The 212,133-nt window shown below is 41.8% G+C and carries 166 protein-coding genes and 1 rRNA gene; 56 read left to right on the top strand and 111 right to left on the bottom strand.

The annotated features are described in order from the left end of the window. Nucleotides 1-154: 154 nt before the first annotated feature. On the top strand, nt 155-2,299 hold the full coding sequence (gene scpA / locus E0F88_RS26195) for a methylmalonyl-CoA mutase (RefSeq protein WP_131961258.1): 2,145 nt from the start codon (nt 155-157) through the stop codon (nt 2,297-2,299). Here the strand turns inward: scpA and E0F88_RS26190 are convergent. The 15 genes from E0F88_RS26190 to E0F88_RS26120 all read right to left on the bottom strand — a co-directional run bounded on the left by E0F88_RS26190 (nt 2,296) and on the right by E0F88_RS26120 (nt 16,393). Then, entirely contained in the window at nt 2,296-3,495 is a 1,200-nt protein-coding gene (locus E0F88_RS26190; RefSeq protein ID WP_131961247.1) for a beta-ketoacyl-[acyl-carrier-protein] synthase family protein, read from the bottom strand. The genes scpA and E0F88_RS26190 overlap by 4 nt on opposite strands. 1 nt (nt 3,496) lies before the next feature. Continuing rightward, nucleotides 3,497-3,763 (bottom strand): phosphopantetheine-binding protein, encoded by a 267-nt coding sequence (locus E0F88_RS26185; RefSeq protein ID WP_131961246.1) that lies wholly within the window; start codon nt 3,761-3,763, stop codon nt 3,497-3,499. Nucleotides 3,764-3,833: 70 nt separating this feature from the next. Further along, nucleotides 3,834-5,123, bottom strand: coding sequence for an ABC transporter permease (locus tag E0F88_RS26180; protein ID WP_131961245.1), 1,290 nt, complete (start codon nt 5,121-5,123; stop codon nt 3,834-3,836). 3 nt (nt 5,124-5,126) lie between these two features. Beyond that, entirely contained in the window at nt 5,127-5,876 is a 750-nt protein-coding gene (locus E0F88_RS26175; protein ID WP_131961244.1) for an ABC transporter ATP-binding protein, read from the bottom strand. 13 nt (nt 5,877-5,889) lie between these two features. Next, nucleotides 5,890-6,921 carry a BtrH-related acyltransferase DarH gene (gene darH, locus E0F88_RS26170; protein ID WP_131961243.1) on the bottom strand — a complete coding sequence of 344 codons (1,032 nt, stop codon included), beginning with the start codon at nt 6,919-6,921 and terminating at the stop codon, nt 5,890-5,892. Nucleotides 6,922-6,925: 4 nt separating this feature from the next. Continuing rightward, nucleotides 6,926-7,324: a flexirubin biosynthesis protein DarG gene (gene DarG / locus E0F88_RS26165; protein WP_131961242.1), complete on the bottom strand. Its 399-nt coding sequence runs from the start codon at nt 7,322-7,324 to the stop codon at nt 6,926-6,928. A gap of 39 nt (nt 7,325-7,363) precedes the next feature. Continuing rightward, entirely contained in the window at nt 7,364-8,506 is a 1,143-nt protein-coding gene (gene darB, locus E0F88_RS26160; protein ID WP_131961241.1) for a dialkylresorcinol biosynthesis protein DarB, read from the bottom strand. A gap of 69 nt (nt 8,507-8,575) precedes the next feature. Then, the gene (locus E0F88_RS26155; RefSeq protein WP_131961240.1) at nt 8,576-9,478 is read right to left on the bottom strand and encodes a hypothetical protein; all 903 of its coding nucleotides are present in this window, start codon (nt 9,476-9,478) and stop codon (nt 8,576-8,578) included. Between the two features lie 37 nt (nt 9,479-9,515). Then, nucleotides 9,516-9,998, bottom strand: a complete 483-nt coding sequence (locus E0F88_RS26150; protein WP_131961239.1) for a hypothetical protein — start codon at nt 9,996-9,998, stop codon at nt 9,516-9,518. Between the two features lie 46 nt (nt 9,999-10,044). Beyond that, the gene (locus E0F88_RS26145; protein ID WP_131961238.1) at nt 10,045-11,109 is read right to left on the bottom strand and encodes a methyltransferase; all 1,065 of its coding nucleotides are present in this window, start codon (nt 11,107-11,109) and stop codon (nt 10,045-10,047) included. A gap of 9 nt (nt 11,110-11,118) precedes the next feature. Next, nucleotides 11,119-11,844, bottom strand: a complete 726-nt coding sequence (locus tag E0F88_RS26140) for a YdcF family protein (protein ID WP_229213918.1) — start codon at nt 11,842-11,844, stop codon at nt 11,119-11,121. Between the two features lie 134 nt (nt 11,845-11,978). Further along, on the bottom strand, nt 11,979-12,608 hold the full coding sequence (locus E0F88_RS26135) for a hypothetical protein (RefSeq protein ID WP_131961237.1): 630 nt from the start codon (nt 12,606-12,608) through the stop codon (nt 11,979-11,981). 47 nt (nt 12,609-12,655) lie between these two features. Beyond that, the gene (locus E0F88_RS26130) at nt 12,656-13,270 is read right to left on the bottom strand and encodes a hypothetical protein (RefSeq protein WP_131961236.1); all 615 of its coding nucleotides are present in this window, start codon (nt 13,268-13,270) and stop codon (nt 12,656-12,658) included. 30 nt (nt 13,271-13,300) lie between these two features. Next, nucleotides 13,301-14,554 (bottom strand): flexirubin biosynthesis putative acyl-CoA ligase FlxY, encoded by a 1,254-nt coding sequence (flxY, locus tag E0F88_RS26125; protein ID WP_131961235.1) that lies wholly within the window; start codon nt 14,552-14,554, stop codon nt 13,301-13,303. Between the two features lie 159 nt (nt 14,555-14,713). Next, nucleotides 14,714-16,393 carry a C45 family autoproteolytic acyltransferase/hydrolase gene (locus E0F88_RS26120; RefSeq protein ID WP_131961234.1) on the bottom strand — a complete coding sequence of 560 codons (1,680 nt, stop codon included), beginning with the start codon at nt 16,391-16,393 and terminating at the stop codon, nt 14,714-14,716. 109 nt (nt 16,394-16,502) lie between these two features. Here E0F88_RS26120 and E0F88_RS26115 point away from each other — a divergent pair, with 109 nt between their 5' ends. Both E0F88_RS26115 and E0F88_RS26110 read left to right on the top strand, forming a co-directional pair. After that, nucleotides 16,503-17,129: a 4'-phosphopantetheinyl transferase family protein gene (locus E0F88_RS26115; protein ID WP_131961233.1), complete on the top strand. Its 627-nt coding sequence runs from the start codon at nt 16,503-16,505 to the stop codon at nt 17,127-17,129. A gap of 49 nt (nt 17,130-17,178) precedes the next feature. Further along, on the top strand, nt 17,179-19,656 hold the full coding sequence (locus E0F88_RS26110; protein WP_131961232.1) for a PIG-L family deacetylase: 2,478 nt from the start codon (nt 17,179-17,181) through the stop codon (nt 19,654-19,656). Between the two features lie 88 nt (nt 19,657-19,744). Here the strand turns inward: E0F88_RS26110 and E0F88_RS26105 are convergent, their stop codons facing one another. From E0F88_RS26105 to sufC, 9 genes are all read right to left on the bottom strand, one after another. Then, complete coding sequence (locus tag E0F88_RS26105; RefSeq protein WP_131961231.1) at nt 19,745-20,854, bottom strand: vWA domain-containing protein; 1,110 nt, start codon at nt 20,852-20,854, stop codon at nt 19,745-19,747. Between the two features lie 128 nt (nt 20,855-20,982). Continuing rightward, complete coding sequence (locus E0F88_RS26100; protein ID WP_131961230.1) at nt 20,983-21,411, bottom strand: BrxA/BrxB family bacilliredoxin; 429 nt, start codon at nt 21,409-21,411, stop codon at nt 20,983-20,985. A gap of 121 nt (nt 21,412-21,532) precedes the next feature. Continuing rightward, a complete protein-coding gene (locus E0F88_RS26095; RefSeq protein ID WP_026631607.1) occupies nt 21,533-21,844 on the bottom strand; it encodes an SUF system Fe-S cluster assembly protein in 312 nt (103 codons plus the stop codon). Between the two features lie 38 nt (nt 21,845-21,882). After that, nucleotides 21,883-22,314: a SufE family protein gene (locus E0F88_RS26090; RefSeq protein ID WP_131961229.1), complete on the bottom strand. Its 432-nt coding sequence runs from the start codon at nt 22,312-22,314 to the stop codon at nt 21,883-21,885. Nucleotides 22,315-22,324: 10 nt separating this feature from the next. Then, entirely contained in the window at nt 22,325-22,435 is a 111-nt protein-coding gene (locus E0F88_RS34855) for a type II toxin-antitoxin system RelE/ParE family toxin (RefSeq protein WP_165940152.1), read from the bottom strand. Nucleotides 22,436-22,592: 157 nt separating this feature from the next. After that, nucleotides 22,593-22,781 carry a hypothetical protein gene (locus tag E0F88_RS26080; protein ID WP_131961228.1) on the bottom strand — a complete coding sequence of 63 codons (189 nt, stop codon included), beginning with the start codon at nt 22,779-22,781 and terminating at the stop codon, nt 22,593-22,595. 103 nt (nt 22,782-22,884) lie between these two features. Further along, nucleotides 22,885-24,120, bottom strand: a complete 1,236-nt coding sequence (locus E0F88_RS26075) for a cysteine desulfurase (protein WP_131961227.1) — start codon at nt 24,118-24,120, stop codon at nt 22,885-22,887. Nucleotides 24,121-24,213: 93 nt separating this feature from the next. Further along, entirely contained in the window at nt 24,214-25,533 is a 1,320-nt protein-coding gene (gene sufD, locus E0F88_RS26070) for a Fe-S cluster assembly protein SufD (RefSeq protein WP_131961226.1), read from the bottom strand. 76 nt (nt 25,534-25,609) lie between these two features. After that, nucleotides 25,610-26,359, bottom strand: a complete 750-nt coding sequence (gene sufC, locus E0F88_RS26065; RefSeq protein ID WP_374756326.1) for a Fe-S cluster assembly ATPase SufC — start codon at nt 26,357-26,359, stop codon at nt 25,610-25,612. Between the two features lie 256 nt (nt 26,360-26,615). Here sufC and E0F88_RS26060 point away from each other — a divergent pair, with 256 nt between their 5' ends. Next, nucleotides 26,616-28,067, top strand: coding sequence for an arginine deiminase family protein (locus tag E0F88_RS26060; protein WP_131961224.1), 1,452 nt, complete (start codon nt 26,616-26,618; stop codon nt 28,065-28,067). 60 nt (nt 28,068-28,127) lie between these two features. Continuing rightward, entirely contained in the window at nt 28,128-29,072 is a 945-nt protein-coding gene (gene ctlX / locus E0F88_RS26055) for a citrulline utilization hydrolase CtlX (protein WP_131961223.1), read from the top strand. Nucleotides 29,073-29,154: 82 nt separating this feature from the next. On the opposite strand, the gene E0F88_RS26050 is transcribed toward ctlX, so the two are convergent. After that, nucleotides 29,155-29,613 (bottom strand): hypothetical protein, encoded by a 459-nt coding sequence (locus E0F88_RS26050; RefSeq protein WP_131961222.1) that lies wholly within the window; start codon nt 29,611-29,613, stop codon nt 29,155-29,157. A 270-nt stretch (nt 29,614-29,883) separates the two neighbouring features. On the opposite strand from E0F88_RS26050, the gene E0F88_RS26045 reads away from it, so the two are divergent. Continuing rightward, nucleotides 29,884-31,947 carry a TonB-dependent receptor gene (locus E0F88_RS26045; protein ID WP_131961221.1) on the top strand — a complete coding sequence of 688 codons (2,064 nt, stop codon included), beginning with the start codon at nt 29,884-29,886 and terminating at the stop codon, nt 31,945-31,947. 95 nt (nt 31,948-32,042) lie between these two features. Next, nucleotides 32,043-33,173: a radical SAM family heme chaperone HemW gene (gene hemW, locus E0F88_RS26040; protein WP_131961220.1), complete on the top strand. Its 1,131-nt coding sequence runs from the start codon at nt 32,043-32,045 to the stop codon at nt 33,171-33,173. Between the two features lie 76 nt (nt 33,174-33,249). Here hemW and E0F88_RS26035 read toward each other — a convergent pair whose 3' ends face one another. Next, nucleotides 33,250-33,669: an OsmC family protein gene (locus E0F88_RS26035; protein ID WP_131961219.1), complete on the bottom strand. Its 420-nt coding sequence runs from the start codon at nt 33,667-33,669 to the stop codon at nt 33,250-33,252. A 240-nt stretch (nt 33,670-33,909) separates the two neighbouring features. On the opposite strand from E0F88_RS26035, the gene E0F88_RS26030 reads away from it, so the two are divergent. Next, a complete protein-coding gene (locus E0F88_RS26030; protein WP_131961218.1) occupies nt 33,910-34,446 on the top strand; it encodes a hypothetical protein in 537 nt (178 codons plus the stop codon). A gap of 86 nt (nt 34,447-34,532) precedes the next feature. Then, on the top strand, nt 34,533-35,141 hold the full coding sequence (locus E0F88_RS26025; RefSeq protein ID WP_131961217.1) for a DUF1684 domain-containing protein: 609 nt from the start codon (nt 34,533-34,535) through the stop codon (nt 35,139-35,141). On the opposite strand, the gene E0F88_RS26020 is transcribed toward E0F88_RS26025, so the two are convergent. The 7 genes from E0F88_RS26020 to E0F88_RS25990 all read right to left on the bottom strand — a co-directional run bounded on the left by E0F88_RS26020 (nt 35,138) and on the right by E0F88_RS25990 (nt 40,007). After that, nucleotides 35,138-35,485, bottom strand: coding sequence for a hypothetical protein (locus tag E0F88_RS26020; protein ID WP_131961216.1), 348 nt, complete (start codon nt 35,483-35,485; stop codon nt 35,138-35,140). The genes E0F88_RS26025 and E0F88_RS26020 overlap by 4 nt on opposite strands. A gap of 79 nt (nt 35,486-35,564) precedes the next feature. Continuing rightward, nucleotides 35,565-36,086 carry a hypothetical protein gene (locus E0F88_RS26015; RefSeq protein ID WP_131961215.1) on the bottom strand — a complete coding sequence of 174 codons (522 nt, stop codon included), beginning with the start codon at nt 36,084-36,086 and terminating at the stop codon, nt 35,565-35,567. A gap of 118 nt (nt 36,087-36,204) precedes the next feature. Continuing rightward, nucleotides 36,205-36,540 (bottom strand): hypothetical protein, encoded by a 336-nt coding sequence (locus E0F88_RS26010; protein ID WP_131961214.1) that lies wholly within the window; start codon nt 36,538-36,540, stop codon nt 36,205-36,207. A 588-nt stretch (nt 36,541-37,128) separates the two neighbouring features. Then, nucleotides 37,129-37,752, bottom strand: coding sequence for a hypothetical protein (locus E0F88_RS26005; protein ID WP_131961213.1), 624 nt, complete (start codon nt 37,750-37,752; stop codon nt 37,129-37,131). A gap of 574 nt (nt 37,753-38,326) precedes the next feature. Further along, nucleotides 38,327-38,641 (bottom strand): hypothetical protein, encoded by a 315-nt coding sequence (locus tag E0F88_RS26000; RefSeq protein WP_131961212.1) that lies wholly within the window; start codon nt 38,639-38,641, stop codon nt 38,327-38,329. Between the two features lie 84 nt (nt 38,642-38,725). Continuing rightward, nucleotides 38,726-39,304, bottom strand: coding sequence for a Crp/Fnr family transcriptional regulator (locus E0F88_RS25995; protein ID WP_131961211.1), 579 nt, complete (start codon nt 39,302-39,304; stop codon nt 38,726-38,728). Nucleotides 39,305-39,455: 151 nt separating this feature from the next. Beyond that, a complete protein-coding gene (locus E0F88_RS25990; RefSeq protein ID WP_131961210.1) occupies nt 39,456-40,007 on the bottom strand; it encodes a YcxB family protein in 552 nt (183 codons plus the stop codon). Nucleotides 40,008-40,329: 322 nt separating this feature from the next. Between E0F88_RS25990 and E0F88_RS25985 the strand changes: the two genes are divergently transcribed. The 4 genes from E0F88_RS25985 (at nt 40,330) to E0F88_RS25965 (ending at nt 45,303) form a co-directional block, all read left to right on the top strand. Continuing rightward, nucleotides 40,330-42,390 carry a BatA domain-containing protein gene (locus E0F88_RS25985; protein WP_131961209.1) on the top strand — a complete coding sequence of 687 codons (2,061 nt, stop codon included), beginning with the start codon at nt 40,330-40,332 and terminating at the stop codon, nt 42,388-42,390. A 539-nt stretch (nt 42,391-42,929) separates the two neighbouring features. Beyond that, nucleotides 42,930-44,060 (top strand): 5-(carboxyamino)imidazole ribonucleotide synthase, encoded by a 1,131-nt coding sequence (locus tag E0F88_RS25975; protein WP_131961208.1) that lies wholly within the window; start codon nt 42,930-42,932, stop codon nt 44,058-44,060. A gap of 56 nt (nt 44,061-44,116) precedes the next feature. Then, the gene (gene purE, locus E0F88_RS25970; protein WP_131961207.1) at nt 44,117-44,608 is read left to right on the top strand and encodes a 5-(carboxyamino)imidazole ribonucleotide mutase; all 492 of its coding nucleotides are present in this window, start codon (nt 44,117-44,119) and stop codon (nt 44,606-44,608) included. A gap of 80 nt (nt 44,609-44,688) precedes the next feature. Further along, nucleotides 44,689-45,303, top strand: a complete 615-nt coding sequence (locus E0F88_RS25965; RefSeq protein WP_131961206.1) for a LysM peptidoglycan-binding domain-containing protein — start codon at nt 44,689-44,691, stop codon at nt 45,301-45,303. 263 nt (nt 45,304-45,566) lie between these two features. Here the strand turns inward: E0F88_RS25965 and E0F88_RS25960 are convergent, their stop codons facing one another. After that, entirely contained in the window at nt 45,567-48,473 is a 2,907-nt protein-coding gene (locus E0F88_RS25960) for a TonB-dependent receptor domain-containing protein (protein WP_131961205.1), read from the bottom strand. 278 nt (nt 48,474-48,751) lie between these two features. Beyond that, nucleotides 48,752-52,369 (bottom strand): PAS domain S-box protein, encoded by a 3,618-nt coding sequence (locus E0F88_RS25955; RefSeq protein WP_131961204.1) that lies wholly within the window; start codon nt 52,367-52,369, stop codon nt 48,752-48,754. Between the two features lie 87 nt (nt 52,370-52,456). Here E0F88_RS25955 and rsmA point away from each other — a divergent pair, with 87 nt between their 5' ends. The 4 genes from rsmA to E0F88_RS25935 all read left to right on the top strand — a co-directional run bounded on the left by rsmA (nt 52,457) and on the right by E0F88_RS25935 (nt 56,863). Further along, nucleotides 52,457-53,281, top strand: a complete 825-nt coding sequence (gene rsmA, locus E0F88_RS25950; protein WP_131961255.1) for a 16S rRNA (adenine(1518)-N(6)/adenine(1519)-N(6))-dimethyltransferase RsmA — start codon at nt 52,457-52,459, stop codon at nt 53,279-53,281. 56 nt (nt 53,282-53,337) lie between these two features. Then, nucleotides 53,338-54,690, top strand: coding sequence for a magnesium transporter (gene mgtE, locus E0F88_RS25945; RefSeq protein WP_131961203.1), 1,353 nt, complete (start codon nt 53,338-53,340; stop codon nt 54,688-54,690). 128 nt (nt 54,691-54,818) lie between these two features. Then, nucleotides 54,819-55,760, top strand: a complete 942-nt coding sequence (locus E0F88_RS25940) for a glycoside hydrolase family 43 protein (protein WP_131961202.1) — start codon at nt 54,819-54,821, stop codon at nt 55,758-55,760. A 56-nt stretch (nt 55,761-55,816) separates the two neighbouring features. Continuing rightward, nucleotides 55,817-56,863: a glycoside hydrolase family 43 protein gene (locus E0F88_RS25935; RefSeq protein ID WP_131961201.1), complete on the top strand. Its 1,047-nt coding sequence runs from the start codon at nt 55,817-55,819 to the stop codon at nt 56,861-56,863. A 19-nt stretch (nt 56,864-56,882) separates the two neighbouring features. Here E0F88_RS25935 and E0F88_RS25930 read toward each other — a convergent pair whose 3' ends face one another. The 4 genes from E0F88_RS25930 to E0F88_RS25915 all read right to left on the bottom strand — a co-directional run bounded on the left by E0F88_RS25930 (nt 56,883) and on the right by E0F88_RS25915 (nt 64,231). Further along, nucleotides 56,883-57,377 carry a thioredoxin family protein gene (locus E0F88_RS25930; protein ID WP_131961200.1) on the bottom strand — a complete coding sequence of 165 codons (495 nt, stop codon included), beginning with the start codon at nt 57,375-57,377 and terminating at the stop codon, nt 56,883-56,885. A 73-nt stretch (nt 57,378-57,450) separates the two neighbouring features. After that, entirely contained in the window at nt 57,451-59,841 is a 2,391-nt protein-coding gene (locus E0F88_RS25925) for a cellulase family glycosylhydrolase (protein WP_131961199.1), read from the bottom strand. 191 nt (nt 59,842-60,032) lie between these two features. After that, complete coding sequence (locus tag E0F88_RS25920; RefSeq protein ID WP_131961198.1) at nt 60,033-62,567, bottom strand: zinc-dependent metalloprotease; 2,535 nt, start codon at nt 62,565-62,567, stop codon at nt 60,033-60,035. A gap of 62 nt (nt 62,568-62,629) precedes the next feature. Continuing rightward, nucleotides 62,630-64,231 carry an amidohydrolase gene (locus E0F88_RS25915; protein WP_220466382.1) on the bottom strand — a complete coding sequence of 534 codons (1,602 nt, stop codon included), beginning with the start codon at nt 64,229-64,231 and terminating at the stop codon, nt 62,630-62,632. Between the two features lie 345 nt (nt 64,232-64,576). On the opposite strand from E0F88_RS25915, the gene dtd reads away from it, so the two are divergent. Together dtd and E0F88_RS25905 are read left to right on the top strand one after the other, a co-directional pair. After that, nucleotides 64,577-65,029: a D-aminoacyl-tRNA deacylase gene (gene dtd, locus E0F88_RS25910; protein WP_131961197.1), complete on the top strand. Its 453-nt coding sequence runs from the start codon at nt 64,577-64,579 to the stop codon at nt 65,027-65,029. Between the two features lie 45 nt (nt 65,030-65,074). Beyond that, nucleotides 65,075-65,398: a nucleotide pyrophosphohydrolase gene (locus E0F88_RS25905; protein ID WP_131961196.1), complete on the top strand. Its 324-nt coding sequence runs from the start codon at nt 65,075-65,077 to the stop codon at nt 65,396-65,398. Nucleotides 65,399-65,406: 8 nt separating this feature from the next. On the opposite strand, the gene E0F88_RS25900 is transcribed toward E0F88_RS25905, so the two are convergent. From E0F88_RS25900 to E0F88_RS25860, 9 genes are all read right to left on the bottom strand, one after another. Further along, entirely contained in the window at nt 65,407-65,967 is a 561-nt protein-coding gene (locus E0F88_RS25900) for a hypothetical protein (protein WP_131961195.1), read from the bottom strand. A 62-nt stretch (nt 65,968-66,029) separates the two neighbouring features. Continuing rightward, nucleotides 66,030-67,589: a 2-oxoglutarate dehydrogenase complex dihydrolipoyllysine-residue succinyltransferase gene (gene odhB, locus E0F88_RS25895; protein WP_131961194.1), complete on the bottom strand. Its 1,560-nt coding sequence runs from the start codon at nt 67,587-67,589 to the stop codon at nt 66,030-66,032. 49 nt (nt 67,590-67,638) lie between these two features. Then, nucleotides 67,639-70,404 carry a 2-oxoglutarate dehydrogenase E1 component gene (locus tag E0F88_RS25890; protein WP_131961193.1) on the bottom strand — a complete coding sequence of 922 codons (2,766 nt, stop codon included), beginning with the start codon at nt 70,402-70,404 and terminating at the stop codon, nt 67,639-67,641. Between the two features lie 109 nt (nt 70,405-70,513). Then, a complete protein-coding gene (locus tag E0F88_RS25885; protein ID WP_131961192.1) occupies nt 70,514-71,440 on the bottom strand; it encodes a PorP/SprF family type IX secretion system membrane protein in 927 nt (308 codons plus the stop codon). Nucleotides 71,441-71,545: 105 nt separating this feature from the next. Continuing rightward, complete coding sequence (locus E0F88_RS25880; protein ID WP_131961191.1) at nt 71,546-74,764, bottom strand: PD40 domain-containing protein; 3,219 nt, start codon at nt 74,762-74,764, stop codon at nt 71,546-71,548. Between the two features lie 17 nt (nt 74,765-74,781). Then, the gene (locus tag E0F88_RS25875; protein WP_165940151.1) at nt 74,782-75,858 is read right to left on the bottom strand and encodes an NAD(P)/FAD-dependent oxidoreductase; all 1,077 of its coding nucleotides are present in this window, start codon (nt 75,856-75,858) and stop codon (nt 74,782-74,784) included. Continuing rightward, complete coding sequence (cmk, locus tag E0F88_RS25870) at nt 75,855-76,568, bottom strand: (d)CMP kinase (RefSeq protein WP_131961190.1); 714 nt, start codon at nt 76,566-76,568, stop codon at nt 75,855-75,857. The genes E0F88_RS25875 and cmk overlap by 4 nt, the downstream gene beginning before the upstream one ends. Nucleotides 76,569-76,876: 308 nt before the next feature. After that, the gene (locus tag E0F88_RS25865; RefSeq protein ID WP_131961189.1) at nt 76,877-77,464 is read right to left on the bottom strand and encodes a LutC/YkgG family protein; all 588 of its coding nucleotides are present in this window, start codon (nt 77,462-77,464) and stop codon (nt 76,877-76,879) included. A gap of 54 nt (nt 77,465-77,518) precedes the next feature. Then, nucleotides 77,519-78,895 carry a lactate utilization protein B gene (locus tag E0F88_RS25860; RefSeq protein ID WP_131961188.1) on the bottom strand — a complete coding sequence of 459 codons (1,377 nt, stop codon included), beginning with the start codon at nt 78,893-78,895 and terminating at the stop codon, nt 77,519-77,521. Between the two features lie 243 nt (nt 78,896-79,138). Between E0F88_RS25860 and E0F88_RS25855 the strand changes: the two genes are divergently transcribed. Beyond that, nucleotides 79,139-79,531 (top strand): hypothetical protein, encoded by a 393-nt coding sequence (locus E0F88_RS25855; RefSeq protein WP_131961187.1) that lies wholly within the window; start codon nt 79,139-79,141, stop codon nt 79,529-79,531. Nucleotides 79,532-79,623: 92 nt separating this feature from the next. Here E0F88_RS25855 and E0F88_RS25850 read toward each other — a convergent pair whose 3' ends face one another. The 8 genes from E0F88_RS25850 to E0F88_RS25815 all read right to left on the bottom strand — a co-directional run bounded on the left by E0F88_RS25850 (nt 79,624) and on the right by E0F88_RS25815 (nt 87,803). Further along, nucleotides 79,624-80,403 carry a (Fe-S)-binding protein gene (locus E0F88_RS25850; RefSeq protein WP_131961186.1) on the bottom strand — a complete coding sequence of 260 codons (780 nt, stop codon included), beginning with the start codon at nt 80,401-80,403 and terminating at the stop codon, nt 79,624-79,626. Nucleotide 80,404: 1 nt separating this feature from the next. Beyond that, nucleotides 80,405-81,097, bottom strand: a complete 693-nt coding sequence (locus E0F88_RS25845; RefSeq protein WP_131961185.1) for an endonuclease/exonuclease/phosphatase family protein — start codon at nt 81,095-81,097, stop codon at nt 80,405-80,407. 189 nt (nt 81,098-81,286) lie between these two features. After that, nucleotides 81,287-81,631 carry an L-rhamnose mutarotase gene (locus E0F88_RS25840; RefSeq protein WP_131961184.1) on the bottom strand — a complete coding sequence of 115 codons (345 nt, stop codon included), beginning with the start codon at nt 81,629-81,631 and terminating at the stop codon, nt 81,287-81,289. Beyond that, nucleotides 81,628-82,995, bottom strand: a complete 1,368-nt coding sequence (gene fucP / locus E0F88_RS25835) for an L-fucose:H+ symporter permease (RefSeq protein WP_131961183.1) — start codon at nt 82,993-82,995, stop codon at nt 81,628-81,630. Before fucP ends, E0F88_RS25840 begins: the two co-directional genes overlap by 4 nt. 48 nt (nt 82,996-83,043) lie before the next feature. Next, a complete protein-coding gene (locus tag E0F88_RS25830; RefSeq protein WP_131961182.1) occupies nt 83,044-83,871 on the bottom strand; it encodes an amidohydrolase family protein in 828 nt (275 codons plus the stop codon). 73 nt (nt 83,872-83,944) lie between these two features. After that, complete coding sequence (locus E0F88_RS25825) at nt 83,945-84,808, bottom strand: fumarylacetoacetate hydrolase family protein (protein ID WP_131961181.1); 864 nt, start codon at nt 84,806-84,808, stop codon at nt 83,945-83,947. Nucleotides 84,809-84,986: 178 nt separating this feature from the next. Beyond that, a complete protein-coding gene (locus E0F88_RS25820; RefSeq protein ID WP_131961180.1) occupies nt 84,987-85,760 on the bottom strand; it encodes an SDR family NAD(P)-dependent oxidoreductase in 774 nt (257 codons plus the stop codon). A 390-nt stretch (nt 85,761-86,150) separates the two neighbouring features. Continuing rightward, nucleotides 86,151-87,803 carry a UxaA family hydrolase gene (locus E0F88_RS25815; RefSeq protein ID WP_131961179.1) on the bottom strand — a complete coding sequence of 551 codons (1,653 nt, stop codon included), beginning with the start codon at nt 87,801-87,803 and terminating at the stop codon, nt 86,151-86,153. 300 nt (nt 87,804-88,103) lie between these two features. Here E0F88_RS25815 and E0F88_RS25810 point away from each other — a divergent pair, with 300 nt between their 5' ends. The 5 genes from E0F88_RS25810 to E0F88_RS25790 all read left to right on the top strand — a co-directional run bounded on the left by E0F88_RS25810 (nt 88,104) and on the right by E0F88_RS25790 (nt 95,429). Next, on the top strand, nt 88,104-88,970 hold the full coding sequence (locus tag E0F88_RS25810) for an AraC family transcriptional regulator (RefSeq protein WP_131961178.1): 867 nt from the start codon (nt 88,104-88,106) through the stop codon (nt 88,968-88,970). A 322-nt stretch (nt 88,971-89,292) separates the two neighbouring features. Continuing rightward, nucleotides 89,293-91,665 (top strand): PDZ domain-containing protein, encoded by a 2,373-nt coding sequence (locus tag E0F88_RS25805; protein WP_131961177.1) that lies wholly within the window; start codon nt 89,293-89,295, stop codon nt 91,663-91,665. Between the two features lie 11 nt (nt 91,666-91,676). Next, nucleotides 91,677-93,314, top strand: a complete 1,638-nt coding sequence (gene ade / locus E0F88_RS25800; protein WP_181956111.1) for an adenine deaminase — start codon at nt 91,677-91,679, stop codon at nt 93,312-93,314. Nucleotides 93,315-93,471: 157 nt separating this feature from the next. Then, nucleotides 93,472-94,053: an RNA polymerase sigma factor gene (locus tag E0F88_RS25795; RefSeq protein WP_131961176.1), complete on the top strand. Its 582-nt coding sequence runs from the start codon at nt 93,472-93,474 to the stop codon at nt 94,051-94,053. 104 nt (nt 94,054-94,157) lie between these two features. Next, the gene (locus E0F88_RS25790) at nt 94,158-95,429 is read left to right on the top strand and encodes a replication-associated recombination protein A (protein WP_131961175.1); all 1,272 of its coding nucleotides are present in this window, start codon (nt 94,158-94,160) and stop codon (nt 95,427-95,429) included. Nucleotides 95,430-95,443: 14 nt separating this feature from the next. On the opposite strand, the gene E0F88_RS25785 is transcribed toward E0F88_RS25790, so the two are convergent. Then, a complete protein-coding gene (locus tag E0F88_RS25785; RefSeq protein WP_131961174.1) occupies nt 95,444-95,767 on the bottom strand; it encodes a hypothetical protein in 324 nt (107 codons plus the stop codon). A gap of 1,134 nt (nt 95,768-96,901) precedes the next feature. On the opposite strand from E0F88_RS25785, the gene E0F88_RS33795 reads away from it, so the two are divergent. Together E0F88_RS33795 and E0F88_RS25780 are read left to right on the top strand one after the other, a co-directional pair. Continuing rightward, complete coding sequence (locus E0F88_RS33795; RefSeq protein ID WP_165940150.1) at nt 96,902-97,057, top strand: hypothetical protein; 156 nt, start codon at nt 96,902-96,904, stop codon at nt 97,055-97,057. A gap of 1 nt (nt 97,058) precedes the next feature. Then, nucleotides 97,059-97,421 (top strand): class I SAM-dependent methyltransferase, encoded by a 363-nt coding sequence (locus tag E0F88_RS25780; protein WP_131961173.1) that lies wholly within the window; start codon nt 97,059-97,061, stop codon nt 97,419-97,421. Nucleotides 97,422-97,503: 82 nt separating this feature from the next. Here the strand turns inward: E0F88_RS25780 and E0F88_RS25775 are convergent, their stop codons facing one another. From E0F88_RS25775 to E0F88_RS25665, 23 genes are all read right to left on the bottom strand, one after another. Then, the gene (locus tag E0F88_RS25775) at nt 97,504-100,161 is read right to left on the bottom strand and encodes a T9SS type A sorting domain-containing protein (RefSeq protein WP_131961172.1); all 2,658 of its coding nucleotides are present in this window, start codon (nt 100,159-100,161) and stop codon (nt 97,504-97,506) included. A gap of 779 nt (nt 100,162-100,940) precedes the next feature. Beyond that, nucleotides 100,941-101,981 carry an aldo/keto reductase gene (locus tag E0F88_RS25770; RefSeq protein WP_131961171.1) on the bottom strand — a complete coding sequence of 347 codons (1,041 nt, stop codon included), beginning with the start codon at nt 101,979-101,981 and terminating at the stop codon, nt 100,941-100,943. 28 nt (nt 101,982-102,009) lie between these two features. Next, nucleotides 102,010-103,926, bottom strand: coding sequence for an AAA domain-containing protein (locus E0F88_RS25765; protein WP_131961170.1), 1,917 nt, complete (start codon nt 103,924-103,926; stop codon nt 102,010-102,012). A gap of 109 nt (nt 103,927-104,035) precedes the next feature. After that, on the bottom strand, nt 104,036-104,425 hold the full coding sequence (locus E0F88_RS25760; protein ID WP_131961169.1) for a hypothetical protein: 390 nt from the start codon (nt 104,423-104,425) through the stop codon (nt 104,036-104,038). Between the two features lie 248 nt (nt 104,426-104,673). Then, on the bottom strand, nt 104,674-104,763 hold the full coding sequence (locus E0F88_RS34850) for a hypothetical protein (RefSeq protein WP_374756325.1): 90 nt from the start codon (nt 104,761-104,763) through the stop codon (nt 104,674-104,676). Beyond that, nucleotides 104,741-104,986 (bottom strand): YegP family protein, encoded by a 246-nt coding sequence (locus tag E0F88_RS25750; RefSeq protein WP_165940149.1) that lies wholly within the window; start codon nt 104,984-104,986, stop codon nt 104,741-104,743. Before E0F88_RS25750 ends, E0F88_RS34850 begins: the two co-directional genes overlap by 23 nt. 138 nt (nt 104,987-105,124) lie before the next feature. Then, on the bottom strand, nt 105,125-107,422 hold the full coding sequence (locus tag E0F88_RS25745; RefSeq protein WP_131961166.1) for a glycosyl hydrolase family 95 catalytic domain-containing protein: 2,298 nt from the start codon (nt 107,420-107,422) through the stop codon (nt 105,125-105,127). Between the two features lie 17 nt (nt 107,423-107,439). Further along, the gene (locus E0F88_RS25740; RefSeq protein WP_131961165.1) at nt 107,440-108,168 is read right to left on the bottom strand and encodes a methyltransferase family protein; all 729 of its coding nucleotides are present in this window, start codon (nt 108,166-108,168) and stop codon (nt 107,440-107,442) included. Continuing rightward, entirely contained in the window at nt 108,165-108,920 is a 756-nt protein-coding gene (gene cmoA, locus E0F88_RS25735) for a carboxy-S-adenosyl-L-methionine synthase CmoA (protein WP_131961164.1), read from the bottom strand. Before cmoA ends, E0F88_RS25740 begins: the two co-directional genes overlap by 4 nt. Nucleotides 108,921-109,337: 417 nt before the next feature. Further along, entirely contained in the window at nt 109,338-109,910 is a 573-nt protein-coding gene (locus E0F88_RS25730; RefSeq protein WP_131961163.1) for a DUF4833 domain-containing protein, read from the bottom strand. 13 nt (nt 109,911-109,923) lie between these two features. Continuing rightward, on the bottom strand, nt 109,924-110,826 hold the full coding sequence (locus tag E0F88_RS25725) for a PfkB family carbohydrate kinase (RefSeq protein ID WP_131961162.1): 903 nt from the start codon (nt 110,824-110,826) through the stop codon (nt 109,924-109,926). 51 nt (nt 110,827-110,877) lie between these two features. Then, nucleotides 110,878-111,591 (bottom strand): HAD family hydrolase, encoded by a 714-nt coding sequence (locus E0F88_RS25720; RefSeq protein ID WP_131961161.1) that lies wholly within the window; start codon nt 111,589-111,591, stop codon nt 110,878-110,880. Between the two features lie 2 nt (nt 111,592-111,593). Further along, the gene (locus E0F88_RS25715) at nt 111,594-112,649 is read right to left on the bottom strand and encodes a lysylphosphatidylglycerol synthase transmembrane domain-containing protein (RefSeq protein WP_131961160.1); all 1,056 of its coding nucleotides are present in this window, start codon (nt 112,647-112,649) and stop codon (nt 111,594-111,596) included. Further along, on the bottom strand, nt 112,630-113,607 hold the full coding sequence (locus tag E0F88_RS25710; protein WP_131961159.1) for a CDP-alcohol phosphatidyltransferase family protein: 978 nt from the start codon (nt 113,605-113,607) through the stop codon (nt 112,630-112,632). Before E0F88_RS25710 ends, E0F88_RS25715 begins: the two co-directional genes overlap by 20 nt. Continuing rightward, nucleotides 113,607-114,476 (bottom strand): ATP-grasp domain-containing protein, encoded by an 870-nt coding sequence (locus tag E0F88_RS25705; RefSeq protein ID WP_131961158.1) that lies wholly within the window; start codon nt 114,474-114,476, stop codon nt 113,607-113,609. Before E0F88_RS25705 ends, E0F88_RS25710 begins: the two co-directional genes overlap by 1 nt. A 90-nt stretch (nt 114,477-114,566) precedes the next feature. Next, complete coding sequence (locus E0F88_RS25700) at nt 114,567-115,295, bottom strand: sugar phosphate nucleotidyltransferase (RefSeq protein ID WP_131961157.1); 729 nt, start codon at nt 115,293-115,295, stop codon at nt 114,567-114,569. Nucleotides 115,296-115,350: 55 nt separating this feature from the next. Continuing rightward, nucleotides 115,351-117,876 carry a DUF5686 and carboxypeptidase-like regulatory domain-containing protein gene (locus E0F88_RS25695; RefSeq protein ID WP_229213917.1) on the bottom strand — a complete coding sequence of 842 codons (2,526 nt, stop codon included), beginning with the start codon at nt 117,874-117,876 and terminating at the stop codon, nt 115,351-115,353. A gap of 141 nt (nt 117,877-118,017) precedes the next feature. After that, complete coding sequence (locus E0F88_RS25690) at nt 118,018-119,043, bottom strand: NAD-dependent epimerase/dehydratase family protein (RefSeq protein ID WP_131961155.1); 1,026 nt, start codon at nt 119,041-119,043, stop codon at nt 118,018-118,020. Beyond that, nucleotides 119,040-120,161 (bottom strand): GNAT family N-acetyltransferase, encoded by a 1,122-nt coding sequence (locus E0F88_RS25685; RefSeq protein ID WP_131961154.1) that lies wholly within the window; start codon nt 120,159-120,161, stop codon nt 119,040-119,042. The genes E0F88_RS25690 and E0F88_RS25685 overlap by 4 nt, the downstream gene beginning before the upstream one ends. Beyond that, entirely contained in the window at nt 120,158-121,363 is a 1,206-nt protein-coding gene (gene spt / locus E0F88_RS25680) for a serine palmitoyltransferase (protein ID WP_131961153.1), read from the bottom strand. Before spt ends, E0F88_RS25685 begins: the two co-directional genes overlap by 4 nt. 114 nt (nt 121,364-121,477) lie before the next feature. Next, complete coding sequence (locus E0F88_RS25675) at nt 121,478-122,158, bottom strand: TetR/AcrR family transcriptional regulator (RefSeq protein WP_131961152.1); 681 nt, start codon at nt 122,156-122,158, stop codon at nt 121,478-121,480. Between the two features lie 417 nt (nt 122,159-122,575). After that, the gene (locus tag E0F88_RS25670) at nt 122,576-123,301 is read right to left on the bottom strand and encodes a hypothetical protein (RefSeq protein ID WP_131961151.1); all 726 of its coding nucleotides are present in this window, start codon (nt 123,299-123,301) and stop codon (nt 122,576-122,578) included. A 10-nt stretch (nt 123,302-123,311) separates the two neighbouring features. After that, nucleotides 123,312-124,214, bottom strand: coding sequence for a magnesium transporter CorA family protein (locus E0F88_RS25665; protein WP_131961150.1), 903 nt, complete (start codon nt 124,212-124,214; stop codon nt 123,312-123,314). Between the two features lie 178 nt (nt 124,215-124,392). On the opposite strand from E0F88_RS25665, the gene E0F88_RS25660 reads away from it, so the two are divergent. Further along, the gene (locus E0F88_RS25660; protein ID WP_131961149.1) at nt 124,393-125,328 is read left to right on the top strand and encodes a DNA-3-methyladenine glycosylase family protein; all 936 of its coding nucleotides are present in this window, start codon (nt 124,393-124,395) and stop codon (nt 125,326-125,328) included. Nucleotide 125,329: 1 nt separating this feature from the next. Here the strand turns inward: E0F88_RS25660 and E0F88_RS25655 are convergent, their stop codons facing one another. The 4 genes from E0F88_RS25655 to E0F88_RS25640 form a co-directional block, all read right to left on the bottom strand. Continuing rightward, the gene (locus E0F88_RS25655) at nt 125,330-126,199 is read right to left on the bottom strand and encodes a methylated-DNA--[protein]-cysteine S-methyltransferase (protein ID WP_131961148.1); all 870 of its coding nucleotides are present in this window, start codon (nt 126,197-126,199) and stop codon (nt 125,330-125,332) included. A gap of 88 nt (nt 126,200-126,287) precedes the next feature. Beyond that, entirely contained in the window at nt 126,288-127,091 is an 804-nt protein-coding gene (locus tag E0F88_RS25650) for a methylated-DNA--[protein]-cysteine S-methyltransferase (protein ID WP_131961147.1), read from the bottom strand. Between the two features lie 22 nt (nt 127,092-127,113). Next, a complete protein-coding gene (locus E0F88_RS25645) occupies nt 127,114-127,371 on the bottom strand; it encodes an Ada metal-binding domain-containing protein (RefSeq protein WP_131961146.1) in 258 nt (85 codons plus the stop codon). Nucleotides 127,372-127,447: 76 nt separating this feature from the next. Further along, nucleotides 127,448-127,633 (bottom strand): hypothetical protein, encoded by a 186-nt coding sequence (locus E0F88_RS25640; protein WP_131961145.1) that lies wholly within the window; start codon nt 127,631-127,633, stop codon nt 127,448-127,450. A 193-nt stretch (nt 127,634-127,826) separates the two neighbouring features. On the opposite strand from E0F88_RS25640, the gene E0F88_RS25635 reads away from it, so the two are divergent. The 6 genes from E0F88_RS25635 (at nt 127,827) to E0F88_RS25610 (ending at nt 134,977) form a co-directional block, all read left to right on the top strand. Further along, a complete protein-coding gene (locus E0F88_RS25635) occupies nt 127,827-128,366 on the top strand; it encodes an RNA polymerase sigma-70 factor (protein ID WP_131961144.1) in 540 nt (179 codons plus the stop codon). Between the two features lie 85 nt (nt 128,367-128,451). After that, the gene (locus E0F88_RS25630; protein ID WP_131961143.1) at nt 128,452-129,123 is read left to right on the top strand and encodes a hypothetical protein; all 672 of its coding nucleotides are present in this window, start codon (nt 128,452-128,454) and stop codon (nt 129,121-129,123) included. Then, a complete protein-coding gene (locus E0F88_RS25625; protein WP_131961142.1) occupies nt 129,120-130,352 on the top strand; it encodes a DUF4374 domain-containing protein in 1,233 nt (410 codons plus the stop codon). The genes E0F88_RS25630 and E0F88_RS25625 overlap by 4 nt, the downstream gene beginning before the upstream one ends. A gap of 654 nt (nt 130,353-131,006) precedes the next feature. Further along, nucleotides 131,007-132,140: a PepSY-associated TM helix domain-containing protein gene (locus E0F88_RS25620; RefSeq protein ID WP_131961141.1), complete on the top strand. Its 1,134-nt coding sequence runs from the start codon at nt 131,007-131,009 to the stop codon at nt 132,138-132,140. Between the two features lie 75 nt (nt 132,141-132,215). Continuing rightward, complete coding sequence (locus E0F88_RS25615; RefSeq protein ID WP_131961140.1) at nt 132,216-132,515, top strand: hypothetical protein; 300 nt, start codon at nt 132,216-132,218, stop codon at nt 132,513-132,515. Between the two features lie 2 nt (nt 132,516-132,517). Then, nucleotides 132,518-134,977, top strand: coding sequence for an outer membrane beta-barrel family protein (locus E0F88_RS25610; RefSeq protein ID WP_131961139.1), 2,460 nt, complete (start codon nt 132,518-132,520; stop codon nt 134,975-134,977). Nucleotides 134,978-135,076: 99 nt separating this feature from the next. On the opposite strand, the gene E0F88_RS25605 is transcribed toward E0F88_RS25610, so the two are convergent. Next, a complete protein-coding gene (locus tag E0F88_RS25605; protein WP_165940148.1) occupies nt 135,077-136,579 on the bottom strand; it encodes a T9SS type A sorting domain-containing protein in 1,503 nt (500 codons plus the stop codon). Nucleotides 136,580-137,277: 698 nt separating this feature from the next. Here E0F88_RS25605 and E0F88_RS25600 point away from each other — a divergent pair. Beyond that, nucleotides 137,278-137,895, top strand: coding sequence for a response regulator transcription factor (locus E0F88_RS25600; protein ID WP_131961137.1), 618 nt, complete (start codon nt 137,278-137,280; stop codon nt 137,893-137,895). Here E0F88_RS25600 and E0F88_RS25595 read toward each other — a convergent pair. The 5 genes from E0F88_RS25595 to E0F88_RS25575 form a co-directional block, all read right to left on the bottom strand. Then, the gene (locus tag E0F88_RS25595; RefSeq protein ID WP_165940147.1) at nt 137,864-140,974 is read right to left on the bottom strand and encodes a sensor histidine kinase; all 3,111 of its coding nucleotides are present in this window, start codon (nt 140,972-140,974) and stop codon (nt 137,864-137,866) included. The genes E0F88_RS25600 and E0F88_RS25595 overlap by 32 nt on opposite strands. A 412-nt stretch (nt 140,975-141,386) precedes the next feature. Then, entirely contained in the window at nt 141,387-142,517 is a 1,131-nt protein-coding gene (locus E0F88_RS25590; protein ID WP_131961135.1) for a metallophosphoesterase family protein, read from the bottom strand. 241 nt (nt 142,518-142,758) lie between these two features. Then, the gene (locus E0F88_RS25585; RefSeq protein ID WP_131961134.1) at nt 142,759-144,252 is read right to left on the bottom strand and encodes a sulfatase family protein; all 1,494 of its coding nucleotides are present in this window, start codon (nt 144,250-144,252) and stop codon (nt 142,759-142,761) included. Between the two features lie 511 nt (nt 144,253-144,763). Further along, nucleotides 144,764-145,813 (bottom strand): T9SS type A sorting domain-containing protein, encoded by a 1,050-nt coding sequence (locus tag E0F88_RS25580; RefSeq protein ID WP_131961133.1) that lies wholly within the window; start codon nt 145,811-145,813, stop codon nt 144,764-144,766. Between the two features lie 517 nt (nt 145,814-146,330). Then, entirely contained in the window at nt 146,331-147,074 is a 744-nt protein-coding gene (locus tag E0F88_RS25575; protein ID WP_131961132.1) for a DUF72 domain-containing protein, read from the bottom strand. Nucleotides 147,075-147,673: 599 nt separating this feature from the next. Between E0F88_RS25575 and E0F88_RS25570 the strand changes: the two genes are divergently transcribed. Beyond that, the gene (locus E0F88_RS25570; protein WP_131961131.1) at nt 147,674-148,306 is read left to right on the top strand and encodes a response regulator transcription factor; all 633 of its coding nucleotides are present in this window, start codon (nt 147,674-147,676) and stop codon (nt 148,304-148,306) included. A 19-nt stretch (nt 148,307-148,325) separates the two neighbouring features. Here E0F88_RS25570 and E0F88_RS25565 read toward each other — a convergent pair whose 3' ends face one another. Then, entirely contained in the window at nt 148,326-148,853 is a 528-nt protein-coding gene (locus E0F88_RS25565) for an ankyrin repeat domain-containing protein (protein ID WP_229213916.1), read from the bottom strand. Nucleotides 148,854-149,023: 170 nt separating this feature from the next. Between E0F88_RS25565 and E0F88_RS25560 the strand changes: the two genes are divergently transcribed. Further along, nucleotides 149,024-150,556: a SulP family inorganic anion transporter gene (locus tag E0F88_RS25560; protein ID WP_131961130.1), complete on the top strand. Its 1,533-nt coding sequence runs from the start codon at nt 149,024-149,026 to the stop codon at nt 150,554-150,556. A 10-nt stretch (nt 150,557-150,566) separates the two neighbouring features. Here E0F88_RS25560 and E0F88_RS25555 read toward each other — a convergent pair whose 3' ends face one another. The 3 genes from E0F88_RS25555 to E0F88_RS25545 form a co-directional block, all read right to left on the bottom strand. After that, nucleotides 150,567-150,956 (bottom strand): hypothetical protein, encoded by a 390-nt coding sequence (locus tag E0F88_RS25555; RefSeq protein ID WP_131961129.1) that lies wholly within the window; start codon nt 150,954-150,956, stop codon nt 150,567-150,569. Nucleotides 150,957-151,149: 193 nt separating this feature from the next. Further along, a complete protein-coding gene (locus E0F88_RS25550) occupies nt 151,150-154,965 on the bottom strand; it encodes an ATP-binding protein (RefSeq protein WP_131961128.1) in 3,816 nt (1,271 codons plus the stop codon). A 181-nt stretch (nt 154,966-155,146) separates the two neighbouring features. Beyond that, entirely contained in the window at nt 155,147-155,755 is a 609-nt protein-coding gene (locus E0F88_RS25545; protein ID WP_131961127.1) for an alpha-ketoglutarate-dependent dioxygenase AlkB family protein, read from the bottom strand. Between the two features lie 164 nt (nt 155,756-155,919). On the opposite strand from E0F88_RS25545, the gene E0F88_RS25540 reads away from it, so the two are divergent. From E0F88_RS25540 to E0F88_RS25530, 3 genes are read left to right on the top strand one after another with little or no spacing between them, the layout of a single operon-like run. Then, nucleotides 155,920-157,065: an acyl-CoA dehydrogenase family protein gene (locus E0F88_RS25540; protein ID WP_131961126.1), complete on the top strand. Its 1,146-nt coding sequence runs from the start codon at nt 155,920-155,922 to the stop codon at nt 157,063-157,065. Next, on the top strand, nt 157,049-157,780 hold the full coding sequence (locus E0F88_RS25535) for a PIG-L deacetylase family protein (RefSeq protein WP_131961125.1): 732 nt from the start codon (nt 157,049-157,051) through the stop codon (nt 157,778-157,780). The genes E0F88_RS25540 and E0F88_RS25535 overlap by 17 nt, the downstream gene beginning before the upstream one ends. A 13-nt stretch (nt 157,781-157,793) precedes the next feature. After that, nucleotides 157,794-158,387 (top strand): SAM-dependent methyltransferase, encoded by a 594-nt coding sequence (locus tag E0F88_RS25530; protein ID WP_131961124.1) that lies wholly within the window; start codon nt 157,794-157,796, stop codon nt 158,385-158,387. Here the strand turns inward: E0F88_RS25530 and E0F88_RS25525 are convergent. The 3 genes from E0F88_RS25525 to E0F88_RS25515 all read right to left on the bottom strand — a co-directional run bounded on the left by E0F88_RS25525 (nt 158,326) and on the right by E0F88_RS25515 (nt 161,401). Further along, nucleotides 158,326-159,522 carry a glycosyltransferase family 2 protein gene (locus E0F88_RS25525; protein ID WP_131961123.1) on the bottom strand — a complete coding sequence of 399 codons (1,197 nt, stop codon included), beginning with the start codon at nt 159,520-159,522 and terminating at the stop codon, nt 158,326-158,328. The genes E0F88_RS25530 and E0F88_RS25525 overlap by 62 nt on opposite strands. A 40-nt stretch (nt 159,523-159,562) precedes the next feature. Next, nucleotides 159,563-160,972, bottom strand: a complete 1,410-nt coding sequence (locus tag E0F88_RS25520; protein ID WP_229213915.1) for a glycoside hydrolase 5 family protein — start codon at nt 160,970-160,972, stop codon at nt 159,563-159,565. 84 nt (nt 160,973-161,056) lie between these two features. Then, the gene (locus E0F88_RS25515) at nt 161,057-161,401 is read right to left on the bottom strand and encodes a hypothetical protein (protein WP_131961122.1); all 345 of its coding nucleotides are present in this window, start codon (nt 161,399-161,401) and stop codon (nt 161,057-161,059) included. A 214-nt stretch (nt 161,402-161,615) separates the two neighbouring features. On the opposite strand from E0F88_RS25515, the gene E0F88_RS25510 reads away from it, so the two are divergent. Next, the gene (locus E0F88_RS25510) at nt 161,616-165,698 is read left to right on the top strand and encodes a hybrid sensor histidine kinase/response regulator transcription factor (RefSeq protein WP_131961121.1); all 4,083 of its coding nucleotides are present in this window, start codon (nt 161,616-161,618) and stop codon (nt 165,696-165,698) included. A gap of 118 nt (nt 165,699-165,816) precedes the next feature. Continuing rightward, on the top strand, nt 165,817-166,206 hold the full coding sequence (locus E0F88_RS25505) for a nuclear transport factor 2 family protein (RefSeq protein ID WP_131961120.1): 390 nt from the start codon (nt 165,817-165,819) through the stop codon (nt 166,204-166,206). A 210-nt stretch (nt 166,207-166,416) separates the two neighbouring features. On the opposite strand, the gene E0F88_RS25500 is transcribed toward E0F88_RS25505, so the two are convergent. Continuing rightward, nucleotides 166,417-169,701: a glycosyl hydrolase gene (locus E0F88_RS25500; RefSeq protein ID WP_131961119.1), complete on the bottom strand. Its 3,285-nt coding sequence runs from the start codon at nt 169,699-169,701 to the stop codon at nt 166,417-166,419. Nucleotides 169,702-169,739: 38 nt separating this feature from the next. Next, a complete protein-coding gene (locus tag E0F88_RS25495; protein ID WP_131961118.1) occupies nt 169,740-172,298 on the bottom strand; it encodes an alpha-L-rhamnosidase C-terminal domain-containing protein in 2,559 nt (852 codons plus the stop codon). Nucleotides 172,299-172,589: 291 nt separating this feature from the next. On the opposite strand from E0F88_RS25495, the gene E0F88_RS25490 reads away from it, so the two are divergent. Then, entirely contained in the window at nt 172,590-173,465 is an 876-nt protein-coding gene (locus E0F88_RS25490) for an AraC family transcriptional regulator (protein ID WP_131961117.1), read from the top strand. Between the two features lie 23 nt (nt 173,466-173,488). On the opposite strand, the gene E0F88_RS25485 is transcribed toward E0F88_RS25490, so the two are convergent. The 3 genes from E0F88_RS25485 to E0F88_RS25475 form a co-directional block, all read right to left on the bottom strand. Beyond that, nucleotides 173,489-174,910, bottom strand: coding sequence for a DUF1501 domain-containing protein (locus E0F88_RS25485; protein WP_131961116.1), 1,422 nt, complete (start codon nt 174,908-174,910; stop codon nt 173,489-173,491). 48 nt (nt 174,911-174,958) lie between these two features. Then, nucleotides 174,959-177,250: a DUF1549 domain-containing protein gene (locus E0F88_RS25480; protein ID WP_131961249.1), complete on the bottom strand. Its 2,292-nt coding sequence runs from the start codon at nt 177,248-177,250 to the stop codon at nt 174,959-174,961. A 368-nt stretch (nt 177,251-177,618) separates the two neighbouring features. Next, nucleotides 177,619-181,848, bottom strand: coding sequence for a hybrid sensor histidine kinase/response regulator transcription factor (locus E0F88_RS25475; protein WP_131961115.1), 4,230 nt, complete (start codon nt 181,846-181,848; stop codon nt 177,619-177,621). 613 nt (nt 181,849-182,461) lie between these two features. On the opposite strand from E0F88_RS25475, the gene E0F88_RS25470 reads away from it, so the two are divergent. After that, nucleotides 182,462-185,641 (top strand): SusC/RagA family TonB-linked outer membrane protein, encoded by a 3,180-nt coding sequence (locus E0F88_RS25470; protein ID WP_220466380.1) that lies wholly within the window; start codon nt 182,462-182,464, stop codon nt 185,639-185,641. Between the two features lie 10 nt (nt 185,642-185,651). Then, nucleotides 185,652-187,646 (top strand): RagB/SusD family nutrient uptake outer membrane protein, encoded by a 1,995-nt coding sequence (locus E0F88_RS25465; protein WP_131961114.1) that lies wholly within the window; start codon nt 185,652-185,654, stop codon nt 187,644-187,646. Nucleotides 187,647-188,070: 424 nt separating this feature from the next. Here the strand turns inward: E0F88_RS25465 and E0F88_RS25460 are convergent, their stop codons facing one another. Then, nucleotides 188,071-189,048: a DUF3078 domain-containing protein gene (locus E0F88_RS25460; protein ID WP_131961113.1), complete on the bottom strand. Its 978-nt coding sequence runs from the start codon at nt 189,046-189,048 to the stop codon at nt 188,071-188,073. Between the two features lie 121 nt (nt 189,049-189,169). After that, complete coding sequence (gene map / locus E0F88_RS25455; protein WP_131961112.1) at nt 189,170-189,934, bottom strand: type I methionyl aminopeptidase; 765 nt, start codon at nt 189,932-189,934, stop codon at nt 189,170-189,172. 305 nt (nt 189,935-190,239) lie between these two features. Between map and E0F88_RS25450 the strand changes: the two genes are divergently transcribed. The 6 genes from E0F88_RS25450 to E0F88_RS25425 all read left to right on the top strand — a co-directional run bounded on the left by E0F88_RS25450 (nt 190,240) and on the right by E0F88_RS25425 (nt 196,054). Further along, on the top strand, nt 190,240-190,581 hold the full coding sequence (locus tag E0F88_RS25450) for a nuclear transport factor 2 family protein (protein WP_131961111.1): 342 nt from the start codon (nt 190,240-190,242) through the stop codon (nt 190,579-190,581). 272 nt (nt 190,582-190,853) lie between these two features. Then, a complete protein-coding gene (locus E0F88_RS25445; RefSeq protein ID WP_131961110.1) occupies nt 190,854-192,872 on the top strand; it encodes a M13 family metallopeptidase in 2,019 nt (672 codons plus the stop codon). 170 nt (nt 192,873-193,042) lie between these two features. Beyond that, nucleotides 193,043-194,137: an acyltransferase family protein gene (locus tag E0F88_RS25440; protein ID WP_131961109.1), complete on the top strand. Its 1,095-nt coding sequence runs from the start codon at nt 193,043-193,045 to the stop codon at nt 194,135-194,137. Next, nucleotides 194,134-194,514 (top strand): lysozyme inhibitor LprI family protein, encoded by a 381-nt coding sequence (locus E0F88_RS25435; RefSeq protein ID WP_131961108.1) that lies wholly within the window; start codon nt 194,134-194,136, stop codon nt 194,512-194,514. The genes E0F88_RS25440 and E0F88_RS25435 overlap by 4 nt, the downstream gene beginning before the upstream one ends. 108 nt (nt 194,515-194,622) lie before the next feature. Continuing rightward, nucleotides 194,623-195,204: a TetR/AcrR family transcriptional regulator gene (locus E0F88_RS25430; RefSeq protein ID WP_131961107.1), complete on the top strand. Its 582-nt coding sequence runs from the start codon at nt 194,623-194,625 to the stop codon at nt 195,202-195,204. A 58-nt stretch (nt 195,205-195,262) separates the two neighbouring features. Continuing rightward, nucleotides 195,263-196,054 carry a glucose 1-dehydrogenase gene (locus tag E0F88_RS25425; protein ID WP_131961106.1) on the top strand — a complete coding sequence of 264 codons (792 nt, stop codon included), beginning with the start codon at nt 195,263-195,265 and terminating at the stop codon, nt 196,052-196,054. Nucleotides 196,055-196,211: 157 nt separating this feature from the next. On the opposite strand, the gene E0F88_RS25420 is transcribed toward E0F88_RS25425, so the two are convergent. Further along, nucleotides 196,212-199,277: a beta-L-arabinofuranosidase domain-containing protein gene (locus tag E0F88_RS25420; RefSeq protein ID WP_131961105.1), complete on the bottom strand. Its 3,066-nt coding sequence runs from the start codon at nt 199,275-199,277 to the stop codon at nt 196,212-196,214. A gap of 403 nt (nt 199,278-199,680) precedes the next feature. Between E0F88_RS25420 and E0F88_RS25415 the strand changes: the two genes are divergently transcribed. Next, nucleotides 199,681-200,046, top strand: coding sequence for a VOC family protein (locus tag E0F88_RS25415; protein WP_131961104.1), 366 nt, complete (start codon nt 199,681-199,683; stop codon nt 200,044-200,046). 48 nt (nt 200,047-200,094) lie between these two features. Here the strand turns inward: E0F88_RS25415 and E0F88_RS25410 are convergent, their stop codons facing one another. Beyond that, nucleotides 200,095-200,991 (bottom strand): hypothetical protein, encoded by an 897-nt coding sequence (locus tag E0F88_RS25410; protein WP_220466379.1) that lies wholly within the window; start codon nt 200,989-200,991, stop codon nt 200,095-200,097. A gap of 477 nt (nt 200,992-201,468) precedes the next feature. On the opposite strand from E0F88_RS25410, the gene E0F88_RS25405 reads away from it, so the two are divergent. The 4 genes from E0F88_RS25405 (at nt 201,469) to E0F88_RS25390 (ending at nt 207,520) form a co-directional block, all read left to right on the top strand. Further along, nucleotides 201,469-203,937, top strand: coding sequence for a TonB-dependent receptor (locus tag E0F88_RS25405; RefSeq protein WP_131961102.1), 2,469 nt, complete (start codon nt 201,469-201,471; stop codon nt 203,935-203,937). Nucleotides 203,938-203,951: 14 nt separating this feature from the next. Beyond that, complete coding sequence (locus E0F88_RS25400) at nt 203,952-205,286, top strand: DUF4374 domain-containing protein (RefSeq protein WP_131961101.1); 1,335 nt, start codon at nt 203,952-203,954, stop codon at nt 205,284-205,286. Nucleotides 205,287-205,384: 98 nt separating this feature from the next. After that, nucleotides 205,385-206,953 (top strand): ankyrin repeat domain-containing protein, encoded by a 1,569-nt coding sequence (locus E0F88_RS25395; protein ID WP_131961100.1) that lies wholly within the window; start codon nt 205,385-205,387, stop codon nt 206,951-206,953. 84 nt (nt 206,954-207,037) lie between these two features. Continuing rightward, complete coding sequence (locus E0F88_RS25390; protein ID WP_131961099.1) at nt 207,038-207,520, top strand: DUF2271 domain-containing protein; 483 nt, start codon at nt 207,038-207,040, stop codon at nt 207,518-207,520. A gap of 148 nt (nt 207,521-207,668) precedes the next feature. Here the strand turns inward: E0F88_RS25390 and E0F88_RS25385 are convergent, their stop codons facing one another. From E0F88_RS25385 to rrf, 5 genes are all read right to left on the bottom strand, one after another. Next, nucleotides 207,669-209,714: an alginate lyase family protein gene (locus E0F88_RS25385; RefSeq protein ID WP_131961098.1), complete on the bottom strand. Its 2,046-nt coding sequence runs from the start codon at nt 209,712-209,714 to the stop codon at nt 207,669-207,671. Nucleotides 209,715-209,837: 123 nt separating this feature from the next. After that, the gene (locus E0F88_RS25380; protein ID WP_131961097.1) at nt 209,838-210,449 is read right to left on the bottom strand and encodes a pyridoxamine 5'-phosphate oxidase family protein; all 612 of its coding nucleotides are present in this window, start codon (nt 210,447-210,449) and stop codon (nt 209,838-209,840) included. Nucleotides 210,450-210,506: 57 nt separating this feature from the next. Beyond that, a complete protein-coding gene (locus tag E0F88_RS25375) occupies nt 210,507-210,749 on the bottom strand; it encodes a hypothetical protein (protein ID WP_131961096.1) in 243 nt (80 codons plus the stop codon). Between the two features lie 51 nt (nt 210,750-210,800). Further along, a complete protein-coding gene (locus E0F88_RS25370) occupies nt 210,801-211,358 on the bottom strand; it encodes a TetR/AcrR family transcriptional regulator (RefSeq protein WP_131961095.1) in 558 nt (185 codons plus the stop codon). Nucleotides 211,359-211,888: 530 nt separating this feature from the next. Beyond that, nucleotides 211,889-212,000 (bottom strand): 5S ribosomal RNA (gene rrf, locus E0F88_RS25365). Nucleotides 212,001-212,133 lie beyond the last annotated feature (133 nt).

The raw sequence follows: 212,133 nt of genomic DNA, 5'->3' as shown, positions 1-212,133 counted from the left end.
CGTGTGATGGTTGGGGTGAATAAATATGTCCCGGATCGTAAAACTTCGCCGGTTCATCCGGAGATACGCCCCCCTGATGAAGTTTATGCTGGTACGTTACGCCTTTTACCTAAAAGAAACCTGGCAAGGCTTTGGAATACAACCCCTGCAACTCATGAAACCTGACTTCATTAACCTATCGGAAGAATTGACGGAAGAAAGCCGTTTTGAAGAAAAACAACAGAATAAACCCTTTCCGACTTCTGAAGGAATTAAACTAAAAGCGTCTTACGGCAAAGACGACCTCGAAGAAGCCGGACATTTGTCTTTTGGCGCCGGCAAAGCACCATTCCTGCGTGGACCATATGCCAGTATGTACCTCCAGAGACCCTGGACCATAAGGCAATACGCCGGTTTCTCCACAGCGAAAGAATCAAATGCCTTTTACCGCCGTAACCTGGCAGGTGGCCAGAAAGGCTTATCTGTTGCTTTTGATCTGGCTACACATCGTGGTTATGATTCTGATCATGTCAGGGTTACGGGTGATGTGGGGAAAGCCGGCGTAGCAATCGATTCGGTTGAGGATATGAAAATTCTATTTAATCAGATTCCTCTGGACAAAATGTCTGTTTCCATGACTATGAACGGCGCTGTGATCCCGATCATGGCATTTTACATTGTCGCTGCGGAAGAGCAGGGCGTTTCACCTGATAAACTTTCCGGGACAATTCAGAACGATATTTTGAAAGAGTTTATGGTGCGTAACACCTACATATATCCGCCGGCGCCTTCGATGCGCATCGTGGGTGACATATTTGCCTACGCTACGCAGTTTATGCCACAGTTCAATTCGATCAGTATAAGTGGCTATCACATGCACGAAGCAGGCGCACCGGCACACATCGAATTGGCTTATACGCTCGCAGACGGACTTGAATACATTCGCACCGGAATTGCAGCGGGCATGGATATCGACGATTTTGCTCCGAGATTATCTTTCTTCTGGGGTATCGGAATGAATCATTTTATGGAGATTGCCAAGCTGCGGGCAGGCAGAATGTTGTGGGCTAAAATTGTCAAAAAATTCAATCCCAAATCGGATAAATCCCTGATGCTGCGTGCACATTGTCAAACCAGCGGATACAGCCTCACTGAACAGGACCCCTACAACAATGTAGCCCGTACCTGTATTGAAGCCATGGCCGCAGTAATGGGGCACACGCAATCCCTGCACACCAATTCACTTGACGAGGCCATTGCTTTGCCCACCGACTTTTCAGCTCAGATTGCCCGCAATACACAGCTGTTTTTACAACACGAAACGGATATCTGCAAGGCCGTTGATCCCTGGGGCGGCTCATATTATGTTGAATCTCTTACGAACAAACTTTGTGACAAGGCCTGGGAATTAATCGAAGAAGTTGAACGCCTGGGCGGAATGACCAAAGCGATTGAAACAGGTTTGCCGAAAATGCGGATCGAAGAAGCAGCGGCCAGAAAACAGGCACGGATTGATTCAGGAAAGGATATCGTTGTGGGGGTAAACCAATACAAAACTAGGACCGAAGAGCAGCTTGAAATTTTGCAGGTTGATAATAATACCGTCAGGGAAACGCAAATTAACCGTCTAAAGCAGGTTAAGAGAGACAGGAACAACGAAGAAGTAAATGCTGCGCTCAATATGATCACGTTAGCCTGCCGTGCAAACGGAGGGAAAAATATGGAATTCAATTTGTTGTCGCTGGCTGTGGATGCTGCCCGTAAAAGAGCTACTTTAGGTGAAATTTCGGATGCTATGGAAAAAGAATTCGGAAGATACAAATCAACCATTCGTGCCGTGTCGGGTATCTACCAATCTGAGTCATCTGATGACGAAAATTTTAAACTTGCCCTTGCTATGTCCGATCAGTTTGCAGAGCTTGACGGACGGCGCCCCCGAATCCTGGTTGCAAAAATGGGGCAGGATGGCCATGACCGCGGAGCCAAGGTAATTGCCACAAGCTTTGCTGATCTTGGTTTTGATGTAGACATTGGTCCGCTATTTCAAACCCCACAGGAAGTAGCTGTTCAGGCTGCAGAAAATGATGTTCATGTCGTCGGCGCATCCAGCCTGGCAGCAGGGCATAAAACATTGGTTCCGCAGCTTATTGACGAACTTAAAAGAATCGGACGCGGAGATATCATGGTAATTGCAGGGGGAGTCATTCCGGCACAGGATTACCAGTTCCTTTACGATGCGGGTGTGAAAGGCGTTTTTGGACCAGGTACCGTCATTTCGGTCGCGGCCCAAAAGATCCTGAAAGAACTCATGAAAAATTAAGAACGGTATTTACTCAAAACAAGTGATGTGCAATTCCCTCCAAAACCGAATGAGTTGGATAAAACGTGATTGACAGAAACGTTTTGACGAAATTCAGAAATAGCCGGATCATCACCGGAAATAGGTTTATCCACATTTAAACCCGCAAAAATTTCCGAGTGCAGAATGCTCAAAATACTAAATACCGCTTCCACCGCACCTGCTGCTCCCAGCGTATGTCCAGTGTAGGATTTGGTCGAATTGTAGGCAGGAAGCTTTTTAAATATCTTTGTGAGTCCAAAAAATTCTACCTGATCATTGTTTGGCGTACCGGTTCCATGCGCATTGACATAGTCAATTTGATCAGCTGAAATATTAGCCGATTTCAACGCTTCGAGCATGGAAGTGATCGCTCCCGTTGCCTCATCAGACATAGCCGAAGGATGATGTGCATCGTTGGCGTTTCCATAACCGGCAATTTCAGCGTATATTTTTTTATCTCCGGCAATCTCTTCAGACTCCAACACCAGATAGGCTGCTGCTTCTCCAAGATTCAGTCCGTCTCTGTCCTGATCAAACGGCTTTGAAGGGAAAGCTGAAAGAATTTTAAGTGCATTAAAACCATTAACAGTGTATTTGGCCAGGCTGTCTACCCCTCCGACAATTACCCTGTTTGCCCTCCCCGATTTGATAAGCCTTGCACCCAGCATAATTGCATTTGCTGATGAAGAGCACGCCGTATTTATGGTATTTGTAAAACCTTTAATTTTAAACCGGTCGATCAACTTCAGCGTGTGAGCCGCGCAACCGTAGGCGCTAAGATATTCAGATCCCTCGGAATGATTATTGGCATCCTGATAAAGCTGATCGGTAAGGCACATTCCTCCCACAGTGCTGGCGGAAATCAATGCAGTATCTAAAGCAGAAAGTTCTTCATTTGATAAACCTGCCTGCTTAATCGCCTCTTTAAAAGCGTTAACAGCTAAAAGACAGGTTCTTGTAAAACCGGGCTCTGACTCCAGATGAAGATCCTGCTTCAAATCCTCATTACTCTTTTTTACCTCTCCAAAAGGTAAGCTGGCGGTATAGACTGATTCAAAATGGGTCGCTTGTGAAATTCCGCTCCGTGAATGCCGGAGGTTCTCATAATTCTCAGAAAGATTCTCACCAATTGCGCTGATGATGCCCATGCCCGTCACCACGACCCTTATCGACATATCAGGCAGTTTTAGTATGGGCTAAAATATATTCCGCCATGTGATTTACATCAACCAGAATCTTTCTGCCTTCTGCCGGATTATTGATTTTTATTCCGTACTCTCTTTCAAGAAGAACTACAAGTTCAAGAGAATCGATCGAATCAAGACCAAGATCACCTCCGAAAAGCGGTTCGTCATCCTTGATATCCTCAGGGTTTACATCTAACAAATTTAAATATTGTACTATTTGCCCTTTAATAACAGGCTTAAGGCTTTCAATGTCCATGTGTTGTATTATTCTTTACCGTTGCTTATAATTTAAAAGGCCGGATTCCAGCCCTTATGTGTCTTCTTAACTATATAATCTTTTCTAACTTCAGTTTAAAATACGTGCAAAGTTGGCAGATCGAAATGAATATCCCCAAAAATAAAAATACCTTGCCCAGCTCCTGCCAGCTTCCTCCTTTTAAAAATAAAATGTAAAATCCTTCCAGGCACCAGTGCAAAGGTGAGAAATTACTGGCAACCTGCATAAAAGCTGGCATTACAAATGTTGGCACAAGAATTCCGCCTATTGCTCCAAAAATAATAATGGATATGGCTCCAAAACCATTCGCCTGTTCCTGGGTACGCGCAAAGGAACCGATCATCAGGGCATAACTTACTGCCGCCATACTGCTTATAAAAACAACCGAGGCAAATGCCAAAACATTGGATGGCAGGCTCAGCTCAGGCAAACCGAGGCGTGGCAAAATCCAAAGACCCATTGAAAATGTTAGTGTTACCTGTAATACAGCAACCATGACATACACGCTCATTTTACTGAACATCACCAGCATAAAGCTCGTAGGCATTGTCTTTAATCTTAGAAAACTTCCATTTACCCGCTCCTTCACAATATTACTCCCCAGCGAAACGACCATAAAAAACATGGCAAAGATTGTCCAGGCGGGGACATTATGTTGGGTAGAATTGGGAACCGCCATTGAGTTATTGTTGCTTGCAACAACAGGATTAATTTTCACACGATTATTGATCATTCGCTCTTTCAGCCTTCCTGATTGATTTTCCATGTCCATGGTTGTGTACATGTTATCAATCATCAATGAGTTTTCAATCACACTCAGATAAGATTGAATTATACCCATTATCGAATAGGTATAATTTTGCTGAAGTACAGGATCATGATAAAACGAAAGAGCCGGTATTTCAGCGGTTTTCGCCTGGACCGAATCATGTTCAAGTCCCAGATCGTCCATCAAAATACGGCTTACTTGTCCTGCATTAATTTCAAGTCCACTGGTAAACTTCTGCGGAATGTACAAAGCGATCATTTTTCCCTTAGCCAGTAATTCAGATTTAAGGGACTCTTGTGAACCTTTCTTTCCTGAGCCACCTAATGTATCAATCTTAAATAGACCCGATTCCCGTAAAACTGAAACCAGTTTACTGCCCTGCTTACCCTTATCCTCATTTAATACAAGTAAAGAAATCTGATTCTCGTTTACCACTTTGTAAACGCCATCCTGAATAATGGTTATGATAAAAACGAGCAGCAGCGGCATTAAAAACATCAGTGACAACCCCACCCGATCATTGAGCAGTAGCAGTAATTCCTTTCGTACAGATGAATAAACTTTAAACATAAATTAGTCTCTATACTCCTCTCCAGTCAACTTGATAAAAAGAGACTGTAAATCCAGAACATTGTTTTCGGTCTTTAAATCCACTAAATATCCTTCAGAGATCACTCTTCCATGATCAATCAGTGCGATGCGATTACAAAACTCCTCGGCTTCGGACATGTGATGTGAAGTGTAAACAATCGTTGTACCCTGCCGGTTAATTTCCTGCAGATAACGGATAATCGCGTTTTTACTTTGTACATCTACGCCTACCGTTGGTTCGTCCAAAAACAGTATGCCCGGCTGGTGAATAATACCAATCGCCAGGTTTACCCTCCTTTTCATTCCACCCGAGAAAGTACTGACTTTTTTATCGGCCGATTTTAGAAGACCAAGCGTTTCCAAAAGTTCTTCCCGGCGAATTTCCAGCTGGCCTTTTGGCAGATTGTACATCGCTCCGAAGTAATCCAGATTTTGACGGGGACTTAGCTCTTCATAAAAAGCATATTCCTGAGGAACAAATCCAATCACCCTTTTTCGTTCAGATTCAGATAAAATCCTGCCGTCCAGATAAAATCCAATTTCGCCTGACGAAGGTGGAATGATGCCGCAAAGAATTGAAATTAGTGTCGTTTTACCAGCCCCGTTTGGTCCAAGAAGGCCAAAAACATCAGAACGGTTGATGGTAAGCGAAATGTCCGTGAGCGTATTATCCCGGGATGATTTGTATTTTTGAGAAACGTGCAGTATCTCAATACCTGGAAGTGTTTTCATTTTATTTCCGGTCTCACTTTCCCAGGTTCAGCTTGGCAAGCCTTTGAAATGCTTCTTTTTCCACAGACCGGATGTTAAGCAGCATGTCAGCAATTTCTTCAAAATCTTTTTGTTCGGTAAGCCGTCCTTTGTAAACACCAGCCATTTTTATTGCACTTGCCCGCCAAAGATCACCCGCTTTGGTGAAATCTTCCGAAACACCCATCAGCCTGTCATCCTTCAACCAGGCAGCTGATTCTTCTAAAAACGCTGCATATAAAAAACGAAATCCGCCGCCTCCCGTGCCAATTTCTTCCTGCATTCTAACTATTTGTCCCAGATATAAACTGGCTTTTTTAAGGCCTAACTTATCGCGCCATTTACGGATCTGATTGGATGTATGCCTGATACCGTCCACGCCTGCGAAACTGCCGGGAATGTTCAGCATATCCCGTACATTTCGTTTAATACCCTTTACAATTCCTTTGCGAATTAGATCATCGGTAATGATGCCGACTTTTTCAGGAAAATAAATATGTCCTTTTGGTGCAAGCGGCCCCTGTGCAAACCTTACGCGCGAAAGTTCTTCCGGAGACAAGCTTGTAACATCTTCCATGATCGGGTCACTGATCAGATAGTTGTTTTCCTCACGCCCATAAACAATCAGATTATGGGCATTAAAGTGAAAGCGGTACTCTTTTGGAAAGTAGGTCAGATGAAAAACACCCACCTGACAACCTACCGGAACGCCCTCGTTGATCTTTTGATTTAGAAAAGACTGAGCCTTGGCCGGATCGCTAAACTTTTTGCGTGACACTTCAACGCCAAGTGATTTGCAGGTTCTTTTGAAAATAGCTCCCGGCATAGTCCTGAATGAAATGGCAGGACCATTGTTTATTGTCAAAAATGGTATTTGTATATAAAAAAGACCAGACCCCATTCCAAATGCCAGAGGCTCCGTCATAAAATCAAGGCCATGGTAACGCAGCAATGCTGTTGTTACGCCGTTTTCACAGTGTGCTGTTTGTACGTGGTTAAATTCTTCTATCCGTAAATCGGTATCCACTTTCTTAACCTTTAAAATTTTTCAATTCGTTGACCGACACATCAAAAGCGGCGGCGTATTTTTCCAGTTTCCTCTCGCTCAGGTTTTTAAATACAGACGGTTTAAAGTGTCTTTTTATAAAAAAAGGAAAAAACCCGGTGTAACCTGAAAGTACCGGAAGATCCATCAGACGCAGTTCCATAAAATAGTATACGGGGCTTTTTTCGCCGCTTACTACTGCCTGTCTGGCTTCTTCTACCCGATCATTGACATTGTCCCATGCGCTGTCCAACGCGTCTTTTTTCACATCCCAGCCTTTACTCAAAGCCGTCTCATACTTCCCATCCTCATTTTTGACATAACACAATTCACGTGTCAGCCTTGAAAGTGCACCAGGCTCCTGCGGAAGATCTTCTTTTTTCATTCTGAGTAAAGTTTAGATGTCAAAAATAAAAGGACTTTATCAGACAACTGTCATCAGGCAAAACATGTATGAAAATCTGGAACTTTCCGGCACCGCCAATAGTATTTTCTCTCCTTTTTTCAGTTTTCCGCTGGTGAACAATTCTTCTACCATCATATAAATGGATGCAGCACCGACGTTACCCATCGTTGCCAGATTGGTAAACCACTTCTCCTTGGGAACCGGAATTCCATTTTCTATTAAAACTTCTTCTATTTTGCTTTCGAAAAAATAGCTGGAAATATGTGGAAGAAAATAATCCACGTCGTCCATAGTTGCGCCTTTAGCATCCAATATTCTTTTTAAATTATTGAATCCTAATTTAACGATTTTTTCGCTTAACAGCTTAACATCCTGTTTGATACTAAAAACAGATTTGGCAAGAATCTCCTCATTGGAATAATCCTTGAAACTTTTCAGCGTACCATCGTCCAGCTTGTGGGCACCCATGTACATACAGGCTTCTTCTTCGTTGGCAAAAGAACAGCCATCAATCCAGTCGATACGTAGAGAGTCTCCGGTTTCATTTGGTTTTCCTTCAACAAGAAACGCTCCCGCGCCGTCGGATAACATCCATCTCAGAAAATCTTTGTCAAAAGAAACGTAAGGATTTTGTTCCAAACGGATCAGCTGCTGTACTTCTTCTTCAAACTGATCAGAACGTAATGACGGAGAAAATCTTTCCGAAGCAGCGGCAACCGCCTTTTTCTTGTCTTCCAGTTTAATAGACATGTAAGCATATTTCAACGCATGCATGCCGGCACAACAAACACCTGATGGTGAAACAACTTCAATTGAACCTGTTTCGGGTAGCCAGCCATGTATCATCACTCCATGTGAAGGCATGATCTGATCGGGACTCGACGTTCCGCAGCTTAGCAGATCTATCTCCTTAATTTCATCAGGATTTTGAGAAAATAATTCTTTTACAGCCAGAGAAGCCATTTCGGCGTTGGTATGCGTAGGGATTCCTTCTCTGGTGTATGCGTAATATCGACTTTTAATCTTATTATTTCTTAAAACAATTGCTTTGGATTTGGAAGATTTACCATTTATAAATCCTAAATACGTTTCCATGTCCTCATTGGCAACCGCTTCATTCGGAACAAACCTGGAAACCCTGGTAATATACGCTTCTGACATTTTAATATTTGGTATTAATAATTTAATAAGTTGATGTATAATGATTTAGCCAAAATTTTCTTAAGAACATCACGCTACATCGTAAAAGTAGTCCTTTGCCTTCCTGATAGACTTTTGGCTAAAAGGGGCAATCAAAATGAAGTACACCGACAAAATAATAGGCGACGCCACAAAAAGGGCAGTCAAAAGATAATATTTAAATAAGTTAACATAAAACTTTCTCTTCTCCGGGGTAGTTCCTTTTTTCTTGATCAAATTGGCCCAGATCCTGAAAATCTTTTTCCCTCGCATTTCTATAAACCAGATATCCGTAGGAATATTGATCAGACCAAGAGAAAGCAATTTTTTTTGTAATCCTGTAAAGTTGCCCTGATCAAGCGCTGAGTTAACTATGGATCCAAATTTATCAGCACCATCAATGTCTTTCTGGCTCACTCCGGGTACAGGCAGCAGATTCCATTTTCTTTCCTTTTTCCCTGTTAACATCCAGTGAAAAATTGTGAGCACGCTGATCAGGTTTGGCTCACGGTCCATCAGGGGAATGTTTCCTACCAAAATACCGCCTGCCTGTTTGATATAAGACTTGATACTTTCCTGAGAATTAAGCCACATATTCCTGCCGCCAATGATTGTGACGATAGGTGTACCTTTCATTTTCTGCCGAAAAGCAGGATCCTGAAGAATAGAAGTCACCGGCAGGGATGGAGACAAAAACCAGGGTTGATATCCGATCACAATCAGGTCATATTTATCTGATTGGTATTCAATGGGCTCCAACGCAACAGCTTCCTCTGTAACACATTCCGGCATGGTGTTATAAAATACATCTTCCGTCCACGGAAAAGCAAAATCCTTTACCGGCTTTATGTATACCCTTTCAATTTCTGCAGTGTCAAAAGGTTTCAGGAAATTGTTGATGATTTCATGCAATTGACCCGACTGCGAATAATTAATTACAAGCACCTTTTTCATTCAACTATTCATTCAGATTCGTTACTCAGATGCCAATTTATTTTAAGTCATCCACATTTATAATTTTGGAACTTCCCGCATAATTTCTGATAATTTCTTTCAAATCCGGTTCTAACTTGCTGTAACCAGCCAAAACTGCCTTTTTGTCTTCGTCGATGTTTTTGTTATACTTCAAAATCTTCGGCGCGTTTTCCTGGATGGTTAGCCGAAGAAAACGATATTCTGTATTACCGGAATTTGCCTTTATTTCCTCTTCCAACGAGAAAGCACCTTTTTTAAAAAGCTTAACTTTGTTGCCTGCTGCTTTTAAAAAATCAGCCTTTTTCATTTGTGCTGCTCCAAGGTAGGCCCTTGAAAAAGATGTCTTTTTACCTATACCCAAATTGGCTATTTCTCTATCGATACTTTCCTCCGAATGTCCCGAAAGCGCCGCGTAAAAAGATTTTCTGTCAATCGCATCTGAATTGAAAGAGCAAAGAACACCCAGAAAAAAAATCGAAACAAAGGTTATATTTTTCATAACTAAATTACGATTTCCTGATCACAAAGATAGGAAATACTGTTAATTATGCCTCAATGGTTTTACGGCATTCGAGAACAGAATGGTAACTGTCACCGATCAAAGGATATGTGTTTACTACCTCAAAACCTGCCTGGGCTACCAATTCTTTCATGACTTTAATGCTGTACATCTTACTGTTGCCATTGGCCATAATTGTAAAATAAAGCGAAGTCGCCACCAGACTATATTGCGCCGCAGGAAAGTTTTGATTATCAAAAAACGGTTCCAGAATATAGAGTGTTGTTTCCGGTGAAGCGGCCTGCCATGCATTTTTCAGTATCTGAACAATTTCTTCTTTGGAAAAACAATCTAAAAACTGACTCATCCAAATGACATCAGCCCCCTGAGGAATTTTTTGTTCTGTATTTAAAAGGTCTATTGCATGGAAGTCGATACGCTCCAGCAGTCCTTTTTCCGTAGCATTTTGTTTCGCCACTTTAAGCTGAACGGGCAAATCAAGTATTTTTATCCTCACATCGGGGTCGTGTGCGCAACATGCGAAAGACCATTTCCCGGTGTTTCCGCCAATATCAAATATCGTTTTAGGCCTATTTTTAAAAACGATTTTGAGTGCTTCGGGAAATGCACCATCAGAATAATAATGATCAAAATCAAACCAGGACTTTTTCGCAGGTTCGGGCAGGATAGATAAACCCTCATATATTGTTGGCCAGTCACCAAGAACTTTCAGGCCTTCCGGTTTTCCCTTTTTAATACTTTCCGTCATCGACTTTGCGCCCAGATAACAAACGTCATTCATAAAGTTGACGTTGATGCGGGTCATTTCGTCTTTTAAAAGGAAAAAACCTGTTTTGGTAATTTTCACTTTATCTGCAACCACTTCAACTACTCCCAAAACTTCGGCAGCTTCAATCAGCAGATGAACTCCATATTCAGAAACATCCAGTTTTTCAACAATTGTATCAATACTGACTCCCTTGCGGTGGCTGTTTATAAAATCCAAAATGCCCAGATCCCTCAGTGCAATCACCGATTGAAAAAACATGGGACCAAATGCTATTTTTTGCGCTTCATACTTGGCTTCAATCGCCGACATTTCTTTTTTCATTCGAAATAATTATGGTTGTCTGGTAATCGCCGAAGAAGGTATCATTCTGTCTTTATATCTTCTTCGGTACTTTTTCTTTTTAAGGTCCTCTTCATGCCATGCAATATAACGACCAATGGTGCCTCTGAAACGCTGAAAAAAATTTTCCCTGTCCGTAAGTTTGACAAAGTTAGCCTGAATTGTATTTGATACATCAATTTTTGGTTCCGGCATATCCAATATCCTGAGCGTATCGAGTACTGTAGGCAAGAGATAAACGGGCAATTCGAAGTTCCTGATAAACTTTCGCATATAGCTGGTTTGGTACGGATCCGTTGCAAGTGCAATTTTGGTAAAACCCTGCTCCTTGGCCAATCGGTACGAATAATAAACGTTCTCTGTACTATGTTCCGCTTTTTCTTCCGTAAATAATTTTGTTCGGGGAATGCCCATGGCCTCTGCGTAATTGGCCATCACCCGGCTCTCAATATATTTTGTAGCTACCGCAGAACCGGAGAAAATCACATTTTTAGTGTAACCTTTATCATAGAGAAACTTCGCCCAATTGATTCTCATTTTTAACGTCCGGTCCCAGTTCTCACCATTGTAGGGAAAGCCTGGCACGATGATCACATCATAAGGCTGATTAACCAGATCTTTCTGAAATGTCTTCTCCGCAGAACGGAAAAGCATTTTACTGCATGCGGTATTTAGTAAAAAAATAACAATAAAAACGGCTGCTGGTCTGATGGTCACGGTGACAGTTTATCTTTAAAACAGTAAGCTGTGAACGGCTTCCAAAAGGAAAACAGCTCACAGCTCACGATAAATATTGCAATATTAAAACCGGTTTTGCACCCTGAAAATAAGAAAGTATTTCTTATTTTATATTATTTGGAAGAGTTACTCCACTTTTTATAATATTTCGAACCGATGTTTTCATTGATTTTATAGACAGCACCTGCCCAATAATTCCGGAAGCCAAAACCACCCGCTTTACCTTCAACTTTCTCTGTCAAAAGTATTTTCTTTGAACTCAAATCGATGAACGTAACCCAGGCAGTCATTTTTTCTGCCGTTTTACTCAGGCTTTCTACAACATACACCACGCCGATTCCGTCTTTTTCACTAAGAGAATATTTTGACACGGCTTTTCTTACCTGATCTTCTGTAAGATTATACTCTTCGTTGATGATGTTATCTGCTACATTCGCCGATTTGTTGTGTTTGATCATATCACCCACTTTTGCGACGTATTGTTCCTCCTTCAATTTCAATGGTTTAACCAGCGAAAACTTTTTAGGCTCGAACTCTATCAGGTTGTTCCAACTCACCATGTGTTGGCTCTGAATTGCCGCAGCATCCATAAAACCTGCGCTGCCGATGTACTTAGCCTGCGTAAAATCTAATCCCAGAAAAACAACTTTGGCCTTACCGCTAAACAGGTCGGCCATTGTATTTTGTGCAAAAAGCCGTCCGCTCAGAACGACGAAAAAACTTAGTATTAATAACTTCTTCATAACCATTAATTTAAATACATATCCTGCCGTCACGACGGACTATTATTCTATTTGAGTTTTTTATCAAGAAAAGCGGCCAGCGATTTGCCTGCTTTTGCATAAGATTCGGCGATCCTTACGCCGGTGTCAAAATCATATCCTCCAAACTGCCCGCCGGGAACTTTTGCCATTAAAATCTCAGCTATCTTTTTCGATTTATTTGCAGATTCTACAAGATCAATTTCAAAATCAACCGTTGCATTTTTTCTCATAACGCCAACATTGAAACCAGGCTCCACAAACTTGGTATGAACAACAAAGGTGTAAGTTGCATCCGGTCTGCCATGAACAGCCGTCAATCCTTTGTCTTCGAGTCCCTTATTAAATAATTCTTCAAATTTTGGTTCATAACGGTTTTTGCGGTCGTCTACCCACGTCTTTTTCCAGGCATCTCCCTTACCGGGCTCCTTAGTGTTATATTCGGCTGCTTTTTTATCAAGATATTCTTTTTCTGTCGCAAATTTACCTACTCCGAATTCTGAGTAGTCGTATTCAATATTGACCGTTTTCTGTCCGGACAAAACAGCAACGTCTCCCGATTCAAGGTTTACTTTTTGAGCAAAAGATTCACTGGCTCCACAAACCGTAAAAGCGATTGCGGCCGCATAAATAAAGTTTTTCATTCTGATTTTATTTGATGGATAATAGTCGCATCAAATATATATCAATTTTTCAGGTTTGCGTTTTTCCTGTTTATATATTCGAAAGGTAAGTTCTTCAGCGGTAATAAACTCCAAAATCGGCGATACCCGAAGCCGCGATTTAAACAGCGAATGAAGCATTTCTTTAAAAACCGCGGTCTGTAACTGCAATGGCAGAAGAATGGTTATCTCATCATTCCCGTACTCATTTTTTGAAATAACAACCTGATACAATTCAATTTCCTTCACCATATCCAGCACATCAAACAAAGCAGGAGGAAAAATGGTGGTCCCCTTAAACTTAATCATTTGCTGTTTCCGACCAACGACCGGGCCTAAACGAGGAGTACTTCTTCCACAGCTGCAGGGATTATAATAAACATGGCACAAATCACCGGTTTTGTATCGTATCAGCGGCATTCCTTCAACACCTAATGTGGTAACCACTACTTCACCTAAATCACCTTCACCTACATTCAGACCATCTTCATCGACAACTTCAAGGATCAGTAAGTCTTCATTCAAATGCCCGCCGTTCCCGATTTCACATTCTGTAAATGCAGCGCCCATTTCGGTTGATGCGTAGGTTGAATAAAGCTTGACATCCCATTGAGAAGTAATTCTTTTCCCCAGTTCATTTGGCGTAAAATCAGCATTTCGGATCGGTTCTCCAATACAGATAATTGATTTCACCCCGGATGCTTTAAAATCAATATCATTGGCGACAGCATAATCGAGCAATCTTGGAATGAAAGAAGGAATCGCAATAAGAACCGTTGGTGAAAAGCGCTGAATGGATTCCCATTGCAGAAACGGAGCTCCCGGCCCTACCCTGATCATACCTGCGCCCATTTTGCGTGCTCCCATCCAATAAGCAAGACCAGCCATAAAACGCTTATCGATCGTTGTCATTAACTGGTAAACATCATTTTCACTTCCACCTGCACAGCGAAACGATTGTGCCTCGTTCGTTGCAAGTCTCTCCACATCAGAATCGGTAAGATAAAATGCGACCGGGTCACTCATCGTGCCGGAAGTTGTTACAAAATCCGTGATTTTGCTTTTAGGAACACAAAGAAAGTCGTCGTTCTGCCTGGCAAGATCGTCCTTGGCCGTAAAAGGCAGCTGCGTTAGATCCGATGTTTCTTTTATTGAGTTAATTTCAATATTGCTACCGCGGAATACCTGTTGGTAATAGGCTGAATGTTCGGATACATACAGAAGAAGTTCTCGTAACTTTTCGGTTTGATTTGGTGTGGTTGTCATGGTAGTGCTTGCAGCTAATGTTCGACGGGCGTTGCCCATCATCCTAGTTATAGCGATGGGCGTTGCCCATCGTTGAGAGGTTTAGCCCTTTCAGGGCAGTCTAAAAATAAAACGGGCGTTACCCATAGTTGATGGGCTAAGCAGTTTCAGGACAAGTTATCAGTCATTTTCCAATGATTCTATCTTCTTTATAATTGCTTTCTTTTCGTTTTCGGATGAAACTTCGTGTTTGAGCGCTTCCCGGAAATACTGCTTCGCTTTGATTTCTTCCTTCATTTTTTCATAATAATTCCCTAACGAAAGATAGGTTACATAACTTTCCGGATTATTATTAATAAAAGACTTTTCTGTCTCTGCAGTCAGTGTAAACGGAATATCCAGCATTACAAACCTGCTGATTTTCTGCTTAATACCTTTAAATGCTTCAAATTTCTTATATTCATCTGTATTCAGGAAATTATCCTTTCTAATCGCGAGCGAATCAATTGATCCAAAGTTTTGGGAATGCGCGAACACGTCGTTCAGATCGTAACAAATAAATTCTCCAAGCTGATAAGGCGGCGTGGATATCCACAATTTGTGTATGGTAGGTTTGAACAAAATGCCATGATGTGCGATCAGCTGGTTGAGCGATTTTGAATTGCCGTAACCGATGAATTTATCTTTCAATCCTTCTTTATTTCTCAAGATACCTGCCGCCTCTGTTACGTCAAGGGGAAAAGAGTTTACCATGAGCTCATTCATGCGGTCATAACGGTATTTTGAATCCGAATCTTTAACATTGTTGATGTTTACCGAATCTCCAATAAAGGCTTTGCCCTGATAATGATTCGCACAGATCAAAGCATCCGTTTGGGATTCGAAAACGTCCATTTTTTTTGGAGATTTTTCGATAATCACCGCCTTGTTGTTATGAGCTGACCCTATCAGTAAAGACTCCGACACGAATGTTTCCCTTCTTTGTGCTATCGCATTGGCTTCTTCAATCGTTCCGGCATATTGCAGAATTTCCCTTGCAAGCAGAGAAATCGGCTCTTTTGCAGAATAGGGAATGTCTGATTTTGAAGCATTTAATGTTACCGTTATTCCCTTTTCATTCATTCCGGAAACAACTCCCGTCAGACCCGCCCAGGCGTAGGAAGCAAATTTGTATCCCTTATCCGGATTCATAAAAACGATCAGCTTATCCTCGGCAAAAGCATCACCCATGTAAAAGTCAAAATTGCGGCCAATCAGCAGCGAGGAATCTTTTGACAACGAATTCCTGACCGCAAACGAAGTACAGCCAACCATGTTAAGGTCGGTTAGTGCATGACCGATATCGTGTGCAGCATGGTAATTTAAAATCCTGTAATACTTCGGGCCAATGTAGTTGAACTGATCGGAAAAGGATTGTGAAACGCCGTAAATTTCCTGTTGATTTTCAAGAGGTATGTACTTATAGATATCACGGTTAAACCAGCCAACGAAACCTTTTAAGATTTGAAGAAAAAAACTACCGGGAATCATTTCCTTAATCTGGTTCACAAAATAAACCTCCTGTTTTTCCATGAGCTCCTTTGACAGAATGCCATAAATAAGGCCACGTTCATAAGGAGGACCTTCCAGATACATTTCCCAGATTCCGTATTTGTTCTTTTTAAGCCAGCAGTTGTTGACCTTAAAATGATTGGGAGCAACCTGGATCCGTTCGTAACTTTGAACTGTTTTATTGCTTTCAAACTCCGGAACAGGTACCTTGATCCGCCACAGGAATAATCCGAAAAGTATTAAAATTAGGAGAAGAAATGCACCAAAGAATTTGATAAGCCTTCGGAGAATTTTATTTTTTGGAAGCATATTGAACTAAATGTAACCTGAAAAGCTGTATTGCCTAACTGATGTCTCTCTGACTTACGGGAGGTTAAAATTTACATCCTTTCATTTGAAAATATAAAATTACAACAAAATGAGCACCGCTTATATAAAAACACCAACTGAAAATTCAATACTCGGGCTGTGGCATATAAACGAATCTGTACAGGAGCTGCTTGCATCGCTGCGTTTATCAGAAAATGAAAGACATACTTTTGAGTCAAAAAAAAACGACGCGCGAAAAAAAGAGTGGCTTGCCTGCCGTAATCTCCTTAAAGCGATGACAGCTGGCGATCTTGAAATTAAATATGACAGTAACGGCCGGCCCTATTTTGATGACAAAGTATTTGAAATTTCTATTTCTCATTCAGCAGAATATGCCTGTGTGTACCTGAATAACAAAAAACCTGTGGGTGTTGATATTCAAAAAATAAAACCCGCTATCAGTACCGGCTCTGACTTTTTTCTGAGTCAGGAAGAAAATAAATGGGTAGATAAAGAAGACAATCTGATGTTACATATTATTTGGTCAGGGAAGGAAAGTGCGTTCAAATATTGTGGTATAATGGATTTAGACTTAAAAAAAGATATCCATATATCCAATTTCACACGCAACCAAATTGGTATAATTGAAGTTACTATTCTAAATTATGATCTTAAAGACAAGATCCTGATAAACTATGAGTGTTTTGACGATTATGTCCTAACAAGAACTGTATGATTCCTATTTTCTGCGAACGCCAATAAACTTTACATTTATTTATTCCTACATGAAAAAATTATTTACTGTTCTGCTTGCACTTTTATCCTTCTATTCCCAGGCACAGGTTCCTTCTCTTTCCTCCGCCGAAATTTTTCAAAACATAAAAAAATTAAACGTTGTAGGATCAGTGCTTCATATTGCCGCCCACCCGGATGACGAAAATACCCTGATGCTTTCCTATATGTCAAAAGATCAGATGGTCCGGACCGGATATCTGGCATTGACACGCGGAGACGGCGGACAAAATCTGATTGGAGCCGAGCAGGGATATAACATCGGTGTCATCAGAACACAGGAACTACTTGGCGCTAGAAAAATTGACGGTGCACAGCAGTTTTTTTCCCGCGCTTACGACTTCGGCTTTTCCAAGACACGCGATGAAACATTAAATTTCTGGGATCAGGAGAAGGTATTGGGCGATGTGGTTTGGATCATCCGTAAATTCCAGCCGGATGTAGTCATCACCAGGTTTCCTCCCGATCCGCGCGCAGGTCACGGTCACCATCAGACTTCCGCTTACCTCGCAGAAAAAGCATTCAGCATGGCGGCAGATCCAAAAGCTTTTCCTGATCAGTTAAAATTTGTAAAAACCTGGCAGGCGAAGAGACTAGTGTGGAATACATTTTCACCAGGCTTTACCAACAGAGCACCGGCAGAAGAAAAGGCTCCTTTCCTTTCTTTAGAAATAAGCGGTTACAGCCCGATTTTGGGCAAATCATATGCAGAAATAGCAGCTTTAAGTCGTAGTCAGCATAAAAGCCAGGGTTTTGGAAGCGCGCCGGCAAGAGGTGAAAGAGTCGATTATTTTCTTCACAAAGCCGGGACACCAGCAGAAAAGAATCTTTTTGATGGGATAGATTTAACATGGAAACGGGTTTCCGGAAGTGCCGCAGTTCAGCTGATGGTCTCTGATTTAATAAAAAATTATTCTGTAAACGATCCGTCTTTGTCGGTGCCGGGTTTACTGAAATTGTACCAGGGATTAGCCAGTCTTGATTCAACGGATTTATATGTTAAAACAAAAAAAGAAGAAGTTCAGGATCTGATCGTCCAGTGTCTTGGAATCTGGTTTGAAACAAACCCCAAAGATTTTTCAGCAGTTCCGGGAGATCTTACCAATGTAAAAATATCAGTTGTTAAAAATACAGCTTACCCCGTAAAGCTTATTGCCCTGCATTGGACAGGTAAAACTGCGGACAGCACGTTAAATCTTGACCTGCAAAAAGGTCAGGCAAACAACTTCGCGATTAAAACGATATTGCCTGCGACTTTAAAAATAAGCCAGCCTTATTGGCTCGAAAAACCAATTGATAAAGGATTGTTTCAAATAGACAGCCAGCAGGATATTGGTTATCCTGAAAACCGGCCGGAAACGCTGACACAGTTTGTGTTTGAAGTTGATGGACAAAAATTTACTTATACCAGGCCCTGGATTTACAAGTTTACCGATCCCGCCGAAGGAGAAATTTACCGTCCTTTTGAGATCCGTCCGGCAGTTACGGCCAACGTGAGCGAGCCTGTATTCATTTTCTCCTCTGTTGAACCAAAAATGGTGAGTGTAGTCGTTGAAGCAGAAAAAGATAAGATAAAAGGGAATGTAAAACTTGAACTTCCTGCAGGCTGGAAATCTGAGCCGGCATCGGCTGAATTTAGTATTGCAGAAAAGTATCAGGTTCAAAACTTTTCCTTTAAAATAACGCCTCCAGCCAAAAACCAGGAAGCGACACTAAAAGCGGTTGCCACGCTGGATAGTAAAACCTACAGTAAAGCAATAAGGACCATTGCGTACCATCACATTCCAAGCCAGACGCTATTTCCTTCGTCCGAAGCAAAACTTGCTAAAATTGATGTGCGAACAACGGTTAAAAAGATCGGATATATCGCCGGTGCAGGTGACGATGTCCCAACTGCATTAAGACAAATCGGCTGTCAGGTAACCATGCTGGATGAAAGTGAACTAAAAAAAGATCTGAGTGGATATGAGGCGATTGTTGTGGGTGTTCGTGCGTACAATACTGTGGCAATGCTTTCTCATTATCAGGCGAAACTGATGGATTACGTGCAGAATGGCGGCACCATGGTTGTTCAGTATACAATTCCCGGCGAACAAACCGTGGCTTCACTCGGACCATACCCCCTGGAAACCGGGAGAGACCGGATAGCAGAAGAAAATGCAGCAATCAAGTTTTTAATTCCCGATCACGCTTTGTTGAACTATCCAAATAAGATAACGCAGAAAGATTTTGACGGGTGGATCCAGGAACGTGGTTTATACTTTGCCCAGGAATGGGATAAAACGCATTACCAGGCTCTTTTCTCAGGAAACGACACAGGTGAAACTATTAAGGAAGGAAGTGTTTTATATGCCAAATATGGCAAAGGCCACTACATCTATACGGGCCTGTCCTTCTTTCGTGAACTTCCGGCTGGCGTTACCGGAGCTTACAGATTATTTGCAAATATGATATCGGTAGGGAAACAGTGATTTTCAGTAAAATGTGAGAAGGAAGATGTGAAATGGAAAAACGTGTAGTCCATTTCACATCTCACATTTTACATCTCACAGCAAAAACCTACTTTACATTCTTTCTCCGGTTCCGCTGAAAATCTTCAAGAACGAAACCTCCCAGACCCTGAAGATTACTGTAATAAGCCCTGCCGTTATTTATCTCTGTAAAGTTTTGCACAAACTGTTTCAGATATGGATCGGTGGCGATCATAAACGTTGTCACAGGAATATCCAGCTTTCTGCACTGCGCAGCTAAGGTCAGTGTTTTATTTATAATTTTCCTGTCCAGACCAAAGCTGTTTTTATAATAACGGATTCCTTCTTTCAGGCAAGTTGGCTTACCATCCGTAATCATAAAAATCTGCTTGTTCCGCGTTTTTTTACGGCGTAAAATATCCATGGCCAGTTCCAGTCCGGCTACGGTATTGGTGTGGTACGGACCGACTTCCAGATACGGGAGATCTTTAATCTGTATCTGCCAGGCATCGTTTCCAAAAACGATGATATCAAGTGAATCTTTGGGATACTTTGTCCGGATAAGTTCAGCCAGTGCAAGCGCTACTTTCTTGGCAGGGGTAATCCGATCCTCTCCATATAAAATCATGGAATGACTGATATCGATCATTACTACTGTTGAAGTCGTTGTTTTCTGTTCGCGTTCAACAACTTCCAGATCCTTTTCCATCAGCACAAAATCACCGATACCATGGTTAACCTGCGCATTTTTGATGGATTCAGTCATGGCAACCTGATCCAGCGTATCGCCAAACTGGAATTCACGGATGTCACTGCTCAGCTCATCGCCTGATCCAAGATGCGGTGTATGATGATTACCACCGGATTTTGATCTTTTGAGTTTACCAAAAATCTCATCCAAAGCACTTTTGCGAATGCTTTTCTCAGCCTTTGGCGTCATGATGATCTTACTCTCACCGTCCTTTTTTTCTTCGGAGATGTATCCTTTCTTTTTCAGGTCATCGAAAAAGTCGCCGATACCATAAGAATCATTGGTCAGTGTGTATTGCCGGTCGAGTTCACTCAGCCACGACATAGCCTCACTCACATCACCGGAAGTCATGAGTAACAATTGCTGAAAAATATCAAACAACTGATCGAATTTGTTATTACCGTTTTGCTCAGCTGGAACAAACTTGGTGAAACGATGTCCGCGCATGGAAAATTTTAATTAAGCCATTTATATCCTGCTGAACAAATTGTTCAGTACTAAAACCTTCATAAAAAGAGACGGCTACTTTCAAATTTAATCGAAAGCAGCCGTAAAACAATTTTGTATTGAGAGAATTACGCCTCTTCTGCGCAGAACTCCTCAAATGCCATTTGCAAATGTTGAGCAATCATTTCTGCTGAACGACCTTCGATGTGATGACGTTCTACAAAATGGATCAACTCTCCGTCTTTGAAAAGCGCTACTGCAGGTGACGATGGCGGGTATGGCAAAGTATACTCACGCATTTTTGCCACAGCTTCCAAATCCGCTCCCGCGAATACAGTTGCAAGATGATCTGGCTTGATTTCGCTGCGTGTCAATGCTGAACGAACGCCTGGACGGGCAGCACCAGCTGCACAGCCGCAAACTGAATTGATTACAACCAAAGCAGTTCCTTTTGTATTTTGCATGAAGTTATCTACTTCTTCTGCAGTTGTTAAATCCTGAAAGCCGGCATTTACCAATTCCGCTTTCATCGGCGCCACCATGTGTGGAGGATACATAATTTCTAAGTTTAAAGTTATTTATTTAGCTATACGCTGTTAGCCAGTGGCCATTAGCTGTTGTAATTCAAAATTAATCCAAGGCATGCCGACCGCCGATTGCTGACAGCCGAAAGCCATTTTACATAAACCCAAGTTCAAGCTTCGCTTCCTCGGACATCATTTCAGTTGTATATGGAGGGTCAAATGTCAGCTCTAAACTCACATCATTAACTCCTTCCACTTCCCTGATCTTTTGTTCCACTTCTCCTGGCAGCGTGCCAGCTGACGGGCAGGATGGCGAAGTCAGAGTCATCGAAACGAAGACATTGTTAACAGGAAATATTTTTAAATCATATATCAGGCCAAGTTCGTATACATCCACAGGAATTTCAGGATCATATACGGTTTTAATCGCCTTTACCACTTCTTCGCGTAACTCAGATTCTGACATTATTTTAGCGGTTAGCTATTAAAGTATTCAATTAACAATTATTTCTGCACTTCCGGCCGGGCCTGGTAGGCAACTCCGTATGCCTTCATTTGTTTTAACATGGAAGCCAGTCCGTTTGAGCGGGTTTGGGCAAGATGCTGATGTAGACCGACCTTATCCATAAAGTAAACATCTGCCTTAGCTATTTCTTCAGGAGTGTGTCCTGAAAGCACCTTAACCAACATGTTTACCAACCCTTTAACAATGATAGCATTGCTATCGGCCTCAAACTTCAACAATTCACCATCCATGTAAGCATGCAGCCAAACAAGCGACTGGCATCCTTTAATGATATTTGCATCAGTTTTATATTTTTCGTCCAGATCAGGAAGCTGTTTACCGAGATCGATAATGTACTCGTACTTGCTTTCCCATTCATCAAACAAATCAAAATCCTCAATTAGTTCGTCCTGTGCTTCGTTTATTGTCATTTTAAATTTCTTATAATGGCTTTGATGAATGTCTTACAGCCAAAATTTCAATGGTTTCGCTTTTCGATATGTTATAAAGAATCCTGTATCTTCCAACAAAAATCTCTCTAATACTGGTCACCTTAATTCCGGCACCTTTCTTCCCATATTTGGAAATTTTTCCACCAGTTCTAATTTTTTGAAAACTTCATTGATCTATTTCTTTGAATATACTTGGGAATCCGCAGCTAATTTTAAAAAAACCGAATCAAGATCCTGCCGTGCCTCAAAAGACCAAATTACTCCAGCCATTTTCCAAAAGATTGCTTTACCTCTTCATTTTGAACGAATTCTCCGTTATCAATTTGTTTACGGGATCTTTCAATTTTAGAAAGCAAAATAATCTGCTCAATCACATCCTCCACATTGATATGATCGGGCATTGATGTAATTGAATGAATCAGCGTACTTTTAGGAATAGTTTCCATATTAATGAATTTTTAAAGTCAATCTCAGTGAAGATTAATCTTTCCAACGAATAAAACGCACTCTGAGCACATGCCGATAATGAATCTCGGTGTATCGTTCAAATCAACCCAACATTTTTTTCACCTTATGCAAACCCTTGATCAGTAAATCAACTTCCTCAATCGAATTGTAAACAGCAAAAGAGGCGCGCGTAGTTCCTGTTATTCCAAAGCGCTGCATTAAAGGCTGAGTACAGTGGTGTCCCGTACGAACAGCAATTCCCTGCTGATCCAGCAAAACACCTATATCCTGATGATGAATGCCGTCAATCACAAAAGAAATTACGCTCACCTTTTCCCTCGCATTGCCTATAATTCTAAGTCCTTCTATTTCTTTTAAAGCCTGTGTACCATATTCGAGAAGATCATTTTCATGGCCAGCTATATTTTCCTTGCCCAGATTGTCAACGTAATCCAAAGCAAATTTAGCTGCAACAACGTCAGCAATATTTGGCGTGCCTGCTTCAAATTTATAAGGCAATTCGTTGTATGTCGTTTTGGCAAAAGTCACCTCCTTGATCATTTCTCCACCACCACGGTATGGCGGCATTGCATCCAGCAGTTCTTTTTTGCCAAACAGAATTCCCATTCCGGTTGGACCATAAATTTTGTGAAGCGAAAGTCCATAAAAATCACAATCCAAATCCTGAACATCAATGGCAAGATGTGAGCTCGCCTGGGCGCCGTCAATCATCACCTTCGCTCCTACCGCATGGGCTTTTGCAATGATTTCTTTTATCGGATTAATCGTTCCCAAGGCATTGGAAACATGCACAACAGAAACAAATTTGGTACGCTCGCTAAGCATTTTCTCAAACTCGTCCATTAAAAGTTCTCCGTCATCATTGATCGGAATCACTTTAAGGATACAGCCTTTTTCTTCACAAAGCATTTGCCAGGGCACAATGTTGGAGTGATGCTCCATCGTGCTGATGATTATCTCATCACCTTTTTTCAGAAACCTGCGACCATAGGTCTGCGCTACCAGATTAATACTATCCGTTGTGCCGTAAGTAAAAATTACTTCCTCAGAAAGCGGCGCATTGATAAATTTCTGCAAACGGCGGCGTGACTCTTCAAACGCTCCTGTTGCCTTTTCAGCAAGGTGATGAATTCCCCTGTGAATATTGGCATTGTAGTGTTCGTAATATCCCGACAATGCATCAAGAACCAATCGTGGTTTTTGGGTTGTTGCCGCATTATCAAAATATACCAGCTGTTTTCCGTTTACAATTTCATTTAATATTGGAAAATCATTTCTGATTGATGTTATATCGAGAGAATTAGCCGTCGTGATCATCGGAATTACTGTTTTAGAAAAATACCCAACCCAAAAATCAGGCTGGGTACATTAAGATTGTACAATTGACTAACAAAGTCAAACGCATTAAGATTACTTGGAAGCCAATTTATCTGCAATTACGTTTTCCAGATATTCGCGGATTGAATCAATTTTAATTTGAGAAACCACGTCTGCACAAAAAGCGAACATCAGTAACGACATGGCTTCCGGTTTGGAAATTCCACGCGAACGCATGTAAAACAAAGCTTCTTCGTCAATTTGTCCGGTTGTAGTTCCGTGAGAACATTTTACATCATCTGCATATATTTCCAGCTGCGGTTTGGTGTTCATAGTCGCCTCGGTAGACAAAACTATATTTTTACATGATTGAAACGCATTGGTTTTCTGCGCATCAGGACGTACAAATATTTTTCCGTTAAAAACACCTTTGGCTCTATCTCTCAAAATTCCTTTATACAATTCGTTGCTTTGGGAATTTGGTTTGCAGTGATCGGCTACGGTATGGTTGTCAACATGTTGTGTCCCATCCGGAAAATACAAGCCATACATGTGCGCTTCGCAACGCTCACCATCAATAATAATATTCAGGTTATTTCGGGTAAAATGTCCGTTGAGCGTAACTGTTCCCGCGTAAAAATGCGAGTTGTCAAGCATACGTACCTGTGTGGTTCCGATGTGATATGCCTTCTCACTTTCATTCTGAACTTTGTAATATTCAACACCCGAATCACGATCCATGTGGATCTCCGTAACGGCATTTGTAAAAGAGCGTTCAGTGCCCAGAGTTCTGAATGCTTCAGCCAGTTTCACATGGGCATTTTTACCAACCGCAATAATATTACGCGGCTGACTTCCCACATTCTGTGTTCTTGCATCACTTACAAAACGAAGGATTACAGGGTGTTCAACCGTTTGGTTATCAGGAATATGAATAAATACCCCGTCATGTGCAAACGCGGTATTCAAAGATGTAAATGCATCTGTATCATCTTTTACCAGCTCATCGAAATAGGTATTAACCAGCGATGGATTCTTTTTGTAGGCACTTTGCAAAGAATCGATGATGATCTGATCGGACGACGAAACAATGCTTGAAAGCTCTTCGTTATAGTGCCCGTTTATAAAATACAGGATATTTGCAACCTGTTCCGGAATATTCAGATCCTGTAAATCGGCAAGCCCAAGCGAACTTTCCGCATTAAAATGATAAGATTCACTGATCAGCTCCCGCACATTGCTGTATTTCCACTCCTCGTTTTTCGGAGTTGGAAAACCCAGCTGGTCGAAGCGAGCCAACGCAGCACGTTTCTTCTGATGAAAAGCGGAACTTGCCTCTCCATTCATCACTGCTTCACGGGCGTAAAAATCAGCGACTAATTTCGTTTTTAAATCTATTGTTTCAGTAGTCATTCCGTAGTTAAGTAATGGGTATTGGTTAATTTCAAAAGACGATTATCCTGATTTACAGAACAAAACAAACTTTCAATTAGCCAACCGCTTCAACTTCCGCTTTAATCCAGTCATAACCTTTTTCCTCCAGCTCAAAAGCCAGTTCTTTGGTCCCCGATTTCACAATTCTTCCTTTATACAATACGTGTACGTAGTCCGGAACTATGTAATCAAGCAGGCGTTGGTAATGCGTAACCACAATGGCAGAACGATCAGGCGAACGAAGTGAATTAACTCCTTCTGCGACAATACGTAATGCATCAATATCCAAACCGGAATCTGTTTCATCCAAAATCGCCAGCTTAGGTTCCAGCACGGCCATTTGGAATATTTCATTCCGTTTTTTCTCTCCTCCTGAAAATCCTTCGTTCAAAGCACGTTTCAAAAGTGAATCGTTCATGCTAACCAATTTTGCTTTCTCACGCACCATTTTCAAAAACTGTGCAGCATCCAGCGGATTTTCACCTCTGTATTTACGAATTTCGTTAACAGCTGTTTTTAAAAAATTGATGGTCGTAACACCAGGAATTTCAACAGGATATTGAAATGCAAGAAAAATTCCTTCTGCTGCTCTTTCTTCTGCTGCAAGATCCAACAGATCTTTTCCATCAAACAATACACTTCCGCCGGTCACTTCATATTCTTCCCTGCCAGCCAAAACCGAAGCCAAAGTACTTTTTCCGGAACCATTTGGCCCCATTATAGCATGTACTTCACCTGGTTTGATGTCCAGATTAATTCCTTTTAATATTTCTTTGCCTTCGATCGAAGCGCGTAATTCCTTAATAGAGAGCATAACTAATTTATACTTTAATATGTAGTCCGTGGTAATTTACCGCAAAAGTAGTAAGCTTTGGTGGTAAATTAAAATTACATTCACAACGGTACTCACCAGATGATTGTATATTCTACAACCTTTTTATACCTCTACCCGTTCCCCATTTTGCGATATTTAATCCCGAATTAAGGACAGTTCCCCAGCTTCAACCCGTAAATTCAAAATATAGCTTTACTTTGCGGGAAAGCATTTATGTTTATTACCTATGAAAACGAGTGAATATTCTTCATCAAAAATCCATGTTGCCTCTGAAACAGCCAGTTTAAAAAGACTTCTGATTCACAGTCCTGATCGTGGTTTGGGCAAAGTGGTGCCGTCAAAAGCGCAGGACTGGCTGTTTGAAGATATCGTGCATTTGGATACCATGCGTAAAAGTGAGTACGACTATTATGTAAAACTCCTGTTGTATTTTCTCGACCCTGAAAAAATAAAGGGAAAATTAAAAAAGGTTGATGGTGATCCGACCCGTTCATTTTACATTCCAGGCACGCCAGGTTATTTTAATTCAGATCGTGTAATTGATATACAGCAGTTGCTGGGAGAAATCCTGGAAATCGAAAACGTTCGTGTCAAACTGACAGCTGCGATATGCGGGATTGAAAAGTGTTCTTATCACACTCAGGAAGAACTTCACTCCTTTGATCCTTACGAACTGGCGAAAATTTTTATTTCAGGTTCGTATTCTGATAAAAGAATGCTTTTTGCTCCGCTGCCCAACCTGATCTTTATGCGCGACATCGGGATTGTTATAAATGATCACATCCTTCTGAACAAACCAGCCAAAACTGCCCGGACAAGAGAATCCATTCTGGCGCAGTTTGTTTTCTTTTATCATCCTATGTTTGCTCACATAAAGCACAATATTCTTGAAATTCCGGATAACGACCGCCATTTTCTATTGCCGGATGATGAAAAAGTAAGCGACCACCATAAATGTACGCTCGAAGGCGGAGACGTGATGATGGTTTCACCTAATCACCTGCTTATCGGATGCAGCGAGCGAACATCGGTTTATGCCGCGCAGCAGGCTATGAAACTTTTGTTTGACAAAGATATTCTTGAAAAAATTACGCTGATAAAAATCCCTAAAAAACGGGATTACATGCACATTGATACCATTTTCACGCAGGTTAAAAAAAATATTTGGGTGTTACTCAGCTCTCTTGCAAGAGTGGGTGACGAATCCAGAAAAAAAGATGTTCTGCATTTTTTTGCTCCAAAAGAAAACAACCAGGAATTTAAAATTCTTCAGTTTCTGAAAGGGCATGAACAGCAGCCAAAAGAAATTGAAAACCTGGAAGACCTCCTTGCCGACATCAGCCGTACAGATCTGCATTGTGAAAAAGATGTTAAATTTATTTATTCAGGAAATAATGAATTTCCTTACGGGGAAAGAGAACAATGGACCGACTCATGCAATCTGCTTGCAGTTAAGGACGGCGTTGTGATTGGCTATGACCGTAATGACAAAACGCTTGAGGCTTTTAAGAATGAAGGTTTTTTGATCATTAGTGCAAAAGACCTGATTCAGAAATTTGAGAATGATGAACTCTCACCGGAAACACTGATAAATACTTTTATTACACTTCCATCCGCAGAGCTCTCGCGTGCGCGAGGTGGCTCGCACTGCATGAGCATGCCCATTTTACGTGAATAATTATCTTGGAAAAAGAACATTTGATTTGTAAATTGCAGATACTGCAAATAAAAAACTCCTATGCGTACCATCACTTCAACAGCACAAATACAACCGCAATCAACCTCGCATATCATGATGATACGCCCGGTTCAGTTTGCATTTAATACCGAAACAGCGGCAAGCAATGAGTTTCAACAGGCTGGTTCAGGACAAAAGGCACAGGAAGAAGCAAGAGAAGAATTTGACCTGATGATTTCTCAGATAAAAAATACGGGAATCAATCTGCATATTTTTGATGACAACGACGATCACTACCGACCTGATGCAGTTTTCTCAAACAACTGGGTATCATTTCATCAAAGCGGAAAAGTGGTGTTGTATCCCATGATGGCAGAAAACCGCCGTGTTGAGCGCCGTCCTGATATCATAGAAGCGCTGGGAAAAGAATATAAAATAGAAGAAATTATTGATCTCACTTACTTCGAAAAGGAAGGCAAATTCCTGGAAGGAACAGGCAGCATGGTGCTGGACAGGAGATATAAAATTGCCTACGCCTGCCTTTCTCCCCGAACGCATCCGGAAGTACTGGAAGCTTTTGCCGATGCGTTGGGTTACGAGATAATTTCCTTTTCTGCCTCTGACGAAAACGACAAGCCGGTTTATCACACCAACGTGCTGATGTGTATCGGCGATATTTTCGCAGTGGTTTGTCTGGAAGCGATAAAAAATCCGGACGAACGCCTGCTGGTAAGATCTGCACTTGAGGAAACCAACAAATATATCGTCGAAATTTCCCTCGACCAGGTTCGTCATTTTGCAGGTAATATGCTGATGGTGAGAAATACCAGACAGGACAAGTTTCTGATTATGTCCACGCAGGCCTATGAATCACTGACCAAAAAGCAACGGGAAATACTGAATGACTACGCCAGAATGTTTCATACCGACTTATCCGTTATTGAAGCAAACGGCGGTGGCTCAGCCAGATGTATGTTGACCGAAATTCACCTACCCAGAAAGTGAAATAAAAAAGGTCTCTTGTAACTGGAATTCCAATTGCAAGAGACCAATAACTACCTAACTCCTATAACTTCATTAAAAAAACTCAATCTTTCAAATCAGCTTTAACCTTGTCAATTTTATTTCGGGTTTTAGCTTTAAAAGCATCCCACTTTACAGCAGTTTCATCCTGGGTATCATCCCATGAAGCTTTTAACTCTTCTTTCTCTTGATTTAATTCCTTTTTACGTTCCTGCCATTTAGCTTTTTCCTTTTCGGTAGCTTTCTCCATTTTGGCATCTGCTTCCTCTATTTTTCTATCAATTTTATCAACAGCGTCATCGACGTCAGCTTTCAACGCATTTTTATCTTCTCTAACCTTAGCCTGAAATTCGTTTCCCGCTTCCTTCATATCGGCCTTGGCTTCGTCGACATTTTCGTCCATGTCGTTTTTAGCTTCCTCAACCGTTTCATTTGCTGAATCTTTGGTTTTGTCCGAGCAGCTGGTAAATGTTAGTAAGCCAACCGTAAGCATCGATGCAACCAGGTAAGTGATCTTTTTCATTTTTGTAGTATTTAAATTAAACTTTGAACAACTATACGTTCACACAATTTGATAGAAAAATCCAACCAAAGCGAAATTATGCCTTTGCATTAAAATCTTGTAGAAATAAATACTCAGTTCCGAAGCTTTCTCAGACATTGCGATTCAGAAAAAGTTTTAGGACAAATATCAACAACGGTTTATTCGATTAAAGCCCGCGGACTGATTTTTAGATAACTTTGTGTCGAGCTTTATTTAAGCCATCTACAACATCGGCGTGGCCCCAACATTATGCAAAAATTAGTTTTACCATTAGTAGTTTTATTTTCTCTGGTTGGATTTTCAGTAAATTGTGTTTTTGCACAAAGTGACACGCTTGCTTCCAGGCAGTTGAAGGAAGTTACCATCAATGCCTTCGAGTCAAGAACAAGCCCGTTAACGACAACGGCAACAGTTGGTTTACTTACTTCCAAAACCCTGGATCGCTTCGCTTCTACCACATGGACAAGTGCTGTGAATGCCATAGCCGGTGTGCGCATGGAAGAAAGATCTCCCGGAAGCTACCGTTTTTCAATCCGGGGAAGTATGCTGCGCTCACCTTTTGGGATTCGGAATGTTAAATTTTATTGGAACGGAATTCCTTTTACAGATGCCGGCGGAAATACGCCCCTCAACTCGCTGGATTATGGCGCTGTACAAAGTATGCAGATAATTAAAGGACCGGGCAGCAGTCTTTACGGTGCAGGTACGGGCGGGGTGGTTTTGCTTCAAAGTAGCAATACAAACGATTTTCAAAACCGGGCAGAACAGTCGGTAGGAATTGGCAAATATGGTTTTCAAAACAGAAGTACCAATTTACAGATTGGCGGTATCAATATCCAGTATGGCCATACAGAACAGGACGGATATCGCAACCACAGTGCAATGGGGCGCGATGCCATTCGTTTTTCTTCCACAGGTAAGTTAGGAGAAAAAGGCACAATATCGTTATTGGGAATGTATTCCGACATTCATTATCAAACACCGGGCGGACTAAATTTTGCCCAATATCAGTTAAACCCGAAACTGGCAAGACCTTCCACCGCTACGGTAGCAGGAAGCGAAGCGCAAAAAGTTGGTATTTATACGAAATTGGCAATGCTGGGCGGAAATTACATGCTAAAACTGTCGGACAATTGGACACAGTCAAATGCTCTTTATTTAACCACCACAGATTTTGCTAACCCATTCATTGCCAATTATGAAAAACGCGATGAGCAGGGGGTTGGCGGCCGAAATATCTGGCAGAATACTGCGCAGCTCGGAGAAGTAAAAACCAGCTGGACGTCTGGTTTTGAGTGGCAATACAGCAAGTCAGCGCAGAGAAACTATGATAACAAGGGCGGTATTCCCGACAAACAGCAAACTGTGGAAGATATCCGCACCACCACCCTTTCCGTTTTCAGCCAGTTGGAAGCCGTTTTGTTTAAAGATCTAACTGCCACGGTTGGGCTGAGTTACAACACTTTCCGATATAAGTACGAACGTTTTTTTGTACTTCCCTACACCAATGAACACCGTGACTTTGATGGCGTACTGGTGCCAAGAATTGCTATTAATAAGGTTATCGCCAGAACCTGGGCGGTTACTGCATCATACAGCAGCGGATTTTCTCCGCCAACTTTACAGGAGGTTCGCCCTTCAGCAGGTGGCTTTCGTAAGGATCTAAATGCTGAAAAGGGAATTAATACGGAAATCGGGCTCCGAAAAATTGATAAAAACTTTACCGGAGAAGTGAGTTTATACAGTTTTGGATTAAGAGAAACGATTGTTAGAAGAACGGATGATGCCGGATCAGAATTTTTTATTAATGCCGGTAAAACCCGTCAGAATGGTTTGGAATGGAATCTTTCTTATGATTTCCTGACAAATTCCATGCTGCCGCTGACATTCAGGCTTTGGAACTCAGGAACCTGGACTAAATACACTTTTCAGGATTTTGCACAGGGAGAAACCAACCTGTCAGGAAACCTGATTCCCGGAATTCCCCGTTTTTCACAAAGCACAGGTGTTGATGTGCTTTTTAAATACGGATTTTCTGTTTTTGCAACCTATCAGCATGGCGGTTTCTTTTATCTGAATGATGCGAATACAGTAAAAAATACACCTTATAACCAGTGGACGGGCCGTGCGTCCTGGAAGAAAAGCTGGGGATCTCACCTTTACAGTGAACTATCTGTTTCAGCCGAAAAAGTAAACGCCGGGATTTACAGTCTTGGATATGACCTGAATGCTTTTGGGAACCGCTATTACAATGCTTCTCCAAAAGATAATCTGTGGGCTGGTGTGAAACTTGGCTGGGAATGGGGTAAATGACATTTTGTTTTTGAATCAATGAGATATTAAAGTTGTTAGTTGGAAATAATCACCCAATTTCAAAGCCGGACAGACTTTCATTTTAATAAACCGATTTGCATTTATACCTTCACATACCTTTCTGCAGGCAGGCTTGCCATTACTGCGACTTTCATTTTAGCACCAATACGAATAACAAAAGTGCTATTGTAGATGCGATTGCAAAAGAGATCGTTCTGCGAAAAGCATATTTACCGGGCCATAAACTGGAAACCATTTATTTCGGCGGCGGAACTCCTTCTCTGCTCGACGAAAAAGAATTGAACCTGCTGCTCGAAACCATTCATGCACAATTTGAAGTTGCCTCTGATGCGGAAATAACATTGGAAGCAAACCCGGATGATTTAAGTAAGGAAAAATTACAGCAATTCAGCCGGGCCGGAATTAACCGGTTAAGCATTGGAATTCAATCCTTTCACGAGCCGCACCTTATATTTCTCAATAGAGTACATTTGGCGCATGAAGGTGAAAAATGTGTAAAAATGGCTCAGGGGGCGGGAATAACTAATATTTCTATTGACCTCATTTACGCCATTCCGGCGCCCGATCATAGCATTTTGGAAAGTGATATTTTAAAAGCGTTTACGCTGGATGTTTCGCATATCTCTGCTTATTGCCTCACAATCGAGCCGCAAACTGCATTTGGTTCCTGGCTGAAACAGAAAAAGATAAAACCCGTTGACGAGGAATTTGCTGCGAGGCAATTTGAGATATTAACCAGGTCGTTAGCAGTAAACGGTTACGAACAATACGAGATTTCAAACTTCGCACGTAATCATAAGTACAGCAGGCACAACAGCTCTTACTGGCAGCAGCGGCCATATCTGGGTGTTGGCCCGAGCGCCCATTCTTACAATGGTGAAAGCCGTGAATACAATGTATCAAATAATGCCAAATATCTCTCGTCCATCAGTCAGCAGATTATTCCGTCAACCTATGAGAAATTATCAGTTGCGGACCGCACCAATGAGTATTTATTAACCGGACTCAGGACAAAATGGGGCGTAAAAAAACACGAACTCGACAGGCTTTCAAACGGAAACTTCCTTTCACAAAGCTACTCAGAGCTTGAAAATCTTATTAAAGTGGGTTGGGTTCGGCTTGAAAACGAAACAATTATGCTGACAGAAACCGGAAAACTATTCGCAGACAAAGTTGCCAGTGACTTGTTTATAGAGGATAATTGATCAAATAGAGAACCATAGTCACAAAATAGCCGGGAACTGTTAAACAATCCCCGGCTTTTTTATTAGAGTGAACCGATTAAACCAATTCAGCATTGAGAGAAATTTCTGCGTTCAGCAATTGGGAAATAGGACATTCCTTTTTTGCCTTATCCGCGATTTCAGCAAACTTTTCAGCTGTTATATCAGGCACCTGTGCTTTAAGATCGATGTGGCTTTTAGTAACCTGTCCTTTTGCAGGATCAAGTGTCACCGTTGCAGTTGCATTGAGTTCGTCGGCAGTGAAACCCTCAGCATTTAGTTCAAAGCTTAATTTCATTGCAAAACATCCTGCATGTGCCGCAGCGATCAACTCCTCAGGATTGGTGCCTTTACCATCCGCAAAACGGGTGTTGAATGAATACTGGGTATTTTCCAAAACGGTGCTTTGTGTGCTGATGGTACCAGTACCTTCTTTACCGGTTCCTTTCCAAACAGCTGTTGCTTTACGATTGATCATGTCTTTTTTTATCTTTTAAGTAATAAAAAATTATTTTTCCGTTATACGTCAGTAAAGTACTATGTTACTTCAATCTACGCAAGTTATTTAATTATTAAAGTCATACCCGGACCTTCATTTGGACCTTTTGGCACTAATTTAGTTAACAATGGTTAACGCCGGATACGGGATTAAACCTTATAATTGCGTTTCTATCCAAAGTGAAAATTAAATAATTATCCATTTTTTATCTATTACAACATGAAAAAGTTACTCATCCCTTTTATACTAATAACGGCTGCGTTGTTTCAAAGTTGCCGTGGTCCCGAAGGACCAGCAGGACCAGCTGGACTTGACGGACCTATCGGACAGACATTCGAAGTAGAAAATGTTAATTTCAATACAGGCAACGGCTTTCAGTACCGGACAACTTTTAATAATGCTAATGTCGATTTTCTGGAATCAGATGTAGTGTTGGTTTATATCCTTTGGGACGTGGACAACGGTGCACCGATCTGGCGCCTGCTTCCTCAGCCAATTGATATGCCAAGAGGAATTATTTACAACTTTGATTTTACGCCAAGTGACTTTACCATCTTTATTGATGCGCCTACCAGTGTCAATTTATCTACACTATCGGCCGACTTTACACAGAACCAAACGTTCCGTGTAGTTGCACTTCCATCCGACTTTAATTCAAGAAAAAGCGGAGAGCCGGTAGATTATAAAGATTACGAAGCCGTTAAAAAACATTTTAATCTGGACGAAAGCAAAATTCAAACAATCAGTGCAAATTAGATTTGCGATAACTGGCATTAATTTTGTAATCTTACTAACAATACCAAATCCGGTAGCAATCAGCTGCCGGATTTTTTTAGAGCTCAATGAAAAATTTATTTTATCTATTACTTATCATCCTTTGCAGCTGCACCACGCTTGTTGCACAGGATTTTGCCAGGCAAACAGAAGCTTTTCGTAAAAAATACCGGGAAGATTTTATCAAATCCGCCGATTCTCCAATAAAAAAAGAGGATTTAAAATACCTCAAATTCTATGAGCCGGATTCTGCTTTTAGAGTAACAGCTACATTTGAAAGGATCAGAAACAGCCGCTCATTTGAAATGCCCACTTACAGCGGCACCCAGAAAACCTTTGTCAAATATGGCACAGTGCGGTTTCGGTTATATGGACGAAGGCAAAGATTAACCATTTACCGCAGCCTCAGCCTGGAGACATTGCCTCAGTACAAAGACTATCTTTTTCTTCCGTTTAAGGACAAAACCAGCGGCATCCAGACCTATGGCGGTGGCCGATACATGGATTTGAAAACCACAGATGTGCAGGACGGCACCTGCACACTGGATTTCAACAAAGCCTATAATCCCTACTGTGCTTACAGTGATGGGTTTAACTGCCCTATTCCACCCAAGGAAAATACGATGGCAATTGCTATTGAAGCTGGTGAACAGAATTTTGGCAAAAAGCATGATTAACCTGGTTTTAGTTTTACACCCGCATCAATAAATGGAGCCCGCCAATTAGGATCCATCAAAAAAAATCTCCACATAAAAAAATACCTCCACTCTCTTTCACGATTGTAGCGATAAAGCGTATGATCTGCTTTTGGATATTTTTGCTTGTAGAATTTATATTGCGCACTCTCTTTTATTGAATTAATACCTCCACAGTCACTAAATTGAGCATCTCTGGTGGTAAAACAAAACGGAGGAGCAACTAAGCCACAAAAAAACATTGTAAGTATATCAGATACAAAAGGCAGATTGGAAATAAATATTAGCAATAAAATATCGAAAAATAATTTGCGAATTGTTTTCATAGACGGTCCGGTATGTTAACATCCATTCTCGGTTCGAGTCGGTTAGGTTATTACGCATCGCATTTCGAAACGCGAATTTTTATTTTACCAAAACTCCATCTTCGTACTTGTGAAAAGTAAACTTGTTTGTTGCCAGGTCTTTCATAGTCAGCGTACCGCTGAAATTTGGGGGAATGGTCAAACTCTCATTTATTTGAGATGAATAATAAGCACCCAAATAGAAAGTATAGACATTCGTGATCTTTACGATAATGCGTTTGGTGTACCCCATGAAATGCACATTAGGAACCACTTTTTTTGTCACAATATTTTCCAGTTGCGGCCTCATCACAATGTGGACAAACTTTGTGGTATCATCTGAGATCACAATACCGCCGTCCATCCAGGATGGCGTCCAACGTACCTGAGAGGTATCATTGAAAGGATCAACAAAATAAGAATTGTATCCTTTGCTCTCAAACAACGACTTGAGTGTCGCTCCATCACTTGCCAACGGCTCGTTAACAGGGTCTATATCTTTTCTGCATCCTAAAATGCAAAAGAAAGATAACAGCAAAAAATAAGAAAACGAGGTCCTGAGTAAGTTTCTAGTGTTAGTCATTTTTCTGATTTTTAGCACTTTATCGAAGGTAAAGATTAATAAACGGAAGTAGGTTAATTAATTATTATCAACAGAGAAATTTCACCCCACAATTCTTGTAACGTTAAATTCTCACAAATCACCTGTGCACCCAGTTCTTCCTTTTTGTATCCCACGTGTAAAGCGGATGCTCATCTATATATGAACCATAATACCTTTCAGTTGAAAAATTTTCAGGCAGATCCAGATAATCTGCTTGCCAGTTGGGATCGAAAAGATATTCAGCATACCTCCAAAAGTGCCAATAGCTTTTTACTTTATTAAACCGAAACAATTGACCATTGTTCTTCGGAAATTCATTCTTATAGGTATTGTAGCCCTTCGAGCTCTTTACTTTACGAATGTCACCAGTCATACAAAAATGTAAGTCTCTGGTTATGAAACCAGATGGTGTGCCTTTAATGTCAACCAGCATGGCTGTCAATATACCACTAGTAGGAGGTATATTACATATAAATTAAATGACGATTGTCCATTTAAAAAGTGATATCACTAACTATAGGAATGTTGGATACCAGGATTATGACTAAAACAATCACAAGGTATTTAACAGTTTTTCTTTTCATTTTCTAACGGTATAAGTATCGGTCAACATTCAAACTGTTATGCTGACCGGCCGGTGACTTTATTAAACCACTTTTACTTTATTATATCTTCGTAAGTCAAATTGGCTGGCGGTTCTTGGTATTCGAGTCGGTAACCTGGATGCATAATGTATTCCGAAATTCGCCAGAATTGCCAAGGTTTAATTCTGAAGTTTCTATACAACGTTGTGTCTGATGGATGACTTTGTTTATAAATATTGAACCGCTTTTGAGTATCTGAAAATTCCTCGCGGGACCAAACAGAAAACCCACCACTCTCACTTATGTAATGACGATCAGGTCCCTTCATTGACAAATTCCCAGTAAAAAAAGACAGAAAAAAACTTACCACTGGAACGTTGGAAATTGCCACGACAAGAACAAGTAATACCAGATATTTGATTTTTTTTTTCATTTCGCTAGTTACAATTAGTGGTTGAAGGAGATTTAAGATTGTCCCCTGTTGTTAATCTACTCCCATACTGAGACGCTCTCTCTCTTAAATCCTGTCCAAGGTCTGCCGGATTTTGTCCGCTTCCCAGTGGCCCAATCTGGCCCCTGCCCAAAGGCAGCACTTCATAAGGTAAGAATAAATCACAGGCTAAAGTTGTACAGTACATATCTGCCAGATGGTATTGCGGTACGACCGGAGATTTTAAGCGATATATGATATCCTTAAAGTCTGAGGCAGTAATGTCATTTATTGTTAGGGAAACATCGTAATCCGTGCCTCCATCATCACCCCATGCACCACCGGTATATACGCCTGTCACGGCAGTGAGTTCACTTTGGACATAAAAACCCATCACAACCCGGATGGTCTCCCCTGAATTGGAATCATTTCTCTCCAGTCCAAAATAGGTATGTCCTGCTCGACGTTGAGGATCTTGAAAAGGATTAAAATTTGCTATTTTCCGTGTATTTGCATATGGCTGATCAACATAAAGAGTAATTGAATATTTGTACTTACGATCAGATGGAACTGTGCCAAAGCATTCTAACTTCTGAGAAGGATCAATTGGATTTTTTGGTCCTAAAAGCACATAATTTTGCAAGAAATTCTGAGGAGTCATTTGATCTCCCACCCATGGCTGCCCATATCCCCCATTTCCACCCGTTCCGGGAGTACCGGGAGTAGTTGGGCTGGCTGTCTCGCTACATGTACTGGAAAGTATTTCAGGAAACCCCTCCCCAACCCAATCTTCGCATTCAATCCACGGATTAACACCTGCGGGATTGCCGGTAGGAACTGGAGATTGAGAGACTGGACCGTCAAAACTGGTCCAGTTCCAATATACGTCCTTCGCGTATGCAGTCGCACTTGCAGTCTCCGAGCAATGCGTATGAAAGCGTTGCTTGTAACGAATTTCGCAATAATCCTCCGCAACTCTGGCATTGTGGTGGTTGACAGATGGCCTCCAGCGTAATGATAAGTTCCGACTGTTTTCCGATCCATATCCCTAATGATTTGCACTCCTGTAAAATCACTATCCATGGTAATAACGCCATGGGTTATTGCATATTCAAAGGTTGGGATCAATTCCATAGTGAAAAGTTCAGTAGATCCGTCTTTACCTTTTTTGCCAATTAACTGTTCGTCAGGCAAACGGGTATAACCTATTTTTTATCATAAACAAGTCTTTCCGGTGCATCTAAGTCGGTGAATGCTACCTGTACATACTCCTCATTTTTACTGTTCTTTTTTGTTACAGCATTTTTCCAGTCACAATTCAACTTTCTTGAAGACTTACTACCCGCTTCCAGTTTGCTTAGAGCAGCTTTAACGTCTTCAACGGTAATCGCTAAGGATTGTGGCTGATTCAGTTCAGGGTTTATCCTTTCCTTACATGCGTTAAAAGAAATTATCCCAATAGCTGAACCAAGAAGCAAAACCGGTATCAGTAGCGGTTTGAAATTAAATTTTTTGAACATACTGTGCGTGTTTAAGTTTAACAATAATCAAACTTAAACCCGCTGTCACGGCATTCCTTTGACAATTATCAAAATCGTATATTTCTAAGCATGGCCATGGCGCAAACCAGCGCGGATCCGGCTTAAATGTTCCTGGGAAATACCCAGATAAGAAGCGATGTGACCCAGTTTTACACGTTGGGTAATGTCCGGAATCTGTATCAGTAACTTTTCATAACGCTCTTCTGCGCTGCAAAATGCAAAGAGTTTCATGCGTTCGTCCAGCAGTAAATAATTTTGTGTAATCAGTAATCTTCCCAGCCTCTCTACAACAGGATATTTTTGAAAAACAGGTTCAATTTTGTTAAACTGAAGACTCCATATTACAGAATCTTCGGTCATTTGAATATTGTAAAAAGAAGGCTGTCCGGTGAACAAACTGTCGATTGCGCTGACGATCTGTCCCTCAGAGGCAAACCACGCGGTAACTTCCTTGCCATCTTTATGATAAAATACTCTTGCAAGTCCATTTTCTAAAAAATGAAATTCTTTACATACATCTCCGTTTTGAAAAAATAGCGTATTACCCGGAATGACTCGCCTTATCGTTATTTCACTGATCGCTTCCTGCACTGCCTCAGACAATGGGACCATCTGATTCAGGTATTTTAAAAATGAATTCATTGTTCAGCTGTCTTAATTCTAAAAATCAAATAGGTAAATGTTGAACTCAAACGGCCAGTTTATAAACGAATTGGCCAGAAAAGCCCCTTTTTTCGGCATAAAAAAACCCGGCATAAACCGGGTTTCTCCTTCATAACTTACTATTACAGACTTAGCTTTTCAACAATTCCTTTTGTTTCATGATACGTTCAAAAACCTTGATATCATGTTCAGAAGTAAAAATTGAAAAAGGTAAGTGAACAAATTGTCCTTTTGAAATGACCAAAACATAAGCGTCTTTGTCTTTGTAAGCTTCCAGAATCTGCTCCCACTTCATTACGCTTCCTTCTTTCTGGTTCAGCTTCATCAAAATCTGACGTGGGTCAAACTCGTAGGAAAACTTTTCGAACATCGGTTTGTACTGAGCCAACTGCGTAATTCCCGTAAACTGAATAACCCAGAAAAGCACGTAAAGAATAACTCCCACAAAAACAGTGATGTAAATCCAGTAATTCGGATACAATCCGGTAAAGCTGACAATGGCATTGATCAGAATTAATGCGATCGGAATAACCACCCACTTTAGCTGCGTTTTCAGAAAATAACGCATTGCTAAAGAAATGTACTTTTTTGTAGGCAACGCATACCTTTTGGTGCGAACCGCCGCCGGGTTCGTAGGCATTTGATAAACAGGCTGGTGTTTGTTCACCGATACTTTGGCCATAACTTCTAATAAAAATTAAGCAGTTTCTTTATTATTAACGTTTAATTAAAAATCTGAATGTGTTCAGAACCGCAACAAACGGCAACGCTAAAATGAAGTGCAAAGTTAGAAAAAAGCATCCGACTTACGCAGAAAGCATTTGAAATAAAACGCAGTTACCGGAATTAAGTGTAATTTGCAATAATGTGGCTATCGGCTCTCTGCTGTCAGCTACAGCCAAAACGACTACCGGCAATTGCCAGTCGGATCCATGTTTTTAAAGGCCGGAAGCCAAGTGCCGACAGCCGAAGTTCTAATAAGTACTTTAACGATCTTGCTTATAATGAGTTTCCTTTTTCCGTCTTTTCTTTGGGGTTTACTCGCTATTTCGGTGCCCGTTGCCATTCATATTTTTAATTTCCGAAGGACTAAACGTGTTTATTTTACCAATGTCGCTTTTCTGAAAGCCGTTGAAACACAAACGCGTTCGATAAGAAAAATAAAGCACTGGCTGATCATGGCTGCAAGGATACTGGCAATAACCTGTCTTGTTCTTGCTTTCGCCCAGCCATTTTTGCCCGGAAAAAATAATCTGGCAGCAGGCAGAAAAGGAATTACCAGCCTTTATCTGGACAATTCTTACAGTATGCAAAGTGAATCTGCCAGCAAACGGTATGTTGATTTGGCAACCAGTCATTTAAGTGATTTGCTGGGCCTTTTTCGAAATGCGACCTCTTTACAACTCATCACCAATGATTTTTCGGCACAGGAACAAGGGCTGTATCGTGCTGATAAAATTAAGGATTTACTTACCACGGTCGGTTTATCACATACACCGAGATCGTTTCAGGATATTTACAAACGTCAGGAGAATTTGATAACGCGGCATCAAACAACAGGAAAAAACCAGCTTTTCTGGTTTTCTGATTTTCAGAAAAGTACAGCGGGTAATCTGTCAGATTTGAAAATTGATACTACCAACAACCTTTTCATAGTGCCGGTACAAGCAGTACCTGAAAAAAATATTTTTGTAGACTCAGCCTGGCTGAATACGCCGTTTATAAGAGAATTACAGAATAATGTTCTTTTTGTAAAGGTCAGTAATTCGGGAAAAGAGGAAGCAAAAAATGTTGTTTTAAAACTTAGTCTGGATAATACCCAGGCTTCAACGGCGTCGGTCAACGTACCGGCAAACGGAAGCGCCACCGCAAAGTTTAATTTTAACCTGAAAGGAAAGGGTTATAAAAAAGGACAGATTACTTTTGATGATTTTCCTGTCACTTTTGACAACGATTATTTCTTTGTACTAAATGCATCTCCGCTTATTCGGATCGTTCATATCTTCGGACCGCAAACGACCGGCAACTACATTCAGAATGTTTATGCCAATGACAGTCTGTTTTCCCTGCAAAGTTACAGCTCAGGAAATGTGGATCAGGGACTTATCAAAAACGCAGATATGGTTGTGCTGGAAGGCGTGAGCCAGGTTAACGGCTCTCTCCCGCAGGAATTACAGGAATTTACCTCGAAAGGTGGTAGCATTACCATTATTCCACCAGCCACTCCGGACCAGGCCGGTTATGGAACTTTCCTGCGTAACATGGGAATAAATGGTCTAAACGTCGAACGAACCTTGAACCCGTCTCCGGTCGCTCTTGCCGCTCCAGACAGGAACAATCCGTTTTTCAGCGATGTATTTGAAGAATCGGTTCGGCAGGAAATGAGCCTGAACCTGCCTTCGGCCTCACCGGTTTGGTCGTGGGCAAATACAGGTCAGCAGCTTCTTTCGTTAAGAAACGGGCAGAGTTATCTAAGCCGGGTTACCAGAGGAAACGGTAAAGTTTATCTTTTTGCCGCACCGCTTAATCCTGACTATGGTTCCATGGCCCAGCATGCTATCTTTGTTCCGGTGATGTACAAAATCGCAGCGACGAGCGTAAGAGCACAGCGAACTGCTTTTACATTTGACGAAAACCCGATTGCACTTAGCGTAGATAAAGTGACGCCTAATGCTGTCTTTAAACTAAGGCGTAATACAACAGAAGTTATTCCGGTCCAGAGAATTGCAGGCAACCAGCTTCTGCTTGAAATACCTCAGGGTGATCAGCTTGGAGAAGGATTGGATGCCGGTTATTTTGAACTTATTCAGGATAATAAAGTGGAGCAAATCATTGCACTGAACCATAACAACAAAGAATCCCGGTTGGACTATTATTCTCCGGAAGAGCTGAAAAGTTTTTTTGCAGGACAAAAAAATGTTCAGGTTTTTGAAAGTCTGGATGATGATGCTTTTTCGAAAGAATTTCAGCAGCAAAATCTCGGAACCAGCCTTTGGAAATATTTCCTTTACGGCGCATTGTTCTTTTTACTTGTGGAGATTGCGCTGATCCGTTTTAAAAACTGATAACCGGATTAGGAATACTTTCTTATTACGAAATAAGAATCGGATTGGTTATTTTTGTAAAAAAACATTTAAGCTATGTACACAGCAAAAGGTTTTTATGAAAACGGTTCTTTAACACTTTCTCGAACCGGCTCCGAATCTGGAAAAAGCAGAGGTGCTGGTCACTTTTTTATCACAAGTCAACGCTCTGGAAGGTAGGGCAAAAGGAATTAAGTTAGGGAGCCTGGAAGGACAATATTCCATTCCGGCGGACTTCAACAATCCCCTTGATGACTTTCCCCTGTCCATGTAAATCACTACAACGCTATCCCCTACTTCCAACAGCACCGGGATCCTTTTGACAGGTTACTTGCTGCCACTGCTATTTCCGAAGATATGTTTTTTATTACAGCAGATCCAAAGTTCAGTTTATATGTCCCGCAATTGAGGCTTATCCTCAATTAACATAAATTTATTGGCCTCTCAGGCAATTACCGGAGCAAAGACTTTCTGTTTCTGACTTTTTACCCCAACTTTGCACCGAACAACATCACAATAAAATGCTTTCATCCCGAATAGGAATTCTTGGCGGTGGCCAGCTTGGGCTTATGCTCCTGCAAGCCGCCATCGACTGGAATCTTGATATTCACGTTCTGGATCCGGATCCAGAAGCTCCCTGCAGAAAAATTGCTCCGAAATTCACACAAGGATCTTTACAGGACTTTGACACCGTTTATAACTTCGGTAAACACCTGGATGTTATTACCATAGAAATTGAAAAGGTAAATGTTGAGGCACTTGAAAAGCTGGAAGCAGAGGGAAAACACATTTATCCACAGCCTTCAGTTATCCGTTTGATACAGGATAAAAGAACGCAAAAGCAATTTTACCTCGACAACAACCTGCCCACAGCGGAGTTCATCCTGACCGAAAACAGAAACGATGTAGCCAGTCATTCGGACTTTCTGCCGGCTTTTCATAAACTTGGACGTGACGGTTACGATGGCCGCGGGGTGCAGCGCATCGCAACAGAGGCTGACCTAAACAAGGCTTTTGATCAACCTGGTCTGCTGGAAAAAGCAGTACCGTTTGAAAAAGAGCTGGCAGTGATCGTAGCAAGAAATCCGTCCGGCGAAGTTGAGACCTTTCCAACTGTGGAAATGGTTTTTCACCCGGAGCTCAATCTGGTTGAGTATCTTTTTGCACCTGCTGATATCAATGAAGCAGTTGATAAAAAAGCACAGGAAATTGCGCGTAAAACGGCCGAAGCATTTGAAATCGCCGGATTGCTGGCAGTAGAGTTGTTTTTAACGGCGGAAGGAGAAATCCTTATCAACGAAGTAGCGCCACGGCCACACAACAGCGGGCATCATACGATCAAAGCAAATGTTACTTCGCAATATGAACAGCATTGGCGGGCAATACTAAACCTCCCACTGGGTAGTACAAAAGCTTACGGCCCCTCAGCGATGGTGAATCTTTTGGGTGAAGACGGATACGAAGGACCGGCTGTTTATGAAGGAATGGATAAGCTTTTAGAGACCAAACAGGTATTTCCCTTTTTGTATTGGAAAGCCATCACCAAGCCTTTCCGAAAAATGGGACACATCACCATTATGGACGAAAACATTGAAGCGTTAAAAGAAAAGGTGACATTTATAAAAAATAACATCAGGGTTATCAGTAAGTAATTGCAGTAAGTTATTTTCTTAATTACGATACAATTTACTCACAACAAAAGGCAAAAATGGTTGGAATCATAATGGGTAGTCTTTCGGACCGTAAGGTTATGCAGGAAGCGGCCGATGCACTAAAAGAATTGGGAATAACGTTTGAAATGGAGATCGTCTCAGCGCACCGTACACCGGAGCGTATGCTTGAGTATGCCGCCGGTGCGCGAAACCGGGGATTAAAGGTGATCATAGCAGGCGCAGGCGGCGCGGCACATTTACCAGGAATGGTTGCCTCTTTGACATCATTACCAGTTATCGGTGTACCGGTTTTGAGCAGTAACTCAATAGATGGCTGGGATTCAGTACTTTCTATATTACAAATGCCATCCGGTGTACCCGTGGCAACAGTTGCGCTAAACGGGGCACGAAATGCAGGCATCCTTGCTGCTCAGATCATCGGTTCCGGTGATGCGCAAGTAGGCCACCGACTTGATATATTCAAAGAAAGTCTGAAAGAAAAAGTGGCTGTAATGAATGAGGAACTGAAAAATTCGATTGATAAATAGTCGATGTTTACTATTTTCGTAAAATATTGTCCACAAAATTCCTAAAACAATCACCACAAAATTGAATCGGTAACCAAGCTATGGAAGACGAATTCCCTAAGAAAAGAAATTTACGCCCCGTTGAAAAATCCAATCTGCCGATTATAACCCTGTCGGTATTGGTACTTTTGGTTTTGGCAATGCTGTATGTAGGTTATGAGTATATCTCCGACAGTTCATCAAATGCCGAGGAACTGACTTCCGTAGTTGTAGATACAACTGCCGAGGAAACGAGTGTTGGCGAGCCGGTAAGTGAATCTTCTGAGGAAGAACCAGCTGAGGAAGATAAAAAACCTGCCAGCGAAAAAAAGCCTGAAACAGAAACCAAAACGATTTCAGGAGCATCATTAGGTGGACAATCGATCACACATGAAGTTAAAAGCGGTGAAACATTTTCAAGTATTGCTTCAAGGTATAATTTAAAAGTGGAAACTTTAAAAGGTCTTAATTCCTCGGTTTCTGATGTAAAAGCAGGAACAACGAAACTTAAAGTTCAGGTTCAAACGGTTCATACAGTAGGACCAGGTGATGTACTCCGCGTCGTTGCAACTAAATATGGCGTCAGCAAAGAAGCGATTATGAAAGCAAACGGAAAAACAAAAGATTTTTCTGAAAGAGGAGAAAAGCTGATTATCCCGTTTTCCAGCAGGAAATAGGTTTTAGTTTGAAGTATTCAAGTTCAGAGTTTACAGTTTGAAGTAAACGCAGTTTAAAGCCAGGAGGAGCTTTAAGTGAAAAGTTTACTGTTCAGCCGTTTGAAGTTGCAGTATATAGTTCACAGTTTAAAGTGAACACCTCAAAGGCCGTAAAGTTTTACAATCATAGATTTTTACAGTCTGGCAACAGTAAAAAGGTTCAGCGTTAACGCTGAACCTTTTTACTGTTTACTGTAAACTAAGAACGATAAACTGTAAACTTCCTAAAAATTCCCTCTTCCTCCGCCGCCGCCGCCATTACCGCCGCCACCGCCTGGGAATCTGCCACCGCCTCCGCCTGGGAAGCCGCCACCCTGGCCATCCCATTCACGTCTGTTCTCCTGGGTTGGCATTTTGCCAAAGTTTCTTAGTGTATAGGTAAAGGTTAGCATCGCATATTGAGTCAGAACCTGGCTGGTAACATCCTGAACGTAGGTTTCAGTTACATTTCTTGTGATACTGTTGTTTTGTTTCAGGATATCAAAAACAGTCAGTTTAAGTTCACCAGCATTGTTTTTCAGGAATTTTTTTCCAACGCTTGCATTCCACAAAGTGAAGTTTTGATTAAATCCTTCACCCAAACCACGGTATGACTGATTATTAATATCGGTCTGAAAAACAAATCCTTTCCCAAAGATCCAGTTTACACGTCCGCTTATTCCGGAAGTGTAATAGTTGTTATTAAGTCTTGGCTGAATTGTATTACGAACAACATTGTAATTCCCTGAATACGACAGCGTAAAGTCCAGATTTTCACTGATATTACTGCTTACAACCAATCCCTGAGAAATCGCATACGTGTTTGAGAAGTTAGACACATTGTTGATCACACCCGGCGAGCGAACGTAGTTAAATCCTGTGTTTACATTGACGTTCAGTTTTACAGGTGCAATCGGTTTTCCATAAGAAAGGAAAGTCCGCGCGTTCCAGCTTCCGTCTACGTTAATTGGCGACGTCAGTTTGGCTCCCTGTTCCAAAACAATACCATTTGGCAAGGTTGTTGGCTGTTGTGCAATGAAGGTCGAGTTTACGATTGCATTGTTGGTTTGCGTTACAAACACAAGTGCATTTAAACTGTATGGCCTTGTAGCACCTGCAATCGAATAGCGAACATTAAACATATTTCTGTATTCCTGCTTCAAATTAGGATTACCAGCTGTAAGCGACAATGGATTGCTGTTATCAATTACATTTTGCAGCTGTGTGATGGAAGGCTGGTTCGTCGAGCTGCGGAAAAATGTGCGGAATGACGTTCCTGATTTTGAGCGGTACATGAGCATGAAATTAGGCAGCACATTTGTAAACGACTGATCAACAGTGGCAATGCGGGGTGCCAGTTGCTTGCTGTAAAGTCCTGTGTTCTGAAAATCCACACCCAAATTAGCAGTCCAGCTATTTTTACGGTAGCGGTAAGACAGTCCCGCGCGATTGGTTGTGTAACGGTTATCGAAATTGTTTGACAAAAGCGTATCCCTGTCTGTGTATCCGCCGTCGTCAAAGCTCATGTTGTAGGTATCTTTCAACGAGTTACTGTTGCTGATCGTCAGACCGTAATTGAATTGCAGCTGACCGGTTGTACTGATCGGTTCAGTATATGTCAGGTTTGTTCCAAAGGTTGTTCCGTCCGAGTTTGTAAAACTTTGCTGATCAATGGTATCTCCGGGAGTAACCAGATTTTTGTAATAAATATTTTTAGAATACAACATGCTCTCACCATTCCGGTCGTTCATCTGCGTATTTACGTTTAAAGAAATACTACGACCGCGTTTAGCAAATGCATGGCGATAAAGGATGTCGTTCCCAAAATTATAACCCTTCGTTTTGTTGGTTCTGTTAATATCAGTGCTGTTTAACAAACTTCCGTCACCAAGACTTGTAAGACCCACTTTGTAACTCCCGGAGTGGTTGTCCTGGAAACTAAGGCGTGGTGTGATGATCAGCATGTTATTTTTGTCCATGGTATACTCAACCCTAAAATTCACTCTGTGGTTGGAATTGGTGCTGGATGTTCTGCTTGTTTCATTATAAAACTGATTACCGCTACCACCCTGCAGAAAGTATTCCTGGCCAATTACCTGTGTATTTGCATTGTTCGTTCTGTTAAAAAAGTAGCTTCCCGTAACATCAACCTTTTTACCAAACTTGTTTGCGTAATTAAGGCCAAAAGAATTAGTACCAGTCAAACCACTCTGGCCGCCAACGAGGAAGTTGTTGGAAGCACCGCCTCCACCGCCAAATCCTCCTCCACCGCCGCCACCTGAAACGCCAAGCAGATCCTGATTTGAGAAATTCTGATTATTGATATTATTGGTAAGACCGATAACGGATATACGCTGATTTCCTTTGAAAAAGCTCACATTTCCACCAGCCTGGTAACGATCATCCAAACCATAGCCAGCGAAAATTTTTCCAAACTGCCCAACTTTTCTGTTAGACTTGGTGACGATATTAATCGTTTTCTGACCGCTGCCATCATCAAAGCCGGTAAACTGTGCCTGATCGCTTAGTTTGTCAAAAACTTCGATTTTATCTACGATTTCAGCAGGAAGCGATTTTAAAGTCAGGGCTGCATCGTCACCAAAAAATGGTTTACCATCTACCAAAACCTTGTTAACTGTCTCACCATGTGCGGTAACCGTTCCGTTGATTACCGTAATGCCCGGCATTTTCTGGATCAGATCTTCCGTTGTAGCGTCCGGGTTTGTTTTGAAGGCAGCTGCATTGAACTGAGTAGTATCACCCTTTTGTTCCATGGCAGTAACCTGCCCCACAACCTTTACTTCTTTCAGATTAGAAACTGCCTCTGTAAGCTGAAAGTTGCCTAGATCCTCTACATCAGATGACAGGGTAACTGTTCTGCTTAAATCTTTGTAGCTGATGTAAGAGACCTTCACCAGATAACTCACCTGTTTGCTTAGTCCTGTGACGGTAAATTTACCGTTGGCATCCGTTGTTACATATTCAGGTTTAGCGTCGGGGACATTGCGGCTCACCGCGACGTAGGCACCCGCAACAGGTGTATTAGCGATGCTGTCCAGCACAGTTCCTTTTATCTGTGCGTTTTGGGCCTGTGTATACGCCGAATAGGATAAGCATATAAAAAACAGGAGGAGTGTTGTAATTTTTTTCATGGTAGCAGTAAAGGTTATAGCGGTTAGAGCTCTATTTGTAACAAAAGTTTAACCGCCAGATACAAACACATGAAAACATCTGCGAATTGGTCGATTTCACCGATGGTTTGGGAGGAATTGCCGATGGGGGAAATCGAAGTCTTTGGTATTTTTTTAAAATTAGGATATATCTGCAAAGCTAATTGAGATCATCAACACTACATTTTTCAGGTTGAAAATCTACGGAAACTCAGCAATAATGGTGTGACTACAGTTCAAAGTCACACCATATTTAGTTTTCACCCCAACCACTCCCCCAACAAACCCTCATAACTCTCCAGAAACCGCCCGTAAGCCTTCTGCAATTCCGGTAGGGCCTGGGAAAGCGTACTGGTGTCATCGGATTTGAGGCGCCATTCGGCGTCACGGGCTATTTCCGCTAACTGGGAAACGCCTACGGTGCCGGCGCTGCCTTTTAGGGTGTGCAGATTGCTTTTTACGGTGGCGATGTCGCCGGTTGCAAAGGCTTCCACTGCTCCGTCTACCAGTTCGTTGGATTCGGTGACGAAATCTTCAAATAAGGAAAGTACCAGGTCAGCCCCTCCTATTCCGTTTAGCTGATCGATAATCTCCCGGTCAAGGATTGGCAAGGTTAGCTCAGGAACTATTTCCTTTTGTTTGATCTCGGCTTTACGGTCTTCAACGTTGGTAAGCAGTTCTTTTACTTTGTGTATCAATGTTTGTGCACGGATTGGCTTGGCAATGTAATCATCCATTCCCTGACTTAAAAACCGGTCACGGTCTTCCTTCATGGAGTAGGCCGTCATGGCAACAATTGGTGGCAATTGTGTTGGATAGCGTTTTTTTAACTCGGATGTCGTTTCCACGCCATCCATGTCGGGCATCTGAATGTCCATAAAAATGATATCGTACATGACATCCCCGGCTTTCACCTTGCCTTCTACCTTGTCGATAGCCTGATAACCGCTTTCTGCAAGATCAACCAGACAACCTGATTTTTTCAATATCTCATTCGCCACTTTACGGTTTACCGAATTATCGTCTACCAAAAGAATCACCGGATGATACTCTGAAAAGACATTTTCGATCGGAACTTCTTCCAGTGCGATGGTGGTGCTTAACTGGGCAATAGAGGTCTCTGTCGTTTCAAAAGTGAACCAGAAAGTACTTCCCTCGCCCGGCACGGATTCTACACCGATTTCCCCGTTCATGAGTTCGCACAACTGTTTCGAAATGGCCAGTCCAAGCCCGGTGCCGCCAAAAGATTTGCGGGAGGAATTGTCCAGCTGTGTGAAGGAGGTAAACAGGATTTGTTTGTCCATGGCGCTTATACCGATACCGGAATCCTGCACCTCGACTTTGATCTTATTAAAATCTCCGTTCTTTTTCACCGAAGTCAGCCACACATTCACAGCACCCTGCTCGGTGAACTTCAATGCGTTGGAAGTCAGGTTGGAAAGTATTTGCAGCAAACGTGTCTGGTCCGCAATAATAAATTTGGGAATGTCTTCGGCAATATGGTAGGCAAGCGTGTTACCCTTGCTTTTGGCAGTTTGCCCAAACAGCGATACCAGTTTTAAAAGTAACTCCTCAACGACAATCGGGGCTTCGTGAAGTTCCATTTTACCAGCCTCTATTTTCGAAAGATCCAGGATATCGTTCAGGATATTCAACAGCGTTTCCGACGACCGCTTGATCGTCATCACATAATCCTTCTGTTCCACATTCAATGGCGTCTCACCCAGCAAATCGATCATCCCGATCACACCATTCATCGGTGTGCGGATTTCATGGCTCATGTTGGCAAGAAAACCCTCTTTCACTTTTAAAGAACGCTCTGCATGTTCTTTGGCTTTGAGTAGTTCAAGCTCATTCCGTTTCAGCTCGGTTATGTCACGGGCAAGCACCGCAACTTCGGAAAGGCGGCCTTTTTCGTCCATGAAGAGCAACATGTTTACCATGAACTGGCGTTCCGTTCCGTCTTTGCGATATAATGATATTTCAAAATTCCTTAAACTTCTGCTTTTTCGTAGTTTAATCAGCGCTGAGTGTATCTTTTTACGGTCCCTGAAAAACTCGATAATCGGATGGCCGATCACTTCTTCGGGAAGATAACCCAGCCTTTTCAGTACCGACTGGCTGATCATGGTAATTACTCCATGCCGGTTAATCCGGCAGTAGATATCCTGCAAATTCTCGAAAATCCCACGGAAAAGTTCTTCGCTGTGACGAAGCGAAAGTTCTGCCTCTTTTCTCCTGGTAATGTCTCGCGCAATCCCTGAAACCTCTTCGATCACCCCCTGTGCATATCGGATCGGGTTGAGATAAAACTCAAGCCACATTTCGCCACCGTCTTTTTTATCGATTTTAAATTCAAAATACTGAGCTTCTCCTCTCAGCGCCTGGCGATATTTCGTATCCAGCGTCCGGCGGTTGTTTACCCCAACCATACGCCAGCCAAACTTTTCAGCACTGACCTGTAAAGTCGGCCGGACGCCAACTTCTGCCTGGATCAGATCGGCATAGTTTCTGTTAAAAGAGGTTAGCTGGAGCGCCTTGTTTACCGACCAGATTAAATGTGAGCTGCTGTCAAAAATGGCGTTCAACCTTGCCACATATTTACTCAATTCTTCTTCACTTTGTTTTCTGGCGATCGCGATTGCAACCTGGCCGGAAATAAATTCCAGCAATTCAAGGTCGCGTGCATCAAACATTTTGGGATCATCATAAGATTTTACCCCGATGATTCCTGTAACCCTGTCGCCAATGCGAAGCGGAACACAAAGTAACTGCTGAGGCGTAACGCCGTACAAGTGCAGGCTGTTGGTTTTAGCGAGTCTTTCAATATCCTCACCCGACAAAAACAAAGGTTTATTGGAAGCAATCGCATATTCCGTTACCCCATTTCCCAGCCGTCTTCTGGTAAATCTTACATTCCCTTTAAAATACTGATCTACATAATAAGGAAAGTATAAATAACTTTTGCTTGGATCATAAAGGGCAATAAAGAAGTTTTCAGCATCGATAATCTTACCAAGTTCATTGTGAATGGTATGGTAAAAATCATCCAGGTTCTGCGTATTAACTGTCCAGTTCGCAATGCTGTAATATAGATTCTGCGCCTTTTCAGCCCTTATTTTTTCTGTAAAATCATTTAAAATACAGCGAAATGCGGTCGGTTTTCCATTATCAAAACGGCAGTTCACGCTTCCGGAAACAAACACCTTTTTGCCTGCCCGGCTCATAAAAACGGCCTCAAAGTTCGGATTGGAATATCCCTGTTCGATCAGCCGGAGCTGCGCCAATGCTTCTTCTTTGTGCTGCGGATGCAGAATATCGTTCATGCGCATAGAAGAAATCTCGTCAAGACCGTATCCCAACACTTCACGCCATGCTTTATTAACAAAAATGAACCGTCCGTCAATCGCAACCAGCTGAATCAGATCGCTCGTATTATCTACCAGATCCTGAAGCTGCGAATTGGATTTGGCAATTGACGATTCCATTCGTCTCCTTCGTGTAATGTCATCCCCGATCAGCGTAATACAGCTTACTTCCCCATCCTGTTCGGTTTGGATTAAAACAGAATTGATCGAAAATGTACGTAAAGTGCCTTTGCTGGCCAGGAACGGCACCTCTCTTTGCTCCAATTTACGCTTTCCCTGTATTCCTTCTTCCAGCATTTGTCGGATCTCGTCCGACTCGTCCTGAGGTATCAGTTTATCAAAAAGACTAAAACCAACCAGATCGTCTTCCGACCAGCCGGTTTTCATCAACGCATGCGTACTCACATTCCGAATTATAAAATCCGGAGAAAATGTTATTCCAATTAAATTCAGATGCTGAAGTGTAGCGTGTATGGTGTGCCAGTCTGTCTGGGACGAAATCATTTCCATAGTATCGGGATCATCTTATTTTTAAGGTTCCTTCCAATTCTTTATTCGATAAATCTACGAATTAAGACGTAATTTTGACGTGTGAAAATTAATTATAAAAACCGGAGTGATTCGAAAGTCCGTGCCAAAAAGCATTTAGGCCAGCACTTTCTAAAAGATATGAGTATTGCCCAGCAGATCGTGGATGGTCTGACAGGGCATGGAAATTATACCAAAGTCCTTGAAATAGGACCTGGTATGGGTGTACTGACTCAATTTCTTTTACAAAATAAGTCTTATGAAACGTTTGTGATTGAGATTGATACAGAGTCTGTTGCGTACTTAAAAAAGCACTACGAAGAACTGACTCCGCGTATCATCGAAGGTGATTTCCTGAAATATGATACACAGGTAAGCTTTCCGGAGCCATTCGCAATCATCGGTAATTTCCCATATAATATTTCCTCCCAGATCTTTTTCAGAGCGTTGCAAATCCGGGATGAGATTCCGGAAATCGTATGTATGCTGCAAAAAGAAGTAGCGATGCGAATTGCTTCTCCTCCGGGAAATAAGGATTACGGTATTCTAAGCGTTTTGCTGCAGGCTTTTTATGATATCGATTACCTGGTTTCCGTCCCGCCAGGAGCATTTGACCCGCCGCCGAAAGTCCAGTCGGGCGTGATCCGGCTAAGGCGAAATGCGACGAAAGGTCTGGATTGTGACGAAAAATTGTTTTTCAGGGTTGTGAAAACAGCTTTTAATCAAAGAAGAAAAACACTTCGTAATGCCTTAAAACCAATCGGTGAAATGCCGGAACATCCGTTACTCACCAAACGTGCAGAACAGCTCAGTGTAGCGGAGTTTGTGATATTAACACAAATGGCAGCAACCCTGAACCAAACGGCTGACGATAGTACAACCGAAGAAGAATAGGCAGAGGCGAGTGCAAAGCTAATCGCTAATAGCTAAACAGCTTAAAGCTAAGAGAAATGACTTTTGAATTAACAAAGGAGTACGTAGACCATATACAGGAATTAATAGAAAACCAGAATTCTGCTGCGATCAGGGCCAAGATGGAAGGGCTTTTTGCAGCGGATATTACCGGCTTGCTTTCCGAACTGGAAACTGAAAACGCAAAGTTTCTGATCAGCCAGCTTGAAACGGAAACCGGAGCTGAAATTCTTGCAGATCTGGATAAAGATGAAAGACTTGAATTTTTAAAAGCCTTTACGTCGGAAGAAATATCAAGATACGTCAACCTGTTTGATTCGGATGATGCTGTGGATTTGCTCAACGAGCAGCCTATTCGTGTTCGTGAAGAAGTAATTGCGCTGCTTGAAGACCGTGAGCAGGCCCGTTTTATTCTTGATCTGCTTCATTATGACGAGGATGTGGCAGGTGGTTTGATGCAGAAGGAGCTTGTAAAAGCGAATGTCAACTGGACTGTAAACGAATGCATCGAGGAACTTCGCAAGCAGGCAGAAGATGTAGGTAAGGTTTATGCGGTTTATGTAATAGACGACAATGGAAAACTGCTTGGGCTGCTTTCTCTGAAAAAGATCGTACTGGCTCATAAAAATACGCTTATTGAAAGCCTTTATGATAAAGATGTGATTTTTGTGGAAACGTATCGTCCGGCAGAAGAAGTGGCCGAATTGATGCAGAGATATGACCTGGACGCACTTCCGGTTGTAAACGTACAGGGAAAACTACTTGGCCGGATCACAATCGATGACGTGATTGACGTGATTACCGAACAAGCCAGTTCGGATACACTGGCAATGGCGGGTATCACTGGTGATGTGGAAGAAGATGATACAATATGGCAGCAAACCAAAGCAAGGCTTCCCTGGCTTTTGGTAGGCATGACCGGCGGAATTCTTGCCGCTAAATTTATCAGTTTTTTTGAAGGAGATTTGAAAATTATTCCGGCAATGGCTGCCTTTATTCCAATCATTGGCTCCACAGGTGGAAATGTAGGTATTCAAACTTCCTCCATTATCCTGCAAAGCCTTGCCGACAAAACCGGTCTTGACACTACCTTAACACAAAGGCTCATTCGGATGCTTGCTGTTGCCTTTATCAATGGCCTCATCATCAGCAGTATTGTTTTCGGATTTAATTTGCTGATAGGCAATGATATACATCTTGCACTGGTTGTTTCAACAGCGCTGATGTCGGTCGTATTTCTGGCTTCATTTATGGGCACAGTCACACCTATTGCGCTTGAAAAAATCGGGATTAATCCGGCCGTAGCATCGGGACCTTTTATTACAACCGCCAATGACCTGATCGGTTATGGAGTGTATTTTGGGCTAGCGCATTTGCTGCTGAACTTGTAAATGTAGGTTTAAAAGTTTACTCACCTGCTTCTTTTCATACTCTATGTAAAGTAAACTTTAATCAAAAAAAGCTTTCATACGAAGTAAGGTTTGTATGAAATTTCATATAACCTATAAAACAAGCTTATATGAAGTACCTGATTCTTTTCCTTTTCACTATATTATTTTCACAAGCTCAGACTCCGGCTGATTCTCAAATATACCTGGCGGATCCGGCCATTTTTTATTCAAAAGGAACCTATTATTTGTACGGAACGGTAGAAGGAAATTCCAATGAAGGTTTAAAAGTTTATATCTCAAAAGATCAGAAAAACTGGAAAGAAAAGGGTTATGCTTTAAAAAAAGGAGAATCATTTGGCGAAAAAGGATTCTGGGCTCCTCAGGTTTTTGAGTACAAAAAGAAATTTTACATGGCCTATGTTGCCAATGAAGAAATAGCAATTGCAGTTGCCGACACCCCGCTCGGACCGTTTCAACAGAAGGTAAAAGCTTCGCTGCAGGCACCTGTCAAACAAATTGATCCCTACATTTATTTTGATTCCGATGGCAGGATTTATCTCTACCATGTACGTCTGCAAAAAGGAAACCGCCTTTTTGTCGCTGAAATGAAAAACGATTTGTCGGCAATTTTACCCGAAACACTAAAAGAATGTATTAGTGCTGACTTTGGCTGGGAGAATACCGCCAGGGCAAACTGGCCAGTCGCTGAAGGCCCTACTGTACTAAAACGGGACGGTCTTTATTATCTTTTTTATACAGCAAATGATTTTCGGAATCCTGATTATGCCGTTGGATTTGCAACAAGCAACAGTCCGCTGGGGCCATGGAAAAAATTCGGCAGCAATCCGATTCTGGACAGACAGGATATCGGTATGAACGGGACAGGCCACGGTGATTTTTATAAAGATAAAAATGGTGCTTTAAGCTATGTTTTTCATACACATAATTCCGCCACAGCCGTGTCAAAAAGAAAAACAGCGATTGTAAAGCTAAACTTTGTTAAGCACTCAGGATCTTTCCGCGAACCAGTTTTTGATTTTAAAACGTTCCGGTTTTTACAAACAAAGTAAGTTCTGAACGGCAGAGCAATCCTTCCGATTAACACTACCCAAACAAAATATTAACTATGACCTTAAATTTCAAAACCTTATTACTGGCAATTGGTTTTCTCTTCGTTAGTCAGCTTACTTTTTCTCAAAATAATAAAACGTTTTCTAATCCGCTCCTTCCTTCCGGTGCAGATCCGTATAGCATTCATAAAAACGGATATTATTACTACACGCACACAACTCAGAACAAGCTAGTTATCTGGAAAACAAAAAACCTCGCTGACTTGGCAACTGCGGAGAGTAAGACAATCTGGACACCGCCTGCAGGAACCGCATACAGCAAAGAATTGTGGGCTCCTGAACTCCATTTTATCAAAGGCAAGTGGTATATGTATTTTGCAGCTGATGATGGTAAAAATGATAACCACCGGATGTATGTTTTGGAAAACACTTCGGCCGACCCGATGACGGGCGACTGGACATTTAAAGGTAAGGTTGAAACACCGGATGACAAGTGGGCGATCGACGGAGATATTTTTGAGAATAATGGCCAGTATTATATGATCTGGTCAGGCTGGGAAGGAGATACCAACGGGCAGCAAAATATCTACATTGCCAAAATGGATAATCCCTGGACGGTTTCCGGCGCGAGAACAAAAATTTCAGGTTCTGATTATGACTGGGAAAAACACGGAGATCTGAACGATAAGAATAATCCCCCGCATGTAAACGTGAATGAAGGCCCCCAGTTTTTAAAACATAAAAATAAGGTATTTATTATTTACTCCGCAAGCGGCTGCTGGACAGATTTTTATGCTCTGGGTATGCTCCAGGCTTCTGCCACAGGTGACTTGATGAATGCAGCTGCCTGGAAAAAATCTGCTCAACCGGTTTTTAAGCAATCAACAGAAAATCAGGTATTTGCACCCGGGCATAATTCCTTTTTTAAATCACCCAACGGAAAAGAAGACTGGATTTTATACCACGCCAACGATGAATCAGGCCAGGGCTGTGGCAGGTTCCGATCCCCTCGTGCTCAGAAATTTACATGGAATAAAGACGGAACGCCCAATTTCGGAGTTCCGGTGAAAAAGGGCGAAAAATTAGCTGTACCGTCTGAATGATGGCACAGCCAACCAGAATTTATTTCGCTTTATAATTTTTAGGATCAATCGCTGCAGGAGTCCACGCCTCAAAAAATTCAAGCACCTTTTTGGGATCGTGGCCCTTTCCCTGCTCAAGATAACCAGAGCTTTGCGTGTGCAAACGCTTTCCGTCTCCATCCAGAATTACAAATACAGGAAAACCGAAACGCTGAGGATAACCCAGTGAAGCAAAAACAGCTTCATTTTTATTTTCAGGGCTAAAATTGACATGAACCATTTCGTAGTTCTTATCTCTGAACGTTTTCAGTGTATCATTGCTGTTCACCAATTTGTCAAACAGAATACACCAGCTGCACCAGTTCCCGCCCAATTGCAGAAGCACATGTTTGCCATCCTTTTTTGCTTTCTGAACAGCGGAAGCAATGTCTGCTTTTGCATCCGCTTCGGGATGATAAATGATTGGTTTTTGTGCCGAAGCAGCCATGGACAAGAGTGTAAGTGTTAATAGAAATGTTAATGATTTAATCTTCATAACAGGGCGTTTTTTCAGGTAATTTTTAAATTTTAACAAACCAGATTCTGAAAAAATTGCAAAACGCCAGTATCTATTTTTTCCCGACGATGACTTTTCCGATCACACGGTCATTCATCCTTACGATGTAGAATCCTTCTGCAAGGGAATTAACATAAATTTGCTGATCTGAATCTTTTATAATTTGATTCAAAACCCTTTTACCTGATTTATTAAAAATACTTATTTCACAGGGAAACAGATCCTTTCGTGCATTGATTTGCAGCTGGTCACTGGCCGGAGACGGATACACGACCACTGCATCAGACATTTTGGTATCAACCATAATAATTTTGGAGAAAGCCTTGCTTTCATCTCTATCCACCATTATCAGCCGGTAATGATATTGGCGACCCGTTATTACTTCATCAGGATATTCATACCTGCCTGCTTCACCTTTCCCATCAATTGAGGCGATTGGATTGAACAATTTCCCATTGTTACTTCTCTCCAAAATGAATTTCTCAAAATCCTTTTCTCGTGCTGTTTTCCATTGCAGGTAGACCGTTTTTTCGTCGGTTTGTGTGGCTTTAAATTCTGCTAATGTTACCGGCAAAGGATTTTGGGTACAGGCATTATTTAAAGTAGCTGCATGAAATTTTAGTCCAAAGCCCGGGTCATTTATAATCGTATTCCCGTATTCGGTCAGAGCTGCGGCATTGCCGGTTACAGTTATCCTTCGGTTGTTGCACCAGTCATCAGTCCAGGTCCAGGCCAGCCAGCCTACGTTATGATTCTGACAGCTTTGCAGTAAATCTTTGTAAGCAGGTATTCCACTGGAGCATTGTCCCGTTGCATCCTGTACGTTAGCCACTTCACCCAGGATAACCGGAAATGACGCTGCAGCAATACTCTGTACCTTGGCCTCCATAACAGCGGCGTTGTCCAGATACCAATAAGCGTGTGTGCTCATAATAATATTCCGAAGCGGGTCATGAAGCCGAAGCGATTCACCCGACTGCAACGCAATGTCGAGACTCTGTCCGCAATCAGGCGCATCGATTATCAGCGGAACCTGGATCCCGGCATTTCTTACCTCAGAGATGGCATTTTTGTAATGGTTTACCCAAGACGTGTAAGCCGCTGTCTGATTGGATGCCCATTTGACGGTTCCGAATTCGTTGGCCAGATTAACCATTACCCAGCTTTTATGTTTGATAAGCAAATTCACAACGGCCGGCTGCTTCCACCAGGGAAGAATCACAGAATTAAATGTCACGAAATTATCGGAGCAGGTAACGTCATGAAGTTCTATTATCGAAACTATTCCTGCGTTGCGAAAACGTGTAACCACTTTATCCAGATCAGAAATGGAATAAGGTTTCCAGCCACTTTGCCGATTGGCATACCATTGGATTCGCACTGTATTTGGTTTTGCTTTTATTATTTCTGCTGAAAGCTCCGCGTTGTAACCGTTTATGCCGCCATCCATATTTTCCGGAAATTCCCAGTCATCCGCCAAAGAATAGTTAACTCCCCTTGGAATAAAAATCTCATTGCACGGACCTAAGATATTTTTTCCGTCTGTATGAATCGTCCCCGCTACAAAAGATGGTGTTGTGTTGCAGGATGGCGCGCCAGCAATGGAATAGGTTTTTACAAAATCCCAAATGGTTTGAGCCAGATTTATCTGCGAAACAGGCGGCCAGCCATGTCCTCCGCCTGCAATACGAATCATTGAAATTTCCCTGGTAACACCAGGATTTGGTTTACAAAATAATAGTTTGGAAACGTTGTCCGTGATGGGCACACTTTCCTCATAAGTATCTTTACCACAGCTGTAATGAGAAAAATGTGTTAAGGGCCATTCATTCCAGGCACCGGGTGTATGATCCGGGTCGGGATATGCTACAGTCGGATCCGCATCACCGTGTATGTGACAGATCGCGACCGGTTTAAAAGCCGTACTGCTGAAATAGCTGTAATTGCCATTATTGGCGTACATGTTAGCGGCAACGGGAGCAAAAGCTGCAACCTTACCCGGCAGGTTTACGGCCAGATTGTATGTCATAAAGCCACCCGCCGAATGCCCGGTTGCATACACTTTACTCGCGTCAATATGGTAAGTTGAACAAAAATAATCAATCATCTCTGAGGTAAACTGCACATCCTTAAGCTGATCGATTGCCCGGTGCCAGCCACCGACGTCATCTGCGTTGGGATAAACAGCAATAAAATTGTTTGCATCCGAAACAGCATTAAATCCGGTGTAGTCTCTTATCCCCTGCCCGCTTCCGTTATCTCCATGAAAAACAAAAAGCACCGGGAGATTTTGTCCAACAGTGGTTCCGGGCGAATGAAATATAAAACTCCGGTTTTTCCCACCGGAAATTATCGTTACAGAGCCATCATAGGCTTTGGCTGATAACATCAACAAACAGAGTGTCACTGTTGTTACAGCCTCATAGATATAAGATTTTATCATAATTAAACACAGACAAATGTATCAACTGCGAATTACTTTGTAGTAAAGTTCCTATTTACTTCTACATATACAAGAAAAAATTACTTAGCGGTAGACGGATGGTTACTTGTTCAACCGAATTTTGCGGACATAAAAAAGCTGTAACCTCCGGATCAAATCCAGACGATTACAGCTGATACATATAATTTCAATTAATTCCCAGGCTCTACATAACTTTCCGAACAGCCCATAAAATTCATGTGGCCCATGATCGGCGCACCGGGAGGCATGTCCAAAGGCGAAGCAGGCTGAAATTTATCCGGATTACTATTAAATTCTTCTATTTGTTTAAGACCAAAAAGCATGTTCGCTTTTTGTTTAGGAGCAGCAGTTAACATTTTAGATTTCATCCATTTCCCCCACTCATCAACTTTCAAAAGTGCCTCACCTCTCACACTTTCGGAAGCTTTGGTATCCGCAGCAAGAGTAAGTAAGTATTTTAGAGAAACATTGTTTGCCAGAGTTTGCAATTCACCTTTATATCCGGTTAACGCAGGCGCTTTCCAGGTTTTTTCAAACAGTTTGTCAATGACCGGCATCAATCCAGGCTGTTTGTTGTCTCTTGCATTGTACTCGATCAACCTGGCAGCACGCTGTGAGTCAAGCAAATAAGATAGTGTAGTAGCAACTGCGGTTTCCGCTGCCGCAACAGGATCGAAAGTTGGCCCGGTGCGGCTCGTAAAAGTTTCAAGCCCGGCAGGATAACCGGAAGGACGAGGTGGGATTTTTTGAATTAATGCTTCCGGCAAAGCAAGTGCATCCGGGGTTATGGTACTTAATAAAGATTCCAAAGCGCGCCACTGTTCTTTTGGTTCAACCATCCGCGTGATTACCTGACCATCGTTTTTAATGGCGTGCGTAAAATAAAGCCCACCGACTGATTTGGCAACCGCTTCCACCTGGTATCGATGCAGCAGATAAATCGGCACAAGCACTTCTTCCAGCATAGACATCGGTTCGCCTTTTTGAATAGCCTTTTCAGAAAAATTATTAAGAACTTTTCTGCGGACTGTTAAAATATTAGTCATCTGATCAATTGGGTTTGAACCATCGTCCCACTGGTGAGAAGTCGGATGTGTATTTCCACCAATATCAGGAATATAGATAAAACCCTGTTTTAATGTTTCCTGCATGATTTTTTCGAGCCCCTCCTCCTCGTTTATTCCTTTGGGGAATTCCGTATAACCCCACATCACAGCGCGCTTATCCCAGGCTCCGATACCTTTCGCGTAAGCATCTGAGATGTCAACGGTGCCATCTGCTTTTAATGAAAACTTGGGAAAAGGGTAATCCATTACCGAAGCACGGTCTTTAGGACTGGCAGCAAAATTGTGATTAAAACCAAGCGTATGGCCTATTTCATGCGCAGACAACTGGCGTATGCGCGCGAGAGCAAGTTCCTCCATCGCTTTCGGAACAGCTTTTCCATCTTCATATGGCTGTAACAAGCCTTCCGCAATCAGATAATCCTGTCTGTGGCGATCCGAGCCAAGTGTGATAACCCCTTTCATAATTTCACCGGTCCTTGGATCAATAAACGAAGCTCCCGATGAAAATCCGCGCGGACTGCCTGAGCGGTTTATCCAGTTTACAATATTGTACCGAATATCCATTGGATCAATTCCTTCGGGCATTTCCTTCACAATAAATGCATCCTTAAATCCGGCTGTTTCAAAAGCTTCGTTCCAGAAAGCGCCACCCTCGATCAGCGCTTTTTTAACCGGACCGGGGGCACCTCTGTCGATGTAATATGTGATCGGTTTTACCGGCTCGCTCATTGCTGACGACGGATCTTTCTTTTCCAGACGATGTCTTCGAATAAAACGCTTTACCGACGGCTCAGTCATAGGTGCAGAAAAATCCATATAGCTAAACATTCCAAACGCAGATCGTGGATCGAACTTTCTGGTTTTATACTTATCGTCCGGAAGCTCGGCAAACGACTGGTGCATGTTGATCGTTACAGCGCTCGGATCCGGTGCCAGACTTCCTCCACGTCCCCCGCCGCCCGAAGCGCCTCCGGTGAAGGTTAACATTGCTTCAAATTCACTGTTCCTTGGGAAGTTTTTTGTGTTTTCCATGAAAACCACCGATCTCGTTTCATCAAGGCGGTAAGTTCCACCTCCGCCAGAGGGCTGCACACTTACCGGTCCGCTGACCCGTCTCACCGCAAGCCTCGCAGCCACGTTCTGGCTATCGCGAATAATGAAAGGTGTAAAATCAATCAGCATCTTGTTACCCTCTATGGCAATGGGTACAAAACCCCAGATTACAGATTTGGCAAAAGCATTTTCAACCGCTTTGATTTCGTCCTTATTTGTAGTAATTGCCCGGTAGCTATTAGACGGTTCGACCAGTAAGATTTTCGGACCCACCTTTATAAATTTGGCGATGGCAGAAGATGCCTGTCCGCGTTCCGGACCACCGTTACCCACCCCTTCGGAAAGTGAGGAAAAATAAAGAAATTCCTGATCAATCTTGTCTACTTCCAGAAATACCTTTCCTGTTTTTTCATCATAATAAAAATTAAAAAAGCCGTCATATTTTTTAAGTCCCTGTGTTACCGAAGCGATAGTGGATGCTGCCGGAGATTGCGCCTTGGATGGTGGCACGCCTCCGGTGCTTTGCGCATAACCGATATTTCCGGCAGCAAGAAGTACTGCCAGCATTTTGAATGTAATTTTCATTATTGTGATGTATTGTTATTTTTGATAAAATAATAGAGATGACTCAGGCATTAAAACCTTTCTCATTTTCCCGAATCAACCTTTTTGTCTTCCCGTACGGTAGGATATTTTATTCCTAATTGTTCAAGATACGAAGCATATTTTGAAGGATCGTAATAATACTTCTTCATTTCCGGTCTGAATTCCTTCATGATATTTGCGTTTAAATGCAAAGCTGGTTTATCCGTTTTGGAAACAAAAGGGATGTACTTCACATCCTTTGTCTGAACATCGTTGAAATAAGTCCATGCACTTTTAATTACTTCCGGATTCATAAACATATCCAATAAAGTCATTGCCTCAACCTTTGCGCCTGCAATTACTCCTTTGTGTGCAATCGGCGTGGCCATGGCAATGGCATTTGCCCAGTGATGGCCGGGTAGACCGGGAATATTCGCAGGGTATCTCAGTGTGACCGTCGGCACGTTCCAGGAAATGTCGGCAATGTCATCCGATCCTCCTCCTCCGGCCGAGGTAGTCGGAACAGGCTTACCCAAAGGGCTAAGTGCTGTACTTAAACCGTTACTGAGAAGAGTGTCTCCTTCCGGGTTATTCATTTCTTTCTGTGCAGCTTTTGCCAATTTCTGGTCTGCATCAGACCATTTAGGCAATCCGACAGCTTTAATATTTTTATACATTGTCTCGGCAATAGGCTGATTAAAATGACCTGGCCAGGCGCTACCCAGAATCTCATAAGTCATTTTAGTTTCGGTCATCTGTGCTGCCGCTTCCGCAATTCTGACTCCGTCTTTGTACATCTGTGAAATCTTGGGATATGTCCTTTCACGGAAATAATACCAGACCGAAGCTTTGGACGGCACAACATTTGGCTGGTCCCCTCCGTCCACAACTACATAATGCGATCGTTGGGTCGTTTCCATGTGCTCGCGGTGGTAGTTCCATCCAATGTTCATCAACTCAACAGCATCAAGCGCACTTTTACCCCGCCAGGGTGCGGCCCCTGCGTGTGAAGCCTGCCCGTCAAATGCAAACTTAACGGACACCATCCCGTTATTGCCCGCATCTCCGTATGAAACTGCCATGTTATTGGCCACGTGCGTAAAAATACAGGCATCAACATCTTTAAAATATCCGTCGCGAACGTAATACGCTTTGGCTCCCAGCTGCTCTTCCGCTACTCCCGGCCAAAGCATGATCGTTCCCGGAATCTTTTCCCGTTCCATGATTTTTTTAAGGGCAAGTACGGCAACGATATTTAGAGGTACACCCGAATTGTGCCCCTCGCCATGACCGGGTGCTCCTTCGATAATCGGATCGTGATAGGAAACCCCTGGCTTTTGAGAAGCTTTGGGAATACAGTCGATGTCGCTTCCGACAGCAATCAATGGTTTACCCGAACCCCACTTTGCGACCCAGGCAGTAGGAACACCGGATATACCTGTTTCGACAGAAAATCCATTTTTTTTCAAAATATCTGTCAGATATTTTGATGTTTCAACCTCCTGGAAGCCAAGCTCTCCAAAGCTAAAAACCATGTCCACCATTTCCTGTGTTGCTTTCTGCTGACTATCAATCTCTTTGATCAGCTCAGATTTGAGTTGGTCGATTTTTGTCGGTACCGTCTTTTTTTGCGCCGAAATTCCCAATGGAAGCAAAAGCGCCATTCCTAGCGAACCCGCCATTATGTATTTCCGGATTGTAACGCAGGTAAAGTTTTTTTTCATTATGAAGAGTTGTTTTTGTTCTGGTGATAAAAAGGCAGATAGTTTTAGCCAGGAAACTCCCGATACTTACCTGCCGAAAGTCGGATGATGTTTATCTTTGAAAGATTCATTCTGACATACTAAGTTAAAACATAGTTGTTAAAATTTTAATATTTTTCAAAATCCTTCACATTTAAGATGTTTTTAAGGAAATTACATTAATATAATTATTCTTTTTATACCTTTTATCAAATAATATTTTGATTTAGATTATAAAATATTCAATTAGCAGGAACTAAAAATCAAATGATAGCAGTAATACAAAGAGTAAGTGAAGCGTCGGTAACCATCAATCAGGAAGTTCATGGCGCTATTGAAAGAGGTTTTTTAGTATTGCTGGGAATCACACATGAAGATACACAGGCAGACGTTGAATGGCTGGGCCGTAAGATCACAGGCATGCGGATTTTTGGAGACCAGGATGACAAAATGAATCTGGACCTGGCCGCGGTTGACGGAAACATTCTTCTGATCAGCCAGTTCACTCTACATGCAAGTACGAAAAAGGGTAACCGGCCTTCGTTTATAGAAGCCGCGCGGCCGGAAGTTGCAATTCCGTTGTATGAAGCGATGATAAAGTTTCTGGAAAAGGAAATGGGTAAAGCAATAGCCTGCGGGCAATTTGGGGCCGATATGAAGGTGGCACTACTTAACGACGGCCCAGTGACAATTGTAATTGATTCGAAAAACAGAATTTGATTTTCAGACTAAAAAACATTCATTCAAATCATCCCACGCGTACTTATGACAATCGACGAAGCGCAACAACAGGTAGATAACTGGATTAAAACCTACGGTGTACGTTATTTTTCTGAACTTACAAATATGACTATTTTAACCGAGGAGGTTGGAGAGCTTGCCCGTATTATGGCCAGAACCTACGGTGACCAGTCATTTAAAAAATCGGAGTTGGGAAAAGATCTTGGTGATGAAATGGCTGATGTACTTTGGGTTTTAATTTGCCTGGCAAATCAGACCGGAATTAATCTCACAGAAGCATTTGCAAAAAACATGGATAAAAAAACCAGTAGAGATAAAGACAGGCACAAGGAGAATGAGAAATTATAGTAATTGCTCTAAAATCTAAGGCCTACTGTTACTTTATTTGCAGACGGCTTTAAATAAATGCTGTATTTGGGATTTGGAGTTGCTATTGTACTATTATAAAATTTCACCGCCTGGTTTTTCTTGTGTTTCCCCAAGACTAATACAGCCAATCCACTGAGTGATATCCCCGAACCTACACCTACGATTGCCACGCCCGTGTACCTTGTTTGACCCTCAAACGACAGTAGGTCATCAAAGATTTCAATCATCGTTACCACTGCTCCCACCAAAGTTACACCCGCTCCAACTATAGCAATCGTTCCACCCGTTTTTAATAACCGATGACCATTATTGAATTTCGTAAAGTTAGCTGAATCCTTCTGGGCAAGCACATCCATCACAAATTGAGTCGAAACTATTCTATGGTTTACAAGATATTTACCAAAACTGCTTTTAATAACAGGGAATTTAGTTTGTACCTCGAAAGGACTGATACTATCCAGGCTTTGCTCCGATTGACCGTAAGAGCAGTTTACTAGGCACAATAAAAATATTATAATCCTAAACCGTAAGTTTAGAAAGTAATTCATTGTGACGGGGTGGGAGGCTAAGGTCAAAAAATAAGCCCGTCTTCCGACGGGCTTAAAGCAAATTACATATCAAGCAATAATCTCATTGGATCTTCGAGAAGCTGCTTTACACGAACAAGGAAACTTACAGAATCCTTACCGTCAATAATTCTGTGATCATAAGAAAGTGCCACGTACATGATCGGACGGATCACGATTTGTCCGTCAACCACAACTGCCCTTTCCACAATATTGTGCATCCCTAAGATTGCAGACTGAGGAGCATTTATGATTGGAGTAGACAACATCGAACCAAACGTTCCGCCATTTGTGATGGTGAATGTTCCGCCGGACATTTCGTCCAATCCAAGTTTACCATCACGTGCACGAATTGCCAGACGAACAATTTCCTTTTCAACTGCTGCAAAAGAAAGCGTTTCAGCATTTCTGATAACCGGTACAACCAATCCGCGGGGAGTAGATACGGCAACTGAAACATCGGCAAAGTCGTTGTAAACGATTTCGTCTCCGTCAATTGAAGCATTAACGCCAGGGAAATCTTTTAACGCAACCGTTACTGCTTTTACAAAGAATGACATAAAGCCCAGACCAACTTCATGTTTTTCTTTGAACTTGTCTTTGAACTTCGAACGAACATCCATTACCGGCTTCATATCAACCTCATTGAAGGTTGTCAGCATTGCCGTTTCGTTTTTCACAGCTACCAGACGGCGTGCTATGGTTTTACGAAGAGAGGACATTTTTTCGCGGCGCTGTGCACGGGCTCCGGCAACAACCGGCGCAGCAGCTGGTTTCGCAGGTGCAGCTTTAGGAGCCTCCGCTGGTTTGCTCCCCGCTTTCAGTGCGTCGTCTTTCATAATACGACCACCTGATCCAGAACCGTTCACATCTTTAACATCAATCCCCTTTTCAGCCAGAATCTTAGCTGCAACAGGCGATGCATGTTTTTCTACACTTCCTTTGTCAGAACCCGCCGCCGGGGAAGTGGCAGCAGCCGCTGGTGCAGCTGCGCCGGAAGAAGCACCTGCTTCAATCGTGCAAATTAAAGCACCGATTGCAAGGGTATCTCCTTCTTTTCCAACTATTCTTAAAGTGCCTGCAGCTTCGGCAGGCAATTCGAATGTTGCTTTATCTGATTCAAGCTCACAAAGAATTTCGTCCACTTCTACATGGTCTCCGTCCTTTTTGCTCCATGATGCAATTGTTACCTCTGTAATGGATTCACCAACAGCAGGAACTTTCATTTCATAAGCTTTTCCCGAAGCAGCTGGTGCAGGAGCGGGTGCTTTTTCTTCTTCCTTAACAGGCGCAGATTCTGCGGGAGTTTCCTGAGCGGGCGCTGCCGCAGGAGCCGCAGCCGCTTCTTTCGGAGCAGAGCCGTTAGCTGATGAATCGATTGTTGCAATCAGGTCGCCAATGTTTAGTGTGTCGCCTTCCTGCGCTTTAATATGTAAGACACCTTCTGCCTCAGCAGTTAATTCAAACGTTGCTTTATCTGAATCAAGTCCGCAAATGACTTCATCCATTTTGACAAAATCTCCGTCATTTTTGAACCAGTTTCCTATTGTTACCTCGGTAATCGACTCGCCAACTGGCGGTACTTTTATATCAATTTCAGCCATTTTATCTGCAATCTTGTTATCGAATTAAGTGTCTTAGAATATTTCTTATTTATAATTCAAAGGCTCTGTTTAAAATCTCAGCCTGTTCTTTTGCATGTATTTTTGAGAAACCTGTAGATGGCGACGCACTTGACTCACGTGCGATTACCTGCAATGGTTTAGCACCTTTGTACATACGAAGCATGAATGTCCAGCCACCCATGTTGAATGGTTCTTCCTGTACCCAGTAAACTTTCGCATTCGAATATTTATTCAGATGCTCATCAATCTGAGTCTGCGGGAACGGATGCATTTGCTCTACACGGATAATGGCAACATCATCACGTTTATCGTTCTGCTGTTTTTCAAACAATTCATAATAAAGTTTACCAGTACATAACAATACCTTCTTCACCTTTTTAGGATCAGCATAAGTATCACCAATTGTTTCCTGGAAGCTGCCGTTTACAAGGCTGTCGACCGGAGAAACACAAAGAGGATGTCTCAACATCGACTTCGGTGACATTATGATTAACGGCTTGCGGAACTGTGATTTTAACTGACGGCGCATGATATGGAAAAAGTTGGCCGGCGTAGTAACGTTGGCAACGATCATGTTGTAATTGGCCGAAAGCTGAAGATATCTTTCCGGACGTGCATTCGAGTGTTCAGGACCCTGGCCTTCATAACCGTGAGGCAAAAGCATAACCAGTCCGTTCCAACGATCCCATTTGGTTTCGCTTGAAGAAATAAACTGATCAATAATTACCTGAGCTCCATTGGCAAAATCACCAAACTGCGCTTCCCAGATAACCAATGCATTGGGGTTAGCCATTGAATAACCGAACTCAAAACCTAAAACTGCATACTCAGAAAGTAATGAATTATAGATCATGAATGGTCCCTGACCTTCTTCAATATGACCTAAACTATTGTAAGAATAGTTGGTTTCGACATCGTGTAAAACGGCATGACGATGAGAGAAAGTACCTCTCTGCACATCCTGGCCGCTCAACCGAACAATGTTTCCTTCCATGACCAAAGATCCGTAGGCAAGCAATTCCGCAGTTGCCCAGTTCACTTCTTTTTTGTCAAAGATCATCGTTTCACGATCCTTGAGAAGTTTGTCAATTTGTTTCAACCGGTTAAACCCTTCCGGCGTTTTGATTAAAGCCTTACCAATTTTTTCAATAACTTCAAGCGGAACACCTGTTTCCACTGATTTTTCAAAATCTTTGGCTGTTGCTTTACGAAGTGTATGCCACTCCTGTTCAAGCTTCGGCATTACATAAGGAAGCGCTTTTTGTTTTACCATATCAAGACGTTCCTGCAATAATTGCTTGAACTCCTTATCCATGTTGGCTGCAAGCTGCGCATCCACATCACCACGTTCTACCAACACTTTCTGATAGATTTCACGCGGGTTTAAATGGTTTTCAATCGACTTGTAAAGAACCGGTTGTGTAAACTTTGGCTCATCTGCTTCATTATGCCCGTGACGACGATAACAAACCATGTCAATAAAAATATCTTTATTGAATTTCTGACGATATTCAACCGCAAGACGCATACAGAACACCACAGATTCCGGATCATCTCCATTTACGTGTAATACAGGTGCATCAACGATTTTGGCAATATCTGTACAATAAATACTTGATCTTGCATCTTCAAAATCGGTTGTAAAACCAACCTGGTTATTGATTACAAAGTGAATGGTTCCACCTGTGTAATAACCATTCAGACCTGACATCTGCGTTACTTCATACACAATTCCCTGACCTGCTACGGCAGCATCACCATGAATCAATATGGGCAAAACACGATCGTAATCACTGTCGTACATCCCGTCGGCTCTTGCACGGATGTAACCTTCAACAACCGGGTTTACGGCTTCAAGGTGAGACGGGTTTGGTGCCAGTTTCAAATGTACTTTTTCGCCATTTTCAGCTGTGATCTGGCTTGCAAAACCCATGTGGTATTTTACGTCACCGTCTCCCCAAACCTGATCTGGCAAATTACCTTCAAATTCGTTAAATATCTGGCCGTATGTTTTTTGCATCACGTTGGCAAGCACGTTAAGCCTTCCGCGGTGAGCCATACCGATCATCACTTCAACCACACCCATTTCTGCTGCCTTGTTGATCATAGCATCCAGAGCCGGAATTGTGGTTTCTCCACCTTCCAGTGAAAAACGTTTCTGACCTAAATATTTTGTATGAAGAAAGTTTTCAAAAACAACTGCTTCATTCAGCTTCGAAAGGATATGTTTCTTTTCATCAATTGAAAATTTCATATCCAAAGCTTCTTTCTCAATCTTCTTACGCAGCCAGCTTTTTTGTTCGCGGTCGCGGATATATAGATATTCAAAACCTATATTTTTGGTATAAATCGTTTTGAGCGAATCTACAATCTCCCGAAGGGTTGCAGGACGTCCAAAAACTTCGACACCCGCTTCAAAAACTGAATCTAAATCCTCATTTCCAAGGTTAAAATCAGATATTTCCAGCTGTGGCTGCCGGTCTTTTCTCTTTTTAATAGGGTTGGTCGTAGCCAGAAGATGACCTCTCGAACGGTAACCGCGAATCAAATGAACCACTTCCATTTCCTTCCGGATACGGGCTGGATCTGATTTGCCGGATACTGCTGCTTCTTTGCCATTGGCTGCACCATTTGTATGTCCGTTCCCGTTTACCGGGTACTTTTGCGAGAAATCGAATCCCTCAAAGAATTTTTGCCAGCCTTCATCTACTGAAGCTGCATCTTGCTTATAGGAATTATATAAATCCTCTATGTAAGCGCCGTCGGAATTTGCTATATACGTGTATTTATCCATCACAAATGTGATTATTTCATTTACCGGACAAAGTTACGAGACTTATGTAAACATTGCACATAAAATCTCCTTTTAACTTTACCCAAAATTATCTGTAATTAAACTGTTACTAATACTTTTGAAAACCACTCGGATTTGGAACAAATTTGAGCATCAGCTCATGAATTCCTTTCGGTCCCTGCGAAATCGTGTAAAGTTGTTCGATTTGTTTTGTACTATAAAAATATCCCAGCCTTACATTTTTCCCCAACTGCACCTCTGCTGATAATTGTAAAAAATTTATTCCTGCATCGGAGTAAACGTTGTTTTTGCCACCCATTCTGTAAGATGCACCTACTCCCACTTTTTCGTTAAACCATAATCTTGCTCCAAGATCCACCCGAAGATTATGGTCTTTTTCCTGGACAATTAATATATGGGGAAGCAGCAAAACATCTTCATCCAATTCGTAACTACCACCGGTCATGATGTATAAAGGACGACGATAAAAATAGTTTATAACCTGATCGCCGAAACCGTGAGATAAAATTTCCGGCTTGGAAATCCCAAGATAAAATTGGTCAGAATGCAGCCACGCACCAACTCCGGCACTGGCCAAAGCGCGGTTTGTATTCCCCGAAATATCAAATACCGGCAATACATTTATACCACCCTGTGCACCGACGCCCAGTTTCCATTTATCCGAAATCCCTAAGTGATATGCAAAGCTGGCAGACAAGGCAGTTGTAGTAAAATAACTTGTCTGATCGTTCAAAGCCTGAAATCCTGCTCCAAACTTTCCGTTTCCAAAAGTGCCATCCGCTGCAAAAGTTTGGCTGGAAGGAGAATTAGGTATGTTAATCCATTTCCGCCTGAACATGGCGGTCATGTTAAACGTTTCCCTGACGCCGGTAAATGCCGGATTAATCGCCATTGGATTTTGTACATACTGTTCAAACATCACCTCCCTTTGTGCAAAACAAAGCTGACTGCCCAGAAAGAGAAATATAAAAGCAGACTGAAAGACTTTGTTTTTTAAGCGATGCGGTAAAATCATAGAAGGTATTGTTTCAATCTAATTTCGAATAAAGACCATTAAAAATGGCACGGGAAAGATCCCCTGCCATTTAAAAGCTTTTTAGTAAAAATCTACTGGCTTTTTCTAAAAATCATAGCCAAGTGTCAAGTATGGTATTGGCTTGTTGGTATAACCATTGTCAACTCCCCAGGCGTAGTCAAATTTAACGTAAAAGCCGAATAATGTCGTTCTGGCACCTAAACCATAACCCATCAGGTAAGGATTCTTGTAATTGGTAACCGTTGCACGGAAAGGATCATCCACAGTTCCGATGATTTGCGTGTTCAGGCTGTTGTTTTCGCTAAACGGTCCTTTACCTGTCCATGCCGTACCGATATCCCCAAAACCCACGATCTGGAAATTCCTCAGGAAACTGGAAGTAATAGATCCGCGGTAAAGATATTTGATCAAAGGAATTCTCAATTCCGCATTCAGCAACATATAACTTGTGCCGGACATACGGTTCAAATTAAAACCACGCAGGTTCGTTGCAAAGTCCGCAAAGAAAATATCTCTGTTATCAATATTCGGAGCGAAAGCTAATGGATTTTCACCGGTGCGTGTTTCCTTGCGGTTACCGATCCAGTTTTCCATACCTCCCATGATGTTCTGCTTAGGGGCTTTTCCGCCCGAATGACTGGCAGACGCGCGAATGGCAAGTATCAGGTCGCGGTGAATTTTTTGGTAATGACGAAAATCAAGACTGATACGATTAAAACTTTCGTCTTTACCTGAAAGGCCAAGATGTGCGTCATACCTGATTTTGAACCGCGTTCCTTCCATCATGTTCAAACCGTTCACCTTAGTATTATCAAATACATATTCGCTTCGAAGTCCTCCATAATTGGTTGCAAAATCCGGATTAGCAAGCACATAAACATCAATCATCCTCGTAGAAGTAAACATTGGAGACAATGTAAACCGGCTTGAAGGAGAAAATGGATAAGACGCAGAGAACATCACCTGATTGAAACGATACTTCTGGGGAGATCCCTCCGTATCTACATACAGTGCTTTTCTGTCAACCCGTAAACCGAAATCTATGCGATAGGTATTGTTGCTATATTCAGCAAACAAATCGCTGTTCCTAAAATTAGACGATATAAAAAACCCGGCTTTGATAACATGATTTTCCAAAAGGTCATTCATAGAAAGAGACTGAGCATAACCAAAACCCCGTATTGGATCGATGCGCCAGTCGGAACTTGCGTCATTGGTAATAAACAATCCTTTATATGGATAAGGCCCTTTAATTGCAATGTTCTCTCTGGTTGGTTTTGTTCTTGACAACACACTGGGCGCACCTGTCAAAGCTCCCCTGCGCTGTCTTGACTCAAACGTCTGCAATACGTCAGGATCAAACTGATAGTTATCTGTGTCTACTTCACCATCTTTCAAAGCAAGAGCCGGAGCAGCTTCCTGTTTAGCAACATTAGCCACCGAGTCAGTTTTACCCGGACCAACCGCTACGGTACTGGCAGGTACAGCTGCACCCGATGCATTCAGCGATGGCGTATCCAAAGATGCGTTTGAATCAAATCCATTTTTAAAACCAGCAGTTATGTAACCGTCAAACAGATAAGTATAGGCAAGAGCCCCTCCTGATTTCAGATTTACGTCGGCGGTTCTGATATTATGTATATAATTGGTTAGCTGTGTACTGGTATTCGAAGCACGGTTTAGCTTAAATACATTTGAAACACCTTTGATGTTCGACAGATAGATGATCTCATTCGCATCAGCGTAAATCGGGGATACTTTCGTCTTGCCTTCACTGTGAACCAGCTCTGTAATCTGTCCGGATTTTGGTGTGCCATCATGTTCAAAAAGAGACATCGAAGGAGCAACATTCTTATAATCTCCTTTGGCTGTTCCAAGTGAATCCGACGGACGGTTGGACGCAAACACAATTCTTCTTGAAGATCCCTGAATAAAGCGAGGCGAGACATCATCAAAAAGATCGCTTGTCAATGGCAATGGAGAAGCCCTGGCGACGCTTATCAGATAAATATCATTTTTACCACCTCTATCCGCACTCACAGCGAGCATGGATCCGTCCGCAGAAACATCCATATCGACGATCTGATCCAGACCACGAATATTCCGTTTTACTTTTATCTTAACCTTTTTAGTACCGATATTTTCGTAAACGTAAAGGTTTTTACGACCACTTTCGGACGCCAAAATCGTTAAGTTGTTATTTTTTGACCAGCCTAAGAGCGCGGGCTGACTGGTTCCCCGTTCTCCAACCTGATCCGTTTTACCCTGGCGAATCATTTTTTTCGAACCTGTTTCGCTGTCAAAAACGTAAACCTTATAACGTCCGTTTTTCACTTCGCTAACAGCAGTAAACTTTTTGTCCTGTGAAATCTTAATCGCCGACGCTGCATCAGTACCGCTGAATTCATTCAGCCTGTATTTCCAGCTTGGTTTTGAATCTGTATAATATTGCTCTGCGCTTTTGTTGAGATTTAAATAGTAGGCACGCCAGTCACGTAAAAAGCGATTGTATGAAGGAACCCCGAGCGTACTTGTGATACTGGTTTGCTCAGTTCTGATAATCCTGGTAAGATTGAGAATATCTGAAATTTTATCCTTGCCATATCTTTCAGCAATGTAGTTCCAGATGGAATGTCCGATCAGCGTTGCGTCGTTTCCTGTCAGCAAAGTGGGTTTTCTTACATTACGGTTTTTGAAAAAATCCCGCATGTAATCATTCAGCTCCGGAGACCATCCTTCTGAAATGTAAGCCGCCGTACCCGACATAAACCATTCAGGCAATGTAAGCAAAAGAGAACTCTGCAAAGCCTCTTTCATATTTCCGCCATAAAGCATGTCATAAACAAACAACATGCTGATGTCTTTTACCAGTTTTTTCCTGAAACCGATCTGATCGCCTGTATAGGCTACTTCTACCCGGGATTGCGCAAGATCGAGCTTTGCATCATCGCGGTTATCGATCGTCGACAACCCCATGTTACTTTGTTCAAGTTCAGCAGGAGAATTATAAAGGAAAATTTTAACACGGCTATAAGGAGTCCAGCCAAGCACATCTGTTATTTTATCAAACTCACTTTCAGCATATTGTGCTGTGAGCTTAGCCAGTTCCGTTCCGCCCTGGTGGTGATATATTTCAAAATTTGTGGTTCTGAACGTCTTCCAGTTGAAGGTTTTATACTGTACCCTGTTTTTCCCAAAGGTTTCCTGAGAGGGATATCTTTGCGCTGATGCCTCCGTGTACAATCCCAGAACTGCAACAAGATTTACGGGTATCGCTAATAAAAATAGAAATTTTATTCTCATAAATGCTTAGGCTTACTTCAATGGAAATATAACGAAAAATACCTTTGAATATTCACTAACGGATTCAATTCTTTACCATTTTCTAAATGCTGAACGAACTGATCAGCAAAAAATGGTGCCAGCGTTACACCTTTTGTCCCTAACCCGTTGAAAATGCAAACATTACTAAGCGTGGGATGAACTCCGATTAAAGGCCGCCGGTCCCTAACCGAAGGCCTGATACCGGCTGCCTGAGCGGTAATCCGAAAAGGAACTTTCAGTAAATTCTTTAATTTTTCTTCCAGTTCATCGCCAGCAACCTTTGTCGTTTCCCAATCCAACGGATCCCATGAATATGTTGCACCCACTTTACAGGTTTTATCCGAGGTTGGTAAAACGAAAATTCCCTGATTAATAATGTGTTTCTTTAAGATATGTTCTGACGAAATTTCCAAAATCTGCCCTTTGACCGGGGTAAAAGGAAGCCAGTTAAAATATTGGTTATTAACCGCCTCAAATCCCTGACAAAGAATTACTTTTCCAAATTTCTTGCCGTTCCATTCTACACCGGCTTCTGAATGTTTTAATTCTTCGGAATTAAACTTTGTTTCAATATACTGACCTGATCCTGAAAAATATTCTCTGCTTTTTTTTAGCAAAACCGGCAGATCAACCCAACCAGCACGAACCACTTCCAGCCCTCCATGTGCCATGTGAACATATTCAGCAACCACATCCTGGTCTTCACTTTTGCCGATGTAATTTGCAATGGCGGGCTCAGCAGATTGTGCTAAATACGTATTCTGTTCTTCTATAGATCTGTAAGGGCGGTAAACAGAAGTTTTATAAAGGAATTTTGCCTCCAATTTACTTTCAAGTTCTGAATAAAAGGAAGTTGCAAAGGGAAAGAGATCATCCGCAAGCCAGGTTTTTACCAGTTTTTTACCAGTAAGCGGATTAAAAATACCCGCGGCAACAAGTGATGATGACGGAGCAGTAGAATCGCCGGCAATTTTAAAAGTTTTACCTGCTTTTTGTAAGTGCCAGGCAATTGAAGCGCCGCCTATTCCATGGCCGACGATTAAATAATCAAAGTCGGGAATGTTTCCGCTCATTTGTTTTTATTTATTTCTCTATTGCGGAGCGAAGAAGCAATTTTCGCATCCGCAAGTCTTACTACCATTTCAACCTGCTCGTCAAGTGTCATAAGCGAATTGTCGATGTATACTGCGTCTTCGGCTTGTCTCAAAGGGCTTTCTGACCGGTGGGTATCTATATGATCACGCATTTTCAGATTTTCGGATATCTCTGCCAGGCCTATTAATTCTCCTTTTTCCAGCAATTCAAGCTGACGTCTCTGCGCCCGGATCAATGGATCAGCAGTCATAAATATTTTTAGTTCAGCCTGAGGAAATACAACGGTTCCGATATCCCGGCCATCCATGACAATCCCCTTTGTCCTACCCATACGTTGCTGCTGTGCGACCAGTGCGTGGCGAACTTCTGCAATGGCGCTAATGTCGCTTACCTTTTCCGAAACGTACATTTTCCGGATCTCATCTTCTACATTCAATCCATTCAGAAAAGTGTCGTTACGACCAAGTTCCGGATGCCTCCTGAACGAAATCTGAACCTGGCTCAGTGCAATTTCAATTTCCTTAGGATTTGTCTGGCTGACGTGATTTTGTAAAAAAAACAGCGTAACAGCACGGTACATGGCACCAGTATCGATATAGGGATAGTTAAGCTGCTTTGCAACCAATTTTGCTGTTGTGCTTTTACCACAGCTTGAATAGCCATCGATTGCAACTATTATTTTAGGCATAAAGGATCAGATTACAGACACCGGAAAAGCGCCGTTAAGCTTTAAACTATTAACACAAGCGGTTTTTATAACATAAACTTGCCTGAACAAAACACAATGGCCTGCTCTTGTAAAGACATAGTTAACACAATAGGTGTGTGCTGCAAAAATAGAGGAAAGAAACTGCGCTTGATACTTTTTTTTGAAAGTTAATAAAAAAAGCTAGGGGACGATTTGATACTCAGTTATTCCTGATTAAATCAACAAAAGGATAAACACCAGCCCAACAGGTAGTGCATATCCTTTATTCTGTTATTGTAAATGATTCGCTATTCCTCTTCCAATAAAAATACGACTAAACTTCTGGCACCATGTGCGCCAATTACGAGCGATTGTTCTATGTCAGCTGTTTTGGAAGGACCGGAAATAAAACATCCCCAACCGGTAGTATCTGCCAAAATTTTGTAGGCATCATGCATGTTGTTCACAATTTTATTCCTGGGGATAACAAAAGCGAGATTTTGCGTAATAAAAGGAAGTGCCCGGTGTGGTAAGTGGTTATCAGAAATCCAAATCGCCCCGTTTTCTGCTACCCCAAACTCGGCTTCCAGAATAGCAACTTCGATCATTTCCAGATCATGAGGATCTGAAATGTTCAGGCTAAAATCCGACCAGTCGGCCAGAGCCGGAATTGTTGTGGCACGGTTCACCACATCTGCATACATTTCAAATGCCTTTTTTCTGAGCTCATCATAAGAAGCAACCACAATTACCTCGGTGTAAACGGCCGCCAGTGTTTCCGTAAATTTAATCTCTGTATTTTCGTAATGACTTTCAAAACTGATTCTTGCCGGCAGCTGCGTTTCTGCCGGCTTATTTAATTTAATCTGCTGAAGTATTTTCTCGCGTGCACTCATTTTAATATGTCTAAAACCCGGAAACCGTGTTACTAAAAACTAAATATAAACCCGTTATTCTCTTCTGTTTCTGACATACCAGTCACGGAAACTTTCCTGAGGCGGTTCGGGCATGTCCCGCTGTTTATACCAGGGATTCAAACTATTATTTACTACAAAAGGCATAGCCCGCATCACCGAACGACCCAGTTTTCCCGACCATTGATAAAACCTTGGCTGGGACAAAACCATCGACATGGCCTTAATTCCGATTTCTTTTCCTTTTGGAACATGCCCACCTTTTACCAAAACCTGCCTCCATTTGTAAAGCTGGTCGTGAATATCGATTTTAACCGGACAAACATTGGAACAGCTTCCGCACAAAGTACTTGCAAAAGGAAGATCTGCATTTTTGGTCATGTCCAGATTTGGTGCCAATATTGAGCCAATTGGGCCGGCAACGGCGTTGTGATAACTATGTCCCCCGCTTCTTCTGTAAACCGGACAGGTATTCATACAGGCTCCGCACCGAATACACTTTAAGGAATTTCTGAAATCTTCACGCCCGAGCTGTGTGCTTCTTCCATTGTCTACAATAATGAGGTGCATCTCCTGCCCTTCCCTCGGCGTCTTGAAATGACTGCTGTAAGTCGTAATCGGCTGACCGGTTGCACTGCGGGCAAGTAATCTCAGAAAGACACCCAGATGTTCCTGTTTCGGAATAATTTTCTCAAAACCCATGCTGGCAATATGAATGTCTGCCAAATGCGCTCCCATATCCGCATTTCCTTCATTAGTGCTTACCACAAAACTTCCGGTTTCAGCAACCGCAAAATTGACACCGGTTAAGGCAGCGCGCCTCGTCAGAAATTTATCACGTAAATGCTGTCTTGCCGCTTCAGTTAAATATTGCGGGTCGGTAGCACCCGCTTCCGTACCAAGATGCTCGTGAAACAAATCACCGATATCCTTCTTTTTTAAATGGATGGCAGGCAAAACGATATGACTTGGCGGCTCGTTTCTCAGCTGCACAATCCGCTCGCCCAAATCCGAATCAATAACATCAATTCCGTTTTTAATCAAAAACTCATTCATGTGACACTCCTCGGTCAGCATGGATTTGCTTTTAACCATTTTATCAATGTTGTGCTGTTTTAGCAAACCAAGCACAATTTCGTTATGCTCCGGGCCGTCACTCGCCCAATGAACATGGATACCGTTTTCCTTTGCTTTTTGTTCAAAGGTCTGAAGTAAACCATCCATGTGGGAAAGAACATAATGCTTGATCTGCGATGCACTTTCACGAAGCTCTTCCCATTCCGGCAACTGCTTGGAGGATTTATCCCGCTTGGTCCGCACAAACCATAATGTTTCATCGTGCCAGTTTACATAAGGTTCGTCCTCATTAAATACTTCGGAGGCGCCCGCATGGTCCTTTGTTACTGTTGACATGGTTCTCTTAACAATTAGATAATAGTATTATTTAAAGAACTTGAATTGTACTTTTCACATTCGTAGCACTATTCCAAGTTTTCAGTTTGTTTAATAAACAACTTTTTAGAATCAGATAAAAAGCTATTTTATTGTAATGCAATATGTTATACTTTTGACATACAAAGTTTTTCGATCGGGACATCCGACTCTGAAAAAAGTTTAATTAAACTTTTCTTAGATACATTTAAAATTTTCACTCCTATGAAAGCAAAATCAATTATTCTAACGGCTGCTCTGACAGGCTTGCTATTCTCAGGTTCAGCATTCACAGTTAATGCACAAACCAACAACGCTTCCGAAAAAACTGTATCCGCTTCAACCAAGCTGAGCATACTGGAAGTTAAACCAATGCAATTCCGAGTTTCATATATTAAGCCAGAGTCAAACGCAGTTATAGTTCGCATTTTGGATACAGATAAAAATGTATTGTTTGCTGAAAACAAGCGTACTGAATCAAACTACCTGAAATATTTCGATCTTTCTACCCTTCTGGATGGTACTTATACATTCGAGGTAACGGACGGAAAAGAGAAGTATTCACAAACGTTTGATATTTTGACTAAAACGAGCCGCGTCGTTTCTTCAATTAACTAACGACTGGTTTCTTCTCAGATTCTGACGCCGGCGCGGCGCGCATCCGAAACTTTGTAAAATACCGGTGCTCATTCAGGGTTCCGGTATTTGTTTTATAATGCAGGTACGACTGTCTTAACAGAAATCGAGCTGTTCAGTATTTCAGCAATGTGCCTTACCTGAACTGTCGAATTTCTTCTTTTCAAAATTCCTTCCAGGTGCATCAGACAGCTCACATCTGAGCCGGTAATATATTCAGCATTGTGTCGTATGTGGTCAGAAACGCGGTCTTTTCCCATTTTTACGGAAACTGCTTCTTCGCTCACGCAGAAAGTTCCGCCAAACCCGCAGCATTCATCTTTGCGGTCAAGATCAACCAATTCCAGTCCATGTACTTTTCGAAGTAAGGTTTCAGGTTTTGAAAAAGCAGGTGCATTCAGCTCTGACATTTGGGATAAATGCAATCCGCGCTGCCCGTGACATCCCTGATGCAAACCCACACGATGCGGGAAATCTGCTTCGATTGAATCAATCTTTAATACATCGGTGATAAATTCAACCAGCTCGTAAACCTTTTTGCGCAGGATTTTAGACTCTGATGGCTTGTCTTCCACCTTCAAATGTTCTTTAATATGCAGCACACAGCTTCCGGAAGGAGAAACTACATAATCAAAGCCTGAAAAGGAATCATAAAAAAGATTGTTGCACCCGGTGGTCAGATGTTCAAATCCTGAATTGGCCATAGGTTGGCCGCAGCAGGTTTGATTGAGCGGAAAACTTACCGTACAGCCTAATTTTTCTAACAGTTCAAGCGTTGCTATTCCAACCTGCGGATAAAACTGGTCCACGTAACAAGGAATAAATAACCCGATTTTCAAATGTGAATAATTCATTTTACCAAAATTCAACTGTGGCAAGAATGGGATAATGATCAGAAGCCTGCGGATAATTCCTTATCACCTTATAGTTCTTCACACGTACCTTGTTATTGAGTAATACAAAAATATAATCCAGCCTGTCGCCGGGAAGTCCTTCGTTCCAGGTTTCCAATTGTGATCCCTGTGCTGCATCCTGCCATTTTTTTCGAAAAGAGAAATAAGGCTGCTCATTAGGCCGCGCTCCCATATCCATCCCCAAAAGTACCGGCTGTATACTGCCTGCGAGCATTTGATTGATATAAGCAGCCTGAAGTGCCCTGTCCATCACGGATGCATATTCAAGCCTCGAATTACAAAAACGAAAAGTCAGGTTTCTTGAATGGCGAATCAGTCCGCAAAGCAAAATTTTCGGGTCCGCTCCCGCTGTGGAGGGCAAAGTAATCGTTTGCGACTTTTCCAAAGGCCAGACAGATAAAATTCCCACACCCTGCGTTCCGTTTTCTGATCTCTCTGCCACACCATATGTGTAATGCATACCTGTCTGAATGGCGAGCTGGCGTAACTGAAACTGCGTTTTGCCATTACTGATCAAACTGTCAACCGCCTGCAAAGCCACCAGATCCGGTTTGTTCTCTTTAATGATCTTTAAAATTTCCATCAGATTGGACTCCTCATTCATATTCGCTCCATGCCTGATGTTGAAACTCATAATTTTTATTTCAACCGACCGCAGAGGCTGCGAGCCAGACAAGGCAAATGCGCTACAAAAAAGAAAAACAAAAAATTTAAATTTCTTCAATCTGACTGATTTTCTAAGGGTACAACTCTGTTTTAATTTTTAGACATTTCAGCGTCCGTTTCAGAGAAGTTTTCATCGTTGAGTTTATAACATTCAGAGCTATTCCGCTCCGTTTTCCATATCAAATATCTTTTTCATAATCATCCATTTCTCGCCTTCTTTTGCCGAAGGAAGACCCTGCTGATATTTCCACATCAACCCCTCCCATTCCTGTACCTTCTCGTTTTCAGCATCCATTTTTGCTTTTCGCTCAAAACTGAAATCATCCTCTGTTTCCATGATCATAAAGAGGTGATTTTCCAGCCGGTAAATTTCCATGACCGTAACACCGGCGTCCCTGATACTTTTTTCAATTTCTGGTCTTATCTTTTTATGATAAGCTTCGTATTCGGCGATCATTTCAGGATTATTGACAAGATCTACCGCCAGACAATATTTCTTCATCCTTTTACAAATGCTTTAATTTGAGAACCTTTTGCTGCAAAAAACACAACGTAACCAAAACATAGCATCGGCACAATCAGCGCATAGGCCGGACCAAATTTAAAAAGCGCTCCGGCAAGCATCGGCATCACAGCTCCGCCAACAATCGACATGATCAGCAGGGATGATGCAAGTTTTGATTCAACACCCAAACCCTTGGTTGCCAGTGCAAAAATCGTTGGAAACATAATCGACTGACAGAAATAAGTAAGGCTCAGACAGATTACCGCAGTCAGTCCGCCGGTTATCATGGCCAGCGCTACAAACACCGTTGCACCAGTCGAGAACCATAAAAGTACCCTGTTTGCTGAAAAACGGCTCATCAAAGTAGTACCAACAAAACGGCCTAAAAGAAATAATACCAGCGCAAACGATGCATGGTAACCAGCGATCTGAGTTGGTGTTAAAACCGTTTTTACACCGGTAATAGAATTGATGATATCCATGTACCCTTCAGCCAAAACCCAGTGCGCTTCTCTGGCAAAATCAAGTTTAAAATCAACAAAGTAACCCCAAAGCACTGTTTGTGCACCTACATTTAAAAATTGGGCAATAATTCCGTGAGTAAGGTGCTTGTGGCGAAAGAGAGAAAATATCGATATTTTCCGTGCAGCCTCGCTCTCCGCTTCACCCACATCCGGCATTTTTGTAAAAGCAAATAAAAGCGTCACAAAAAGAACCAGCGTTCCGATTGCGAGATAAGGCGGCTGGACAGACAGGGCTTCCTGAATTCGTATTTGTTCGGCCTCAGCGGCAGGCAAGACTGCCAGTGCTTCACGCGAATATTCAATGGGTGAAAAGATAAAAAGTGCACCAATGATCGGCCCCAAAACCAAGCTTATCCCATTGAAGGATTGTGCGAAGTTGATACGCCACTCCGATTTTTCCGGATCACCTAAAACCGTAACATAAAGATTTGCGGCCGTTTCAAGAAACGCCAAACCGCTTGCAATGGTAAAAAGAGCGAAAAGAAAGAAACCATATTCCCGCATCGAAGCAGCCGGATAAAACAAAAAAGCACCACCGGCATATAACAGAAGCCCAAGAATAATCCCTCTTTTATATCCGTATTTTTTCATGAAATAACCTGCAGGCAAAGCCATAAAAAAATATCCCATGTAAAAAGCAAAGTCAATAACTCCGGCCTGAAAACGATTGAGATCGAGTGCGATCTGAAACTGCTTGATCAGCGAACCGTTAAGAGAATTGGCCAATCCCCACAGAAAAAATAAACTGGTTACAAGAATCAGTGGAATCATGTAACCTCCTTTTTCACTACCCGTATTTTTCAGGGTAACCTTTTCCTGTGAGGGTATTGCAGCCATATTTTACTTTGAAGTTTAGGATTTATAATTGTAATATTCGAGAGCAGGTTAATCCAGATTATAAAATTTAACTGCATTGTTACCCATCACATCTGCCTGTTCATTTTTCTGGAGTGACGAAATGTAATCCGTAATAATCGATTTTATCTCTGCGTATTCTCCTGCAACCAGGCAAACCGGCCAGTCGGATCCGAAAAGTAAACGTTTTGTTCCAAAAGCGTCAAAAACCACATCCAGATAAGGACGAAAATCTGATTTTTGCCAGGAAGACCAATCGGCTTCGGTAACGAGCCCTGAAACTTTGCAGCTTACATTTGGCAATTCTGCCAGCTTTTTGATATCCTTTATCCAGGGATCTGTTTCGCCTTTTTTGATAAAAGGTTTTGCCATGTGATCCAATACAAACCGAACTTTCGGCAGCTGTTTTGCAAATTCAAATGCTTCTGACAGCTGATTGGCATAAATCAGAATATCATACGTAAAATCAAAAGCAGCCAGCTGTCCCACACCCTTTACAAACTCCGGCCGCAGCAAAAAACCTTCCGGCTGTCCCTGTGCAATATGACGGAATCCTTTTAACTGTTCAAACTGGGAATAAGCTTCAAGCCTGTCATAAATATTGTCAGACCTGAGATCAATCCAGCCGACCACACCTTTTATAAAATCATCCGCAGCTGCTAAATGGAGTAGAAATTCCGTTTCAGCATCCGTTTGATCAGCCTGTACCGCCACACAACCATAGATTTCATTTGTTTCCAAAATTGGTTTCAGGTCAGCCGGAAGAAAGTCACGACGAATAACCTCCATCTCAGGCGTTATCCAACTGTCTTTCACCGGATCAAAAATCCAGAAATGCTGATGCGAATCGATTACCATATATTAGCTTTTAGCTGTTGGCTTTTAGAATTAGCTTAAAAAAAACCGCTGCTGTCACCTTATAATTTCCGGGTTAAACCGCCGTCCAGGCAACGGCTTCCTGTTTTTGCTCACCAAGTCCTTCGATACCGAGTTCTACTATATCACCCGGTTTAAGATAGACTTGTGGTTTCATACCAAGTCCAACTCCTGCCGGTGTACCGGTTGTGATCATATCCCCCGGAAGTAAAGTCATGAACTGGCTCAAATAACTTACTATAAAAGGAACATGGAAAATCATATCCGATGTATTGCTATCCTGAATTTTAGTACCATTCAGTTTCAGCCATAGATCAAGATTGTTGGCATTTGGTACATCGGAAGCAGGTACGAAGTAAGGTCCAAGCGGGGCGAACGTATCATTGCTTTTACCTTTTACCCATTGTCCGCCGCGTTCCAGCTGAAACTCACGTTCTGAATAATCGTTGTGAACCGCGTACCCTGCAACATGATCCAGAGCCTGTTCAACTTCAACGTAACTGGCTTTTTTACCAATAATTACAGCAAGTTCCACTTCCCAGTCTGTTTTTACCGAATTTCTTGGGATAATAACCTGGTCATTCGGCCCGCATAATGCAGATGTTGCCTTAAAGAATATGATAGGCTCTTTTGGCAATTCTGTTGCACCCGACTCGTATGCATGTTTCGCATAGTTCATCCCGATACATATTATTTTCGAGGGACGGGCAATACATGATCCAAAACGAAATCCAGTTTCAACTTTTGGTGATGTATCAGCATGCTCAGTAAGCCAGGTGGCCAGCCGGCTTACTCCGTCTGTTCCAAAAAATTTCTCATTATAGTCTTCTCCAAAAGCAGACACATCGATCTGTGTTCCATCGGGAAGTTCAACACCTGGTTTTTCCTGTTCAAAAGCACCAAATCGGAATAGTTTCATATTTTTTTGTTTAGCAATTGGCTTTTAGCTGCTAGCTATTAGCCCTTGCATTAGGTTAAGTTTTCAATTTTAAGGATTTTGCAATTTGCAAAAAGCTTCTTCAACACAATATTTAACAAGCAGATGTTACGGACCAACAACGTTAAGCTAATAGCTATCTACTAATCGCTTAACGCCACTAATTATTTAATTTCTCAAACCCGCCATCAATCAAATAATCGCAGCCGGTTACAAATCCTGCCTCATCCGAGCAAAGATATAAGGCCATAGCACCGATTTCTTCCGGTTTCGCCATACGGCCGATCGGCTGTGTTTTTGATAATTTTTCAAACATTTCAGCTTCCTGTCCAGGATAATTTTTTGATATAAAACCGTCTACAAATGGGGTATGAACACGAGCCGGAGAGATACTGTTGCAGCGGATATTGTCAGCCAGGTAATCTTTGGCAACGGACAAAGTCATCGAATAAACCGCTCCCTTGGTTGTGGAATAAGCAAAACGATCAGGAATACCAACAGTTGCTGCAATGGAAACCATATTTAGGATTACTCCGCCGCCTGATTTTTTCAAATGCGGAATCGTGGCAAAAAGACAGTTGTAAACACCTTTTACATTCACGTTCAGCAATCGGTCAAAATCTGCTTCCTGGGTAGTATCTGCCTTGCCTACGTGGGCAATCCCGGCATTATTTACCAGAATATCGATCTTGTATTTCGCACTAATAGAATCAATCAAACTGATCACTTCGGATTGTTTTGAGATATCTATTGCATGCGCTTCGGCCAGTCCTCCTTCGTTTTTAATATCGTCTGCAACCTGTTTTGCCAGCTCATAATTCAATTCAAGAATCTGAACATTGGCTCCCTGTTTTGCAAATGTTTTGGAAATCGCTAATCCGATTCCGCTTGCTCCGCCGGTTACCAGGGCTACTTTGCCAGTTAAATAAAACATCTACTTTATATTTATTTAAATCCGTTTTAACAAAATTTGTTTTACTGCTCCGGATAGAAAAGGTTTTTAAATTTAATCTTTACTCAAATGCCCATCATCTGGTATGTTCAAGTCCTTCGGACTTGTGGGGTTTTATTCATCCCGGATTTTATCCGGGGCTATTCATGTTTGACCCTTTCGGGTCTCGTCCTCAAATGTTGATTTCAACTTCCTTTCCATATTACATCCGTGGCTATTCAAGTTTGACCCGTTATGGCCCTTTCAGCTTTTACTAATCCCTTTTATCACTTTCCCAATTAAATCCGGAATTTATATTCAAATTAAAACATATCACCGCCGGCTTCCTTCCCCCATATTCCCCTCATCCCTTTCTCCCCCCTGCCCAAAACCCTAGAGCGATACTCCTCTTTTCCATGGAATAAAATCATCCTGACCAAGCTCCTGCGCTTTTGTCAGCTCACCGCTGGCGACTTTTATCACATATTCCAGCAGGTTCTCTGCATTCTGTTCAATCGATTGTGTTCCGTCAACAACAGGACCACAGTCAAAGTCGATAACATCCGGCATACGGTTCGCCAAAGATGTATTGGTAGCCACTTTTGCAACAGGGCAGATCGGATTACCAGTTGGTGTGCCCAGCCCGGTCGTAAACAGTATAATGTTTGCACCAGCGGCACTCTGACCCGTAGTTGCTTCTACATCATTACCAGGTGTACATACGAGCTGCAAACCAGGTTCTGTTGCACGTTCAGTATAATTCAGAACATCGGCGATATAAGCATTTCCGCCTTTCTTGGCAGCACCTGCCGATTTGATAGCATCGGTAATCAGTCCGTCTTTGATATTTCCCGGAGAAGGATTAAACGCAAATGCTGAACCTACGGCTTCTGCTTTTCCTGCATAATCACGCATCAGTTTTTCAAACTTCGCCGCTTTTTCCACAGTAACACAACGGTTGATTAGTTCCTGCTCTACTCCGTTTAATTCAGGAAATTCTGCAAGAAGCGTTTGCCCGCCTAAGCCAACTACAATATCAGAAAGATGCCCCAAAACAGGATTTGCAGAAATTCCTGAAAATCCATCCGAACCGCCGCATTTAAGTCCGACCGAAAGTTTTGATAAAGGAGCATCTGCTCTTTCGAACTGATTGATTTTGGTTAGCCCCATAAATGTTTCCTTAATCGCCCCCGACATCAATGAATATTCTGTCCCTTTCTGATGTTCGAATGCGAAAAACGGTTTATCAAAATGCGGATCACGCTTTTTGATTTCGTCCTCCAGTGTTTTCAGTTCAGAATTCTGACATCCCAAACTTAGAACCGTAATTCCCGCAACATTCGGATGCACAGCGTAAGATGCAAAAAGAGAGCAAAGTGTGTTGGCATCAAAACGGGTACCTCCACAGCCACCTTCATGTGTAAGAAATTTAACTCCGTCAACATTTTGAAACGGACGGTTATTTATTTTTTTAACGACAGGCTGTTCGGCAAAAGTTTCAAGGCTTTTTAGCGTGCGCATATCTCCTGCCTGGTACAGATGCAGGAATTCACGCACGTGATCGCGGTAAATATCCGTTTGCGCGTAACCCAGCTCACGTTCAAAAGCATCCTTCATAATCAGGACATTTCTGTTTTCACAGAAAACCAACGGAACCACAAGCCAGTAATTATAGGTACCAACACGGCCGTCCTGACGGTGATAACCTTTAAAAGTCCGGTTTTGCCACTTGCTTACATCCGGCTGTGTGTAAGAATAAGGCTGTCTTTTTGCCGTACTGTAATCGTGTGCATCATGTTTTAAATTAAAAGTCGTGATCGGCTCTCCTTTTTTAATAGGCTGCGTAGCACGGCCAACGAGTACGCCATACATGATGACAGCTCCACCCGTTTCAATATCTTCGGTAACAAACTTATGCTTGGCGGAAACACCGTAAGCAAGGTTATAATGTTCACCAGCCCATTCGGCATCTGTTCCTGTCGGCAAGTCTCTTAATGCGACAATAACGTTATCTGATGGATGGATTTTTAAGAGGTTCGACGCCATAGTGATATAAAAATAGATTCCTGTAAAATTTCCGGTTGCGTACTTAAAACAACTCTTGATGCAAAATTACTTCCCGAAACAAAAATAAGATTGAAACATCGTTTCTACCCTTTTGAACAGGTTAAATTCAGCTTAAAAGCAAAAGAGTTATTTTACAGAAACACGATCCGTTTTTCTGATACCGAAATCATGTACAAATGAATAGAATTATTTAAACTCTTTATTTTGCAATACTAGCATATTTTTCAACTATATTGGCATATTAAATTAACATATCCTGTATAACTTGCTATTATAGCTGTGAAACCACAATTATTAAAGGTTCCAAAAGGGTTGCAGCAATCGTTCAGTATCAGGCGGGACGTGGTCTTATACTTTTATAACCAGTGGCATTATCACCCTGAACTGGAACTGGTACATATAGAACAGGGATCAGGAACACAATTTGTCGGCGATAACATCCAAAACTTTCAGAGCGGCGACCTGATCCTGATCGGGCCGAACCTGCCGCATTACTGGCGTTGTGATGAAAAGTACTTCCAGGGCGATTCCAATTTATACGCCCAGGCAACAGTACTCCATTTTTCAGAAAGTATTTTTGGCGACACTTTTCTAAGCCTTCCGGAAAATAAAGCGATTCTGGAGTTGTTGGACAAGGCAAGAAAAGGCATGAAACTGATTGGACAGGAAAATAAAAATGTAAAAGAAATTCTTCAAAATTTGCTGGATCAAAAAGAGAGCAATCCAATGATTGCGCTGCTGCGCATTTTGCAAACCATATCACAAAATCCGGATATTACACTCCTTTCCAACACTGATTATGCGCAGGAATTTGATCAGCACGATACAGATCGCATAAATCATATATATCAATACAGCCTTGCCAATTTTCAGCAAAAAATCACCATTGAAGAAATAGCAGAAGTGGCAAGCATGAGCCCGCATTCTTTTTGCAGGTACTTTAAAAGCAGGAGCAGGAAAACCTATTCTCAGTTTTTACTTGAACTCAGGATCGGACATGCCTGCAAATTACTTCTGGATGGTAAACTCAGTGTTGCGCAGATCTGTTTTGAAAGCGGGTTTAATAACTTTGCCAACTTCAATAAATATTTTAAAACGCTTACAGGGAAAAGTCCGCTCCGCTACCAAAAAGAATATCGCTCCTGATTTTCAGTCACTCACCTTTTCAAATTTACAGATTCGTTTTAGCCAGGAAGAAAAAAACGCCAAAATAGTTGTAAAAAATGCTCGTATTTATAAAGTTTCCTAACTTTTATCAATGGTACTTTACTGAGAAATTATTACGCTTTTCCTAACCCTTTTCATTTTCTATCCGAATGCTTATGTTTCCGATAAATTTGATCCCCGCAAAACATTTAAAGTTCTTCTATCTTGTTGATATAAGTAATACGACAAATTTTTATTGTCATACTGATATTTGATTTTGACTCCATTTTGATTCCACAAAGACAAAATAAGATCGTCACATATGACCTTTCTTAGCTGGCAAAAGTTCATTTTAATATTTTTTCAATTGTCCGTTATTGGGTTAACGAACCATTGTTTTGCTACTGACCTGTACATTTCAAAAACCGGCAGTGACCGAAATCCGGGTACAATCAGCAAACCACTGGCAACCTTCGAGGGTGCAAGAGATAAGGTTAGAAATATTCATGAGCCGGTTACAGTACATGTCAGGGCTGGTGTTTATTATTTAAGCAAACCGGTCATATTTGGTCAAGAGGATTCTCGTAAACCAGCTGAAGAAGTTATTTATCAATCCTATAAAGATGAAAAGGTTGTAATCAGCGGAGCAAAAGAACTGAAATTAAAGTGGCTTATCCATAAGGGAAATATCAGAAAAGCTTCCGTCAGCAATGAGGTCATCTTCGATCAGCTGTATATAAACGGACAGCAACTGCGTATGGCCCGCTACCCAAATTACAATCCGGCAAGCAGTCATTTTGGTGGTTATTCAGCGGATGTACTGGATCCTGCGCGTATCAAGTCCTGGAAAAACCCTCAGGGCGCCTTTGTCCACGCCCTTCATAAACATGAATGGGGTGGCTATCATTACAAAGTAACCGGTAAAGAAACCGACGGCAAACTGAAACTGGAAGGCGGTTATCAGAACAACCGCCAGATGGGAATGCATGACAAATATCGGTTTGTAGAAAATGTTTTTGAAGAACTAGATACGGCCGGAGAATGGTATTTTAATAAACAGGAGAAAATGCTGTACCTATATCCCTCTGACGGTCAGGATTTAAGTAAAAGCCGGTTTCATTCCCCACAGCTACGACACCTTTTTGAATTTAGAGGAAGTGCAAAAACTCCGGTAAAAAATATTGGGCTCCGGGGTTTTGAGTTTGCTCATTTGATGCGAACTTTCATGGAAACCAGGGAACCCTTACTTCGCAGCGACTGGGCCATCTACAGAGGCGGAACTGTAATTTTTGACGGCACAGAAAATTGCTTTGTCAAAAGTTGTTATTTCAATGCAGTTGGTGGAAATGCTGTTTTCTTTAACAATTACAATCGCAACAGCGAAGTTTCAGGATGTCATATCGAAAATGCTGGCGCCAGCGGAGTTTGTTTCGTAGGCGATCCGTCTGCCGCTCGCTCACCCAGCTTTGAATACAATCAGGCGGTTTCATATGAAGAAATGGACAAACAGCCCGGACCCAAAACCAGCAATTATCCTGCAGAGTGTAAAGTTTATGATAACCTCATGCATGGCCTGGGTCAGGTAGAAAAACAGGTTGCGGGTGTAGAAATTTCGATGGCGATGGATATCACCGTTAGTCATAATACGATTTATAATGTTCCCCGTTCGGGAATTAACGTCAGCGAGGGAACCTGGGGCGGACATTTGATTGAGTACAACGATGTATTTAATACTGTTCTGGAAACCGGCGACCATGGTTCTTTCAATTCCTGGGGACGAGACCGATACTGGCATCCACAGCGCGATGTGATGAATAAACTCGCCGCCGATCACCCGGAGACCATACTTTTAGATGCACAAAAAACGGTGGTTATTCGCAACAACCGGTTTCGCTGCGACCATGGCTGGGACATCGATCTCGATGACGGAAGCAGTAATTATCATATTTATAATAACGTCTGTCTGAACGGCGGGCTAAAACTCAGGGAAGGGTTTCAACGGACAGTTGAAAATAACGTCATCATTAATAATTCATTTCATCCGCACGTTTGGTTCAAAAACAGCGGTGATATATTCAGAAAAAACATTGTCCTGAAATCCTACTATCCCATACAGGTTTCCGACTGGGGCAAAGAGGTTGACTACAATCTTTTCCCGGATCAGAAAGCGCTTAATGAGGCCAGAAAAAACAGCACCGACAGCCATAGCGCAGCAGGCGATCCTTTGTTTAAAAATACCCAAAAAGGCAATTATCAGGTATTGCCAGGAAGTCCGGCTTTAAAACTGGGATTTGTAAATTTTCCGATGGACGAGTTTGGCGTAGTTAGTCCGGATTTAAAAGCGAAGGCTGCATCTGTAATCTTACCAGCGATCAATACTTTATCAGGAGCAGAAACTGCAAAAGAAATAACCTGGCTTGGAGGAAAACTCCGGAATGTGAACGGACTCGGTGACCGCTCGGCATTTGGCCTTCCGGATGAAAAAGGTGTTATCATTGAATACATTGCCTACGGAAGTATTCTTTCAAAATCAGATTTAAAAAATGGAGATGTGATACGCTCCATGAACAACAAGACGGTTGCCAATGTGGCTGATTTAACCAATGTATTTCAGGAAATCAACTGGACAGGAAAATCAGAGATCGAAGTTTTCCGTAACCAGCAAATCCTTAAATTGACGGTTTCATTTAAGTAAAAAACAACCACATGATCATCAACGCAAATCTTGTCAACCTTTTTAACAAAACCATTCAGCAGGCTGACATTCTGATTGAAGAAAAGCGTATAAAAAAGATTTCGGTTACCGGAAAGGAAAATCCGGCTTTGCCATACATATTGCCCGGTTTTGTAGATGCACATGTTCATGTTGAAAGCTCCATGCTTACGCCGGTGCAGTTCGCCAGACTTGCCGTAGTTCATGGCACTGTGGCAACCGTTTCCGACCCGCACGAAATTGCGAATGTAATGGGCGTTCAAGGCGTGGAATATATGATTGAAGATGGCAAACGTGTTCCGTTTAAGTTTTGTTTTGGTGCTCCATCCTGTGTTCCTGCAACCATTTTTGAAACCGCAGGTGCTACAATTACACCGGATGATGTGCGGGATCTGCTTGCAAAAGAAGAAATTGGCTACCTGGCTGAGGTAATGAATTTCCCCGGCGTACTGAACGCTGACCCGGACATGATTGCAAAAATCAACTGGGCTAAACATTTTAATAAACCCGCCGACGGACACGCGCCGGGACTTCGCGGTGAGGCTGCCAAAAATTATGCAGCAGCGGGAATGACAACAGATCATGAATGTTTCACTTATGAAGAAGCAAAAGAAAAAATAGCTTATGGTGTTAAAATCCTGATTCGGGAAGGAAGTGCAGCCAGAAACTTTGATGCATTAATACCGCTGCTGGCCGAATTTCCTGAACAGATCATGTTTTGTTCCGACGACAAACATCCGGATTTTCTTGTTGAGGGTCATATCAATTTATTGGTCAAACGCGCTTTGGAAAACGGAAACGATATCTGGAATGTGCTTCACGCAGCCTGCCTGAATCCCGTTCTGCATTATAAGTTGCCTGTAGGTTTATTAAAAGAATACGATCCGGCAGATTTTATAGTCGTCGATAATCTCACTGATTTCAACATTCTGCAAACCTGGCTGGACGGAGAAAAGGTGGCGGAAAATAATATTTCACTGCTTCCGGATCTGCGGAGTAGCCACATTAACCAATTTAACTGTACAATAAAAAAAGCATCTGACTTTCAGTGTATAGCAGAAGAAAACGCGTCACAAATAAAGATCATAGAAGCACTGGAAGGGCAACTCATCACAAATGGACTGACAGAAGAAATTTCGGTTCAGGATGGATTCATTGTCTCGGATCCGGAACGCGATATTTTAAAAATTTCAGTAATAAACCGTTATAAAGACACGGAACCAGCCATTGCATTTATACGGAATTTTGGAATAAAAAAAGGAGCGATCGCTTCAACCGTAGCGCACGATTCGCATAACATTATTGCAGTAGGCTGCGATGATGACAGTATTTGTGAGGCTGTAAATATGCTGATAGAATCAAAAGGCGGAATATCGGCTGTGGGCGACGGACAAAAATTACTACTTGAATTACCCATTGCAGGATTAATGAGTGATGATGACGGATACAAGGTGGCAAATGCCTACACGGAGATGGATCAGTTTGTGAAAAGTTCGTTGAAGTCAACATTACAATCGCCGTATATGACTTTATCGTTCATGGCTTTACTCGTTATTCCGGCGCTGAAATTAAGTGATAAAGGATTATTTGATGGGGAAAAATTTGAGTTTGTACCTCTATCAATTTTATAGGTTACTTAAATGTTTCCAAATTGTAAAATTAAGTTATCAGATGTAATTTAATCTCTAAATATTTTTATAATGTGTTTTTTTATAAATATATTTACAAGTGTGAAAATGACCCTTATATAATATATTCCTAACCTTAATAATTCCTAACCTTAACAAAATGGCTCACCTACGCTACAAACAAGAAGAAGAACTCACCTTCTGGGATCAGTTTAGAAAAGGCGACGAAAACGCTTATGCATGTCTCTATCGCTCTTACGTTCACATCCTTTACCAGTATTGTTCGCAGTTCACGATTGACAAGCCGCTGATTAAAGATTGTATTCACGATTTATTTGTAGAATTATGGAAAAACCGGACCACTTTGGGAGACACCACCTCAGTCCGGTTTTATCTTATGGCATCAATAAAGAGAAAACTGGTGCGCCATTTGAATGCTCAGCAAAAGCATACGAGCAATGAAGACATTCCTGTTGAGTACTGGCACATTCACACGCCTTCTCACGAGCATCAATTGATTTCTGATGAGGAGTTTGATGCTACCAACCAGCATTTAAACGTAGCCATCAATGGTCTTCCGAGGCGTCAGCGTGAAGCTATATTTTTGAAATTTTATATGAATCTTAATAACCACGAAATCGCTGATTTGATGAAGATCAACATTCAGTCGGTTTATAATCTGGTTTTTGGCGCATTAGGTAATCTGAAAAAACAAATGACCCTGGAAAGACTGACTTTCTAATCCTTATTCAATACTTATACTAAGCAAAAGCGTGGCGAACTATGCCACGCTTTTTTTGTTAAACATGTATATTACATTTCTCAACTCAACAATAATATTTTATAATGACTCTGGTAAATACGCCTCTTGCCGAACGTCTTCGCCCGCGAAATCTGGATGATTATGTTGGACAGGAAAAATTACTGGGCCCAAACGGACCGCTGCGCCGGGCAATTCTTCAGAATACAATTCCTTCTATGATTTTGTGGGGACCTCCCGGCGTGGGAAAAACCACGCTCGCTTTACTAATGGCAGAAGCTACCAAAAGGCAGTTTCATAATTTAAGTGCGATCAGCTCAGGTGTTAAGGATTTACGGGAAATTTTATCCAGGCCTTCGGGTCTTTTTCCTCCTATCCTGTTTATTGATGAAATTCACCGATACAATAAAAGTCAGCAGGATGCACTTTTGGGAGCCGTTGAACGTGGACAGGTAACACTTATTGGCGCAACCACCGAGAACCCTTCTTTTGAGATCAACTCGGCTTTGCTTTCGCGGTGCCAGGTTTACATTCTGGAAGCATTTGGAGAAATTGAGTTGAAGCAGCTCATTACAAGAGCCATTGATAAGGATCCGTGGTTAAAAGGTAAAAATATCACCTTCACTTCTTACGATGCGCTGTTGAGACTATCGGGCGGTGACGGCCGCAAACTCCTCAACTTGCTGGAACTGGTCGTTTTGGGTAAAGGTGAGGTGGACGAAATTGAAATTACAGATGAATGGGTTACCGATGTAGCACAACAAAATATTGCGCGATATGACAAGTCCGGAGAACAGCATTATGATATCATTTCTGCATTCATCAAGTCTCTCCGTGGCAGCGATCCAAACGGAGCCGTTTACTGGATGGCCAGAATGATTGTGGCAGGAGAAGATCCGGCTTTCATTGCCAGAAGGATGCTGATTATGGCTTCGGAAGACATAGGAAATGCAAACCCTACAGCAATGATCATGGCAAATGCATGTATGCAGGCAGTGAATGTAATCGGTTATCCCGAGTGTAGGATTATTCTGTCCCAGGTTGCAATATACCTTGCAACTTCTCCAAAAAGCAATGCGAGTTACCTGGCCATTGCAGACGCGATAGAAGCAGCTAAAAACACAGCCCATTTGCCTGTACCATTACATTTACGAAACGCTCCCACGAAACTGATGAAACAGATCGGTTATGGAAAGGATTATAAATACTCCCACGATTTTGAGGGTAACTTTGCAAAACAGGCATTTTTGCCAGATGAAATAAAGGGAAGCAAGTTCTTTGAACCGGGACCTAATGCACGGGAGGAAGAAATCAGAAAAAAATTACAGCAGTGGTGGGGCGACTGGTACGGATACTAAGCAAAACTTAAAAGTCAGATGGCGTTAGAATCATGAATGTAACTTCTATGTTTGCCCCTGGGAGCCATTTTTTCTTTTTCTGCGGCGTACTGTCTTGCAAGTTCAGGTTTTAACTTTTCAATTTTTTTCTCTAGGTCAGCGAATGCTAATTTAAGTCTTGAAACATTGTTTTCTGAACAATTCCATTCTTTCGATACCGCGCGAGAGAATGTTGATATGTTGTCAACCGTTTCCTTTTCAGCAAGAACCGATTTAATTTTTTGCTCTACTTCTGCTTCGCCCCGCCTCTGCGAACCGAACAGCCGGTAATCTTCAGTTGCTTTCATTTTCTTTTCCATTGATAGTGTGGTAAGACTAGTATCTAAGTAATAGAAGAGAATGTCCTGATCTGCAATGATTAAAATATTTTTACTCAACAAATATAGAATATATTCGATGCAAAAACTAAGATAGAATATGATTAACGAAAAAACACAGAATACATTTTACATTAAACCTAACTAATTTATTTTAAAATGATTACAGTGATCCCGGGATAAAAACACAGGCTATGAAGATTCAAAATAGAATATCTACTAAAACTAATTTGGCCTTCCTACTAAACTAGATATGTAAATATATTCAGATATCAAATAAATTGAAGCTTGCGCGTAAGCTGTAGTACTCATTAGAATGACAGATTTATAATTCTTACATTAAAAAGATTAAAATTTATCTAATGGAAAAAACAGCTAGTTAATTTTTTTCGAAATTCTGAAAGTATTGATGCTGACAGGATTACATTTAAAAAAAAATTGACTCAGAAATAAAATGGGTTTGGAGCAAACTGGAAGCGTTTTGCAAGTTTCGTGAAGATGATCACCTCAAAGTAAGATCCTACTTATTTCTAATGTTATTAATTCATAAAATTTTTATTACTAAAACATAAGAGTTTTTTTCCAAGAATTAATTAAATTTGTCCTTGAGGGCTGTGCAAACAGATCTCATAACGTTGAGTAAAATCGGACATCCTGGGGCTTGTTGCCCCTGGATGTTTTTTTATGCGTTACAATACTGTTTTCTGCTTATATTAAAATTGAATCCGATCCAATTTTTGAGAAGCCTTTTTCCCATACCACCGGTTTGAATTTAAGGAAGTTCTCTGTTGACGTGGATTTTTGTTCAGAGAGGTAATCAGCCACACAGCCCATACACTGGCGGTAATTAAAATAACAAGTGACAGATATGGCCAAACCGAAAAGATATTTTGAAGTGACTGTATCATGATTTATTAGTTAAGTTGTTATATAGTGCTCTGAATGACTTGGTTAAATAATCATACCACTATGTCATCGCTATCATAGACATCTAAAAATCACCCTTGATGCTGAACTGCAATGTAAACCAGGTCATTATGTAGAAATAATGCGACAACTTTAAATTAACACGGCAGTTATTGCGAATCCTGTTTGTAATAATCTAACTAATTAATAATGAAGATACAGGACGCCATTCACCTGATGAAATCGGAACAACTGATAGAAACCAATGGCAAGCGGACGGATCTTGGCAGCGGCGTCGGTATATTCACCTATGCATTAGCCAACTTGTTAGTGCCACAATACATGCGGTCGACCAGAGCAGTATAACTTGGCAGGTCTAAGTAATCCTAATGCAGTCAATATCATTAGCCATCAGCTCGATTTTATGGGAGATGATCTACCCTCTGGCAATCTTGAAGGAATATTAATGGCGAATTCCCTGCATTATGTGCAGGATAAAATTACATTTCTACGGATAATTGCCATAAAGCTTAAACCGTCAGGATGTTTTCTTATTGTCGAGTACGAAATTACAAAAGCGAACCCCTGGGTACCGTATCCTGCGGGATTCAACAAGTTATGTATGATTTTCGAAGAAGTCGGTTATCGAAAAGCTGTTCTCGCCGGGGAAATGCAGTCAGGCTTTGGACCTGTTAAACTGTTTAGTGAGATATTCGCCAGAACTTGGTAAAAGATCTTCATTGGCATCCTGTAAAAATAAGAAAGCCGCCCGGAAATCCGGACGGCTTCTAATGTGTATCGTGCTTACAGGGTTATAGTTTCACAAATTTATGTGTAAGTACCCTGCCATCTTTTTGAATCACCTGTACAACGTATAAACCCGATCCTAACTGGTTTGTTTTTACTCCGGCATCAAGTGAACCTGCCGACTCAAATACGTTTACACCAAAAGAATTTAAGATTTTAACCGATTTTACTTTACTCCAATCTGAAACACCAATGTTGAGATTTTCTGAATTCACAACCGGGTTCGGATAAAGCTTCAATCCTTCCAGACTGAAATTGACAGTTTCAACGCGGCTGTATGCAAATGTACCATCCTGGTCAATCATTTTTAGTCGGTAAAGATTTTCTCCGTCAAATGGGCTTGTATCAGTCAATGAATAACGTTCTGTTACAATGCTTTCTCCTTTTGACAATACATTAGCAATTTTCTTCCATTCTTTACCGTTTCCGCTGCGTTCTACATCAAAGCTTTCGCTGTTTGTTTCCGCGGTAGTAGCCCAGCTCAAGGAAGCCGCTGTTCCTTCTTTTTTTACAGTGAAACTGGTAAGTTTAACAGGAAGTGAAGCAAGAATCTCTAATGTAAAATCCGCACTGGCAACTTGCTGTCCATCAGTAACATAAACAGGGAATGTATAACTTCCCTCCTTGTTCAAAGGACTACCGCTTAGTACTCCCTGAGGAGTAAGTGTAAAGTCGGCAGGAACGGCAAGTGTAGCTGCACCTCTGCCGCCAATTGTAATCGGAGTTAAAGAATAACTATAAAACCCAGATCCCTTGCCACCAAATGCCCTCGCAGAAACCATCGTTGAAATATCAGCAGAATAGGAAGCAGTATTTTTATCTGTGGCTGGAAATGGCCCACCAGGGATTCCCAATTTTGGATTAACTATAATCTGTTTCGTTAGAGTCAAACCCGTATTAACGCCATTGTCATGGATTTCAACAGTTACCGGATAGTTTGTTGGAGTGGTCACCGTGGGAGTACTTCCATTCGCCACAATAGCACCGGCCGAGTTAACAGTCACAAAAGAAGGAACTGTTGTGCCAACGTATGTAAATGCGTGTCCCGTGCCTGTCGTAGTAGCAGTAATTGAAGATCCCGACGGGAATGGACTTTGTGATATTCCTGGGGCCAACACGGTAGCATCCGTTAGAACAATCACTTTTAGCTTTGTCTCGGTGGACTGTACGGTGCAGCTACCTCTGGTTGCCACAGCAGCATAGTCCCCATTAGCAGTAAGCGTTGTAGGAAAACGGTACGTGCTGGCCGATGCAGCAGTACCAACTACAGTTGTTGCGGGAAGAGGTCCGATCCATGTAATTTTATTTCCCGTAGCCGCCGTAGAAGCGATAGTTAAAGGTTGAGTACCTGTAAAGATGTATTCCGTAACCGCTGAAAGCGTTGGCGCTTTTGGTGCAATACTCACATCGTAAATACGCAGGGCATCGCCTAATACCCCAGCACTTACCAAAGAGGAAAGGCTTACTTGAATTCGATCAAAGTCACCGGTAGGATTGATCGGGACAGTTACATTTTTATATGCTTCCGCTCCGGTTCCAACTGTTACTATATCCAATAAATTCAAGTTAAGAAGGCTTAAACTATTTGCTAATGTTTGAGGGGCACCAACTGGATCTTCTCCTTTATATGCCTGAAATGAAATCTCGCCGGCTACAAGGCCTAAGTCAATAGCTGCACCCGAAACACCTAAGCTTATCTTAACGCTCTCAGAGGCACCGGAAGCCGTACGATCAAAGAAAAAATTTTGCGAAGTGGTACTGGCTACACCAATATTTGCTATACCGGATGAAAAAGCCGAATAAGTCGTTGGAGAATCATCAATAGCACCTTTTGGATTATTAACCAGATCATTCAGTGATAGTAATCGCAAGGCACCGGTTGCAAGAGTAATACCGGAAGCTGAACCTGCATCTGCGTACCTCGGTTTACTACTGCATTCGCTCCCATCGGCTTCGGTAAACGCATTGTAGACTTTAACCTGAAAGGTTGAAGCAGCCTGAACAATATCATTCGGGATACTAACACTAAGCCTTACAGAGTTGTAATCTGCATTTGGTTTAACTGCAACATAATATTCCCCAAGCTTATCAATGAGCAACTTAGTTGTTGCAGTACCAGCTGGCGTACCTTCATTAATGTTCCCGGCACCAGAAGTTGAATAATTTCCTGCATTTACATAACCCTGTCCAACGATGTTGTTAAATTCAGTTAGTCCTAAAAGACCTCCAACTGAAACACCTATTCCTGTAGTAACAGGTTTATCCTTAAGTTTAAAGTAGGTTACCTTGTCCGCTAAGATATTCGCGTTGGAAGTATTACGAAATTGAGCGTAAACGTTAGCACCAGATATCTTCACAAGTGCTGACAACTCGTTTGTTGCCGTTAACGTTGCAGGTATTGTAACCGCATCGCTGTTAAGTATATTGGCTCCGTAATAAAATTTAAACCCAGTTATGGTAGTATGATCTTCAAATGGAGCAGAAACATTTGCTCCTCCAGGCACTAGCCCCAGCCCTCCGACATCAAAGCGATCGCCTGTTTTCTGTCCGGTAAGAAACGTTTTTTGTGCAAAAGAAGATTGTGCACTCAGTGCCATTGCACTTATTGCCGCAACACGCAAATATTTGGTTCCGTGTTTTAATCGATTAATAAAGTTTGTCATAACCTTAATTTTTAAGTGAAATAGAGTTGTAAAAAAAATGGTAATCGGGCAATTAAAAAGGTCGCATCAGCTGTCAGGACTGATCCCTGTTCAAAGACAGGTAGCTAACTTCCAATAATAAAAACTGAAAAATTTAGACGGATTAAATACTCAATGAAACAATCCGGGCATACCGATAACATCTTCAAAAATCTTCATTTTTGATTTTGCCATCCTTAATAAACTTGATTATGAATATATGCAGAGGTAGGGATCACCTGAACGTCTAAACTTTCATTGATCCGTTTTAAATCTTCATTCTGGGATGTAAACTATTTTCATGAATTGGTTTAAGGTGAATAAAAGTACCTGTCGATAAAAATATCAATTCAAATAAAGTTATTAATTTTCGTTTATACAAATTAATACTACTACAAGTGACATATTATTTAGCCATCTTTTGTCCATTGTCCATAGAAATGCCAGTAATAAATTCATTCAACCGCGAACAAGTATACTTTAAAAAATAATTCAAACAGGATTTAAATATAGAATTAACCCTATTAAATAATATAGAACTTTTTCTAACACTTGGTAATTTCTTATTTAACGGCCATAAAACCGCAGGGTAGCTATCCCAGAAAGGAACAGTTACAGGTAACTCTCCCGCCCTCCTCTAAGATTGTGTCGAAGTGAACTATTATAGTTCAGGCTGATTAATGATACCTGTAATAGTTATACGTAGCAAGTAAAAAACAGGAGCGGTAACGTTAACAATGCAATTTTCCGCCCCATATTCACTAAAATTTATTATAAAAATCCGGAATCGGATTCAAGGGGAGAAAATTCCTTTGATGCCAGTAAGGATAGATCGGTGCTTTCTCACTGGCATGATCTAATTTTTTAATTTGTTGTAAAGTCAGATTCCAGCCAACTGCGCCCAGGTTCTGTTTCAGCTGTTCCTCATTTCTGGCCCCAATTACAACATTACTGACCGTTGGTCTTTGCAAAACCCAGTTAAGCGCAACCTGCGCGACTGACTTTTCTGTTTCAGCAGCTATTTCATCAAGTACATCAATAATTCCATAAAAAAGATCATCAGGAATAGCTGGTCCCTCTCCCCCGCCCTGCGCAATACGTCCATCGGAAGGGATGGCTTGATTCCTCCTGTATTTCCCTCCCAATCTTCCGGCAGATAAAGGGCTCCACACAATTGTACCAATTTTTTGATCCAATCCCAACGGCATAAGTTCCCACTCAAACTCGCGGCTTAACAAAGAATAATGCGCCTGATGTGCAATATATTTTGCCCAGCCATATCTTTCAGATACTGATAAAGACTTCATCAAATGCCATCCTGAAAAATTAGAACAGGCAATGTATCGGACTTTCCCGCTTTTAACCAGATCGTCAAGTGCACTCAATGTTTCATCCACCGGTGTATTTCCATCGAAACCATGCATGTGGTAAATGTCAATGTAATCGGTATTAAGTCTTCGTAAACTATCTTCACATGACCTGATGAGATTAAATCTTGATGAACCGTAATCATTTGGCCCCTCTCCCATCTTAAATGTTGCCTTTGTCGATAGCAATATTTTATCTCTAAGACCAATCACCGCTTTTCCCAGGATTTCTTCTGAAAGTCCCTGAGAATATACATTTGCGGTGTCAAACAAAGTAAGTCCGGCATCCAGGCACAGATGAACCATACGTGAGGCCTCATCAACCTGCGTATTTCCCCATGCCTTAAAAAACTCTCCACCGCCACCAAATGTGCCGGTTCCAAAACTTAAAACGGGCACCTTTAAACCTGATGCTCCTAATTGCCTGTATTCCATACCTGCGGTTTTTAGTTAAAGGATAAAACTATGAATCAATAAATTCCCAGGCGCTTTTGTAAGCACCGAGATTCTCTGCATAAGTGATAAAATCAGAATAAAAAGGTAATCGTGAAAGGGTGGCACTGTCGCCAATCACCACCAATTTTTTCCGTGCTCTGGTCATTGCTACATTCATCCTGCGAATGTCGGATAAAAAACCAATCTCTCCTTCAGGGTTACTTCTCGTCATGCTAATGTAAACAATATCCCTTTCCTGCCCCTGAAAACTATCTATCGTGTTCACCGAGATTTTGTTTCCGTGCAAGAGCAAATCAGGAATATGCAACAGCTGCTCTTTTAGTAAGTGAATTTGCTGTTTGTAGGGTGAAATGATTGCTACTGTCGGAAAATTGGCTTCCGAGTAACGAATTATACCATTTGTCAATTCAGATATTAAATTTGACAGATGTTTAAACAAAAACACAGCTTCTTCGGGATTAGTAGAACTTGTACCTTCCAGTTTTTCATCAAAACCACAGCCGGCGGTGTCGATAAAGGTAAGTGGCATATCCTCCGGAAATAACAAATGGTGCGCAACAGCCGGATTGGCTTTCAGTTTACCTTCATAAAACACCTGTGCTGAATAGCTCATAATGGCTTCATTCATACGATATTGCTCATCGAGCAGCACTACAGCTTCCGGATGCAGTTTGGCGCACTTTTCCAACAAAGTCTCCGCCAATCCGTTCCTGGCAGCTTCACTTGATTTGATTGTAGGCGACAATTGAAAATGATCACCTGCCAGAACTACCTTCTGCGCTTTTAAAATTGGTATCCAGCATGCCGGCTCGAGTGCCTGCCCTGCTTCATCAATCACAGCCGTATGGAATTTCAAATTCCTAACTGTATAATGATTGGCACCAACCAGCGTGGCTGTAATAACCTGGGCTTTACCCACCAGATCATCTATAATATATTGCTCCGAATTGCTTACTTCCTTCATTATCCGGTGCGCTTCATCGAAGAGTGCTTTTCGCTGCTCCCGCTCCGCCTTCCCGAAACTCCGCTTGTATTTATGAGCCATATTTTTGAACTCATTCGCCTGTTTTTTGAGATTTTTAATCTCTTTCATCCGGCCATGTTCCGCCATTTTACTATCCAGAGTCAGGGACATCAAACGCTCAGAAACCCGGGCAGGATTTCCCACCCGTAAAACATTGAGACCTTCATCCGACAGTTTTTCACTCAGCAAATCAACTGCCGTGTTACTTGGAGCAACAACCAGAATCTGCTTTTTATCCTGTTTAATCAAAGCCTTAATGGCCTGCACAAGTGTTGTGGTTTTACCGGTTCCCGGAGGCCCGTGTATAATGGCAAGCTCATTAGCCGCAAGTATCTTTGCAACAGCAGCCTGTTGGGAAATATTTAACCGGGGAATTTGATATGGATAAATATCCTGCTGAAATGTCGGCTGTTTAAACCCTGTCAAAACATTAACCAGCCTCCCTTCGTCCGGTTTTTCAGCCAGCAGCGAAGCCGATCTAAGAGCCGACTGCATTTCGTCATAGCTGTTATCGTCAAAAAGCAGATCAACTCCCAATTTCCCGTCACGTGACCAATCCGGCAATTCATCTGTTCTTAATGTAATTTTCAATCTGTTTCCGCTTTGGTGCGTAATCGTCCCTTCAACGCGGTCTTTACCCGGATCATGATTGGAAAACAAAACAGCAGGCATACCAAAACGTAGCTGATGAGAAATATCCAGGTGAGTAGTGCGTTCGACTTCAACGGTAACATAATCGCCGCGACTCATTTCCGATCCGCGTATTGCAATAGGATACCATGAAAGTCCGTTAGCTCTGCGATCGGAAACGGATGTTGATTCTGTAAGTTTAAGGTACGATTGTTTGTCTTCTTCGCGCTCTGTTTTTAGTAAATCAAGGAGCTTCTTAAAATAATCCATGCGGCAAAGGTAATCCGATATTGTGACGGCATAAAATAAAAAAAGCTTCTAAACATCCCACTGATGCTTAAAAGCTAAACTGACCGGAACGATCAAACCCAAATAAAACTCAGGCGGCCAAAACTCTGCTGCGGCCGGTTACGTTACTTCTAATTCCTTTCAAGCCCTTCATACGTTCTTCAATACGAATTGAATCATTGAATACATATCCAAGCCCTGCAAGCTGCTTAAATTCTTTAATGGCTGCATTTAACTGCTTTTTAGAAAGACCGCTATATTCTAACTGCAAGAGCTGTGATCTCTCTGGTGATAATCTTTTTAATTTCCAGTACTGTGGGTGATTTTCACCTATTGGAGAGCGAAAGTACCTGTCATTTTTTTCCTTGATCAGGAATTCAAAATCGATTGTAATTTGTCCGCTGATATTTGGTATACCGCCCTTTAAAATAACTTTTGCTTCTCTGTCAACTGCAAGGTTGAATATTTTTTCGTGAATCATTGTATTAAAATTTAAGACCGCTAATTATTAATGACGAGCCCGCTACCTGAATTAACCCTGAATACCGGTAAACCGTTAACCATATACAAAAAATTATGCCTAAGGTCACATTCTCATTTACGAATATCCGATAATTTATATTAAATACAATATTAATAACATAAAATTGATTGAATGGTCTAAAGTTTTTAGGGAATGGTGTCTGGCAAAACAATCTTTTTGCAAACTGCACTTTGTCCAAATTTGTTCTATCCCACGGTTGTGGCATCGGGAGCCTCCCGTTTAACCAGTTTGAGGGCATTATCCCGCTCTGCTTCATAAACATACCTTTTGCTGATCCCAACAGTTTCTCCATTGCCCGCCCGAAGTAAATAAAGTTTCCTTAACCTCAAAATTCTGGTCAAATCGAGCATTACGTTTTGCAGATTCAATTCCCTCCATGGCTGCATTCCGTGTTGCATAACCCTCGGACTCAAGGATATTTTCCTGACTTCCCGTTGCTTTTAGGCGATAATACCAGGCTGTACTTCTATCACTTTTATAAATTTCAAATATTGCCATATCCGATATAATTTTGACTGACCTACCTTTCTGCCACATCAGCTCTATCTAAAATTATGCCCAAAAGTTTCTGTCTTAAAACAAAAAAACAGTCAAAAATTTGACTGTTTTGCCTTGTCCGAAGTTTAACTTTCAGAATTATTTGTCTGTTAAATCATTGCTTAATACGATTATCCCTCCTGCTTTACATTTCAGCTGAATAAATTCTTCATCCTGGGTATTAGCTGTTATCGCTTTAGCCGACAGAGTTTTCCATTTTTTAAACGGCGTTTTAATCATTACTACTCCATCTTTTTCCGATGCAATTGTCACCTCACTTACAAGTCCATTTACTTTTTTCGCACTAACCAGAAATGCTCCCTCAGCCCGTAATTTATCAAATGAAAGGTCCTTCCATTCATCAGGAACAGCGGGCATCACTTCAATAAAACCAGCATAACTCTGCAAAAGCATTTCCTGCAAACCGGCAGCAAAGGCGAAGTTTCCTTCCAAAGTGAAAGGCCGGTAAGTAAATTTGGACAAGCCCGATTTACTCTGATCTCCGTTTGCATGAAAACTGTTCGGCAGACAAAATGCTGTGGCAAACGTATTCAGCTCTTTTGCCGCTCCTGAGCCATCCTTCGCACGTGCTTTGATATTGGCAAGCCAGGAATAAGAATATCCACACCAATAATCCGGACCGACCTTTTCCAGTAGTTTGATGGTATTGGTTATTATTGACTGCGCCTTTTTTCCATCCTCCCATTTAATCAGGCCTAATGGATGAATCGCCATGAGATGAGAAAAATGTCGGTGGGACTCTTCGTAAGGCAAAGTCGGTGCAAACATAAGTTCATCATTTTCAGTGATCGCATAATCCCCGAATTCAGAAAGCACATTCTTCCAATGCTCTGATTCAGCTGTCAGCCCAAGTTCAAGAGCCAGTTCACTCCCCGCTCCTAAGGCAAATTTCATCAGCGCAAGATCGTAATTGGTATCTTGTAAAAACCAGGCTTCCAGACTATTATCTTTTATCTCGGGACTTGCGCTAATCGGCAGCTTTCTCAATCCCTTTTCATCTTTGATGGTAATTTTCTCAAGAAAAGTACACACCTCTTTAAACCAGGGATAAGCCCTTGTTTTTAAAAACTCGCGGTCCATGCTATACCGCCATTGAAGGTAATAATGCTGAGCAAGCCAGGAAGATACGGTGGGTGAAAGTGAATATTGTATCCATCCGCCCATTTCAGTTCCATCCAACGTGGTAACTCCCGGAACAGCTACACCATCTTTTCCGAAATATAACTTTGTATATCGTTTGTAGTTTACCAGATTTTCATCCAGATGATCCAGATAACCCAACCCTTCTTCCAGATGGTTACCGCTGTAACTTGGCCAATAGCTCAACTGTGTATTCAGGTCGTGATGAAAATCTCCTTTCCATGGCGGAATACGTCCGTTGTCCGCAGTCCATACTGCCTGTAAAGAAATGGGAGGTGCGCCTCGCCGGGCGGCCGAACCAAATTTATATTGTTCCAGATACCACTGTTTTTCTATCAGCGGATCAGGCACGCGTATCGCCGACTGACCCCAAAACTTGTTCCACCAGGAAATATGGGAGACTAAATCCTTTTCATATCCGCGTTTTTGAGCAGCTGAAACGATAAGTCCAGAGGCAGGGTTTGGCTTTTTACCGGGATACTGAGAAGAAACGGACCAGGCACCTTCAATTGTTGAGGCGCCGGTTTTCTTCCAGCTCACAGTAATTTCATATGTAAACCCACCCCAGCCTTCCTGAAGGTATGTAATTTTATTCTGCGATTTTTTTATTTCTCCCTGCTTGTATCCTAATCTGGCCAGATCATTTCCTAATACGGAATTCACCTCACCTTCATTAATAACTGCTCCCTGATACTTTGGTGCGATCAGTTCCGGTGTAAACGACGATTTCACATTTTCAAAACGAAACCAACCCACAGGTTCAGTTGCGTGTACGAATGTTTTGAGCGACATTCCATCTTCCCACCTTACCTCGCAAAAGGCACGGTCAAGAGATAAATGAACTGATTTGGTTTTAAGAGAAGCCGGAATATTAAATTCAAGCGCGCCCGCCGGAATTTTCGACGGAGCAGGCTCCTGATCATAAGGCTCATCAAAATATTTCTGGACAGGTTTGTAATCCTTTTGAAGGACCTGTCCTTCTACCCACTTAAAACTAAATTCGTCACGATGTAAGCCTGCCATAGGACGCATATCCCAGACATCGGCCCGGTCTAGTGAAAACCGAAGATGGTCGCCATTTTGCCAAACCAATGCTCCAACCATTCCATTCCCCAAGGGAACCGCTTCGTCCCAAACCGTTGCCAGTTTCTCACTGTGCAGGTCGTGACGAACTGCCGGCTGGGCCAATGTTTGAACAGATATAAATACACATAAAATTAGAAGAGCTTTTTGCATATTTAGATCGTTTTGGTTTAAGCAATACTATCACTCATCTTTCCTGACTTTTTCAGGTAACGGACGTAGCCGTAAATAATGCCGAGAAGAATAACTATGACCGCAAAAATAGTAATTCTTGTATTGCTATCAGGTGTCAGTTCAGGGTATTTAAAAAGTAAAATCGCTGTAATACCGATTAACCATACGAGCAACGTATTGTATTCTTTTAAAATCCAGCGCTTGTAATTAAAGTGCATTCCACTCATAGTTGTACCAATCCCGCTCAAACTGATCAGCCATCTGTTGACACGGCTGCAATACTGATCAAACTGTGCTCCGAATTTATTTCGAAGAAAATTTTCTTCTGCCAGAACAATTGCCTGATAAATAAAGAGAAACGCCGGCATCACAATACCTACGTAAAAAAGTGAATTAGAAAGAATTCCCACCCCGAGCAACATCAAAATGTTACCAACATACAGCGGATTACGGCAATGATTAAAGATTCCTTCGGTAACCAGTTTTTCAGCGTAAACTTTTTTGTCACGGCCGCCACGAATGATGTAGGCCAGGCCAATTGTAATGCCACGGATAATCTCACCTAAAAAAGTGACTATCAGACCAAGAATTATTGGAAAGAAGTAATATTTTTCACCAAAAGTCTCAGTAGAAAAAAGCTGTGGCGAGGGTACGAAAAGAAGCAAATACAGAAAAATAAATAAGTTGTTTCTGTATTTGAAAAAGAAATTACCAATAGAGATCATGATTTTTTATAAGCTATCATTCCTGAAAAATTGTACCATTTGAAAAACGTTTCGCAGTCGCCAAAACCGGCCTCTTTCAAAAGAAGCAGATTTTCTGAGAGTTTGTAGGGAATCAAAACGTTTTCGAGCGCTTCTCTTTTCTGAGAAATTTCCATTTCGCTGTAATGGTTACGACGCTTATAATTGTAGTAGTATTTGATAAAATCACGGTTGAATACAGTGCTTTCAGCCAAAACTTTTTCTACCAGTAACAGAACACCTCCCGGATTGAGGCCTGCATAAATATTTCGAAGAAGTCGTTCCCGGTACAAAGGCCTTACAAACTGCATTGTTAAACAGAGAATTACCACGGATGCATTTTTAATTGGCAACGTCTCATGTAAATCACCTGTGATGAGTTCATACGGTCGAACAAAACCAGCTTCTTTTAATTTCAAATCACACTTTGTAAGCATTTCCGGAGATTCGTCAATACCAACAAATTTTATATCGGACGGGATAAGTTTGTCGATTTCAATCAGCGTAGTACCCGTCGAACAGCCCAGATCATAAACGCAGCTCCCCTCCTTCACATGATCTGCTGCAATTTCAGCAAGCATACGCTGGGTCTCATTGTAATAAGGAACCGACCGGCTTACCATATCATCAAAAACCTTTACCACTGTGGTGCCGAACTTAAAATCCGAGGCTTTGGTAATTTCTTCTTTAAAGACCGAATCTTTGTTCTCACTTCCCGAATTCTCTGTAATCATAATGGTTGAGCCTGTTAGATTTCTTTTTATATCCTGTACCTGATTGATAACCAATTAACACATAAAGGCAGGCAACCCGGATGTGTATAAATCAGCCATAAACTTTTCTTTGTGTATATAATGCGGAAATATATTAAAAAAACCTTAGAATTTTGGCTGCAAGCATTAGAACATACTTCATTAAAAACCGGCCAATTTTATTTGATCTATAGAAATTACTGATATACAGCACAGTATCAGACAAGTTCCCAAATAATGACAATACTAATAAAAGCTCAAATTGATGCACTCAATGCATCAAAAAAGGAGCAGTACCGATCGGAAAGATCAGACTGCTCCTTTTCTATTATGAATTAGGGGTATCCTAATCCGCACTATTTTACCTCTTCAAGACATTTTCCGTTGTCTAGTAATTTGTTATGAAGGTTTTATCCGTTGCGTTATTATTTTTCCCGTTGTAATTTCAATACCTTTTAATTCAATGTAGAGCACATTTGGGGACCAGAACGAGCCCCCGTCAATTCGTATAAAAACCCGGTTTAGAATACATTTCCTATTACCGATATCAGCATAAACATGATACTGATTTTTAACATCTCGGCGCAAATAGAGTGGTAATTTTGAATATGCCACCGATCTGAGCTCGTAATTACCATTACCTATCGGTTTAGTATTGATTCCATACGCAAATTTGCGCTGCAGATAATTTAGGTCTTTCCGCATGCCACCCTCCGGATAACGTATCCAGAAAGTGTGAACTGGTTCTTTATCGCTAATTCTCCCGGCCTTGTCCGTATTCAGTTCATAGACAATGGTATTCGAATTCGGGTCGCGCTGTATGTAAAACAGTAGTCCCGGAATATTGGAAGGAACCGGAAACGAGTCAGGATCAGCCAGATTTCCTGTCGTGAAGGATTCATTTTTTTCAAAACTTCTGAAAGAAAACAGAAGCGGCAATGATATTATTAGAATGCTGATGATGTATTTCATGACTCAAACTCACTTATTTCTCTAACTCACTTATCGATTCTGCGTAAATACCCTCTTTTATAACGGCTTCAACATCTTCCGGACTTCCCGAAAACGGGCCCGAAGACGCAATTTTCAAAGTAGCCATCGCTGCTCCGAACTCACCTGCCTGCTGTATGGAAGCTCCTCTCACTTTTTGCAGCAGATAACCCGCCATGTATGTATCACCGCACCCGGTGGCATCAACGATAGCAGCAGGTTTGTAAGCGGGTACTTCATGGAAAACCCCATCAGTATAAATAACCGATCCTTTACTTCCCAACGTAATGATCACTTCCCGTACTCCCATTTCTGCAAGATACCTGGCACCTTCCTGCACATCGGAAGTTCCGGTAATCGCCTGCATTTCAAATTCATTTGCTTTCAGATAAGTAATGTAGGGAAGCGCTTCCAGTTTATCGGCCCAGTCGCGGTAATAAACCTTTTTGTCTTTTACAAACCTCAAATATCCCTGAATATCGAGTGAAACTTCTCCTTTCGAAGCAAGATGTTTTACCAGGGCAACGGAAATATCATCTGAAAGCAAAGGTCCCAAATGAAAAATCGCGGCATCTAATTCAGGCATCTGGGGTACATCAAAAGAAGCGGCCGTGTGCAGCACATTTTGCTCACGATGATCCTGATTGTGGCTGTAAATATTTTCAAAATGAACAGTAAATTCACTTAAAAGAGCACGAACTTCTATACCTGAATTTCTTAGTCCGTCCACAATATAAGAATCTTCGCTGCCGAGCGCTGTTACCAGCGTGTAGTTCAGATCAAACTGTTCTAACGCTTTGGAAAAGTAAAATGAAGTGCCACCCGGCATAAATTTCACGGATTGGGACGTCACTACTTTATCCAAAGTAATATGCCCGATGGTGCAGATGTCGTACATAATTTATATTGATAATTTCCGTCCTGATCTTTTCAGTCAAAACAAAATTAATTACTGATTCAAATTTTCAATTTCTTCTAAAACTTCACTAAAATCCGAGATCTCGCTATCGGCGCTATACTCCGGATTCGATGACGGAGACTCTTCCCAGCCTGTAACATTCAGCCAGATTGCCTTGCTGCCAAGCTGTTTGGCAGGAACAATATCTTTAACAAAAGAGTCCCCAATAACAACACATGCTTCCGGTGACAAATTCAAAATATCAGCACCTAATTTATAAATCCGCGGATCGGGTTTTCTAACCCCTACCACTGCTGATTCCACGATTTGCTGAAAATACTGGCTGATACCAAATACTTCCAGAACCGTATGAATATTCCCATAGAAATTCGATACAAGGATAAGCGGATAATGCTCTGCCAACCTAGCCAGAACAGGTTTTGCCCTATCAATTGTTTCCTGTGCGAACTGGTTGCAATCCGCTGCTATAAGCTGAATAAGATCATTGTCTGTATGAAAACCGTTTTCGTTCAGATTTTTAAATTGCTGCCCAACTTTTAAAACCAGTGTATCGTAAAAAGAGTGCTCCGGTTTGATAATAGGATTGATAGCCAGCGATCTTTCTCCAAACGAATATGCTTTGGAAAAAGCCTCTTTATTTACTCCAACATTAAACTTTTGATAACTTTCCCACAATACCGATCCCCAGTGTAAACCATTGGTATCAATTGTTCCGCCGTAATCGATCAATACACCCTTAATCATACTTATTTATTTTGTGCGACTGAATGCGCATACGTTAATTCACTTTCCTTTTCGGCAACATTCCCTCCCTGAGGCGTTGCTCTTTTATTCATTAGAGCCAGGCCGATCAGTATCCAGACAATCTCTCTGATCCGCATCACCACACCGATAAAAATACCTCCGGCTGCAGACAAACCTACGCTGCTGAGGGCCATTGCAAGTCCGCCTTCTCTTGTCCCAAGTTGCATCGGAAAAAAGAAAATCAGGTTAGCAAAGAGCGAAGACGCCGAACTTACAATCAGCGCTTCTGTTAGCGACATGTTAAGACCAATAGCAATGGCTGTGAAATAAATTTCGGCACAACCCACCACCCGGGCGACAAACTCAAGAATTAAGGAAGAGAAAAATCTCGACTTCCGTTCTGAATAAAGAATCCGGATCTGATGATCAATTTCCAGCAGCATTTCACCTTTCTCCTCGGCAAACGCATTCGCGTTCTTCCCAACAAAAGGAAGTTTTCCAAGCAAATTGAGAGTACTGACCGTAAAACCTTTTTGATAGACCCTGATAAACCAAAAACCTAGCACCAGACTCACAAAAAGCATAAAACCACATCCAGCCAAAACAAGGTTATCCACCGGAATAAATGCGAGGATCAGCAAAATTGAGACCAGCCAGAACAGCACATGTGAAAACATATGCATCAGACTGTATAACAAAACTGACGAAGTCGCCTTGTTGATTCCCAGTTCAGGTTTCAATTCCATAATCCGGTATGGCTCACCACCAAGCGCTACGAAAGGTGTGATGTAATTAATGGCATATCCGGTAATCGTCAGTTTCAGGACTGACCAGAAAGGCAGATCTGTGTTAGGCAGTTCTGGTTCCTGAATGATGGCCTTAAAAGCATAGGCATTCAGAATGTAAATCAGCAGCCAGCTTCCAATTACCGGAACAAACCAGATTCCCGTTTTTTGGATGTTCAGCCAAATCAGTTCCAATCCGATGCCATAAATCATATAGCCCAGAGAAACGACGCCGATCAGCAAAAACGCAGATTTATATGCCTTTGAACCCATAATTGTTTCCAGTCGAAATTTTTTCGTAGAAATATCCACTCACCTTTTCCTGTCTTGTAACCATGTACATCAGGATAGGATTTAGTATAAAAATGTCAAAAAAGAAATAAATCCAGGCCTGGTCCAGAAATAGCCAAAGAAACAAAAACAGCACTCTTGTATTAAACTGAATGATATTGGTATATTTCATCAAAGGCTTATTCTGCGCCCTGAAATCAACAATCAGATTCTGAGGCAAACCTGTTTTACCATATTTTTCGCGAACCAGAGCCAGCAGTTTTTGCAGCTTAGGAGAGATACTTTCCTGCATGTTGGTATAATTCAGGTAAAACCGGGCAATAAATTTCATCCCAAAGTTTTTAGACCAGGTTAGCTCATCGTACTCTCTTTGAAGATCACGGCTGTTGTCCAGTTCGCTGCCGGAAGTTCCTTTGATAAAAAACAAATGAACGTTACGGTAATAATCCGCCATGGCTGATTGCAAAACGTGTGAACCACCGGCAATGACACCCGGAATCCAGATCAGGGCCGTCCAGCCTTCATTCATGCTGCGCAGGCAAATGGCAACGTGAATTGAAATAAACCAGAAATCTCCGGCTGCTCCGTCCAAAATTCTTCCAAGACGGCTTTTGTTGTTGGTCATCCTGGCCAGCTGACCGTCCGCGCTGTCGAGTGAGTTTGCAAATACCAGAGATAGCATACCGATCACATTGATCAGTAAGTCCTGACTGTAAAAAAGAATCCCGGCTGCAACGCCAAAGAAAATACTGATGATCGTAACCGTATTGGGCGTCATGCCAATTTTGGCACAAAACAACGCAATCTGATAACCGATGGGGCGGTAAAACCAGATATCTATTTGTTCCTCAGTATCATTTGATTTTAGTGAATTCTCAAATGAAGTAGTTTTCTCCCCGGGTAATTCTTTGGTGGGATCTTCTTTAAGTAAGTTATCCATTAAGACTGTTGTGAAAATCTTTGAAATATTCTGTCAGCTATAAAACCTGCGGCTTCCTCTCTGCAAGGTGCAAAACTTGGCCAGTCGTTCAGGTCAATGATATGAAAATTGCCATCTGCTCCGACGATCGCATCGCCGCCGTACACATCAATTCCCAGCACATTTGCAGATTCGTTTGCTATGCTTTTCAGCTTATTTTCATCAAAGGTAAAATACAGTGACTTTCCGTTAATGCTTTCATATTCGGAATATTTGTGGTGGTTGTTATCATAGGGATAAAACCAAAAGAAAAAATCAGTTCCGTACACCCCGTAAAACTTAACCAGATCACCTACCAGGTGTTCCGAAATAACAGCGTCAGGTATTTCTCTCAAAGCATATTCACGCAGTATTTCTTTCGCTTCTTTTTTTGTGTAGGTAAAGGTTACATCCTCTTTGTGTATGGCATGAAAATCACCTCTTTTGATCCAAAAGCCTTTTCCCGGCAAAGCTTCAAAAATTTCATCGCCATTGTAAGTAGTATCTACGACGAAGCTTTTGGGATAAGGAATTCCGTTTTCAACAAGGCCGTTTGTCATGTTTGTACGAAAACAGTTTTCAATCCCAAACCCTGAATTGACAATAATCGCACCATTTTCTTCTGCAACCTGTAACTTTCTGACCACCTCCTTCTGGCGTGCCATTGTAAAAATATAATGGTGTGTAACTTCCTCCATTTCCAGGAATTCGTTTTCACTGATCAGCTGTACTGTGCATCCCAGCTTTTCCAAAGCCTGTGCCGTTAGCGAAAATATTGCATCATCGTTTCCGATGTGGTTTGGTGAAAATTTTCTGTTTCTGTGTACTCCAAGTATTTCTGTAATATTCATAAATGCTAAGCTTCCGGCGGTCGACAACTTGTCTTTTGCTTTAAGCTTTTTTAATCGGTGTCTTATTTGTTTTTATGCAGTCAGGCGCAATTAATTCGCCGTCACAAACATTTCATTTTCTTCTTTCAAAAAGTTTTCCGCAGTCACAATATCTGCCATGTGATCTACATCGACAATCTTTGAAAAAGGGTATGCTTTCAGTTTCACATCGTTTTCTAATAATTGTCTCTGGAAATTACGCATCCGGTTCGTTCCGTTTTCCACTGCTTCTGTTACCACTTGCAACGCTTTACCACGAAGACAATAAATGCCGCCCGATATAAATTGCGTTTGGTTATCGTTTTTGTCTGCAAAAGCGGTAATGTTATTTTCACTATCCACCTCAACGAACAACGGACTTTCGTCGTCGATAAAAGTTGTGACGGCCATCAATCCGTCTATTTCTTTATTTGACAAAAACTCGGCAATGTATTCCTTAAACTCAGCTTCCTTAAAGACAGTATCTGTTGTGGTCAGACAAATTGAGCTGTTTTGATCTACGGTTTTCAGCAATTCATAAAAACTGTGAAGAGAACTCGGTGTAGACTTTCTGGTAAGCCGGATCAACTCAGAAGTGTACGTGCCGGACAAGTGTTCATCCAGCTTTTCAGATTCTTCATTGATAATTATATAAATGCCTTCTGCATTATTGCGCGTAAAAACACTGATCAGGCGGTCGATCAACATTTCCCCATGGAGACTTACCATCGGTTTAGGCAAAGAAAAACCTTCCTTAGCTAACCTTGAACCCTCTCCTGCTGCTATAATTGCGTAATTCATAAAGTCTTTATTAAATCGGTGTCTGGTTATGGATTATAAACTTTCAGGCTTTGTATTAAAAATCGAGCCTGAACCTTGCACGGACTCCCCATTCAGATACGTTTGGGTGATCCAGATAATTAAAGCGTTTCACCAAATCAACTCTTAAAATCTTAAAGATGTTGGCCACGCCAATACTTCCTTCCATGTAAGGCTGTTTTTCAAGGGTATAACTGATAGCCCTGCCCTCTTCATCAACCGGGAACTTGTAAACTGATGCACCCTTCGCCGGATTATTTTCATCACGAAGTCCACCAACTACCGCTTTAAAACTGAACACCTCACGTAATTTCAATTTCTTAATCAATGGTATTTTGTTCAACAGAAATCCGTTCATGTAATACTGAACATCGAGACTTGCGTAACGGTCACTAACAAATTCCAGGAAGTTCATCAAATTGTATGAATTCAGCTGGTAAGCATAAGTCTGGTTGGCACGGTGGACCGTCAGTAAAGGAAAAGGAATATTTTTACCGACGATGTAACCTCCCTCTCCTGTCAAATCCATAAAACCTAACTGACTCAAATACACCCTTTTCGTAATATTAGCAGTGAAATTATGATAATTATTTTCTCCTGCAAAAACACCCTTCAGACCCGCATTATATCGTAACGTAAAGATCGGGAATTTGTTGATAATTGGTGTCCGGTACAATTTACCCTGATAAAACTGCTCTCCCGGTGCATAACGAAGTTCCATATTAACCTCTGTATTTCTGAGCTGTTTCAAAATCTGATTATCGCCTGCGGAAGAAACCTTCTCATAGGTTAAAATACCTGCCGGCTTTTGCGTCCATTCCGTGAATCCTAGTCTGTAAGAAAAGTGACTTGGAAACTCCCTGACATATTCCAGCTTGTAAATATCATTGTAGAGCCATCTGTTGTTCTCTCCTCTTTTGAAGGATAAAAGAAAGTTATCTTCCTGCACGAACTGTAAATCCTGACCGGGAATTTTCGTATCCCGCTGGGCGCTAGCGCGGATATAATGAAGCGGGAAAGAATAAACTGACTTATTATTCAAAGAATATGTTCCGCTTAAAAAATATTTCCATTTCTCATCCTTGAAACCATAAGCCGCATAACTTTCAAAAAACACCCGTTTGCTTAGCTCTGTTGTAGTACGACCACCAAATCTTAAACGGAAACCTTCGATGGGGTTAAAACTATAAAAGGTATTTACCGGTCCCACTTCTACGATTCCGAAGGATTTGTAGCCGGCAAGGAATAGAGAAGTTATGTCCATTGTTCTGCGGAAAGACGGGATGGTTTGCAGAGTATCTACATTGCGGTAAATATCCTGCTCCGCTCTTTCAAGAGGCACATGCCGTACCTGAGACCAGAACTCCTCGCCTTTTCGCTCTATGGGATTGTAAACAAGCTGTTCAGCAGGGCCATCGTACACACTGTCGGGCCGGGCATGATTTACTTCATAATTTTTAAAGTTCACAACCCGCTGTCCAAACAATCCTGCACCTTTATCACCCAGCGCGAACTCCATGCTTAGCGACGACTTGCTTTGGTGATAGCGGCCATCAGGACTTTTCTCAAATTCCAGACGGGCTTCCAGATCCCGCATGAAGTTTAGGTTGATGTCTTTATTAACCGTCAGAAATGCGTTTTGCACTGCATAATTTCCGTCCAGGGTTATAAACAGTTTGCCCTCAAAAAGCATATCTGTTTTGTTACGGGGTACAAATCCCAGCTCAACAAGCCAGGGTTCCTGCGTTTTCACAGTATCCCGTATAAAAAACTTATAAAATGTCGGAGCCGTATTAGCGATCGGACTTAACAGTAAGTTAGTAGCAACGGAGATATCATTGTTGTAAATGTTGATATCTTCATAGATCCTGTTGAAATAAGCGCTCAAGCCGTCATTGTCGACAAACCTGGAATCAAATTCAGCACGACGGTTTGCTTTCACCCATTGTTTCTTTTTGTAAGGACTTTTCCGGAAATATATCTGGGAAAGCTTTTCCTGCATATAGGCGGGAAGTATGTTTTTTCCTCCAATGGAAGCAGAATCCTGATTCCGGAACAAGAACTGATAATTCTTAAAAATCCTTTTATCCTTAAAAGATTCCGAAAGATTGCTCAGGGCAAATGATATTTTCTCGTACTGCTCGTACTCAACATAATCATTATTCGCCATCTGATTTTTATCGCGGTTTTCGATTACCTGGCGAATCAGCTGTACGGCGGGATTATCCCGGTTACGGTATTTCGCTCTGCCTTTCACAGTGATTTCTTTCAAAAGCGAAGCATCCACCTGTAATTTCAAATTGATAACCTGGCTAATCCCCTCCGTTACCTTTTTCACTACACTTTGGTAACCGATGTAGGTAAATTTGATTGTCAGGTTGGGCGGGGTTAACGTCATTGCATATTTACCATCTACATCTGTGGTGGTACCCATGGTAGTGCCCGGAATAACGATGCTTACGTAAGGAAGAGTTTCACCTGTTTTTTCATCTGTGACAACTCCTTTAACTGTCGTAGTCTGTGCAAAAACACCTTGATGTCCTAAAAAAAGGGCACAAAGCATGAGCGCAAACTTTATGTATGCTGGCTTCAACATTGTCTGATCCTGATAGATTCTGATTTATTTTTCATGGCTTATATTCTTCCGTGACAATAAGATTTGCCCGTCAAATATTCACTTCCAATCCCTGCTGCAACCAACCGGTTACAGCCAATTATTTTCTTTATACCAGCTGAGTGTTTCAGCCAGTCCTTTTTCCAGATTATATTCCGGCTCGTACTTTAACCTGTTACGGGCGGCATCGATGCTGCAATACCAGTTAGCAGCGGTCAGTTCGTTTATTTTTTCTTTATTAAGCACCGGGGTATTTTTTGAGAATACCGAAAACGCTTCCAGCAGAGAGGCGGTTAACTCTATGATTGCGAGGGGCAAATGAATCCTTACCGGATTTTTAATACTAAGTTTTTTAAACAAATCTGCCAGCTTGTACCGGTCATATTCTTTCCCGTCAGATATGTTGTAAACGTTATGTCTTTCACTTTGCTCTGATAATGCGGCAAAAGTTGCAGCAACGAGGTCTTTTACGTAAACAAAACTCAATCGTTGCGGATCCTTTCCTATATATAAATCCAGACCTTTATTAAGTGTTTGAAATAAAATCAAAATATCTTTTTCTCCCGGACCATAAACTGCCGTGGGTCTGATAATCGTTAGCGGAAGATCCTTTAAACCAGACAGATAATTCTCAGCAAGCTGCTTGCTTTTACCATAAGACGTAACCGGTTTGGGCAAAGTTTGCTCCGTAATTGCGTCTTTTGAGTCATAATCAATCGGCCCGACCGCGGCTAGACTACTTAAAAAAACAAACCTTTTAAGAGGAACCGAAACACTTATTGCTGCTTTAGCCAAGTTTAGCGTATAGTCCGCATTAACCAGATTATAAGCATCCATTGATTTTGCCCTGGTAGCACCCGCAGCATGAATGATATAGCTGTAAACACCTTGTTCCAAGACAGTTAAAAGCGACTCTTCCGAGCCAAAATTCAGGTTGACAAAAACCAAACTGCCTTTATTTTCCGACTTCGCCCGGTTGCCCAATTCCTGCAAATTCGAAATTTCACTTGAAGGTCTCACCGCAGCATGAACCTCGAATCCCTTTTCCAAAGCCACCTGAACGAGGTGTTGTCCGATGAATCCGCTTGCTCCGGTTATAAGTACCCGCTCACTCATAACTTCCTTTCGTACAACCTGTAACGCTTGTAAAGCTCGCCGTTAATTTCCTCAATGGCATGGTTCATCAGATAATTATCTTCGAGCATCCATGAGCATTCTCCTCCTGTAACTTTTGTCCCGTATGTATTTTTTATAATGCTTCCATACAGACAGGCTTCGATGCCCATTTTCCTGTATCCTTCGATTACGCCAAGAGTAAGGACGCGAATACGGGTTATTTTCTTTTTGTTTAAAAGCAATTTAAAAATTCCGGTTGGCAACAAACGACCCCGTTTGATCTTGATCAGAATCTGATTGATATCCGGTATTCCAAGGGCAAAACCAACCAGCTTACCATCCTTTTCTGCAACCAGACAAAACTTTGGATCCAGAATCATTTTCAAATCCTTAGCCAGATAATCAAACTCCTTATCCGTCATCGGTACAAAACCCAGATTTTTATCCCAGGCGGTATTATAAACTTCACGTATCTTTTTAACCTCACCCGCAAAGTCTTTCATATTGACCTGCCTGATGACAATACCGCTGCGTTTTAATCTGTTTTGAAGTGCATCCAACAACCTGACAGACCGATCGTTAGACTCACTTACATTTATTTCATAGGCCAGTAAGTCTGTCTTTTTTACAAGCCTGTTTCCAAGTAATAGTTTTTCATAGTACGGCGGGTTATAAGGCATCATCGCCATAGGGGGAAGATCGAATCCCTCCACTAAAAGCCCGCAGGTGTCATTTGTTGACAGGTTTACAGGTCCTAACACGGTATCTGCTCCCTGTGCAACCAGCCATTCCGAAGCTGCCTTTAACAATAAATCTGCCGTTTCCTGATCGTCGATACATTCAAAAAAACCAAAGAACCCATCTTTGTGACCAGTGAAGGCATTGTGATTTTCATTCAATATCGCTGCAATACGTCCCGTTGCCCGATCCCCCTTATACGTCATAAAAAGCTGGGCTCTCGAATGATCGTAAAAAGGATGGTTGCCTGGTGTAAGCATGTCCTTCTGTGCAATGAAAAGTTCAGGGACATAATTCGGATCTCCCTCATACAAATCATGTGGAAAATCGATAAACTTACCAAGCTCTTTCCCTGGCGAAACGGATACAATTCGGATCATAGTTTTGCGGTGATTGCCTCCGGATACAGTTGACGGTAAATACGAGCCATTTTATCTATCGCTTCCTCAATCTGGCTAAACGTATGTGTAGCCATCAGCGAGAAGCGGATCAGCGTTTCATCCGTCGGTACAGCTGGTGAGACAACCGGATTAACGAAGACTCCTTCTTCAAGTAAAAGTTTGGTCATCAGGAAGGTCTTCTCGTTATTACGGATGTAAATCGGAAGGATCGGACTTTCTGTATTTCCCAGATCGAATCCATTCACCAATAACAATTCTTTTGCGTAGCGGGTGTTGGCCCAAAGACGTTCGATATGGTGTGGTTCCGATTCAATTATCTCCAAAGCAGCAAGTGTACTTCCCACGCTGGCAGGTGTCATGCTCGCGCTGAAAATAAGAGACCTTGCACGATGTTTGATAAAATCTATAGTTGCACTGTCACTCGCGATAAAACCTCCAAGAGATGCAAAAGATTTACTGAAAGTTCCCATAATGAGGTCAACAGATTCTGTTAAGTCAAAGTGGGAAGCTGTTCCGGCACCTGATTTTCCTATTACACCCAAACTGTGTGCGTCGTCAACCAAAACAGATGCTCCGAATTCGGCAGCAACGGTGTTTAATTCCGGAAGTTTTACGATATCGCCTTCCATACTAAAAATCCCATCCGTAACGATCAGTTTCACAGCATCATCCGGCAACAAGTTAAGCTTCTTGCGAAGATCAGCCATGTCGTTGTGAGCGTACTTGATCACTTTTGAGAAAGATAAGCGACTGCCATCAATAATGGACGCATGATCTCTTTCGTCTAAAATGAGATAATCATTTCTTCCTGTAAGACATGAAATGGCCCCCAGATTGGCCTGATAGCCTGTACTGAATAAAACTGCGGATTCTTTTCCTGTAAACTTAGCCAGTCTGTTTTCGAGCTGTTCATGAATATCCAGTGTTCCGTTCAGAAACCTGGATCCGGCACATCCACTGCCATATTTTTCAATAGCTTTCTGTGCAGATTCAATCACGTAAGGGTGTGTGGTGAGCCCCAGATAAGAGTTTGACCCAAACATAAGCACAGGTTTACCTTTGATGATAACTTCTGTATCCTGTGCTGACTGGATAGGCCGGAAGAACGGATATACACCCGCTTCTCTTGCCTGGGCTGCTTCCTTAAACTCTGCGACTCTTTTATGTAGTCTACTTCTCATACTATTAACTGGTGTCTAAAGTTAGAAAACCGTTTTTAAACAGTCTGCCAAATTGATAAAATATTCGTTCCTGATATATAGATTATCAAAAAAAATAATTTTATTAATACTATTTTAATTCAAATTGAGATCGGTAAAAAGATAATTCGTCACCATTCCAATCACATGATTTTTGTGTGTCTCGGTGTACTTATCAAATTGCGCCTCACTCATGCTATGCATTTTCATGTGCATATTTTTGCCTACAAAGATAAATTGTAAACTTCCAATAATAATCGGCATCAGGTGTTCAACTTCAATATTTCGGATAATTCCTTTCTGAACTGCCTCCTGAATATGTCCAACAAGCTTTCCTTTTAACAATTCTTTATACTTAGACAGCTCCGGCAAAAGATTTTCACAGTCACGGTGAATCTCTGTCATGATAAACAGAACCAGACTGGGCTCCTCTTTCATCATCCGGTAGTCCTCCTCAATAATGGCAATAATCTTTTCTTTCAGTTCAACCGGCCTGTCAAGAATCTTAATCGTATTGGTACAATATAATTCAAACAGATCCCTGAAAATTTCGACAAAAAGTTTTTCCTTACTCCTGAAATAATAGTTTGTCAGCGCAATATTCATTCCTGCTGCGTCCGCAATATCCCTTGCCGTAGTTCCTGCAAAACCCTTTTTCAGGAAAACGGTTTTTGCCGCCTCCTTTAATTTTTCCTCACTGGATAAATTGATACACTTCACAATAATTCCCGTTTGTACGAAACAAATGTCGTGTACCTTTTCCGATTCTGCAATCATTTGAAACTTTAATTTTAAACAAACATTTAAAATCTTTGTTTAAAATGATTAAATATCAAAATAATTATATTTCAAAATACTACGTTTCTTAAACCGGAAAAATTCCCGTTTGTCGCATAATATTTTTCATCTACATTAAATTTATTTTTTATTGCATCAACCGCCCGAAAATTATTTCGTTTAGCCATCTGATTTGCAAATTATTACATGAACGGGGCACAAATACTTTGCCCGGAGGGATCGTTATGGAGATCATTGAAAAAATTTACAGCAGCAGACAAATGCGGGTTATTTTGCAAAACCTTACAAATGCAGGTGAATTTGTATCTGTTGGCCGCAGAGTTGTACCCGAAAATTTCAATTTCCAAATGTTGTGAAAAAGCCCGTTATATGTGCAAATTGGAAGTGCTTTGTACGTTAATTTAGATTTAAGCCGAGCGCCAGTCCTATCCAGGGCTTTTTCTGATAAATCCAGAATTTTTTATTTCTGTCCAGTAAATTATCAAATCCCAGGGTCACACCAGCGGTAAAACTATTCAGTCCAAAAATCGCTGCGATTCCCTTAGACCAGACTACCCCATCGTATTCAGAGGAAATATTATTATTTGTTACCCAGGGATTCATTGCTGTACCACCCAATCCGGTAAAAATTCCGTAGGACATACCGTAGTGGAGCGTCTGTCTCTGATATTTAGTCAGGGCATTTTTCTTAAAAGAAAGCCGGTAGATGTCATTGCGATAACCCTGATAAACTGCCCCGTTCAGGTTGGCATTGAATTGTCGCGGCATTCCTTCTTTGCCTGGACGGTATTTAAATGGAATCGTGATAAAATCCACATCCGTACTACCCTGCCTGAAATAACCCGATTTTATCGGAATCCGGGAAGCAACCTGGGGAAGTGTATGTTTGCCCCGGACAGTATCAGGAAGTCCGGTGGTTCTGCTGACGGTGTAAACATAAATTGTGTCTTCACTATTGTCAATAAAAACCTTTCCGGAAGGACTGTGAAACGATTTCGAACGATAGTAGCCATCTGATAAACTATATTTTGGCATTTCCAGGATGGAACAGCCGGTTACTGTCACTGCAAAAGCAATGACCTGAGTGATTCGTATCGAAAAGGAGAAAAAACCTGATCTCATAGTACACAGTTTAAAGCCAGCCCCGCCGTTTGAACCACAAATAAATCAATCCTGTAATTGCTGCCATGGCGATCATCACACCGGGGTAACCAAATTTCATTTTCAACTCAGGCATAAATTCAAAGTTCATTCCGTAAACACCTACAATAAAAGTCAAAGGCATAAAGAAAACAGAGAAGATTGTAAGCACGCGGATAATCTCGTTGGTTCTCTGCGACGATATCGAAAAGTAGATGGACAATAAATGGTTCGTGTTTTCAAAAAGAGAATCGTAAATAGAATGTAATTTCACATACAGATCACGGGTGTCACGGGTGTAAGTATCGCTGTGTTCTTTGGGATCGGTCTTTTCAATGATTTCGTTGGAAAGAAGTAAAATACGCCTCGTTACGTCTACTTTTCTTTTCAGATAATAAAGTCCTTCCAGTAATGAGGCCTTTCTGTTTTTCAAAAACATATTCTCTTCGAAGTACTCAATTTCGGCAGTGAGCTCAACGGCACGGGCGTCATAAGTTTTAAGTCCGCTTTTAACTATCTCATTCAAAATATGATGTGCCGATTTACACAAACCTTTTTTTACAAAGTTTTCATTAATCTCTTCCGACTGCGGCCAGGGATTCCGGTGAATCGTGATGATCAGATTATCCTTCATAAAAATAGCAATCTTGTCTGTAAGCTCCTGAACCGTATCGGCCTGGCTCGCTACTTTCTCTGCATGAAGCCTGAAAATAATGAAGACGTAAGGTCCGACATTTTCATGTTTGGGAAGATGGTCCGGCTGGAGACAGTCTTCAACAGATGAGTCGTGAAGTTCATACCGGCGCGCAACTTCGTGAAGTTCTTCTTTGGACGGATCGTTTACATCAACCCACTCGAAATGAAATTCGGAAGGCTCTGCTAAAGTTTTGATCATAAATTATAAACTTACCACTTGGGAAATGTACAGTCCCGGTTAGGAACAATTTCCATACCAGACAATTAACAAACTTATTCATTTAAAGCTTATCATGTTTGATTACTCCGGATAAGACCAGCATAAATATCCGCAAGTAACGGGTTGTTGTCCTATCCAAAAAGATCTACTTTGGTATATGAACATAAATACGCAGCTGGTTTCTGTTGATAACACTTTCAGTTTTGAAGAATGTTTATGGTTCCTGAACCGGAATTTCGACGATTGTCTGCATGAAATAAAGCATGACTACATTCGAAAGGCGCTCCTGGTGGAAGGTAAACCTGTTTTAATTGAAATCAAAAAACACTTAAATGGTCTTGTCGTAGAAATGCTTAGCGGTACTCCAGCTCCGTCGGGAGAAACCTATATTCGTGAGTACGTCACCGAATGGCTGGACCTGGATCGTGATCTTCAACCATTTTATAAGCTTTTGGCCAATCATGCGGTACTAGGCTACATGCCGGAAAAGTATGCCGGCCTCCGCCTTATAGGTATTCCGGACCTGTTTGAAGCGCTGGTATGGAGCATCATCGGGCAACAGATCAACCTGACATTTGCTTATAAGATCAAACGAAGACTGGTGGAAGCATATGGCGAATCGATCCGTTTTGAAAACAAACTGTATCACATTTTCCCAACCTCCAAAAGTCTGGCTAATACGGAAATTCAGGATCTTCGGCAGATGCAGTTTTCAGGCAAAAAGGCAGATTATTTGATTGGGCTCGCACAGCTATTTGATGCCGGACTGATGAACAAAACCAGACTCGCCAAGCTACCCGACCTGTCGTCCAGACAAAAAGCGTTGACGGACATCCGCGGCATTGGTATCTGGACCGCCAATTATGCATTGATGAAAAGTCTAAAAGAAACTTCGTCTATCCCGCATGGCGACGCCGGATTGCTCAACGCATTAAAAGCCCACCGGATTATCGAACAAAAAACAGATACTGAATCCATTTCGTATTTGTTCAGCGGCTTCTCAGGATGGGAAAGCTATCTGGTATTTTATCTTTGGCGCAGTTTGGCCCCGACCGAAAATGAAAAGCTGCATTCTGATATAAATTCCATCTGAGTCAGGATTTGGCATGATTGAAGTTTTCTTCCAAAGCTCTTACGGCTTCCCAACCAATAATTGCCTGCTTACGCACAGCTCCCCAGTGATACTGCCCGGTTTCACCAGTTGATTTAATAACCCGATGACAGGGGATCAGAAAGGCAACGGGGTTGTTACCAATTGCTGTACCCACCGCACGGGAAGCCCCGGCATGCCCGGCATGTTGCGCCAGAGACGAATAGGTGGTGAGTCCGCCGGCAGGTACTTTCAGCAAAGTTTCCCAAACTTTCAGTTGGAACGGCGTACCTTTCAAATGTAATTTAATCTGACTCAGTTTGCTCCAATCCTGATTAAAAATGAACAAGGCATTTTGCTGGATACTATCGACAATCTGTGTGTATTTGGCATTAGGATAATTCCTGAGCAGCCCGTTAAAAGCTACATCCCGATCATCTTCTGAAAATACCATGTAACAAATGCCTTTTGCAGTGGAAGCGACAATTAAATCTCCAAAAGGACTTTCTGCAAAGCTGTAATTGATAGCCAGCGATTCACCACCGTTTTTATATTCACCGGGAGTCATTCCCTCTACTTTGACAAACAAATCATGCAGTCTGCCAGTACCGGATAGTCCGGTTTCAAAAGCTGTGTCAGCAAGCGTTGCACCGGTATTTTTAAGCATTGCCTTTGCGTGTTCCACACTTAAATATTGCAAAAACCGCTTTGGCGTCACACCAGCCCATTGCTGAAACATCCGCTGAAAATGAAAGGGACTTAAATGAACATGTTCAGCCGCTTCGTCGAGACCTGGCTGATTTTTAAAATTATTTTTAAGAAATTCAATTGATGCAGCAATCCGTTTGTAGTCAATTTCCTGTTGCGTTTCCATGATTGTGTTTCTTTATTACAACCCAAAATTACGACTGCTGCCAACAGACAAACACCCGGTTCTTGCGCTGTTTTCTATCGATTTACAACTAATCTCTCAACTTCTTTGCCATGAATGCTTCCCAGCAGATCAGTACTGCTTTACGATCTGCGCCCCAGAAATAAGGTCCAAATTCGCCGTTACCTCTCACAACACGGTGACAGGGGATGAGGAAAGCAACCGGATTATCGCCAACTGCCGTTCCTGCCGCGCGGGCATTTTTGATATCGTTAGTCAGTGCTCCATACGAAACCAGACCGCCAAAAGGTATTTGCAAAAGCTCTTTCCATATAGCAAACTGAAAAGGCGTTCCTTTTAAATGCAGATTGATCGTTTCAACGTTTTGATTCGGATTCTCCAAGAAACGGATTACGCATTCCTGATATGTATCCGGACGATTTTGCAAAATACCAAAAGGAAAACGGCGCTTTAAATCTTTCATGGCTTCCTCATCATCTTCATCTGCAAAGCCTACAAAACAGATCCCGACGGAAGTAGACGCAATCAGGATTTTACCAAACCAGCCATGAGAAAAGCTGTAATTTATCTCGAGCGGCAGTTTTTTGAAATCATCTGTATTTAAAGGTTCTATCAAAATTTTCGTATAACAATCACTACGATTTTTGAAAACCAGATTTGTTTTCAATATTTGCTCACGAATAAAAACCGGATTGAGATAACTAACCAGTTTCTCAGGTTCGCAGCCGCCAGACCAGTCAGTCAGCAATTTTGCTTTACCGGAATGAACAGGTTCAGCCTGGCTTTTTTCCCAAAACAGATCAAAACGTAAACTCCGGAAGTAAGAAAGTGCCGCAGTTATTTCATTAAAATCAAAACAGTTATTTTCTTGCATAAAAATCACTGCTACGAATAGGTTATTGATTTTTCCATATACTGTATTTATCCTTTAAACAATTCCCGCAAGGGCGATAATCGTTCGCCAAAGCTTCATCTTCATCCCTAAAAAAAACACGGTTTTCGATTTTCATGCGTTTCCCGGAAGAGCAAGACAGCAAACCGTAAATCTTTCCTTTACTGTAACCTGCCAAACGCACTTCTCCATGTCGGATCAGGCTGGCCAGTTTGCTCTTCCGACAGCTTTTTGATTTACCTAAATCAACATGTTTTATCATTTAAAGAAAGATTTCAAAAGGCAAAACTGGCTCTTTTTGGTATTGAATAAAACCCGGTTCTTGCTGAAACCTGCACTTATTCCCTGTCTTCGAGGTATTCCCATTTAAGAATATCCGAACTGTTGTGAGTTACCAGTTCCGTCGAATAAATTTCGATAAACATTTGATTCTGCTCATCAAACTCTCCTTCCTTCCATTCATTCTCATCAGTGCGCATAAACCTGATCACAGAACCGTTTGCCGGCAATCTATTTTTTTCCATTGTTTTTTCTTTTTTAAAATTCATTCTTTTTTCAAGATACAAACTTCTGTGCCGCAGGACTAAATGTACATAAACAGATGGGCATTAGGCAGCGGGGCCTTCATTTTCAAACAAATTAAATTTCATTATTTGGAACAGATTTAAATAAGAACCTATCTTTGTAAATCGTTTTCGATGTACGATTTGTTTAAATATGTCCAGCGCTCAGTCCGGTAGAACTTCCTTTAAGATAGATGAAGAGTCCTTTAAGGATATCTACAATCAGTATTGGGAGAAAGTTTTTACGGTTTGCTATCATAATTTGGGTGATACAGAACGTGCCAAAGGAATGGTGCAGGAAATTTTCAAATCACTTTGGGAAAGAAAAGACGAACTTGAGATTACACAGTCTGTTGAAGGTTATCTGATTCGCTCGGCAAAGTTTAAGGTGTTTGAATTTATCAGAAACAAAAAAATTCGTGAACAGCATTTGGAACAAATTGTTTACAACCGGATTGAATCTGTCAATTTTACAGAAAACGAAGTCATGCTGCAAAATCTGAAGGACCGGCTGACCAACCTGATTGATTCACTGCCTACCCAATGCCGCCGTGTTTTTAAGATGAGCCGTGAAGAAGGGCTCTCCAATAAAGAAATCGCCTCCGATCTTCTAATCTCCGAACGTGCGGTTGAATATCACATTACCAAAGCGATTTCGTCGCTTAAATCCCGCCTTACAGAATATTCATTCTGAATTTATCAGACAGGTACTTCGGAAGATCCGTAGATGTGCTACTTTTACCAAAAAAGAACGCCGGCATTCATAAAGTGAAGCTTTCATGAAAATTAGTAAGGAGCTTATTGAAAAATACTATGAAGGTAAATGCTCTTCTCATGAAATGGCTATGGTTGAAGACTGGTTGTTGAGTGACGAAACTGAACAGGAAACGTTTCTTCCTGAACATGCAGATAAAGAAAAAATAAAAGCCGACATGTGGGCTGAGGTCGCTTCCGTTCTGCCTTCACAATCCGGATCAAAAGCAGAGGCAAAATTTAGGATCTTAAATCTGCGTTGGGCAGTAGCAGCGACGCTCTTAATGGCAGTTTCTGCTTTTGTATTTTTGAAATTGAATGAAAAAATTTCCGCTGCCAGCCCCGTTGTATCATCAGTTAATTCCTCCCAATCCGATAATACCGAAATCAGGGAAGATGATTATACGATTTCTCTGGGTCCGATGAGCAACGTGCAGATCAACTCTGCAACTGGTTTGATAGATTTTTGCGGTACATTACGGATCAGTCCGAAAAGGGATGTAAAGCTTACGTTTAAAGACGATTGCTCAAACAAAAATGGGGGAACAGAAAAAATCAGCTTCAAAAAAGGCCAGACGTACATCGCACTCAATTATCGGAACCAGAAAAACAACGAAGTAATTGTGCTGGATGAAAACCGGATGATGGGCTTGCCGACAGTGGTAAAAAGACAAATTATGGACCAGTTTAATATTTGAAATACGACCCCTTCTCCATGCGTGCCGGCGGCATTTTAGCACTCTTGTCTCTCATCATTATTACTATCATAATTTCCGGTTGTTCAGAAAATACTGATTCAGGCAGAAAAAAATATAGTATTTATACGATGACGAAGGATTACCGGGAATACATTGTGCAGGTTGACAGCCTGTCGCAAGGTACAGTAAATCCTGTATTGGAGGGGACCATTGTTGGGTATAAGCAAATCTGGGATGAGTTGATTGTAAAGGAAGGTTATTATTACCGGATAAATCGTAAAAGCCAGCACTTCGTCCGATCGCAAATTAATAAAGGCCGTTTTGAGCCAGCGGATTCGGTAGCACTAGCCGATTTTGTTTTTCTGGAAAATTACAACTGGATTCATCCTGACACCCTACTCCTTATCTCTTATAATCGAAAACTCAATAAAGTCAATTACGCGAAAGTCGCCGTTAAAACTATGACGGCAACTACCGGGGAATTACCAATTCCTGCTCCTTCGGGAGCTTATAACTCCATGTCTGTCGGGTTTACTGAATTTCGGGGTAACAGATTATTTGCCGGCTATTCTTATCATTCCCTCTCCGATTCAAATGGTTATTCCACGACTGATACGGCTTATGTGAGTGTACTAAACTATCCTTCACTCAAAAGCAGAAATACCATAAAAGATACACGTTCCACGTATCCCGGAAATACAAATACGGAACAGCAAAGCACTTTTAGGGATGAAAAAGGTGATTTTTACTTTCTGACCAGTCCGGGAATTGCACGCGGAAATCGTCCTGACAAACCCACTGCCGTTTACCGGATCAAGGCAGGACAAGAAGTTCTGGACAGCAACTACTTTTTTAATATTTCCGAGTCCTCTATCCAAAACCATGCGTACGGGCTTTGGTACATTGGAAATGGAAAAGCAATTATTCGCAGCGAACAAAAGGGGCTTTTCACGGGAATTGAAGATCATTACAAGGTTCCGCATGTTCGTTTTTTTGTCCTGGACCTGGAAACAAAGTCTGCTAAACTACTAAATCTGCCGGTTGACAAAGGCACTGCCCGCCAATGTGTTTTAATGGAAAACGGACTGGTTTATATCTCCATCAATTCTGACCGGGAAGGAAATTATATCTGGATATACAACCCTGAAAATGACAAGCTCAGAAAAGGCCTGAAAATTGAAGGAGATGTTGATTATATCCTTCGGATAGAGCGGTTGTATGAGGAATAACGAAATGTTAATTTTGATAAGCAGATTGAATCTTTAACCGGAAATGAACAAGCAATGGGAATTATAGAAACAATCAAAATGCGGACGTTAGAAAAAGGCATTAAAAAAAAGGAATAAGAAAAGAAGGTAACAAGAAAGCAAGGCGGAATTTGTAAAGAGCTTATTAGATCAAAACTGATTTTTGACATTGAGAAAAGTGCCGCTCTGGCTGGAGCTTCTCCGGATTTTGTCAAAAAAGCAAAAGAAAAGCAATAGTAATCATTCCTTTCAATCAATTTCCCACTTACCTCTCAAATCAATAATTCAACAAAAAATAAAATTTTCCACTCTTCACCTTCGGAAAACAACGCCCTTGTGCTACTAGGTTTATGAGCATGTATTGAATTTTCAACATGTCTCAGTAATCAGTTATTCCAGCACAATGTATTTAATCAGGCTTTTTTCAGCAATTTTCCATCCATCGTTTTCCATCCAGGATTTCCGGTTCCCTGACAGAACTCAGTTATCATTTCCGACTCGGTATCACGATAGGAAATGGTCTAACGCCCTGGTATTAACAGCAGCATGATTTTCTCAAAAGCTGTAAGACTGTTTCAGCGAACGCATTTTCCTGTCAATTTCAATCAAAAAACTTCACCTCCGGGCTGAATTAAGATGACTTTCAAAAAAATAATTGCCTGGCTGCATCTTTGGCTGGGACTCGTTTCAGGAATTATTGTTTTCATAGTCGCTTTCACTGGCTGCATATTGGTTTTTGAGCATGAAATTGAAAGTATGATTCAGCCCTGGCTGCATGTTGAACGTGCAGGTGAAGCTGCATTTTTGCCTCCGTCTGCAATTAAACATTCTGTTGAAAAGGCTTTACCCGGCACAAAAGTCAATTCAATCTGGTACTATGGCCATAGTAATACGGCACAGGTAAGTGCAAATTCCGATTCTGTCATTTACGTTGATCCTTACAAAGGCAATATTGTCGCTTTGGTAGACCATGAAGATTTTTTTCATTTTGTTCTGGATGGCCATACCGAGTTGTGGATGGAAAAAAAATTAGGTAAGGGCATTATCAGCTACGCTACACTTATCTTCTTTGTTTTACTTGTTTCAGGTTTGGTACTATGGTGGCCTAAAAAATGGAGTAAAGCCAATCGGGACAAAAGCTTCAAAATCAAATGGGAGGCAAAGTGGAAACGGGTTAATTATGATTTACATAATGTATTGGGTTTTTATTCCCTGCTGGTAGCAGTTCTTATTTCACTGACCGGCCTGTCGATGAGTTTCCCATGGCTGCGGGATGGTGTATACTGGTTAAGCTCGGGCGGAGAAACACCTCCGGTTTATAAACCGGCATTTTCTGATACTACGGTCGTAAGGAACCTGGTCGCACTTAACCAGGTTGACAAAGCCTGGAAAAAGGGAATGGATGAGATTGGAGTTTACAAAAAAGATAACATCATTATCTCTTTTCCCAATAAGCCGGCAGATCCAATTTACCTGTGCACGGACATGGAAGCGGGCGTCTGGCGGGATGTGTATCTTGACCAAAATACCCTGAAAATATTACCTGAATCCCAAGCTCATATCCGTAATGAAAGTTCTGGATTTTGGCTCCGACGGATAAACTACTCCCTGCATGTAGGGGCAATTGGCGGACTGCCTACCAAATTTATTTATTTCATAGCAAGCCTTATTTGTGCTACACTTCCTCTTACCGGAGCTTATATCTGGTGGGGAAGACGAAAAAAAGAGAAGAAGAAAAAGCAGCCCCGGCTGGCCTGTATCCGGGAGTAATTTAAATCACCATGCAATTAATTTCCGAGAGATTTTCTATTCAGGTTTTCAACTAACTACCTGCCTGGTATTACTATGTCGATTGACGAAGAAATCAAATTGTACTTCATAAACAACAATTTGCGCAAAGCTGAGAAGAAAATCATGGTTGCTACTTATTTAAAAAATTTTGATCAGGCAGTTCCTGCAAAAACGCTTTGGCTGCTTATCCGAAAAGACCGTAAAGACTTATGTATTGGTTCTGTTTACCAGGCTTTGAACTGGCTGGTCGAAACAGGATTTGCAGATAAAATATCGGGAGACCGTACTTTCCTGTACTCCTTAAAAAAACCGACCACTCCGCCGCTGAATAAATTATTAATCCACTCATTCTAACTATGAAAAAATTATCCCGCCTTTTAAAATCAGGGCTTTTGATGATATGTCTGATCTCACCCCTATACAGCTTTTCACAGCAAGCTTCGGGTACAATAAAGGGCTTACTGATCGATGATAAACAAAAAGCTGTTGAGTTTACTTCTATATCCCTGCACAAAGCGGCTGACTCAACAATCGTAAAAGGCTCGATCAGTGATTCTTCGGGACATTTTATTTTTGAAAAAGTAAATACCGGTTCCTATTTTGTCCAGGCAGGTCTTGTTGGATATAAAACTTATCGAAGCAAAAATTTTAGCCTAACGTCTGAAAAGAAACTGATTAGCATCGAAAGTATTATACTGGAAGCAGAAAACAAAACATTGGACGCTGTCACAATAACAGCGCAAAAACCCCTGATTGAACAGCATATAGACCGCACCGTTTTAAATATTGAAAACAGCATTCTGTCTGAGGGAAATACCGCATTGGAACTTCTTGAAAAGGCTCCGGGCGTTACAGTGGACGATGAGGGAAATATTTCCATGAAAGGTAAACCAGGCGTGAGCGTGATGCTAAATGGAAAACTCACCTATCTTTCCCAGCGCGAACTGACTACTCTTCTCCGGGGAACGTCATCAGGTTCTGTTTCAAAAATTGAGCTGATCACCAACCCTTCCGCTAAATATGATGCCGCCGGTAATTCGGGGATTATCAATATTGTTTTGAAAAAAAATGAGAAGGCCGGAATTAATGGAAACATGTATGTCAACGCAGCACGAAGCCGGGCTAACCGTTATGGAGGGGGCGCCGGATTGAATTATCGTAACGGGAAGCAGAACCTTTATGGAAGTTACGATCATGCGTATCGCGGTGAAATCGAATACCTGTCTTTCATAAGGCGTTTTCATGACGATAATTCAGGAATTCCTTCCAGGATTTCTTATCAAAATTCTGCTACAAACGAGCCGCTGTACACCAATAATTACAAGCTGGGTGCCGATTTCTTTCTAAATGATAAAAATACTTTGGGTGTCTTGTTTAATGGAAATCATGGCAAATACATCAACGACAACAATACTTCCAACCTGCTGGTTTCGTCCTCAGGCGAAGTATTAAGCCAGCCACAAACACATAACGACAACCTGGACCGCTGGAAAAGCCAGGCCTACAACCTTAACTATGCACATAAATTCAACGACAGCGGTCGCGAGCTTTCAGCAGATCTGGATTATTCACTAAACGATAACCGGTCGAACCAAAGCATGGATACCCGTTTCCCGAACCAGGAAAATCCGGGTCTGGAAACACGTTCGGTAAGAAGGGGAAATGTTCCTTCCGTCACCAATGTTTATGTTGGAAAACTCGACTATACACAGCCTTTCGGTGAAAAGGCAAAATTTGAAACAGGCTGGAAGAGCAGTTATGTTTTCGTCGATAATAATCTTAAATACGATACACTTCGAAATAATGAATGGATTCCGGATCCGTCATGGAGCAATCATTTTACATATAAAGAGACAATTCATGCGGGATATATCAATTTTAGTAAAGAGTTTGGCTCAATTAGTGTCCAGGCCGGACTCAGAGGAGAAAATACACAAACCGAAGGGCATCAGGTTACGACGGACTCATTGGTTAAAAGACAATACTTTCAGCTTTTTCCAAGTCTTTTTGTCACAAAAACATTTACACCCGATCACAGCGGACAGTTTTCATATGGCAGACGGGTGGAACGGCCGGATTATTCGGATATGAACCCGTTCCGTTTTTTCCGCGACCCGTTTTTATATTATGAAGGAAACCCCTTCCTGAAACCGGAACTTACCCAATCGATTGAAGTTAGTCATTCTTACAAAGGCAAATTTACGACAACGCTTAATTACAGCTATACTGACGATGTTATGAACTGGATGATGGGACAGGTTGATTCACTTAACACAACTTACCAAAGTCCGCAAAACCTGAAAAGCTTTATTAATTACGGTATTAGTTTTACCGCTGCCATACAGCCTGCGAGCTGGTGGACAAGCAACAATTTTGCAAACCTGCTTCACAATCGGTATAAAGGTGACCAGGATGGCGGTGATCTAAATAACAGTATCTGGAGTTATTCAGTCAATAGCCAGAACATCTTCCAGCTGGGAAAAGGGTTTTCAGCAGAGCTTAGTGGTTTTTATAATTCAAAATCCGTTTACGGTGTCTTTGTTACCAAAAGCTATTACGTTATTTCAGCAGGAGGTCAAAAACAAATACTGAAGAAAAAAGGTACAATCAAATTAATGGTGAACGATATTTTCCAAACCCGGCAAAGACGTAACACTGCCCGCTACGAAAACCTGGATATGGAGGGTCATATTCGTTTCGACAGCCGTATGGCTACCGTCTCATTTTCCTATCGTTTTGGTAGGGAAGTTACACCCGCAAGAAAACGAAACTCAGGCAGTGAGGATATTCAGAACAGGGTTAAAGGAGGGAATTAAACCCTCTTCGGATCCGAATAAACAGATTAGAATATTGAAAAACAAAAAGCCTGGTCCACCATTTCGGCAGACCAGGCTTTTAAGTTTCATCAGCTTAAATTATTTTCTGATAACGATCTTTTGTGTTTTGTAAGTCCCATCATTACGAGAGATCTTAACAATATACATACCAGAAGCAAGGTTTTTCACATTGATACCTTTGTCCGATGAGATTGATGCTGTTTGATAAACAGATTTACCAGCTGCATTGAAAATTGATAATTCTTTAACTGTTTCGCTGTCCGCATCTTTTACAAAAAGCTCTTCTGCCACCGGATTAGGATAAACTGTTACAAGTTCACTATTACCTTCAAACTGTACTTTAACAATTCTGCTGTAAGCGAAAGTTGCGTCCTTGTCAATCATTTTCAAACGGTAGTAACTAACTCCACTGGCAGGCTGAACGTCGTTGAAAGAATATTTTTTCTCAACTTCACTTGAGACCGAAGCTGTAACAGACCCTACCGATTTCCAATCTTTCGTGTTTGAACTGCGCTCTACATTGAATAAATCACTATTTACTTCAGATGTGGTGGACCAGTTTAGTGCTACGGTCTTCGTATTTTCCGAAACTTTTGCCTTTGCAGTGAAAGAAGAGAGTGTTACAGGCAGAGGGTTGGTAGTATATGTATACACAAGGCAAACACCCGCAGCAGCGTTAGTAGACAAAACAAAACCGGCATTTCCACCCTCATTCTCCGTAGCGGTAAGTGCATTGGCGGCAACCTGGAAAGGAACAGTAGTTGCCGATATATCTGTATATTCTGTTGGCACGGCGTCTAACTCAGTAGATTGAGTTATAGCAGATGATATGTCGTAGTAAGTTAATTTATCTCCCAGATTGATGTGTATTCTTTGGTCCGGGCCCGATGTACGTGCACCCGCAAATTTTTTCGTTGACTCAAGCGTGTGCGATGGTGTCAACTCAGGTCCATCAATAAAAATTCTTGCTCCGATATCCAGTTTGGAATAAACAGATGCAGAAGCACCAGCGCTAATTTCAATCTTAGGATTTACAACATAAGATGATGTAAAAACAGTAACCGTACTCAATGTTGTCAAGTTACTGGCAGCTACCGGCTTTTCAACCAGGATTGTTCCACCCCAGTTTGTCGGGTCGGTTGGAGATACGTTACATTTTGTGATAGTATTAACCTTTCTTGTTAATACCAGTCCGCTGCTTAGGGTATTAACCCCGGTTGCCGCTACGAAATTGGCGGAAGTTCCTCCACTCAAAGTGGTAAAACCTGCAGTAGGATATTGATATGTTACCCTGTAAGTAACACCGGACTGACCACTTAAACTAAACTGACCATCTGTATTCGTCAATGCATAAGAAACGGGAACATAAGATACTGAAGGTGAAGTAACCACCCTCGACAGAATGGCAACAATTCCTGCTGGTGTTTGTGTTGAGCCATCTACTGTAACAGTGCCATTGATAAAGGCATCATGATCCGTTCCATAGTCCGGAGCAGGCAAAACAGGAAACGTTTGTGCGGAAGCACCCGCATAAATAAAAATGCACAAAATTGTTTGAAGAATGATTAGATGTTTTTTCATAGAAAAGTTTAGAATGATACTGTTTTGGATGGTTAAAGTGTGATGATTACTGTTGATGAATGAGGACATTAATATTTTCAAGTGCGTTAATTATTAATTTTTTATGTAAATATTTAAGCTCTTTGTTTTAAAATTCTATATTCAAAAAAATAGTAATATTTCTAGCTAATAGAACTTCTACGCATTTCAAAATTAGACCATTTCACTAACTTCGACAATCCGCGCATCCTCAAAATCAGGTTTTTGGGTACATATCTATGACCATATAGTATTTTTTCTACACACAAAAACACCAAATACCACAAATACGAGTAGGAGTTATTCAAGAGAGTGGATACAAACAAATTTTATAAAATACCGGACAGGAAAGTCGAGAAAATATTGTGAATTAAATGGTGCGTTCCTTGGAACTTTATCAAGGCACAATAGCACGTCATAAAATGAATTTTCTGATTAAATTCGATCTGTCGATAAATATCTACAAAATGAAGTAGCTCCGATAGGTTACTAAAGCCAATCTTTTAAGTCATATTTGAAAAAAAAATAACCTCGTTAATTCGGACTTTGGCTATTTTTTTGTTTCTATTTCAAAAGTATTGCTATCCTAAACAAAATATTTAACATTGAAAGTCTTCCGGGTTGTCAGATAACGATACCTAAGATTAAGCCGGGCAGAATTCTTACCCTCATAAATAAGCATGAAAATTTTACTGATAGAAGATCATCCTCTCATTGTTTTGGGTGTTAAAATGATGATAGCGGATTTACAGCCCACGGCAATCATTCACCACACTGGCACTTTTCCGGAAGGGCTGGAAATTCTTGAGACAAAAGAAATTAATCTGGTTATTCTTGACATTGACATTCCGGGCGGGAAAAACCTTCAGATGATTGAAACCATAAGAGAAAAAAAACAGGGAGTAATTATCCTGATACATTCGGGGTATGATGAGCTGGTATATGCGGTACCCTACCTACAGGCCGGGGCGAACGGATTTATTTCAAAAAAGGCCTCCCAGGATGAATTTAAAAAAGCTGTTAAAACTGTTGTTGCCAAAAAGAAGTATGTCAGTTATCTCGTCCAGCAATCATTGTTGAATAATAATGGGGAGGATAATCTGGTAGCAAGCCTGTCGCCCGGAGAATTACAGGTGATGCAGCTGATCGTCGAAGGAAAATGGACGAAGGAAATTGCTTCCATAATGAATGTTAAGCAAAATACCGTAAGTACTTATAAAAGAAGGATTTTTGATAAGCTTGGCGTAAGAGATCCGATAGAACTTTCTAAAAAAGTGGCTTTGATGAGAAACTCGTAATCTCGTTAAAAATCAATCTGAAATCGGTTGTATCCGTTTGGCTGACACTTAGACGCACGTTGATTAAAACGGCTATTTCCTTTATTATCAAAAGTCCCAGCCCGGTTTTTCTCGCTATTGTCGAAGAGGGATTAAAATCCTTGCCCTCTTCATTAAACATTTGTATCTGTTCTGCTGGCATTGGGATACCGCTATTTGATACGGTCAGATTCATCCGGCCCTTTACAATTTCCGCAGAAATCTGGATGAATCCTCCTTTTGTGAACTTTGTGGCATTATCCATCAAATTATGGATCATAATAGCCAGCATCTGATAATCAGAAAAAACAATAAAATTGTCAGGCACCAGATTTACAAACCGGTTTCCTTCGCTTTCCGTTGCACTTTTGAAAACCTCATATTTACTTTCAACAAGCGATTTGAGATTGATATCTTCAAATTTCATGCTTTTACCGTATACGTGCGTTTTTATGTAATCCAGCAAATCCTTCATCAGACCGCTCATGTGACGGGAAGATTGCGAGATCACTTCGCCAATCTCACTGACCATACTCAGATTTCCTTTTTCAATCAGTTCAGGAATTTTTCCTGAGGTAAGCATAAGATAATTTAATGGCGATTGTATGTCATGGGTCATTGAAGTCAGCAACCGTGACATCATATATAACTGCCGGTTTACCTCTTTTTGAGATACTTCCAGCTCACTGAGCGTCCGGTTCAGGATACGCGTTCGTTTTATGATTTGCAGTTCAAGTCTCCGGTTTTTTTGTCTGATCTGATATAAACGGATCAGGTTATAGCCATAAACAGCTGCGAAAAGAATCAACAAGAAACTCACACGCGCCCACCAGGTTTCATACCACAAAGGAGGAACAATGATTCGTATTTTTTTTATGCTGACGTTATTCAAACCAAAACCCTGTTTCTTTTTAATATACAAAATATGCTCTCCCGAACCCAGACTTGAAAAAGAAACGGTAAGCTCATGACCGGAGATTGGAATCCACCGGGCAAGTTCGGGTTCAATATCCTCCCTGTCAGAAAGAATATAGGACAAACTCAGATTTTCAATATTACCGAAATACGGGGTTGAAAAATGAAAATTAATACGCTGTGGATTTACCGGCAGATGTACCGTATCGCCAGGAGACGACACCAGACCTTCGCTGTGTTCCATTCTATCTAAAAAAATCAATGCATTTGGCAGCGGTGCCGTTATCTCCTCCGGTTTAAACCAGATCAATCCCTTCAAAGAAGGAAAAGACAGATAACCGCCGGAAAGTCGCACGGCACAGGGCGTACAGCCGCCGTTAAATTCATTGGTAAGAAATCCGTAGTCCTTATTATAGTATTGATAAAAAACGTCGGGAAGCGCTTCACTTTTCTCTGTCATGTTTCTCTTCTCATCTGACATAATTTTCAAATTGGCATAATGAAGCAAATCCCTCTTTTGCGCCTGAAAAAGACCTTTATTCGTTGGCAGCCATAGAAACCCATTTTGATCCTCCACAATACAGTGAGCGCCCGATAAGTATTTGTTATTGTCTAACGGGAGTCTTACAATCTTATCATTTAGATAAAGGAATAAGCCGTCCTCCCGCGTCGTAATCCAGATCTCTCCGGGATTTGAAACATAAATACTTTTAATAAAAACACCCTTTGTACCTGGAATCAGCTTAGCTTTTTTCGTATCCAAATTTGCTTCAAATAGCCCTTTCTCCGTTCCAACCAGAAGTATTCCGGGCTTTTTTGACTGAATAAAAGATACTCTGAAAAAGGGCTCCTTTTGGAAAAGCTGCGGTTCATCTGTCGGCTCGTTGTAACGAAGACTATACAATCCCATATTTTTAAGACCTATCCAAATAGTCTCATCCGTGTCTGCATAAATTTGTTTTATTTCATCTTTCAGATCCCATCTGTTGAGCAGTTTTTTTCCACTCGCATCAAAACGGTTTAAAAACTCCCCCGCTTTTATGTAAAGGAACTTCTTTTGATCCGTTAACATCGAACGTCCATCATCACCGCTGGCAATAACCGGGTTCAGCTTGCGTTCAAAAACCTGGCCCGTTTCCTTGTTTTTTCCGAGAATAATGCCACGGGGCGTCAGTACAGCATTTTCCTCAAAAGCTGTTTGCGCGTAAAAAACATTTTCTTCTTCACTTCCCTTTGTTGTAAGAGGTTCAAATAGCTGTTTGGCCAGTACAAATAATCCCTGAGTCATACTTCCCAGAAACAAGGTATTGCCGGATTTACTAAAATAGATACAGTGAATATTACGGCCTACCAAATCAAACTTCCTGAGCAAAAGACTGGTATCCAACTCACCCTTTCCGTTTTCCTTAACGAGATAAAGATTTCCGTTCACGTACATAAAAACCTGATCAGACGCGTGATTCCAATAAATCCGGGAACCATCTCTTAGATTTTTAACGCCAGGCTCTTTCAAAATTGCGCCTTCAATTTTCACTCTGGCAACCGAATCCTGATCGATGCGTGAGAATGTCCCGTCACTTTCAAAGTAAAATAGTCGTTGCCCGATTGTAAAATAATTTAAGAAATTCGGTCTTGTATAACGCGTTTGCGATTTTTTTTGCCAATTTCGATAATGCGTTATCTGATTAAAATCACAGATATAAAAATTCCCTTCTCCCTGGCCTGTCGGGATTACGTAATGTTTTTGTGAAGCATTAGAGTTCAATAAAGATGGCGTTCCGGAAGCAAGGTAGGTGAACTGATAGCCATCTTTAATAAAAGGAAGTTTATTGATTTTTGTTGAATAATAGTCCGGATCAACCACTGCCCTTCCATTCTCGATCCTTACAAATTCGGCACCGTCGGAACCTGCATATAAAATATTCTGATCAGGCCCTTTCAGCGATGGCTGTATGATGTAAAACCGACTTTCTGAAATAGGTAAATTCGATTTATCAAAAGTGTAAAAGCGCTGTCCATCGTATCTTACAAGCCCGCCTTCCGTTGTAAGCCATATAAACCCATCTTTATCGCCAGCGACATTTTTTACACTATTCTGGGGAAGGCCGCTATCATCGGTATACTGCTTTACGATATACCTCTCCATCAAAGCGTGCTGTGCCTTTACATCACATAAGCATGTGAGAATAAATCCAATAAACAACAGAAAGCAAAATCTATACATTAACAAATGAGTACACCTGAGATCCATATTGGTTTACGAGGTAAGACACATTTTCTTACCTTAAAGGAAACGATTGTTAATAAATAGATGAGTATTTATTCTCGGATTAAATATCAACTTTAAATTAAAAAATACTTCAAACAAACAACTTTCAAACCTGTTTTCGTATTCATTCTATAATATTAAACAAAAGAATTTCAAAACCCCGGATGTGTTCCAAATTGCTATCCTTAACAGGAAATTTGTAAAGATGATTTAAATAATTAGTTTACAAAAGTTAGTTTGACAATGAACATTAAGTATGATGTCGGGTTCGCCTTTTATAAAAACTATTTCAATTTATCGTCACGTTAAATTTATCAGCCAAGGCCGCCGGGAAATACGTTTCTGTAATGTTCTCATGGGGAATTGTATAATACTCGCCTCTTAATTCAACGCCTGAGCTGGTTTTTTCAAGCGTTATTTTCAAAAATCCATGTTTATTATCGCAGTAGTTTTCAAGCTTTACGTTGTCGAATAACGGACTTTCAGCTGTAAAACGATCGTCGGAAAGGGCAGCAACCGCATGTAGCTCGTCGTAGCCGCCGGCTCCTGCAACGACAAAAGGCACAAACTTGCCATCATCGTATTTCTTACTAAAACGTTGATAGGTATGAACATGCCCGCTGAAAACAATATCAGGATGAATTCCGGTTTCCTTATAAGCCCTGTCAAAAAGCTCAATCATCGGCTGGCTTGATCCATGGTTGATATCCGCAGAATAGGGAGCGTGATGGATACAAACAATGATCGCTTTTTCGGGACGCTGTTTTTGCGCGTTTTTTAATTCCTCAAAAAACCATTTCTGCTGCTCTTCTTTTATGCTGCCATACTTTGTTACATTTCCATGCAAACCGATGATGTTGGCAAGCGGCGTTTCCAGTGTCCAGTAAACATTTGGCTGAATCATACTTTTACGATCCGTTTTTCCGCTGAACGGAACGGGCAATGATTCGGTACTGCAAAAGACCCTGGTAAATGCATCCAGACTTTTGTATGGAACCGGATTGTCGGGGTTTACATCGCTGTCGTGATTGCCCGGGATGGCAAAAATTAGTCCGGGATAGTCGTCATATGGTTCAAAAAATTGCCTCGAATATTTTTCTGCTTCACCAAAATTGTAAACAACATCTCCCAAATGAAACAGGAATGCAGGTTTGTCAGGCTGCGCGATCTCCTCATCATACTGTTTTTTCATCTGACCGGCCACCAGCTGCTGAAAATCCGGACTTCTGATGCTGCCTGTGTCACCAACCATTTGGAACACAAGCTTTTTATCACTTACGGAAGACCGTATTTTTTCTAATGAAAGGTGATAAGGATAACTACCAGTAGGTTTTGGTAAAGGCTGGAATTTGAAATTATCGTCCGGTTGGTCTTTTTTAAATACCGGCGTAGCGTGTTTATGAGCAGGAAGTAATGACATAGTGGCCCAAAAATACAAAACTTAAAGAAAGACGAAGTCAATTCAGGCTTCATCGCAGCAGAAAGTTTTAAAGAAATTTTAATTCCTCGATATCAAAAGAGAATCACAACAAATAAGAGCAGGATAATCCAAAAAGTTGAAAGAGGAAGCAGAAACATTCAGAAAAAGAGCAGATTCCACCCAACAGCTTTGGGTAATAAACACAGCAATCCATATCTGACGTGATAAAACCGAATCAAAGTTACTTTACTGATTTTTTCAAATCTCCATACCGCTTACGAAGTCTGGCAAGCTCGTTACTTTTAGATTTGGTTACAATCAGATTTGTCGTTTCAAAAGGATCCCTTCTGGTATGGTAAAACTCTTCGTAATTCTTTTCTATATACCGTATGTATTTAAAATTCTTCGTTACTACACCTTCCACTTTTGGCAATAACGGGCCTCCCAAAAATGTGTGTTCGTAGAAAAAATCATCTCTTTCAGCAACCTTTTTTCTTAAAACCCCGATGAGATCTTTACCCTGAACGGAGGAAGGAATTGCAACACCTGCCAATGCAAGAATAGTTGGGGCAATATCTATATTGAGCGCAATTTTGTCTGTTTTTTCTCTTCGTAATTTCCTGGGCAAAGGAGCTCCGGAGATGATAAGCGGAACCCTGATAGATTCTTCATATTCATACCATTTACCTTCCAGGCCATGTTCCCCAAGCGAGAAACCGTTGTCTCCCATAAAAATAATGATTGTATTTTTATCGATATCCAGCTCTTTCAACTGAGCGACCATATTCCCAACCACCTCATCTACACCTGAAATCAAACGATAGTAATTTTTTGTAGTTTCCTGACGAAGCTCAGGTGTAGAAAGCAAAGGTTTCCACCGTTCCCTGGCAATATTCTTGTCGGTTCTGAAAAAATCAGGAAAGCTGTTCCAATATTTTGGATCTGCTGTAACCGGTTCCGGAAAAGTTACGCCGTCATAATAACTTTTGAACCGTTCCTGAACAGGAAATGTGGGTGGGCGTCCGTCAAGTTCATGAGGCGCTTTGAAGCTCACTGACAAACAGAAGGGCTCCTTGCCGTTGGCAAACTGATATAAAAACTTTGAGATATCTTTTCCAACGCTGTCGGTGTGATGAATCATCTTTCCGCTTTTGTTGCGCATTTCATACACCGGCTGCTCCTCTTTTGCACTTGCCCAGTAATCAAAAAGGGAATCCGGCTGCCGTTTATCGTCAATCCCGAACTTGCCAATGAAACCGAGCTTATAACCTGCCCTTTTTAACAAAGCGGGATAGGTTTTAGCGAGCGCCGGTTTAGAAAAATCTGTATTGAAATTATTGATTTTATGACGGGACATATATTGTCCGCTCAAAATGCTCGCCCTGCTTACACAGCAGATTGAGGTAGTTACATAAGCCTTTTTGAAAAGAATTCCGCGTGTCGCAAGCGCATCGAGGTTTGGTGTACGAATCAGCTTATTGCCGTTTGCTCCCAAAGCATCCCAGCGATGATCGTCTGTAAGGATAAAAATAATATTTGGCCTCTCAGGCTCATCTTTTTGCCGTGTTTGTGTCTTCCCGGGCAACGCTCCCAGAACCGTCCTGATCGGCACCTGCAGCATGACATTAGACCCGCGGGCAAGCCTCACGTCTCCACGCTGCGCATACGAAGAAGGAGAATTTAAGGCAAGCAAAACAACTACTAAACCAAACTTAATAAAGGGGGTAATTTTCATTATTCCTGATAGCGTATTCAAATTTCAGACAAATATTTTGAATTACAATATCGAAGCATATCAAAACTTATTTTTATTTGAGAACCAGCTCATTTCACAAGCTCAATGAGCGGTCAACGCCTGAAACTGTTCGGCTTATCAGCAAATTTCTTTGACAAAAGTTTGGCGGACACAGTGTTAAATTTCCTCCATTGCCGCCGGATCACTGCCGTTGTCCCAGCCAAAAAATTCCTAAGATCAGGAATAGTTCGTTTTATCTTAGTTTCAAGATTAGATATACTTTATTCCTTAAAGTTGTAAGCATCTTGATATACAACCTGGACTTGTATTCGCTTAGAAATTCAAAGTGCTAAATCTTACGCTCAATAGCGTTTAGAAGGAATTGAAACCTTTCAAACTCCAAAGATTTAAATATGAAAATTTATATCTTATAAATATAAAATTACCGGTTTTAGGATGCAATAAAGAACCAGTCCCAATTAACTAATATTATCAGGACTGGCTAACGAATTTATCTTCCATTTGCTACCAATATTCTCTGCGTCCAGGCAGAACCGTCTGTTTTATGTATTTTTATTATATGCGTTCCGGCTTTTATATTTCTCACATCAATTGAAGATGTAATTTTTTCTCCTGAATTATAAATAATAAATCCGTTGATATCAAACAACTGGATATTTCTTAAACTTTTCAGCTCAGCAGTTTCAATTAAAATGAAATCCGTAGCCGGGTTAGGATATACGCTAATTTTTAAATTATCAATACTAAGCTGATTTATTCTGCTGTAAGAAAAAGTCTGATCAGAATCAATCATTTTTAGTCGGTAATAATTATTCCCGTTTAATGGATTTTTGTCTGTAAAATAATATTCATTCTGTGCTTTACTTTCTCCCTGTGCCGCTACGGAACCAATAACTTCCCATTGTCTGCCAGTACTGCTACGCTCAATATCGAACCTTTCGCTATTTGTTTCTTCCGTTGTAGACCATGATAAATTAACAGAAGTATTTTCCCCGAAAGCCTTAAAATCTGTTAAATTAACTGGTAATGGCACACTTACAAAAACCGGTGAATATCGAAAATCATTGGAGGGATCCAAATTTCCGGAAGGCGGAGAAGTCTGATTTGGAATTGTCAACACGGTTGCATACAATATACTCGCAAAGGTTGTCATTGCAGTTATTGGAATCACAACCTTACCTTGCCTGCCTTTGGGGATACCTGATGGAGAAGTTAATGTGATTTCCGTAGCACCCATGATTGTTTTAGTCTGTTTGGTCAAAATCAAATTAAAATAATCACCGGTTTCAAATGTAATGGTCCCATTAATGGCGAAGGTGGAAGGTAGAGTTATGACGAAGACAGCATCATACGCACCTAAGTCGGCACCATAGGACTGCTCCCCCGAATAATTACCTAAATTAACTGTAAGGGTACCGAGTTGATTTCTCGAAAAATTGCTTTGATTAAAACTAATACCAGATGAACCGGGATCAGCTTGCCCATAAATTTTACTAAATGAGCACAGGAGAGTGAGCAATAAAATTGCTTTCTTTTTCATAACGTTGGATTTTAAGAGGAGGAAATAATTTGGTAAAACTTACTTGGTAATATTTAATTAAAATGATTGTTTTTTATGTTAATGAATCAATAGGTACGATCTTCATTTAATTTATGCATATCAATAATCCGCAATAAAATTGCCGTTTGTATTTAATAGTAAATAAATTTCTACACGAACTCTGCGAAGAAAATCACTACATATTCCGACTAAGGCAAGTAAAATTAACTCGCCTAAACAAAATAAAAATACATTTTAATACACTGCACGTAGCGAACAGAATTTCGCTTTATTTGCCAGGGATCTTTTGATAAATCAGACGATCAATAATGACAGTCAGCTACTAATTCTGGTAAGAAGGAATTGAACATCATTTTTTAAAGTTTTGAGGGATTGATTGTTCTTAGAATTTGTGTCAAATATACACCTGATTTTCAAAACAACACGATGTATAAACAATATTATTAGTTCGCAATTAAAATTGGCAATTATACGTCACATTTTTGTAGTACTCTGATTACAAGTGTTCATTCAGCCTCAACAAATTTTGAACCGCACCTCCAACTGTGTTATTAAAATATACATAAACTTCTTTTCCCTCTGAAATTAGATCCTGCATGGCCTGAGCATGATCGAGTAAAAAGTCATCGGAATAACTGCCACGATAGCTTCCGCCGGGCCCGTGAAAACGGAAGTAAGTGAATAACGAATCCGATTCGAGAAAGGGAGGTGAAGATGCCGGCATGTCGTGCCGCACTATCTCTGCCCGATATTGAAAAAGTAACTCATAGATATGATCGTCATACCAGCTCCTGTTTCGAAATTCCACGGCAAGGTTCCATTGTTTATCAGGATCGGCCCGGCTGATTCTGTCGAGTAATTTTTCCAGCTGCCCGGAATGTATCACTTTCAGGGAAGGAGGAAACTGTATTAACAAACATCCTTTCCTATCTCCTGCCTGGGCGATTGTATCCATAAATTGCATCACATCCTCCTCTGAAAAAACAAGTCCTTTGTTGTGTGTAATACCTTTAAAAAGCTTGAAAGTAAACCGGAAATCTTTCGGAACGCTTTCCGCCCATTTCCGGACTGTTACAGGCATCGGGATTTTATAAAACGAACTATTAATTTCAATACTGTTGAATAAAGAGCCGTAATAAGTCAGCCGACTGCTATTCCGAAATTCAGGCGGATAAAATTCTTTATTAGGCACCGGGAGCTCCAAACCACTTGTTCCTGAATAAAATAGCTGACGTTTCATAGACCAAACACCGATTATAAATCCCAATACCTATCCCAAGATAAAATATGGTGCCACATAATTTTCGCTGAACAGAGAAACAGGCTCAGAATAACGAAGTTCATTAATAATGACCCTGCGACAACCAAAATATCCATTTAATTTTACAAACGTATAGTAACATTAATTTAATAATATTACATTTGAATGTATACGTTATCAAATGTAACCACCTGTCACGTATATGTTACAGACTGAATATATTTAGTCGTATCTACCCTTCACTTATGAACAGTTAAAATATGCAACGTTATCCTTTTTACGATCTTTTCGCCACCGGATTAAGTTATGGCCTTTTCATTTCAGACAGGACTTCATTTGCCTTCCGCAAAATGGAATCGTCCTGTTTGACATAATTCAATTTGTTACTTATTTCAGAAGACAAACCTCTATTTAATAAGACCTTACGACCGGATTACGAAGATGTCCCAGGGACAATTAGGTTCAGGTCTTACAAAAAATTATGGGCCTGGTTTTAGATTAGTCCTGCCAGGCTAGTGAAACCTTTCAGCGAACCCGATGAATGCTGCTCATCGGTTGTTCGCTTATAACTGACGTTTATGAAGATAGCCATTATTGAAGATCATTTTATTTTCCGTCTGGGACTGATTTGTCTGCTAAAAAAACATTATGCTGATCCATATATCCTGGAAACTAGTCATACCAACGACTATGAAACGGATATAATAAAATTCACTCCGGATCTTATCATTTTAAGCCTGAACAACATTCATGAAAGGACGGGATATAATCTTGTTTTAAAAATCAAACTTCTTTTTCCTGAGACACCAGTCATCGTATATGATGCATCCGTTAATTATACCAAAGCGCTCAAAGCATTAAAAGCAAAAGCAAGTGGTTACCTTTCAAAGTCGGGAACTGAAGCTGAGTTTATAAAATGTGCAGACACGGTTATGGAGAGAAAAAATTACCTGTGTACAAGCGTTCAGCAAAATATAATTGAGCACGTAATACAAAAAAGAGGTGCTATGAAAATGCCCGGCAATCTCTCTATGCGTGAACTTGAAATTGCCCGTATGATCAGTGAAGGCGAAAAAACATCCAACATAGCTCAATCTCTTGGATTAAAATCATCTACCATCAGTACCGTAAAAGCGAAAATTTTCACAAAAATGGAAGTCAACAATGTGCTGGAACTCAGAGTAAAAATGGCGGGTATTTCTAACTATTAATCACAGCACTTTTTACCTCTCAGTTCCCGGTTTGAGCATTTAAGATTTCAATAGCTTCCTCATTTCCCTGTTGTCTGGCAAGATCAAACACGGAAAGTCCTCTGGTATCGAGAATAGTTTTGTCTGCACCATATTTCAGCAACATTCTAAGTATCTCATTGCGTCCAAACATTGCTGCAAACATCAGCGCAGTGCCCCCGTTGCCATGTTGTAAATTGAGGTCAGCGCCGTTTTCAATAAGAAGTCCGGCAATATCCGGATAGCCTTTAAAAGCAACGCCCATTAAGGCCGTATTACCTCCCAGATCCTGGGCGTTAACATCCGCCCCGCTTTCGAGCAAAAGCTTTGCCGCATCATAATGATTGTTGTAACAGGCAATGATCAGAGGGGTATATCCTTTTAAATCCCGGGCATTTACATCCGTATTGCGTTCCAATATTTCCTTCAAAACACCCGTTTCACCAAGTCTTGCTGCATGTATAATTACTTCGTTCATATCAACTCCCGAAGGAGGCGGTACTATACCAGGCTGCTGTTGAGTATCCATTTCTTGCGGATTAGGTTGTGATCATTTCGATTTGGTCAAACCATTATAAATACTGTGCCTTAACTAAAGGACTGGAATCAATAACTGATTAAAAAGTTATTCACAAACGTTACGGCTGGCTACTCAAAGTAAATTATCCTTACTTTTGCCCGCTTAACTTCTACCATTTCATGCAGGCTTACCTTAATCTTTTTGATTTCAAACAAAAAGTAAATTATAAAAATGAAATATTAGCAGGACTTACAGTGGCCATGACCATGATTCCCGAGTCGCTGTCCTTTGCAATCCTTGCCGGCTTTCCACCACTGGTTGGTTTATATGCCGCCTTTATCATGGGCCTGGTCACTTCTGTTTTTGGAGGAAGACCCGGGCTGATTTCAGGCGGAGCCGGAGCAACGGTTGTCGTGCTCATCGCCCTTATGCAATCACATGGGATTGAGTATGTCTTTGCAGCCGTGGCGCTGGCCGGTGTTGTTCAGATTCTTGTAGGTTTATTTAAATTAGGCAAGTTTATCCGTCTGGTACCGCAACCGGTAATGTATGGTTTCGTTAACGGTTTGGCGGTGATTATTTTTATGGCACAGCTGGATCAGTTTAAGACTGCCAGCGAAGGTACCGTATCCTGGCTATCAGGTACTCCGCTACTGATTATGGCCGGCCTGGTTGCCCTTACCATTGCCATTATTGTGATTATCCCCAAATTCTCAAAGGCTGTTCCGCCTTCTTTGATCGCAATTATTGTCGTATTTTCTGTTGTGCTTGGTTTTCAAATTGATACCAGACTTGTAAAAGATATTGCTTCGGTTAGCGGTGGCTTTCCTCCTTTTCATATCCCGTCAGTGCCCTTCACTTTTGATACTCTAAAAATTATTTTTCCCTATGGCCTGATTATGGCGGGCGTGGGTTTAACCGAGGGATTGCTGACGCTAAATCTCGTGGATGAAATAACCGGCACCAGAGGTAACGGAAACAGGGAAAGTATCGCTCAGGGAAGCGCCAACATATTAAATGGATTTTTCTTTGGCATGGGTGGCTGCCCTATGATTGCGCAGACACTCGTCAACTTATCGGCCGGGGCGAGAGCCAGATTATCAGGCATCATCGCAGCTTTAACGATTTTATTTATCATTCTTTTTGCTGCACCTGTTATTGAACTCGTTCCTATGGCTGCCTTAACAGGCGTTATGATCATGGTCGCAATCGGCACCTTTGAATGGATTAGTTTCAGGATCATTAATAAAATGCCAAAGCAGGATATTTTTGTTGGTATACTTGTAGCACTGATCACAATTTTCCTGCACAATCTGGCACTGGCCGTTTTGATTGGCGTGATCATTTCTGCACTTGTATTTGCCTGGGAAAGTGCAAAACGGATCAGGGCAAGAAAATATACAGACGAAACCGGAGCCAAACATTACGAAATATATGGCCCTCTGTTTTTTGGTTCTGTTACCGCTTTTAACGAAAAATTTGATGTTGTAAACGACCCCCAAACTGTAATTGTCGACTTTAAAGATAGTCGTATAGCAGACATGTCGGGCATAGACGCCCTGAATAAACTGACTGAACGTTACGCCAAAGCCAATAAAAAGTTACACCTGCGGCATCTTAGTGAAGACTGCCGTCGCTTGTTGGAAAACGCTTCATCAGTAATTGAAGTCAATATTCTGGATGACCCTAATTACAGTGTTGCTGTTGAATAGTACTTCCTGACTAAACGCCGGCAAGCAGACGTTTCCGCCAGGCGCTTACGCGTATTCCTTTCAGATGTTTGATTCTGTTTTCAATGCCGAAATGATGCATCACGGTACACCCCTGACCAAAAACCTGTTCAAATTCATCAATGGCTGCCCGCACCTGTCTTCTGGATACACCACTGTATTCCAGTTGTAAAAGCTGAGACTTTTCCTGGGTTGATTTTTTCAGTTTCCAAAACTGCGGATGGTTTAGGCCGATCGGAGGCCGGTAATTCGTTTCATTCGAATCTTTGATTAAAAATTCAAAATCTATGTCGATCGTATTGCTGTTTCTGAGATGCTGACCTCTGATCACAATCTTAGCCTCTCTGTTTTCAGCCAGTTTAAATATTTTTTCCAGTAACATTTTCCAATTTAATTTGATGTTTCACTTAGCAGCCGTAATTCCCGTCGCATTTTGTGTAAGACGGTGTTTGCTTTAAAGCTGAGTGAGCAAATTTAGGAATAAATCTATTAAGAATATAAAGTCTATTGGTTTAATATACTATTATTTATTAAACGTTTATTTGAAGGTTGCTTTGACTCACCAAAACTGACTTTCACAAATGCTCCGCCTGGTAAAAAGGAAGATAAATATCAAATGAAGCTCCTTTATTTGGTTCACCTTTCGCCCTGATCACCCCAAGATGATTTTCGGCAATTCGTTTACAAATGGCCAAACCAATACCCGTTCCGGAATATTCCCTTTTGGTATGTAACCTTTGGAAAATGGTAAAGATCTGATCGGCATATTGCTGTTCAAAACCGATGCCGTTATCCTGAAACGTCAGATGGGCGTAAGCTTTTCCGGGTGTTAAAAAATCGTGATCAGTTAGATTTGCTGACGGAATAAACTCATACGATACATTTATACGAGGGTCTTCCTTTGAAAACTTGAGTGCGTTCCCGATCAGGTTATAAAAAAGATGATTGATCTGCAAGGGAACAGCCTCGATCACAGGCAAAACATCACTGCTGATGGCCGCCGTTTTTTGATCTGCTAAAAGTTCGAAGTCTTCTTTTACGTTATTCAGAATTGTGTTCAAATCTGTTTCCACAAATTTGAGCTGACCGTTAGCAATCCGGGAGAAGCTGAGCAGGTCGTTAATCAGAATCGACATCCTGCTGGCAGAAGCATTAATCTTGTTAAGGTATGCCAGATTCTGAGGATCATCTCCTGAAATTCTTCTCATAATAAGGTCTGAAAAAACCTGTATCTTCCTCAGCGGTTCCTGTAAATCATGGCTGGATACATAAGCAAACTGTTCCAATTCCCGGTTTGTCTGCACCAGCTGTTCGTTTACTTTTTTTAGTTCGGCGGTGCGGACAGCTACATGGTTTTCCAGCTTTTCTTCCAGCGTTTTTTGCTCATGAATATCCATACTTGATCCCACCCAACGTTCTATCTCATTGGAAGCGTTTCGCTGCGCAACGCCACGGCTCAAATGCCATCGATACTGTCCGTCGTGGCGGCGATACCTGTGTTCGTAAATAAAATCCTCTCCGGTTTCCATCGATTTATTCCAAACTTCCAGATTTGCATCCCTGTCATCCGGATGGATCAGCTGTATCAAACCAACGTCTTTCAGATCCTCCCGGTTGAGGCCGGAATAACTAAAAACAAAGCTGTTATAAAAATTATGTTCTCTTGATTTCGATATCGTCCAGACCAGCTGTGGCATACTGTCGGCCAACAAACGGAACCGCTCTTCGCTGTCTTTGATAAAATCCATGGACGTAACCAGTTCCGTTACATCGTTGGCAATCACCATCACTCCCGTAATGATTTCGTCTTGGTCCTTTAAAGCTTCAAAAGTCAGATTCAGATATAGTTTTTTGATTTTGTGAAAACGGGTGATTTCTACCAGCCACTCCCGCAGAACTTTTCTCTTACCTGTTTTCAAAACATCCAGAGCAACCTGGTCAAAACCGTCAGAAGGTACACTCTGAAAAGCTGACCTGAATGGTTTTCCAATAACCTGAATCGCGGTTTTTCCCCAATACTGAAGCATCATGGCATTGGCCAGCTCAATTACCAATCCGGGGCCGCGAAAAATTCCAATTGCAACAGGAGCCTGCAAAAAAATATTCCGAAGTTTTGATTCTGTTTCGGTTCTGGCTCTGTAGATACGCACCTGTGCCCTGACCTTCGTAAGCAATTCCCTCGCAGAAAAAGGTTTAACCAGATAATCATCTGCTCCCCAGTCAATCCCTTCTATCCTTGCCTCTTCCCCTGCCCTTGCTGAAAGAAAAATAACGGCAACGTGTTCCAGAGAATATTCCGCTTTAAGAAATTTCAGCATTTCTTTTCCGTCCATAACCGGCATCATAATATCACTCACGATAACATCCGGCCTGATAACCAATGCCTTGTCTATTGCATCTCTTCCATTTACGGCCGTTTCAATGGTAAAAAAAGGAGATAGCAACCGGGATAAATACTGACGCATATCTGCATTGTCGTCTACAATCAGAACGCGGACATCTTTTTGAATTTCAAGGCTTTGCTCATTTTCAAAATTTTCGCCCTGTGAAAGCGGTTCAGGATCAGAAATTTCGTTTTCATCCAACAGGGCAACTGCTTCTTTTAAAAATGTTCCCTGCCCGACTTTTGATATATGATTGATCTCAATTTCCGAAATCTGTTCCGCCGGCAAATGATTTTTACCAAGAGGTATTTTAACGGTAAAAACACTCCCTTCGCCTTCCACACTGCTTACACCAATTTCACCATGATGCAACCGTACAAGCTCGTTGACCAGCGAAAGCCCGATTCCGGTACCTTCATGTGTACGTCCAAGAGAATTTTCGATACGGTGAAAACGTTCAAACATATGCGGCAATTCTTTTTCAGGAATACCAACGCCTGTATCTCTTACTTTTAGAAATGCAAAATCATCTTCTTCAAATAATTCAACGTAAACACCTCCTTTCAGTGTGTATTTAAATGCGTTGGATAAAAGATTCAGTACAATTTTTTCCCACATTTCAGTGTCCACATAAACAGGCTTACTTAGGGCAGATTCTCTTATCACAAGCTCCATTCCTGCTTTTTCTATAATCGATCTGAAATTGCTGGTAAGATCTGCGGTCAGGGCGTTCAGGTTTACACACTGATAAACTGCCTTTACTCTTCCGGCCTCCATCCTGCTAAAATCCAGCAAATTGTTTACCAGTTTCAGCAGTCGCAGTGCATTCCGTTGGGTCGATTCAAGATTATTTTTGTAAAGCGATTTCTGCATTTCGGGCTGAAGTAACAATTCTTCCAGCGGTCCAAGTATCAAAGTCAGCGGTGTTCTAAACTCATGGCTCACGTTACTAAAGAAGGCCGTTTTTGCCCGATCTATTTCAGCAAGCTGTTCCGCTCTTTTTTGTTCCTGCTCGTATGCATAAACACTTGAAAAGGCGGTATTTATGGTATTGGATAATAATTCAAAAAAATTCCTGTACTCCTGATCCAGCATTCTGCCGGAACTCACGCCGGCGACAAGAAAACCGGATGGCTTCGGCTGACCTGCAATTAAGATAGGGAAGATCAGCGCAGTATGCGGCGCTTCCTGAAAAGGTCCGCTCTTAAAAGCCCCAAACTGCGAAGCGAGATTTTTAACCTCTACCATTTGCTGGCTTTCGAGTACGAGAGCCAAAGGCCAGGCGGTGGCACCGGCGTCCTGTAGGGAAATCGTTGGACTGCCTATAACACTTTTTTCGGAGATGCCCGCTTCTCCCTTTAAAATTGCCTCGTCAGCAATTTCATTTACTTCATAAATTTGAATGAACGGTATATCATACCCATAGTTTTCATGTCCCTCAAAAAGCCTCTCAAAAATCTGTTCTGTATTTTTTGCTTTCCCAAGTTGTAAGGCAACGTCACGAAGTAACTGTGTTCTGCGGGCACTGAGCATCTTGTCAGTCGTTTCGGTAATGGGATGAAAAATCCCGCCCACTTCACCAGATTCATCACGAATAGGTGCAAACGAAAAGGTCATAAAGGCTTCTTCCAGATAACCAAACCGGTCTAAAACCATCTGCTGGTCTTTGATGTAAGTTCCTTCTCCCGCGAGTCCTCTGTCAAAAGCATCTCCAACTACCGGTAAAGCAGTTTCCCAGCAAATCTTAAAGTTCTGCCCCATCGATTCCGGATGTTTTGCCCCACAAATCGGACGGTAGCTGTCATTGTATATCTGGATCATTTCAGGTCCCCAGGCAATTAAAATAGGGAAAGTAGAGGAAAGGCAAAGACTGACGGTAGTTCTTAAACTTTGCGGCCACTGATTAACAGGCCCAAGTGCTGTTTGTGACCAGTCCATTGAGCGTATCAGTTCACCCATTTCTCCCCCACCCGATAAAAATTGTTCGCCGGACTCTGAATTATGCATTTTGCTTTATTATCGAAGTATTATACGCATCTTTCAGAAGAAGTATAAAACTTATTTTATTCAGATTTAACCGTGAAAGAGCATTTCAAAGTTAATAAAATTTCAGCACAGGCAGTTTCCGTGAAGGTATTTTGGAAAATAAATCCGAATGCAAATAACCCGGCAGGTGCTGACGAAAATTTCATTCTCTGATCAGCCGGAAAGTCATATTGATTCGTTCAGCAATGTCTTTTTTGGATTTGGGAATACGGTGCTCCCAATGATGCTGCAAATCTCCTTTCATGATCAGGAGTGAGCCATTGTTCAGCCTAAGGGCATATTTACCCGAATGATCCGCTTTTCTCCGAAACTCAAAATCTCTGGCCTGTCCAATGCTCAGTGAAGCAATATGCGGTCTTGTTCCCAGTTCCCGCTCATTGTCGGCATGCCAGGCAACAGAATCATTTCCATCACGATAATAGTTGAGCAGGACACTGTTAAATTCCAGTTTTGTCAATGTTTCAATTTCCTTTTTCAGATGAAGAAGTGAATCAGTCCAGGGAACCGGATCAAATTTGGTACCGGAAAAACGATAAGTTCTGTTGGTATCTCCATACCAGGCAGTTAGCCGCGGAGTGACCACAGGTTTACCATACATCTGGATAATCTGTTGTCTCCATGGCACCTCTTCGATAAGTACTTTCAACAGGTCCATACATTGTTTTGTATCTAAAAACTGAGGATAAAATTCCAGCAATTCTTCCGGAAACCTCAGACTTTCATTCGCACCAAATAGACTTAACTGTTCCATGGTTTTGCCCGTCCCGCCTTATTTATTTTTTTCTTATCCAAACAATTATTCTACACATCGGCAAAGGCACATTTTTTGTACTCCCGTCTGCCTGATGTAGTTAAACAACCCTTCCGGATAATGGTTTCCTATTCTCAACAAAAGATTTTTTTAAACATGAAATAATGGTATTAACGGATTATACAGATCGTATTTCTCTACATAAATTGTACGGTCAAATAGCAAAAAATGCTGCTCAACTGGACCAAACGGGCTGTTTTCCGGAACAGGAATTTAATTACATCAAAGAAGCCGGTTTACTTGGGATAACACTTCCAGGCAATTTTTTATCTTTTGATAAATTAAAAACCAAAGAGCTGCTCATGCTGCTCAAGGAAATCGGGAAAGCCAGTTTGCCGGTGGGCAGAATTTATGAAGGGCATATCAATGCACTGTACCTGGTTTCTTTATTTGCCACACCTGCTCAAAAAGAACGTTGGTTTACAGACGTAAATTTTGGGAAAAAGCTTTTTGGTGTTTGGAATACACAGGAAGCCAACGGTGTGCGCATCTACGATTTTGGAAACGGTAAATACCGGCTGAAAGGAACAAAGACTTTCTGCTCCGGTGCTGATTGTATCGACAGACCTCTTGTAACAGGAAAATTAATTTCGCCAAACAAAAGAGGCTGGCAGATGTTTATCATTCCAACCGAAAAAGTGAAAGCCATCAGAGCCGACCGCAGTTTCTGGAATCCGCTTGGCATGCGCGCTTCTGTAAGTTACAAAATGGATCTTTCGGGTATTGAACTACGCGAGGCCGATTTACTTGGACCACCGGATGCCTATTATCAGCAGCCTCATTTCAGTGGCGGGGCAATTCGTTTCGCAGCCGTACAACTTGGCGGAGCAGAAGCGATTCTGGAAGAAACACACCGTTTTTTACGAAGTACTCACCGTACGGACGACGCTTACCAGCGTGCACGAATCGCAGAAATAAGCTACCTCACAGAAACTGGAAATTTGTGGCTGAATCAGGCAGGAGCAAAAAATGACGACTGGATTAAAAAACCCGGGACGGCGGATCAGATCGTCGCTTATGCCAATATGACCAGAACCGTCGTCGAAGATATTTGCCTGCGCACGATGCAGTTGGCGGAACGCTCCGTCGGCTCCCGCGGCTTTATGAAACCCAATCCGCTTGAACGACTTCACAGGGATCTGACAACGTATCTGAGACAACCGGCGCCGGATGCAACGCTGAATTCGATAGGTGATTATGTTTTGAGACAGGAATCAACAAATAAACTTTGGGATGATGCAAGAAGGTAACTGGCACAGTGACGCAAAATGGCTGGATCCGAAGGATTTGGGAAAAGTACTGGTAATCGCGCCGCATCAGGATGACGAATCACTGGGTTGTGGAGGCACCATCGCTTCGCTACGGGAATATGGTCTTTCTGTTCATGTGCTTTTCATCACCGACGGAAGTAAATCGCATCCCAATTCGATAAAATATCCTTTCAAAAAACTGGTTTCGCTCAGAGAACAAGAATCGCTTAATGCATTAGGAATTCTTGGTGTAGGGGCAAAGGACGTAACTTTTTTAAGATTACCCGACGGTGCGTTACCGGGTTCCGGAGAAGAAGGATTTGGGGAAAACGCAGGTTTGGTTTCCGCAGTTTTGAAAACAATTAAACCTCAAACAATCTTCCTTCCCTGGCAGCGCGATCCGCACCGTGACCACCGGGCAACCTGGCAAATTACCACAGAAGCTATAAAACAAACGGATACAAAAGTAGGACAACTGGAATATCTGATCTGGCTGTGGGAACGAGCAGATGACGCCGATTTGCCGAAACCGGAAGAAGTAAAAGTATGGAAAACAGATATTGAAAGTGTGAAACAAAAAAAGAAGGATGCGATTAAAGCCCATGTTTCTCAGACTACGCAACTGATCGACGATGACCCGGAAGGATTTACTCTGTCAGAAGAAGTTCTGAATCATTTTGACAAAAGTATTGAAATTTTTATTGAACGATCCTAAAAAACTAAACTCCATGGAAAAGCCAGGTAATTCTCTGCCCGAAGACTATTTTAATGATGTGTACCGCAATAATGAAGATCCCTGGGAATTTGAAACCAGCGAATATGAGATCAATAAATACAGAACGACAGTAGGTGCATTACCCCGAAAATCATATAAAAGTGCCTTCGAAATCGGATGCTCTATTGGCGTGCTGAGTGAATTGCTGGCGGGCAAATGTGAAAAGCTTTTGGCTGTTGATGTGGCAGAAGCACCTCTGGTAAAAGCCCGAGTAAGATTGAAAAATCTCAGTCAGGTAGAATTTAAAAAACTGGCCGTACCGGATCAGTTTCCGACAGGCCAGTTCGATTTGATCGTTGTTTCAGAAGTTGCTTATTATCTGGCCTGGCCGGATTTTCATCTTTTGCAGGAAAAGATATTAAAGCATTTGGAACAAAAAGGGCATCTGTTGCTTGTACATTGGACGCCCATTGTTCACGATTATCCTTTAACCGGTGATGAAGTCCATGACGATTTCATGAAATTAGCCGGCGATAACCAGCCGCTCAGGCACTTGCACGGCCAGCGCGAACAAACATATCGCTTGGACTTGTTTGAAAAGCATTAGTTTTCCTGCTTTTTATGAATAGCCTCAGCTGATCAATGGCTTCATGGATCGGCTGAAGCTCCGGCTCCCGATTTCCAACCAACAGGTTGATCACATCCCAAAGTCCTCCGAAATAGGTCGAACTGATCAGCTGTGAATGCAGCCATTCAACTTTTATATTCAGTTTCGCAGCAATTGAGCTTAATTCATCTCTTCTTACGATACGCTTTTCAACGTAGTCATTCCAGCATTGGCGAAGCTGGGCGCGTATTTCAAACATGAGTAAAACCGGCGTAACGTCTTCCACCATTTGCGGGATCCGGGCTTCGTCCTCATTCATCCACCTTCTGAGCTGTTCGGAAAAACCGATACTAACTCGGCCATCCACACGGGAAGATGTATAAACTTTCACTTCAAAACTTCTCCTGATCCGGGCATCCTGAAGCATCAGTGCTTTATGAAAGGCCATATCTTCCAGAAACGGAACCTGTGGTAATCTTCCCGCCTGATTATACATGCTGCAGGTTACAGCCATATTAGCTCCAAAATATTGAAAATGGCATGGGAAAGGATTGTGTTGACGTGGATCGATCAGCGATTCGGCTTGGGCCAGCAGACAACGGTAGGTTACGTCCCGTAAATGATAAAGCCGGGAAGTTCCACCCTCTTTTTCAGTCAATATTCGTCCACCAACAGCGTCATTCCCCTTTTCAATCTCGGCTATGATATTACAGATCCACCGGCTGTCCACAGTCGTATCACCGTCGGTTGATGCAATAATGCCATTCTGATTACCCGTGAGCATCAGGCGGCGATAAGCATCGTCCATCAAAAGACGTCTTACCGTACCGATGTTGGCACGATCTCCTTCCTGCCAAATTTCCTCTGCGGCCAGTCGAAATGACGGATATAAGGCTGCATATTTTTCGGCTATTTCGAAAGAATTGTCGGTTGTATTATTTACCAAAACCAAAACCTCATAAACATCCGATGGAAGCCGGTTTCCGGAATTATCTTCCTGCAGACGTAATGCTTCCAATGTTTCCCACAAACATTCCGCTTCATTTCTTACCGGCACTATAACGCAAACCTTGGTGGATGCGGAAGGTTTAATTTTATCAAAAAGAATACGATCAACAGCTAAATCCGCTATCATGTATGGGTTGTTTAGATCAAAATAATTTCGATCTAGCCGCTTAAAAAACTTGTGCCCGTTCAGCAATTTTCCGGATTGCGAGCGCTATATTATTTTCCGGTAAATGAAAGGATATTCTTAATTGATCAGCTTCATGATATAATTCCCTTGCTTCGCCCTTCCCTGAGACGGTATTCCAAAAACTAACACGGTATAACCCTGCGTTCAACCAGGGAACAGCGATCTCTACTTCCGGATTCGTCTTTTTTACGATCTTTTTTCTTACGTAATTTTGCCGCTCAAGAAGCCAGATAACCGCCTGCCTGTCATCGCCACATCCGAAAACTGAAATATGGGGATTAGTAACCTCAATCTGCTCGTTCAGGTTTTGACGTTTAAATGTTTTCCAGTCTATCAGTTCCAAAAATCCTGCCAGATTCAGCTGAGCTCTGCGCATGCCGTGCGTGAGTACATGCGGATGCCGATATGGCCAGCGCATTCCTCCTCCCGCACCTCCGGACGCCAGGTGCGCCCACTGCATATTGAGAAAATACTGATCATCAAATTCTTCCGGCAAGTTGTTTTTCCGTTTTTTGAAGTAATCAATCGGGCCATGTTCGCTATCCAGAAATGGCCGGTTCTCCGGTAAATGAAATAGTGCTTCGCGAACCATTTCTCCGGTTGCAACGGCAGCATCAGCGGTATTGCGCGGATAATTGATGGTTTTGTTTTCGTAAAAATGCGTACTGGCGAAGTCCAGTTTGGGATGTTTAAAAATCAGGTCAGACATATCATGCTGCTGCATCAGCGGCGCAAAAACGGAAACCGTTTGCGGGTGGGTTTTACCATAAAGCCGTAACTCAAACTGTCTGATATGATCACTGATCTGATCCACAAAAACGTAAAGTCCGTCCATTTCACCCAAGGCATTTGCCGGACCGATTTCGTTCCAAAGATCCCAGGCAAACAGTACGCCGCTCCCACCCCAGCGTTCAATTACAAAAGAAAACCGGTTTTTTATTGCTGCCAATGTTTCGGGACAGGTTAACCAGCGTGTTTTGCTTTTGCAAGGACCGCCATTCAAGGCGTTGTAAGGATGATGTTTCCATCTTCTCCGCATCCAAAATGTGTCAAAAGGAGTGAGCAAGATCCGGAGTTTATATTTTTCGCATAAAACAAAAAGATCATCCCAGAACTGAATCATATGAGGCTGGTATCTGCCAACCGGCTTTTCAAAATAGCGGTGTTCTGTCTGGCAATATTCGAGCATAATTCTCAGGCAAGTCACACCATGCGCAGTTAGATATGCTAGATGCCCCTCCACCTGCGCCACATCCTTTCTCCGAAAAAGCCCTGATAAATCAGGCCAGGTAACCGCATCGTTCTGACCGATGGGTGTCCAGTTTTCACCGTTTTCGTCAATAAAATACGGGGCGTTCTTAATTGTTGTTATCCAGCTCAGTTTTTCCAAATCGCTATTTTAAAAATAATATAAGAAAAAAGCCCGCTCGGTTCAGAGGCAGGCTTTTGTAAAAATAAAGATGACAACTGATCCCTAGTTATCTCTTGTTTTTTTCTCTACTTTATCAGCAGTTTTGTTTACACCTTTTTTGGTTGCGTCGTAGCCTTTCTCAGCAGTTTCTCCTACCGCCTTTGCTCCTTTTTTAACTCCTTTTTTGGTCGCGTCGTAACCTTTCTCGGCAGTTTCACCCACTTTGTCAGCTCCTTTTTCTACACCTTTACCAACCGCTTTCGCATCTTTCTTGATTTCCTTACCAGCTTTTTTCGTAGCAGATTTGGTTTTATCAGCTGCTTTGTCGGCTTTTTCCTGAGTGGTTTCCTGTGCGTAAGCAAACGCAGAAATTGCCACCATCGCGATCATTATGATTACCTTTTTCATGATTAAGTCTAATTAACAAAATTGGTTTTTAGTTGTTACGGTTTTACCGTTAAACAATCATACCAGGATATTTTCTCTAAGGGAAATTATTCATTTACAACAAAATAATATCGAACCTTGATTCCTTCCGCTCCCGGTATTTTATAGGCTGACGATGCCTGAATGGCGATTTGATTTCAGAAGTTTCTAACTTTACCTTTATTACTCCAACGCAATGAAGCTGAAATTTTTCTACTGCCTTTTTACTCTCTTTATCATCATCAGCGGGAGTTGCGTCGTTGTTTCGCTTAAAGCACAAGCTCCAAAAAAACCTTTGCGGATTATTACTACAAAAGACGGCCTGCCCCAGTCTTTTATTTCCGGTTTAACTCAGGATGTAAATGGTTTTGTCTGGATAGGAACCCGCAATGGTCTTGCGCGGTACGATGGAATTCACTTTAAAGTCTTCCGGCATAGTAAGAGCGACACGGCATCCATCAGCTCCAACGTGATAATTTCCCTCAAACAGAACAGCAGAAAACTGATTTATATCGAACATGAATCATCTCAAATTGATGTACTTAATCCGACAAAAGAAACAATTCACAGAATTACAGCTGCCCCCCTCTTTAAAAACAAAACGGTTCGTTTTGTCAGACGCGGCTGGCTTGTAGACAGAGACGATAAATTGTGGGTTGCCGAAAAAGCAAATGGCATTTTTGTTTATAACTGGAAGCTTAAAACCATTTCTCATCTTACTCAAAAATCACATGGATTGCCCAGTGATACTATCCGGGGCTTTTTAGAAGATCATAAAAAACAAATCTGGGTTGTCAGTCAGAGAGGGTTAAGTCTTTTTAACACCAAAACAGAAAAGTTTTCCCACGTAGCCCTGCCATTTGAAGCTGATTATAATAATTACGTCAATTCCGATGCTGAGATTGTTGCTGTACATGAAAGAAAAAATGGTGAGATCATGTTCAGCGATCGCCGACAGCTTATTTTGTACAATCCTTCAACGGGATCATTCAGGATGTACGCGTTCCCTTTTCTATCTGTAACAGGAATTAATTCGATTCAAACCGGGCCGGACGGATATGAGTATATGGAATCGGGCGGTTTCGTTTATCGTTACGACGAAAAAAAAGGGTTGGTCGCAGTTGGTGATGTTGCCATGAATTCCATGAGGGAAGTTCCATCGTTTTTAATTGATCAGTCTGGTTTGATCTGGCTTGGGACCAATGCGGCAGGAATTCACCAGATCGACCTGACAACGCCGTTCTTTGAATCCAGTGCTTCTCAGTTTTCATTTCACCGCAATCTGATAAAACAGGAACTTAATACCACGCTTGAAGACTTCTCCGGCTGGCCTCTGTCCGACAAACAGTTCAGTTCTTCGAGTTATTTTTTTCGCTCTGCTTACGATAAAAACAATCAGTTATGGATTGCGCTTCGTGATCAGGTCGGGCGTTACGATTCACTTACCAAACGATTTACTCTATTACCAAAAGCGCCCGTCGGGGCTAGTCCTGCCAATCTTTCATTTGGCATAAGAGGAATTGCCTTTTCACCTGAAAATAAACTTTGGGTTATCGGTTATGACGGATACATCGGCCAGTTCGACGTTGCTGCAAAAACATGGGTACCTTTCCTTGATCCGGTTGCAATCAGAAAAGGAACAGACAAAGATCTGACGTTGCTGGATCTTTCAGTTGATAGAGACAAACTTTGGATTACAACCGGTACCGGCCAGGGACTGTTATCTGTTGAGATCAGGACTAAAAAAATTACCTGGTTTAATCAAAAAACACATCCGGATCTTTTCCCAACCGACCTTTTGCAGGGCTTGCAGCAGGATCCGGCCAACCCGGATCTTTTATGGATCGGTACTTATGACGGGTTGGTCAGGCTCAGTAAAAAAACGCTCAACAGTGAGGTTTTTACTATGGAAGATGGACTTCCGGACAATACCATTTACTCTATCCTTACTGACAAATCCGGTTATCTGTGGCTGAGCACCAATAAGGGTTTGCTTCGTTTTCATCCCGTAAGCCATCAACTGCAAACTTTTCACAGTGCGGATGGTCTGCCCGGAGATGAATTTAACCGTTTCCATCACCTGAAACTTCCGGACGGGCGACTTGCCTTTGGTGGAACCGAGGGCTGGATTCTGTTTGATCCCACCGCAATGCTGGCCGACACATTCCGGCCGCAGGTCGCCTTTACCGCTTTGAAAATCAATAATGAACTGGTTACGCCCTCATCGGACGGTTTGCTGCCTGCGCCATTGAATGAACTTAATGAATTGTCGCTGCCCTATGACCAGAACAGTCTCACCGTTGAATTTGCCGGACTCGAATTTAGTCGTCCAAAAAAACTGAGATACCGTTATCAGCTGGAAGGTTATGACGAAAAGTGGATAATTTCCGATAACACGCCCATCGCAAATTATACCAAACTTCCTCCCGGAGATTATAAACTGCGAATCAATTCTTCAAATACAACCGGACAGTGGAGTCCGCATGTTAGAGACCTTGTTTTGCATATTAAACCGCCTTTCTGGCAAACGTGGTGGGCTTATATATTTTACTCACTCGCAGCGGCGGGATTAATTTGGTTGTACATCAACTACCGCTTAAACCGGGAACGTCTTCGTCAGGATATGATCCTGAAAGAACGAGAAGCTGAACAGCTGAAAACGCTGGACGAAATGAAAACGCGTTTTTTCTCTAACATTACACACGAGTTTCGTACTCCACTGACATTGGTTCTAACACCTGCGCAGCGTCTTAAAACTACACTTCAGCAACCCGACCAGCTGCGTTGGCTGGATGCGATTGAACGTAACGCTCATCAGCTTCTGAGACTGATCAACCAATTACTTGACCTGTCCAAACTCGAATCCGGATCATTAAAGATAAACGAAGCACGAGGCGATATTGGCAAATTTCTGGAAAATCTGGTGGAATCTTTTTCAGAAGATGGGGAAAATAAAGGAGTTAAACTATCATTTAACAACCCGCTTGAAGATACCGAATACTGGTTTGACCCCGATAAACTGGAAAGAATTGTTTCCAACCTGTTGGCGAATGCCCTGAAATTTACTTCTCGCGGCGGATCTGTGCAATTGATTTTGTCTGAGGAAATTCCGGATTCCGGTTTTGAAAAAAATCAAAAAAATGGCATTTTCTTAACCATTCTGGATTCAGGAATTGGTATTCCAAAAGAGAGTTTGCCTTATGTCTTTGACCGCTTTTATCAGGTTGATAATCCTGCGATGGATAGACGCCAGTCTCATGGATCCGGTATCGGACTTTCGCTGGTTAAAGAACTGGTTGATCTCCAAAAGGGTCACATTGAGGTCAGCAGTACTGAAGAAAAAGATTCGGTCTGGAAGACGAAGTTTACAGTATGGCTTCCATATCGTAAGGCAGATATTTCCGATGGAATTTCTAACCAGCCGTTTATATCTTTAAAAACGGAAAATCAGAGCTACGGTTTAATAAATGATGTTTTGGATTCCGGCCAGGGTAAAAGTGTTTCCTCCGAGGCGGTTTCCGTACTTTTGGTTGAAGACAATGCAGAACTGGCTGAATTTATTGCAGACAGCTTACCCGAAACGTATTTTACAACCAAAGCGATTAATGGCGCTGATGGAATTGAAAAGGCATTAAGTTTTATGCCAGACCTGATTATCAGTGATGTTTTAATGCCGGTAATGGACGGTTTCGAATTTTGCAGTAGATTAAAAAAAGACGACCGTACGAATCACATACCCATTGTGCTGCTCACTGCGAAGGTTTCCTTTGACGATCGCATAGAAGGTCTCACGCTCGGTGCGGATGATTACCTGACCAAACCTTTCCATATTCAGGAATTACAGCTGCGGGTAAACAATCTGCTTGAACGCCAGAATCGCCAGCGTGAAAAAATTCATTCTGAAATAAACAGCACATCTTCTGTTTCTTTTAAAAGTAGCGAAATGCAGCCAGCGGTTCACGATATTTTTATTCAAAAGATTTACGTAATTCTGGATCAAAAACTCGATGATTCAACTTTTGGCGTTGAACAGCTAGCAGCAGAAATAGGAATGAGCCGTGCCAATTTGCATCGCAAAACCAAAACAATGACAGGCATGTCACCAGGTGATATTATACGAAATTATCGTCTGAAACGCGCTGCTCAGTTTCTTCTGGAAGGACACAATAGTTCGGAAACGGCTTACCTGGTTGGCTTCGAAAGTCCCGCTTACTTCTCTAAATGTTTTCGGGATTTTTATAAGACAACACCGCACGAATACGCTCAATCCATGCACTAACCTAAATTTTATTTATACATCCGGCATGTTGCAACTGTTTTTATAACATTTGCAACATCGTTGATAACGCCATTTTGATAGTTTCCGGACTTTTGTATCAGACTTTAACGGAAAGAAAATGGTATCGATAACAGACACTGAACAGATTGTCAGACAAGAAAAGCTCCTGCAATACGCCATCAAAAACAGTGAAATTCCGAACCTGGAAAACTTCCTTCCGGACAATCTGATTTTTGCGGATGACCTTGAAATCTTATTTGAAGAAGACACGAAATTAAATAACCGGAGAAGCAGAATGCTCCAGATCATGGATGTTTCGGTTCTAAATCAGGAGTTTGATGTTACAGAAACAGCCGCCAGAGTTTCTATCATAAAGCAAATCACTGGCATCTTTCACGATCAGTGTTTCAGCCAGCAATACAAATACCAGTGGGTCTGGAAATGGACCGACAACGGTTGGCAGGTTGTCAGATCCTGTTGTTCCCTATTATCTGCCGGTGAAATCTGAGACATTTTTTATTCTGAATATTCCTAAACCTACCTTTCAATAACACAGTTTATTTTAACCTGAAATTTTTATCCGTTTGACCCTGGTAATCAGTTTTTGATTCCCGCACCTAAACTTAGTTAATTTTTAAAGGTGGTATTTTTTAATATCGGTGGCAGTTGAATCTGACCACCGATATTTTTTTGCCGGGCTGAACAGAAGTTGAGTTAATCATTTCCCTCCGTCACCATAAGTCGTAATCTTAACCGGACCAAAAAGCCCGGACGGCTCCATGGCTGTATTTTCATTCACTACCGGGGTAGACATCCAGGTTTTTCGCTGATCCGCAGGCAGTTTGGCATCGCCAATGAGACGGTTTGCCCAGCTATTTACAACACTGATCTCCATTTGGTTTTCACCTGCTTTCAATACTTTTGTAATATCCAGTTCATACGGAGCTGTCCAGACACCGCCTACTTCTATTCCGTTTATTTTCACTTTTGCAATTGAAATTACTTTTCCAAGTTCCAGGATAACCTTTTGTTGTTTTTGCAATTTATCGGCGATAAAAGTCTGCTTGTAAACAGCAGTTCCGGAATAGTATTTAATCTCATCCTCAGGCCGTTTGGTCCAGTCGACCAGTTTTTCAAAAACAACCGGCTGCTGAGGGCCGCGCATGGCAGGATTAAAGCTAACGGTCCAGGGTTTGGCAATTTCCTTACTGCCGACAGGTGCAGGAAAATTGATCCCTTTCCCGGAACTTGTCTTCCCAATGTCTTTTCTGAAAACAATCACAGCACTTTCGTAAGCCGATAGCTGCATCGGAACAGTGGTGTGCTCTCCTGCCTGACTAAATTCCGGTAAAGTTCTGACCTCACCCGTAATGGGATTCCACCACTCAGGCGCTTTTCCGGTTACTTTGAAATCAGCGCGGATCTTCCTTTTTTTACTGTTTTGGTTCGAAACAAAATAAGCTTCACCTTCAGGCAAGGTCCGGTGAATAAACAAAACCGAATCCGAATCCGCTTTAAAGTCCGGAGCTATTTTGATCAGATCAAGTGCCTGCTGCATATCCATTCCGGAAAGCACCATCCCTTTGCCCAGCTTATTCATTTTTATCTGCTGTCCGTCGATATTACCCCAAAGTTCCGCGGCTATCTTTTGAACCTCCTCATCGGCTGATGGATATCCCTGCAAACTTGGTGAACGAAAAGGTTTTGGCCCGAGTACAACCGCTCCTTCCGAAACAAGATACCTGATTTTCGCCAGCAGTTCCGGACGAATCGTTTCCAATTTTGGCAAAACAAGTATCCGGTAGTTCATGCCGTCAGGCAAAACCAGCCTACCGTCCTTCACAGAAATTCTGTTTTGAATAACCTCTCCATTGATGTAATCGAAAGAATATCCTGCTGGCAGTGCAGGATCAACAATACCTGTCATCTTGGGGGCGTCTTCCCCAATAAAATAAGCAGCTTCGGCGACATACTTTCCCTGCTGCAGGATAAAATTCGACCTTTTAAGATATTGAATAAAAATATCCATATCGTTAAACCAGGTGTTCTTCCGGTTGAAATCATTACCAAACCAGGCATTTACACCCGGCAGTTTATCTTCGTAGGGCTGATGGATAAAAACATGCAGCAAAGTATTGTTGATTCCTTCTGTAAAAAAACGGTCGCCTCTTTGTTTCATCAAAGCCGGATAACGGCCAAATCCGCGCCCCGCTGCCGTGAAAGATTCTGCTGAAACCTTGGTTTTTCCATAAATATGCGCGGCAGAAGATGCGGCCCTGTTTTCAATATCACCCAGCTCGCCCTCACTCCAGAACTCACCGCCAATTTCGTCAGACTGGCCGCCATACTGTAAAAACTCTCCAGGAAAACCCCAGTGACCGTAATTTTCCAGCCATGTGGTCAGTCCGTTTGCATTACTTATTTTCCTTAGCCCTGCTACATATTCATGTGCAACCCTATCCGCAATAAAACGTCTTAAATCCCACAAAAAGCGATCGGATTTTTCCTGGCTGCCTACCACATCACCGGATAAAACCGGCATGTATGGCAGCGGATCGTATTGATATTTTTGTTTAAAAGATTCGATCAGTCCGTCCGTCCAGTTTTGGCCGCCCGTTTCGTAACTATCCTGCACAATCACCTTCCAGGTTTTGCGGTCCTCTGCCGGAATACGTTTTTGGATGGCTCCCATAAAAGCATTAAAATGAGAAACCACATGTTCGCTGCTCATTTTATCAACCTCCAAACCTGTCCCTTCCGGAGAAGCAGGTGAGTTGGTTACGCCGGTGGTAACCATGCCGGTACGCCGCACAATCCATTCTCCTGCCGGAACATCCCAGTTCAAAATGCCGTCCGAATTCATGTAGCGCGAAATATCGATAACTGTTTCCGGATTGATCACCACAGATGGATCGTTCACAACCGACTGCACCGGCCACTGGTATTCCTTCCAGTAAGGCAACGGAGTGGGATACATTTTAGCCAGCGTTTTTTCTGCGTAATTTTCAATTTTAGGAGAAGTTAACATTTCAACATCGGTGATGCCGCCACCATCTGAAACGTCCCTGAAAACAAGACGAAAATGATTTGATTTTGTTTCAGGAAAAGAAGCACTGACTGGTGCATAAGGATCGAAACCGACATTCAATGCGTCGTTACTGCGTTCGATGGTGAAACTTTTTACTTTTCTAAAAGTTTCGTTTTCATGCACCAGCAAATCTACATTGGCCGTCATACGCTTACGCGACGGATAAATAGTAATGCTCCTGGCCGTAAATTCGCTTTGAATGTTAAAGTCAATAAAGTTTTCTTTGTTCGGCTGAAAAGTGATTCCGGTCGCCGTATTTTTATCCAAAATATCTTTCAGCTTGCCCGTAACTGTTGAAGAGGTAACCAGAGGATCCAGTGCTGTTATAGATTTCCCGAAATCCTTCGGAAGCGGAAATGCGATTACCCGTACATCCTGAAAATCAGGTTTTGGCCGTGCAAGCGCAATTCTAATCTTTTGTGCACCTTTTAATTTAATGGAAGAAGAGGTGAGGTAACGCATCGATTGTTCCGGTTTGATCCAGGGCCCACCCGACTGGCTCCATCCCGGCCCGTTAAACATCCCGATTTCGATATTCAGTTCGGTAGCCGTTTTCAGCGCTGCATGTGTAATTTCCCACCATTCATCGGTGAACATTTTTATTTTACCCACGGGCGCACCCAAACCGATGTTTCCAATAAAAGCACGGTTGATACCCACTTTTTTCATGGCATATAAATCCTTAATCACACCCTCTTTTGAAATATGATCCGATATCCAGTACCAATAAACGCTGGTTTGAATTGAATCGGGTGAGGTAACAAAACCCGTTTCCAGTTTTGACAGAGTTGTTAGATTATTTGTTTCCTTGGTTTTAGAAGTGTTTTTTAAGGAATTGCAGGCCGTAATAAAAAGTAAAACGGCAATTGTTAATATCCACGCTGTATTTAAGTATCGTCTCGAAAAACTGGACATGCTGAGTAGTTAACGTAAAAGGAAATAGCGAAATTGACTTACTGAAAAAACACACCGGACACCAAAGCATTTCCACCACGAATGTGGCTGATTCGCACTCTCACCGGCTTTGCACAGGTAAAAGTAATGTATTTGCCGTTTTGTGTTTCTTCTATTAAGGAAGGAACCGATACGATGTTTTTACTTTGTAAATCAAAAAGTTCGACGATGAATCGGGTCTGTTTTTTCTCCAAATCCTTTACAAAGACCGAAAAAGTATAACCTCCCGGCTTTCTGCTAAAAATATCAAGATAGATCGTTTGGGTACAGGCGGAAGGATTTCGTGTCGTCAAAGCACCCAATACGAATGGAATGTTTTGATTGTCTGCTGATTTATTTTCCGGTTTGTCACCCATAAAAAGTAATCCGGGAGCACCGGGACCTGAATGCTTCCAGGTAAGACTATCGATATAAACCGGCAGGTTTACCAGGTGTTTGTTAACACCATTTTGATTAAAGAATATTGAACCGTCTTTGCCAAATTTCTTTTGGCCCGATGTCTGATTTTCCTTTATTCCGGATAATAAGGGTGCGCTGATTTCTTTAACCTTTTCCGCTGAACGTTCTTTTTTATATTTTATTTCAAAAGAATAGAAACCCGGTTTTATGTTGTTCAAATATACAAAACCTGCATCTTCTGTAACAGATTCCAAAGTATCCGGCTTCATTCCTGCTTCCAAAACCGTCTTATTATTGACAATTAACTTTAAAATACCTGAACTTTTAGGAATCGCAAAACTGCCCGTTGTTCCCTTAGGAACTACCAGTTCAGCAGTTCCTTTTTCACGGTCGTATCCGCAGGTAATTTTTCCATGAGGCGTTTGTACGCTTCCATTTACCCAGGTTAAACCTTTGGAAAGATTGGGTTTGATCATAAAATCAGCAAAACCCGGTGCCAATGGTTTTATTCCCAAAACTTCTTCTGAAAGCCATTTTGTTACGCCGCTGCTCCATGGATGGCACAGGCTCGTGTATCCGCATTGTCCGTTCGGTACAGGATCAAGCGGGTTGATGACCTCGCTCCATTGTGGCCGAAAACATTCCCAAAACGTAGTTGCTCCCATGCGTAGCTGTCCTCCCCAGCTGTCGTTTATCGATGTGAGCGCTTCGTCGTACAGCCCAAGCTGCGACATGGATTTGATAATAAAGTATTGGTTAAAAGGAGAAAACGAAACATTGTCTGCCGGATTTTTATATAGATTTAACAGAATTTTTTTCTCTGTGTCATTCAGTAATCCCGTTCCGACCGCATCAGCTGCTGCATGAAGACCAAGCGTTTTTGTCCAGTTTTTATCCAGTCGTAATTCACTTAGTTTTTTGTCCGCTAATTTTTCGTAACCCACTGCATCATCCTGAATTCCTATTGCCTGGTAAACCTGTGATAAAGCTTTACATGCCTGAATAAACAACATTCTGTAAGCCAGCTGATTTTCCGGGTTATCGGGATTTTCAAAGCCAGCACCAAGCCGTTCGTCCCAGCCGTAAAATCCAAGCTTTACCTTTGTTCCATACAGTTTTTCCCCATGCTGCATCTTTTTTATAACCGGCTCCCGCATTTCGGCAAGCAGCTTTTTATCTCCGGTGTAGTTGACATAATCTACCAGGCTAAGTATCCAATACAGCGAATAACTTGCAATCCCATTGAAGTCTGCCGAGGTGCGCCGGATATTTTCCCGAATCATCTCATAATTCCCAAATGCGACAAGAGCTGCAGCCTGTGAAGTATGCGCATCACCCGTCCAGGAAATCCGGTCTCCCCGATCCATGAGTATCGCACCAAAATAGTTTTTTAGTAAATTGAGCTTTACTGTGTAAGCACCAGTGTACCAGATTCGTGTAAGCTCATGATCACTGCATGCAAAACTACCCTCATAATTAACCGGCTTAATCTGACAAACCAGTCTTATGTTCGTGATGTGCCACGGTTTATCTATTTTATCTACATGTATCCACCCAAACCGGACACCTTCGTAAAGTTCCTTGTTTAGTTCCAAGCGATAGGTCTCGCCATATTTTACCGGTTTAGCGGTTTTTTCAGGAAACGCCGGACCTTCGTTTAGAATAGCCGGCTGATTGTATTCGCTGATGCTAAGTCGTACCTCACCATTAAAATCGGGACTGTCGAATTCAAGCCAGGCAGCACTGACGGTACCAAAATCAAACCGCAAGCTTCCCGTTCCGGTAACTTCAATATTACTAAATGAAGTGGGACCCGATTTCACATTTTTAAAAGACTCTTTATCTGACGTTATGATGTCAACAGGATGTAAGTTGTAAATCTGAAGATTCGAATCCAGGCGGCTCCATTTGTAATTGATAAGTGGATCGGGAGAATCACTGATTTTATTTTCTGAAAAAGATCCCTGATTTAAATACTTGTAAGGTTCCTGAATTGCAGTTTCTTCCAGATCGGTGTGAAAGGCGGTTGGTTTAACTGAATTTCCGGTTTGATCTGTCCTGCATCCGGTAACGGAATAACATAAAATAAACCAACAGGTAAATGACAGGTACGGTGTAGCTGTCAGATTACTTCCGGAGCTTCTTATCAATCGTAGCATTGGAGAAAAGAACTGTATTTTAAAGGATAAAAAACAGTATTAAGGGTTTAGGAATATCCTACAAAGATGATAATCTTAAAAATAAACAATATGCATAAAATGATTTTTAGCATGCATGTTTTGAATCTGTATCCAGTCGGTCAGCAGATTTATAATTCATTTTAAATAATGAGTATTTTATTAGAAATAAGGTATTTAAATATAGAGTAAAGGATTAAACTCTAAAAAACAATATTAGTTCGTTTCCCTGAATTGCTGTAAACCCCGCCTAAATTATTTGTACAAAGTGCTATGACTAAAAACATCCGGAGATACTTCCCCAAAGATGAAACGGAAAGCAACTGGGGACTGAATGTGATCACAGCCGGAAGCTCCCGTTTTAAGCCCGGTGAAACGTATCCTGACACATCCCATCCAAAAGATCACCTTTTTAACTGGAACAACGGCCGCATTCTGAACGGCTATTATCTCGTTTTTATCACAAAAGGAAAAGGCATTTTTGAAACAGCAAATACCGGCTCAGCTTTGGTGGAAGAAGGTAACGTTCTGGTACTTTTCCCTGGTCTCTGGCATCGTTACAAACCGATCAGGGAAATAGGCTGGGAAGAGTACTGGGTTGGTTTCAACGGTCCGTACTCTGATTTTTTAATGAACAGCGAGATTTTCTCTCCCGCCAAACCAGTCATTCATGCAGGTCTGAACCAACAACTTACACAATGTTTTCACACGCTAACCGACAGCGATTATCTGATCCAGCAAAACAACCATCCTTTTCTTTGCGGCGTCGCACTTCAGATTATCGGGTTAATTCAGATGATCAACAGTAAACAAGGAAGGCAAACGACACCGCTGGAAATTGGTCTGGAGAAAGCATTTTTCCTGATGCACGACAGGATCGAACAGTCTATCAATTTTGTTGAGCTTGCGCGCGAAGTCGGGTTAAGTTATGCCTGGTTCAGGAAAATGTTTCGCGAGAAAACCGGCGTTGCGCCCAATCAGTATTTCATCGATCTTAAAATAAAACGTGCGCAGGAACTGATCAGAAATACCAACCTGAACATCAATGAAATTTCGTATTCACTTGATTTTAACTCTCCGTTTTACTTTTCCAGGTTATTTAAACAAAAAACAGGTCACAGCCCTGCAGAGTACAGGACAATGACCTGACATTCATGTCGCTTTGTTAAAACCTAACTCAGCAGATCCAAAACTGCTTTTCCTTTTCCGTCCGGCGTTGTGTAAAAGGGACGTTTTTCAACATCGTACTGCGTATCTTCCGGGATTCCCAGCGCATGGTAAATTGTCTGGTGCACCTGATCTATTTTGATAGGATTTTCAATCGTTTTACATGGACGTTCATCCGCGGTTTTTCCGTAAACAAATCCTTTTTTGATACCACCTCCAAACATCAGCATGGATCCCGCATCTGTAAAGTGACGGTGCATTCCGTAGAATTTCATGTCGGACAAAATATCAGGCTGCGGAACCTGTTCCTGAACTTTCAGATCCGGACTTCCTTCCACCATCATATCCCGGCTAAACTCGCTGGCTAATACAACCATCGTCCGGTCGAGTAACCCCTGTTTGTCAAGATCCTTGATCAATTGGGCAATCGGGCCGTCAATCTGTTTTTTCATATCTGCCAGTCGGGTATTGCCGTTTTCATGCGTATCCCAACCTTTAAATGGCTCGTATTCAGTAGTAACACTTATGAAACGTGCACCCTGTTCGGTTAATCTTCTGGCCAACAGACAACCCAACCCAAACTTACCGGTATTATAAGTATCGTAACTTTCTTTCGGTTCTGTACTCAGGTCGAATGCTTTCGACTCGGGAGAATTCAATAATGCATATGCCTGCTCCATCGATCGTTTCAGCGATTCGCGCTGGTAATCACTTCCAAACTCTCCGACCGGACTGTTGTTAATCAGCTCATTATACAGCTCATTTCTTCTTTCAAAACGTTTCGCATCCATACCCACAGGCGGGCGAACACTTTCCAGCCCCTGACTTGGATCCGGAATAAAAAACGGCCCGAATTCATTTCCGAGAAAACCAGCTGTATGAAAAGCTTTAAGCTCTTCACCTTCGCCCAAAGTAAAACGCTGACCGATATCGATGAATGCAGGAATAACCGGATTTTTCGGACCCAGTTCTTTTGCAATCCAGGAACCGAGGTGTGGAGCGGCAACGGTTTGCGGCGGTTCGTAGCATGTATGCCAGTGGTACTGGTGCCGCGAGTGCAGGATGTGTCCCATATCGGCAGCCGTGTAGGAACGGATCAATGTTCCCTTGTCCATTACTTTCCCTATGGATTGCAGCCCTTCTGAAAAATGAATCCCGTCAAGTACCGTTGGCATCGACTTGAATGTGCTTAAAACCCGGTTTCCTTCCATGCCTGTTTTGTAAGGCGTGTACAGTTTCGGGTCAAAGGTTTCTGTATGCGCCATTCCGCCTGCCATCCAGAGTAAAATCACAGTGTCGGCAGTGGAATTTGTTCCTGCTTTGCAGCTGGTTAAAACATTCGCTAACGGAGAACCTGCCGCTAACGCTGCCAGGGTAGCTGCGCTGGTTCTTTGCAGAAATTCCCGTCTGTTCCAGGTTGGTTTCATATTTTAGGTTTTAGCTGTTAGCTCTTGGCTTTTAGCACGCTTTAAGGTTTAGTAAATCAGCTGAAATTCGGGAACGAGCGCCAGAGCCCACACCAAATCCTGAATACCTTCTTCACTTGGTTTTGGTCCCAGGATTTTTTGAGCCGCGGCCAGTTCTTTTGGCAAAGGATTTCTTCCCAGAGCCCGTTTATATAATGCAGTCACCAGCGTATCGGTTGTAGGATATTTCGCCTTCCATTCCTTTGCTCCGTTTTTTAATGTTTGCGTAAACTTGTTTCCGTTGGTAAGCTCCAGGGCCTGCAAGAGGTTAGCCTGGGAAGTTCTGCTGGTGCTTACCGTTTCCCGGTTTGGCCTTCCCAGTGAAGTTTGGAAAGGGTCATTTTTAACAAAGGCTGCTCTGGCAAACGGTAGTTTTTCCTTCATTTTCTCAGGCAGAAGATTAAATACAATAGCCGAATCAGAGTACATCGGTTTAAAAGCACTGCTGATCGCATCTGTAAATTGCTCCGCGGTAAGCCTTCTCCGCACCATTCCGGTAAATTTGTACGTATTGGCCATAATATCCCCTGCTTCTTTCACCGAAGTGGAGGGCAGCTGATAGGTTTTGGAAGTTACAATGGTATAAATGAGCTTCTTCATATCATAACCATTGGCTGCGAAATCGGAAGCAAGCCAATCGAGCAAATCTTCGCTCCAAGGCATATTATCCATCATGTCAACCGGTTCTACAATACCACGCCCCAGCAGCTGGGCCCAAATCCTGTTAACTGCTGTGCGATAAAGCCTGCCGTCTTTGGGCTGTATGAGCAAATCAGCCAGTTCGCGCAAACGTTTCTCGGTGCTTGCATTTACACTGATCTCACCCAGTTCTGGAAAAAGGATTTTGGTACCGGCAATTTTACCAGTCGGTTTATCGCAGCGGTTTATTTCCAGTAAGGTATCAGCAAAAATATTCGCAAAAGCATAAGAATCAGCCAGTTTCCAATCACTGATAAAGCTGTCGTGACAGGATGCGCATTTTAAATTCAAACCAAGTAAAACCTGAGATACATTTTGAGCGGCCTGCATTTCGGTACGCTGACTTGAATTAATAGTTCCTCTCCATTTAATCCCTCTGATAAAACCTTCCGATCCTTTTACCGGACTGATCAGTTCTTTTACAAAACCATTGTAAGGTTTGTTGGTTTCGAGTGAAGTATAAAGCCACTTTGTGATATCAAAACGCCCCCCGGTAATGTAACCCGTTCCGGTGTAATCATTTCTGAGCGCATCGTTCCAAAACGATATCCAATGCTGGGCATAATCGTCATTTTTATTCAGAAGTTCTTTCGCAAGTAATTCGCGTTTATCCGGCCGGCCGTCAGCCACAAAAGCTTCAATTTTTTCAGACGGAGGAAGCAGACCAATAATATCCAGATACACCCTGCGAATGTAAATCCGGTCATTCACAACCGGTTTCCAGTCAATTTTATTTTGTTTAAAGTAAACGTTTACAAAGCGGTCGATCGGCTGCACAATATCCCCGCTTGCAGCAGGAATAACCGGTGTTCTTGGTTCCAGGGCAGCTACCCGATAAATACTTGCTTCTTTTCCGTCGGGCCATAAGGCACCTTTTTCGATCCAGAATTTAAGTACACTTATTTCTTTTTCTGTGAGCCTTTTACCTTTTGTAGGCATGGCCTCTTTATCACCTTTTGGCAAAGAAATTCGTCTGATCAGTTCGCTTTTATCAGGATGTTCGGGTATCACAACAGCGCCGCCTTCTCCCCCTTTCATAATCGCATCTTTACTATCGAGTCTTAAATCTCCTTTTGATTTTGCTTCTCCGTGGCAGCTGTAACAGTTATGTGCAAGAATTGTCCTGACTTCCACATTCAGCTCCTGAACCTGCTGCGGACTTAATGCGCCATTATTGGTTAAGACAAAATCGGCTTTATCCGCGTCCGGCTTCACCAGCGGTTCGGAAGAAGGCAAAACACTTGACAGGTAATCGTCTCCATGTGTGAGCATTGCACCATAATGTCCTGCGAAGGAAACACCAAAAACAGTCAGAAAAAGAAGTGAACGAAATGCGGCAATACGATTGTATTGTACCGCCAAAGCCGCGAGAACTGACAGCACCACGGTAGCCAAACCCGACCAGCGGTGAATTTCCAAACTATTACCATATTCTCCTTCAGCGGCCAACAGCCAGCCAAAAGCAGCGGCAAGAACGGCACTACCGGCACCAATCCATACCAATATCTTAATCCCGTCTTTCAGTTTGGCTGATTTACCTCGCCAGTCAATAAGTTCCAGAATAAGCGCTACGCAAAGAAGTCCGATCGGGAAATGGACCATTAACGGATGAAGCCGGCCTAAAAATTGCCAAAGCCAGAACGTTTCAGTGGATTGAAGTAGCACAGTTAAAAAAGGAAGTTAGTAATTCTGATATGGTAAATTTCGAAATGAAAAACTCGGTTTCGTATTTGTAAAAGCCTGTCAATCCTGTTTCAAAAAAGTATCAATTATGTTGCAAAACACTAAAAAAAAGCTTTTTAACATGATTGGTTTAAAATTCGGATTTTCAAATACATCACAAAGGACATTAGCCTTAACCGATTTAATAAGACATAACGACCGGAAATTTACCCGGTTACAGATAAACTTTCGGGCAACACCATTTTCCAAACTAAACAACAAACTCTTATTTGAGGCGTGACAAACTTTTACAACCCGGTGGTTGCTTCCGCCATCAGTTCGCCCCGATGCGCTTTGGCATACTGTGAAGGAGACATGTTGTACAATTTCTGAAAGGAGATGCGGAAGTTTTTGGGATCTTCAATACCTACCATCAGCGCAATTTCGGATACCCGGGCATGTTCATTGGTCAGGAGCTGTGCAGCACGTTTGAGACGGATATCTTTGATAAACTCAATGACCGACTGGCCGGTTATGTTTTTAACCCGCCGGTAAAAAACAGACTGACTCATTCCCATTGCCGTCACAAGAGATTGTACTTTAAATTCCGAATTGGTCAGGTTATCTTCCACAATTTTCATCGCCGTTTCCAGGAATATCTTGTCCTCATCCGGAATCGTGATTTCGGTTGGTTCGAGTAATATTTTTCTCTGATAGTATTCAAGAAGCTTGTTTCTGCTTTGCAGGATCGTACTGACCTTCGCACGCAGAATTTTCGGATTAAAAGGTTTGGCAATGTAATCATCCGCACCTGTTTCAAGTCCTTCCAGCTCCTGCACAGCAGCGGCCCGCGCCGTTAAAAGTATCACGGGAATGTGGGATGTTTTCGGATGCTGTTTGATTTTCTTGCAAAGGTCGAGACCGTTTAAACCCGGCATCATCACGTCGCTCAGGATCAGATCCGGTTGTGTTTCCGGAATTTTGGTCCAGGCTTCTGAACCGTCGACCGACAGGAAAACCTCATAATCGGATTCAAAAAGCCCTCTTAAATATTCCCTTAAATCCGCATTATCCTCAACAATTAAAAGTTTTGCTGTTTTTTCAACAACAGCGGGTTCAGAGTAAAAGATGACGTCGGTATTCTCCGGCAGCTGCACATATTGCTCAGGCATCATGTCTTCCCTTAGATCGGGCGCTGACAAATGTTTCCTGCCAAAAGGAAGTTTCACCGTAAATGTTGTCCCCTGCCCTACTGCGCTTTGTACTTCCACTTCTCCCGAATGGCTTTGCACCATTTGCTGTACCAGTGCAAGTCCGATGCCTGTTCCTTTAAAATTGCTCCCGGTTGCATTTGACGCCTGGTAATAAGGATCAAAAATCTTCTCAAGTTCTTCTGTTCTGATTCCATAACCCCAGTCTTTGACGGAGATTTCCAGATAGTTGTCGGTTAGTTTGCCATCCTGCCAAACGGCGTCCAGATTTTCCAAACCGATTACCGAAGAGGCCAGTCTTATCCGTCCGCCTTCTGGTGTATATTTAAAGGCATTAGACAGCAAATTGGTGATGATAACCTCCAGTTTTTCAGAATCAAAATACATCATCACTTCCCGCTCGGGAGCATTGATACTGTAATCCAGATTACGCTCGTCTGCCTTTACCTTAAAGATCAGAAAGATTTCTTTCATAAAACCGATTACTTCCCGGCGGCTTGCGGCAAGCGATGCATGACCACTTTCAATCTTCCGAAAGCTCAGCAGCTGGTTTATCAGATCAAGCAGCTTGCGGGTCTGTTTATGCATCATGACCACCTTTTCCTTTAGTTCTCCCGACTCTCCGATTGAAGCCATAAACTCTTCCATCGGTCCCAGGATCAGCGTCAACGGTGTGCGGAATTCATGAGATACATTAGTAAAAAAATTGATTTTCACTTCTGCAATTTCTTTCTCCTTTTCCGCATGCATTTTTTCCAGAGCGATTCTGTTTTTCAGCTCCGCCTGGCTAAGTGTGATGCGCCGGTACAATATCAAAGCAGCCGCAACAATAAGCGTATAACCTATATAAGCCCACCAGGTTTTATACCAGGGAGGCAAAATAATAACCTGTACACTGGCAGGGTTCAGCGACCATACACCATCGCCATTGTTTGCTTTTACCATAAAAGTGTATTCACCTGCTGGTAAATTGGCAAAACTGGCAACACGCTGCCCGGGTGGAAGCTGCACCCAGTCATTACTGTATCCTTCCAGTTTATAGACATATTGCTGCTTCTGGGGATTTACATAGTTAAGCCCTACAAACTCAAAGGAAAAATCATTTTCAGAAGCTTTGATTGTCACGCCCTCCGGATCGGAAAACTGCCTGCTGATCATGGAGCTGCCGGTTTCTCCGCTGACCGCATCTGAATTTTTATTTAAAACACGAAGCCTGGTGATACGAACCACAGGCGGGAAAGGATTAGCTAAAATATTCTGAGGTTTGAAATAGTTAATCCCATTCGTTCCCCCGAAATACATGGTTCCGTCCAAAGATTTAAATGCCGAGCCCACCTTGAATGAATTACTCTGAAGACCATCGCTGACATCATAACGCAGGAGTTTTTTAGTGACCGGAGAAAATTTCGATAACCCGGCACCTCCAATCCAGAGGTTGCCTTTTTCATCGTCCAGGATACTTTCAATATCATTTTCTGCAATCCATTTATCGTAACGGGTTACAGTTTCTATTCCATTGACAACTTCAATTGCATGTAATCCGCCGCCGATCGTACCAATCCAGATCGTTCCGTTTTTATCCTTTAATAATGGCCAGGCGAAATTTACTTTAAAACTATTTTCATTACCGGCTTCATGTTTGAAATGACTCAGAATTCGCAGAACCCCGTTCTCTTCTTTCAGTTTAAGCACACCGGCATTCGTAGTACTTGCCCAGATGATGTCCTGTTCTTTGTCGTAAAGTAAAAAGGTTAATTGATTGGAAGGTAATTTACTATTTTCAGTGTAGTAAGTTTTTACATGTACCCCTTCGGCACTGAAAAGCATAAGCCCGTCGTAAGTTGCTGCCCATACCCTGCCAGTTTTATCCTCGGCCATTCCCTCAATACTGATGTAATTCCATGGCCGGTGGCCAGACAAATTATCATATCGTTCAGGAGCTGAATTACCTGACCGGTCCATCTGATACATACCGCGGTACCTGGTGCCAATCCAGATCTTATTTTTGGTAATCAAAAAGGAAGAAACATCGGCACCGGTAACATTTCCCTTTGCCAGGCGGTTAAGATAATTGTTGTATGATTTTGATTTCGGATCGTAAGCAGAAAACCCGTTCCGTGTTCCTATGTAAATCCGGCCGGTAACTTCGTCTTTGCTAATCGCATTGACATAATTGTTAGGCAAAGACGCATCACCGGGCAAACGCCGCTGTAACTGATTAAACTGTTTGGGACGGAGGTGAACTTTATTAAGTCCTCCGGAGGAAGCCGCAAGCCAGAGATTGCCAAACGAATCTTCCATGATTTGATGTACTCGTCCGGAATTAATGCTGGTCGCGTCGCCATCAACCGGTAAAAAGGTTTCAAGATTTAATTCTTCCGGTTTTTTTAAATAGCTGCCGGGATCTTCCAGTTTTATCAATCCGAAATTGGTACCGACCCATAACCTGCTAAAAGAATCCATGTAAAGGGATTGGATTCCATGGAAAATATGCGGCAATTTTTCAAAAACGAGATCCGTTGTTTTGTTTACCTGCTGACTCTTAACCCAGTAAACTACATCATCTGCAGCAACCCAGAAAATACCTTTCGGGTCCGTATAAATGGAGCGAATGTCCACATCGCTGATCTGAGCAACTTTATTTGCCTGAACAATGGACGCTGATTTAACATTTTGATTTTCAATTACCCACAAACCGTTGCCAATCGTTCCGATCCAGACTTTACCCCTTTTGTCAGAAAAGACACTTAATGCTCCGTAATCTCTCTGATGAAAACCATGAAGGCGCACCTGTCCAACATGTCTTACCTTCCCGGCACTTTCGAAATCAATAAAAAATACACCGAAATCCTGCGTTGCCACCCACACCCTGCCGTCCGCATCTGATGAAACAGCCAGTACCGAGGTGACACTGAGCATATCCAGAAACACCTTATCCGAAGCTAAAACTGAAAGTACTTTAACAGCCTCAAAAGTGTCTTTCAATTTGTCATAAAAGAATAGTCCGGTTCCTTCCGACCCTGCCCAGATCGTTCCGTCTTTGGCTACATGCAGCGCTCTGATACGATTGCTCGACAACCCGCGGAGGTGGTCGTTGGGCAGATCATATTTTTTAAGTTCGTATCCGTCATACCGGTTGATACCATTATTGGTACCAACCCAAACGAAGCTTTCCTGATCCTGAATGACCGACATCGCGTCGCTGTGTGAAAGGCCTTCATTTACGGTAATATGTTCAAACCTGAAACCCTTTCCAGCTTGTGCCCAACAATACGAAACGAAGTTCAAACCCCAGAAACCAATGATTAAAACCAGCCTGATTTTCATCCTCCTCACTCTTTCTTTATCTTGAAAAAAACGTAGATCCACTGCTTGCTATGATATTAACCTGTCATGGAATAATACCACAATATTAATTTAAAAAAAACACCGGTCTAAACCGAATTTTACCCCTTATTTGACGAAAAATACCCTACTAATCTTGTTTTTCGTACCTAATTTTGAACTATTCAAATGATTAGTTGACAAATAAGCGAAATGCTTAAAATACAACTACAAGTAACGAAATCTTACTCAGAATTCCAGATTCAGTTCTTTAGAACGAAAAATCGGCCACTACCAACACACGCAGATTTAACAACGACTCAAATCAGTCGATTTCCCGAAATAATCTTTTTTTAAACTCCTGATTGAGACAAATTTTTACCAATAAATTAAATGTGTCTGTTTGACATAATATGATTGATCATTAACCACCCAACTTAAAATTCTACTATGACAGGAAAGGAAGATAAGAACAAATAAAATCAGCGTTTCGAAAAGTTTCCGGCTTCCTATGGCCGCCAGGGGGTTGCCCTATTTTTCAGTTTTAATCTAATGTTCAATGATGAAAAAAAGACTACTTATGTTTCTTAAGAAGCCAGGTATAACACTTGCCTTTATGATGGTTTTACTTTCCTACACATCCGGTTTCGCGCAGACCGTGAAAGTAGAGGGTATTGTGAAAGACGCTCAAGGCGTATTACCTGGTGTAAGTATTGTTGCCAAAGGAACATCTACCGGTACGATCTCAGATGGTAACGGAGCTTATAAGCTTGACGTTTCCGGAGATGCAGTTTTGATTTATACCTTCATTGGTTATGAAGCAAAGGAAGTTAGTGTAAAAAGTGTACAGCCTGTAAATGGCGTATACAAAATCGAAGTTAACCTTGCCAACCAGATCAACAATCTGGATGAAGTGGTTGTAGTAGGTTTTGGTACTCAGAAAAAAGTAAACCTGACCGGCGCAGTAGCCACCGTAGACGCCAAAGCCATCGAAAACCGCCCTGTTCGTAATGCAACACAGGCACTTCAGGGTTTGGTAACGGGTTTGAACATTTCCCAAAATAATGGTTCTCTGGAAACCAACCCAAGTATCAACATTCGTGGTACAGGGACGATTGGTAATTCATCTTCAAGTCCATTGATTATGGTCGATGGTATGGAAGGATCTCTGAACGCAATCAACCCGCAGGATATCGAAAGTATTTCCGTGCTTAAGGATGCAGCAGCTGCCGCAGTTTACGGTTCCCGTGCTGCATTTGGTGTAATTCTTATTACTACAAAACGTGGTAAGTCAGGAAAACTTCAACTGAATTATAATAACAGTTTCCGCTCTACGGCACCTGTACTGATGCCGAAAATGATGGATTCTTACACTTTTGCCCTTTTCTTTAACGATGCAGGTACAAATGGCGGAAGTGCTCCTCATTTCAGTGCAGAACATTTGCAAAGAATCAAGGATTATCAGGACGGAAAAATTACTGCAAGTGTAATCCCGAGTCCAAGCAATACCCCAACTAATCAGGTTTGGGGAGATGGTTATGCTTATGGAAATGCTAATGTAGACTGGTACAAAGAAATGTTTCGCTCAAAAACACTATCTCAGGAACATAATTTCAGCCTGAGCGGTGGAAATGAGAAAACACAGGTTTACATTTCCGGTAATTACATGGGTCAGCAAGGTTTGATGCGTTTCAACCAGGATGATTTTACCCGTTATGGTTTTACTGCAAAAATCAATTCTCAGCTTTCAGAAGCTGTTTCTGTTAATTACAGTACTCGTTTTCTTAGGGAAGATTACAACCGCCCCTCACAATTAACCAACGGTTTTTACGATAACCTTGGAAGGCAAGGATGGCCAACGCTACCTCTTTACGACCCAAACGGTAATTTATTCAGCTCACCATCCCCTGCTCTGGGAATGAGAGACGGTGGAAAAGACCGCAGTCAGAAAGATTATCTTTACCAGCAGCTTCAATTGGTTTTTGAACCTATCAAAGGCTGGAAAACATTTACGGAAATCAACTACCGTACACGTAACGATTTCCGCCACTGGGATACGCAAAGAACATATAACTATGACATCAATAATAATCCAATACTATATGGCCGTAATTCTGATGTTTATGAATATGGGTATAAAGAGAACTATTTCAACTCCAATATCTATTCAGAATACAGCAAAACCCTGGCTCAAAAACACTTTTTCAAAATTATGGGTGGGTTCCAGACAGAACTTACCAAATATCGTGATTTGAGCGCAACAAGAAATGGTATTATGGTAGCTGAACTACCTACCATTGCAACAACCAATGGTACCGATGGTCTGGGACTAATCGTTGCTCCCGGTGTAACAGGAGTTTATCAGCGCTGGGCTACTGCCGGTTTCTTCGGACGTTTGAACTACGACTACGACGGCAAATATCTAATCGAAGCTAACTTAAGATATGACGGTTCATCACGTTATCGTGCGGAACAAAGATGGAACCTGTTCCCTTCTGTATCTGTAGGCTGGAACATGGCAAGAGAAAAATTCTGGGAGGATAACATCTCTTTCATAAATACGATGAAACTTCGTGCATCTTATGGTCAGCTTGGAAATCAGAAACCAGCCGATGGTTCTGCTGATTTCTACCCAACTTATGTTACACAGCCGGTCGGAACCGCAACCGGAAGCTGGCTGATTGCAAATGCAAGACCCAATACAGCGGGGGCACCCGGACTTGTCGCTTCTACGCTTACGTGGGAAACAATTAAAAGTTATGATATCGGTTTGGACTGGGGACTTTTCAATAACCGTTTAACAGGTTCTGCAGACTGGTTCCTTCGCAAAACGATCAACATGGTAGGTCCTGCACCGACACTTCCGGTAATTCTTGGTACTGCTGTTCCTCAGATCAACAATACAGATTTAAAAACTAGCGGTTTTGAATTGGAAATTGCATGGAATGACCGTTTGAAAAATGGACTGGGATATAACCTAAGATTCTTACTTTCTGATTATCAAACCACGATCACAAGATATCCTAACCCAACGGGTGACCTGGGAACTTACAGAGCCGGGCAAAAATTGGGTGATATTTGGGGATACCAAACTATCGGTATAGCCAAGAGCCAGGAAGAGATGAACACGCACCTTGCATCGCTACCTAACGGGGGACAAACTGCCCTGGGATCTCAATGGGCTGCCGGTGATATCATGTATGCTGATTTAAACGGAGACGGTCAAATTACTCAGGGAGCAACTACGCTTGCCAATCCTGGTGACAGAAGCCTAATCGGAAACAGCACTCCACGTTACACCATTGGAGCAGACATCAATCTGGACTGGAAAGGTTTTGACTTCCGAGGATTTTTACAAGGGGTTTTGAAAAGAGATATCTGGCAGGGAAGTTACTTCTTCTGGGGAGCAACCAGCAACATGTGGTTCTCAACAGGATTGGTTGAACACGAAGATTATTTCCGTGCTGATGCTAATCATCCGCTTGGCCAAAATCTGGATTCTTACTACCCGCGCCCTAATTTCAGAGATGGTAAAAATCAGCAGACACAAACACGTTACCTGCAGGATGCCTCTTATATCCGTTTGAAAAACATTCAGCTTGGATATACCATTCCTGCAAACATTACTAAGAAATTCGCCGTTCAGAAACTACGCTTTTATCTATCGGGAGAAAACGTATTTACAAAAACCAAAATGGCTAAAATGTTTGATCCTGAAACCGTTGACGGTGGATCAGGTGGTAGTGTTTATCCATTGTCAAAAGTTTATGCGGCAGGTTTAAGTCTTACTTTTTAAAAAATAAACAATGAATTTTTTCAGATATAAAATTAATAATGCACTGATAGTGATCATGATGGCGCTTTTTGCTGTGTCATGTAATGATTATCTTGATCAGGCTCCTTTGTCAAGCATCACACCTGACGCTTACCTAAGAGAAGAATCGCAGCTGGCAGCGTATGCTGTGGCGCGCTATCCGGATGTGCTTCCGTCCCATGCAAACTGGACGTTCGGAACCTTTGGAACAGATGGTAATACTGACAACATGGCAATTCCTGCACTTGATAACAAGTATGTACCAGGTTTGTGGAGAGTTGGAGCTTCTGGTGGCGACTGGAGTTTTAACAACATATTCCAGTTGAACTACTTTATCCAGACCGTTGTACCACGCCTTAAAAACGGCGAGCTTACCGGAAATGACGCAAACATCAGGCACTATCTTGGAGAGGTCTATTTTCTCAGAGCGCATGAGTATTTTAACAAGCTTCAGGCTGTTGGAGATTTCCCTATCCTGAAAAATACACTTCCTGACAACCAGGAAGTATTGACCGCCGCCAGCACGCGTAACCCTCGTAATGAAGTTGCACGTTTTATCATTTCCGATCTGGATTCAGCTGCTTTGCTTATGAAAGAAACTGCACCAACCGGAGGAAAAAATCGTATTTCTAAAAACGTAGCATTGTTGCTAAAATCGCGTGTTGCTCTTTACGAAGGAACATGGCTGAAATATTTCAAAGGAACTGCATACGTTCCAAAAGGACCGGAATGGCCTGGAAACGGAAAATCTTACAATGCTTCTTACCAATTTCCATCAGGAAGTATCGATGGCGAAATTTCATACTTCCTGACTCAGGCCATGGCTTCTGCAAAGGAAGTAGCCTCTAAGGTAGCATTGGTACAGAACACGGAAATTATCGAAGCTCCTGTGAATGAGAATCCTTATTTAAATATGTTTGGTGCCGTTGACATGTCTTCTTACAGCGAAGTGTTGTTATGGAGACAGTATAACCTGACATTGGTAACTCATAATGTACCTGTGAACGCAATGGCAGGGAACTATGCAGTAGGATTAACCCGCAGTATGACTGAGAGTTTCCTAATGGATAACGGACTACCTATTTATGCTACCGGCAGCGGTTACAAAGGTGATGATTACCTTACTGATGTGAGACAAGGACGTGACGGCCGTTTAAAGCTGTTCCTGAAAGAACCGGGACAGAAAAATGTTCTGCTAAACCAGGGAAAAGGATCACATGAAACTGCTGTTGAACCAACACCGCAAATCTGGGAGTCGAGTTATGAGAAAAAGTACTCAACTGGCTACACAATTCGTAAAGGAATAAATTACGATGGTCAACAGGCAGCAAACGGATCAGGTTACACAGGTTCTATCACATTCCGTGCTGTGGAAGCTTACCTGAACTACATGGAAGCATCTTATGAAAAAAATGGTGTGTTGGATGCAGATGCTAAAACCTACTGGCAGGCGATTCGTGCAAGAGCAAAGGTGAGCACGGATGTAGACAAGACAATTGCTGCTACGCAAATGACAAAGGAAACACTCGACTGGGGTGCTTACTCTGCTAACCAACTTATTTCTCCTACGCTTTACAACATCCGTCGCGAGCGTCGTAATGAGTTGATGGCAGAAGGACTTCGGTATATGGATTTGAAACGGTGGAGAGCGATGGATCAGATGATCAACACGCCTTACCATGTAGAAGGATTCAAATTATGGGGACCAATGAAATCCTGGTTTACAGCTGCACAGCTTACTTATGGTGCAACCAATAACGCAGCTGTGGTATCCGATCCGGCACTTGGACTTTATCTGAGACCGCATCAAATTCGTAGCAATGCTGATTCTTACAAAGGAACACGCTGGACAATGGCGCATTACCTGAACCCGATTGCTGCACAGCATTTTATCATTACTGCAACCGGTGGTGACGTTTCGACATCACCAATATACCAAAATCCGGGCTGGCCGCTAACTGCTGGTTCTGCTCCGAACGGATTGTAATTTTTCATCAGAAATACCCGGCCGGCGTTTGCATTTTGCGAACGCCGGCTTTTTTTATGCCTTTAACTATATCATCAGCATTAATACTTGAAATGAATTCACCTACATTCCCGCTTATCCAATGCACTCCAACGGAGCATAGACATATATCTACAAACAACACGTAAAGTCACTACGAAACAATAATTATTAATATGCCATATTTGGGTCTGGTTTTTCTGATAAACCGGACAGAAATTAACCCGGACTTTCTAGTAAGAATATAAATATTAGTGATTCTGGCGCCACCTGATCTACACATCATTCGATCACACACACTTTCAGGCCAGTTCAGTTATCTGAAATGTCTTCATTAAAAAATTGAGTTATGAATACTTAAACAGCTTTTCGGTTTCCGGATGGCTGTTTTTTGTTTTTGATGTTTTCAAAAAGCGTACAAAAAACCAACGTTGAGCCCTTGTGCCAACTGAACTCTACTGCTCTGGTCGTCGTCGTAAACCACAATTGCACTCAGGTTGACGTTGAAAAACTTGTTCACCTTCGCTGTCAGCGATGCATCCAGGCGGTTGTCTATCTGGGAAGGATCAAGAATACTGGAATAGAGCTGATACCTGAATTTCAGATTCATCTGTTTCGTAATATCCCGGTTGTAATTTGCTACGATCTGCATGAGTGCCAGCTCGTACCGGATGCGTTTGCCGATGGGTACGCCGTAATTCTTCTGGTCAGGCGTATTTACATACAAATTTGTATCCCAGACAATGGTTTGCCGAAAGGCGCCGGGTGCAAAGTCAACAAAAAAGTAAGGAGCTGGTTTGTATTCCAAACCGATGGATTGTGTCAGATACGCGGGAGCGAAAAACCTGGAAACCTTTCGTGTGATCTTTATCGAATCTTCCTCTGCCGGATAATTGTATCCTCTTGAAAACTGTGACTGGAAGTTCAGGTTTGCAAATAACGTCCATTTTACATCCAGATCACGGCTGTACTTGGTATCAAAAAATATCCGGTCCTGGCTCTTCCGGTTTTGCTGACCCTTGTTTTTAAGAAAACCATACTGAGTTTGCAGGTCACTTCGCCAGGCATTTTTTCCTTTTTTATTTTCAAAAAGCGCGTTAAAAAAAGACCCGATTCCCGCTGAACTTACTCCCCCACCCGTCCAGTTCCCGCTGAACGTTCCCTGATTAAACGTCGAACCCAGCTCAATTTTATGCCAGCTGGTATCGCCCGGGACCTTCAAACGTGACGAATTCAGGCTGTTGGACAGATCAATAATCTTACTGAAATCATACAGATTTTGCGCAGTACCCAGCTGACTATAAAGCAAAAGAGCAGCTGCTGTAATTTTTGAAACTAAATGCTTTTTACTAATCTTTAATAATAACGTTGACAGATAATTCATTCTTAAAGTGAACAAAATACGATTTGATTGTGAGGGTACCCTTTGTCAATACGAACACAGCCGGAGCCGCAGCACCTCACAATAACTCAATATAATCCCGTTTTATTTTGCATTGAGGGCATTAATTGAATATTTCATTCATCTCCGTGAGTATGATCGGAGCTTTGTCTGTAACAACGATGGTATGTTCATGCTGAGCCATAAACCCGCCTTTGTTTCCAACCATGGTCCAGCCGTCACTGAGTGAAGTTGCGTAGGACGATGTAGTCGAAATAAAGGTCTCAATCGCCACTACTGAATTCTTTTTAAACCGTCGGTGGTCATATTTATTTTTATAGTTCAGCAATTCATCCGGCTGTTCGTGAAGGCCTCTGCCGATGCCGTGACCCGCAAGATTTCTGATCACTTTGAAGCCACGCTTTTTCGCTTCCGATTCCATTAAGTGACCAACGTCTGCAATCTTGACACCACCTTTGATATTATTAATTGCCCTCAACAAAATTTCCTTTGAAGCGTCTACAAGTTTCTGATGCTGATTAATATCTTTCCCGAGGATAAATGAGCCGCCATTATCAGCCCAAAAACCTTTCAATTCTGCCGAGACATCTATGTTAACCAGATCACCTTCTTTTAATTTTCTTTTATCTGAAGGAACGCCATGACAAAATTCGTTATTGACACTAATACAAGTCCACCCGGGAAATCCATAAGTTGAGTGTGGGGCCGATTTCGCCCCACACTCAGTCAAAATTTTTGCACCAAACGCATCAAGCTCTTTTGTGGTCATTCCGGGCTGGGCATAATGCGTCATTTTTTTCAATGTATATGCAACGGCTTCACTCGCATTTTGCATTCCTAATAAATCGGACTCTTTGTTAATCGACATAAAATCGTGTTGTAATTAAAAGCTGCACCTCTTCTTTCCAGGGCTTCATGCATTACAGGCCATGTCATAAAGATATTTGTTTTGCAAAAATACGACTTTATTTCTTTTGCCTGAAAAAGTGTCAGCCCGGTTGTTTTTCAAGTTCAATTAATTTTTTTCCTGTTTAACAGGTTTTAACTGTCAAGATGCTGAAAGTCATTCTTCTCAAGTAAATGTCACATAATCTCAAGTATCACCGACGCGCTCTTAAAAGGGCTTTGATCTAATTTTGATTGGTCTGATCAAATCTTACTTATTTTAAAACTATGGACTACCAAAAAATCATTAGCCGGCTTTATAAGGACTTTAACGATCGGAATATCGATACTGTTTTGGCACTGACACATACCAACGTGACCTGGCCTAACGGATGGGAAGGAGGTTATTTGCACGGACATGATGAGGTACGTGCGTATTGGCTCCGTCAGTGGCAGGAGATTAATCCGAAAGTTCTGCCGACTTCTTTTCAAACAAGGTCTGACGGCGAAATTGCCATTGGCGTTCATCAGATTGTCAAAGACCTAAATGGCCAGGTTCTGAGCGATGGCCAGGTAACGCATGTATACACTTTTGAAGATGGCAAAGTAAGGAAAATGGTTATTGAATAAGAGTGGGTCCTGCTGCCTGGTTTTTAATTGGCTTCCAAAGTTATAGATCGCGTCAGGCTACTGTAACATTGAAAGCTAATATTTTTTATAATTCCTATATGTACATGTACAGCTTATCAATCACGGTAAAACTCCCTGGTTTCCTTTTGAAAAAGGAGCTATATTCCAAATGTTTATTATTTTATCCTTCAAAGATTTCAAATCCGCTGAAATTAAGCCATTTTTGATCTAACAAATTTTTCGTCGGTTAAAATTAACTTTACCTATAAATTATGAAACAATTCTTCTTTTTCTCACTGGTATTGTTAATGTGCGGAACGTATCAGCGAACTTCTGCCCAGACAGCAAAACGGGTAGTCATCACAGGAATAGACACTTCGAAAAAACCCGGAGATGACTTTTTCAGGTATGCCAATGGTATCTGGTATGACACCATCCCGATCCCCGACAGCCAAACCGGCGTGGGTTCTTATTCTTTCATGAATTACCCGCAGCGCAAACGGCTGCAAGGAATTCTCGACAGTATTTCTGCAAGAAAAAGTCCGGCAGGAAGCACCGACCAAAAAGTTGGTGATTTTTATGCGTCGGGCATGGACACAACCACTATAAACAAACGCGGTTATCAGCCTTTAAAACCTATTTTTGCCCGGATCGATGCCATCAGCGACGTTTCTTCGTTATTAAAAGCGGAGGCTGAACAGCAAAAAGCAGGTAACGGATCCTTCATCGGTTTCTATGTTGGCCCGGATGATAAACAGAGTACGGTCAATATTGCCCAGCTTTCTCAAACCGGAATCGGCCTTCCCGAAAGAGATTATTATTTTAAAACGGATTCTTCAACCGTCAGGATTCAACGAGCCTACCAAAACTATCTTACCCGCTTATTTGAACTGACAGGGATAAGTACAACAGTTGCGCGAAACAACGCAATGGTAGCCTACGGTATTGAAAAACAATTGGCTGCTTCTCATAAAACCAATGTTGAGTTAAGAGATGTAAAGGCAAATTATAATAAGCTTTCCGTTGCAGATCTTTCGAAAAAATACCCAACACTGAATTTGACAACATTATTAAAGGACTTAGGTGCAAAGGTGGATTCTGTAAATGTTGGACAACTGGCATATTATGAAAAGCTGAACACGATGTTGAAATCGGTTTCAATTCCTGATTGGAAAATTTACTTAAAGGCCAATACGCTGACCAGCTATTCGAATTTTCTGAGCCAGCCGTTTGTCGATGCGTCTTTTGCTTACACAAAAATCCTGACCGGACAGGCTACCAAGCAAACACGGGCCGAAGAAATGACACAGGCCGTGGATCGGTCTATCGGCGACGCTTTGGCTCAGTTGTATGTAAAGAAATATTTTCCGGAGTCTGCTAAAAAACGGATGGCAGTTCTGGTTGATAATCTTAAAAAAGCATTTGAAGCCCGTATCGACCGTCTGGAATGGATGAGTGATTCTACCAAAACAAAAGCGAAAGATAAGCTGCATGCTTTCACTGAAAAAATTGGTTATCCTGATAAATGGCGTGATTATTCTTTGGTGACGGTAAAACGCGATGCTTATTTTGAGAATCGCCTGGCCGCCAGTAAAAATAATTATGTCTACAATCTGAATAAACTGGGAAAACCCGTTGACCGGACCGAATGGCATACGACACCTCCTACCGTGACGGCCTACAACAACCCTCCGCTGAATGAAATTGTATTTCCAGCCGGAATTTTACAACCACCCTATTTTGATGTAAATGCCGATGATGCGCTAAATTACGGCGGAATCGGTATGGTGATTGGTCATGAAATCACGCATTCGTTTGATGATCAGGGTGCCCAGTATGATAAATCCGGCAATGTAACCAATTGGTGGACCGAATCGGATTATACCAAATTTAAAGCAAAAACACAGCAGGTGATTGACCAATACAGTTCATTTACCGTGTTGGATTCCCTACATATTAAAGGCGCTTTAACGGTTGGGGAAAACACCGCGGACATTGCCGGAGTGGCCATTGCTTACGACGCTTTTAAACTAACAGAGCAAGGCAAAAGTACAGCGACACTTGACGGATTTACGGCTGATCAGCGGTTTTTCATTTCAATAGCAAGAATATGGCGTGTCAAAACAAGGGATGCCTTTTTGAACATGTACGTCAACACCAATCCGCACTCACCGGCTATGTGGCGCGTAAACGGTCCATTGATGAACTTTACGCCTTTTTACAAAGCATTTAATATTCAGCCAGGCGATAAAATGTTTAAACCTGAAAAAGATAGGATAACTGTCTGGTAAGCCACGGCAATCGTCGTCATTTTTAATCTTTACAAATCGTCCGCAGCGGAATATCCGGTGCGGACGATTAACTTTAAAGCAGTCTGTTCAAGATTGCCAATATTATTATGGAGCCAAAGCAATCAAAAGCTCCGCAACATTTAAACCTGAACTGACAGAAAATTATTCAATTGGATACAACCAAAGCCACCACTACACTTTTGCACACAAAACAGCACTTTGAAATTCTCGACGGATTAAGGGGAGTTGCCGCCCTGGCCGTTGTCATATTTCATTTTATGGAGTGGGTTTACACCGATCCTTCCAAGAACTTTATCGGACATGGTTTTTTGGCTGTTGATTTTTTCTTTTGTCTATCCGGCTTTGTGATTGGATATGCCTATGACGATCGAATAAAAAAAACAGGTATTATCAGTTTTTTTATAGCCAGGATTATCAGACTCCATCCGCTTGTTGTGGCAGGGTCTGTTTTGGGCTTGCTTGCATTTTTGTTCGATCCGTTTGGCGGCCATCCCGAACTTTACAGCAAGAGCAAAATCATTTTGGCTTTTTTTTGCTCCCTATTTCTTATCCCCTTGCCTGTAATAGCTGATCGCGGTTTTAACCTGTTCAGTTTCAATGCACCCGCTTGGTCGTTATTTTGGGAATATGCTGCCAATATTGTTTACGCATTGGTCCTGTACCGGATCAGCCGCAGTTACCTGTTGCTGATGACCGTACTATCGGCTGCGGCAATTTGTTTTGTAGCTTATCGTTCCGGCAATTTGTTGGGCGGGTGGAGCGGCCCAACCTTTTGGGATGGATGCGCACGTATCTCATATTCTTTTTCAGCAGGACTGCTTATTTACCGTTCCAACTGGATCATCAAAAATAAACTTGGGTTCATTGGGTTGGCTGTATTATTGCTGCTGGCCTTTGTGGTTCCATTTTCAAAATGGAACTGGTTATCCGAACCTCTGTCAGTACTTTTTTACTTTCCGTTACTGATTGCTTTGGGTGCAGGGTCCATATTAACACCTGGCTTAAAAAAGATTTGCATTTTTTCGGGAAGGATCTCCTACCCGTTGTACATGACGCATTATGCAGTGCTGTGGATGTTCGGCAATTATTACATCAGTCATAAACCGGACAAAATGCAACTGGCCTTTATCATCATAACCGGAATAATAATTTTGTTTGGAGCAGCCTACCTGGTGATGGTAAGGTATGATATTCCTGTAAGGAAATATTTAAATAAAAAACTTAAAAAATCAACACTTTCATGAAAAAATATCCGGCACTTGTTTTCATTTTAATATTCTCAATAAATACTGTATTTGGACAGAACGACAACAATTCCTATACAAAAGCGGAGAAAGAGATTAACACCATATATCAGAAAATCCTCCGGGAGTATAGTTCCGACAAAGCGTTTATCAAAAATTTAAAAGCTACGCAGCGCATCTGGATTCAGTTTCGGGATGCAGAAGTAAAGGCCAGGTATCCGAATCAAACTTCTGGTTACTATGGAAGTGTTTATCCCGAATGTGTTTCTAATTTAAAGACACAACTTACTAATGAAAGAATAAAAACACTGAAGGTTTGGCTGGTTGGTATAGAAGAGGGCGATGTATGCGCGGGCTCGGTTAAGAGGAAAAATTGATCTAAACCCAAACGCGAACTATCCTTCCAATGGCAGGTATGCGACATTCGAAGAATTATATTTCATATTAAATTATTAATCGAATTACATTTCGGTTAACTTTGCATTATGAGACCATTGGACCCCATCAAACAGGAAAAAATTTTACAGGCTGTATTTACGGTAACGGGCACGCACGGTCTTGCAGGCATCAGTATTGCCGGTATTAGTAACGCGGCTGGTGTTGGTGCAGGGACACTTTATACTTATTTTAAAAGTAAGGAGGAAATTATTCAGGCTGCCTACTCGGGTGTAGAAGATAAGATGACACAGAAAATGTATGAGCAGTTTGACATTCAGATTCCGGTAAAACAGTCTTTGAAAAAAATATACATTAACATGCTGAATTACAGATTAAATAACTACAATGAAACCGTATTTATCGATCAGTATATCCAGTCAAATTACATACAGTTAAACTTCTCAAAGCAAATGTCGGAATTTGAGCAGCAAAACAAACCGATGTATGATCTTCTGAAAAAAGGACAAAACGAGGGAATTATCAAGATACAGCCTCCAATTATTCTCATTAGTTTTTTTGACGGAGCTGTTCGTTCCTGCTCGAATGGGATCGTTCAAAAATTGTTTCCATTAACACAGCAAATTATTGACGACTGCTTCGATTTCGTTTGGAAAGGAATCACACAGTAAAATTTTTAATTTTTAACCGAATATATTTTCAACTAAAACCGTTTTAAACGTTAATTATATGAGTAATCTAAAAGATAAAACCATCATTATTACAGGTGCTGCCATGGGCCTTGGTCTTGCAGCAGCAATAGAATGCGCATCAAGAGGAGCAAACCTTGCTTTAATAGATTTTAATGCAGAATCTCTGGAAAAAGCAAAAGCGAGCATAAAAGAGCAGTTTCCTCAGATAAAATTAATTACCACTGTGGCCGATGTTTCTGATGAATCTGCTGTAAAAGCTTACGTAGCGCAGACACTGGAAACATTCGGACGCATCGACGGATTTTATAATAACGCAGGCATCGAAGGCCGTCAGGCACCTATGACTGAATATGATATTGAAATGTTTAAAAAAGTAATTGACATTAATCTGATGGGTGTCTATTATGGTCTGCGTTACGTGATTCCGGTGATGCAGAAACAAAATTATGGCCGTATCGTCAATGTTGCTTCAGTGGGTGGTATCCGTGGTGTCATGAACCAGACTGCGTACGTCGCCAGTAAACATGCCGTTTCCGGGATGACAAAAAATGCTGCACTGGAATATGCCAGGTACGGAATCAACACCAATGCCATCGCACCGGGAGCTATTCTTACACCGATGGTAGCAGAAGCGTTTGTGCAGATAAACCCAACGGACCCGAAATCAGCCGAAGCGGAATATGCCAGTTCCAACCCAAGCAAACGCCTGGGACTTCCTGAGGAAGTTGGCAAAGTGGCAGCTTTCCTTTTGAGCGACGATTGTTCATATATCAACGGACAAACCATCGCCATTGATGGCGGCCAATCCAACAGTTACGGCAATATTTGATTAGGATAAAGGAAATTTAAAACCAAGTTTCAAAGCAAAAGCCCGGCTCATACCGGGCTTTTCCTTTAATATAATCTTACAGATGGTCGAAACATCATCCTGCCGAGGCAAATATAGTAGCGAAAAGCCGCTCCCCTATTGCGTTTTGGTTTCAGGCCTATTTTAGCTTAACGTCCAGGTAAACGGAATGACGTCCGTAAGTTTCATAGAATGGTTTAAATACCACATCATCGATCGTAAATTGTAATTGACTTGGATCACCTTTGATTGACTGGCTGATATCGTCAGCATTCAGCGTTACTTTACGCCATTCTTTTCTCGCCTCAGGCTCCTGAGCTGCCAGCAATATCGGTCCGTAAAAAAGGCTGGCAATATTCTGCTGGTCCATTACCGGATCCAGGTGAAACTGAAAAGGCATTTTAAGTTCAATAACGTCGCCATCTTTCCAGCTGCGGGCTATCGTGAGATAACTGCCCGGAATAGCCTGGAGCTTTTGCTCTTTACCATTGATTTTTACAATAAATCCTTTGGTAGCCCAGCCCGGCACACGCACATTGACATCAAATTTTCCGCTGCCCTTGATCGTCAGGCTGGTGTTGTCTTCCTTTGGAAAATTGGTTGTCTGTTCCACCGATATTTTACGTTCTGCCCATTCCAGGGTAGAAGGGATGAAGAGATTGACATACAGCGCTTTATTATCCTTACTTTTGAAATAAATTGAATTTTGTAGTTTGGTACTGCTTTCTATCGCCGTACCGTTACAGCAGGTAAAACCAGTCATATTAGGATTGCCGAATTGTTTGATAGCACCCGGCCTGAGCGGTACGTGATAGGTATTTGCCGGCGTTTTCTCAGCTACAGAAGCAAGGATGTGATTGTACAATGCGCGTTCGTAATAGTCCATATACTCGCCCCGCTGATCGAAAAGAAAGAGATCACTGGTTAATTTCAGCATGTTATACGTGCCGCAGGTTTCATTTTGTCCTCCGGATGAAAAGCCGTTTTCATACAACGTTCCCGGCTGACCAATAAAACATTCCGCATTTGCAGGATTACGCGCACCGGCAATTCCGCCAATGCTGTACATATAATCGTTGACAGCTTTATACCAGAAATTATCGGCCACTTTGTAATATTCCGGATTGTTGGTGGCACGATACGTTTCCATGCTGCCAACCACCTGAGGAATATGCTGGTTGGCATGCAATCCACGGAAAAGATCGACATTTTTAGCCAACCCGTGCGAATGCGCCGTGTCGCCAAAGAAAACACGGATGTTATCAAATAGCTGTGCTGTTTTCAAATATTGGGGTTTGCCTGTAATCCGGTGCAATCTTGCCATCGACTCATTCATGCCGCCAAACTCACCGGCAATATAGGTGTTCCACATTTTGATCAAAGTATCCGTTGGCACCTGATTCAGACGAACATAAACCCAGTCGCCCATCCCGGAGGCAACATCAAGCGCTTTTTTATTCCCGCTTACTTCATATACGTCCAGTAAACCTGCAAGAATTTTATGCAGGGTGTAATAAGGAGCCCACACCTGAGTTTTCTGGCCACCGTACTTTGCACCTTTTTCCAACATTATAAACTGATCAGGCGGATAAGCACTAATAAAACCAGTTCCCCAGTTCCAGTAATCAGTACGGATACCGGCTTCACTAAGATCAGAATCATAAGCTGTTTTCCCTGGTCCAACCGGAACTTTTGTCGGGTCGGTCACCTGTGGTCCACCTGCATCTTTCGCCTTTCCTGATAATTGTGACAAATCGTAAAGCGTATTTACCATATAATCCATTTTTCCGGCGAAGTTGGCCTGGAGTGCTTTGTCATACCCGGTGCCGGCATAAGCCTGTGCGATAGCAGTGAGATAATGACCGGTACCATGTCCTCTCAGTTTGGTGTCGCGGCTATCCCAAACACCCAAAGGTTTTGCTCCTTCGGGTTGTTTTTGACCAAAAGCATTGCGAAACATATATAAGAATGAATTAGGATCTGTTTTAGCCAGTGTGTTTATAAACTTGTCCCGGTTTTCAGTAAATTTTGTTTCGTGGCCATCGTGATCCGTTTTTAGAGCAACCTGTTTCAATGCAAAGGCTTCGAGTTTTAAAACCGGTTTCGCTGATTTTTTAGAATCTTTGATCGTTATAAATGCCTTTGGCTGAAACGCAGTTCCGGCAACACGTCCTGTAATGGTATATTGTCCGGGTTTCATAACAGCCGTATTATCAGTAGCAGCAGGCCAAACAACACGCACCTTGGGACCTGTTTTGCTATTTTTATAAGTTCCCTCTACATAACTCGGCAGCCTTGGCAGATTCCCGGTTTCTGTTTCAACCTTCACATCCGAAACCTTCTCTAAATAAGTATTGTAAAGCTGTGCTTCGGTGGGAGAAAACTGCGGCAGCAGGTCTTCACGGCCAGCCGTTGTATTCACTGAACCTTCGTTGACACCTCTCTGGGCATTCCGGTATATTCCGGCAACCTGCCTGCCGCTGAGCGGGACACGGTAAATGCGAAAATCATGAATTAAAGCATTGAGATTAGGATTTCCGGCCACGATCGATTTTCCTATATAGAGCAATTTTTCCCGGGATTGCTGACCAAATACATCCGTCAATTCCAAAGAAATCTCCTTTGGGTCACCTGCAGGTTTACCATCAACATAGGTAATCATAGACTTTGAAGGAACATCTATCACAATCGCAAGATGCACCCACTTGTTCAATTCTATGGCTGCAGCAACCGCACTGTTTTTGTTCACTTTTTCGGATATAACGGAGGAATGATACCCTTCCTGAGCAGTGGTTCCAACCGGTGCCGCAAAAAAATGTCTGTTTGCATCCCTTCCAAAATCAAAAAAAAGCTGGCCGGGTTGCTTGGAACGCATCAAAACCCATCCTGATAAACTGAGCGATTCAAGATCTGTCAGCGCTTCTGTGGGAATGGTCACAAACGAATTATTTTCTCCGGAAAGAGACAAAACCTTTCCAAACCGGCTGTCATTAACAAAACCGGCATCGGCTCCCTGATACTTGCCATGAAGATTATTCCGCGACCAGTCTTTGACATCTCCGTCAAACCGGTATCGGGAAATCATTCCTGTTTCACCAATTCCATCCAATATCTGGTCGCCACTTTGTCCCTCAGCGGTATAAATTCCCTGAGACAAAACCGCAACAAACATCATGACACGCAAAGCAACTTTGTACATTTTCATAATTTTGATCAAAACCTTATCTATCTGTTTATAAAATCATATTCTTTAACACAAATACACCGGGATAAGAGGTGAGGAAATCAAAGGGATCATAGAGAATAACCTTTAATAATTCTCAATAAAACTATGAAGAATGTAAGCTTTCCAATTCGCCTATTTTAGCTAGTAATCAAATGATATTAACAAGTATTTTATTCCAAAAACCAACCACGAGACCTTCATCTGGTGCGAGATCTCGCCAAAGCGATGCACTATTCGATTTCGGTAAATTCATTGCCTGGAAAAGGAACCACTTTTACCCTGACCAGCTAACAGAGACAGTTAGTTTTTGATCTCAATCAAGCGATTAAAAGAATTGGTTTCCATACTTTTGTCCGTGTATCAACATTAAGAAAATTGGACCATGAAACATAAAGCCACATCAATCCGCCCATTTATCGGAGCCAAGGATTTTGAAGTATCCCAACAATTCTATGGCGACCTGGGTTTTGAGGAAACCATACTATCACCTGGGCTTTCCGTATTTAAAATTGACCAGCTGGCATTTTATCTTCAGCGTGCTTATGTGAAAGACTGGATCGACAATACCATGATCTTTCTGGAAGTTGACGATGTAACGCGTTACTATGACGAACTATCTGCTTTGAACCTGAGCAGTAAATATGAAAATGTGAGACTAACCCCAATCCGGGTTGAAGCGTGGGGCAAAGAATGTTTTTTGCATGACCCTTCCGGAATCCTGTGGCACTTTGGTGAATTTATAAAGTAAGTTGAAATACCTTCTACATTACTTTATCAGGAAATACAGTCTTCCGAATCATCCACGGTAATATTCGGAATTCTTTAATTTACTTTCCTGAAGGTAAATATTGGCCCTTTCTGTATCAATGATCATATTAAACCGTTTCAGCAGGTCCCCGCCGATTATACTCATCTTTTGCCTGCCCAGCGCTCCGGTAAAGAAGCCGACCGGAATATTGGTCATGTGTTTACTGCCAAGTTTAAAAGATGGCAATACTGCTTTTTTTGTCATTAAAATATTACCAAAAGAGTCTTTCAATGCTTTCTGATCCACTATCTTCAACTGCCCGTCGATTTTATTTACTGCTGTGAACTGGTCGTCCAGCAATACAGAGCCGGAATAACCTGAATGGATCAGAAACCTGTTTACGAGCAGCTTACCTCCTACCTCGCAGCCCGCTTCGACAAACATCATTTCGTTTTCGTAAATTAATTTCAGTTTTTCAAACCTTCTTGCCTTGCCAGGCAATTTTGGATGGAGAACAATAACCTTTTTGTCAAAATCAATTTCAATCGATTTTCCTTCAAAAAGGTCAATCCCAAACTTCCCTCCGGTTTGCGGACCAGAATTCATATTTTCCCATATCGAAACATGCTCCCATTGTCTGTTGCCGATCTGTAGTGTATTCTTTTTACTGAATCTTGAAGTGTTTTCGTTACCACCCCAGCTTTTTACGCTATCTGTTCTGTCGAAAACAAGGCTGGACATTTTTTTCACCGCATCCTCCGTTAATGTGAGCGAACTGGCAGCGGTGTGAAACATCAGGTTAACGGTATCCATTTTGTTGAATGTTGCATTTATCGATATGTTGTTATAGGAAGTCAGCTCAAAGGGGATGACTAATTTCTGAGCAAACAACTGTGTGCTGCAAATGCTGATAAGTAGAAATATGAAATATTTTGGATGCTGCACGGTTGAAGTTTTTATATAAAACTAAACCTACCGAAATAATGACGTTTTACAAAATGTGATTCCTGTAAGTTACTAATTGGCATTTTAAAAATCCGTTGCACTGCTGCAAGGTCTTCATCGATACAGCCAGACATCCCTGTTTAATATATATCACGTTCTCTCTTCATATAAATTTGATAATACAAATGAAAAAGCCGCAGCCTTATGAATGGTAGCCAGAAGTCGGTTGTTTTGTTCATTAGTCCGGCGGATACAAAATGAATCGCGTGGTTTGAAAGATTAAATCACTTTTTACTAATCTTAATTACTCCCTATGGCGTCTTTAGTATTCCCTTAAACGTCATTTTTTGCAGAATCCGGAGTCCTATCTTTGCACTCAATATAATTGGTCTAAATAAGATCCAATTTCCACCCCTACTATATTGTTAAACGGCAGTATTTAACTGCCATGCAATAAACATATAAGTAAAAAATCTGATGTTATTGAAACACTCTTTACTCATTGCAGCATTCGTTACGCTACTCCATTTCCATACAGCTGCACAAACTTCATCTAAAACGTCAACAATTAAAGGCAGGGTGAAGGATGAAAAAGGTGCGGTTGTAAGCTTTGTGACGATCAGGGTAGAAGGTACCAATATCGCAACTTTTTCTGAGGATGATGGTTCGTTTGTACTAAAAGAAGTGCCTTATGGACATCAGGATATTGTTATAAGTTCAATTGAAATAAAAAGCAAAATTTCAAAATTCCACGTAGAAAAACCCAATCACGAATTTAATCCGGTTGTAGCTAAGACGGCACAAGAGCTTTACGAAGTTCAGATTGTGCAAAAAACGGAGAAGAAACAAATAGAAACAACAGGATTTGCCGTAGCCGTCATTGAAACCAAAGAAGCCTCACTGCGAAACCTGACCACCAACGAACTTCTTGACCGGGCTGTGGGTGTGCGCGTCCGTCAGAACGGAGGAGTCGGATCACGTGTGGAGTATAATTTGAATGGCATGTCGGGCAGCGCTGTTGGTATATTTCTGGATGGGATCGAGATATCTACTTACGGGTCTTCTTTTAATCTGAATAATATTCCACCGGCGATGATCGAACGCATCGAGGTGTATAAAGGCGTACTTCCTTCCCATCTTACAGGTGATTATGTGGGTGGAGCAATAAATGTTGTTCTGAAAAAAGACGCTTCACAAAATAACATTACAGCGGCAGTAGCTTACGGGTCTTTCAATACCTTTCAGGCTGACCTTTCGGGAATCTACCGCAACAAAAAAACCGGCTTTACGACCAGAGCGTCAGGATTTTATACGTATACAGATAATAGTTATACCACCTGGGGTAAGTTTTCAAAGTTTGTACATCCGGACAGAACACTGGAACGGTATTACAGAGCCAAAAGATTTAACAATGCTTACAGGTCGGTAGGCGGTCGTTTTGAAATAGGATTTACCAATGTCAAATGGGCAGACCAGTTTTTTTTAGGATATAACATTTCTGATACATATGCCGAAATACCGCACGGCACAACCATGGCCCGCCCTTATGTGGGCAGGTTTGGCGAGTATCAGGCGCATGTGGTCAGCCTGAATTACAATAAAAACAACTTTTTGGTTAAAGGTATGGCGCTGAACGTAAACGCGGTTAGAAGTAACAGAAGCACCTACGTTCAGGATACTGTGGGCCAGGCTTATAACTGGGACGGGAATCCTAAGATGCTGATCAGGAATGGTGAAATAATACCGGTTCCGCCTACTGCCGGAATGGGCCAGCAGGGAGCAAAGAGTATCGTCGAAGTGAATAGAAAGATCACCAACATGCGTACCAATCTGGGATATACGGTATTGCCAGGACATCGGATTTCCTTCAATCACAAACTGGAAACAACGGACAGAGATGACAATGATTTGCTCAAACCGGTGAACAAAGATCTGGTAACAGTCAGCACTATAATGAATAACATTCTGGCCATGAACTATGAAGCCCAGCTGTTTAACGATAAATTAAAGACAAATCTATTAGGTAAGTACACCTTCAACAGAACCATTCAAACGCGGCCTGAATTGGTTGAGCAGAATGGTATCAATATCGTCAACAGGGTTCAAAAGAAAACAGTCAACAACAACAAAGGATATGGTGCTACGGTTTCTTACAATGTAGTTTCCAAAATGTATATCATTGGCTCTACACAAAACTCTTATGTAGTGGCTACGGAAAACCAGCTATACGGTGATCCCGAAAATAACATCCTGGAAAATCCGGGTTTGATACCTGAAAAAAATGTGAATTATAATCTGGGATTCCGGCATGGCCCGATCCAAAGCGGCAAACATAAACTTACGCTATATGCAAGTGTCTTCTGGAGAAATGGTTATGATAAAATCACCCAGCAGGCTGTTGAAAACCAAATCGTACCTGGAAGAGAAAGCGATGCGGATATTCAGGTAACCAAATATGTGAATTTGGGACGAACGCAGTCCAGAGGATTTGAAGGAGAAATTATCTATGCCTACGACAACCGCTTAAACGCGCTGTTTAACTTTTCCAAATTCAATACATTATTCAAACAGGAATTTGATCAAAAAGGCAACCCACACGATCTGTACAATTTACAGCTGCCCAACGAGCCGTTTTTTACTATGAATGGCAGTGTCCAGTACCGGCTCAGTGACAAGTTTCAAAAGAAATCGATTCTGAATGTCTATTACAATACAGGTTTTGTAGGCGCCTTCGGAACCGTTTGGATGGAGTCGGAATGGTTCACTACACCTACACAGTTTTACCATGATTTAGGTGCAAGTTACCGGTTTCCCAATGGCAAAATGGTAGCAAGTTTTGATCTTAAAAACATCCTGAACGCTGAAATGTATGACAATTTCGGTGTCCAGAAACCAGGCAGGAGTATCTCAGTTAAGTTAAATTATACAATCAGTAAATTTTTATAATAATCAATTTTAAAATGAAAAAAAATCTCTTAAGTGCAGCGATAGTAGGAGTAGCCATGATGTTTGCGGGCTGTAAGGATGACGCTACAAATCCGGATGGTGGTGAAACCCCGGTTACCAGAGAATTTATATCACTAACTGCCTCTATTCCCGATGAAGCCGGAACGGCAGGTAACGGTGGCACAATGGCTTATGCCCTTACCCACGCCCAGGCAATCGATCCTAATTTTTCGGTGAACATCTATGCAAACGGCTTTGGATTAAGATCCGCCCGTACGGCCCGTGTGCAGGCTTCCGAGGATGGAACAGAACTCTACAACATCCAATATACGGGTGAAGATGGAGGTGTGTTTAACAAGTATCTTGTAAAAGGTGCAAAGGATTATCAGGATACAGGCAATGAGCTGGATCTGTCAGATATCGTTGGAACATCTCCCCGCTGGACAAAAGCTGCTGAAAATATTGGAATTGGTGTCCACTTAACAGGAAGTACTACTGTTACAGAAGGTGCAGCACCCAACCACGTTTTTAAATATACCAGAGGAAAAGTAAGAATTGCGGTGATCGATTTAAAAGACGCAAAAGTACCTAACTCTACTGAATTCGACTTCCCTTTTACTGCTGAATTGGAAGCTCAGGGTTACTCTGTGGGACGTATTGATGTTCCGGTTTTGAATGAAGCCAAAACCAAGATTTTCATCGGTTGCAACGTAAGCAAAATTGACCCGAAAAAATTATCTTACACTACTGCGGGACTCCCGACCTGGGCTAATGATGCAGCCGGAAGAACACTTGGCACAACAACGCTTGTAGTTGATTACCCATCATTGCAAAATCCAAAACTTATCTACTCTACTGTCTCTAAAACCAACAATCATTCATACCGTACCATGACACAGTATGTAGGAACGGATGGTAATGTGTATCAGGCAACAGCTACCGGTGGAAAAGATATTTTACGTATAAACAAGGCTACCAACGATTACGATAACGGATACCACTTCAATCTGGATGCGGCTTTGAGTCTTACAGATACACGTATTCAGGCATGGAGATATATCAAAGACGGCATAGGTTTGGTTTTATATAACATTGCCGGAGATGGTGGTTATATTGCTCTGGTTGACTTAAATTCAAGAACGGCTACCAGAATCGCAAACGATTACGAGGCAGGATTGGACTTCGGCCAATTCCAGAACCTTGCAGTAAGCGGAGATTTTGTTTATGTACCTCTTACACCAACAGGCGAAGCAGGAAGATTATATGTAATCAACTGGAAAACCAGAGAAGTAATCAAAGGTGCTTCATTAACCGGTCAGTCGGGATCAAGCTACCTGGGCTCTTACTAAGGTCTTTTTCAATGTCATGATTAAGGAAAAAAAGTGAGATACAACACCAAAGTTGTATCTCCTTTTTTGTAATAAATAACATCCATTTATTTTAGTTTATGAAAAAAATCCTTCTTACAACCTTCATACTCTCCGCATTACATGTAAACGCGCAGAATACCAATACGCTGATGAGCGCCGATTTTTGGAAAACAAAGCCTGATGTGGCTGCTGTAAAAGCCGAAATTGCAAAAGGAAATAGTCCCTCCAAACCGGACGCAGTATCCTGGGATCCTACAGCCAGAGCCATTTTAAACGGTGCGCCATTGGAAACAATTAAATTTATGGTGGAACAGGAAGGTAATGGTGTAAAGAAAAAAACGCATCATAGCGCCTCCTACCTGCACTGGGCAGCATCAAGGGGTAATGCCGAGCTGGTGAAATACCTGGTTGAAAAAGGTTCTGATGTACATTTGACGGATAGTCATGGCAGCAGTATCATTGGCAATGCGGCTTCCAGTGGAAATCAGGATAAGGGCGTTTACGAAGCCTTATTTAAAGCGGGTGTTTCTCCTAAGACAAAATATGAAAACGGTGCTACGGTGCTTATGCTTGGTGTAGCCGCAGATCCGGAGCTCACCCTTACCGATTATTTTATTACAAAAGGACTTTCTATTACCGATAAAGACGAATACGGAAGTACCGTTACGGACTACGCAGCCAGAACCGGCAACAAAGAGATTATCGAAAAGCTCATCAAAAGAGGTGTAAAACCGACTGGCAACGCTTTGTTTTTTGCGGCGCAGGGATCAAGAATGTCAGGCAATGGCATTGACACTTATAAATATCTGGTTGAAACTTTAAAACTGGATCCTAAAACGATTAGTAAAGATGGAGGAACCATACTCCATCAGCTGATTCGCAGGCCCAATCCAGAACTGCTTACTTATTTTATCGACAAAGGCGTAGATCTCAATAAGGCAGATAATGAAGGCAATACGTTGCTCATCATCGCCTCATCGGGAAGAGATATCGGGCTGGTAGAAAAAACATTACTACCAAAGGTGAAGAATATCAACGCTGTAAATGAAAAAGGTGAATCAGCATTGACTAAGGCCATTTCAGGCGGGTCTTCCGAGATTGCTGCGCTACTTTTGAAAAACGGAGCAGATATCAAGGTATTGGATAAAGACGGAAACAACCTGGCATATCACTGGTTTGAATCATACAGAGCTGGTGGACCGGGTGGCGAGCGCGGTGCTGGTGGACCGGGTCCCGGCGGACCGGAGGGTCAGGGCAGACCAGGTGGCCAGACTGGAAATGGAAGAGAACGTGCTGAAAAGGAGTTTGAGAAAAAACTTGAAATATTAAAAACTGCAGGTCTGGATGTTTCCGCACCACAGGAAAATGGCAATACACTGTTCCATTTGGCAGTTGCAAAGGGAAATGTCAAACTATTCCAAAAGGCTACCTCACTTGGTGTCAATATCAATGCCCAGGATAAAGAAGGAGCAACACCTTTGCATAAGGCAGCTTTGGTAGCTAAGGATGATAAAATCCTTAAAACGCTGATATCTCTTGGCGCAAAAAAAGACCTTAAAACCGAATTCGGCGAAACCGCTTATGATCTGGCAAAGGACAACACTTTCCTTACAGAAAATAAGGTAACGCTCGACTTTTTGAAATAATGATTGAGATAAGAATGAGTGGACGCCGCTCATTCTTATCTCTTATCTCTTATCTCTTAACTCTTAATTCAATAATAAAAATAAATGCATTTTTCAAGACTTCTTTTTCCATTCCTTTTCATTTTATTTTTCACCTTAAACGCTCCTGCTCAAACCAGTAAATACAAGTGCCTGGTACAGATGAATAGCTATCGTGGTGAAGCTGCTTATGTGATAATATCCCTGGTTACCCCTCAGGGCGCTTATGACAAAACCTTGTATGTTCTCGGCTCTGACAAACAGTGGTATAACACGCTGAAACAATGGCATAAATACCAGACAAAAACAAAGGCAAAGCTCAGTGCCATCACCGGCGCGTCCATCGCAGGCGGAGACAGAGCGGTGCATGTAATAGAACTGGACGATGCTAAAATTAACAAAGGCTATAAATTAAGGTTTGAATCGGCCGTCGAAGAACAAAAATACCATGTTGCAGACGTTGAGATTCCTTTAACCACAGAAGGCCTTGCCGAGCGGGCGACAGGAGACGGATATGTCCGTTTTGTGAAATTTAGTAAAGTGCAGTAATCCATTATACTTTCCAGGCAGAGTTTGCATATTAGTCAAGGTTATTTACAAATCAAAAATAATCCCGATCTGTAAATAGATAAAGGTTTAGCATACTACAGCAACCCTGCCAGGAAACTGGTAGGGTTTTTTGTTTTTAGTTTGGATTTCACTTCTCCAACTCCGCCCTTGCACTAGCATTAAATGGTATTGTCATTTTCCAGGTTTTGCCTCTGGTAACTATTTCAACTTTTACTTCATCGCTGGTTTCCGATATAACCCTGGTTTTTACATATGGTGTTTTACCTTCCGAGGGCAGTAACAGCCATACAAAGGTTTTGTCGCCCGCAATGTCGGTGTTGTATATCGCCGTGGTATTGGGCATATACACGTTGTACTCCGGACTATACCAGCCTTGAATCTCCGGTTTCTCTTGTCCTTTTATAAAATCGATTTTATTTTTTTGGCTGCTTACAGGAATTATAGCCAGATTTCCCCGGGAATTATTCGTACGTACCGAACTAGCATCCTGGCTTACCAGGCAGTCGGGATGCCAGTGCCATAGTGCTTCTATTTTCCTTGGTTTGTCTGTTCGGATGCGGTCCACAACAACCCAAAACTGACCGCGGACATACATAACCGCGCGTGTGTGGCTGGCAGAACCGTTTACATCAAATGCGGAAAAATCATTGGCTGCGTAGTCAAAATCAGGGGTAATTTTTACATGGTTCGAGTTCAAAGGCTCCTTCGCCAACAGCGGACCCGGCTGCTGCCCTTTTCCATCGATCAAAATCAAATTATGACCTTCACTACCCTTTGCGTAAGGACGGAATTTATCTGCAACTTCTCCTGTGTATGCAAACCGGCCTGCATCCACCAACAAATCGCGGCCAAAGGCTGAGACGGAAATGTGCAGTTTGTCGTTGTGCTGGTGACCACTTCCCCACGGACCGATATCAAAAAATGACCAGTGCGCATCCGCGTTGTAGTTGCTCCGGGATATCAGCTGTCCGGCCCATGGAAAAAAGTACGAAGGCCCCTGAAAGGGTTTTGTTCCCGTTTTGCCATTGGAAGCCAGATAGGCCCACTCCGGCTTATTATACTTTTTTGCGGCTTCCAAAAGCAATGCTCTGTCGCTTCCCCGATCGCCGTCGTTGTTCAGGATACGATAGCCATCTGGTCGTACAGCCCGGGCAATATAATTATACATTTCAATGATGGTCTGATTGAAAAAATCAGGAAGGGGGCGGTTGGCGCGGTCACAAATTTCCTTAAACAATACGAAATTGGATAACGCTACATTGTGATAATGAGAAGTGAGCTCCGTTTGGGTACCATCTTTGTAAACCTGTCCTTTCATACTTTTTGCCATGGTGGCGATTGCGTAAGAGAGCCACTCATCTGACTTTTTATATTCCGGAAAATTGGTAGCAACCGTCGCGAGAGCCGAAATTTCCATCGTCAGCCAGTTATTGCCTGAATGAAACTGGCGGTTATAATGTGCGTGGTCAGGAAGACTGCTCAACAACAGCAACTGTGTGGCCGGAGACAGATAAGGGCTTTTGAGAAGCCCGTAATAAATGCGGGACCAAACCTTTACTCTGGCTGCCACTTCCAGTCCGCGCCAAACCGAAGTACTGCTTTTTACAGCCGGATAAGGCAAACTTTTGAGAATAAAATCTTTAAGGAAAACATCTATGTACTGAGCATATTTAGGATTACCGGTTTCCATGTAGGTATCAAAAACCGTAGCCAATTGTGTGTGCCGGTTAGAAAGCCAGGCCCATTCGCGGTCATTATTTGGTCCTTTGTAGTGCCAGTCGCGGTGGCCGTCGGATAACAAAGGCACCTGGCCCTTCACATTTTGAATGATGAATACATTCTTTAAAATGGTATCTGCTTCTGCCGCTGTTTTATCCGACGCTGCGGGCAGAGTCTTTCTCAGAAATGAGGCAGTCTTTCCGTTCTGATAATAAACCAGCAGTTGTTTGCAAGCCCCAATCAAATCTCCTTTTTTTTGTGCGGCCTTTACCTGCTCAAGCCCCGGTTTGTCAAGATCAAACTGATCCAGCATCATCTTCATGGTTTCCGGAGCATCGGCGCAGATATCTTCAACAGATGTAAGTTGCTGCCACCTTTTTTGGGCAAAAGAGCTGTAAGAAATGGATAACGCGAAAGTGCAAAGCAGAAATTTTATTACAAAACGAGCATTCATGGGGCTTTGGGTTTAATAACCTGATTTTCTATTATCCTGAAAGATCAACGGATATCTGCACCCTATGACGCGACAAACACTTCCTGACCCTGCCATTGCTGGGAATTCCGGCTGTTAAAAACATCATTTAAATCCCTTTTTCAACATACTTACTTCAGCTTCCAAACTCCGGATTTTTTCCTGTAACGGTACTAAAACCGTATTAATTTCTTCGGCTGTGTATCGTGGGGTGATGTATTTTGGGCAATTCCAGTCAAATGCCAAAACGTGCAACAGTATTATCCTCTCGGTAATATGCTCATATCCTTCGGCAGAAACTTCAGCCAAAAGATCCGGATAATCAGCAGCATCTGCTATTTCAGCTTTTGCGTATATTTTTAACCGAATTTGCCTCGAATAATCCATTAAAAACAAGGAAACCTCCGGATGAGTAAGGGCATTCCCAGCCGAAATGTATTGCTTGTTTCCCTGAAAATCAGCAAAGGCCAACGTCTCCGAATCAACAACGTGAAGAAATCCCTTGGGGCCGCCTCTGTGCTGAATATAAGGAAACGCATTTTCGCCAATACTGGCCAGATAAAAGCTATCGCGATCCCGGATAAAACTAACTTCACGACTTGCCAACCCTTTACCTGGTTGTTGCTCAATCCTCGAATAAATCCCCCGGCTCCCCTGCTGTTCCTGCAATGCTTTGCTACGCTCACCAAAGGCGAAAGCAGCATAATTAGTTGCCATATTATTATTGTTTTATGATTAAACGGCTGTCTTCGTTCTCTGTTATTAGTACACAATCTATTTTTGCGACGGCGGATTCAGATTTTCTTCATTCCACATGGCATCGCCACATTCATCGCTTGCAAATTGGGCAGCGCCAAAAAGTTCAATTGGATTTGCCTTCTGAAAGATTACAGAGGCTAGCGAAGAAAAAGCATCGGATGAAATACTAAGTTCAACACCAGGTACTTTCGATACATCGGAGATCTTTTGAGATGCTGCAAAAACCTGATCGTGAGTTGTAACTGCAAGTTTTGACATGATTTTAAATGTTTAAGTAAATTATTTTATTTTACCGAACGTTCCTTTTCCCTACTTCAAAAAATCAGCTTTAATATCACCGAGCGCCATTTGGAATATACTTGGATCCTGCAAAGTTTGAGCGAGTATCAGTGAACCCTGAATCCGGACCAGTGTAGATTCAGCAAGCTTCTTCGACTTTTCAGGTTCATGCCCCAGGTTGTTCGCAAGATGCGTAAACGCTGATATCCAGGTTTGAAAAATAATGGCTATTTCATCCTTAAAAAGCTCAGCAGCTGTTCCATGCGACAATGCTCTTAATATGCATGCTAACCGTCCTCCATTATAAAGGCTATTAATTGAATCTAAAACCACTTCCAAACGCTCTTTCGCTGGTTTTGATGACATTAAGACTTCAATTACCTGGCTTTCATTCCAATTGCCAATATAAGCAAGAACCGCATGAGCCATTGCTTCTTTGCCTTCCGGAAAACGGTGATATAAGCTCGCCTTTTTTAACCCGATAGCCGCCGCAAGCCCGCTTATACTTGCCCCATCGTATCCAACCGATCTAAATATTTCCAGCAGCTTTTCGATTACTATATCATCTTCAACTTTTAGATAACCCATACCTTTTCCTCTTTATTTACCGAACGTTCGGTAAATATAATTAGTTTCATTCTCTTTATCATTTCCGTAGTCTCGATAAGTAATATAGACCATAGTTCACGGATGTCGAAAAGAACAAGCCACACGCATTGAGGATTTTCTTGTCAGAAGCCAGAAGCGTGCTTGCCCAGGACCAGGCTCCTGTGATCAGAAATGTATTATCATGTACTTTTGGAGGTGCTAAGATGAGTGAGGTTGACACCGCGACTTGTAAACCCAAAAAGTCACGCTTTTCGGAATGGCCTAGATTGTAATCGTATTGTGGCGACTAGAATGCGCGTCCCGCACCAGGCCTTCCCTCTGCTTCACCATGTTGGACTGCACGGGGCGATATCATCGGCCTGGGCGGCCCGACCTGCGCGGCCCGGCCTGGGCGGCACGACATCGGAAGAGGTTAAGACTTCGCGTCTCGGCGAGTCGTCGCCCCGTCCGGTCCAATAGTCCTAAACACAAAAAGACCATCCTTTTGAGATGGTCTTCGTTTAATAGTATTGTGGCGGCTACCTACTTTACCAGGTTTGACCCAAGTATCATCGGCGGTTCTGGGCTTAACTTCTCTGTTCGGGATGGGAAGAGGTGAACACCAGGCCAATAGCCACCAACAAGATTTTCTGTTGGTTTATCAACAATGTCTTTTGAGTTTCAATGATTAACATTGAATTTCATGTCATATTGGAAGTAGAAGAGATAAAATAAAGAGATTTAATGTGCAAGCTGTTGGGTAATTAGTACTGCT

The sequence above is a fragment of the Dyadobacter psychrotolerans genome (assembly GCF_004349265.1).
GTDB lineage: Bacteria > Bacteroidota > Bacteroidia > Cytophagales > Spirosomataceae > Dyadobacter > Dyadobacter psychrotolerans.
This window is presented reverse-complemented; position numbering and strand designations above follow the sequence as displayed.

What these genes read in the sequence shown, in the direction of transcription:
- E0F88_RS25845 (WP_131961185.1), bottom strand. Translation starts at nt 81,097, where the DNA reads ATGAGTTTCAACATCAGGCATGGAGCGAATATGAATGAGGAGTCCAAT.
- E0F88_RS26175 (WP_131961244.1), bottom strand. Translation starts at nt 5,876, where the DNA reads ATGAAAACACTTCCAGGTATTGAGATACTGCACGTTTCTCAAAAATAC.
- E0F88_RS25495 (WP_131961118.1), bottom strand. Translation starts at nt 172,298, where the DNA reads ATGCTACGATTGATAAGAAGCTCCGGAAGTAATCTGACAGCTACACCG.
- E0F88_RS25700 (WP_131961157.1), bottom strand. Translation starts at nt 115,295, where the DNA reads ATGAATTACGCAATTATAGCAGCAGGAGAGGGTTCAAGGTTAGCTAAG.
- E0F88_RS25770 (WP_131961171.1), bottom strand. Translation starts at nt 101,981, where the DNA reads ATGGAATACAGGCAATTAGGAGCATCAGGTTTAAAGGTGCCCGTTTTA.
- E0F88_RS25940 (WP_131961202.1), top strand. Translation starts at nt 54,819, where the DNA reads ATGAAGTACCTGATTCTTTTCCTTTTCACTATATTATTTTCACAAGCT.
- E0F88_RS25765 (WP_131961170.1), bottom strand. Translation starts at nt 103,926, where the DNA reads ATGGATTATTTTAAGAAGCTCCTTGATTTACTAAAAACAGAGCGCGAA.
- E0F88_RS25505 (WP_131961120.1), top strand. Translation starts at nt 165,817, where the DNA reads ATGGTATCGATAACAGACACTGAACAGATTGTCAGACAAGAAAAGCTC.
- E0F88_RS25395 (WP_131961100.1), top strand. Translation starts at nt 205,385, where the DNA reads ATGAAAAAAATCCTTCTTACAACCTTCATACTCTCCGCATTACATGTA.
- E0F88_RS25555 (WP_131961129.1), bottom strand. Translation starts at nt 150,956, where the DNA reads ATGTTACTGGAAAAAATATTTAAACTGGCTGAAAACAGAGAGGCTAAG.
- E0F88_RS25965 (WP_131961206.1), top strand. Translation starts at nt 44,689, where the DNA reads ATGGAAGACGAATTCCCTAAGAAAAGAAATTTACGCCCCGTTGAAAAA.
- E0F88_RS26115 (WP_131961233.1), top strand. Translation starts at nt 16,503, where the DNA reads ATGAGCACCGCTTATATAAAAACACCAACTGAAAATTCAATACTCGGG.
- E0F88_RS25830 (WP_131961182.1), bottom strand. Translation starts at nt 83,871, where the DNA reads ATGGTAATCGATTCGCATCAGCATTTCTGGATTTTTGATCCGGTGAAA.
- E0F88_RS25385 (WP_131961098.1), bottom strand. Translation starts at nt 209,714, where the DNA reads ATGAATGCTCGTTTTGTAATAAAATTTCTGCTTTGCACTTTCGCGTTA.
- E0F88_RS25540 (WP_131961126.1), top strand. Translation starts at nt 155,920, where the DNA reads ATGGTATTAACGGATTATACAGATCGTATTTCTCTACATAAATTGTAC.
- E0F88_RS25710 (WP_131961159.1), bottom strand. Translation starts at nt 113,607, where the DNA reads ATGGATAACTTACTTAAAGAAGATCCCACCAAAGAATTACCCGGGGAG.
- E0F88_RS26100 (WP_131961230.1), bottom strand. Translation starts at nt 21,411, where the DNA reads ATGTATCCTCCACACATGGTGGCGCCGATGAAAGCGGAATTGGTAAAT.
- E0F88_RS26150 (WP_131961239.1), bottom strand. Translation starts at nt 9,998, where the DNA reads ATGAAAAATATAACCTTTGTTTCGATTTTTTTTCTGGGTGTTCTTTGC.
- E0F88_RS25860 (WP_131961188.1), bottom strand. Translation starts at nt 78,895, where the DNA reads ATGTCAACAGTAACAAAGGACCATGCGGGCGCCTCCGAAGTATTTAAT.
- E0F88_RS25480 (WP_131961249.1), bottom strand. Translation starts at nt 177,250, where the DNA reads ATGGTCCATTTCCCGATCGGACTTCTTTGCGTAGCGCTTATTCTGGAA.
- E0F88_RS25985 (WP_131961209.1), top strand. Translation starts at nt 40,330, where the DNA reads ATGAGTTTCCTTTTTCCGTCTTTTCTTTGGGGTTTACTCGCTATTTCG.
- E0F88_RS25470 (WP_220466380.1), top strand. Translation starts at nt 182,462, where the DNA reads ATGATGGTTTTACTTTCCTACACATCCGGTTTCGCGCAGACCGTGAAA.
- E0F88_RS25645 (WP_131961146.1), bottom strand. Translation starts at nt 127,371, where the DNA reads ATGATAAAACATGTTGATTTAGGTAAATCAAAAAGCTGTCGGAAGAGC.
- E0F88_RS26090 (WP_131961229.1), bottom strand. Translation starts at nt 22,314, where the DNA reads ATGACAATAAACGAAGCACAGGACGAACTAATTGAGGATTTTGATTTG.
- E0F88_RS25915 (WP_220466382.1), bottom strand. Translation starts at nt 64,231, where the DNA reads ATGGCGCTTTTGCTTCCATTGGGAATTTCGGCGCAAAAAAAGACGGTA.
- E0F88_RS25790 (WP_131961175.1), top strand. Translation starts at nt 94,158, where the DNA reads ATGACTCTGGTAAATACGCCTCTTGCCGAACGTCTTCGCCCGCGAAAT.
- E0F88_RS25515 (WP_131961122.1), bottom strand. Translation starts at nt 161,401, where the DNA reads ATGAAAAAGGTAATCATAATGATCGCGATGGTGGCAATTTCTGCGTTT.
- DarG (WP_131961242.1), bottom strand. Translation starts at nt 7,324, where the DNA reads ATGAAAAAAGAAGATCTTCCGCAGGAGCCTGGTGCACTTTCAAGGCTG.
- E0F88_RS25665 (WP_131961150.1), bottom strand. Translation starts at nt 124,214, where the DNA reads ATGATCAAAACTTTAGCAGAGCCTTCCGAATTTCATTTCGAGTGGGTT.
- E0F88_RS25955 (WP_131961204.1), bottom strand. Translation starts at nt 52,369, where the DNA reads ATGGAAATGATTTCGTCCCAGACAGACTGGCACACCATACACGCTACA.
- E0F88_RS25920 (WP_131961198.1), bottom strand. Translation starts at nt 62,567, where the DNA reads ATGAAAATTACATTCAAAATGCTGGCAGTACTTCTTGCTGCCGGAAAT.
- E0F88_RS25785 (WP_131961174.1), bottom strand. Translation starts at nt 95,767, where the DNA reads ATGGAAAAGAAAATGAAAGCAACTGAAGATTACCGGCTGTTCGGTTCG.
- E0F88_RS25610 (WP_131961139.1), top strand. Translation starts at nt 132,518, where the DNA reads ATGAAAAAATTATCCCGCCTTTTAAAATCAGGGCTTTTGATGATATGT.
- E0F88_RS26045 (WP_131961221.1), top strand. Translation starts at nt 29,884, where the DNA reads ATGCAAAAATTAGTTTTACCATTAGTAGTTTTATTTTCTCTGGTTGGA.
- E0F88_RS26075 (WP_131961227.1), bottom strand. Translation starts at nt 24,120, where the DNA reads ATGATCACGACGGCTAATTCTCTCGATATAACATCAATCAGAAATGAT.
- E0F88_RS25605 (WP_165940148.1), bottom strand. Translation starts at nt 136,579, where the DNA reads ATGAAAAAACATCTAATCATTCTTCAAACAATTTTGTGCATTTTTATT.
- E0F88_RS26110 (WP_131961232.1), top strand. Translation starts at nt 17,179, where the DNA reads ATGAAAAAATTATTTACTGTTCTGCTTGCACTTTTATCCTTCTATTCC.
- E0F88_RS25430 (WP_131961107.1), top strand. Translation starts at nt 194,623, where the DNA reads ATGAGACCATTGGACCCCATCAAACAGGAAAAAATTTTACAGGCTGTA.
- E0F88_RS25580 (WP_131961133.1), bottom strand. Translation starts at nt 145,813, where the DNA reads ATGAAAAAGAAAGCAATTTTATTGCTCACTCTCCTGTGCTCATTTAGT.
- E0F88_RS26120 (WP_131961234.1), bottom strand. Translation starts at nt 16,393, where the DNA reads ATGCTTCCAAAAAATAAAATTCTCCGAAGGCTTATCAAATTCTTTGGT.
- E0F88_RS26050 (WP_131961222.1), bottom strand. Translation starts at nt 29,613, where the DNA reads ATGAAAAAGATCACTTACCTGGTTGCATCGATGCTTACGGTTGGCTTA.
- E0F88_RS25825 (WP_131961181.1), bottom strand. Translation starts at nt 84,808, where the DNA reads ATGAAACTATTCCGATTTGGTGCTTTTGAACAGGAAAAACCAGGTGTT.
- E0F88_RS25620 (WP_131961141.1), top strand. Translation starts at nt 131,007, where the DNA reads ATGACTTTCAAAAAAATAATTGCCTGGCTGCATCTTTGGCTGGGACTC.
- E0F88_RS26155 (WP_131961240.1), bottom strand. Translation starts at nt 9,478, where the DNA reads ATGAAAAAGGTGCTTGTAATTAATTATTCGCAGTCGGGTCAATTGCAT.
- E0F88_RS25805 (WP_131961177.1), top strand. Translation starts at nt 89,293, where the DNA reads ATGACCTTTCTTAGCTGGCAAAAGTTCATTTTAATATTTTTTCAATTG.
- E0F88_RS25690 (WP_131961155.1), bottom strand. Translation starts at nt 119,043, where the DNA reads ATGAGTGAGCGGGTACTTATAACCGGAGCAAGCGGATTCATCGGACAA.
- E0F88_RS25510 (WP_131961121.1), top strand. Translation starts at nt 161,616, where the DNA reads ATGAAGCTGAAATTTTTCTACTGCCTTTTTACTCTCTTTATCATCATC.
- E0F88_RS25615 (WP_131961140.1), top strand. Translation starts at nt 132,216, where the DNA reads ATGTCGATTGACGAAGAAATCAAATTGTACTTCATAAACAACAATTTG.
- E0F88_RS26180 (WP_131961245.1), bottom strand. Translation starts at nt 5,123, where the DNA reads ATGTTTAAAGTTTATTCATCTGTACGAAAGGAATTACTGCTACTGCTC.
- E0F88_RS25425 (WP_131961106.1), top strand. Translation starts at nt 195,263, where the DNA reads ATGAGTAATCTAAAAGATAAAACCATCATTATTACAGGTGCTGCCATG.
- odhB (WP_131961194.1), bottom strand. Translation starts at nt 67,589, where the DNA reads ATGGCTGAAATTGATATAAAAGTACCGCCAGTTGGCGAGTCGATTACC.
- map (WP_131961112.1), bottom strand. Translation starts at nt 189,934, where the DNA reads ATGTCGATTAACAAAGAGTCCGATTTATTAGGAATGCAAAATGCGAGT.
- E0F88_RS25545 (WP_131961127.1), bottom strand. Translation starts at nt 155,755, where the DNA reads ATGGAACAGTTAAGTCTATTTGGTGCGAATGAAAGTCTGAGGTTTCCG.
- E0F88_RS25530 (WP_131961124.1), top strand. Translation starts at nt 157,794, where the DNA reads ATGGAAAAGCCAGGTAATTCTCTGCCCGAAGACTATTTTAATGATGTG.
- E0F88_RS25405 (WP_131961102.1), top strand. Translation starts at nt 201,469, where the DNA reads ATGTTATTGAAACACTCTTTACTCATTGCAGCATTCGTTACGCTACTC.
- E0F88_RS26060 (WP_131961224.1), top strand. Translation starts at nt 26,616, where the DNA reads ATGAAAACGAGTGAATATTCTTCATCAAAAATCCATGTTGCCTCTGAA.
- E0F88_RS25995 (WP_131961211.1), bottom strand. Translation starts at nt 39,304, where the DNA reads ATGAATTCATTTTTAAAATACCTGAATCAGATGGTCCCATTGTCTGAG.
- scpA (WP_131961258.1), top strand. Translation starts at nt 155, where the DNA reads ATGAAACCTGACTTCATTAACCTATCGGAAGAATTGACGGAAGAAAGC.
- E0F88_RS26030 (WP_131961218.1), top strand. Translation starts at nt 33,910, where the DNA reads ATGAAAAAGTTACTCATCCCTTTTATACTAATAACGGCTGCGTTGTTT.
- E0F88_RS25875 (WP_165940151.1), bottom strand. Translation starts at nt 75,858, where the DNA reads ATGAGCGGAAACATTCCCGACTTTGATTATTTAATCGTCGGCCATGGA.
- E0F88_RS25450 (WP_131961111.1), top strand. Translation starts at nt 190,240, where the DNA reads ATGGACTACCAAAAAATCATTAGCCGGCTTTATAAGGACTTTAACGAT.
- E0F88_RS25905 (WP_131961196.1), top strand. Translation starts at nt 65,075, where the DNA reads ATGACAATCGACGAAGCGCAACAACAGGTAGATAACTGGATTAAAACC.
- E0F88_RS25465 (WP_131961114.1), top strand. Translation starts at nt 185,652, where the DNA reads ATGAATTTTTTCAGATATAAAATTAATAATGCACTGATAGTGATCATG.
- E0F88_RS25500 (WP_131961119.1), bottom strand. Translation starts at nt 169,701, where the DNA reads ATGTCCAGTTTTTCGAGACGATACTTAAATACAGCGTGGATATTAACA.
- ade (WP_181956111.1), top strand. Translation starts at nt 91,677, where the DNA reads ATGATCATCAACGCAAATCTTGTCAACCTTTTTAACAAAACCATTCAG.
- purE (WP_131961207.1), top strand. Translation starts at nt 44,117, where the DNA reads ATGGTTGGAATCATAATGGGTAGTCTTTCGGACCGTAAGGTTATGCAG.
- E0F88_RS26185 (WP_131961246.1), bottom strand. Translation starts at nt 3,763, where the DNA reads ATGGACATTGAAAGCCTTAAGCCTGTTATTAAAGGGCAAATAGTACAA.
- E0F88_RS25760 (WP_131961169.1), bottom strand. Translation starts at nt 104,425, where the DNA reads ATGATTCACGAAAAAATATTCAACCTTGCAGTTGACAGAGAAGCAAAA.
- E0F88_RS25570 (WP_131961131.1), top strand. Translation starts at nt 147,674, where the DNA reads ATGAAGATAGCCATTATTGAAGATCATTTTATTTTCCGTCTGGGACTG.
- E0F88_RS25590 (WP_131961135.1), bottom strand. Translation starts at nt 142,517, where the DNA reads ATGTCATTACTTCCTGCTCATAAACACGCTACGCCGGTATTTAAAAAA.
- E0F88_RS33795 (WP_165940150.1), top strand. Translation starts at nt 96,902, where the DNA reads ATGAAGATACAGGACGCCATTCACCTGATGAAATCGGAACAACTGATA.
- E0F88_RS26025 (WP_131961217.1), top strand. Translation starts at nt 34,533, where the DNA reads ATGAAAAATTTATTTTATCTATTACTTATCATCCTTTGCAGCTGCACC.
- E0F88_RS26190 (WP_131961247.1), bottom strand. Translation starts at nt 3,495, where the DNA reads ATGTCGATAAGGGTCGTGGTGACGGGCATGGGCATCATCAGCGCAATT.
- E0F88_RS25575 (WP_131961132.1), bottom strand. Translation starts at nt 147,074, where the DNA reads ATGAAACGTCAGCTATTTTATTCAGGAACAAGTGGTTTGGAGCTCCCG.
- sufD (WP_131961226.1), bottom strand. Translation starts at nt 25,533, where the DNA reads ATGACTACTGAAACAATAGATTTAAAAACGAAATTAGTCGCTGATTTT.
- E0F88_RS26000 (WP_131961212.1), bottom strand. Translation starts at nt 38,641, where the DNA reads ATGTTCAAAAAATTTAATTTCAAACCGCTACTGATACCGGTTTTGCTT.
- E0F88_RS26080 (WP_131961228.1), bottom strand. Translation starts at nt 22,781, where the DNA reads ATGGAAACTATTCCTAAAAGTACGCTGATTCATTCAATTACATCAATG.
- E0F88_RS25925 (WP_131961199.1), bottom strand. Translation starts at nt 59,841, where the DNA reads ATGATAAAATCTTATATCTATGAGGCTGTAACAACAGTGACACTCTGT.
- E0F88_RS25695 (WP_229213917.1), bottom strand. Translation starts at nt 117,876, where the DNA reads ATGCTTTGTGCCCTTTTTTTAGGACATCAAGGTGTTTTTGCACAGACT.
- E0F88_RS25445 (WP_131961110.1), top strand. Translation starts at nt 190,854, where the DNA reads ATGAAACAATTCTTCTTTTTCTCACTGGTATTGTTAATGTGCGGAACG.
- E0F88_RS25490 (WP_131961117.1), top strand. Translation starts at nt 172,590, where the DNA reads ATGACTAAAAACATCCGGAGATACTTCCCCAAAGATGAAACGGAAAGC.
- E0F88_RS25740 (WP_131961165.1), bottom strand. Translation starts at nt 108,168, where the DNA reads ATGATCTCTATTGGTAATTTCTTTTTCAAATACAGAAACAACTTATTT.
- E0F88_RS25855 (WP_131961187.1), top strand. Translation starts at nt 79,139, where the DNA reads ATGAAAGCAAAATCAATTATTCTAACGGCTGCTCTGACAGGCTTGCTA.
- E0F88_RS25565 (WP_229213916.1), bottom strand. Translation starts at nt 148,853, where the DNA reads ATGGATACTCAACAGCAGCCTGGTATAGTACCGCCTCCTTCGGGAGTT.
- E0F88_RS25420 (WP_131961105.1), bottom strand. Translation starts at nt 199,277, where the DNA reads ATGAAAATGTACAAAGTTGCTTTGCGTGTCATGATGTTTGTTGCGGTT.
- E0F88_RS25900 (WP_131961195.1), bottom strand. Translation starts at nt 65,967, where the DNA reads ATGAATTACTTTCTAAACTTACGGTTTAGGATTATAATATTTTTATTG.
- E0F88_RS25720 (WP_131961161.1), bottom strand. Translation starts at nt 111,591, where the DNA reads ATGATTAAGGGTGTATTGATCGATTACGGCGGAACAATTGATACCAAT.
- E0F88_RS25560 (WP_131961130.1), top strand. Translation starts at nt 149,024, where the DNA reads ATGCAGGCTTACCTTAATCTTTTTGATTTCAAACAAAAAGTAAATTAT.
- mgtE (WP_131961203.1), top strand. Translation starts at nt 53,338, where the DNA reads ATGACTTTTGAATTAACAAAGGAGTACGTAGACCATATACAGGAATTA.
- E0F88_RS25880 (WP_131961191.1), bottom strand. Translation starts at nt 74,764, where the DNA reads ATGAGAATAAAATTTCTATTTTTATTAGCGATACCCGTAAATCTTGTT.
- E0F88_RS25745 (WP_131961166.1), bottom strand. Translation starts at nt 107,422, where the DNA reads ATGCAAAAAGCTCTTCTAATTTTATGTGTATTTATATCTGTTCAAACA.
- fucP (WP_131961183.1), bottom strand. Translation starts at nt 82,995, where the DNA reads ATGGCTGCAATACCCTCACAGGAAAAGGTTACCCTGAAAAATACGGGT.
- E0F88_RS25535 (WP_131961125.1), top strand. Translation starts at nt 157,049, where the DNA reads ATGATGCAAGAAGGTAACTGGCACAGTGACGCAAAATGGCTGGATCCG.
- E0F88_RS25850 (WP_131961186.1), bottom strand. Translation starts at nt 80,403, where the DNA reads ATGAATTATTCACATTTGAAAATCGGGTTATTTATTCCTTGTTACGTG.
- E0F88_RS26135 (WP_131961237.1), bottom strand. Translation starts at nt 12,608, where the DNA reads ATGAAGAAGTTATTAATACTAAGTTTTTTCGTCGTTCTGAGCGGACGG.
- E0F88_RS25775 (WP_131961172.1), bottom strand. Translation starts at nt 100,161, where the DNA reads ATGACAAACTTTATTAATCGATTAAAACACGGAACCAAATATTTGCGT.
- E0F88_RS25730 (WP_131961163.1), bottom strand. Translation starts at nt 109,910, where the DNA reads ATGAAATACATCATCAGCATTCTAATAATATCATTGCCGCTTCTGTTT.
- darB (WP_131961241.1), bottom strand. Translation starts at nt 8,506, where the DNA reads ATGTCAGAAGCGTATATTACCAGGGTTTCCAGGTTTGTTCCGAATGAA.
- E0F88_RS26010 (WP_131961214.1), bottom strand. Translation starts at nt 36,540, where the DNA reads ATGCTGGTTGACATTAAAGGCACACCATCTGGTTTCATAACCAGAGAC.
- E0F88_RS25670 (WP_131961151.1), bottom strand. Translation starts at nt 123,301, where the DNA reads ATGAGATCAGGTTTTTTCTCCTTTTCGATACGAATCACTCAGGTCATT.
- E0F88_RS25435 (WP_131961108.1), top strand. Translation starts at nt 194,134, where the DNA reads ATGAAAAAATATCCGGCACTTGTTTTCATTTTAATATTCTCAATAAAT.
- E0F88_RS26105 (WP_131961231.1), bottom strand. Translation starts at nt 20,854, where the DNA reads ATGCGCGGACATCGTTTCACCAAGTTTGTTCCAGCTGAGCAAAACGGT.
- E0F88_RS25660 (WP_131961149.1), top strand. Translation starts at nt 124,393, where the DNA reads ATGAACATAAATACGCAGCTGGTTTCTGTTGATAACACTTTCAGTTTT.
- E0F88_RS25750 (WP_165940149.1), bottom strand. Translation starts at nt 104,986, where the DNA reads ATGGCAATATTTGAAATTTATAAAAGTGATAGAAGTACAGCCTGGTAT.
- E0F88_RS25630 (WP_131961143.1), top strand. Translation starts at nt 128,452, where the DNA reads ATGAAAATTAGTAAGGAGCTTATTGAAAAATACTATGAAGGTAAATGC.
- E0F88_RS25930 (WP_131961200.1), bottom strand. Translation starts at nt 57,377, where the DNA reads ATGAAGATTAAATCATTAACATTTCTATTAACACTTACACTCTTGTCC.
- E0F88_RS25585 (WP_131961134.1), bottom strand. Translation starts at nt 144,252, where the DNA reads ATGAAAATTACCCCCTTTATTAAGTTTGGTTTAGTAGTTGTTTTGCTT.
- E0F88_RS25475 (WP_131961115.1), bottom strand. Translation starts at nt 181,848, where the DNA reads ATGAAAATCAGGCTGGTTTTAATCATTGGTTTCTGGGGTTTGAACTTC.
- E0F88_RS25705 (WP_131961158.1), bottom strand. Translation starts at nt 114,476, where the DNA reads ATGAATATTACAGAAATACTTGGAGTACACAGAAACAGAAAATTTTCA.
- E0F88_RS25795 (WP_131961176.1), top strand. Translation starts at nt 93,472, where the DNA reads ATGGCTCACCTACGCTACAAACAAGAAGAAGAACTCACCTTCTGGGAT.
- E0F88_RS25935 (WP_131961201.1), top strand. Translation starts at nt 55,817, where the DNA reads ATGACCTTAAATTTCAAAACCTTATTACTGGCAATTGGTTTTCTCTTC.
- E0F88_RS25550 (WP_131961128.1), bottom strand. Translation starts at nt 154,965, where the DNA reads ATGCATAATTCAGAGTCCGGCGAACAATTTTTATCGGGTGGGGGAGAA.
- E0F88_RS25840 (WP_131961184.1), bottom strand. Translation starts at nt 81,631, where the DNA reads ATGAAGAAATATTGTCTGGCGGTAGATCTTGTCAATAATCCTGAAATG.
- E0F88_RS26015 (WP_131961215.1), bottom strand. Translation starts at nt 36,086, where the DNA reads ATGACTAACACTAGAAACTTACTCAGGACCTCGTTTTCTTATTTTTTG.
- E0F88_RS26130 (WP_131961236.1), bottom strand. Translation starts at nt 13,270, where the DNA reads ATGAAAAACTTTATTTATGCGGCCGCAATCGCTTTTACGGTTTGTGGA.
- E0F88_RS25650 (WP_131961147.1), bottom strand. Translation starts at nt 127,091, where the DNA reads ATGCAAGAAAATAACTGTTTTGATTTTAATGAAATAACTGCGGCACTT.
- E0F88_RS25460 (WP_131961113.1), bottom strand. Translation starts at nt 189,048, where the DNA reads ATGAATTATCTGTCAACGTTATTATTAAAGATTAGTAAAAAGCATTTA.
- E0F88_RS25400 (WP_131961101.1), top strand. Translation starts at nt 203,952, where the DNA reads ATGAAAAAAAATCTCTTAAGTGCAGCGATAGTAGGAGTAGCCATGATG.
- E0F88_RS26095 (WP_026631607.1), bottom strand. Translation starts at nt 21,844, where the DNA reads ATGTCAGAATCTGAGTTACGCGAAGAAGTGGTAAAGGCGATTAAAACC.
- E0F88_RS25890 (WP_131961193.1), bottom strand. Translation starts at nt 70,404, where the DNA reads ATGGATAAATACACGTATATAGCAAATTCCGACGGCGCTTACATAGAG.
- flxY (WP_131961235.1), bottom strand. Translation starts at nt 14,554, where the DNA reads ATGACAACCACACCAAATCAAACCGAAAAGTTACGAGAACTTCTTCTG.
- E0F88_RS26145 (WP_131961238.1), bottom strand. Translation starts at nt 11,109, where the DNA reads ATGAAAAAAGAAATGTCGGCGATTGAAGCCAAGTATGAAGCGCAAAAA.
- cmoA (WP_131961164.1), bottom strand. Translation starts at nt 108,920, where the DNA reads ATGATTACAGAGAATTCGGGAAGTGAGAACAAAGATTCGGTCTTTAAA.
- E0F88_RS26020 (WP_131961216.1), bottom strand. Translation starts at nt 35,485, where the DNA reads ATGAAAACAATTCGCAAATTATTTTTCGATATTTTATTGCTAATATTT.
- ctlX (WP_131961223.1), top strand. Translation starts at nt 28,128, where the DNA reads ATGCGTACCATCACTTCAACAGCACAAATACAACCGCAATCAACCTCG.
- E0F88_RS25525 (WP_131961123.1), bottom strand. Translation starts at nt 159,522, where the DNA reads ATGATAGCGGATTTAGCTGTTGATCGTATTCTTTTTGATAAAATTAAA.
- E0F88_RS25370 (WP_131961095.1), bottom strand. Translation starts at nt 211,358, where the DNA reads ATGGGTTATCTAAAAGTTGAAGATGATATAGTAATCGAAAAGCTGCTG.
- E0F88_RS25685 (WP_131961154.1), bottom strand. Translation starts at nt 120,161, where the DNA reads ATGATCCGAATTGTATCCGTTTCGCCAGGGAAAGAGCTTGGTAAGTTT.
- E0F88_RS25885 (WP_131961192.1), bottom strand. Translation starts at nt 71,440, where the DNA reads ATGATTTTACCGCATCGCTTAAAAAACAAAGTCTTTCAGTCTGCTTTT.
- spt (WP_131961153.1), bottom strand. Translation starts at nt 121,363, where the DNA reads ATGAGAAGTAGACTACATAAAAGAGTCGCAGAGTTTAAGGAAGCAGCC.
- E0F88_RS25815 (WP_131961179.1), bottom strand. Translation starts at nt 87,803, where the DNA reads ATGGCGTCGAACCTCTTAAAAATCCATCCATCAGATAACGTTATTGTC.
- E0F88_RS25675 (WP_131961152.1), bottom strand. Translation starts at nt 122,158, where the DNA reads ATGATTGCAGAATCGGAAAAGGTACACGACATTTGTTTCGTACAAACG.
- E0F88_RS25635 (WP_131961144.1), top strand. Translation starts at nt 127,827, where the DNA reads ATGTCCAGCGCTCAGTCCGGTAGAACTTCCTTTAAGATAGATGAAGAG.
- E0F88_RS25960 (WP_131961205.1), bottom strand. Translation starts at nt 48,473, where the DNA reads ATGAAAAAAATTACAACACTCCTCCTGTTTTTTATATGCTTATCCTAT.
- E0F88_RS25600 (WP_131961137.1), top strand. Translation starts at nt 137,278, where the DNA reads ATGAAAATTTTACTGATAGAAGATCATCCTCTCATTGTTTTGGGTGTT.
- E0F88_RS25865 (WP_131961189.1), bottom strand. Translation starts at nt 77,464, where the DNA reads ATGAGTGCACGCGAGAAAATACTTCAGCAGATTAAATTAAATAAGCCG.
- cmk (WP_131961190.1), bottom strand. Translation starts at nt 76,568, where the DNA reads ATGCCTAAAATAATAGTTGCAATCGATGGCTATTCAAGCTGTGGTAAA.
- E0F88_RS26035 (WP_131961219.1), bottom strand. Translation starts at nt 33,669, where the DNA reads ATGATCAATCGTAAAGCAACAGCTGTTTGGAAAGGAACCGGTAAAGAA.
- E0F88_RS25390 (WP_131961099.1), top strand. Translation starts at nt 207,038, where the DNA reads ATGCATTTTTCAAGACTTCTTTTTCCATTCCTTTTCATTTTATTTTTC.
- E0F88_RS25655 (WP_131961148.1), bottom strand. Translation starts at nt 126,199, where the DNA reads ATGGAAACGCAACAGGAAATTGACTACAAACGGATTGCTGCATCAATT.
- E0F88_RS25990 (WP_131961210.1), bottom strand. Translation starts at nt 40,007, where the DNA reads ATGGCCAAAGTATCGGTGAACAAACACCAGCCTGTTTATCAAATGCCT.
- E0F88_RS25725 (WP_131961162.1), bottom strand. Translation starts at nt 110,826, where the DNA reads ATGTACGACATCTGCACCATCGGGCATATTACTTTGGATAAAGTAGTG.
- dtd (WP_131961197.1), top strand. Translation starts at nt 64,577, where the DNA reads ATGATAGCAGTAATACAAAGAGTAAGTGAAGCGTCGGTAACCATCAAT.
- E0F88_RS25820 (WP_131961180.1), bottom strand. Translation starts at nt 85,760, where the DNA reads ATGTTTTATTTAACTGGCAAAGTAGCCCTGGTAACCGGCGGAGCAAGC.
- E0F88_RS25380 (WP_131961097.1), bottom strand. Translation starts at nt 210,449, where the DNA reads ATGGCAACTAATTATGCTGCTTTCGCCTTTGGTGAGCGTAGCAAAGCA.
- E0F88_RS25975 (WP_131961208.1), top strand. Translation starts at nt 42,930, where the DNA reads ATGCTTTCATCCCGAATAGGAATTCTTGGCGGTGGCCAGCTTGGGCTT.
- E0F88_RS25715 (WP_131961160.1), bottom strand. Translation starts at nt 112,649, where the DNA reads ATGGGTTCAAAGGCATATAAATCTGCGTTTTTGCTGATCGGCGTCGTT.
- E0F88_RS25640 (WP_131961145.1), bottom strand. Translation starts at nt 127,633, where the DNA reads ATGGAAAAAAATAGATTGCCGGCAAACGGTTCTGTGATCAGGTTTATG.
- E0F88_RS25485 (WP_131961116.1), bottom strand. Translation starts at nt 174,910, where the DNA reads ATGAAACCAACCTGGAACAGACGGGAATTTCTGCAAAGAACCAGCGCA.
- E0F88_RS25415 (WP_131961104.1), top strand. Translation starts at nt 199,681, where the DNA reads ATGAAACATAAAGCCACATCAATCCGCCCATTTATCGGAGCCAAGGAT.
- E0F88_RS25375 (WP_131961096.1), bottom strand. Translation starts at nt 210,749, where the DNA reads ATGTCAAAACTTGCAGTTACAACTCACGATCAGGTTTTTGCAGCATCT.
- E0F88_RS25595 (WP_165940147.1), bottom strand. Translation starts at nt 140,974, where the DNA reads ATGGAGAGGTATATCGTAAAGCAGTATACCGATGATAGCGGCCTTCCC.